At 67.1% G+C, this 165,495-nt stretch carries 130 protein-coding genes; 69 read left to right on the top strand and 61 right to left on the bottom strand.

All coding sequences use genetic code 11. The features are described 5' to 3' along the window. Window positions 1–182 precede the first annotated feature (182 nt). On the top strand, window positions 183–932 hold the full coding sequence (locus FZ938_RS28290; protein WP_149201599.1) for a FadR/GntR family transcriptional regulator: 750 nt from the start codon (window positions 183–185) through the stop codon (window positions 930–932). 7 nt (window positions 933–939) lie between these two features. Here FZ938_RS28290 and FZ938_RS28285 read toward each other — a convergent pair whose 3' ends face one another. After that, window positions 940–3,351 (bottom strand): transketolase-like TK C-terminal-containing protein, encoded by a 2,412-nt coding sequence (locus tag FZ938_RS28285; RefSeq protein ID WP_149201598.1) that lies wholly within the window; start codon window positions 3,349–3,351, stop codon window positions 940–942. A gap of 145 nt (window positions 3,352–3,496) precedes the next feature. Between FZ938_RS28285 and FZ938_RS28280 the strand changes: the two genes are divergently transcribed. Next, on the top strand, window positions 3,497–3,979 hold the full coding sequence (locus tag FZ938_RS28280; protein WP_149201597.1) for an Lrp/AsnC family transcriptional regulator: 483 nt from the start codon (window positions 3,497–3,499) through the stop codon (window positions 3,977–3,979). A 4-nt stretch (window positions 3,980–3,983) separates the two neighbouring features. On the opposite strand, the gene FZ938_RS28275 is transcribed toward FZ938_RS28280, so the two are convergent. Together FZ938_RS28275 and FZ938_RS28270 are read right to left on the bottom strand one after the other, a co-directional pair. Continuing rightward, window positions 3,984–5,264, bottom strand: a complete 1,281-nt coding sequence (locus FZ938_RS28275) for an MFS transporter (protein ID WP_149201596.1) — start codon at window positions 5,262–5,264, stop codon at window positions 3,984–3,986. 28 nt (window positions 5,265–5,292) lie between these two features. Next, a complete protein-coding gene (locus tag FZ938_RS28270; RefSeq protein WP_246458067.1) occupies window positions 5,293–6,072 on the bottom strand; it encodes a glucose 1-dehydrogenase in 780 nt (259 codons plus the stop codon). Between the two features lie 801 nt (window positions 6,073–6,873). Here FZ938_RS28270 and FZ938_RS28265 point away from each other — a divergent pair. The 7 genes from FZ938_RS28265 to FZ938_RS28235 all read left to right on the top strand — a co-directional run bounded on the left by FZ938_RS28265 (window position 6,874) and on the right by FZ938_RS28235 (window position 16,537). Beyond that, a complete protein-coding gene (locus tag FZ938_RS28265; protein ID WP_246799123.1) occupies window positions 6,874–10,899 on the top strand; it encodes a Pls/PosA family non-ribosomal peptide synthetase in 4,026 nt (1,341 codons plus the stop codon). A gap of 259 nt (window positions 10,900–11,158) precedes the next feature. Further along, a complete protein-coding gene (locus tag FZ938_RS28260) occupies window positions 11,159–12,784 on the top strand; it encodes a fumarate hydratase (protein ID WP_149201594.1) in 1,626 nt (541 codons plus the stop codon). Window positions 12,785–12,932: 148 nt separating this feature from the next. Then, window positions 12,933–13,175, top strand: a complete 243-nt coding sequence (locus FZ938_RS28255; RefSeq protein WP_149201593.1) for a type II toxin-antitoxin system CcdA family antitoxin — start codon at window positions 12,933–12,935, stop codon at window positions 13,173–13,175. Further along, window positions 13,172–13,489 carry a CcdB family protein gene (locus tag FZ938_RS28250; RefSeq protein WP_149201592.1) on the top strand — a complete coding sequence of 106 codons (318 nt, stop codon included), beginning with the start codon at window positions 13,172–13,174 and terminating at the stop codon, window positions 13,487–13,489. Before FZ938_RS28255 ends, FZ938_RS28250 begins: the two co-directional genes overlap by 4 nt. Before the next feature lie 7 nt (window positions 13,490–13,496). After that, entirely contained in the window at window positions 13,497–14,177 is a 681-nt protein-coding gene (locus FZ938_RS28245; RefSeq protein WP_149201591.1) for an RluA family pseudouridine synthase, read from the top strand. 93 nt (window positions 14,178–14,270) lie between these two features. Then, entirely contained in the window at window positions 14,271–15,719 is a 1,449-nt protein-coding gene (locus tag FZ938_RS28240; RefSeq protein ID WP_149201590.1) for a sensor histidine kinase, read from the top strand. A gap of 119 nt (window positions 15,720–15,838) precedes the next feature. Further along, window positions 15,839–16,537 carry a pirin family protein gene (locus tag FZ938_RS28235; RefSeq protein WP_149201589.1) on the top strand — a complete coding sequence of 233 codons (699 nt, stop codon included), beginning with the start codon at window positions 15,839–15,841 and terminating at the stop codon, window positions 16,535–16,537. Window positions 16,538–16,544: 7 nt separating this feature from the next. Here the strand turns inward: FZ938_RS28235 and FZ938_RS28230 are convergent, their stop codons facing one another. From FZ938_RS28230 to FZ938_RS28165, 14 genes are all read right to left on the bottom strand, one after another. Continuing rightward, window positions 16,545–17,561: a TIGR01620 family protein gene (locus FZ938_RS28230; RefSeq protein WP_149201588.1), complete on the bottom strand. Its 1,017-nt coding sequence runs from the start codon at window positions 17,559–17,561 to the stop codon at window positions 16,545–16,547. After that, a complete protein-coding gene (locus tag FZ938_RS28225; protein WP_149201587.1) occupies window positions 17,558–18,940 on the bottom strand; it encodes a YcjX family GTP-binding protein in 1,383 nt (460 codons plus the stop codon). The genes FZ938_RS28230 and FZ938_RS28225 overlap by 4 nt, the downstream gene beginning before the upstream one ends. A gap of 266 nt (window positions 18,941–19,206) precedes the next feature. Next, complete coding sequence (locus FZ938_RS28220) at window positions 19,207–19,668, bottom strand: hypothetical protein (RefSeq protein ID WP_149201586.1); 462 nt, start codon at window positions 19,666–19,668, stop codon at window positions 19,207–19,209. Beyond that, complete coding sequence (pelG, locus tag FZ938_RS28215) at window positions 19,665–21,044, bottom strand: exopolysaccharide Pel transporter PelG (protein WP_149201585.1); 1,380 nt, start codon at window positions 21,042–21,044, stop codon at window positions 19,665–19,667. The genes FZ938_RS28220 and pelG overlap by 4 nt, the downstream gene beginning before the upstream one ends. 1 nt (window position 21,045) lies before the next feature. Continuing rightward, window positions 21,046–22,614 carry a GT4 family glycosyltransferase PelF gene (gene pelF / locus FZ938_RS28210; RefSeq protein WP_149201584.1) on the bottom strand — a complete coding sequence of 523 codons (1,569 nt, stop codon included), beginning with the start codon at window positions 22,612–22,614 and terminating at the stop codon, window positions 21,046–21,048. Continuing rightward, on the bottom strand, window positions 22,611–23,738 hold the full coding sequence (locus FZ938_RS28205; RefSeq protein WP_149201583.1) for a hypothetical protein: 1,128 nt from the start codon (window positions 23,736–23,738) through the stop codon (window positions 22,611–22,613). Before FZ938_RS28205 ends, pelF begins: the two co-directional genes overlap by 4 nt. Continuing rightward, the gene (locus FZ938_RS28200; protein ID WP_149201582.1) at window positions 23,735–25,144 is read right to left on the bottom strand and encodes a GAF domain-containing protein; all 1,410 of its coding nucleotides are present in this window, start codon (window positions 25,142–25,144) and stop codon (window positions 23,735–23,737) included. Before FZ938_RS28200 ends, FZ938_RS28205 begins: the two co-directional genes overlap by 4 nt. A gap of 13 nt (window positions 25,145–25,157) precedes the next feature. Further along, window positions 25,158–25,781, bottom strand: a complete 624-nt coding sequence (locus FZ938_RS28195) for a hypothetical protein (protein WP_149201581.1) — start codon at window positions 25,779–25,781, stop codon at window positions 25,158–25,160. 41 nt (window positions 25,782–25,822) lie between these two features. Further along, window positions 25,823–27,394 (bottom strand): tetratricopeptide repeat protein, encoded by a 1,572-nt coding sequence (locus tag FZ938_RS28190; RefSeq protein ID WP_149201580.1) that lies wholly within the window; start codon window positions 27,392–27,394, stop codon window positions 25,823–25,825. Next, window positions 27,375–30,353, bottom strand: coding sequence for a tetratricopeptide repeat protein (locus FZ938_RS28185; RefSeq protein WP_149201579.1), 2,979 nt, complete (start codon window positions 30,351–30,353; stop codon window positions 27,375–27,377). The genes FZ938_RS28190 and FZ938_RS28185 overlap by 20 nt, the downstream gene beginning before the upstream one ends. A 7-nt stretch (window positions 30,354–30,360) precedes the next feature. Then, entirely contained in the window at window positions 30,361–32,640 is a 2,280-nt protein-coding gene (locus FZ938_RS28180) for a polysaccharide deacetylase family protein (RefSeq protein WP_149201578.1), read from the bottom strand. Beyond that, entirely contained in the window at window positions 32,637–33,527 is an 891-nt protein-coding gene (locus FZ938_RS28175) for a glycoside hydrolase family 191 protein (protein WP_246458064.1), read from the bottom strand. Before FZ938_RS28175 ends, FZ938_RS28180 begins: the two co-directional genes overlap by 4 nt. 34 nt (window positions 33,528–33,561) lie before the next feature. Continuing rightward, on the bottom strand, window positions 33,562–34,488 hold the full coding sequence (locus FZ938_RS28170; RefSeq protein ID WP_149201576.1) for an NAD-dependent epimerase/dehydratase family protein: 927 nt from the start codon (window positions 34,486–34,488) through the stop codon (window positions 33,562–33,564). Between the two features lie 75 nt (window positions 34,489–34,563). Next, window positions 34,564–34,950 (bottom strand): response regulator, encoded by a 387-nt coding sequence (locus FZ938_RS28165; protein ID WP_149201575.1) that lies wholly within the window; start codon window positions 34,948–34,950, stop codon window positions 34,564–34,566. 404 nt (window positions 34,951–35,354) lie between these two features. Between FZ938_RS28165 and kdpF the strand changes: the two genes are divergently transcribed. From kdpF to kdpC, 4 genes are read left to right on the top strand one after another with little or no spacing between them, the layout of a single operon-like run. Beyond that, entirely contained in the window at window positions 35,355–35,444 is a 90-nt protein-coding gene (kdpF, locus tag FZ938_RS28160; protein ID WP_063828251.1) for a K(+)-transporting ATPase subunit F, read from the top strand. A 13-nt stretch (window positions 35,445–35,457) separates the two neighbouring features. Then, window positions 35,458–37,167, top strand: a complete 1,710-nt coding sequence (gene kdpA / locus FZ938_RS28155) for a potassium-transporting ATPase subunit KdpA (RefSeq protein ID WP_149201574.1) — start codon at window positions 35,458–35,460, stop codon at window positions 37,165–37,167. Between the two features lie 11 nt (window positions 37,168–37,178). Beyond that, window positions 37,179–39,278, top strand: a complete 2,100-nt coding sequence (kdpB, locus tag FZ938_RS28150) for a potassium-transporting ATPase subunit KdpB (protein ID WP_149201573.1) — start codon at window positions 37,179–37,181, stop codon at window positions 39,276–39,278. A 13-nt stretch (window positions 39,279–39,291) separates the two neighbouring features. Beyond that, window positions 39,292–39,885, top strand: coding sequence for a potassium-transporting ATPase subunit KdpC (gene kdpC / locus FZ938_RS28145; protein WP_149201572.1), 594 nt, complete (start codon window positions 39,292–39,294; stop codon window positions 39,883–39,885). Between the two features lie 81 nt (window positions 39,886–39,966). On the opposite strand, the gene nirK is transcribed toward kdpC, so the two are convergent. The 6 genes from nirK to FZ938_RS28115 form a co-directional block, all read right to left on the bottom strand. Continuing rightward, entirely contained in the window at window positions 39,967–41,034 is a 1,068-nt protein-coding gene (nirK, locus tag FZ938_RS28140; protein WP_149201571.1) for a copper-containing nitrite reductase, read from the bottom strand. Between the two features lie 147 nt (window positions 41,035–41,181). Then, window positions 41,182–41,730 carry a molybdopterin adenylyltransferase gene (mog, locus tag FZ938_RS28135; protein ID WP_149201570.1) on the bottom strand — a complete coding sequence of 183 codons (549 nt, stop codon included), beginning with the start codon at window positions 41,728–41,730 and terminating at the stop codon, window positions 41,182–41,184. A gap of 20 nt (window positions 41,731–41,750) precedes the next feature. Continuing rightward, window positions 41,751–43,667, bottom strand: a complete 1,917-nt coding sequence (locus tag FZ938_RS28130; RefSeq protein WP_149201569.1) for a nitric oxide reductase activation protein NorD — start codon at window positions 43,665–43,667, stop codon at window positions 41,751–41,753. A 37-nt stretch (window positions 43,668–43,704) separates the two neighbouring features. Further along, window positions 43,705–44,541 (bottom strand): CbbQ/NirQ/NorQ/GpvN family protein, encoded by an 837-nt coding sequence (locus tag FZ938_RS28125; RefSeq protein ID WP_174757540.1) that lies wholly within the window; start codon window positions 44,539–44,541, stop codon window positions 43,705–43,707. 66 nt (window positions 44,542–44,607) lie between these two features. Next, window positions 44,608–45,957 carry a cbb3-type cytochrome c oxidase subunit I gene (locus FZ938_RS28120; RefSeq protein ID WP_149201568.1) on the bottom strand — a complete coding sequence of 450 codons (1,350 nt, stop codon included), beginning with the start codon at window positions 45,955–45,957 and terminating at the stop codon, window positions 44,608–44,610. A 13-nt stretch (window positions 45,958–45,970) separates the two neighbouring features. After that, on the bottom strand, window positions 45,971–46,423 hold the full coding sequence (locus FZ938_RS28115) for a c-type cytochrome (RefSeq protein ID WP_149201567.1): 453 nt from the start codon (window positions 46,421–46,423) through the stop codon (window positions 45,971–45,973). A gap of 249 nt (window positions 46,424–46,672) precedes the next feature. Between FZ938_RS28115 and FZ938_RS28110 the strand changes: the two genes are divergently transcribed. From FZ938_RS28110 to FZ938_RS30740, 3 genes are read left to right on the top strand one after another with little or no spacing between them, the layout of a single operon-like run. Then, on the top strand, window positions 46,673–47,299 hold the full coding sequence (locus FZ938_RS28110; protein ID WP_149201566.1) for a cytochrome c oxidase subunit 3: 627 nt from the start codon (window positions 46,673–46,675) through the stop codon (window positions 47,297–47,299). Window positions 47,300–47,310: 11 nt separating this feature from the next. Continuing rightward, entirely contained in the window at window positions 47,311–47,613 is a 303-nt protein-coding gene (locus tag FZ938_RS28105) for a cytochrome C oxidase subunit IV family protein (RefSeq protein WP_246458062.1), read from the top strand. Window positions 47,614–47,637: 24 nt separating this feature from the next. After that, window positions 47,638–47,793, top strand: a complete 156-nt coding sequence (locus tag FZ938_RS30740; protein WP_174757539.1) for a hypothetical protein — start codon at window positions 47,638–47,640, stop codon at window positions 47,791–47,793. Window positions 47,794–47,799: 6 nt separating this feature from the next. Here FZ938_RS30740 and FZ938_RS28100 read toward each other — a convergent pair whose 3' ends face one another. From FZ938_RS28100 to kynU, 3 genes are read right to left on the bottom strand one after another with little or no spacing between them, the layout of a single operon-like run. Further along, complete coding sequence (locus FZ938_RS28100; protein ID WP_149201565.1) at window positions 47,800–48,633, bottom strand: alpha/beta hydrolase; 834 nt, start codon at window positions 48,631–48,633, stop codon at window positions 47,800–47,802. Beyond that, complete coding sequence (gene kynA, locus FZ938_RS28095; RefSeq protein ID WP_149201564.1) at window positions 48,630–49,481, bottom strand: tryptophan 2,3-dioxygenase; 852 nt, start codon at window positions 49,479–49,481, stop codon at window positions 48,630–48,632. The genes FZ938_RS28100 and kynA overlap by 4 nt, the downstream gene beginning before the upstream one ends. Beyond that, window positions 49,478–50,671, bottom strand: coding sequence for a kynureninase (gene kynU / locus FZ938_RS28090; RefSeq protein ID WP_149201563.1), 1,194 nt, complete (start codon window positions 50,669–50,671; stop codon window positions 49,478–49,480). The genes kynA and kynU overlap by 4 nt, the downstream gene beginning before the upstream one ends. A 207-nt stretch (window positions 50,672–50,878) precedes the next feature. Between kynU and FZ938_RS28085 the strand changes: the two genes are divergently transcribed. Together FZ938_RS28085 and FZ938_RS28080 are read left to right on the top strand one after the other, a co-directional pair. Beyond that, on the top strand, window positions 50,879–52,051 hold the full coding sequence (locus FZ938_RS28085; RefSeq protein WP_149201562.1) for an amino acid aminotransferase: 1,173 nt from the start codon (window positions 50,879–50,881) through the stop codon (window positions 52,049–52,051). Window positions 52,052–52,065: 14 nt separating this feature from the next. Beyond that, window positions 52,066–52,695 (top strand): YitT family protein, encoded by a 630-nt coding sequence (locus tag FZ938_RS28080; protein WP_149201561.1) that lies wholly within the window; start codon window positions 52,066–52,068, stop codon window positions 52,693–52,695. Window positions 52,696–52,824: 129 nt separating this feature from the next. Here the strand turns inward: FZ938_RS28080 and FZ938_RS28075 are convergent, their stop codons facing one another. Beyond that, on the bottom strand, window positions 52,825–53,301 hold the full coding sequence (locus FZ938_RS28075) for a YchJ family protein (protein ID WP_149201560.1): 477 nt from the start codon (window positions 53,299–53,301) through the stop codon (window positions 52,825–52,827). A 183-nt stretch (window positions 53,302–53,484) separates the two neighbouring features. Here FZ938_RS28075 and FZ938_RS28070 point away from each other — a divergent pair, with 183 nt between their 5' ends. Then, a complete protein-coding gene (locus FZ938_RS28070; protein WP_246458060.1) occupies window positions 53,485–54,891 on the top strand; it encodes an HD-GYP domain-containing protein in 1,407 nt (468 codons plus the stop codon). A 6-nt stretch (window positions 54,892–54,897) separates the two neighbouring features. Here the strand turns inward: FZ938_RS28070 and FZ938_RS28065 are convergent, their stop codons facing one another. Next, window positions 54,898–55,530 (bottom strand): TetR/AcrR family transcriptional regulator, encoded by a 633-nt coding sequence (locus FZ938_RS28065; protein ID WP_149201559.1) that lies wholly within the window; start codon window positions 55,528–55,530, stop codon window positions 54,898–54,900. A gap of 90 nt (window positions 55,531–55,620) precedes the next feature. Between FZ938_RS28065 and FZ938_RS28060 the strand changes: the two genes are divergently transcribed. Further along, on the top strand, window positions 55,621–56,739 hold the full coding sequence (locus FZ938_RS28060) for an efflux RND transporter periplasmic adaptor subunit (protein ID WP_149201558.1): 1,119 nt from the start codon (window positions 55,621–55,623) through the stop codon (window positions 56,737–56,739). After that, entirely contained in the window at window positions 56,736–59,858 is a 3,123-nt protein-coding gene (locus FZ938_RS28055; protein WP_149201557.1) for an efflux RND transporter permease subunit, read from the top strand. The genes FZ938_RS28060 and FZ938_RS28055 overlap by 4 nt, the downstream gene beginning before the upstream one ends. A 178-nt stretch (window positions 59,859–60,036) precedes the next feature. Here the strand turns inward: FZ938_RS28055 and FZ938_RS28050 are convergent, their stop codons facing one another. From FZ938_RS28050 to FZ938_RS28030, 5 genes are all read right to left on the bottom strand, one after another. Continuing rightward, on the bottom strand, window positions 60,037–61,191 hold the full coding sequence (locus FZ938_RS28050) for an acyltransferase family protein (protein ID WP_149201556.1): 1,155 nt from the start codon (window positions 61,189–61,191) through the stop codon (window positions 60,037–60,039). A 247-nt stretch (window positions 61,192–61,438) separates the two neighbouring features. Continuing rightward, on the bottom strand, window positions 61,439–62,929 hold the full coding sequence (locus FZ938_RS28045; RefSeq protein WP_149201555.1) for a sodium:proton antiporter: 1,491 nt from the start codon (window positions 62,927–62,929) through the stop codon (window positions 61,439–61,441). A 115-nt stretch (window positions 62,930–63,044) separates the two neighbouring features. After that, entirely contained in the window at window positions 63,045–63,422 is a 378-nt protein-coding gene (locus tag FZ938_RS28040) for a DUF1850 domain-containing protein (RefSeq protein ID WP_149201554.1), read from the bottom strand. 3 nt (window positions 63,423–63,425) lie between these two features. Further along, the gene (locus FZ938_RS28035; RefSeq protein WP_149201553.1) at window positions 63,426–65,519 is read right to left on the bottom strand and encodes a TRAP transporter permease; all 2,094 of its coding nucleotides are present in this window, start codon (window positions 65,517–65,519) and stop codon (window positions 63,426–63,428) included. 40 nt (window positions 65,520–65,559) lie between these two features. Continuing rightward, window positions 65,560–66,534, bottom strand: coding sequence for a TAXI family TRAP transporter solute-binding subunit (locus FZ938_RS28030; protein WP_149201552.1), 975 nt, complete (start codon window positions 66,532–66,534; stop codon window positions 65,560–65,562). Window positions 66,535–66,893: 359 nt separating this feature from the next. Between FZ938_RS28030 and FZ938_RS28025 the strand changes: the two genes are divergently transcribed. The 10 genes from FZ938_RS28025 (at window position 66,894) to FZ938_RS27980 (ending at window position 76,347) form a co-directional block, all read left to right on the top strand. Continuing rightward, window positions 66,894–67,394: a (2Fe-2S)-binding protein gene (locus FZ938_RS28025; RefSeq protein ID WP_149201551.1), complete on the top strand. Its 501-nt coding sequence runs from the start codon at window positions 66,894–66,896 to the stop codon at window positions 67,392–67,394. A 67-nt stretch (window positions 67,395–67,461) separates the two neighbouring features. Next, window positions 67,462–69,852, top strand: a complete 2,391-nt coding sequence (locus tag FZ938_RS28020) for a xanthine dehydrogenase family protein molybdopterin-binding subunit (RefSeq protein ID WP_149201550.1) — start codon at window positions 67,462–67,464, stop codon at window positions 69,850–69,852. 28 nt (window positions 69,853–69,880) lie between these two features. Next, complete coding sequence (locus tag FZ938_RS28015; RefSeq protein WP_149201549.1) at window positions 69,881–70,672, top strand: FAD binding domain-containing protein; 792 nt, start codon at window positions 69,881–69,883, stop codon at window positions 70,670–70,672. An 85-nt stretch (window positions 70,673–70,757) separates the two neighbouring features. Continuing rightward, window positions 70,758–70,991, top strand: coding sequence for a DUF4160 domain-containing protein (locus FZ938_RS28010; protein ID WP_246458056.1), 234 nt, complete (start codon window positions 70,758–70,760; stop codon window positions 70,989–70,991). A 4-nt stretch (window positions 70,992–70,995) separates the two neighbouring features. Further along, window positions 70,996–71,274, top strand: coding sequence for a DUF2442 domain-containing protein (locus FZ938_RS28005; RefSeq protein ID WP_149201547.1), 279 nt, complete (start codon window positions 70,996–70,998; stop codon window positions 71,272–71,274). 34 nt (window positions 71,275–71,308) lie between these two features. Beyond that, on the top strand, window positions 71,309–72,232 hold the full coding sequence (locus FZ938_RS28000) for an AAA family ATPase (RefSeq protein ID WP_149201546.1): 924 nt from the start codon (window positions 71,309–71,311) through the stop codon (window positions 72,230–72,232). Window positions 72,233–72,239: 7 nt separating this feature from the next. Further along, window positions 72,240–73,457, top strand: a complete 1,218-nt coding sequence (locus FZ938_RS27995) for a vWA domain-containing protein (protein ID WP_149201545.1) — start codon at window positions 72,240–72,242, stop codon at window positions 73,455–73,457. Beyond that, complete coding sequence (locus tag FZ938_RS27990; protein ID WP_211101190.1) at window positions 73,454–73,783, top strand: XdhC family protein; 330 nt, start codon at window positions 73,454–73,456, stop codon at window positions 73,781–73,783. Before FZ938_RS27995 ends, FZ938_RS27990 begins: the two co-directional genes overlap by 4 nt. Continuing rightward, window positions 73,780–74,496, top strand: a complete 717-nt coding sequence (locus tag FZ938_RS27985) for an XdhC family protein (protein WP_149201544.1) — start codon at window positions 73,780–73,782, stop codon at window positions 74,494–74,496. The genes FZ938_RS27990 and FZ938_RS27985 overlap by 4 nt, the downstream gene beginning before the upstream one ends. A 183-nt stretch (window positions 74,497–74,679) precedes the next feature. Continuing rightward, window positions 74,680–76,347: an NTP transferase domain-containing protein gene (locus FZ938_RS27980; RefSeq protein ID WP_149201543.1), complete on the top strand. Its 1,668-nt coding sequence runs from the start codon at window positions 74,680–74,682 to the stop codon at window positions 76,345–76,347. Here FZ938_RS27980 and FZ938_RS27975 read toward each other — a convergent pair. Then, window positions 76,304–77,002: a type 1 glutamine amidotransferase gene (locus tag FZ938_RS27975; protein WP_149201542.1), complete on the bottom strand. Its 699-nt coding sequence runs from the start codon at window positions 77,000–77,002 to the stop codon at window positions 76,304–76,306. The two genes, FZ938_RS27980 and FZ938_RS27975, sit on opposite strands and share 44 nt — an antisense overlap. A 174-nt stretch (window positions 77,003–77,176) precedes the next feature. Between FZ938_RS27975 and FZ938_RS27970 the strand changes: the two genes are divergently transcribed. The 4 genes from FZ938_RS27970 to FZ938_RS27955 all read left to right on the top strand — a co-directional run bounded on the left by FZ938_RS27970 (window position 77,177) and on the right by FZ938_RS27955 (window position 81,653). Further along, on the top strand, window positions 77,177–78,691 hold the full coding sequence (locus FZ938_RS27970; protein ID WP_149201541.1) for a bifunctional metallophosphatase/5'-nucleotidase: 1,515 nt from the start codon (window positions 77,177–77,179) through the stop codon (window positions 78,689–78,691). Between the two features lie 110 nt (window positions 78,692–78,801). Then, window positions 78,802–79,860: a hypothetical protein gene (locus FZ938_RS27965; RefSeq protein WP_149201540.1), complete on the top strand. Its 1,059-nt coding sequence runs from the start codon at window positions 78,802–78,804 to the stop codon at window positions 79,858–79,860. Between the two features lie 5 nt (window positions 79,861–79,865). Then, complete coding sequence (locus FZ938_RS27960) at window positions 79,866–80,864, top strand: hypothetical protein (protein WP_149201539.1); 999 nt, start codon at window positions 79,866–79,868, stop codon at window positions 80,862–80,864. 66 nt (window positions 80,865–80,930) lie between these two features. Further along, window positions 80,931–81,653 carry a protein tyrosine phosphatase family protein gene (locus FZ938_RS27955; RefSeq protein WP_149201538.1) on the top strand — a complete coding sequence of 241 codons (723 nt, stop codon included), beginning with the start codon at window positions 80,931–80,933 and terminating at the stop codon, window positions 81,651–81,653. A gap of 15 nt (window positions 81,654–81,668) precedes the next feature. Here FZ938_RS27955 and FZ938_RS27950 read toward each other — a convergent pair whose 3' ends face one another. From FZ938_RS27950 to FZ938_RS27920, 6 genes are all read right to left on the bottom strand, one after another. Beyond that, the gene (locus tag FZ938_RS27950; protein ID WP_149201537.1) at window positions 81,669–82,325 is read right to left on the bottom strand and encodes a YitT family protein; all 657 of its coding nucleotides are present in this window, start codon (window positions 82,323–82,325) and stop codon (window positions 81,669–81,671) included. A 285-nt stretch (window positions 82,326–82,610) separates the two neighbouring features. Continuing rightward, complete coding sequence (locus FZ938_RS27940) at window positions 82,611–83,603, bottom strand: pyridoxal-phosphate dependent enzyme (protein ID WP_149201535.1); 993 nt, start codon at window positions 83,601–83,603, stop codon at window positions 82,611–82,613. 381 nt (window positions 83,604–83,984) lie between these two features. Next, the gene (locus tag FZ938_RS27935) at window positions 83,985–85,391 is read right to left on the bottom strand and encodes a sensor domain-containing diguanylate cyclase (RefSeq protein ID WP_246458052.1); all 1,407 of its coding nucleotides are present in this window, start codon (window positions 85,389–85,391) and stop codon (window positions 83,985–83,987) included. 41 nt (window positions 85,392–85,432) lie between these two features. Further along, window positions 85,433–87,055, bottom strand: a complete 1,623-nt coding sequence (locus FZ938_RS27930; protein WP_149201533.1) for an ABC transporter substrate-binding protein — start codon at window positions 87,053–87,055, stop codon at window positions 85,433–85,435. After that, entirely contained in the window at window positions 87,056–89,740 is a 2,685-nt protein-coding gene (locus tag FZ938_RS27925) for a sensor histidine kinase (RefSeq protein WP_246458050.1), read from the bottom strand. A 260-nt stretch (window positions 89,741–90,000) separates the two neighbouring features. After that, window positions 90,001–90,975 carry a choline ABC transporter substrate-binding protein gene (locus tag FZ938_RS27920; protein ID WP_149201532.1) on the bottom strand — a complete coding sequence of 325 codons (975 nt, stop codon included), beginning with the start codon at window positions 90,973–90,975 and terminating at the stop codon, window positions 90,001–90,003. A 152-nt stretch (window positions 90,976–91,127) separates the two neighbouring features. On the opposite strand from FZ938_RS27920, the gene betI reads away from it, so the two are divergent. Then, window positions 91,128–91,703 carry a transcriptional regulator BetI gene (gene betI, locus FZ938_RS27915; RefSeq protein ID WP_149201531.1) on the top strand — a complete coding sequence of 192 codons (576 nt, stop codon included), beginning with the start codon at window positions 91,128–91,130 and terminating at the stop codon, window positions 91,701–91,703. 2 nt (window positions 91,704–91,705) lie between these two features. Here betI and FZ938_RS27910 read toward each other — a convergent pair whose 3' ends face one another. The 4 genes from FZ938_RS27910 to FZ938_RS27895 all read right to left on the bottom strand — a co-directional run bounded on the left by FZ938_RS27910 (window position 91,706) and on the right by FZ938_RS27895 (window position 95,989). After that, window positions 91,706–92,617 carry an ABC transporter permease gene (locus tag FZ938_RS27910; protein WP_149201530.1) on the bottom strand — a complete coding sequence of 304 codons (912 nt, stop codon included), beginning with the start codon at window positions 92,615–92,617 and terminating at the stop codon, window positions 91,706–91,708. Next, the gene (locus tag FZ938_RS27905) at window positions 92,610–93,710 is read right to left on the bottom strand and encodes a quaternary amine ABC transporter ATP-binding protein (RefSeq protein WP_246458048.1); all 1,101 of its coding nucleotides are present in this window, start codon (window positions 93,708–93,710) and stop codon (window positions 92,610–92,612) included. The genes FZ938_RS27910 and FZ938_RS27905 overlap by 8 nt, the downstream gene beginning before the upstream one ends. A gap of 231 nt (window positions 93,711–93,941) precedes the next feature. Next, window positions 93,942–95,123, bottom strand: coding sequence for an acetyl-CoA C-acyltransferase family protein (locus FZ938_RS27900; protein WP_211101189.1), 1,182 nt, complete (start codon window positions 95,121–95,123; stop codon window positions 93,942–93,944). Between the two features lie 47 nt (window positions 95,124–95,170). Further along, entirely contained in the window at window positions 95,171–95,989 is an 819-nt protein-coding gene (locus tag FZ938_RS27895; protein ID WP_149201529.1) for an enoyl-CoA hydratase/isomerase family protein, read from the bottom strand. Between the two features lie 275 nt (window positions 95,990–96,264). Here FZ938_RS27895 and FZ938_RS27890 point away from each other — a divergent pair, with 275 nt between their 5' ends. The 3 genes from FZ938_RS27890 to FZ938_RS27880 all read left to right on the top strand — a co-directional run bounded on the left by FZ938_RS27890 (window position 96,265) and on the right by FZ938_RS27880 (window position 98,878). Beyond that, window positions 96,265–97,512 (top strand): MFS transporter, encoded by a 1,248-nt coding sequence (locus FZ938_RS27890; protein WP_149201528.1) that lies wholly within the window; start codon window positions 96,265–96,267, stop codon window positions 97,510–97,512. 95 nt (window positions 97,513–97,607) lie between these two features. Beyond that, a complete protein-coding gene (locus FZ938_RS27885) occupies window positions 97,608–98,195 on the top strand; it encodes a sigma-70 family RNA polymerase sigma factor (protein ID WP_246458047.1) in 588 nt (195 codons plus the stop codon). Beyond that, window positions 98,192–98,878: a cupin domain-containing protein gene (locus FZ938_RS27880; protein ID WP_149201526.1), complete on the top strand. Its 687-nt coding sequence runs from the start codon at window positions 98,192–98,194 to the stop codon at window positions 98,876–98,878. The genes FZ938_RS27885 and FZ938_RS27880 overlap by 4 nt, the downstream gene beginning before the upstream one ends. A gap of 98 nt (window positions 98,879–98,976) precedes the next feature. Here the strand turns inward: FZ938_RS27880 and FZ938_RS27875 are convergent, their stop codons facing one another. Together FZ938_RS27875 and FZ938_RS27870 are read right to left on the bottom strand one after the other, a co-directional pair. Then, window positions 98,977–99,258 carry a GNAT family N-acetyltransferase gene (locus tag FZ938_RS27875; protein WP_149201525.1) on the bottom strand — a complete coding sequence of 94 codons (282 nt, stop codon included), beginning with the start codon at window positions 99,256–99,258 and terminating at the stop codon, window positions 98,977–98,979. A 31-nt stretch (window positions 99,259–99,289) separates the two neighbouring features. Further along, a complete protein-coding gene (locus tag FZ938_RS27870) occupies window positions 99,290–100,075 on the bottom strand; it encodes an SDR family oxidoreductase (RefSeq protein ID WP_149201524.1) in 786 nt (261 codons plus the stop codon). Between the two features lie 222 nt (window positions 100,076–100,297). On the opposite strand from FZ938_RS27870, the gene FZ938_RS27865 reads away from it, so the two are divergent. Both FZ938_RS27865 and FZ938_RS27860 read left to right on the top strand, forming a co-directional pair. Beyond that, on the top strand, window positions 100,298–102,436 hold the full coding sequence (locus FZ938_RS27865) for a 3-hydroxyacyl-CoA dehydrogenase NAD-binding domain-containing protein (RefSeq protein WP_211101188.1): 2,139 nt from the start codon (window positions 100,298–100,300) through the stop codon (window positions 102,434–102,436). A 171-nt stretch (window positions 102,437–102,607) separates the two neighbouring features. After that, the gene (locus FZ938_RS27860) at window positions 102,608–103,117 is read left to right on the top strand and encodes a hypothetical protein (protein WP_174757536.1); all 510 of its coding nucleotides are present in this window, start codon (window positions 102,608–102,610) and stop codon (window positions 103,115–103,117) included. 378 nt (window positions 103,118–103,495) lie between these two features. Here the strand turns inward: FZ938_RS27860 and FZ938_RS27855 are convergent, their stop codons facing one another. The 3 genes from FZ938_RS27855 to FZ938_RS27845 are packed head-to-tail and all read right to left on the bottom strand — an operon-like array spanning window position 103,496 to window position 107,427. Next, window positions 103,496–104,596, bottom strand: a complete 1,101-nt coding sequence (locus FZ938_RS27855; RefSeq protein ID WP_174757534.1) for an ABC transporter ATP-binding protein — start codon at window positions 104,594–104,596, stop codon at window positions 103,496–103,498. A 12-nt stretch (window positions 104,597–104,608) separates the two neighbouring features. Beyond that, window positions 104,609–106,036, bottom strand: a complete 1,428-nt coding sequence (locus FZ938_RS27850) for an amidase (RefSeq protein ID WP_149201523.1) — start codon at window positions 106,034–106,036, stop codon at window positions 104,609–104,611. 11 nt (window positions 106,037–106,047) lie between these two features. Continuing rightward, a complete protein-coding gene (locus tag FZ938_RS27845) occupies window positions 106,048–107,427 on the bottom strand; it encodes an aminotransferase (protein ID WP_149201522.1) in 1,380 nt (459 codons plus the stop codon). A gap of 202 nt (window positions 107,428–107,629) precedes the next feature. Between FZ938_RS27845 and FZ938_RS27840 the strand changes: the two genes are divergently transcribed. The 4 genes from FZ938_RS27840 (at window position 107,630) to FZ938_RS27825 (ending at window position 111,720) form a co-directional block, all read left to right on the top strand. Beyond that, on the top strand, window positions 107,630–108,583 hold the full coding sequence (locus FZ938_RS27840; RefSeq protein WP_211101187.1) for a transketolase: 954 nt from the start codon (window positions 107,630–107,632) through the stop codon (window positions 108,581–108,583). Continuing rightward, window positions 108,580–109,575, top strand: a complete 996-nt coding sequence (locus tag FZ938_RS27835) for a transketolase family protein (protein WP_149201521.1) — start codon at window positions 108,580–108,582, stop codon at window positions 109,573–109,575. The genes FZ938_RS27840 and FZ938_RS27835 overlap by 4 nt, the downstream gene beginning before the upstream one ends. Window positions 109,576–109,636: 61 nt before the next feature. Next, a complete protein-coding gene (locus FZ938_RS27830; RefSeq protein ID WP_211101186.1) occupies window positions 109,637–110,950 on the top strand; it encodes an aspartate aminotransferase family protein in 1,314 nt (437 codons plus the stop codon). A gap of 92 nt (window positions 110,951–111,042) precedes the next feature. Further along, window positions 111,043–111,720, top strand: coding sequence for a GntR family transcriptional regulator (locus tag FZ938_RS27825; RefSeq protein WP_246458174.1), 678 nt, complete (start codon window positions 111,043–111,045; stop codon window positions 111,718–111,720). A gap of 25 nt (window positions 111,721–111,745) precedes the next feature. Here FZ938_RS27825 and FZ938_RS27820 read toward each other — a convergent pair whose 3' ends face one another. The 6 genes from FZ938_RS27820 to FZ938_RS27795 all read right to left on the bottom strand — a co-directional run bounded on the left by FZ938_RS27820 (window position 111,746) and on the right by FZ938_RS27795 (window position 117,324). Further along, window positions 111,746–112,492 carry an SDR family NAD(P)-dependent oxidoreductase gene (locus FZ938_RS27820; RefSeq protein ID WP_149201519.1) on the bottom strand — a complete coding sequence of 249 codons (747 nt, stop codon included), beginning with the start codon at window positions 112,490–112,492 and terminating at the stop codon, window positions 111,746–111,748. Beyond that, window positions 112,489–113,292, bottom strand: a complete 804-nt coding sequence (locus FZ938_RS27815; RefSeq protein ID WP_149201518.1) for an ABC transporter permease — start codon at window positions 113,290–113,292, stop codon at window positions 112,489–112,491. The genes FZ938_RS27820 and FZ938_RS27815 overlap by 4 nt, the downstream gene beginning before the upstream one ends. Before the next feature lie 30 nt (window positions 113,293–113,322). Further along, window positions 113,323–114,573, bottom strand: a complete 1,251-nt coding sequence (locus FZ938_RS27810; RefSeq protein WP_149201517.1) for an ABC transporter permease — start codon at window positions 114,571–114,573, stop codon at window positions 113,323–113,325. 25 nt (window positions 114,574–114,598) lie between these two features. Next, window positions 114,599–115,654, bottom strand: a complete 1,056-nt coding sequence (locus tag FZ938_RS27805) for an ABC transporter substrate-binding protein (protein ID WP_149201516.1) — start codon at window positions 115,652–115,654, stop codon at window positions 114,599–114,601. A gap of 63 nt (window positions 115,655–115,717) precedes the next feature. Continuing rightward, on the bottom strand, window positions 115,718–116,638 hold the full coding sequence (locus tag FZ938_RS27800) for a polyamine ABC transporter substrate-binding protein (RefSeq protein ID WP_211101185.1): 921 nt from the start codon (window positions 116,636–116,638) through the stop codon (window positions 115,718–115,720). Between the two features lie 233 nt (window positions 116,639–116,871). Further along, window positions 116,872–117,324, bottom strand: a complete 453-nt coding sequence (locus FZ938_RS27795) for a hypothetical protein (RefSeq protein WP_149201514.1) — start codon at window positions 117,322–117,324, stop codon at window positions 116,872–116,874. A 233-nt stretch (window positions 117,325–117,557) separates the two neighbouring features. On the opposite strand from FZ938_RS27795, the gene FZ938_RS30735 reads away from it, so the two are divergent. Next, entirely contained in the window at window positions 117,558–117,839 is a 282-nt protein-coding gene (locus FZ938_RS30735; RefSeq protein WP_174757454.1) for a hypothetical protein, read from the top strand. Window positions 117,840–117,852: 13 nt separating this feature from the next. Next, window positions 117,853–118,146, top strand: coding sequence for an NAD(P)-binding domain-containing protein (locus tag FZ938_RS27785; protein ID WP_149201513.1), 294 nt, complete (start codon window positions 117,853–117,855; stop codon window positions 118,144–118,146). A gap of 83 nt (window positions 118,147–118,229) precedes the next feature. Here FZ938_RS27785 and FZ938_RS27780 read toward each other — a convergent pair whose 3' ends face one another. Further along, window positions 118,230–118,484, bottom strand: a complete 255-nt coding sequence (locus tag FZ938_RS27780; RefSeq protein WP_211101184.1) for a hypothetical protein — start codon at window positions 118,482–118,484, stop codon at window positions 118,230–118,232. A gap of 35 nt (window positions 118,485–118,519) precedes the next feature. Then, window positions 118,520–120,358: a GmrSD restriction endonuclease domain-containing protein gene (locus FZ938_RS27775; protein ID WP_149201512.1), complete on the bottom strand. Its 1,839-nt coding sequence runs from the start codon at window positions 120,356–120,358 to the stop codon at window positions 118,520–118,522. 322 nt (window positions 120,359–120,680) lie between these two features. Here FZ938_RS27775 and pglW point away from each other — a divergent pair, with 322 nt between their 5' ends. The 8 genes from pglW (at window position 120,681) to FZ938_RS27735 (ending at window position 140,186) form a co-directional block, all read left to right on the top strand. Beyond that, window positions 120,681–124,883, top strand: a complete 4,203-nt coding sequence (pglW, locus tag FZ938_RS27770) for a BREX system serine/threonine kinase PglW (protein WP_149201511.1) — start codon at window positions 120,681–120,683, stop codon at window positions 124,881–124,883. A gap of 140 nt (window positions 124,884–125,023) precedes the next feature. After that, a complete protein-coding gene (gene pglX, locus FZ938_RS27765; protein ID WP_149201510.1) occupies window positions 125,024–128,665 on the top strand; it encodes a BREX-2 system adenine-specific DNA-methyltransferase PglX in 3,642 nt (1,213 codons plus the stop codon). A gap of 20 nt (window positions 128,666–128,685) precedes the next feature. Continuing rightward, the gene (locus FZ938_RS27760; protein ID WP_149201509.1) at window positions 128,686–129,348 is read left to right on the top strand and encodes a hypothetical protein; all 663 of its coding nucleotides are present in this window, start codon (window positions 128,686–128,688) and stop codon (window positions 129,346–129,348) included. Then, on the top strand, window positions 129,345–130,271 hold the full coding sequence (locus tag FZ938_RS27755) for a hypothetical protein (RefSeq protein ID WP_149201508.1): 927 nt from the start codon (window positions 129,345–129,347) through the stop codon (window positions 130,269–130,271). Before FZ938_RS27760 ends, FZ938_RS27755 begins: the two co-directional genes overlap by 4 nt. A 91-nt stretch (window positions 130,272–130,362) precedes the next feature. After that, window positions 130,363–134,112 carry a BREX-2 system ATPase PglY family protein gene (locus FZ938_RS27750; protein WP_149201507.1) on the top strand — a complete coding sequence of 1,250 codons (3,750 nt, stop codon included), beginning with the start codon at window positions 130,363–130,365 and terminating at the stop codon, window positions 134,110–134,112. Beyond that, window positions 134,109–136,775: a BREX-2 system phosphatase PglZ gene (gene pglZ / locus FZ938_RS27745; RefSeq protein WP_174757533.1), complete on the top strand. Its 2,667-nt coding sequence runs from the start codon at window positions 134,109–134,111 to the stop codon at window positions 136,773–136,775. Before FZ938_RS27750 ends, pglZ begins: the two co-directional genes overlap by 4 nt. 10 nt (window positions 136,776–136,785) lie before the next feature. Beyond that, entirely contained in the window at window positions 136,786–138,102 is a 1,317-nt protein-coding gene (brxD, locus tag FZ938_RS27740) for a BREX system ATP-binding protein BrxD (RefSeq protein WP_149201505.1), read from the top strand. Further along, window positions 138,099–140,186, top strand: coding sequence for a DEAD/DEAH box helicase (locus tag FZ938_RS27735; RefSeq protein WP_149201504.1), 2,088 nt, complete (start codon window positions 138,099–138,101; stop codon window positions 140,184–140,186). The genes brxD and FZ938_RS27735 overlap by 4 nt, the downstream gene beginning before the upstream one ends. A gap of 4 nt (window positions 140,187–140,190) precedes the next feature. On the opposite strand, the gene FZ938_RS27730 is transcribed toward FZ938_RS27735, so the two are convergent. Further along, entirely contained in the window at window positions 140,191–141,276 is a 1,086-nt protein-coding gene (locus FZ938_RS27730) for a hypothetical protein (protein ID WP_149201503.1), read from the bottom strand. 84 nt (window positions 141,277–141,360) lie between these two features. Between FZ938_RS27730 and FZ938_RS27725 the strand changes: the two genes are divergently transcribed. The 4 genes from FZ938_RS27725 to FZ938_RS27710 are packed head-to-tail and all read left to right on the top strand — an operon-like array spanning window position 141,361 to window position 148,980. Further along, the gene (locus FZ938_RS27725) at window positions 141,361–143,646 is read left to right on the top strand and encodes a hypothetical protein (protein WP_149201502.1); all 2,286 of its coding nucleotides are present in this window, start codon (window positions 141,361–141,363) and stop codon (window positions 143,644–143,646) included. 11 nt (window positions 143,647–143,657) lie between these two features. Further along, window positions 143,658–144,632 (top strand): OmpA family protein, encoded by a 975-nt coding sequence (locus FZ938_RS27720; RefSeq protein ID WP_149201501.1) that lies wholly within the window; start codon window positions 143,658–143,660, stop codon window positions 144,630–144,632. A 59-nt stretch (window positions 144,633–144,691) separates the two neighbouring features. After that, entirely contained in the window at window positions 144,692–146,068 is a 1,377-nt protein-coding gene (locus FZ938_RS27715; protein ID WP_174757531.1) for an EH signature domain-containing protein, read from the top strand. After that, a complete protein-coding gene (locus FZ938_RS27710) occupies window positions 146,065–148,980 on the top strand; it encodes a DEAD/DEAH box helicase (protein WP_174757529.1) in 2,916 nt (971 codons plus the stop codon). Before FZ938_RS27715 ends, FZ938_RS27710 begins: the two co-directional genes overlap by 4 nt. 311 nt (window positions 148,981–149,291) lie before the next feature. On the opposite strand, the gene FZ938_RS27705 is transcribed toward FZ938_RS27710, so the two are convergent. Beyond that, window positions 149,292–151,601: an AAA family ATPase gene (locus FZ938_RS27705; RefSeq protein ID WP_174757528.1), complete on the bottom strand. Its 2,310-nt coding sequence runs from the start codon at window positions 151,599–151,601 to the stop codon at window positions 149,292–149,294. A gap of 291 nt (window positions 151,602–151,892) precedes the next feature. Beyond that, window positions 151,893–152,372 carry a helix-turn-helix domain-containing protein gene (locus FZ938_RS27700; RefSeq protein ID WP_149201497.1) on the bottom strand — a complete coding sequence of 160 codons (480 nt, stop codon included), beginning with the start codon at window positions 152,370–152,372 and terminating at the stop codon, window positions 151,893–151,895. A 353-nt stretch (window positions 152,373–152,725) separates the two neighbouring features. Here FZ938_RS27700 and FZ938_RS27695 point away from each other — a divergent pair, with 353 nt between their 5' ends. The 9 genes from FZ938_RS27695 (at window position 152,726) to FZ938_RS27660 (ending at window position 162,456) form a co-directional block, all read left to right on the top strand. Next, window positions 152,726–153,286, top strand: coding sequence for a hypothetical protein (locus FZ938_RS27695; protein ID WP_149201496.1), 561 nt, complete (start codon window positions 152,726–152,728; stop codon window positions 153,284–153,286). 52 nt (window positions 153,287–153,338) lie between these two features. Continuing rightward, entirely contained in the window at window positions 153,339–154,190 is an 852-nt protein-coding gene (locus FZ938_RS27690) for a hypothetical protein (RefSeq protein WP_211101183.1), read from the top strand. Between the two features lie 45 nt (window positions 154,191–154,235). Next, entirely contained in the window at window positions 154,236–154,403 is a 168-nt protein-coding gene (locus tag FZ938_RS30730; protein WP_174757524.1) for a hypothetical protein, read from the top strand. Then, window positions 154,400–154,591: a helix-turn-helix domain-containing protein gene (locus FZ938_RS27685; protein ID WP_149201494.1), complete on the top strand. Its 192-nt coding sequence runs from the start codon at window positions 154,400–154,402 to the stop codon at window positions 154,589–154,591. The genes FZ938_RS30730 and FZ938_RS27685 overlap by 4 nt, the downstream gene beginning before the upstream one ends. A 143-nt stretch (window positions 154,592–154,734) precedes the next feature. After that, the gene (locus FZ938_RS27680; RefSeq protein ID WP_149201493.1) at window positions 154,735–156,387 is read left to right on the top strand and encodes a site-specific integrase; all 1,653 of its coding nucleotides are present in this window, start codon (window positions 154,735–154,737) and stop codon (window positions 156,385–156,387) included. Between the two features lie 196 nt (window positions 156,388–156,583). Then, the gene (locus FZ938_RS27675; protein WP_149201492.1) at window positions 156,584–158,086 is read left to right on the top strand and encodes a tyrosine-type recombinase/integrase; all 1,503 of its coding nucleotides are present in this window, start codon (window positions 156,584–156,586) and stop codon (window positions 158,084–158,086) included. Beyond that, window positions 158,086–159,924: a hypothetical protein gene (locus FZ938_RS27670; protein ID WP_149201491.1), complete on the top strand. Its 1,839-nt coding sequence runs from the start codon at window positions 158,086–158,088 to the stop codon at window positions 159,922–159,924. Before FZ938_RS27675 ends, FZ938_RS27670 begins: the two co-directional genes overlap by 1 nt. Before the next feature lie 5 nt (window positions 159,925–159,929). After that, window positions 159,930–162,026 carry a site-specific integrase gene (locus tag FZ938_RS27665; protein ID WP_149201490.1) on the top strand — a complete coding sequence of 699 codons (2,097 nt, stop codon included), beginning with the start codon at window positions 159,930–159,932 and terminating at the stop codon, window positions 162,024–162,026. Then, window positions 162,016–162,456 carry a hypothetical protein gene (locus FZ938_RS27660; RefSeq protein ID WP_211101182.1) on the top strand — a complete coding sequence of 147 codons (441 nt, stop codon included), beginning with the start codon at window positions 162,016–162,018 and terminating at the stop codon, window positions 162,454–162,456. The genes FZ938_RS27665 and FZ938_RS27660 overlap by 11 nt, the downstream gene beginning before the upstream one ends. A 470-nt stretch (window positions 162,457–162,926) precedes the next feature. On the opposite strand, the gene FZ938_RS27655 is transcribed toward FZ938_RS27660, so the two are convergent. Continuing rightward, window positions 162,927–163,580, bottom strand: a complete 654-nt coding sequence (locus tag FZ938_RS27655; protein ID WP_149201488.1) for an AbiU2 domain-containing protein — start codon at window positions 163,578–163,580, stop codon at window positions 162,927–162,929. Between the two features lie 1,057 nt (window positions 163,581–164,637). Between FZ938_RS27655 and FZ938_RS27650 the strand changes: the two genes are divergently transcribed. Beyond that, window positions 164,638–164,946: a hypothetical protein gene (locus tag FZ938_RS27650; protein WP_149201487.1), complete on the top strand. Its 309-nt coding sequence runs from the start codon at window positions 164,638–164,640 to the stop codon at window positions 164,944–164,946. Window positions 164,947–165,495: the final 549 nt, after the last annotated feature.

Here is a 165,495-nt window from a genome sequence, read left to right as displayed (position 1 = left end):
TCGTTCAGCGCCCCGCCGTCGGTGGAGCGGTTTATAGGCGCCCGCCCCCAAACCACGCAAGCGCTTTTTTCATCGCCCATGACGATTTTTTGGCCGGGGTCCACCGGGCTTCATTCCGGCTCAATCGTTGAAGGGTATGACCTTTTGACCATAGGATTGTTCAAATTCCATAGTGAGCGGCCATGCCCGTCGAATTTGAAAGCGTCGTCACCGTCAGCGCGGCAAAGCAGATCGCCGACAGCCTGCGCGCCGCCATCATGGACGGCCGACTGAAGGTGGATGAGCGGCTGCCGACCGAAGAGGAACTGGCCCAGCGTTTCAAGGTGTCTCGCCCAACCGTGCGCGAAGCCTTGAAACGTCTGGCTGCCCAGCATCTGATCCGATCCCGCCGTGGGCCGACGGGCGGCAACTTCGTCGCCAGTCCGGCACCGGAGGACGCGGCACGGTCGCTGGCAAACGCCACCACATTGATGGTCGCGGTCGGCGATATCGGCCTGGACGACATGGCGACGGCGCGGCTGGAACTGGAGAGTGTCTGCTGTCGGCTGGCGGCGATGCGGGGCGATCCGGCTCTGGTCGCGCCCCTGGAGGCAATGCGGGAGGAGTTGGCGCGGCAGCGCAACGCAGCTTTGTCGGACGAAGAGTTCTGCGCGTCGGATGTCCGGTTCCACCGCGCGCTGGTGGAGGCCGCCGGCAATGCCCTACTGTCCTACCTGATGCATGCGGTGGTCGAGGCGCTGCAGCCGGTCAGCAACATGATCATCTATCGGGTGCGCGAGCGTGAGGCCATCATCGGCTTTCACGCCCGCCTGTTGCTCGCGCTGCAAAGGCGAGATGCCGAGGCCGCGACGGCGGCGCTCGGCGATCTGGTCGCCTACACCCGCGATCGCCACCGCGAGGCGCTCGAAAAGCGGGCCGAGCGCCCCCGTTAACAGAGGTTCAGCCGATCGCCCGCAGATGCCGGACCGGCCGGCCGGGAGATGCCGCCTCGGCCGCCGCGACGATGCCGTGAGCGTCGATGCCGTAATGGCGGTAGAGGTCGGCGATGGTGCCGGTCTGGCCGAAATGCTCGACTCCGAGCGCCCGCGTGCGGTGGCCGGCGACGGACCCGAGCCAACTCAGGGTCGCCGGATGGCCGTCGACCACGGTGACCAGCGCGCAGTGGGGCGGCAGCCCGTCCAGCAGCCGCTCGATATGGCCGCGAGCATGGCTGAGGCCGCGTTCGCGCGCCCGCTGGGCAGCGCTCCAGCCTGCGGACAGCCGGTCGGCGGACGTCACCGCAAGCAGGCCGACATCGCGCCGGTCCTCCCCCAGCATGCCGACGGCGGCGATGGCCTCCGGCGCGACGGAGCCGGTGTAGGCGATCACCACCTGGGCATTCGGTCCCGGCCGGCGCAGCCAATAGGCGCCGTCGACGATATCATGGGCGAGATCCTCGTCCATCGTTCGGGTCGGCTGCTCCAAAGCGCGGGAGGACAGTCGCAGATAGACCGAGCCGCCGGTCTCGTCGCGCAGCCAGTTGCGCTCGCTGGGGCTCCCCTCCCCGTCCCGCTGCATATAGTCGAAGGCCCACCGCATCACCACGGCCAGTTCGTCGGCGAAGGCCGGTTCGAAATAGGCCAGCCCGTCCTGCGCCATGCCGACCAGAGGCGTGGCGATAGACTGATGCGCCCCACCCTCCGGTGCCAGCGTGATGCCGGACGGCGTCGCCACCAGCATGAAACGGGCATCCTGATAGCACGCATAGTTGAGCTGGTCGGCTCCGCGCATGATGAACGGATCGTAGACAGTGCCGATCGGCAGCAGCCGCTCCCCGAACAGGCTGTGCGACAGGCCCAGCGCCGACAGCAGGATGAACAGGTTGGACTCGGCGATGCCCAGCTCCAGATGCTGGCCCTTCGGCGAGAATTCCCAACTGTAGGTGGAGGGAATGCGTTCCTTCTTGAACAGATCGGCCATCTCGCTCTTGGCGAACAGGCCACGGCGGTTCACCCAGGCGCCGAGGTTGGTCGAGACGGTCACGTCGGGCGCAGTGGTGACGATGCGTTCAGCCAGCGGCGAGCGCTCCCGTCCGATCTCATTCAGGATCAGGCCGAAGGCGGCCTGGGTCGACAGGCTCTTCTGCGTCGGAACCGCCAGCGCCGCCGGCACCGAGACGGCCGGGGCTTCGAAACGGCGGCGGCCCTTCTGCGCGAAGGGAACACGGCGCAGGAAGTCCTCCAGGGTGGCCTCCGGCAAGGAGAGGCCTTCGAAACGGTCCCACTCATGGCCTTGACGGACCTTGTTGGCGGTGCGGAAGCCGTCCATCTGTTCGCGCGTCAACAGGCCGGAATGGTTGTCCTTGTGGCCGGCCAGCGGCAGGCCGAAGCCCTTGACGGTGTAGGCGATGAAGCAGACCGGCCGATCGTGGGTCCTCGCCTGGGCGAAGGCTTCCAGCAGCGAGGGCAGGTCATGGCCGCCGAGATTGCCCATCAGCCGGGCCAGTTCCTCGTCGCTGCGGCGCTCGATCAGGCGGGTGACGTCGCCCTGGTCGCCCAACTCGTCCATCAGGCGGCGGCGCCATGCGGCTCCCCCCTGATAGGTCAAGGCCGAATAGAGCTGGTTGGGGCAGGTGTCGATCCACTGGCGCAGGCGTTCGCCGCCCGGCTCCTTGAACGCCTCCTGCATCAGCGTGCCATATTTCAGGATCACCACGTCCCAGCCGAAAGCGCGGAAGATGTTCTCCAGCCGCTCCCACAGCCCTTCGCGGATCACCGCGTCCAGGCTCTGGCGGTTGTAGTCGACGATCCACCAAGTATTGCGCACGCCATGCTTCCAGCCCTCCTGCAGGGCTTCGAAGATGTTGCCCTCGTCCATCTCGGCGTCACCGACCAGCGAGACCATGCGGCCTTCCGGCAGGTCGGCGGCCCAGCCCTTGGCCTTCAGGTAATCCTGGACCAGCGAGGCGAAGAGGGTCTGCGCCACCCCCAGCCCGACCGACCCGGTGGAGAAATCGACGTCGTCCACGTCCTTGGTGCGGGACGGGTAGGACTGGGCGCCCTTGTAGCCGCGGAAATTCTCCAGCTTCTCCCGCGTCTGGTTGCCCAGCAGATATTGGATGGCGTGGAAGATCGGGCTGGCATGGGGCTTCACCGCCACCCGGTCCTCCGGGCGCAGGGCCGAGAAGTAAAGCGCCGTCAGGATGGTCGACATCGAAGCGCTGGAGGCCTGATGGCCGCCGATCTTCAGTCCGTCCAGGTTGGGGCGGACGTGGTTGGCATTGTGGATGGTCCAAGACGCAAGCCAGAGTATCTTGCGTTCCAGCTCGGCCAGGCAGGCGAGATCGGCGGAGGACGGCTGGTTCGCGGTCATGGGTCTGCTCCCGAACGGGGGTTATGCCACAGGATTTATGTTCGAAGACCTTATCATTTGTGATCCGGCAGATGCTTGCGAAGTGGCGCCGGCCGCGGTTCCGCTTTAGCATCGAATGCCAGGATTACACGGGAAACAGCATTCGATGCCAAAACATCCGTTAGACCGCATCGACCGCAAGATTCTGGCGGCACTTCAGCAGGACGGCCGGCTCCCCAACAACGAACTGGCCGAACGGGTCGGGCTATCGCCCTCCCCCTGCCTCCGGCGCGTCAAGGCGCTGGAGGAGGCGGGGGTGATCGCCCGCTATGTGGCGCTGGTCGATCCGGCCTCCGTCGCCCTGCCGGTCAACATCTTCGTCAATGTCAGCCTGGAGCGGCAGGTGGAGGCGCGGCTCGACGGTTTCGAGGCGGCGGTGATGGCGCGGCCGGAGGTGCTGGAATGCTATCTGATGACCGGCGACGCCGATTACCTGCTGCGGGTGGTAGTGCCGGACCTTGCCAGCTATGAACGGTTCCTGAAGGAACATCTGACCCGCATTCCGGGCGTCGCCAGCATCCGCTCCAGCTTCGCCCTGAAGCAGGTGCGCTACCGCACCGCCCTGCCGCTGGAGCATCTGGGGGAATAGAGCGTCACGCTTTGGTCACTGCCGGTTTGGCGCGGCCGCCGATCATCGGCACCAGCAACGCCGCGAGCAGGCAGAGAGCGCCGGCGGCAGCAAAGGCCGGCAGATAGCTTTGAAGAGCCGTGCGTGACAGACCGGCGCCGAAGGCCGCGACGGCGGCACCCAATTGGTGACCGGCGAAAACCCAGCCGAAGACGAGGTTGGCTCGTTCCCGGCCGAAGCGTTCCGCCGTCAGGCGCACCGTCGGCGGAACGGTGGCGATCCAATCCAGGCCATAGAAGACGGCGAAGAGCGACAGACCGTAGAGGGTGAAGTCCGAATAGGGCAGATAAAGCAGCGACAACCCGCGCAGGCCGTAATACCAGACCAGGAGCCAGCGGTTGTCGTAGCGGTCGGACAGCCAGCCGGACCCGACGGTGCCGATGAAGTCGAAGATCCCCATCACCGCCAGCAGACCGGCCGCCTGCACTTCCGGCACGCTGAAATCGACGCAGAGCGGGATCAGGTGGGTCTGGATCAGGCCGTTGGTGCTGGCGCCGCAGATGAAGAACGTGGCGAACAACACCCAGAAGGTCCGCGTCACCGCGGCCTCGCGCAACGCCCCCAGCGCCGCCGGCAGGATGGCGCCGGCCGGGGACGCTGGCGGCGCGCTCCCGACCTCGCCGAAGGCGGACAGGCCGAGGTCGGCCGGACGATCGCGCATCAGCGCCAGCATCGCCAGGGCGGCCACCGCTATCAGGCCGCACAGCAGGGCGATGGCGCTGCGCCAGCCATAAGCCTCGGTCAGCATCGACAGCAGGGGCATGAAGACCAGTTGCCCGGTGGCGGAACTGGCGGTCAGCAGCCCGATCACCAGCCCGCGGCGGGCGACGAACCAGCGGGTGGCGATGGTGGCGCCCAGCACCATCGCCGTCAGGCCGGTGCCGAATCCGACGACGAATCCCCACAGCAGGATCAACTGCCAGACCTCCCGCATCGCCAGCGAGGCGAGCAGGCCGCCGCCGACCAGCATCAGGGAGGACAGCACCATGCGGCGAACGCCGAAGCGGTTGATCATAGCGGCGGCAAAGGGACCCATCAGCCCGAACAGCAACAGACGGATCGCCATCGCCAGGGAGATGTCGGCGGTGTCCCAGCCGAATTCCCGCTGGAGCGGCAACAGAAGGACGCCGGGCGCGCCCACCGCCCCGGCGGACACCAGCATGGACAGGAAGGTGACGGAAACGACGACCCATCCATAGTGGATGTCGCGGCGGGCCAGCGTGGCGGCGAGGGGGGTGGACAGCATCGGCTCGTGACTCCGGTAACCAGCCTGGTTATTGCGCGGTCACGCCGCCGTCGATGTTGATCGACTGGCCGGTGACGAAGCCGGCGGCGTCGGAGCAGAGCCAGAGCACCGCTGCGGCAACCTCCTCCGGACGGCCGACGCGGCCGACGGGATGGCGCGGACCCATCACCGCCTCCACCCGTTCGGCACTGCCGAAGGAGGCCTGGGTCATCGGCGTCTGGATGATCGCCGGGCAGACGGCGTTGACGCGCACGCCGAAGGCCGCGACCTCGATGGCGGCAGTGCGGGTCAGCCCCTCCACCGCCGCCTTGCTGGCGGAATAAGCGGCGTTGCCCGCCATGCCGATCTGTCCCAGTACCGACCCGGTGTTGACGACGGCGCCGCGGCCCTGGCCGCGCATGATCGCCAGCTCATGCTTCAGGCAAAGCCAGACGCCCTTCACGTTGACGGCCAGCATGCGGTCGAAGGCCGCCTCCTCCATCTCGGTCAGCGGCGCGACCTGATGGATGCCGGCATTGTTGAAGGCGGCGTCGAGGCGGCCATGGTCACGTTCGATCCGCTCGAACAGCGCGGCGACTTCCGCCGCATCGGCCACATCGGCGGCCACGAACTGGCCGATGCCGCCGGAACGGCCGATCAGTTCCACCGTCTCCAGCCCCTCCGCCTCGCGCCGGCCGGTGACGATCACCGTCGCCCCCGCTCCGGCGAAGGCCAAAGCCGTCGTGCGGCCGATGCCGGACGTGCCGCCGGTGACCAGGGCGACCCTCCCGCTCATGTCCGCCCCTGTCGTGTTCATTGCAATGCTCATGGCCCTCTCCTGACCGTCATCCGGTTTCTGCGCTCCGGCCGGTGCCGGGCGCCATTGATGACGATCATCATCAATACGACCTTTTATGATGTCCATCATTAAAATGTATGCCGAGCCGTGATTCCCTGAGCCTCAGCCATGCGTCGCCCGAATGGCGCGTGACGACGGGTGACACCACATCTGCACGGGGACGGGTGGGGGCTGAGAGTTGCAGGCGCCGGTCCGGCGACACCCACCCATCCGGGAGGTTTATTCTGGTGCTGGTTGCAAACTTGCCGAACATTGGCAACCGGAACGGCACGCGGCGCCCGCCATGGCGAAAGTCACGGATCCGGGGCCATGTGGTGAGCCCGACACACGGCCCTCCCCTTCGATCCGGCAGCTTGAGGATAAGCTTGACCGCCGCCGCGCAACGGATCATGAAGGCGCGAACATGCCGCTTGATGTATCCGCATGTATCGGGTGCCGTCGGGTCTTCCTCTTTCTTTCGGTCGGGCGAATGTTGCTTTCGCAGCGCTTGGGCAGCCCAAGACTTGACATCTCCCATCGGCACAGGTGCCTCCAAGCCGGATGGCAAGCATTCGTTAACCATAAAGCACCACAACTAGCGAGCGGCCCATCGCCGCATTCAGCCGACCGCCGGGACCGGATGACGAACGGGTCCGCTTGGCGCCACCGCGCTGATTCCTTTTGGAAGGCTGACACAGCGTGACTCTGCTGACTGCGCGGGCCAATGGCCCGACCGATGTTTCCCCGGCCGGTCAATCGACGATCTCCGCTCCGTGGAACGCCACTCCAATGGTGCCGACCTTGAGCGGCCCGATTGATCCCTCACTTCTGCGCGACGAGCTGCTGTCCGACATTCCGCAGGCGACCGCCGCGGCGCATCCGGACCGCACGGCCATCGTCTATGAAGGCCGGCGCGTCAGTTATGCCGAGTTGGACGCGCGCGCCAACCGGGTCGCCCGTGGCTTGCGTTCGCGCGGGATCGGTCCCGGCTGCTTCGTCGGGCTGTGGATGGCGCGGTCGCTCGACCTGCATGTCGCGCTGCTGGGCATCCTGAAGGCCGGCGCGGCCTATCTGCCCTTCGACGCCGATGCTCCGGCGGAGCGCGTGGCGGTCAGCCTGACCGACTGCGCCGCCCCGGCGATCCTGATCGATCTGGTGACCGGAACGAAGGCGGCGACGCTGGCCGAGGCCGGCGCGGACGTCCAGGTCCTGCGCATCGGCGATGTGTTGAGCGATGATGAGCGGGCGTTCGACCTGCGCGCCGACGGGGTGACGCCGGACAGCCCGGCCTACGCCATCTACACCTCGGGCTCGACCGGCAAGCCCAAGGGCATCGTCATCAGCCATCGCAACATCTGCCACTATCTGCGCGCCGCCAACAGCGTCTACGGCATCACCGCCGCCGACGTGGCCTTCCAGGGTGCGTCGGTGGCCTTCGACCTGTCGCTGGAGGAGATCTTCGTCCCCTATCTGGCCGGCGCCACCCTGTGGGTCGCCAGCCGGCAGGTGCTGGACGAGGTGGATCGGCTGGCCGACGTGCTGAACGAGGCCGGCGTCACCGTTCTCGACACCGTCCCCACCCTGCTGGCGATGCTGCCGAAGGATGTGCCGTCGCTGCGCGTGGTCATCCTGGGCGGCGAGGCCTGCCCGCCGGCGGTCGCATCGCGCTGGTGCCGGCCGGGCCGTCGCCTGTTCAACAGCTATGGCCCGACCGAGGCGACCGTCGTCGCCACGGTGGCCGAGGTGCTGCCCGACACCCCCGTCACCATCGGCCGCCCGATCCCCAACTACACCTGCTATGTGGTGGATGAGGCGCTGCATCCGGTGGCCGCCGGCACCCAGGGCGAGTTGCTGATCGGCGGCCCAGGCGTGGCCCAGGGGTATCTCGGCCGGCCGGAACTGACGGCTGAGAAGTTCATCGCCAACCCGTACCGCACCGGTGCACCAGATGCATTTCTGGACCCGCTGCTTTACCGGTCGGGCGACGCGGTCAGCGTCGATGCCGACGGCAACCTGCGTTTCCATGGCCGCATCGACGATCAGGTGAAGATCCGCGGCTTCCGGCTGGAATTGGGCGAGATCGAGGCCAAGCTGACCGACCTGCCGGGCATCGCCCAGGCCACGGTTGTGCTGCGCAACGACAACGGGCTGGACCGGCTGGTCGCCTTCCTGGTCGCGCAGCCGGGTGCGTCTCTGGAGAAGACTGCGATCCGCGACGCTCTGCGTGCGCAGCTGCCGGCCTACATGGTGCCCGCGCATTATGAGCAGGTGGCGGAGCTGCCGCGCCTGACCTCAGGCAAGGCCGACCGCAAGACCCTGCAGGCAATGACGCTGACGGAGGATGCGGGCTCGGGTGAGCAGGAGGAGCCGCGCAGCCCGACAGAGGCCACGCTGCTGGACGCCGCCCGCCGTGTCTTCCCCGGCCAGTCGATCCCGCTGGAAGCCGACTTCTTCCTCGATCTGGGCGGTCATTCGCTGCTGGCCGCGCGCTTCGTCTCTGCGGTGCGCGAAACCGCCGGGCTGGCCAGTCTGACCCTTCAGGACGTCTATGGCGCCCGTACCCTGCGCGCCATGGCCGAACGGCTGGACGCCAAGGCGCCGGCGGGACATGGCGCGGCACCGGCCGACCTGTCCTTCGATCCGCCGCCGCTCGGCCGCCGCCTGCTGTGCGGTCTGGCCCAGGCCGCGGCGCTGCCGATCATCCTGGCGTTGATGACGGTGCAGTGGCTGGGCGTTTTCGTCAGCTACATGCTGCTGTCCGGCGAGGATGCCGGGCTGCTGGGCGAGATCACCACGCTGTTCGGCGTCTATATCGTCATCAACATCGCCACCGTCGTCATCGCCATCGCGGCGAAATGGCTGATCATCGGCCGGACCAAGCCGGGCCGCTATCCGCTGTGGGGCGTCTATTATTACCGCTGGTGGCTGGCCCAGCGCTTCGTCGCGCTGGTCCACCTGAAATGGTTCCAGGGATCGCCGGTGATGCGGCTGTTCCTACGCGCCCTCGGCGCCAAGGTCGGCGCCGACGCGATGATCGGCGAGTTCGAATCCGGTGCCATCGATCTGGTCAGCATCGGTCGTGGCGCCTCGACCGGCGGCAAGGTGAAGCTGGCCAATGCCGAGGTGATCGGCAATGAGCTGGTGATCGGCACCATCGAGATCGGCGAGGATGCCTATATCGGCACTTCCTGCGTCATCGGCCATGATGCCGTGGTCGGCAAGGGCACCGAGCTGGCCGACCTGACCGCGCTGGCCGCCGGCACCCACACCGGCGACTATGAGTCCTGGGACGGTTCGCCCGCCCGCAGGATCGGCACCGTCGACAGCGCCATCCTGCCGCAGGAGCCCCGCGCCGGCATCGTCAAGCGCGCCACCCAGGGGCTGATCTATCTGGTTGCCCTGGTCGGCCTGCCACCGGTGGCGCTGATCCCGATTTTCCCGGCCTTCTACCTGTTCGACAGGCTCGACGCTTGGATGGGCGGGGTGTTCAAGGTCAACTACCTCTACTATGTCCCCGCCATTGCATGGCCGACCGCCATGTTCCTGGTGGCCTTCACCGTCCTGCTGATCGCCGCCATGCGCTGGATCGTGCTGCCGAAGGTGGAAGCCGGTTCCTACTCGGTCCACAGCTGGTTCTATGTCCGCAAATGGGTTGTGGCGCTGGCGACCGAGGTGATGCTGGAAACCCTCAGCTCGCTCTACGCCACCGTCTACATGCGGGCCTGGTACCGCCTGATGGGCGCCAAGATCGGCCGTGACGCGGAAATCTCGACCAACCTCGCCGGCCGCTACGATCTGGTGGAGATCGGCGAGAAGTGCTTCATCGCCGACGAGGTGGTTCTGGGCGATGAGGACATCCGGCGCGGCTGGATGCATCTGCAGCCGGTGAAGACAGAGGCCCGCGTGTTCGTCGGCAACGACGCCGTGGTCCCGCCGGGTGCCTGCATTCCCACCGGCACGCTGATCGGCATCAAGTCCAAGCCGCCGACGAATGCCGAGATGCAGGCCGGCGACACCTGGTTCGGCAGCCCGCCGATCAAGCTGCCGGTGCGCCAGAAGTTCGACAACGTGTCGTCCAACTGGACATTCGAGCCGTCGCGGACCCGCCGTCTCGGCCGCGCCGTGTTCGAGGCCTTCAGCCTGTCGATGCCGTCGATGCTGTTCATCACCTTCGGCACCTTCGCGGTGGAGTTCTTCGCCAAGGCCATTCTGGACCAGCGCTGGGGCGCCTTCGCCTGGCAGTTCCTCGCGGTCAGCGTCGCCATTCCGATGGCGATGGTGCTGATCGTGGCGCTGGTGAAATGGGCGCTGATGGGCCGCTACGCCCCCACCATGAAGCCGATGTGGTCCTGGTGGGCGATGCGGACCGAAGCGGTCGCCGTTCTGTACTGGGGTCTGGCCGGCAAGGTCCTGCTCGACCACCTGCGCGGCACGCCGATGCTTCCCTGGGTTCTGCGCATCTTCGGCACGAAGTTCGGCAAGGGCGTCTACATGGACACCACCGACATCACGGAGTTCGACTGCGTTTCCGTCGGGGACTATTGCGCCATCAACGCCCTGTCGGCGCTGCAGACCCACCTGTACGAGGACCGCGTGATGAAGGTCGGCCGGGTTTCGGTCGGGACCGGCGTCACCATCGGGGCCGGCGCCACGGTGCTGTACGACACCCATGTCGGCGACTTCGCCCGCCTGGGCCCGCTGACCCTGGTGATGAAGGGCGAGGAAATCCCCGCTCACGGCGACTGGGTCGGCGCCCCGGCCGAGCCGGCGGTTCATGTCCATGCGGCGGTCGATGGACAGGTGAAGGCGGCGGCTTAAACAGCCAGCGTCAGCGGCGAAAAGAACAAGGCTGGTCATACCATTGCGGTGTGCCGGCCTTTTCTTTTGCCCCTGCTATTGCCGACGACAAACCGTCGCGCGCCGTACGCCCCGCCGATGGTTGTCTCCGCCCCGCAGCGGTGTATAAGGGGGGCCGAGCGCGGCCTGCCCCCTTCGCGCGCCCGGCCGGGCGCGTACCGCGGAGGCGAGCGGACGCAGTTGGATCGTCATGCCAGGTTCGCCACGAAGGAACGCCCCAATGCCCGACGATATCGCCTCAGCCCGCGGTCTGTTTCCGCTCGCCAAGGACGACACGACCTACCGCAAGCTGACCTCGGACCATGTCTCGGTCGTCGAATTCGACGGCGAGCAGATCCTGAAGGTCGAGCCGGAAGGTCTGCGCCTGCTGGCCGAGGCAGCCTTCTCCGACATCAACCATCTGCTGCGTCCGGGCCATCTGGCCCAGCTCGCCAAGATCCTTGACGATCCGGAGGCGTCGGCCAACGATCGCTTCGTGGCGCTCGACCTTCTGAAGAACGCCAACATCGCCGCCGCCGGCACCCTGCCGATGTGCCAGGACACCGGCACCGCCATCATCATGGGCAAGAAGGGCCGCCGCGTCTGGACCAAGGGCGGCGACGAGACCGCCCTGTCGGAGGGTGCGCGCGATGCCTATCTGAAGCGCAACCTGCGCTACAGCCAGCTGGCGCCGATCTCCATGTATGAGGAGAAGAACACCCGGAATAACCTGCCGGCCCAGGTCGACATCTATTCCGAGGGCGAGGACTATTACAAGTTCCTGTTCATGGCCAAGGGCGGCGGGTCGGCCAACAAGACCTTCCTGCATCAGGCCACGCCGTCGGTGCTGGCGCCCGACCGGCTGCTGAAGTTCCTGGAAGACAAGATCCGCTATCTCGGCACCTCGGCCTGCCCGCCCTACCACCTCGCCATCGTCATCGGCGGTCTGTCGGCGGAGCAGAACCTGAAGACGGTGAAGCTGGCGTCGGCCCGCTATCTCGACAACCTGCCGACCGAGGGCGGCGAGGACGCGCATGCCTTCCGCGATCTGGCAATGGAGGCCGAGGTCCACAAGCTGACCCAGAACATGGGCATCGGCGCCCAGTTCGGCGGCAAGTATTTCTGCCACGACGTCCGCGTCATCCGCCTGCCGCGCCATGGCGCCTCCATGCCGATCGGCATCGGCGTGTCCTGCTCGGCCGACCGTCAGGCGGTGGGCAAGATCACCAAGGACGGCATCTTCCTGGAGCAGCTGGAGACCGATCCGGCCCAGTATCTGCCGGAGATCGGCGACGAGCATCTGTCGGGCGATGTCGTGAAGATCGACCTGAACCAGCCGATGGAGCAGATCCGCGCCACGCTGTCGCAGTACCCGATCCGCACCCGCCTGTCGCTGACCGGCCCGCTGATCGTCGCCCGCGATCTGGCCCACGCCAAGCTGCGCGCCCGCCTGGACGCCGGCGAGCCGCTGCCGGACTATTTCAAGAACCACCCGATCTACTATGCCGGCCCGGCCAAGACGCCGGAAGGCTACGCCTCCGGCTCCTTCGGGCCGACGACGGCGGGCCGCATGGACAGCTTCGTCGACCAGTTCCAGGCGGCGGGCGGCTCCATGGTCATGCTGGCCAAGGGCAACCGCAGCCCCGAGGTGACGGCGGCCTGCAATCAGCATGGCGGCTTCTATCTCGGCTCGATCGGCGGCGCCGCCGCCCGTCTGGCCCAGGACTGCATCAAGAAGGTGGAATGCGTCGAGTATCCCGAACTCGGCATGGAAGCCATCTGGCGCATCGAGGTCGAGGATTTCCCGGCCTTCATCATCGTCGACGACAAGGGCAACGACTTCTTCAAGGAGTTGAAGCTCGCCTGATCCGGACTGACAGGACGTGAAGGGGCGCGGTGCCTTGCGAGGGGTTCCGCGCCCTTTTTCCTGTCCGCTTGCGGGATGGCACCGGAGGCGCCTATCTTCATCACTTCGGGATCGGAGCGCATCGGGATCGGGGTGGGAGGACTTTGCAATGGACGGTGTCTATGACCGGCGCGCGCCGAAGCGGGACATCACCTTGTCGTTGGACGAGGACATCCTGCAACGCGCCCAGTCCCTTCCCGGCGACCTGTCGGAACGGGTCGAAAAGATGCTGGCCGATGAAGTGGCGAAGGCGGATCGCGAACGGCGCCTGGATGACGTGATCGACGCATGGAACCGCTTCGATGAAAAACATGGGTCTTTCGCGGACCAGCATGTCGATGACATCTTATGAGCCAGTTCGACGTCCATAGAAACAACGGCGCTGGCCAACAGACGACTCCTTTTGTGGTTGTCATTCAATCGGGAAGGTTCGACAGGGCACGCAGTCGCGTCGTCATTCCAATGATCGACAAGCGCGCGGAGCCGCCCATCGATCCTGAATTGAATCCGTCTTTTGAAATCGATGGACGCTCGGTGGTTCTTCATCCACTACAGACCGTGACGGTCCGCACCGAACGGCTCGGCGAGAAGGTCTGCTGCCTCGCCGACGACAGCGACCGCATCATCGCCGCCATCGACCTTCTGATTTCCCGTGCCTGGGGATGAGTAGTCCGTGACACCCGCCCAAATCCAAGACCGCATCCTGTACCGCGACGGGCTGATGCTGATCCTCGACAAGCCCGCCGGCCTGCCGGTCCATGCCGGTCCCGCCGGTGGACCGAACCTGGAGCGGCATTTCGACGCGCTGCGCTTCGGCTTTCCCAAGCCGCCGTCCCTCGCCCACCGGCTGGATCGCGACACGTCGGGCTGCCTGATCCTGGGCCGCCATGCCAAGGCGCTGCGCAAGATCGGCATCCTGTTCCAGAACGGCAAGGTCGATAAAACCTATTGGGCGGTGGTCGCCGGCACGCCGCCGCAGGAATCCGGACGGATCGAGCTGCCGCTCGCCAAGGTCTCCAACAAGACCGGCGGCTGGCGCATCGTCGGGTCGCCCGACGGACAGCCGGCGGTCACCGACTACGTCGTGCGCGGGCAGGCGGACGGGCTGACTTGGCTGGAACTGACCCCGCACACCGGCCGCACCCACCAGATCCGCGTCCATTGCGCCTCCATCGGCTGCCCTTTGGTCGGCGACCCGCAATATGGCGGGCCGGAGGGCAAGCCGCTGCACCTGCATTCCCGCGCCATCTCGCTGCCGCTCTACCCCAAGCGCGATCCCGTCGGCGCGGTGGCTCCGGTCCCGCCGCACATGCAGGCCGCGCTTGCGGCTTGCGGCTTTACCGAGGCTTCATAGCTTCGCCGCTACCCTCCGTCCTTGCTGCATTGCGGCAGGCTGCCCCATGATCATCGATGGAGATGGGGCGATCACGGCCGGGGGGACGAGCGCATGATACCGATCGGCACGACGACTGCCCGCTGGATGACTCTGCGCTATGCCCTGGCGCTGACGTTGATCGCGCTGGGCACGCTCGCTGGTTTCGTCATGACCGAGCGGGTCATCGGACAGCACGAACGTATGCTGGAGGTCGTCAACGTTTCCGGCCGGCAGCGCATGCTGTCGCAGCGGACGGCCCTGCTGGTGGAGCAGTTGAAGACCGCGACCGATCCCGCAACGCGCGTCGACCTCGCCCGGCTGCTGGATGGCGCCACGGACATGCTCGAAGCTGCCCACCGGCGGCTGAGCGGCCGGGCCGGGCCGGAGGAAGGCCCGCCGCTTGGGCCGCCGCCGCAGGATTTGTTCTACAGCGGTCCTGATCCGCTCGACCCGGTGGTGACCGAGCACATTGCCGCCTTGCGCCGGGTCATCGCCGCCGCATCCGCCGGTCAGCCGCCCGACCCTGCGGAAGCGGACCGCATCACCGCCCAGGCGCTCGGCCCGCTGCTGGACCGGTTGGAAGAGGTGGTGGCGCTCTATCAGGAGGAGGGGGAGGCCGGCTTCCAGACCCTGCATCGGCTGGGGCTGGCGGCGCTGCTGATCACCCTGCTGATCCTGGCGGTGGAGGCTCTGGCGATCTTCCGGCCGATGACCCGGCAGGTGCGCCGCCAGTTCACCGAAATCCTGCGCATGGCGGAGACCATCGAGCGCGCCAACGCAACGCTGGAACAGCAGGTGCGCGAACGGACGGCCGAACTGCACGCCGCCAAGACCGCCGCCGAGCAGGCCCACCGCGCCAAGTCCCGCTTCCTCGCCCACGCCAGTCACGATCTGCAGCAGCCCCTTCAGGCCATCGGCATGTTCACCGGTATCCTGGAACGCCAGCCGCAGAGCGGCAAGACGGCGGCCCTGCTGACCGATCTGAAGGCGGCGCAACGGTCGATGCGCGACCTACTGAACGCCATCCTCGACATCTCCAAGCTGGAGTCGGGAGTGGTGACGCCGAAGCCGGTCGACCTGCCGCTCTCCCCCCTGCTCGACCAGTTGGAAGCGGAGTTCGCCGGCCAGGCGGAGGCCAAGGGGTTGCGGCTGCGCGCCATTCCGACCGATGCCGTGGTGAACAGCGACCCGGCCCTGCTAGAGCGCATCCTCCGCAACCTGATCGCCAACGCCATCCGCTATACCGAGACCGGCGGCGTGCTGGTCGGCTGCCGGACCCGCGGCGATACGCTGTGGATCGAGGTCTACGACACCGGCCGCGGCATCGCCGAACCCGACCGACAACGCATATTCGAAGAGTTCGTCCAGCTCGACCGCCCCGACCGCGACCGCAGCGAAGGCATCGGGTTGGGCCTTGCCATCGTCGAGCGGCTGGCAAGGCTGCTGGGCCATCCGGTGACGGTGCGCTCGGCGGAGGGACGCGGGACAGCGTTCGCGGTGGGAGTGCCGCTGGCGGGGTGATATTGTCCCGCGCACGAGAACGATCTGATGCGAACGGGTCGGATTGTTCCGCGGGCCGTTGGGTGCCAAATTCCCCTCCAGACAACGGCACACACCCCAACGGTACGGAGGGTTCCATCATGATCACCATTCGCCATCGCGACGAGCGCGGGGTCGCCAACATGGGTTGGCTGAACAGCAACCACAGCTTCTCGTTCGGCCACTACTTCGATCCCGGCCATATGGGCTTCCGCGCCCTGCGCGTCATCAACGAGGACCGGGTCATCCCCGGCGCCGGCTTCCCCACCCATGGGCATGCCAACATGGAGATCGTTTCCTACGTGCTGAACGGTGCGCTGGAGCATAAGGACTCCATCGGCACCGGGTCGGTGATCCGTCCGGGCGAGGTCCAGGTGATGAGCGCCGGCCGCGGCATCCGGCACAGCGAGTACAACGCGTCGGACACCGAGCCGGTGCATTTCCTCCAGATCTGGATCCTGCCGGAAGCCAACAACCTGGCGCCCGGCTACCAGCAGGCGGATTTCCCGGCCGAGCAGAAGCGCGGCACGCTGAAGCTGGTCGGGTCGCGGGACGGGCGGGACGGCAGCACCATCATCCACCAGGATGTCGACCTGTACGCCGCGCTTCTGGATGGCGAGGAAAGCGCCACCCTGCCGCTGCGCCCCGGCCGCCATGCCTGGGTCCAGGTCGCCCGCGGCCGGGTCCATCTGAACGGCACGCTGCTGAAGGCCGGTGACGGCGCCGCGCTGACGGACGAGGAGGCGGTAACGCTGGACCGGGCGGACGAGGCGGAAGTGCTGGTCTTCGACCTCGCCTAGGGTCACGTCACAGCACCTGCTTGGGCACCGACAACAGCTCCTTCCTGATGCGGTTCATGCTGGGGCGGTTGTCGGGGCCGAAGGCGATGGGGCGGCACAGGTGCATGGCGGTCAGCCCGACCCGCGCGGTCAGCAGGCCGTTGATGACCCCCTGCCCCATCCGGGTGGAAATGGCGGCGGCGAGCGACCCGCCCAGCGCCTCCACCGCCACATGGTGGGCGCTTTCCGTCACACCGGCGACGGCGATGTTGGCGAGCATCCGGCGCAGGAGTCGGAGCGAGCCGACATAGCCCGGCCGGGCGCCGTAGAGGCTGGCGATCTCCCGCACCAGCTTCAGGTTGCGCCACAGCACCACGGCGAAGTCCAGCAGCGCCGCCGGGCTCAGCGCGGTGGCGACGGCGGTGTCGCGCGAGGCGCGCAGCACCCGCTGATAGGCGGCGCGGTCGAGCGGGCTCAGCACTTCGCGGTCCAGCAGCCGGACGACCTCATGCTCGTCATGGGCATCGGTGACATGGTCGCGGACGCGGGCCAGCGCCGGCGCAAGTTCCCGCCGGTCGGAATAGAGCGCCACCAGCGATCCGGCGAAGCGGTCGGCCCGGCCGCCGGGCGCATCGACCTCCAGCCGGCCAGCCTCCGCCCGCAATTCCTCGATCCGGCGCAGACGGCGGAGCGACAGCAATTCGGTCACCAGCATCGCGACTCCCGCGATGCCGGCGGTGGCGGCCAGCAGGGCAACCAGAACGCCAAGAGCGAGGCTGGTGGCGAAGGCGCGGGCCAGCAGGTCGGCGGTGTCGAACCCCAGCGCGACCAGAACCAGCGCCGCCAGCGCCCCGAAAAGCCAGCGCCCGAGCCGGCGCGTCGTCCGAACCGGCGTGGCGGGGGCCGGCAACAGGTCGGCCGGGTCGCCGGAGCCGGTCAGCAGGGCGGTCTCCTCCTCCGCCGGGACCGGCGCCGCGCGGTCGAGGTCCAGCTCCATCGGCGGGACCCAGCCCTTTGAGGCATTGCGGGTGTCGCGCTCCGTCACGTCAGATAGTCCCCGAGAAGGAATTGCAGGGCCTGATCGACGCGGATGTGCGGCAGGCCGCGCGGGTCGCGGCCGAGGTCGTCGGGCGGGCGGAAAGGCAGGAAATTATAGGGACGGTCGCGGCCGGGCGGGAAGGCTTCGGCATCCTCCGGGATCTCGCCGGGGAACAGCACTGTCGGGCGGTCGCGGCCGACGGGAATGCCGCGCACGCAACGCAGTTGCCGGCCCTCATGCTCCGTCACCACGCTTTCGGTGCATTTCAGCGCGGCGATGGCCATGGTTTCGACCTGGGCCCCTTCGAAACGGATGGCGTTGCGGGCATCGCCGACCAGCCGGTCGAGCAGCGCGCGCAGCTGGGCATGCTGGTGGGCGGCGATGTGGTCGGCCTTGGTCGCGGCGAACAACACGCGGTCGATCTTGCTGCCGAACAGCCAATCGAGCCAGCCGGACGAACCATGGCGGAACGGCTCCAGGCTCAGCTCCAGCGCCCGCTTCATGTCGGCCATCCCGGCGGGGCCGGCGTTCAGCGCCCCCAGCACATCGATCAGTACGATCTGGCGGTCGAGCCGGGAAAAATGCTCGGCGAAGAAGCGGCGGACGACGTTGGTCTTGTAGGCCTCGTACCGCTCCTCCATCAGCGCCCACAGGCTGCCGCGGCCCCGCGGTCCACCCTGCAGGGGACAGAAGGTCAGCAGCGGCGCGTCCTTCATGTCGCCCGGTTCGACAAAGCGGCCGGGCTGGATCAGGCTGAGCAGCGTGTCGGCGCGGCGGCAGGCGTGGAGATAGTCGGTGTAGAGCGCCGCCCCGCGCCGCGCCGTCTCCTCCTCCGCCGAAGCGGCCGGGTCGATGGTGGCGAGCCAGCCGCGCCAGGAGGCCGACAGCTCGTCACGCGGCGGGCGGGCGGCGAGGTCCAGGGTCTGGGTGCTCCATTCCGCGAAGCTCTGACGCAGCAGCGGCAGGTCGAGCAGCCATTCGCCGGGGTAATCGACCAGATCGAGATTCAGCGTCGCCATCGGCTGCACCGTACGCTTCAGCGCCGACTCCGGACGGTAGCGCAATGAGACGCGCATCTGGCCGATGCCGCGCGTCGGCTCCGGCCAATGGGGATCGGGGCCGGTGAGTGCGGCGAGATGGCCTTCGAAATCGAAGCGCGGCACGTCGGGGTCGGGCTGGGGCCGCAGCCGCGCCGCCTGGAAGCGGCCCGACGACATGACGTCGAGGAAGGGCAGCCGCCCGGCCTTCAACAGGTTGTCGACAAGGGCGGTGACGAACACGGTCTTGCCCGCCCGCCGCAGACCGGTGACGCCGACGCGCACCGTCGATTCCAGAAGAAGCCGGCTGCCGGCGTCGTACAGGCTGTTCAGGTCGGGAATGCGCACGGGCGGACGTTCACCTCTGGCCGATGACCGGCCCTATATGGGGTTGAGTCCGCGCGATGCGAGGGGCCCGGATGCGACGTTTGGAACAGCGTGAAACAGTTTTCGGGGGTGTGTTCACTGTTCCATCCAGGCGGCATCGGCGGCGACCTCCGCGGGTGGGGACCGGAGGTCAATCGTATCATGGATGCGGTGGGTGGGTAACGGTGGGGTGAAAAGTTGGGGAGACACATGCAGAAACCTCCAACTCCGGAGACGGGAGAGGGAACCTATCCCCCGATATAATGCGGCATCAGCTTCGCCTGATCGCCGATCCAGACGCTGCAGCGGCTGTCCTGGTTGCGGAAGAAATAGGCCTTGCCGGGCTGGCGGCGGTTCTGCGGGTCGATCAGGTTGGCACCACCGGAGAAGGCGACGCCATAGCGGTAGTCCGGCGTCGCCGCCCAATAGAGGCCGTCGATCTGCTGCAGGAAGGCGCCGCGCTGGCACAGGTGCGACAGGGTGCGGTCCAGCGTCGCAAGCCCCTTCAGGCCGTCGGGCAGCTTGTAGACCGCGCGGCTTTCGGTGCGGCGCAGGCGCGGTTGGTGGCCCGGCGGCGGCGGTTCGTAGGCACGGAACAGCGGACGCAGATGGCCGGGTTCGGTGCGGTCGGTGCGCAGCACCTCCTGCGCGCCGGTGGCGGCCGGAAGCAGGAGGAGGGCGAGAAGCGGAGGGATGAGGCGGCGGGTCATCGCACCGACGGGTTGTTGGCGACGAAGGCGAAATAGGGCAGCCGCCGCACCGCGTCCGCCACCATCAGGTAAGCCACCGCGAAGGCGAGCAGCGAGCTGAGGAAATAGCCGTAGCCATACCACGGAAAGCCCATCCGGCTGAACAGCAGGGTGAAACCGGCATTGGCAGCCATATAGGCCAGTTGCACCGTCAGGTTCCGCGCCCGCAGGTCGAAATAGGCCAGGATCACCGTGCAGAACAGGAACATCACCTGGAAGAAGGCGCCCAGCACGCCGAAGCGGAACATGCCGATCTGCTGGTACTGCAGGCCGATGGCGCCGACGATGGCGGGGGCCAGGAAGATGCAGACGGCGCAGACCGCTCCTTGCAGGATGACGAGATTGCGGCTGCTGTCGAGCAGGGCGGCGATGATGGCGCGGTGGTTGCGCGCGATCTGGTCGAAGGTCGCGTGCTTCTGGATGTCGCGATAGAAGGCCTGGTAATGCTCGAAGAAGCGGGTTTCGATGTTCACCGTGAACAGGGTCAGCGCCGGCAGGGTCGTCAGATAGGCGATGAACATGGCGCCGTCATAGGCGCTGTAGATCGCCATGGCGCCGGAGACCAGTTCGCGCTCCGGCGCGAACCACATGATCCACTTGTCGGTCCAGACCGCGGCGTTGGCGAAAAATCCGATCAGCGCCAGGTCGGCGTATTTGCGGAAATAGGAGAGGAAGTCGAACAGCCGGCCGACCGGATAGGGATATTCGGCCAGCACCCGCGCGATCAGCCCGAACTGGATCACCGCCAGCCCGGCGGAGAATCCCCAGATCATCCCCGCCGCGCCGAAGCGGTCGCCCAGCAGCACCGCCCCGGCCATGCCGGTGGTCATGCCGACACCGAAGGCGACGGTGACCGCCAGATAATCCTTCAGTGCCGACAGGAAGATCGACACCACCCAGATGCCGCAGACCAGGAAGAAGTTCGCCAGCCCGCCCAGCATGATCGGCAGCGGCAGGCCGCTGAACAGCGGGTAGAAGGGTCCGGCGGTCAGGCCGGCGATGGCATAGGCCAGCCCCAGCGTCGCCAGCAGCATGCCGGGCGCCGCCTCCACCTCCTTGGCATAGATGGCGTCGGCGAGATAGCGGGTGGCGACCAGCACCAGCGGCCCGGTGAACACCACCGAGAAGCAGAAATTATAGATCACCACCACGCGGAACAGCGTCAGCTGCTCCAGCCCCACCAGATCGCGGCCGAACAGCGTGATGCCGGCCAGCGCCAGGATGGTGAACATCCAGGGGCCGGACGTGATGAAGGCGGAATGGGCATAGCCCTGCAGCACGCCCAGCAGATCGTCGCGCCGGGCCAGCCGCCGGAGTGCGAAACCGATGCCGGCCATGTCAGGCGGCTCCCTTCAGGTCGAAATCGGCGCGTTCGAGCGTCGGCCGGGTCGGCATGGCGATGTGCTCGTCGTAGATGGCGCGATAGACGCGGTCGATGGCGACCTTGTCATAGGACTGGGCGACCCGCCGTGCGATGGCCTGCGCGCAGCGCTCCCGCCACGGGCGGTCGAGCAGAAGGGCGCGCAGCTCCCGCGCGGTGTCCAGCGGGCTGGCCAGCGGCGTCACCGCCCCGCCCGGACCCAGCGGCGGAACCTCGTCCGGACGGCCCATCAGCAGTTCCGAACAGGACCCGACATCGGTCGCCACCGTCGGCACACCGGACGCCCCGGCCTCCAGGATCACCAGCGGCTGCGCCTCGCTGACGCTGGTCAGGGCGATGGCGTCGATCTTGCCCAGCCAGTCGGTCAGCTTGACCCGGCCGGCGAAGATCACCGTCTGCTCCAGCCCCAGATGCTTCACGATGGTGCGGCATTCCTCGACATAGCCGGGGTCCTCCTCCAGCGGGCCGAGGATCATCGCCTTCAGGTCGGGGATGTCCTCGCGCAGGATGCCGGCGGCGCGGATGTAGGTCTTCACGTCCTTGATCGGCACGACGCGGCCGATCAGGGCGATGGTCGGCGGGCGCGGCGCGGGGTCGCGCCGGACCTGGGAATAGCCGGCATAGTCGATGCCGTTGGGCACGATCATCAGCTTGGCCGGGTCGGCGCCCTGGCGGCGCTGGAACTCCTGGTTTCCGCCGTACAAGGTGATGATGCGGTCGCAGGCGTCATAACAGGCCTTGGAATAGCTGGCGAAGGTGTCCAACCACAGATCGCGCAGGTCGCGCTTCTTCCGGTCGAGCGCCAGGGAGGTGTCGGCCCCCTCGAACAGCCATTCGGCCATCAGGATCTCGATGCGCCGTTCGTTGGTGTAGATGCCGTGTTCGGTCAGCAGGGCCGGGCGGCCGGTCTCCAGCCGCGCCCGCGCCGCGAACAGCCCGGCATAGCCGGTGGAGATGGCATGGTAGACGGAAGCCTGCGGCATCGGCACCAGCAGCGTGGCGAACAGCCCGCTCATCAGCGCCCGGCTGCCCCAGAAATATTCGAGGAAGGAGGCGTCCGGCAGGGCGGCCCTGCACATGCGCACCACCATCTGGAAAGCGTCCTCGGAATTCAGCAGCGCCCGCTTGCCGATCCGGCCGCGCCGCGGCGCCAGCAGCCGCAGAACCTCGGCGACCTCGGCCAGCCCTCCGCCCTGCTGCAGGCGGGCGAGCGGCTTTTCCAGGGCCGCCACCAGCCGCCCGGTGCCGGGCTGCCAGCGCCATCCGGGGGGCGGGTCCTGCAGATAGACATGGGTCAGGCCGGTGACGTTGGCCGGCAGATCGTAGGCGAGCTTGCGGGCGCCGCGGTCGGCGACCAGCGCCACGATATGGAAGGTCAGGTCGGAGTGGGAGCGGATCAGGTCGTGCGTCCAAGTCGACACGCCGCCGGCGACATAGGGATAGGACCCCTCCATCAGCAGGCAGACGTCGGCCTTGGGGGCGCGGGGCGCTTCGGGCGGGAGCGGCTGGGACGGCGAGCGGCTCATGCGGCCAGTTCCTTCGCGGTCGTTTCCGCGGCGGCCGTTTCGTCGTCGCGCCACAGGGCGAAGACGTCGCGCAGCGCATCGGGCAGCGCCGCACCGTCGCCCAGCAGGTCGGGCCGGCGAAGGGGCAGCGCCCGCAGATCGCCGAAGCGGCCGAGCCGGAACAGGCTTTCGGCATACCAGAACAGGATGCGGCTGTCGGACGTGCGGTCGATCAGCGGCTCCAGCCTCGCCGCCGCCTCCGCCGCCAGTCCACAGCGCAGCAGCAGCCGGCCGAGGTCGAGGCGGATGCCGTCGTCGTCGGGCGCCAGTTCCAGGCTGCGGCGGTAGCCGTCCAACGCCTTTTCGCGGATCTCCGCCTCGCGGTTGGAGTCCAGCAGGCCGCAGAAGGCATAATCGTCGAGATGGCGGCAAAGGGCGGCCAGGGCGCCGGCGTCGTCCGGATGGGCGCGGGCGGCGTGGTCGAGCGACTGCCAGCGCTCGTTGAACTCATGCTCCACCCGCGCGGTCGCGGTGGCGGCCTGGACGCGGACGGAGGGGTCGGCATCGGCGAGGCCGGCCTTCAGCGCGGGCGTGAAGGCGGGGCGGAAATGGCGGGCGACCAGGGCGATCACCGCCTGCTTCTGCTGCGGCGTGCCCATCCACATCATGTCGGTGAAGGATTCGCCCGCCACCAGATGGGCGTTCTCGCGCCCGGACACGATCAGCTCGTACAGCTCCTGGGCCGGGCCGGTCTCGCTTTCGGGGAAGAGGGAAAGATACCAGTCCTGAAAACCGGTGGCATAGCGGCTGAACAGCGCCAGCAGCGCCGAGGTCACCAGCGTGCAGGCGGCGCCCAGCGGTCCCAGCGGCACCATGGTGACCAGCAGCAGCCCGGCCAGCCGCAGGTCGCGGCCCCGCCGCGCCCGGCTGCGCACCCACAATACGACCAGTCCGCAGAGCAGCAGGTGCAGCGCCGCGGCCGACGGTGCGGCGAAGGGGACGCCGGACAGGCCGAAGGCCAATGCCACGGCGTCGAGCAGGCCGGCGCCGAGCGTCGCCGCCACCAATTCGCCCGTGCCGGCAGCCGGTCGGTCGCCCGCCAGCGTACCGATGGTTTCAGCGGAATCGAGAGCGGGGCCGGTCATCCCGCACCCTCCGGCACGGCCTTCCCGGTTGCCGGCTCCGGCTCAGGCGGCTCGACCCGGCGGGTGACGAAGCCGATGGGGATGTTGGACAGCCCGTCGGGCAATTCCCGGCGCACCGCCCGTTCCAGCTTCGCCTCCACCAGCTTGGCGCCCTCCAGCGGCGTGCCGGCCAGGATCACGCCGAAGGACGCGCCCTGCTGGCCGAAGTCGCAGGCGAGGTCGGTGTCGCGCAGGCTGCCGCGCACCGCCGTGCCGATGGCGGCGGCAAGGTCGGCGCGCTGGGCGACAGACAGGCGGGACAGGCCGGTGGGGCGGATGGTGATGGCCGTCGTCTCGAACCCCATGCGGCGGCCGAGCAGGGCCAGGAACTCCGCCTGCCGGCCGATGTAGCTGGAGGAATAGAGCGCGTCGTCGGTGAAGACCCGCTGTTCGTTGGCGGTGCGGAACTGGCGCGCCTTGGCCAGCGCGGTGCCGATCCATTCGCACAGGATGCGGAAATTCTCGACCGTGTTGACGCTGAGGTCGGTGAAGCCCAGGCTTTCGACCTTCACCATGCCGACCACCTCGCCGGTGTCGCTGCTGATCAACGGTCCGGCCAGCACGCCTTCGCCGGCCAGGATGCGCTCGTCCTCGACCCGGTTGACGCAGAGCTGCCGCTGGCGGGCGATGACGGTCTGGAACAGCGGGGTGCCGCTGTCGAACCAGCGGGCATAGCTGTCGTTGTCGTCGTCCCACCCCTCGTTCGTCACCGATTCCAGCACGTCGTTGTTCAGCAGGAACAGCGAGAATTTCTCCGGCTTCATGACGGTGCGGACGAGGTCGGCGACGCCCAGCATCACCTCCCCCTCGTCCAGGTGGTCGATGGACTTGGCTGCCTGATAGAGGGTGAAGACGGTGCGCAGCTGCCCGGCGACGCGGGTCTCCAAGCTTTCCTTCACCGATTTCAAGGCGCGGTAGGACCGGGCGATGGCCTCCGCCTCCTGCCGGGCGGCGGCAAGGCCGGCGCGCAGTTCGTCGCGCTCGCGCAGCTGGCGCATGCGCAGCTCGCCGAACAGCACAGCGGCGACCAGCCACAGGATCGGCTCGCGCGTCAGGGCGAAGAGATGGTCGTAGAGGTCCTGGTCGATCCCGGCATCGGGCATGTTGCCGAGCCGCAGCGCCACCGACGCCACCAGCGCCGCCAGCACGCCTTCGCTGGTGCCGTACTGGATCGCCAGCAGCAGGACCGGGATCCAGAAGGGATGCGGCTGCACCCCGTCGAAACGCAGTCCGGCGCCCAGCCAGACATCCAGCCCCAGCGCCGCGGCGAAGAACAGCAGCAGTTCCAGCAGCGCGACCGGCCGCAGGCCGAACCAGCGGCGGTGGGATGCACCGTCGGCGGGGGGTGGGCTCGGCGGGCTGCTCATGCTGGTCGAGGCCTCAGCGATTGCCGGCGACCACCGGCCGCAGGCTGTCGATCATGCGCGTCACCACGCGCTGGGCAACGTTGTTGACGCTGTCGCGGCTGAAATAGCCGCGGCCGGCCTCCGACTGGCTGGAGGTCCACAGCACGGCGCCGTCGGAGCTGCGGACCAGCCGGGCGTTCAGGCCGACCACCGGCTCCTCGCGCAGGCCATGCTGGTAACCATATTCCGACACGCTGCCGGACAGCACCGCGTCCACCCCCAGCGTCCGGCCGGCGGCCTGGGCGTCCGGCGGAGCGGAGTCGGCCGGCGTTTCGGTCGCAGTGGCGTCGGCGGCCGGCTTGGCGGCGGACAGGCGGCTGCGGACACGGGACACATCCATGCTGCGGATGCCGTCGACGCCGTACAGCTCGGTGGAGACGATGTCGGCGGCGATCTGGCCGGCATTGGGGTGGTTGGTCAGATTCTCGAAGGGCAGGACGGCGACGGTCGAGCCGGCCGGCAGCACGGCCCCCGGCTGGGCGAAGTCGCGGCTGTTGATCCGGCCGAAGCTGCAGCCCGCCAGAAGCAGCCCAACCGCCAGCAGCGCCCCACAGGCCCGCACACCCTTGCCCATCATTCCCGCACCCTTTCGCCGCATCACCAGTCCACCTTTTTTAACCATAAAGTGTTGACACACCGTCAATAACGCCAGACCAGAGTGACGCCGGCGCTGTTCACCGCGCTGGCCGTGCCGCGCGAGGTGGAGCGGGCATGGCTGGCGCGGAAATTCAGCTCCAGATTGTCCGCCGGTTCCCACCCCAGCGAGAGGGCGCCCTGCGGCCCGCTGCGGCCCCGCCGGTCATAGGCGTAGCCGACCTGCACCGCATAGCGGACGTAATCGGTCAGGTAATCCTCGGCATTCAGCTGCAGCGCATGAACCTCGCGCGTCGCCGCCGGCAGCGGGACGTAAGGCTGGCCAAGCGAATCCTGCCGCTCCTCGCGGTGGGCGACGTATTCGGCGTCCAGCACATAGGCGACGCTGGCCAGCGGCCCCGCCGCGTTCAGCGTGTAGCGGAGCGATCCCTCCACCGTCGCGCTGCGCGCCAGATCGGCGTCGCCGGCAAGTCCGTAGCGGTTGTAGCCGGCGCCCAGCGACAGGAACCAGCGGTCGGACAGCCGGTCCTCATGCTGGACGAACAGGCGGTCGCGCCGGCCGCCGTCGACGATGCCCTCCAGGAAGGCGAAGCTCGGCTCGCTCCAGGCGAAGCCGGCGCGGGTCTCCGTCTCGTCGCCGCGCCAGCCATGGGTGTAGCCGGCGCCCAGGGTCTGAGGGGCGGCGTAGAGCGCCAGGGTGGAGCGCTCGAACTCCGGCCAGTCATGGACCAGCGCCGCTTCCAGCCGGGAGCGGGCGCCGTGGAACGCCTCCAGCCGGCCGTCCTCCCGGCGGGCGGCGTCGACATCGACATCGCGGCGCTCAAGGCTCCAGGTGAAGGCGGTGGAGCGGCCGAGGTCCTGCACCCCGCTGAAGCGGGCGATGCGCTGCATGTCGGCGTTGCGCACCTTCTGCCAGTCGAGGTCGAGGCGGCTGCGGTCCGCATTCTCGTGCAGAAGCAGCGCCTTGCCCTGGATCAGCGAGGGTTCGTCGGGCGTCAGCTCCAGCGCCGTGTCATAGGCCCGGATCGCCTCGCGCCAGCGGCCGAGCCTTTCCTCCGCCTGGGCCAGCAGGGCGGTGGACTGGGCGTCGTTGGGGTCCTGTTCCAGCAGGTCGCGCAGCAGGGTCCGCGCCGGTCGGACGTCGCCTCCCTCCATCATCGCCAGCGCGCGGAAATAGTCCAGACGGCGGCGGGCGGCACGGTCGGCGGTCTGCGCCTCGCGGCTGGGGGCGGCGGCGGGGGCGCGGGTCATGGCGACGGTGAGGCCGGTGCGGTCGGTCGCGACCGTCGCCTCGACGCCGGTGCCGAGCACCAGGACGACGCTGTCGTAGCCGTAGAGGATGTTGTCGACCCAGGACTCCAGCCGCTCCGGCACGCGGTCGAGCGCGACCTCGCCCAGCGGGCGGTTGAAGCGCAGGACCAGTTCGCGGCCGTCGCGCTGGGTTTCGGTGGCGACCGGGCCGGGCCAATGCAGGGCGAAGCGGGCGGCACGGTCCTCGCGCACGGCTTCAAGCCGAGCCGAGGCCGTTTGGGCATGGGCGGGGGCGGCGGCGAGGAGGGCGAGGGTTAGGGTGAAGGGCGCGGAGGCGCGAAAGCGATTACGGAAGGGCCAGGACACGGCGGGCCTCCGGCAGTCGTCCGTTTTCGATCAGCATCGATGCGTAGTCGGCCCTCAGTTGGCGGTCGGCCGGGCGGCGCTTGCGCAGGGATTCGAACAGCGCCACGGCGTCGTCGACCTTGCCAAGCCGGTTCAGCAGATTGGCCTCCGTCTGGATCGCCGCGTCGCCGCGGCCGGCGCGGTGGCGCAGCTGGGACAGGGCGGTGCGGTAAAAGGGAACCGCCGCGGTCGGGCGCTTCAGCGCGGTCAGCGCCTCGCCCAGGAAATAGTAGGCTTCGTAATCGTCGGGGCCGGTGGCGACGTAGCGCCGCAGCAGCCGTTCGGCGTCGGCGAGGCGGTTCTCGTCATAGGCCAGCATGCCGAGCTGGCGCAGCGCGTCGGCGTCCTCGGGCTTGCGCGTCAGCAGGGCGGTCCAGGCCTGGGCGGCGGCGGCCCGCTGCCCGGTCTGCTCGGCGAGGCGGGCGTAGCGGCGCAGGCGGTCGGGGGCGGCTTCCTCGGGCACGGCGGTGCGCAGGGCCTGGGCCAGCTCCTTGCCCTTGCCGGCCGCCGCCAGCGCCTCGATGTAGGGGGCCTTCAGCGCCGGCTGCGCCGGAGCGGCGCCTTGGCTGCCAAGCCCGGCGATGACGCGGCGCCCGCCGCCATATTCGGCGAGACGGTCGTACCACGCCGCCTGCTCGGCCGGGTCGGAGGCCGCCCTGGCCCTCGCCTCCATCCAGTCCAGGCCGGCGGCGGGCGGGCGCGGCCCCCAGAGATAGGCGAGCTGCCGGAAATCCTCGCTCTGCGGTCCCTGCCCCGCCGCCAGCCGCTGCAGGGCCTGCTCCGCCCCCGTTTTGTCGCCAAGCGCCAGCAGGGATGATACCGGCTCCCGCCGTTTGTCGGCGGGCAGACGGCTGTCGGTGGCGCGCGCCAGCAAATAGCGGCGCAGGTCGGCCTTGCGGCCCAACTTCGTCAGGGTATCGCGGTAAAGCGCATCCTCCGCCTCGGCCAGCGGAGCGGCGGCGGCCCGGCTCTGCAGCAGGGCGGCGAGGTCGGGCAGCGCGTTGGCCTTGGCCGCCGCATCGGCATACACGCCGAGCCAATCCCCGCCCTGCCCCTCGGCCCAGCCGCGCAGCAGCGGGAGGGCGGCGCGATAGGCCTTGTGGTCGAGCAGCATGGTGACGATGGCCTGCTGTTCCGCATCGGACAGGTTGCCTTTCGCCAGCTTGGCGGTCAGGTGGCGGGTCAGTTCTTCCGACCGCCCGGCGCCGGCCAGCGCGGCGATATAGGCCGCCTCCACCTCCGTGCCGCCATCCGTCAGCAGCGGAGCCAGCAGCGGCAGCGCCTCGGCCGGCTTGCCGGTGGCGGTCAGGGCGTTGGCGAAGGCCAGACGGCTGCGCGGCGACGGGTCGAGCGCAAAGGCGCGTTGCGAGGCGGCAAGAGCCAGCGCCGCCGCCGGAGGAGAATCGGCGGCGCGTTCGGCGGCGCTGCCGGCGATGTCCTGCAACAGGCCGACCGGCAGCTTGGGCTGTCCGGCCAGCCACGCCGCGACGGCGGCGGGATCGCCGGCCTTGGCGGCCAAGCGCGCCCAGCCCTGCGTGGCGGCCGGCGACGGCGTGGCCTGCCGCCGCGCCTCGAACCAGGAAAGCCCGGCCGGCGCGCGGTCGAGGTCGATGAACAGGGCGGCAAGCTCCTCCACCTGCTCGTCGGGAATGCCGCCGGTCAGCGGCAGCCGGTCGAAGGCGGCGGTCGCCGCGCCATGGCGGCCGGCGCGGTCGAGGATGCGGATGGCGGCCAGTTGGTCGCCAGGAGTCAAAGCGCCACCGGCAAGGCCGCGCTCCGCCCACCCCGCGGCGGCGGCGGGATCGCCGCGGCCGAGCGCGATGTTGGCGGCCAGCAGCGGGTAATCGTTCAGGAATTCGTCGCCCAACTCGCGGTAGAGGCGGTCGGGGAAGCTGCGGTCGCCGCCGCGCAGGGCGCTTTCAGCCAGCCCGGCGAGGACCCAGTCGGGAACCAGATGCAGGTCGCGCCCCTTGGTCGCCTCCAGCGCCGGTCGAAGCATGCCGGCATTCACCTCCAGCGCCAGCAGCCGCCCGAAATGGACATCCTCCACCGGGCCGTGAAGCGCCGACAGGCGGGTCCGCGCCTCCTCCCGGCGGTCGGCGGCGATCAACAGGTCGATGTAGGTCAGTTCCAGCGCCAGCGCATGCTCCCGCCCCGTCACCTGCGGTTCGATCAGCCGCAGGGCGAGGTCGGGACGGGACGCCGCGGCGAGCTGGCTCGCCAGACCGATCATGTCGGCGACGGTGGGGTGCTCGCCCAGCCAGCGCCGGGCGCGGTCGAACGCCTCCTCCTCGCGGTCGAGGTCGATCAGCAGGCTCATCAGCAGTTCGCGGCTGTCGGGCTGGATCTCGCCCTTGGCGCGGTCGTCGGCGCGAAGCAGCCGGTCCACCGCCCCGACATGGTCGCCGCGGGCAGCCAGCAGCGCCGCCAGTTCCTGCTGAGCCTCGACATCATCGGGACGCAGGGCGCAGTAGCGGGTCAGCGCCTCCACCTTCAGCGCCATCCGGTTGCGGAAGCCGGCGGCATAGGCGAGGTCGCGGAACAGGTCGGCGCTGTGGCGCAGTTCCGCCAGCGCCTTCAGGTTTTCGAGATAATCGCCGGGACGCTGCGCATCCTGGTAGAGGCGGTTCAGCAACTCCCGCGCTTCGACGGACGACGGCTCGACGGCGACGAACTCCTCGGTCAGGGCGATGGCGCGCTCGACGTCGCCCTGGGCCAGCGACAGCCGGGTCAACGGCATCACCGTGGTGCCGCTGCGGTCGCCGGCCGCATAGCGCTGCTCGTAGACCGCGCGGGCGCTTTCGTAATCGCGGTCGCGGAACTTCTGCAGGGCAAGCTCGCCGCTGTGCGGGATCAGCAGCAGGCTGGCGCCGATGCCCAAGAGCAGCGCCAGCAGGACGACGAGGATGTTCGCGCGCATCGCCGCCCTACCCCGCCGTATCGTCGGTCGGACGAAGCCGCAGCAGCAGCGGCGCAATGGCGGACACCGGCACGGTCAGCGCCAGCCGGCCGTCGGCGTCCGCATCGGCGCTGCCCGACCACAGCCGGGTCCCGTCGCGCTCCGCCGTGACCGTCCAGCGGCCGGGCCGAGGCACATGCCAGACCATGGAACCATCGCCATAGCCGGTGGCGGCGACGCGGAAGCCTTGCCCTTGCGCGGCAAGCGCGGAAAAGGCCCAGCGTCCCTGGATCAGATAGGGCAATGCCGCGGGCGGGTCGCGGTCGGCGCGGGCGGTCGCCGTCAGCGCCACCACCGGCTCCGCCACCGCGGGGTCGAGCGCGACATACAGGCTGCCCTGGCTGTGGCGCTGGCCCAGCACGCCGCTGGAGCGGGCGAAATCGACCGCGCTGGCGCTGGCGTTGTCGAAGCGCAGCGTGTTCAGCGCCCCGCGATCCAGCACGCGCCAGCGCCGCCCGCCGTCCGACCCGCCCGCCAGCGGCTCGAACCGTGTGGTGTAGAAACCTTCGGCGATGCGGGCGTAGGTGGAGGCGGCGACCGGCGCCAGTTCCTGCCCGCGGGCGGCGGTCAGCACCGAGACCAGCGCGTTCAGGCTGGCCGCCTTCTGGCCGCTGTACATGTGGTAATAGACGTTGAAGGGCTTCAGCCGGATCGGGCTGCCGGCGTGGCGCATCGTGTTGATGAGATTGCGGTAGCCGTAGAAGCGGCCGGTCCACAGCTCGGTATAGGTGTTCTCGTTGCTGCCTGCGGCGTAGATCTGACGCTCCGCCCCCACCGGCAGGCCGATGGGCGGCAGGCCGGTGATGGAGGGGAAATCGGCATCGAAGCGGGCGTCGCCGCCGTTGATGTTGACCCCGCCCGCCTTGCGCACCGCGGCCAGCGCCGCCTCGAACGGCGATGTGTCGCCCGACCATTGCACCAGAACCGCCCGCTTGCCGGCCGGGGCCAGCCGGGTGAAGTAATCGAGCGCGCCGCCGATCTCCTGGTCGAGGTCGAAGGGTTGCTGCAGATAGGCGCGCGGCACGGCATAGCGGCCGATGTCCGACACCTCCCCCGCCTCCTCCGCCGCATGGTCGTCGGGCTTGCCGGGGCGATAGCCGCTGTCGCGGTTGAGGAAGGGCGCCTCGTTCTGACGGTTGTAATCCTTGAAGAAGGACCATTGAAAGGGGTGGGTCCAGGTGTGGCTGGAAGGCTCCACCTGCGGCAGGGCGAACAGTTTCTTCGCGGCCTGCAGCGACTCCGGCGTGCCCTTCCAGGTCGGGTCGAGGTCGCCGACGATGGGGGCGACGCTGACCGGCAATTCGGGAAACGGTTCGATGGCGGCGGTGCGCACCATGTCGGCGGACAGGACACGCCTGTTGGCGTAGGGCGCCACCTCCGTCACGTTGCGCCAGCCGTCGCCGTCGATATGGCTGAAATAGAGGCGCCGGCCCGACAGGGTGGTGACATCGGGCTTCGGCAGGTCGTCGGTGGCGAAACTGTCGCGGAAGAAGGCGAAGGGATCGACGATCCATTGCCGCCGATTGTACTCGGCGTCGAAATAGCGGCCGTAGCCGTCGGTGACCAGACCGCCGGAGGGGCCGGTGACCACCAGATGGCTGTCGCTCGCCGGGTCGTCGCCGCGCCGCATCACCAGATGGGAGGCGAAGCGCTCGTCGGCCTTGCGGAACAGCGGGTAGCCGGGCAGCACCCCCGACAACGGCCGTTCGAAGCCGATCATGCCATCGGCCAGAATCGGCCGGGATTTGTAGGTCAGGTCGGAATAGCCGTCGTCGTCACGCAGACCGAACCGGGCGAAGAAGCGGTTGGCAACGGCCAGCGGCACCGGCTTGCCGCCGCGCTCCAGCCGCACCCCGGACTGGCCCAGCACGGCGAACCGGACGCCGCGGTCCATCGCGCGTCCGGCCCACGCGATGTAGGCGCCGACATCGGTGAAGGGATCCCCCGCGAACCAAGTGACGATGCCGCGCAGGTCGGGATATCGCGACAGGTCGGGCAGCCCGTCGGCGACGTTCCAATAGACCACCGACAGGCCGAGATGGTTCAGCGGCAGTTCCACCATCGTGTGGATGCGGCTGAGACGGATCGTGCTTTCCTCGCGCAGGTCGACCAGCGCCAGGATGGTGCGCGGCACCGTCTGCTGAGCCGTCGCGGCCGTCGTGGGAGAACCGGCGGCGAGCACGGAAGGGGCCATGCCGGGCAGGAGCAGGCCGAGGGCGAGCGCTGCTGCTTTGAACAGACGCTTCACCGCGGCGGCTCCGGGATCAGGCGGTCGAGTTCGACCGTCGAGACGTAGGGGGCGAAGCCGTTCGCGCGCTGCAGATCGTAGATGGCCCGGATGCCCGCGGCGTCGGCCGGATCCCAGTAATCCAGGGTATGGATGGCGAGGCGCGGATTCAGCGCCCCGGCGGCCTTCAAGGCCTCGACCTGGAACCGGTAATCCTCGGCGCTCTGGCGGTGCGGGCGCTTGGCGGCGAAGTCCCAACCCGCATAGACGCTCTCGCCCAGCACATGGCTCAGCAGCGGGGCGGTCTGCGGCAGGATCTCGTAGGCGCGGTTCTGCATCAGGCCGATGTCGGGCCAATTGCGGCGGATGGCGCGCACCAGCGCCGCCGCCGCGTCGGTCATGCCGCGCCAGCGCTTCGGATCGGTGCGTTCCAGATGCGGCGGGTTGTCGAGCGTGTCGAGGAAGACGCCTTGGAAGCCCTCGCGCAGGATGGCGGGCACCAGTTCCTCCACCACCAGCTTGACCCAGCGGCGGTCGCGCACGTCGACATAAAAGCTGCCGGACCAGTTGGGGTTCTCCTGGTCCAGGATTCCCCAGGCCTTCACCCGCCCGAACCAGGGGCGGTGCGTCTCGACCTCCCCCACGCTGAGATAGCCGAGCAGGGTCTTGCCGCGATCGGCCAGCGGCGAAAGCGGCGGGTGGGTGCGGCTGTCCAGCACCAGAAGCCGGTAGGGCCGGAAGGCGGACAGCGGGGCCGCGTCGGCGTAATAGACCGCCCAGGGATCGGATGCAGCGGTAGCGTGGCCGGCATCGGCGGCCCGCAGGCTCCTGTTGGGCAGCGCCAGCAGCGCCACACCCGACATCAGCCCTCCGGCGACAGCCCGCCGCCCGATCGAACCACCGGTCACGCCACCCCTATCCTTTTGCTCAAGTCTCTCTTGCTCAGCCAAGCCACGCCAGAGTCTGGCGCAGCCCATCCTCCAGCGGCGTGTCGCAGCTCATCCCGAAGGCGGCGACCAGACGCGACGGATCGCCGATGGACACCCGGATGTCGCCCGGCCGCGCCGGACCATGGCGCCGGTCGAGCGGCCGGCCCGACAGCTCCGCCAGCACCTCCGCCAGCCGGTTGACCGAGGTCGGACGGCCGGTGCAGACGTTGTAGACGGGCGCGCCGGACTGCGGACGGTCCATCGCCGCGGTCAGGTATCGCACCAAGTCCTTTACAAAGATGAAATCCCGCACCTGCTCGCCGTCGCCGTTGATGGTGATCGGCTCGCCACGGGCGATCCTGCCGGCGAAGATGGAGATGACGCCGGAATAGGGCGATTTCGGGTCCTGGCGCGGGCCGTAGACGTTGAAGAAGCGGAAACCGGCGGTCGGCACGCCATGCACCCCGTCCGCCACCCGCGCATGCAGTTCGCAGCCCAGCTTGTCGGCGCCATAGGCGGACAGCGGGCGGGTCGCCGCATCCTCGGTCAGCGGCATGTTCGGGTTGTCGCCGTAGACGGCGGCGGAGGACGCGTAGACCACCGGGACCGGCCCGGCCGGATTGGCGCGGCGGGCGGCGTCGAAGACGGCGATGGTGCCGGACAGGTTGGCGTGGTGGGTCTCCAGCCACGCCTCGCGCGAGCGGTCGACCGAGGCGACGGCGGCCAGATGGAAGCAGCCGTCCACGCCGGCGATCGCCGACCGAACCGCCTCGGCATCGGCCACGTCGCCGACGGTGACCGGCACGCCGTCCGGCAGGTTCTCGCGCTTGCCGGTCGACAGATCGTCGAGCACGCGAACCTCGTGCCCGCCCGCCAGCAGCCGCTCGATCAGGTGCGAGCCGATGAAGCCGCAACCGCCGGTAACAAGATAACGCGCCATCGCTGCGGCCCCTCCGCTTTTGCGTGTGTTTCGGGTGATACGCTAAGTCAGAGCCGCCGGATCAGATTTCGCGGCTCACGTGCCGAGGAAACCGGCGACCGCAGCCTGGAATTCCTTGGGCTTGATCGGCTTGGACACATGGCCGTCGAAGCCGGCCTCGGCCAGCCGGCGCTTGTCGGCGGGCGTGGCGAGGTTGGTGACGGCAATGACCGTCGCGGCGGCGAGATCGGCGTCGGCGCGGATCTGCCGGATCAGGTCCAGCCCGGACAGGCCGGGCATGACGATGTCCATCACCACCAGATCGGGCGCCATGTCACGCATCAGGTCCAGCACGGAGGAGGCGTCGGACGCCTCGACGACGGTGAAGCCGCCTTCCTCCAGGCAGCGGACGAAGAGCTTGCGCATCAGCACATTGTCCTCGACCACCAGGATCGTCCGCGTCTTTTCGACCGTGTCCACCATCTCGCCATCCGACCTTTGTGGCGTGAGCGGCATGGCCGGCGGCGGGCATGGCGCGACGCGCGACCCTACGCTGCACATCCCTACCGGTATTCACGCATTTTTGGCTGTGTAACGCTTTCGATCAGCCGGGTCAAGCAGGCCGAGGACGCGGTACGACAGCCGGACTTCGGGACCATCGCCAAGAACCAGTATGCGAGATTTCTTTACAGGATCTTTATGCCGGGCGGCGGAAATCCGCATCGACCCTTTACGCGGCCCTGCGCAATTGAAGGGGCACGCGCAACAAGGGAGGGCAACCGCGTGCTCGACATTCTATTTCTGGCCGTCGCGCTGGCTTTTTTCGGGCTGAGCGCCGCCGCCGTCCGCGCCTTCGACCGGCTGTGAGCGGGAAAGGCACAAGGACCATGACCGTCGATCTCATCCTGGGCGGGCTGGTGGCCGTGGGGCTGCTCGGCTACCTCGGCTATGCCCTGATCCGTCCCGAGCGGTTCTGAGGAGACCTTTCCGATGAACACTGCGGACATCCTTCAAATCATCGTCTTCTGCGCGCTGCTGATCGCGCTCACCCCGGTCGCCGGGGGCTATATGGCCCGCGTCTTCAGCGGCGAGCGGGTCCTGCTCGACCGCGTTCTCGGCCCGGTCGAGCGGGGCATCTACCGGCTGTGCGGCATCCGCCCCGACCAGGAGCAGCACTGGACGGCCTACGCGCTGTCCATGCTGGCCTTCAACCTGCTGGGATTCCTGCTGCTGTACGCGCTGCTGCGCGCGCAAGGCTGGCTACCGCTGAACCCGGCGGGCATGGCGCCGGTGCCGCCGGACCTCGCCTTCAACACCGCCGTCAGCTTCATGACCAACACCAACTGGCAGGCCTATGGCGGCGAAAGCACGCTGAGCTACCTGAGCCAGATGGCCGGGCTGACGGTGCAGAATTTCGTGTCGGCGGCGACCGGCATCGCCGTGCTGGTGGCGCTGATCCGCGGATTCGCGCGGCGTTCGGCCCGCACGGTCGGCAACTTCTATGTCGATATGACGCGGGCGACGCTCTATGTGCTGCTGCCCATCAGCATCGTCACGGCGCTGGTCCTGGTCAGCCAGGGCGTGCCGCAGAATTTGGACAGCTATACCGTCGCCCACACGGTGGAGGGGGCCCGGCAGGTGATCGCGCAAGGGCCGGTCGCCTCGCAGGAGGCGATCAAGCAGCTGGGGTCCAACGGCGGCGGCTTCTTCTCCGTGAACTCCGCCCATCCGTATGAGAACCCGACGCCGCTGGCCAACTTCGTCGAGATGATTTTCCTGCTGCTGCTCGCCGCCGGGCTGACCGACACCTTCGGCCGGATGGTCGGCGACCGGCGCCAGGGGTGGGCGATCTTCGCCGCCATGGGCATCCTGTTCCTCGGCGGGCTGGGCGTCGCCTATTGGGCGGAGTTGCAGGGCAACCCGGCCGTCATCGCCGCCGGGCTCGATCCCGCCGCGGGGAACATGGAGGGCAAGGAGGTCCGCTTCGGCATCGTCAATTCGGTGCTGTGGGCGGTGGCGACCACCGCCGCCTCCAACGGGTCGGTCAACGCCATGCATGACAGCTTCATGCCCTTGGGCGGCATGGTCCCGATGGTCAACATGATGCTGGGCGAGGTGGTGTTCGGCGGGGTCGGCGCCGGCCTGTACGGCATGCTGATCTTCGTCCTGCTCGCCGTCTTCATCGCCGGGCTGATGGTCGGCCGCACGCCGGAATATCTCGGCAAGAAGATCGAGGCGAAGGAGATCAAGCTGGCGATGATCGCCACCCTGACGCTGCCGCTCGGCGTACTGGGATTTTCGGCGCTGACGCTTGTGCTGCCGGCCGGGCTGGCCGGCATCCAGGACCCCGGCCCGCATGGGCTGAGCGAGGTGCTGTACGCCTACAGCTCCGGCACCGGCAACAACGGGTCGGCCTTCGCCGGCTTCGGCGCCAACAGCCTCTACCACAACACCACCATCGCGCTCGCCATGCTGCTCGGCCGCTTCCTGGTAATCCTGCCGGTGCTGGCGATTGCCGGTGGGCTGGCGGCCAAGCGGGCGGTCCCGCCGTCGGCCGGCACCTTCCCGACCCATGGCGGGCTGTTCATCGGGCTGCTGGTCGGCATCGTGCTGATCGTCGGCGGCCTGACCTTCTTCCCGGCGCTGGCGCTGGGGCCGGTGGTGGAGCACCTGATGCTCGGCACCGGGACCTTCTTCTGAGGATGCCACCGATGATGCACCGCACTTCGGAGATTTCCCTGTTCGACGCCCGGATCGCCGCCCAGGCCGCCGGCGTCGCCGTCCGCAAGCTGGACCCGCGCGAGCTGGTCAGGAACCCCGTCATCTTCGTCACCGCCGTGGTGGCCGCGCTGTCCACGGTGCTGGTCCTGCGCGATCTCGCCGGGTTCGGCAATGCCGGCGCCAATGGGAGCGCCGGCATCGGCGTCGCCGGGCAGATCGCCGCCTGGCTGTGGTTCACCGTGCTGTTCGCCAACTTCGCCGAGGCGGTCGCCGAGGGACGCGGCAAGGCCCAGGCCGCCAGCCTGCGCAAGACCAAGACCGAAACCGCCGCCCGGAAGGTCGCCAGCGTCGACGCCACCACCCACCAGTCGGTGCCGGCGGCCAGCCTCCGCGCCGGCGACCTCGTGCTGGTCGAGGCGGGCGACGTGATCCCCGGCGACGGCGACGTGGTGTCCGGCATCGCCACGGTGGACGAAAGCGCCATCACCGGCGAATCCGCCCCCGTGATCCGCGAATCCGGCGGCGACCGCTCGGCCGTTACCGGCGGCACGCGGGTGGTGTCGGACCGCATCGTCGTCCGCATCACCGCCAATCCGGGCGAAAGCTTTCTCGACCGCATGATCGCGCTGGTCGAGGGCGCCAAGCGGCAGAAGACGCCGAACGAGATCGCGCTGAACATCCTGCTGGCGGGCATGTCGATCATCTTCCTGCTGGTGGTGATGACCCTGCCCGCCTTCGCCGATTATTCGGGCGCCGCCATCCCGGTGGCCTTCCTGATCGCGCTGCTGGTGACGTTGATCCCGACCACCATCGGCGGCCTGTTGTCCGCCATCGGCATCGCCGGCATGGACCGGCTGGTCCGCTTCAGCGTCATCGCCAAATCCGGCCGCGCGGTGGAGGCGGCGGGCGACGTGGACGTGCTGCTGCTCGACAAGACCGGCACCATCACGCTGGGCAACCGGCAGGCGTCGGAGTTCATCCCGGTCGGCGGCATCGCCGAGCGCGAGTTGGCCGAGGCCGCCTTCCTGTCCTCGCTGGCCGACGATACGCCGGAGGGCAAGTCGATCGTGGCGCTGGCCCGGCAGCGCTTCGGCTTCGATCCGGCGGCGCTGGACCGCGGCGGGCTGACCTTCATTCCTTTCACCGCCCAGACGCGGATGAGCGGGGTGGACGTCGCCGCGACGGACACGCGGATCCGCAAGGGGGCGCCGGACACCATCGCGGCGATGATCGCCAAGGGGATCGCAAAGGGGATCGCAAAGGGGATCGGCAGCGCAGGGCGCGACCTGACGCTGGCCGTGGAGCGGGTGGCCAAGGCCGGCGGCACGCCGCTGGTGGTGGCGCGCGACGGCCGGGCGCTGGGCGTCGTCTATCTGAAGGACATCGTCAAGCCCGGCATCCGCGAGCGCTTCCTGACCCTGCGCAGCATGGGCATCAAGACGGTGATGGTCACCGGCGACAACCCGCTGACCGCCGCCGCCATCGCCGCCGAGGCCGGGGTGGACGATTTCCTGGCCGAGGCGACGCCGGAGAAGAAGCTGGAACTGATCCGCTCCTATCAGGCGGACGGGCGGCTGGTCGCCATGTGCGGCGACGGCTCCAACGACGCGCCGGCCCTGGCCCAGGCCGATGTCGGGGTGGCCATGAACACCGGCACCCAGGCGGCGCGCGAAGCCGGCAACATGGTGGATCTGGAAAGCGACCCGACCAAGCTGATCGAGATCGTCATGATCGGCAAGCAGCTGCTGATGAGCCGCGGCGCCTTGACAACCTTCTCCATCGCCAACGACGTGGCGAAGTATTTCGCCATCATCCCGGCGCTGTTCATCGCCGCCTATCCGCAACTGCAGGCGCTGAACGTCATGGGGCTGGCCAGCCCGCAGAGCGCCATCCTGTCGGCGATCATCTTCAACGCGCTGATCATCGTCGCGCTGATTCCGCTGGCGCTGAAGGGCGTCACCTACCGCCCGGCGGATGCGGTCAGCCTGCTTCGGCGCAACCTGCTGATCTATGGCCTCGGCGGTCTGGCGGTGCCCTTCGTCGGCATCAAGCTGATCGACATGGCCATCACCACGCTCGGTCTCGTGTGAGGAGCCTCATCGCATGACCAGGGAACTTCGCCCCGCCTTCGTCCTCATCGTCGTCATGACGGTGCTGACCGGCCTTCTCTACCCGCTGGCGGTCACCGGCGCCGCGCAGCTGCTGTTTCCGGCAAAGGCCAACGGCAGCCTGATCGAGCGCGGCGGCACCATCGTCGGCTCCTCGCTGATCGGCCAGTCCTTCGCCGGGGACGCCTATTTCCACCCGCGCCCGTCGGCGGCCGGTCAAGGCTATGACGCGGCGAACAGCGGCGCCGGCAATCTGGGCGCGATCAACAAGGCGCTGATCGAGGCGCAGGCCAAGGCCATCGCGGAGCTGCGGGCGGCCAACCCCGACGCGCCGGGGCCGGTGCCGGCCGACCTCGCCACCGCGTCGGGCAGCGGCCTGGACCCGCACATCTCGCCGGCCGGCGCGGCCTTCCAGGTGGAGCGCGTCGCCAAGGCCCGCAACCTGCCGCCCGACCGCGTCCGCGCCCTGGTGGCGGAGTATACCGAGGGCCGGCAGCTCGGCCTGTTCGGCGAACCGCGGGTGAATGTGCTGCTGCTGAATCTGGCGCTCGACGAGAGGCTGCCGGGGGACCGGTTGAGCAGCCGTTGAGCCGCAGCGAATAAACCACGCACACGCGGAAAAGCCGCCCTCCCTTGCGGGAGAGCGGCCCTTCCGTGCTCAGCGAAGCAATCAGTGCTTCATCTCGCCCAACTGCTTGCGGCTGTCGCCGCTCTTGTCCTTGATGATGCTGTCGTCGGGCTTGCCTTCGACTTCCAGGATGCCGATCAGGCCCTTGGTGGCACGGCTCAGCGCATGGTCGACCAGGGCGTATTTGCCGGGGTATTCGACCTTGAATTCCACCATGGTGGCGCCGCCGGGGGCGACGGTTACGGTCTGGATGCCCTTCGACGGCTCGCTTTCCAGGCCGCCCAGGTTATAGACCTTGTCGAAGATCTCGCCGATGACGTGGAAGGAGGAGGTCAGGTTCGGGCCGCCGACGCCGAAGAACAGGCGGACCGTCTCGCCGACCTTCGCCTTCAGCGGCTTGTCCTTGGTCAGCGCACCGACGGTGCCGTTGAACACCAGATAGCTCGGACGCTCGTTGACGAGGCCGTCATAGTCGTCCTCGGCATTCGCGAGGTTCTTGGCCTTGGTGGCGTAGATTTCCTGCTGCATCACGTAGAATTCGTGATCGACCGGCGGCAGGCCGGCTTCCGGCTCCACCACGATCAGGCCGTACATGCCCTTTGAGATGTGGTGGGCGACCATCGGCGTGGCGCAGTGATAGACGAAGACGCCCGGGGTCAGCGCCTTGAAGCTGAAGGACTTGGTCTGGCCGGGTTCCACCTGGGTGATCTGGCCGCCACCGAGGAAGCCGGTCGCGGCATGGAAGTCGACGGAGTGGTTCATCGTCGATTCCGGCGCGTTGGAGATCGAAACATCCACCGTATCGCCAACCCGCACCCGCACCATCGGACCCGGAACCGTGTTGTTGAAGGTCCAATAGGTGTAGGTGGTGCCGTCATCAAGGGTCGATTCGACCTCGGACGTCGTCAACTGCACCTTGTGGGTCTTCGGCGCCCGCTTGCCGGCCTTTTCCGGCGCCGGGACGGCGGCCGGGTCCTGGACGACGCTGAGCGTGGGCTGCTTGACCTTCGGGTCGGCATAGAGCGTTTCAGCCGCCGAAGCGGCGCCGATACCGGACAGGATCATCAGTGCGGCGGCGCTGACGGTGACGAGGGAGAGCTTGGTCTTCATGGCGTCGTCTCGGCTGGATGTTTCTTGTGAGGGAATATTCCTCCCGCCACCACTGCAGATGCTTGACCGCCGTCAAGTGGAAGACCTGAACGCTATTTTGTCGCAGCCCCTCTTTATTTCCATACAAAGTGTGATGATTTTGCGATTTCAGGACTTCGGTCGAAATGCCACGCAGATTTGCGGGTCCGTCTCGATCCGGCCGGCACCGATCAGGTCGAGGCAATAGGGGATCGCGGGAAACACCGCCATCAGGCAGTCATGGATGGCCGACGGCTTGCCCGGCAGGTTGACGATCAGGCTGCGGCCCCGGATGCCCGCGGTCTGGCGCGACAGGATGGCGGTCGGCACCACCCGCAGACTGACCGAGCGCATCAGTTCGCCGAAGCCCGGCATCATCTTGTCGCAGACCCGCTCCGTCGCCTCCGGCGTCACGTCGCGCGGGGCCGGGCCGGTGCCGCCGGTGGTCACCACCAGATCGCAGCCGGCGAGATCGCACAGCTCGGTCAGGGTCGCGGCGATCAGGTCCAGTTCGTCCGGGATGACCCGCGCCTCCGCCACCCAGGGGGAGGCGACGATGCGCGTCAACTCCTCAGCGATCGCCGGACCGCCCTTGTCCTCGTAGACGCCGCGGCTGGCGCGGTCGGAGACTGTGACGATACCGATCTTTACGGGCCCGATCTGCACCGGTTCGCTCATGGTCGATGGTCCTTTTTCGGTCAGGCGGCACAGGCGACCTGCCGGTAGAGCGCCGGCAACGCCTTGGTCAGGTGGGAAACCTGCGGGAATATGGCATAGGCGCCGCGCCCGAACAGATAGGGGATATAGTCACGCGCCTGGGCGTCGACGGTGATGGCGAAGACCGCCAGCCCGTCGCGCCGTGCCTCGCGGATCGCCTGCCGGGTGTCCTCGATGCCATAGCGGCCTTCGTAATGGTCCACGTCGTTGGGCTTGCCGTCGGTCAGCAGAACCAGAAGCCGGTGGCGGTTCGGCCGGTCGGCAAGCTGGGCGGTGACGTGGCGGATCGCCGCACCCATGCGGGTGTAGTAGCCGGGCTTCAGCGCACCGATGCGGCGGGTGACGGTGGCGCCCAGCGGCTCCTCGAAGTCCTTCAGCGTCTGCACCCGCACCCAGTCGCGCCGGCGCGAGGTGAAGGAATAGAGCGCATGGGCATCGCCGCAGGCGGTCAGGCCGTGGGTCAGCGCTAGCAGCGCCTCCTTCTCCACATCCAGAACGCGGCGGCCCTCGATCCAGCCGTCGGTGGAGAGAGAGCCGTCGACCAGCACCGCCACCGCTAGATCGCGTGCGGCGCTGCGCACCTGCTGGTGCACGCGGTCGCTGCCGCAGCCGCCGGCCTGAAGATCGGCCCGGCTGCGCACCAGGGCGGCCAGATCAAGCTCGTCGCCATCGGCCTGCCCGGTGAACAGCATGCGGCGCGGGCGCAACGCCTCGAACTGGCGGCGGACCTGCCGGATGCGGCGCTGGGCCGCGGCGTCGGGCTGCCAGGACTCACCGTCGGCCGGTGCCGTCTCGGCGATCACACGGCAGTGGTTGGGGAGATGGGCCTGCCGACCGTGGTCCCATTCCGGGTAGCTCAGGGTCGCCACCAGCGGCGTGTCGTCCACCACCGGCGCGCCGAGGTCGAGGTCGAGCTTCAGCGTGGTCGACGCCTTGCGCTGATGCGCGCCGACCGCGATCTCGTCGAGGTCGCCGGCGGCCTTGCGGGCATTCTCCGCGTCGTCGTCATCGACCGCGCGCGGGATGTTCAGCGCCTCGGCGAGGCTCAGCATCTTTTCGAAGCGGTTGAGGATCAGCGGGTCGTTGCGCTGGATCTGGTCGGTCTGCCGGCGGGTCGCGGCGCGGCGGCGCTGGTCGCCCTCGGCCGCCTGCCCGCCCTCGCCGGGGCTGTCCACCGCGGCGGCGGCGTCACGCTCGGCACCCGGTACGACGAGGCCCCACAGCGGCACCGGCAGCAGGCGGGCATAGCCATAGGGAGCCGTGAAGTCAGATAGCGGCACGGTGGGCGCGAGCATGCGCGCCCCTTCGCTGGTGACGGCACCGGCGCCGAGCAGCGCCAGGACGGCGCGCTCGACATCCGCCTCCACCGGCGGCAGGCGGCGGGGCGGCCGGATGACGGCGACGGCGCGGGCCAGTTCCTCATGCATGCCGGACAGGCCGGGCCAGCGCGTCAGCACCCGCACCGTGGTGGCCGCCGCGCCGCGCAGCGCCTGCAGGTCGGCCTGCAGCGGGTCGGCGGGAGCCGGCTCGGCTTCGGCATGGGCGAAGAAGGCGGCGAGCCATTCATAGAGCCGCTCGTTCAGGGCCGGGTCTGGGAACAGGTCGATGACCGTCGGCAACTGCAGCACATTGCCGTCGAGCGCCGCCCGCTCCACCCGCTCCTCCCCCAGCCCGATGCGGCCGAGCAGCGACAGCCGGTGCCCCGACACCGCGGCGGTCCCGGCGGCAAGCCGAACCCCGCGGTCGCCGCCCAGCGCCCGGAAGAACACCGCCAGCCGCGGACGCATGGATTCCAGCGTCACCGCGGCTTCCGGATGATGCGGATAGCTCGACCGTCCGCCGATCAGGCGGTGCCACAGACGGCCGACGGTCTCTTCCGGTTCGAAGAACTCCAGCATGACGATGCCCCCCCGCCCCTTCGATCAACCCCTTCGATCAGCCCAGCGTGACCTCGGCCACGCGCAGCAGGGCGGCGCGGATGTCCGGATCGTCGGTCAGCGGCTCGATCAGGGCGGCGCGGATGGCACGTTCCGGCTTCATGCCGGAGCGGATCAGCGTGGCGCAGTAGATCAGCAGGCGGGTCGACACGCCTTCCTCCAGATCCTGCCCCTTCAGCGCGCGGAGCGCGTTGGCGAGGCGGACCAGCGGGGCGACGCGGTTCTCGGGCAGGCCGCTTTCGGTGGCGACGATGGGGATCTCGCGCTCGGGCGACGGGAAATCGAACTCGACGGCCAGGAAGCGCTGGCGGGTGCTGGGCTTCAGCGCCTTCAGCACATTCTGGTAGCCGGGGTTGTAGGACACCACCAGCATGAAGCCCGCGGGCGCCTCCAGCGTCTCGCCGGTGCGGTCCAGCGGCAGGATGCGGCGGTCGTCGGTCAGCGGGTGCAGCACGACGGTGACGTCCTTGCGCGCCTCCACCACCTCGTCCAGATAGCAGATCGCGCCTTCGCGGACGGCACGGGTGAGAGGCCCGTCGGCCCAGACGGTGTCGCCGCCTTTCAGCAGATAGCGGCCGGTCAGGTCGGCGGCGGTCAGGTCGTCGTGGCAGGACACGGTGTAGAGCGGCCGGCCGAGCTTGGCCGCCATATGGGCGACGAAGCGGGTCTTGCCGCAGCCGGTCGGCCCCTTCAGCAGAAGAGGCAGGCGGTGGTTGTAGGCATGCTCGAACAGCGCGCACTCGTCGCCCGTCGGCTGATAGTAGGGCAGATCGGCACTGTTGGCGGCATCGGCGGTACCGGGGACGGCGGCAAGGGTGGCGGCGCTGCGGATCATGGGAAGGACTCCTGGAAAACGGACGGCCCCCGCCGCGGATGCGAACGGGGGCCGGAGGTTCGAGGCTTACTCGGCCGCCTGGAGGCCGCCGGCGACGGCAACCGGACGCTCCTCACGGGCCGGGCCGAAGATGGCGTAGAGGTAGACCAGCACGCCGATCCCGACGGCGACGCCGCCGCCCAGACGCAGCCAGTAGAACATGGCGATCTGTTCCTGGACCTCCATGTAACCCATGCCCATCACGCGCTGCAGGTGGGTCTGCACGATGCCGGCGGCGGTCAGGGCGAAGGTCATGAAGGCCATGCCGCCGCTCATCAGCCAGAAGCTCCAGATGTTGAGGGTCTGGTTGTAGGGCGCCCGGCCGCGCAGGTAGGGCATCGCGTAGGTGATGATGGCGAGGTTGATCATCGCATAGGCGCCGTAGAAGGCGAGGTGCCCGTGCGCCGCGGTCACCTGGGTGCCGTGGGTGTAGTAGTTGATCGGGGCCAGCGTGTGCAGGAAGCCCCACAGCCCGGCGCCGAAGAAGGCGAAGACCGCGCAGCCCAGCGACCACAGCATCGCCGCCTTGTTCGGGTGACGACGGCCGCTCTTCCACACCATCATGAAGGCGAAGACGACCATGGTGAAGAAGGGGGCGACTTCCAGCGTGGAGAACAGCGAGCCGATCCACTGCCAGTAACCGGGCGTGCCGATCCAGTAATAATGGTGGCCGGTGCCGAGGATGCCGCTGAACAGGGCGAGGCCGACCATGGCGTACAGCCACTTCTCAACGACCTCACGGTCGACGCCGGTCATCTTGATCATCAGGAAGGCGAGGATGGAGGCCAGGACCAGTTCCCACACGCCTTCGACCCACAGATGGACGACGTACCACCAGTACATCTTGTCCAGGGCCAGGTTGCCCGGGTTGTAGAAGGAGAACAGGAAGAAGATGGCGATGCCCCACATGCCCACCAGCAGGATGTTGGTGATGACCGTGCGGCGACCCTTCAGCACCGTCAGCGTGACGTTGTAGAGGAACATCAGCGCGACGACGACGATGGCGGCCTTGATCCACAGCGGCTGTTCCAGGAACTCGCGCCCCTCATGGATGCGGAAGACATAGCCGACGACGGCGGCCAGCGCGCCGAAGACGAACAGGCCGAGCTGGATCAGCGCCAGCTTCGGGCTGTGCAGTTCGGTTTCAGCCTCTTCCGGGATCAGATAATAGGCGGCGCCGAAGAAGCCGATCAGCAGCCAGACGATCAGCGCGTTGGTGTGGATCATCCGGATGATGTTGAAGGGCAGCAGCTCCGACATCGTGTTGGGCAGCACATAGACGGTGCCGGCCAGGAGACCCACCAGGATCTGCACACCGAACAGTCCCATGGCCGCCGCGAAGTAATAGAGGGCGACTTTTTGCGATTCGTACTTCATGACGGAAATCTCCTCAGCCCGACAGCTTGGGCGGCCAGTTCTGGGTGTTGATGCGGCTGGTCCATTCCAGGAAGGCGGCGAGATCCTCGACCTCCTTTTCGGTCAGGTTGAACTGCGGCATCTGGCGCCGGCCCTCGATCCCGGAGGGCTGGGCCGCCATCCAGCCCTTCAGCGCCATCACGGCGCCCTCCGGGTCCTTGTCGCCGCCGTAGCGCAGCCAGACATTGCCCAGCTCGGGGGCGAAATAGGCGCCCTCGCCGAGCAGCGTGTGGCAGTTGATGCAGGAGTTCTTTTCCCACACATGCTTGCCACGGGTGACCGCCTCGGTCAGCCCCTTCTTGTCTGTGCTGGTGTTGACGATGTAATTGTGGCTGAGCGCGGTCATCGTGACGAATGTCGCGAAGAAGAACAGCGATCCGCCATAGAAGATGTTTCGCGCGGCCGCCTTGGTAAAGCGTTCGGTCATCGCTCGGGATCCCTGGAAATCTCGATCTGTCGGTCGAGTGGGGGTCGGTTCGGGAGGCGTTGGTTGCGCGAAGCCGCAGTCTGGAAGCAGGGGCCGGAAGACGGGCGTCGCAGCGTCTTACCGCCACGGGTCGGACGAATAATTGACCGTGGCGGAAGGTCATTCCTTGACCGTGGTCAAGCCGATGGCGGGGCCGGCGACATATCATTCGCATACGTGATGACAAGCTTTGGACACCGGGAATTGGATATGGCCGACATCGAGATGAGGGGCCTGGAGATGAGGGGCCCGGAACTGACGGGACCCGAAGAAAGGGCGGGCGGCCTCGCCGCCCTGCCCGGCAACCTGATGATGTGGATCCTGATCTTCAGCGAACTCGCGGTGTTCGGCGCCGCCTTCATCGGCTTCGCCGTCGCCCGCGTGCTGGACCCGGCGACCTTCGCCGCGGGTCAGGCGCATCTGAACGGCACGGCGGGGGCGCTGAACACCATGGTGCTGGTGACCAGCGGCTATCTGGCCGCCCGCGGCGTCGCCGCCGGCCGGCGCGGCGCGGTGGCGCAGGCGCGCCGGGCGATGATGATGGCGGCGGCGGTGGGATCGGTGTTCCTGGCGGTGAAGGCGATGGAATATTCGGCGACACTGGGCGCCGGCCTGACCATCGACACCGATACCTTCTTCACCCTCTATTTCCTGCTGACCGGTTTCCACGCCCTGCATGTGGTGCTGGGAATCGTCATCCTGCTGCTGGTCAGCCGGTCCGGCCCCGAGACGATGCCCGAAACGCTGATTGAGAATCTGGAGACCGGGGCGGCCTTCTGGCACATGGTGGATCTGGTCTGGGTGATCCTCTATCCGCTCGTCTATCTGATCCGCTGAGGAGACCGGCCATGACGCATTTCAAGAAGATCGACCGGCTGACGCTGTCCTGGCTGGTGCTGATCGGCCTGACCGCCGTCACCCTGCTGTTCGCCCGCCATGGCGATGCGGGCGGCAGCGTCGGCATCGCCGGGGCGGCTCTGCTGCTGGCGCTGGCCGTGGCGAAGGGACGGGAAATCCTTCTGCATTACCTGGAATTGGATCAGGCCGGACCGGGCTGGCGGCTGGCGATGACCGGCTGGCTGGTGTTGCTGTGCGGGGTCATCCTGTTGGTCACCACCGCCGGCGCGCTGGGCTGGATCGGCCCGCACTGACACCGACATCAAGGATAGTTCGTCATGACCGAAGCCAAGTTGGGCCTGATTCTGACCAGCGTAGCCGTCATCGTGGTGGCGGTGGCGTTGCACCGCCAACGCGCACTGGGGCGCAACGGGCTGGTGACGGTGATCGCCGCCACCGCCGCCGTCTTCGCCGCGATGTTCTTCACCCAGTGATCCCGCTCACGCCGTCAACAGCGTCGCCACCAGTTCGGTCTCCGGGTCCGCCAGATCGTCGATGACGTCGAAATGGTGGCGCCCCTCGGCCAGCCGCAGCGCGGTCGCCGCGCCCAGGCCTAGCCAGACATTGGCGAGCAGTTCCGACTGACGGACGAACTCCGGCCGCTCGTCGGCCCCCACCCAGCAGGTGATGCCGGTGCCCGGGCGGGGACGCAGCAGGGCCGGGCTTTCCGCCGCGGCCTCCGTCTCGTCCAGCCGCAGCGTGGCGTTCATGCCGGTGTTCAGCAGCGGGCGCAGGTCGTGCAGGCCGCTGATGGAAACCACGTGCTCCACCCGTGCCCGCACCTCTTCCGACAGGGGAGAGTCGGCGCAGGCGAGGCGGCTGACCAGATGGCCGCCGGCGGAATGGCCGGTCAGGCGCAGCGGGCCGGCCTCCGCGTTGGCGATGGCTTCCACCGCCCGCGCCACCTGCCGGGTGATGCCGGCGATGCGGTTTTCCGGACAGAGCGTGTAACTCGGCATGGCGACCGCCCAACCGCGCGCGAGTGGCCCGGCCGCCAGATGCGACCAGCGCCCCTTGTCGAACGCCATCCAGTAGCCACCATGGACGAAGACCACCGTTCCCCTGGCCACCCCCTCCGGCCGGAACAGGTCATAGCGTTCGCGCTCCCCGTCGCCATAGGGCAGTTCCAGTTCCGCCCGGCCGGTGCCGGCAATCTCCGCCCGGAAGGCGGCGGCCCGCTCCGCCCATTGCGCGGGATAGGCATCGCCGCCGGGGATGTAGGCGCTGTTGCTGTAGGCGTCGTCCCAATCCGCGATCTTGCTCAATCCCGTCAAAGCACCGTCCTCACCCGCCAGAGTTCCGGGAAAAGCTCCACCGCCAGCATGTTGCGCAGATAAGACACGCCGCCGGTGCCGCCGGTGCCGCGCTTGAAACCGATCACCCGTTCCACCGTCGTGACGTGGTTGAAGCGCCAGCGGCGGAAGTAATCCTCGAAATCCACCAGCTTCTCGGCCAGTTCGTAGAGCGGCCAATGTTCCTCGGGCGACTGGTAGATGACCCGCCACGCCTCGGTCACGCCGTCATGGGACTGGTGGGTCTTGGACACGTCGCGCTCCAGCACCTCAGCCGGAACCGGAATGCCGTTGCGGGCGAGCAGGCGCAGCGCTTCGTCATACAGGCTGGGACGCGACAGTTCCTGTTCCAGCATTGCATGGATTTCCGGACGGTGGGCGTGGGGCCGCAGCATCGCCGGATTGCGGTTGCCCAGCAGGAATTCGATCTCCCGGTACTGGTAGGACTGGAAGCCGGAGGACTGGCCGAGATCGTCGCGGAAGCGGGTGTATTCGCTGGGCGTCATCGTGCGCAGCACGTCCCAGGCGGAGTTCAGCTGTTCGAAGATGCGGGCGACGCGGGCCAGCATCTTGAAGGCGGGCGACAGCCGGTCCTCGCGGATCGCCTCGCGGGCGGCGCGGATCTCGTAGACGGCCAGCCGCATCCACAGTTCCGACGTCTGGTGCTGGATGATGAACAGCATCTCGTCATGGGCGGTGGAACGCGGGACCTGCGCCCCCAGGATACGGTCCAGCTGCAGATAGTCGCCGTAGGACATCCGCCCGTCGAAGGTCATCTGGGCGCCCTCGTCCGCCGGATCGTAAGGTCCCCTCTCATCCTGCCCGCTCATGTTACGATCGCCTTCTTGTGGTATTCGGGCCGGTCCCAAAGCCCGCCGTCCATAACCTGTTTCAGAATCGCGACGGCGCCCCGCACCTCCGCCTCGCCGATGTAGAGCGGGGTGAATCCGAAGCGCAAAACGTCCGGCGCCCGGAAGTCGCCGATCACGCCTCGGTCGATCAGCGCCTGCATGATGGCGTAGCCCTGGGGGTGGCGGAACGACACCTGACTGCCGCGCCGGTTACCCTCGCGCGGGGAGGCAAGCTCCAGCATCGGGCATTGCGCCTCGACCAGTTCGATGAACAGGTCGCACAGCGCGACGGAGGCGCGGCGGATGTCGGCCATGTCGACATCGTCCCAAACATCCAGCGCGGCATCGAGCGCGGCCAGCGCGATCACCGGCGGGGTGCCGACGCGCATGCGCTCCACCCCGGCACCCGGCCGATAGGAGGGGTCGAAGGCGAAGGGCGCCTCATGCCCCATCCAGCCGGACAGCGCCGGCCGCGCCGTCTCCGCATGCTGCGGGGCGACATAGATGAAGGCCGGGGCGCCCGGCCCGCCATTCAGATACTTATAGGTGCAGCCGACGGCGAAATCGGCCCCGGCGCCGGCCAGATCGACCGGCAGCGCGCCGGCGGAATGGGCGAGGTCCCACACCGTCACCACCCCCGCTGCATGGGCCTTTGCGGTCAGTGCCGCCATATCGTGCAGGCGCCCGGTCCGGTAATCGACCTGGGTCAGCATCAGCACGGCGACATCCTCGCCGATGGCGGCCTCGACCTCCTCCGGCGCCACCACCTTCAGAACATGGCCGCGGCCCAGCGTTTCGATCAGCCCCTCCGCCATATAGAGGTCGGTGGGGAAATTGCCGCTGTCGGACAGGATGACCCGGCGATCCGGCCGCATCGCCAGCGCGGCGGCCAGCGCCTGATAGACCTTGATCGACAGGGTGTCGCCAACCACGACGCTGCCCTCCGGCGCGCCGATCAGGCGGGCGATGCGGTCGCCGACCTTGCCCGGCTGCCCCATCCAGCCGGCGCTGTTCCAGCCGCGGATCAACTGGCCGCCCCATTCATCGGCCAGGGTGCGGGCCACCCGCTCCTCGACAGCGACCGGCAGCGGCCCCAGCGAGTTGCCGTCGAGATAGATCACGCCCTCCGGAATGCGGAAGCGGGCGCGGGTCTTCTGAAAATCGGTCATCGATCTGACTGCTCCTTCCCGGTGAAGGATGCCCGGCAATCGATGGCATTGCAAATTGTCGCGATACTTAAGCGTATCAGACGATATGAATTCTCCATTGTCGCGGAGGCCGCGAAAGTGGAGGATCGCAGCAGCCGGAACCCCCGGCCCCTGCCATTTCCTCCGCCATCACCGCCCTTATCACCAACAAGGACCGGACGAACCGCCATGTTCAACGCGCTTTCCCGCCAGCCCGACGACGCCCTGCTCGCCCTGATCGGGCTGTACAAGCAGGATCCGCGGCCGGGCAAGGTCGATCTCGGCGTCGGGGTCTACCGTGACGAGGAGGGGCGCACCCCGGTCTTCCGCGCGGTCAAGGCGGCGGAACGGCTGCTGCTCGACGGGCAGGACAGCAAATCCTACCTGGGGCTGGAGGGCGACGCCGGATATCTGGAACGGCTGTGGTCGCTGGTCGGCGGCAAGGCCGGGACGAAAGTCACCGCCGCCGGCGTGCAGACCCCCGGCGGGTCGGGCGCGCTGCGTCTGGCCGCCGACCTCGTCCTGCGCGGCGGGTCGAAGCGCGTGCTGGTCGGCCAGCCGACCTGGCCCAACCATGTCGGCATCTTCGCCGCCGCCGGGCTGGAGGTGGTCAGCCATCCCTTCTTCGACACCGCCGGACAGACCGTGCTGTTCGACCGCATGGTCGCGGCGTTCGAGGCGGCGCAGCCGGGCGACGTCGCCCTGCTGCACGGCAGCTGCCACAACCCGACGGGCGCGCCGCTGTCGCTCGACCAGTGGAAGACGATCGCGGCGGTGCTGGAGACGCGCGGCGTGCTGCCGCTGGTCGATCTCGCCTATCAGGGCTTCGGCCGCGGGCTAGACGAGGATGCGGAGGGGCTGCGTTACCTGATCGGGGCCGTTCCGGAAACGCTGGTCGCCGTGTCGTCGTCCAAGTCCTTCGGCCTCTACCGCGAGCGCACCGGCGCAATCTTCGCCGTCGCCGCGGCGCCGGCCGCCGCCGATCTTGCCAAGTCCAACCTGATGGCGCTGGCCCGCACCAGCTATTCGATGCCGCCCGACCATGGCGCCGCCGTCGTCCGCACCATCCTGAGCGATGCCGCCCTGACCGCCGACTGGACCGCCGAACTGGACGGCATGCGCGCCCGCATCGCCGCCATCCGCCGCAAGCTGGCCGCCGGGCTGGCCGGCGCCTTCCCCGCCCTGACGGCGGTGGCGGAGCAGGAGGGCATGTTCTCGCTGCTGCCGCTGACCGAGGCGGAGGTGCTGCGCCTGCGCGCCGACCATGCGATCTACATGCCGACCTCCGGCCGCATCAACATCGCCGGCCTGAAGACGGCCGAGGTGGACGACGTGGTGGCGAAGTTCGCGGCCCTGCGCTGAGAGGACTGACGACCATGGCCGCGACCCTCCAGGCCCCGCCCGCCGCGGTGGAGCGTCACCAGCTCTATGAAGACGCGCTCGCCATGCTGATGGGCACGCTGTTCATCGCGCTGGGCATGCTGATCTATTCCAAGACGATGCTGCTGACCGGCAGCACAGCCGGTCTGGCGCTGCTGCTGAGCTACGTCACCAAGGTTCAGTTCGGCATCATCTTCTTCGCGATCAACCTGCCTTTTTATTGGCTGGCCTGGAAGCGGCTGGGCTGGCAGTTCACGGCGCGCACCTTCATTGCCGTGGCGCTGGTGACCTTGTTTTCCCGCCTGACCGACCAGTGGGTGGGCTTCACCCATCTGGACCCGGTCTATGCCACGGTGGTGGGCAGCGGCCTGTGCGGCACCGGGCTGTTGATGCTGTTCCGCCACCGCACCGGGCTGGGCGGCGTCAACATCCTGGCGATCTACCTGCAGGAGCGCTATGGCATCCGCGCCGGCTATTTCCAGCTCGGCGTCGACCTCGCCATCCTCGGGGGCGCCTTCTTCGTGCTGGCGCCGGACCGGCTGCTGCTGTCGATCCTGGGGGCCGTGATCGTCAACATCACGCTGGCGATCAACCACAAGCCGGGGCGTTATCTCGGCATCAGCTGAGGTGTGACCGCTGCGGGCGCCTGAAGCTTAGAGTCTGTCCGATGCTTATTGAAGCATCGGACAGACTCTAGCCTTCTGATTTTCCGTGCGATTCACGCTTCAGACGATTCCGTCTGAACCGATCGCACTCTAGCGCCCGCAGCAGGCCTTGTGCTTGCGCCCCGAGCCGCAGGGGCAGGGATCGTTGCGGCCGACCTTCACCACCCGGCGCGGCGGGTCCTTCGGGTTCAGGACGCTGTCGACATAGAGCCAGCGCCCGTCGATCCGGCGGAAGCGCGACCGTTCGTGCAGCGGCCATTCCTCCCCGTCGCGGCGGAAGGTCAGGAAGAACTCGACCATGCCGTCGTCGCCGGTCTCCTCCGCCTTCATGACGATCAGCGGCCCCCACTCGCATTCCTCCGCCACCCGTTCGGCGTCGGCCCGGCTGAAGGCGGCGTGGGTTTCCGGGGCGCAGCTTCGCTCGATATGGTCGATGTCGTGGCGGACGAAGGCGGTGTAGCGCGACCGCATCAGCGCTTCGGCCGAGGGCGCGGGCTGCCCGGCCAGGATCGGGCCGCAGCAGCGGTCGAATTCGACACCCGAACCGCAGGGGCAGGCGGACTTCACGATAGAGTTCCTTCCATAAGCATCGAGTAACGGCCGGCGGCACGGTGCCTGCCAAAACTTAACGCCGTCTCAACATTTCCCGCCGGATCCTGTGACCCGGGCCGGCGATATTGACGCTTGGCGTGGGCATCGTCTAGATCGGCCAGCCCTGCAAACGGGGTATGGCGCAAACGGGGTGTGGCGATGAGCGCGCGGATCGGCAGCAAGGTGGTCGGCAGCACGATGACGGCGACGGGCGAGCGGCGGCGGCTCAGCCTGTTTTTCAGGTCCCTGTCCGGCCGCCATGCCGATGTGGCGACGATGCGGCTGCCCACCGCCCGCGCCGTGCTGCTGCGTCTGGCCGGCGCCGCCCTGTTCCTGGCGCTGGCGGTCGGCGGCATCGCCTTTCTGGTCGAGGTCGAGATCGCCGACGGCCGGGTCGTCGAACTGGCGCGCGAGGAATCGGCGGCTTTCCTGACCGAAGCCCGCTCGTCGCTCGCCGCCGGGGCCGCCGATTCGGATTTGGAGGCGTCGCTCCAGCGCTTCATGGCCAGCCGCAACGGGTTGCGCCTGAACCATGGCGACGGCCACTTCATCGTCGCGGAGCTTTATACACCGGATCAGCGGAAGACGGCCGAATATGTCGCCCCCGGTGCGGAGTGGGCGGAACAGCGGCTATCCTCCACCCGGCATGGCTTTCCCACGGACGGCGAGGCGATCTACGACCGCTTCACGCTCGACGGGCATATCTTCATCCAGACGATGGAGCCGCTGCTCGATTCCGATGGCCGGCTGCTCGGCTATTTCGAAAGCGTCTTCCAGCTCTCGGCCCGCCGGTCGCACGAGATCCTGCGCGACACCGCCACGGTGGTCGCCGTGTCGTCGCTGTCGGTGCTGGGGACGGCACTCGTCCTGCTGCCGATCTTCGGGGCCTACAACCGGGGCATCCTGCGGCTGTCGCGCGGCCTGCTCGACGCCAACATCGGCATGCTGACGGCGCTGGGCAGCGCCATCGCCAAGCGCGACAGCGACACCAACGCCCACAATTACCGGGTGACGGTCCTCGCCATCCGGCTGGCCGAGGCGCTGGGGCTGGAGGATGCGGCGATCCGGCAGCTGGTGAAGGGCGCCTTCCTGCATGATGTCGGCAAGATCGCCATTCCCGACAGCATCCTGCTGAAACCCGGCAAGCTGGATGCCGAGGAGTTCGCGGTGATGAAGACCCATGTCGTCCATGGACTGGACATCGTCGGCTCGTCCGACTGGCTGGCCGATGCGGCCGACGTGGTCGGCGGCCATCACGAGAAGTTCGACGGATCGGGCTATCCGCGCGGGCTGAAGGGAGAGGCGATTCCGATTTCCGCCCGCATCTTCGCCGTCGCCGACGTGTTCGACGCCCTCACCTCCCGCCGGCCCTACAAGGAGCCGATGTCCTACGCCACCACCATGGGCATCCTCGCCGACGGCGCCGGCAAGCATTTCGACCCGGCGGTGCTCGCCCGCTTCACCGCCATCGCCGCGGGTCTGCACGAGCAACTGACCGAGATGGGCGACGACGGGGTGCGGGACGAGCTGCGCGGGCTGGTGATGCGCTATTTCAAGCTGGCCTGAGGCGGCTCAAGCGGTGAGGCCGCGCAGGAACAGGTCCACCGCCTTGTCGACGAAGGCGTGGCGCTCCTCCTCCGTCGGTGCGGGGCAGAGGCCGAGCACCAGCTGGCAATAGGCGCCGCCCTGCATGGCGGCCAGGAACTGCCGGGCGACGAAGGCCGGGTCGTCGGTGACGATCACCCCGCGCTCTGCCAAGCGGGTGAACAGGGCGACGAAATTGGCGATGCCCTGCTCCGGCCCCGCCTGGAAATAGAGCTGGGCGGCGACCGGCATCCGCGTCGCCTCCCCCACCACCGCCTGATGGACGCGGATCGCCGCATCCGACCAGAGCAGGTCGGTGAAGCGGCGGCCGACCTGGACCAGGACGTCGCGCAACGGCATGCGATCGAACATCTCCGGCGAAAAGCGCAGGCCGCGCCGTTCGCATTCGGCGGAGATCACCGCGGTGTAAAGCTCCTCCTTCGACGGAAAGCGGGTGTAGAGGGTGGTCTTGGACACCCGCGCCTGCTGCGCCACCTGATCCATCGACGTGGCGGCATAGCCAAGCTCCAGAAACACCTCCCGCGCGGCTGCGACGATCTGTTCCGCCTTCGCATCATGGGACGCGGGCGGATGAGACGTTTTTTGCTCCGATGACTGCACTGAACTGTACCGTTCACTCTTGACGTGGGATGGGTGCCGGAGTAGGACGGTAGCAGTACGATACAGTCCAGTCCAGTGGGGAGACGTGGTATGGCCCGATTCCGCGAAAGGCGGCTTGCGTCCGCCGTCATGGCGACAACGGCGCTGCTGACGGTGGCGGGCCTGCTCGCCGGCTGCAATGAAACGCAGTCCGCTTCGACCCCGGCGGAAGGAGAGGCGCGGCCGGTCCGCGTCGCCACCGTGGCACTGGAACCGCTGGTCGACAGCGTGCGCTATCCGGCGGTGATCCGCCCGCGGGTGGAGGCCGATGTCGGCTTCCGCGTCGGCGGCAAGGTGACCGCCCGGCTGGTGGAGGTCGGGACCCGCATCGAACCCGGCATGCCGCTCGCCCGCCTGGATCCGACCGACCTGCAGCTGCAGATTCGCGCCGCCCAGGCGCAGCTCGCCTCCGCCCAGGCCGACGCGGCCAACGCCCGCAGCGATTTCCAGCGCTACGCCAGCCTGCGCCAGGGCGAATGGACGACGCGCCAGGAATACGACCGCCGCAAGACCACGCTGGACAAGGCCGACTCCAAGGTGCGGGAGCAGGAGGCGCAGCTGCGCGTCCTCAACAACTCCGCCCAATATGCCACGCTGGTGGCGGACGAGGCCGGCATCGTCACCGCGACGCTGATCGAGCCGGGACAGGTGGTGGCAGCCGGCCAGACCGCCCTGCGCGTCGCCCGGCTGGGCGCGATGGAAGCGGTGGCGAACATCCCCGAACAGAGCGTCGCCACCCTGCCCCGCCAGAAGCTGTCGGTCGAGCTGTGGTCCCATTCCGGCCAGAGCATCGCCGGCACCCTGCGTGAGGTCTCGCCCAGCGCCGACGCCGCGACCCGCACCTTCCAGGCGAAGATCGCGCTGATCGATGCGCCACCGACGGTTCAGCTCGGCATGACCGCCACGGTCACCGCCGCCGCCGACCATGGCGCCCCGGTCGCCCGCCTGCCGCTCAGCGCGCTGACCCAGCGCGAGCAAACGCCGGCGGTCTGGGTGCTTTCGGCGCCGGACGACCGGCTGGAGCTTCGCCCGGTCACCGTCGCGGCCTATGCCGGCGACCTCGCCCTGATCGGCGGTGGGCTGAAGGACGGCGAGCGCGTCGTCACCGCCGGTGTGCACAAGCTCGACGCCGGCCAGAAGGTCCGCGTCTGGACGGAGCCGGCACGATGAACCACTCCCGGATGAACCTATCGGCCTGGGCGCTGGCTCACCGCACGCTGGTGCTGTTCATGATGCTCGCCAGCGTGCTGGCCGGTGCTCTCGCCTACAAAACCTTGGGCCGGGCGGAAGACCCGTCCTTCACCTTCAAGGTGATGGTGGTCCGCACCCAATGGCCGGGCGCCACCGCGCGCGAGGTCGAACAGTTCGTCACCGACCGCATCGAGAAGAAGTTGGAGGAGGTGCCCTATTACGACGTCGCCCGCAGCTATTCCAAGCCCGGCGAGTCGGTGGTCTTCGTCCAGCTGAAGGACTACACCCCGCCGAAGATGGTGCCGGACCTGTGGTATCAGGTGCGCAAGAAGATCGGCGACATCCGCTACACCCTGCCCGACGGGGTGGTCGGCCCCTTCTTCAACGACGAGTTCGGCGACGTCTATTCCGCCATCTATGCCTTCATGGGCGATGACTTCACCCCGGCCCAGCTGAAGAAGGTGGCCGAGCAGGCGCGCGCCCGCCTGTTGAAGCTGCCGGGCGTCGAGAAGATCGACCTGATCGCCCCGCAGGAGGAGCGCGTCTATGTCGAGATCTCCAGCCAGCGGCTCGCCAGCTTCGGCTTGCCGGTGGAATCGGTGATCCAGGCCCTGCAGCGCGAGAACGCCATCGCCGCGTCGGGCGACGTCGATACCGGATCGCAGCGGGTCTATGTCCGCCTCGACCTCGGGCTCGACACCGCCGCCGCGGTGCGCGCGATCCCGGTGGAAAGCGGCGGCCGGCTGCTGACCATCGGCGACGTGGCGGAGGTCAAGCGCGGCTATGTCGAGCCGCGGCGCTACACCCTGCGCTACAACGGTCGCGACGCCATCGGCATCGGCGTGGTGATGGCAAAGGGCGGCAACGTCCTGAAGCTGGGCGAACAGCTGGAATCCGCGATGGAGAAGATCCGCGCCGAACTGCCGGCGGGGCTGGAGGTGGCGCAGGTCGCCGACCAGCCGAAGGTGGTGGAGCATTCGGTCGGCGAGTTCATGGAATCGCTGGCCGAAGCGCTGGGCATCGTCATCCTGGTCAGCCTCGTCAGCCTGGGCTGGCGCACCGGCATCGTCGTGGCGCTGGCGGTGCCGCTGGTGCTGGCGATGACGCTGGTGGCGATGCAGCTTCTGCACATCGATCTGCAGCGCATCTCGCTGGGTGCCCTCATCATCGCGCTCGGCCTGCTGGTCGACGACGCCATCATCGCGGTGGAGATGATGGTGGTGAAAATGGAACAGGGGTGGGACCGGCTGAAGGCCGGCGCCTTCGCCTACACCTCGACCGCCTTCCCGATGCTGAGCGGCACCGTCGTCACCGCCGCCGGCTTCGTGCCCGTCGGATTCGCGGCGTCGGCCGCCGGCGAATACACCAACTCGATCTTCTGGGTGGTGGCGCTGTCGCTGCTGCTGTCCTGGGTGGTGGCGGTGATCTTCACCCCCTATCTCGGCTGGCTGCTGCTGCCCAAGCCCAAGCATGTGGTGCCGGACGGGCATGAACTGGACATCTACGACACCCGCGCCTACCGCATCCTGCGCGGCATGATCGAGGCGTGCGTGCGGGCGCGCTGGATCACCATCGGCGTGACGGTGGCTGCCTTCGTCACCGCGCTGATCGGCTTCAGCCATGTCCAGCAGCAGTTCTTCCCGTCGGCCAGCCGGCCGGAACTGCTGATCGACATCCGTCTCGCCGAAGGTTCCTCCTTCGAGGCGACCGCCGCCGAGGTGAAGCGGATGGAGGCGGTGCTGGCCAAGGACCCGGACGTGGATTACTGGGTCGCCTACACCGGCGGCGGCTCGCCGCGCTTCTACCTGCCGCTCGACCAGCAGTTGGAGACCGCCAACTTCGCCCAGTTCATGGTGATGACCAAGGGGTTGGAGGAGCGCGAACATTTCATGCAGCGGCTGGAGCCGACGCTGGAGGCCGACTACCCCGCCGCCCGCGTCCGCATCAGCCGGCTGGAGAACGGGCCGCCGGTCGGCTATCCGGTGCAGTTCCGCGTCACCGGCGAGGACCCGGCGACCATCCGTAAGATCGCCTATCAGGTGCGCGACACCATGCGCGGCCATCCCAACACCGCCAACGTCCATCTGGATTGGGACGAGCTGTCGAAGCGCGTCCGGCTGGAGGTGGACACCGCCAAGGCGCGCGCGCTGGGCGTGTCGAAGCAGGACCTGTCCAACGCCCTGCAACTGCTGCTGAACGGCATGTCCGTCACCCAGTACCGCGAGGGCACGGAGCTAATCGGCGTCCTGCTGCGCACCACGCCGGAAGAGCGGATGGATCTGTCGCGCTTGGGCGAGCTGAACATCCGCACCAGCCGCGGCACCACCGTACCGCTCAGCCAGGTCGCCAGCGTCCGCTACGAGCTTGAGGAGCCTGTGCTGTGGCGCCGGGCGCGTGAGACGACGATGACGGTCAAGGGCGACGTCACCGGCGGCCTGCAGGCTCCGGTTGTCAGCACCCAGCTGAACGCCCAGTTGAACGCGCTGCGCACCACCCTTCCCGACGGCTACGCCATCACCATGGGCGGCGCCATCGAGGAGAGCGCCAAGGGCCAGGATTCGATCAACGCCATGATGCCGGTGATGCTGCTGATCATGGTCACCACGCTGATGCTGCAGTTGCAGAGCTTCTCGCGCGTGTTCATGGTGCTGCTGACGGCGCCGCTGGGTCTGATCGGCGTCACCGCCTCACTTCTGCTGTTCAACCTGCCCTTCGGCTTCGTCGCCATGCTGGGCGTCATCGCGCTGGCCGGCATCATCATGCGCAACTCGGTCATCCTGGTCGATCAGATCGAACAGGACATCCGCAGCGGCCGGTCACGCTGGGACAGCATCGTCGAGGCGACGGTCCGCCGTGCCCGCCCGATCGCGCTCACCGCCGCCGCCGCCATCCTGGCCATGATCCCGCTGACCCAGAGCGTCTTCTGGGGTCCGATGGCGGTCGCCATCATGGGCGGTCTGGCCGGCGCCACCGTGCTGACGATCTTCTTCCTGCCGGCGCTCTACGCGGCATGGTTCCGCGTCCCCCGGCCGGAGACGGAGGAGGTGGAGGACGACGGGATGAACGGCGCGCTGCCGAGGCCGGCGCTGGGGGATTGATGCCCTACTCTTTCGCTCAAGCTTGACCACGGTCAAGGGGCGCACGCACGAGCCGTGACAGGGTAGCGCCACAATCGATCTCCCGATTGCATCATCATTGCTGATGATCCTCTTTCGTACTGTACCTTCGCGCCCGGCGGCATCTGCCCCGGGCGCATTTTTTTGGCAAAGTTCCGTGTCAATCCGCCCGCCGCCCCGCCGCTGCCAGCGTCAGCCGGCCGACGCTCGGCCCCTCCCGTAGAAGGCGCCGGCCGCCCACCTCGATCCGGCGATAGGCCGGGCCGGCCATCAGCAGGCAGGCCGTCACCATCGCCACCAGCAGCGCCATCGACCAACCGCCCGGCAGCGCCTTGCGGTCGTAGATGCCGAGCCCCAGCCCCAGCACCCTTGTGGTGGCATATTCGACGAAGCCGTGGATCAGGTAGAGCGAATAGGACACGTCGCCCAACCACACCAATGGCCGGACATTCAAGGCAGCCGCGGCCCGGCCCCGATTGGCGACCGCCGCCAGGATCAGCAGGGCGAACAGCGGCACCGCCAGCAGGTCCGGACCGCCGGCGTGCAGAAGCAGCAGGATCGCCAGAACGACGCCGGCCATCGTCAGGTCGCTGGACAGCAGCGAAGCGGCAAGCCCGCTGCGGAAGGCGCTGTAGAGCAGCGTGCCCAGCAGGAACTCCGGCAGGCAGCGCAGCAGGGTCTGCGGCCCGTCCCACTGGTTCAGATTGTCCTGCGTCGCCCAGGCCAGCAGGCAGAGCGTCGCCAGCGCACCGGCCGCCATCAGCGCCTGCGTCCGCCCGCCGGCCCGCCAGACCAAGGGCAGCGCGAAGGGGAAGACCAGATAGGCCATGAACTCCAGGCTGATCGACCAGGCCGGGTAATTCCAGCTCAGCATGCTGGCATACAGGCCCTGGAGCATGAACAGGTTGGCGACCAGCGCGCCGACCGATTCCGCCCCTTTCAGCGGGATCGCCGGGAAGCTGCCGGTGGCGGCATATTCCACCGTGCGGACGGCCAGCGCCGTCGCCACGAACAGCAGCAGGACCGCGAGATGCAGCGGGTAAAGCCGGGCGACGCGCGCCCTGAGGAAGCTCCAGTATTTGTCGCCGACCGACCGGCTGAAGGTGTCGTGATAGACATGCGTCAGCACGAAGCCGCTGAGCATGAAGAACAGGTCGACGGCCAGATAGCCCTTCTGCACCAGATGCGTGTAGCTGTCGGGATGCAGGTTGGGGAAATACTGGAAACTGTAATGGTACAGCACCACCCACAAGGCCGCGATGCCGCGCAACGGGGTCAGGGAATGGAGGTGGCCGGGGTTGGTCTGCGTTCTCATGGCGCAGGCTCCGGCCGCTCAGACCGATGGTACCTGCCCCGATGGAATTTGCCTGCGCGCAGCCATCGGCTGCCCCGCCTTGAAGCCCGCACCCGTGTTCCAGCCGAGACCCTTCGAAACCACTTCACCCTCCAGCCGTTACGCCGCGCGCACCCGTCCGATTGCGGACGGAAAGGCGGCCCCATCGCGGGTTAACGGTAGAAGGTGACGATTGGTTTCGTTGCGGGCTGTTACAGAATTGGGACCGTCACAGGAAGAAGACCAGCGTGGTCAGGCCCAGCAGCGGCACCAGGATTCCGCAGGACCAGGCCATATAGCCGAAGAAGCTGGGCATGGCGACGCCCCGCTCCTCCGCGATCGCCTTGACCATGAAGTTGGGGGCGTTGCCGATATAGCTGTTGGCACCCATGAACACCGCGCCGGCGGAAATGGCGGTCAGCGTCAGCGACAGGTCGCTCATCAGCATCTTGGCATCGCCGCCGGCGGTGTTGAAGAAGATCAGGTAGGTGGGGGCGTTGTCGAGGAAGCTGGACAGGATGCCGGTCGCCCAGAAATAGGCGGCGGGGTTGGGCTTCCCACCCTCGTTCACCGCGGAGATGATGGCGCCCAGCGCGCCGTCGGTGCCGGCCTTCAGGATGGCGATGGCCGGGATGATGGTCAGGAAGATGGCGGCGAACAGCTTTGCCACCTCCAGGATCGGGCCCCAGCTGAAACCGTTCAGGCGGCGGCTCTGCTTGCTGGTCAGGGTCAGCGACAGGCCTGTGATGCCCAGCAGCAGCAGGTTGGATACGATGGTCTCCAGCGACACCGTCACATGGTACAGCGTGACGCCCACGCCGGGATGCCAGACGCCGCTCAGCAGCACCGCACCGATGATGGCGACCAGCAGCAGCAGGTTGACGCTGCCCTCTATGCGGATCGGCTCGCGTTCGTGAACGCCCTCGATCAGCGGGTGCTTGCCGGGGTCGCGGGTGTGCAGGACGAGGTCCAGCACGAAATAGATCACCAGAAGCAGGCCCGACAGAAAGGCCATCGGCCCGATCAGATGGACCGTCGGCCAGAAGAAATCGACGCCCTTCAGGAAGCCGAGGAACAGCGGCGGGTCGCCCAGCGGGGTCAGCGATCCGCCGACATTCGACACCAGGAAGATGAAGAAGACGACGGTGTGGACCTTGTGGCGCCGGTGTTCGTTGGCGCGCAGCAGCGGGCGGATCAGCAGCATGGAGGCGCCGGTGGTACCCATCAGGCTCGCCAGCACCGTTCCCAGTGCCAGCCCGACCGTGTTGGCCGCCGGCGTTCCCACCAGCGATCCGGTCAGCCGCACCCCGCCCGCCACCGTGAACAGCGCGGTCAGCAGCACGATGAAGGGGATGTATTCCAGCAAGACCGTGTGCAGCAGCTCGTAGGTCGCGAGGTCGACCCCGAAGGTCGCGGCGAAGGGCACCAGGAAGGCCAGCGCCCAGATGGCCGAGATCTTGCCGAAATGATGGTGCCAGACCATCGGCGCCAGCAGCGGGAACAGCGCGATCGACAGCAGGATCCCGGCGAAGGGCACCACCCAGGCGGCACTCAGCAGCCGTCCGTCCAGATGCGGCACGCCGCCATGGGCAACCTCCGCCGCCACCTCCGCCGCTTGAACCCCATGTGTGCCCAGCAGCACGCCGCCGACGGCGAGCGCCGCGCCGAGGACGGCCGGAAGGAGGGATGAACGGCGTTGGTGCGTGGGGGAATTGATCATCGGTCCGGATGGTAGGCTGACGAAAGGAACGGGAGTATGCGGATTGAGGCAGCGTAAGCCAAGCCGGAAGGGGCTCCGGCCGCACGAACTTTCGTAGGCGGGGGGCGGGCACGGCCTATGGGCAGGCCCGCATCGCCACCGGTTGATCCTTCACCCCGGTCCAGCCCGACAGCGGCCGGCAGTCCGCCCCGGCGCACAGCCGGTGCTCCCCGGTAAAGCCCGACGCCGCCAGCGTGACGCCGTCCTGCGGCGGCAGATCGGGCGCCCACGCCATCCAGCCGTCGGCGGTCAGCCGGGCGTCGGGGCCGGGCTCCATCCCGGCGCCGGTGCCGCGGATGCGGGCCTCGGTCGGGCGCAGCCGGCCGGCTTCGACCGTCCAGCTCTCCTGCCACTCCGTCTTCTCGATGGAGTGGGTCCAGGACAGGGTGAACTGAGTCCCCGGCAGCGACGCCAGCAGCGCGCCGCCGAGGGTGAACAGGCAGAGACCGGCCACGGACTACGAGACGGCGGCTGCGGTCGGCATGCTGCGGCGCCGGTGCTGCCACAGCAGGAACATGCCGGTCATGACGAAGGCGGCCTCGTCCGTCAGCGGCAAGGCCACCACGAACAGGAAGGCTGTCAAAGCGGCATAGGCCCGGGCGACCAGCGGCAGCGATGTCCAGAAAAAGCCGATGGTTGCGGCTCCCCACAGGGCGATGGCGAGGCAGGCCTTGACGAACACATAGGCCACCGCCAGCCAGTCCCCGGTCTGCAGAACCAGAGCCGGGTCGTAGACCGCCATGAAGGGAACGACATAGCCCGCCATCGCCACCCGCGTCGCGATCCAGCCGATCTTCATGTGATCGGCCTTGCAGATCGACGAGGCCGCCAGGGCCGCCAGGGCCACCGGCGGGGTCAGGTCGGCCATGATGCCGAAATAAAAGACGAACATGTGGCTGACCATCAGCGGCACGCCCATGGTGAGCAGAGCCGGCGCGGCGATCGACGCGGTGATGATGTAGTTGGCGGTGGTCGGCAGGCCGGTTCCCAGAACGATGCAGGCGATCATGGTCAGCACCAGCGCCGCCAGCAAGTTGCCGCCCGACCAGTCGACGATGGTGGAGGCGAAGCTGGAGGCGAGGCCGGTCAGCGTCATCATGCCGATCAGCACACCGACGAGCGCACAGGCGACGCCGACCCCGACGGCGTTCTTGGCGCCATCGGCAATGCTGTTCACCACCAGCGTGAGCGTCTCCCTGCCGCCCTTGAACATCAGGCACGGGATGATGAGCAGCACGACCATGGTGAATGCCAGATGCTCGGTCCGAAAACCAAGCTTCCACAGGCCGGCCGCCACCAGCCCGACCGCTACCCAGAAGGCCACCCGCAGGGCCATCGGACCGATTTTGCCGACGATGGCCGTGCCCAGGATCAACGCCGCCGTGGCCGCAATGCCGATCACGCCGGCAAACAGGGGGGTGAAACCCGAAAACAGCAGATAGACCAGTGCCGCCAACGGCATGATCAGGTACCAGCCCTCCACCACGGCACGAAGCGCGCTCGGGCACTGGTCCTTCGGCAGGCCGACGAAGTTGCGCATGCCCGCCTCCAGATGGACCATCCAGAAGGCGCTGCCGAAATAGAGGATCGCGGGAATCGCCGCGGCTATAGCCACCTCGCTGTAAGGCACGCCGATGGTTTCCGCCATGATGAAGGCCGCGGCCCCCATCACCGGCGGCATCAGCTGCCCGCCCATGCTGGCAGTGGCCTCCACCGCGCCGGCGAAGGCCGGGCGATAGCCGAACCGCATCATCAGCGGAATGGTGAACTGCCCGGTGGTCAGCACATTGGCGACGCCCGACCCGTTGATGGTGCCCATCAGGCCGGAGGAGATCACCGCCACCTTCGCCGGCCCACCCTTGGCATGACCGACGAGGCCGAGCGACACGTCGTTGAACAGCTTGATCATGCCGGCGCGCTCCAGGAAGGCGCCGAACAGGATGAACAGGAAGATGTAGCTGGCCGACACGAAGGTCGGCGTGCCGTAAATCCCTTCGGTCGACAGATACAGGTTGTCGATCACCTGATCGATGTCATAGCCGCGGTGGGCAAGCCCGAAGGGAAGATGCCGACCGAACAGGGCGTAAGGAATGAAGACGCCGCACATGATCGGCAACGCCAACCCCATGATGCGCCGCGCCGCTTCGAACACCAGCGCCACCGCGATGGTGCCGACGATCAGGTCGGTGGTGTTGGGGTCCCCCGCCCGCTGGATCAGGTCGACCTCGAACACATAATGGTAGAGGCCGACGCCGAAGGCGGTCAGGCCCAGCAGCCAGTCGTACCAGGGAACCCGCCTGCGTTCCGCCGTCTGGCGAAAGCCGAACAGGGTGAAGGTCATCAGCAGCAGGAATCCGACATGGACCGCCCGCACCACCATGGTGGACACGGGATTGAACGCGGCGGTCCAGATCTGGAAGGCGGAAAAGGCGACGGCGATGGCGAAGACCGCCCGCCCGTCGAACCCTTCGAAAGCGGCGACCGTGGACGGATTTTCCCGGTCGATGGCTTGGCGGATTTCGGAATCCGCCTGCTTCTTCTGTGCGCTCACTACGGCTTCTCCGCCAATTCTTTTTTATCAGGCCCGTCCCTTACATCAGCCCCTTTTCCTTGTAGTACTTGACGGCGCCGGGGTGGAACGGCACCGGCGACTGGGTGGCCGACTTGTCGAGCTTGATCTGCTTGGCGGCGACATGGGCGGCGGCCAGCGCGTCCAGATTCTCGAACAGCGTCTTGGTCATCGCATAGGCGGCGTCGTCCGACACCCCGGAATGGCTGACCAGCAGGTTGCGGACCGCGGCGGTCGGCACCGCGGCGTCCTGGCCGGGATAGGTGCCGGCCGGGATCGTCTCGGTGATGTAGGCGGCGTCGCCGACCTTCTGCACCACGTCCGCCGGGATGCTGACGACGGTGATCTCCTGGGACGACGACAGATCCTTGATCGCCGCCACGCCGAGACCGGCGGAGATCAGCGTCGCGTCCAACTGGCGGTTCTTGATGAGATCGACCGACTCGCCGAAGGGCAGATATTCGGTCTTGGCGAAATCCTTGTAGGCCAGACCGGCGGCGTTGAAGATGGCGCGCGCGTTCAGCTCCGTCCCCGACTTCGGCGCGCCGACCGACACCCGCTTGCCTTTGAGGTCGGCCAGCGTCTTGATGCCCGATTCCTTGGCAGCGACAACCTGGATGTAGTTGGGATAGATGGCGGCGATGGTGCGCAGCTTGTCCAGCTTCTGCTTGAAGCCGACCTCCTCGTTGCCCTTCCAGGCGTCGCTCAGCGAATCGCCCAGCGTGAAGCCGATCTCGCCGCGGCCGGCCTGCAGCAGGTTCAGGTTCTCCACCGACGCCTTGGTCGCCTGCGCCGTCACCTTGGCCCCCGGCAGCGCCTTGCCGTACACGTTCGACAGCGCCACGCCCAGCGGATAATAGACCCCGCTGGTGCCGCCGGTCAGAACGGTGATGAAGGTCTCCGCCTTGGCCGGCAGGGCGGCCAGGCCAAGGCTGACGCCAAGGCCGGCGGCCGTGCACAGGGCCAGAAGGTGACGCTTCACGGATGGGCGATTCATAGCGGCTCTCCCCATTATCGTTGCTGCACCCGGATCGTTGCCGGGCGGATTCCTTTGCCTGCCCATAAGCCATGGGCAGCCCCAACCCACTGTAACGCGCCACAAAATTACGCGCCAGTACGTACAATCCGACATATCGACCATTCACATGCCATTCTTTCGGCCAAGGCATGCACAGGCTCCTTGACCTCGACGGCCAGACACCCCCTATCCTTGTGGCGGAAGACCGCCGGCCGAAGCGGACACCGGTATAGCCCTTGGGCCTGCCCCCGGCCGGCGGCGCGTCGAAAGACAGTGAAAAGTCCCAACTGCACGCCAAACGACTGCAAGCCAGACTTCAGCCAGCGGGAGGAAAACCGATGTCCTGTACCGTTTCGATGACCGTCAATGGCAAGACGGTCTCGCGCGAGGTGGAGGAGCGCACCCTGCTCGTCGCCTTCCTGCGCGAGCATCTCGGCCTGACGGGCACCCATGTCGGCTGCGACACCAGCCAGTGCGGCGCCTGCGTCGTCCTTGTCGACGGCCGGTCGGTGAAGTCCTGCACCGCGCTGGCCGTCCAGGCCGACGGGGCGGCGGTGACGACGATCGAAGGGCTGGCGGCGGCCGACGGCACGCTGCACCCGATGCAGGCCGCCTTCCGCGAGCATCACGGCCTGCAGTGCGGCTTCTGCACGCCGGGCATGGTGATGAGCGCGGTCGATCTGGTCCGCGAGAACCCGAACCCGACCGAGGCCGAGATCCGCGAGGGGCTGGAGGGCAACATCTGTCGCTGCACCGGCTATCACAACATCGTCAAGGCGGTGAAGGCGGGTGCCGAGGCGATGGCGGGGACGCAGGCAACGCCGGTGGCCGCCGAATAAGGGCAAAAAGTCCAGCAATAAGCAGGCATTTCCGCATCTTCAGCGTTCCTGTGGGAGGAAACACGAGATGGCGAACCCCAATGGCATCGGCGCCTCGGTGCGCCGGCGCGAAGACCAGCGCTTTCTGACCGGCCGCGGCAACTACACCGACGATTTCAAGCGCCCGAACATGACCCATGCGGTGCATGTGCGCTCCCCCTACGCCCATGCCCGCATCCTGGGCATCGACTTCACGGACGCTCTGGCGATACCGGGCGTGGTCGCCGTGCTGACCGGGGCCGACATGGAGGCCGACAAGGTCGGCAGCCTGCCCTGCGGCTGGCAGATCCACTCCAAGGACGGCTCGCCGATGAAGGAGCCGCCTCACTATCCGCTGGCGCGCGACCGCGTGCGCTATGTCGGCGACGCGGTGGCGGTGGTCATCGCCGAAACCCGCGAGCAGGCGCGCGACGCCGCCGAGATGGTGGTGGTCGATTACGAGGAACTGCCGGCGGTTGGGTCCTCCACCCGTGCCATCGCCGGCGGCGCTCCGCTGGTCCATGACGATGCGCCGGACAATGTCTGCTACGACTGGCATCTGGGCGACCAGGCGGCGGTGGACGCGGCCTTCGCCAATGCCGCCCATGTCGCCAAGATCGATCTGGTCAACCAGCGGCTGGTCCCGAACGCCATGGAGCCGCGGGCGGCGATGGGCGAATACGACCAGTCGACCGGCGAATACACGCTGACCACCACCAGCCAGAATCCGCACGTCACCCGCCTGCTGATGGGCGCCTTCGTGCTGGGCATTCCGGAGCACAAGCTGCGCGTGGTAGCGCCCGACGTCGGCGGCGGATTCGGGTCGAAGATCTTCCATTACGGCGAGGAGGCCGTCGTCACCTGGGCGGCGCGCAAGGTCGGCCGGCCGGTGAAATGGACCGCCGACCGCTCCGAAAGCTTCCTGACCGACGCCCATGGCCGCGACCATGTCAGCCATGCCGAACTGGCGATGGATGCCGACGGCAATTTCCTGGCGCTGCGCGTCTCGACTCTGGCCAATCTCGGCGCCTATCTGTCGACCTTCGCGCCGTCGATCCCGACCTACCTCTACGCCACCCTGCTGGCCGGCCAGTACAAGACCCCGGCGATCTATGCCGAGGTCAAGGCTGTCTTCACCAACACCGCCCCCGTCGACGCCTATCGCGGCGCCGGCCGGCCGGAGGCCTGCTATCTGATCGAACGGCTGGTGGATGTCGCCGCCGGCGTGATGGGCATGGACAAGACCGAGATCCGCCGCCGCAACTTCGTGCCGAAGGAGGCGATGCCCTACCAGACGCCGGTAGCATTGCAATACGACACCGGCGATTTCGCCAAGAACCTGGACATCGCCCTGCCGCTGGTCGACTACCCCGGCTTCCAGCAGCGCCGGGCCGAATCGAAGGCGCGGGGCAAGCTGCGCGGCATCGGTTTCGCCACCTACATCGAAGCCTGCGGCATCGCCCCCAGCAATGTCGCCGGTGCGCTCGGCGCTCGCGCAGGACTTTATGAATGCGCGGAAGTCCGTTTCCATCCAACGGGTTCGGTGACGGTCTTCACCGGCTCTCACAGCCACGGCCAGGGCCATGAGACCACCTTCGCCCAGATCGTGGCGGAGCGGTTCGGCATCCCGATCGAGAATGTCGAGATCGTCCACGGCGACACCAACAAGATCCCCTTCGGCATGGGCACCTACGGCTCGCGTTCCCTCGCGGTCGGCGGTTCGGCCCTGGTGAAGGCCATGGACAAGGTGGAGCGCAAGGCGAAGAAGATCGCCGCCCACATGCTGGAGGCCGCCGAGACCGACATCGAGGTGAAGGACGGCCGCTTCACCGTCGCCGGCACCGACAAGAGCCTGGGTATCGGCGAGATCGCCCTGCAAGCCTATGTCCCGCACAACTTCCCGCTGGACGAACTGGAGCCGGGACTGGACGAGCAGGCCTTCTACGATCCCAAGAACTTCACCTACCCCAACGGCTGCCATGTCTGCGAGTTGGAGATCGACCCCGACACCGGCGTCACCACCATCGTCAGCTTCGCCGCGGTGGACGATTTCGGCAACGTCATCAACCCGCTGATCGTGGAGGGGCAGGTTCACGGCGGCCTTGTCCAGGGCATCGGGCAGGCGCTGTACGAGAACTGCGTCTATGACGAGGAGTCGGGCCAGCTCGTCACCGGCTCCTACATGGACTATTGCATGCCGCGGGCGGACGACGTCCCGTCCTTCACCGTGCGCTATCACGAGGACCAGCCCTGCACCCACAACCCGCTGGGCGTGAAGGGCTGCGGCGAGGCCGGGACCATCGGCGCCGCCGCAGCCGTGATGAACGCGGTGGTGGACGCGCTGTCGGAGTACGGCGTCACCCACATGGACATGCCGGCGACGCCGGAAAAGGTCTGGCGCACCATCCGCGACGCCACGCCCGCCATTGCGGCGGAATAAGACGGCCGAAGAAGAAGGAGGCTAGAGAATGTACGCGTTCACGTACCAACGGCCGACAACGCTCGCCGATGCGGCGGCTGCCATCCAGGCGGAAGACGCCAAGCTGCTGGGCGGCGGCCAGACCCTGCTGCCGACGCTGAAGCAGCGCCTCGCCCGCCCGACCGACCTGATCGACCTCGGCGCCATTCCGGAGCTGAAGGGCATCCGCGAGGCGGATGGCGGGCTGGAGATCGGCGCCTTCACCCGCCATGCGGAGGTCGCCCACTCCGACCTCGTCAAACGGGTGATCCCGGCGCTGTCCAGCCTCGCCGAGGGCATCGGCGACCGGCAGGTCCGCAACATGGGCACGATGGGCGGTTCCATCGCCAACGCCGATCCGTCGGCCGACTATCCGTCGGCGGTGGTGGCGCTGAAAGCCACGGTCACCACCGACCGCCGCAGCATCGCCGGCGACGATTTCTTCACCGGCATGTTCGAAACCGCGCTGGAGCCGGGCGAGATCATCAAATCGGTGCGCTTCTCCCGTCCCGACAAGGCGGCCTACGCCAAGTTCCGCAACCCGGCCAGCCGCTATGCCATCGTCGGCGTCTTCGTCGCAAAGTTCGGATCGGAAGTGCGGGTGGCGGTGACCGGCGCCGCAGGCTCGGTCTTCCGCGCCGAGGCGTTCGAGACGGCACTGGTCGCCGACTTCCGAGCGGAGGCGCTGAACGGCCTGTCGGTAGGCTCCGACGGCCTGAATGCCGACATCCACGCCAGCGCCGACTACCGCGCCCACCTCGTCACCGTGATGGCGAAGCGCGCGGTCGAAGCCGCGGGCTAAGACGGTCGATACACCCTCGCCACGGCCATCTGTGTCGTGGCGAGGGTGCTTGACGCTGCGGGACAAGGGCAGTCAGACTTTCTCCATGCTGATCATCGTCCGAATAGGAAACGCCCGCGTTTACATCTATGCCGACGACCACAATCCACCGCATTTCCATATCGTCGGACCGGACTTCAACGCGCTGGTCCGGATCAATGATCTGGTCTTGCTGAAAGGCACCGCGCCGCCTGATACGATGCGTAAGGTGCTGGAATGGGCGGGAGAAAACCGGCCGTTGCTGGCATTACGCTGGATCGAGATCAATGGCGAGGAGTAAGTCGATGGACCAACCCCGCGTCGCCGCCGTCGAAGCCCTTACCGGTACGCTGTCGGTGGCCGTGACCTGGATCGACGGCACCCGGGACGTGGTCGACCTGTCCGAACCGATCCGTCGCTTCACCATGTTGCGTCCACTTGCGGATCCGGCCCTATTCGCCAAGGTGAAGGTCGCAGCCTGGGGCTGGGCCATCGGCTGGGGGGACGCGGAGGATCCGGACATCGATTATCCGGCGGATCGGCTGTGGCAGCATGCACAGGACCAACGGTGCGCCGCCGCCTGATGCCGCGCATTCATTCAATCCATCAAGGCCCTTCATGACCACCCCTCTCCCCGCCTCCGTCGACGACACTCTGGCGCTTCTCACCCGCGGTTCCTACGTCGCGGATCGCTCTCTGGCGACCGCGCTGTTCCTGGCGCTGAAGCTGAAGCGCCCGCTGTTCCTGGAGGGCGAGGCGGGCGTCGGCAAGACGGAGATCGCCAAGGTCCTGTCGGCGACGCTCGGCCGCAAGCTGCTGCGGCTGCAATGCTATGAGGGGCTGGACGCCTCGTCCGCCGTCTATGAGTGGAACTACGCCCGCCAGATGATGGAAATCCGGTTGGCCGAGGCGTCGGGCGGGCAGGACCGCGAATCCTTGGCCTCCGACCTGTTTTCCGAACGCTTCCTGGTCAAGCGGCCTCTGCTCCAGGCGCTGGAACCGGACCTCGCCGGGCCGCCGGTGCTGCTGATCGACGAACTGGACCGCACCGACGAGCCGTTCGAGGCCTATCTGCTGGAGATCCTGTCGGATTATCAGGTTTCGATCCCGGAATTCGGCACCGTCCATGCGCCGGAGCCACCCATCGTCATCCTCACCTCCAACCGCACGCGCGAAATTCACGACGCCCTGAAACGGCGTTGCTTCTATCATTGGGTCGATTACCCCAGCGCAGCGCGGGAGCGGGAGATCGTCACGGTCAAGGCGCCGCAGGCCGATGCAAGGCTGGCCGCCCAGGTGGTCGGCTTCGTCCAGAACTTGCGCGGCCTGGACCTCTACAAGGCGCCGGGCGTGGCGGAGACGCTGGATTGGGCACAGGCCCTGGTGGAGTTGAACCAGTTGGAGCTGGAACCCTCCGTCATCAACGACACGCTGGGCACGCTGCTGAAATACCAGGACGACATCGCCCGCATCCAGGGCAGCGAGGCGGCGCGCATCCTGACCCAGGTCAAGACCGAGCTGGCCGCCACCACCGCGCGCTGAGGCCGCCATGACGGACGACGCGCCGGCCGGCCGCCTCACCCTCAACCTGATGCATTTCGCCCGCGTGCTGCGCGCCGCCGGCCTGCCGGTCGGGCCGGGCAAGCTGTTGCAGGCGGTCGAGGCGGTGGAGGCGGTCGGCCTGTCCAACCGCACCGACTTCTATTGGGCGCTGCACGCCGTCTTCGTGAACCGCCACGACCAGAGCGAGCTGTTCAACCAGGCCTTCCACGTCTTCTGGCGCAATCCCGACATCCTGAAGAAGATGATGTCGCTGATGCTGCCGAAGGTGCGGACGGAGGCCCCGCCCGACCAGCCGGAAATGGCACAACGCCTCGCCGAGGCCCTGCACGGCAGCGGTGCCGAACGGGAGGAACCGGAAAAGACCGAGATCGAGATCGATGCCTCTTTCACCGTGTCCGCCACCGAACGCCTGCAGGACAAGGATTTCGAGAAGATGACGGGGGAGGAGATGGCGCAGGCCAAACGCCTGCTGACCCGTCTCGCCTTGCCGCTGGCGGAGGTCACGACGCGGCGTTACCGGTCCGACCCGATGGGGCCGCGCGTCGATCCGCGCGCCACATTGCGGCGGATGCTGCGCACCGGCGGCAACCTGTCGGACCTTGCCCGCAAGCGCCGCCGCACCCGGCCGCCGCCGCTGGTGGTGCTGTGCGACATCTCCGGTTCGATGACCCGCTATTCGCGGATGCTGCTGCATTTCATGCATGCGGTGACCAACGACCGCGACCGGGTTTACAGCTTCGTCTTCGGGACGCGGCTGACCAACATCACCCGCCATCTGCGGCACAAGGACGTGGACGTGGCGCTGGACGCCGTGTCGGGGGCGGTCGCCGACTGGTCGGGCGGCACCCGGATCGGCACCGCGCTGCACGCCTTCAACCGGACCTGGGCGAGGCGGGTGCTGGGCCAGGGCGCGGTCGTGCTTCTCATTACCGACGGGCTGGACAGGGATGCAGGGGAAGGGCTTGCGGCAGAGGCCGATCGGTTGCACAAAAGCTGTCGGCGGCTCGTCTGGCTGAATCCTTTGTTGCGCTGGGAAGGCTTCGCGCCGAAATCCTCGGGCATCCGGGCGCTGCTGCCGCATGTGGACGATTTTCTTGCGGCCCACAGCCTGAACAGCCTCGCGGATCTGGCCGGTGTCCTGTCGGCCGACCATCCACGTCGTAGCCCGGGCTTGCGCCGTTGGTTGAAGGAGGCGGCGGGATGAACGACACCCTGATGGCGGACAACATCGTGGAGCAAGCGGCCGCATGGCGGGCCGCCGGCCGCAGGGTGGCCCTGGCGACCGTCGTGGCGACCTGGGGCTCCTCGCCCCGGCCGGTCGGCAGCCAGATGGCGGTCGACGACCGCGGGTCGATGGCCGGCTCCGTGTCCGGCGGCTGCATCGAAAGCGCCGTGGCGCACGAGGCCGCCAAGTCGATGGAGGACGGCGAACCGCGCCTGCTGTCCTTCGGCATCACCAACGAAATGGCCTGGGAAGTCGGGCTGGCCTGCGGCGGACAGGTACAGGTCTATGTCGAGGCCGTGGAATGAAACGCGATATTCTGGACCGGCTGCTCGCGGCAAAGGCCGCGGCGATCCCGGCCGCCCTGGTGACCGATCTCAACACCGGCCTCCAGACCCTGGTTTACGAGGACACCGTCCATGGCGGCTTCGGGCTTGAGCCCGACCTGCTGGACGAGGTGCGCCGGCGCATCCGCCAGGACCGTTCCGGCCTGCTGGTCGATCCGCAGGACGAGGACGGCTTCCGCCTGTTCGTGCATGTCCACAATCCGGCGATGCGGCTGCTGATCGTCGGCGCCGTGCACATCGCCCAGGCGCTGGCCCCGGTGGCCGCCCTGACCGGCTATGACGTGACGGTGATCGACCCGCGCGGCGCCTTCGCGACCGAGGCACGCTTCCCCGGCGTCAAGCTGAACCATCTGTGGCCGGACGAGGCGCTGGCGGAGTTGAAGCCCGACGCCCGCACCGCCGTGGTCACCCTGACCCACGACCCCAAGCTGGACGACCCGGCGCTGGTGGTGGCGCTGCGCTCTCCCGCCTTCTATGTCGGCGCGCTGGGCAGCAAGCGCACCCACGCCCTGCGCCTGGATCGCCTGCGCGACGAGGGACTGAGCGAAGCCGAGGTGAAGTGCATCCGCGGCCCGGTAGGGCTGTCGATCGGCGCCGTCACTCCGGCGGAGATCGCGGTCTCGATCATGGGACAGATCACCTGCGTGCGGCGGGGCGAGAACCATCCCTGCTGAGTGGTCGCTCGACTGCCCCCACCTAGCTTCCCCCGCTGGGCGGGGGAGGGCTGGGGTGGGGGCATCGCCAGCCAATACCCACCCACCCCCAATCCCCACCCCACTCCTTCCGCCCATTGCCCGGCTCCGGCCCGCTCGCCATATCCGGGGGCATACATCGTCCGTGCCCATCCGGAGCCACCCATGTTCTTCGGCCCGCTTCCCCTGTCCGATGCCGAGGGCGTGATCCTCGCCCATTCTCTGCGCCTGGGTTCCATCGCCTTCAAGAAAGGCCGCCGGCTTTCGGCCGAAGACGTTACCGCGTTGCGCGAGGCCGGCATCTCGGACGTGATCGCCGCCAAGCTGTCCGACAGCGACATCGCCGAGGACGCCGCCGCTACCCGCATCGCTGCCGCCGTGGCGGGCGGCTCCGTCCAGATCGCCGCGGCCTTCACCGGGCGCGTCAACCTGTTCGCCGAAGCGCATGGGCTTCTGCGCCTCGACCCCGCCCGCATCGACGTCATCAATGAAATTGACGAGAGCGTCACCATCGCCACCCTGCCCGACTTCGCTCCCGTCGCGCCCGGTCAGATGCTGGCCACCGTCAAGATCATCCCCTTCGCCGCCCCCGCCGCCGCGGTGGGGCGGGCGGAACAAATCGCTGCCGACGGGCCGCCACCGCTGGCCGTCCTGCCCTATCGCCCGCTGTCGGTGGCGCTGATCCAGACGCGGCTGCCGGGGGTGAAGGACAGCGTGCTCGACAAGACCGTTACCGTGACGCGGGAGCGGGTCGAGTCGCTCGGCGGCACGCTGATCCATGAATCGCGCTGCAACCATGACGAGGCAGCCCTGGCGGCTGAAATCGCAGAGGCGCCGCCGGCCGACCTGCTGCTGATCGCCGGCGCGTCGGCCATCACCGACCGCCGCGACGTGCTGCCCGCCGCCATCGAGCGGGCCGGCGGCGTGGTGGAGCATTTCGGCATGCCGGTCGATCCCGGCAACCTGCTGCTGCTGGCCCGTCGCCAGGGCAAGCCGGTGCTGGGACTGCCGGGTTGTGCGCGCTCGCCCAAGCTCAACGGCTTCGACTGGGTGCTGCAGCGCATCGCCGCCGGCATTCCGCCGAGCCGGGCGGAGGTGATGCGGATGGGCGTCGGCGGACTGCTCGCCGAGATTCCGACACGCCCCCTGCCACGGGCGGGTGTCTCGACCGAGACGCCCCGCGCGCCGCGCGTCACCGCCCTGGTGCTGGCCGCCGGCCGCTCCAGCCGCATGGGGCCGACCAACAAGCTGCTGGCGGAGGTCAACGGCACGCCGCTGGTCGCCCGCGCCGTGGATGCGGCGCTGGCCTCGCAAGCGGCCAACGTCATCGTCGTCACCGGCCACCAGGGGGAAAGCGTGGCGCGGGCGCTGGCCGACCGGCCTGTCACCTTCGTCCACAATCCTGCCTTCGCCGACGGGTTGAGCAGCTCGTTGCGCGCCGGTCTCGCCGCGGTGCCCAGCGAATCCGATGCGGTGGTGGTGTGTTTGGGCGACATGCCGCGGGTGGCGTCCGCCGTGATCGACCGGCTGATCGCCGCCTACAGCCCGGTGGAGGGTCGCGCCATCTGCATCCCCACCACCCACGGCAAGCAGGGCAACCCGGTGCTGTGGGATCGCGCCTTCTTCACGGAAATGGCGGCGCTGACGGGTGACGCCGGGGCCAAGCGCCTGATCGGCCAGCATGCCGACCGGCTGTGCGAGGTGCCGGTGGACGACGCCGGCATCCTCTACGACGTCGACACCCCCGACCTGCTGGCCCGCTTCGCCGAGACGGCCACCGGCTCGATAATCAGCGCGCCAGATCCAGCCAGCGCCGGGTCATCGCGCGGGTGAAGCGCTCCGCCACCGGCAGGTGGGTGGCGATGGAGTCCTCCAGACCGTGCAGCATCTCGGCGTTGCTTTCCCGCGCCTCCTCCCGGATGCGCGACGCCCAGCCGCGCAGGATGTCGCCGGTGGCCTCCGGGTGGAACTGGAAGGCGTAGGTGGCGCGGCCAAGGCGGAAGGCCTGACGGTCGCAGGCTTCGCTGGTGGCCAGCGGCACCGCGCCGTCGGGAAACTCGAAGGTGTCGTAGTGCCACTGGGCGAGGTTCAGCTCCGGACCAAACCCTTCCAGCAGCGGATCGCCCTGCGCACCGTCGGTCAGGCTGACGCGGTGGATGCCCAGTTCCGGCGTGGTGTGGCGGTAGACCTTGGCGCCATAGGCGCGGGCCGCCAGCTGCGCCCCCAGGCAGATGCCCATCACCGGCCGGTCGGCGTCGGTGAAGTCGCGGATCGTCTCCATCACCCGGCCGAAATGCGGCCCCTTTTCGTCGTTCCAGGCATCCTGCGGGCCGCCCAGCACGACGAGACCGGCATAGCCGTCCTTGTTGGGGATCGCTTCCCCCTCGTTGGCCGCAATGGTGTGGAGGGTGGCGCCGTTGTCGGTCAGCGCGTCGCCCACCAGACCGATGGGGGCGGTGCGGCTGTTCTGAACGACCAGGATGCGCATGGGTCTGCTCGGCTCGCGTCGTTGGCAATCTTGTCATCAAGTTGTGAGACCGTCGCAGGCGGAGTTCAAGCCGCAGCCGCGCCCGATCGCATGCTCCCCGCCGCAAAGCCGCTATGCGCGGCGGGGCAAAGCTGGTCTAGAATACGCAAGTATGCCACCGGAGGTCCGCTCTCCATGCTGTTCCCTTTCCGCCTGATCGCCGCCCCACTGTTTGCCGTCATCCTGGGAGCCGCCCTGCCCAGCTGGGCGCAGAACGGCACGCTGACCTTCCTGCATGTCAACGACGTGTACGAGATCGCGCCGGTGAAAGGACAGGGCGGGTTCGGGCCGCTGATGACGCTGCTGAAACGTGAACGCGCCGCAGCCCCCGATGCGATCACAACGGTCGGCGGCGATTTCCTGTCGCCGTCGCTGCTGTCGGGCACCACGCGGGGCGAGCAGATGATCGCGCTGTTCAACGCCATCGGCGTCGATGCGGTGACCTTCGGCAATCATGAATTCGATTTCGGTCCCGACACGTTGAAACAGCGCATGGCCGAATCGAAATTCTCCTGGATCGGCAGCAATGTGCGGTCGGCCGACGGCTCCGCCTTCGCCGGCACGGTGCCGAGTTGGACCAGGACCATCGACGGCATCACCGTCGGTTTCATTGGCCTGATCACCCCCGACACCGCCCGCCTGTCCAGCGCCGGGCCGAGCCTCAGCTTCTCTCCGGTGCTGGAGACGGCGGCAGCGGCGGTGAAGGAGTTGCGGGCGAAGGGGGCCGCGGTCGTCGTAGCGCTGACCCACCTGACCATCGCGGAGGACCGCGAGTTGGCCGCCAAGGTCAAGGGCATCGACCTGATCCTGGGCGGCCACGACCACGACCCGATCAGCTTCTATGAGGGCTCTACCCTGATCCTGAAGGCCGGGCACGATGCGCAGTATCTCGGCGTCGTGAAGCTGGCGGTCGAGACCAAAGAGTCGGGCAAGGGTCCGGCGACCACCACCGTGCCGACCGAATGGCGTTTCGTCACCACCGCCGGCGTCGCTCCCGATCCGGCGGTCGAGACGGTGGTGGAGGGCTATACCAAGCGGCTCGACAGCGATCTGGCCGCGGTGATCGGCACCACGGCGACCGAACTGGACAGCCGCAAGGATGTGGTGCGAAGCCGCGAAGCCAGCATGGGCAACCTGATCGCCGACGCCCTGCGCGACGCGTTGAAGGCCGATGTCGCCATCACCAACGGCGGCGGCATCCGCGCCGACGCGCTGCACCCCGCCGGCTCCACGCTGACCCGCAAGGACATCTTCGCCGAGTTGCCCTTCGGCAATGTCGGCGTGCTGGTGGAGATGTCGGGGCAGGATCTGATCTCCACCCTCGAACACGGCGTCGGCAAGGTGGAGGAGAAGGCCGGGCGTTTCCCGCAGGTCTCCGGCCTGACAATGACCTACGACCCCAAGGCGCCGGCCGGACGGCGGGTGACCTCGGTCATGGTGGGCGGCAAGCCGCTGGACCCACAGGCGACCTACCGCGTCGCCACCAACGATTACATGCTGAAGGGCGGCGACGGCTATGCCGCCTTCCCGCGGGCCAAAGTCATCGTCGATGCCTCGGGCGCGGTGTTGCTGGCGACCATCGTGATGAATTACGTCGAAGCCAAGAAAACGGTCGCGCCCGCGGTGGACGGCCGGATCGTGGCAAAATAACGCAGCGGCCGGGACATTATAGAGCCGGGAGGCGACACTCCGTTGCGCGCGGCCGGCAGTTGCCTTTAGGGTAACCCGTCCGCTCTACATCCGCGCCGAAGGCCGCACGCATGTCCGACACCCTGACCGCCCGTTCCAACGACTTCGCCCAGACCTTCAACACCGCCCATGGCGAGGCGGGGCTGGGCCGGGTGTCGATCGCCCATATCCTGCAGCGCATCCAGTCCGACCCGAACTTCCTGTTCAGCGACGACTTCCGCAAGGGCGCCGGGCAATGCCCGTTCCATGCCGCGAAGAGCGAGGGCGCGACGGACGGAGCAGCGCCCATTCCTCAGGCCCCGATCCCCCAGGACGATGCCGACAAGGTCGCGGTCAACAGCCTGCTGGCCCTGCTGTTCAACCGCCTGCGCGACCACATCGCGGAAAAGCTGCCTTTCGATGCGGACGGCCGGCCGATGCTGCCGATCCCGCCGCGTTCGCCGCATGGGCTGGACCCGGCCGACCGTACCGCCATGGCGGCGGCGGAGCCGGACGTCTTCTGCTCCGTCCTGCGCGACGCCACCTGCCACCTGCTGGACGGTCTCATCACCGGCTGGGCCGTCGATCTGGTGCAGGAGGAGGAGTATTTCCGCTCCCAGGGCTCCGGCGAGATCTCGCTGGAGGCGGCGGCGACCTTCGTCCTGCGCACGGTGCTGGAGCATTCGCCGCTCTACCAGCGCGCCGGCTACGACATGCTTTCAATCACCAAGACCGGTAGCCACACCGCCATCCACATCTGCTGGGCGATGGTGGAGGCCGCGCCGCTGCTGGTGCCGGGACGCGACGCCGCTTTCTATGACGACCTTGTCCACCGCAGCCTGAAGCAGATCGTGCCGCTGTCGATGTCCAGCCTGGGCATGCTGGTCCATTACATGGAGGAAAGCGGAATCGAGCCGGCCGACGGGCTGGCCGTGCACCGGCTGCCCAAAGACCAGAAGGCATTCATTCTGGACGCCAACGGGCTGATCCGGCTGAACGCCGATCCCATCGTGACTTTCGCCAAGCCGGGCGAGCGCTATTACACCGGCTGCCCGGCCTTCTACACCACCAACCTCATCAAGCTGTATCTCGACATCGTCGCCGGGCTGGCGCTCGACTACGGCGTCTACGACCGCCTGCAGGAGGGCTGAGCCCGATGGCCCGCACCAACGACTTCGCCCTGACCTATGCCGGCGCGCATGAGGAGGCCGGGATGACCCGGATCAACCTCGCGCCGATCCTGCATCGGATCGCCGAGGAGCCGGCGTATCTGCTCAGCGAGGAGTTGCTGCAGTTGGCCGGCCACTGCCCGGCCCATGCCGACACCCGCAAGGAAGATTTCGAGAAGGTCGCGATCAACACCCTGCTCGGTTTCCTCTATGTCGATCTGCGGGAGCACATCATCGCCCGCATGCCGCTGGACGAGTCCGGACATCTGCTGCTGTCGACCCCGCCGGACTCGCCGCACGGGCTGGACTTCCACGACCCCGACGGCATGGCCGCCGCCGACCCCGACCGCATGGTCGGCTTCCTGCGCGATTCCGTCTGCCATCTGCTGGACGCCATCATCAAGGACTGGGCAATCAAGGTGATGGTGGAGGAGGACCGCTGCCGGACGGAGGGGACGATCACCGACATGGCCGCCGCCGGCTATGTCCTGGGCCGCGAGCTGCAGAAGTCGGTCCTGCACGGGCCGTCCGGCTACGACATGCTGTCGATCACCAAGACCGGCAGCCACACCGCCCTGCATGTCTGCTGGAATCTGGTGGAGGCGGCGCCGCTGCTGCGTCCGGGATTGGAGGCCGCCGCCTATGACGACCTCGCCCGCCGCAGCCTGAAGCAGGTGCTGCCGCTCGCCATGGGCAGCCTGGGCATGCTGTGCCAGTTCATGACGGCGGGCAGGATCGAGGCCGACGACCATCAGGCCATCCACCCGTTGCGTCCCGACCAGTCGGCCTTCCTCTATGATCCGGACAAGGATCTGATCGTCCTGAACACCGATCTGATCGAACCGACCGCGATGGCGGGGGAGCGTCATTACACCGGCTGCCCGGCCTTCTATGCCAACGGCCTGATCAATCTTTACATGGAAATCGTGCTGACGCTGGCGGCCCAGTACGACATGTATGTGCGGCTGCAGGACAGGGCGGCGTAATCGGGGTTCTTGACGGAACGCCGACCATGCCTATGTTGGCGTTCCGTCAGAATCGGAAGGTTTGAGTTGGCGAAGAAAAGCACCCTGCGGGCGGTCACGACCACCGCGCTGGCCGACGCGATCAAGCGCAGCCGCAGCCGCATGGCGACGCCGTGGCAGCGGGCGCTCGGCCACCTGGAAAGCGTGTTCATCGACCATGCCTGTTTCCGGCTGATCTATTCCAACACCTACCGCATCTCCCCCAACATGTACCGGGCGAGCCAGCCCTCGCCCTCGCACATCGCGGCGGCGGCGCGCAACGGGGTGAAGACGATCCTGAACCTGCGCGGGTCGCGCGATTGCGCCTCCTACATCCTGGAGGCGGAGGCCTGCCGCGCCCATGGGCTGGAACTGGTCGATTTCCCGGTGAACTCCCGCGACATGCCCAAGAAGGAAACCCTTCTGAAGGCGCGCGAGCTGTTCAAGACCATGACATATCCGGCGCTGATGCACTGCAAGTCGGGCGCCGACCGCGCCGGCTTCATGGCGACGCTGTACCTGTTCGCGCATGAAGGCCAGCCGCTCGACCAGGCGATGAAGCAGCTGTCCTGGAAATACGGCCATTTCAAGCAGGCGAAGACCGGTATCCTAGACTACTTCTTCGAACTGTACGCCGCCTACAACCAGAAGCGCCCGATCGCCTTCTGGGATTGGGTCGAGCGCGTGTATGACCCGGTGGAGGCCAAGGCGAGCTTCCGGTCGCGCGAATGGGCCGATGCGGTGGTCGACCGGGTGCTGGGCCGCGAATAAAGCGGCCCTTTCACGTTATCGGGCAACGTACCAGTCGGCGCGGTGGTTGAAGGCGACGAAGGCGTTCAGCACCGCGGCCCCCAGGATCGACGCCAGCAGCGCCGGCCAATCCAGCACGAAGGCGGCGGCCGAGAACACCGCCAGATCGAACAGCGCCTGCAGCCAGCCGGCGCGGAATCCGGTCTTCTCCTGCAGGTAATAGGCGAGGATGCCAACACCGCCGCCGCTGGCGCCGTGGCGGAACAGTGCGATGACGCCGATCCCGACGCAGAAGCCGGCCAGCACCGCCGCCACATAGGGGTTGATCGCGCTGAAGCTCATCATCGTCGGCAACAGGCCGGACAGCAGGGAGATGCCGGTCACCGCGACCAGCGACCTGATGGTGAAGCCGACACCGATGCGGGCCAGCGCGAGAAAGTAGAAGGGCAGATTGACCAGGAAGAACAGAGGTCCGAAATCCACGCCCGTCGCGTAGGAAATCACGAAGGCCAACCCCGCCGCCTGCCCGGTGACCAGTCCAGCGGCATGAAGAATGGCAATCCCGAACGATGTCATGACAATGCCGAACAGTTGCCCTTGCAAATTGTCAAAGACACTGTGCGCCGCGCGCGGACGCTCGTAAGTGACCGATGCAGGGGATGACGAAATAGTCGAGGCGGAATTGTTCGTCATGCCAGCTACCCCTCGGTGTCGCCTGTGTGTTTACACGCGAGCACCAATATAGGTCATTTCTGCTGACCTATCCAGACTTCGCTTTGGCGAAGGAGGGAGCTATGCGATTTGCGGGGGAGAGCGGAGGGGAGCGGTCCTTTGGTGCCAGCCGCTTTGCCCCCTCCCCAACCTCCCCCGCTAACGCGGGAGAGGGGACTGCCGCCGATTCGACGCGTGCTCCCTCTCCCGCAAAGCGGGGGAGGGTTGGGGAGGGGGCAAGAGGTCGCAGCAATCGCAAGTCGGGAATCACGCCGCCAACGTCCGCGCCAGCGTGTCGCCGTCCACATTGCGTCCCGACAGCACCGCCACCGTCCGCCCGGTCCGCCCAAGCCGGCCGCCCAGCACGGCGGCGACTCCGGCGGCGCCGGCCCCTTCCGCCACCACGCCGAAGGACCGGTGCAGGGCGCGCATCGCGGCGGCGATCTCCACCTCCTCCACCTCGACCACCCGGTCGACCAGCGTGGCAACGATGGCCTGGGGCAGCTTGCCCAGCGCATGGACGTTGATGCCGTCGGCCAGCGTCGGGCCGCCGCGCCGGGCGAGGCGCACGCCGATCACCCGCACCCACGGGCGCTGGGCCTTCACCGCGGCGGCCACGCCGGCCAGCAGCCCGCCACCGCCGACCGGCACCACCACCGTGTCGACATCCGGCCGGTCGGCCAGGATCTCCAGCCCGACCGTCCCCTGCCCGGCGATCACGTCGGGATCGTCATAGGGATGCAGGAAGGTCAGACGCCGCTCCGCCGCCAGCTCCAGCGCCTTGCCCTTCGCCTCGCCCACCGTGGCGCCGTGCAGCACCACCTCGGCCCCCAGTTCGGCGGTGCGCTCCACCTTGCAGCGGGGGGCCGTCTCCGGCATCACGATGGTGGCCTTCACCCCCAGCCGGGCGGCGTGCAGCGCAACGCCCTGCGCATGGTTGCCGGCCGACATCGCCACCACGCCGCCGGCCCGCTCCGGCGCCGTCAGCCGCAGCAGGCGGTTCAGCGCGCCACGCTCCTTGAAGGCGCCGGTGGCCTGGAACACCTCCGCCTTCAGCCACAGATCGCGGTCGAGCGTCGGGGCATGCAACAGCGGCGTACGGACGATCTGGCCGGACAGTCGCCGGGCGGCGTCGGTCACCGCCGACAGCGGCAGCCATGCCGGCAGACGATCTTCGAGAGGACGATCTTCAAGATCGGGAGTGTGGACGGGTGTGCAGACAGAGAGGGTGCGCGCGGCATCGGCATGCGCGGTGAACATCGCGAAATTCCTCGGCGAACGAATTTTTGGGTAGGACGGGCGTGCCCCGGACCGCCTCAGCGGACCGGGTGAATAATTCGCGCCGAGCCACACATTCGCTCGCCGAAACGGACGCCGTTGTTCGACGCCGCAGCAGCGGTCAGACGATGGGACTTCTCATGAACCGGATTGAGGGCTCCGGAGACCACAGGGTGCAGCGACACGCCACACACTCCACACGACCAGTGAACACGAACGCGGCAACTCTCCGACGCTTCAGAGCGCCGGGCCGGTAATTCGCATTCGCATTGTGTCGGTGGTGTTCATAGGATCTGCATACCCGCTGCCGCGGCGGCGGTCAAGCCGTCATCGTGCAAAATGTCGCAAGGGGGGTGCCGGCACTCAGGCCGCCTCGACCCGGTTCCGGCCAAGCGCCTTGGCCCGGTAGAGCGCCTGATCGGCCCGGCCCAGCACGCTTTCGACCGTATCCTCCAGCGGACGCACCTCGGTCAGGCCGAAGCTTCCGGTCAGCTGGAAACAGCGGCCGTCGGGAAGCTCGATCGCCAGGGCGGCAAGGCCGCTACGCAGCCGCTCCGCGATCGCCGCACCGCCGGTGCGCGAGGTCTCGGGCAGCAGGATGGCGAACTCCTCCCCGCCGATGCGGCCGATCTGGTCGCTGCCGCGCAACTGGCGGCGGATTTCCTCGACCACCCTGCGGATGGCGACGTCGCCGGCGGCATGCCCCAGCCCGTCGTTGATGCGCTTGAAATGGTCGATGTCGAGCATGACGAGACAGGCCGTACCGGCACCCTGCCCGTCCACGATCCGATCCAGCAGTTCCAGGATTTGCCGGCGGTTGTGGGCGCCGCTCAGCGGATCGGTGGTGGCGAGACGGTGCAGCTCATGCTCCATCCGCCGGCGCTCGGTGATGTCGGTGGCGATGCCGATCACCCCGGTCTCCGTTCCGTCGGGGGCGGTCAGCGGGCGCTTCACCACCAGCAGTTCGCGCGTCCGCCCGTCCGGCCCCTCCACGCTCGACTCGAAGGAGAAGGCGCCGGTGCCCGCCGGCATCGGTTCGGATGCGGTTCGGCGGCCGGCGGACCATTCGATCCCGTCGGCGGCATTCGGAAACAGCTCGCGGAAGGCACGGTTGCACAGGGCGTACCGGCCGGCGGCATCCTTGTACCAGACCGGGCTCGGCATCATCTCGACAAGGTTCTCGATGAAGCGGCGCTGCCCGTCGGCCAGCGCGGTCTGCCGCTCCAGTTCCGCCGTGCGTTCGGCGACGCGGCGCTCCAGCGACTGGTTCAGCGTCTCGATCGTGACGAGATCGCGCCAGCTGCGCACCGCGCCGACCAGACTGGTGAACAGCTTCTGGGCGGTCAGCTCCGCCTTGCTCTTATAGTCGTTGATGTCATAGGCGACGATGGCCTCGCGCTCCGGCGCCTGTCCGGGCTGGCCGGTACGCAGGATGATGCGGATGTGGCGGTTGCCCAGGTCGCGCCGGATATGATGGACCAGATGCAGCCCGGCATCCTGCGTCTCCATCACCACGTCGAGCAGCACCACCGGCAGGTCCGACCGTTCGGCGAGGATCTCCCGCGCCTCCGCCGCCGAAAAGGCGCTGACGATGGCGAAGCGCCGGCCTTCGAACTCGAAATCCTTCAGCAGCACGCGGGTCATCGCGTGCACCTGCTCGTCGTCGTCCACCACCAGGATCGGCCAGGGAACAGCCGCCGCCGACGGCCGTTCCGGCACCGTGCCGGGGTCTTCATCCTCGAACATCAGATCATCGGGAAACGCGTCCACGGTCGGGACCTGCCCAGTCAAGATTTGCATAAGCCTGTCGCTCACTGGGGCTCGATGTCTACGCCGGAGAAATCCTGATTGAAGATGTTGTTGGTGTAGTTCTTCACCTCTTTGCGATGGGCCACGGCAATGATGGAATTCGCGATGGGAAACCAGGGGGCTTCCCGATGGAAGATGCGCTGCGCCTCCTTGTAATCGGCGGTGCGCCTTTCGACGTCGGTGGTGACCTTGGCCTTCGTGATCCGGTCTTCGAAATCCGGATTGCACCATCTTGCCAGGTTGGCGCCGCCCGGACGCACGGCACCGCAGCTCAGCAGGAAATACAGGAAGTTGTCCGGATCGCCGTTGTCGCCGGTCCAGCCGTAGATCACCATGTCCGGATCGCCCTGGGTCACCTGCTGGCGATAGTTGCTCCAGCTGTCCGTCTTCAGGGCGACCCGGATCCCGACGCGCTCCAGATTCTCGCGGATCATTTCGGCGGCGCGCTTGCCGTTCGGCAGGTAGGGGCGCGTGACCGGCGTGTACCACAGATCGAGCGAGAAGCCTTCGGGATACCCCGCCTCGGCCAGCAGGCGGCGGGCCGCCGCCGGGTCGAACGGATAATCCTCGATGCCGTCGTCGTAGGACCACATGCCGGGCGGGATCGGGTTCTTCGCCGGCGATCCGCCATTCTGATAGACCGCGTCGACCAGGGTGCGCTTGTCGATCGCCATGGTGATGGCCCGCCGCACCCGGACATCGTTCAGCGGCGGCTTGCTCGTGTTGAACGCCATGTAGGCGACGTTCCGGCCGTCCTGCTGCTCGATCACCAGATTGGGATCTTTTTCTATCGCCCCCAATTCGGCCGGGTTGGGGAAGATCATCACATGGCATTCGCCGGACCGCAGCTTGTTCAGGCGCACCGCGATGTTCGGCGTGATCGAATAGATCAGGTTGTCCAGCGGCTGGCGTCCCCGCCAATAGCCGTCGAAGGCCTTGTAACGGATCGCCACATCCTTGTGGTAGGACACCATGCGGAACGGCCCGGTGCCGATGGGCTTGTCATCGAACAGATCCTGCTTGCCGGCCTTCATCAGGACATCGGCGTATTCGGCGGACTGGATCGACAGGAACGGCATGGCCAGATCGGCCAGGAAGGGAGCCTCCGAGTGGGTCAGGGTGATGCGGACGGTGTATTCGTCCAGCTTCTCCACCGACTTCAGCAGGGCCGGCAGCCCCATGCCCCTGAAATATTCGTAATTCGCCGTTCCGACAGTGTGATAGGGGTGGTCGGCCCGCCATTGACGATCGATGGTGAACAGCACGTCATCGGCATTGAGCGGCCGGCTCGGCGTGAACAGCTCGTTGGAATGGAAGGCGACATTCCGGCGCAGATGGAATTCATAGACCAGCCCGTCGTCCGAAATCCTGTAGGATTCGGCCAGGCCGGAATTCATGATCTGCCCCGCCGGGCCGAATTCGACCAGATTGTTGAACAGCGGCGTCGTCGCGTTCACGGTCGTGCCGGAGGTCGACACCTGCGCATTGAACCCCTGCGGATTTCCTTCCGTGCAGTAGACCAGCGACTTGTCGGCGAACGCTGGGCCCGGCAGCCCGGCAAGCCCGATCAGAACAGCAGCCCCCGTCGCAAGACTCCGCATCGACGTCTTCAGCGGCAAAGGCATTCACTGCTCCTGCGGGGATGGTGTTGCGGGCGCCAACGATATGTTATCAGTAGCAAATCGCTGTGGAAAGCGAATGGTGAAGCGCACGCCGCTGTAGGGAGGACTGTCAACCGCAACCTTGCCACCCAGACGGTTCACCACGAGGTTGTATACAATGTGAAGCCCGAGGCCGGTGCTTCCGCTTCCGCGCCTGGTGGTGAAGAACGGATCGAACACACGCGCAAGATCGGGCTGGGCAATCCCCCGGCCATCGTCGGTGTAGACCAGATCCACCATGTCCGGTTCCGGCGCGTCGACCTGGATCAGCAGATGGCCCTGCTGCCCATCCCGGTAGGCGTGGGTGATGGAGTTCATCACGAGGTTCGTCAGGATCTGCGCCAGAACGCCGGGATAGCCGTCGATCTCGATGTCTTCGGGACACTCCACCCGCAGGCTGTGGCCCGCCCGGCGCCAGGACGGGCTGAGGCTGGTCGCCAGATCCTCCAGATAGGGTTTCAGCAGGAATTGCCGCCCTTCGCCGCTGGTCTGGTCGGCCGCCACCTGCTTGAAGCTCTGCACCAGCTCGCCGGCCTGCCGCAGGTTCAGCACCATCAGCCGGGCAAGCTCGTCCGCCGTGTCATGGAATTCCGCGAAGTCGCTGCGGCGCAGGTTGCCCTCGCCGGCCAGCCGCCCGATGGCCGTCAGCCGGTCCTGAAGATGGGTCGCCCCCATCAGGGCGTTGCCGAGCGGGGTGTTGATCTCGTGCGCCACCCCGGCGACCAGCCCGCCCAGCGACGCCATCTTCTCCGCCTGGATCAGGTCGGCCTGGGTCCGGCGCAGGTCCTCCAGGGCGCGGTCGGCGCGGTCCTTCGCGTGGCGGGCCGCCTGCTCGCGCAGGCCGATCTCGCGGATGAAGAAGGCGGCGGCGCGCGCCATGGCGCCGAATTCGTCCTGGCGGCGGGTGCCGTCGATCGGACCGGCCAGCGGGTCCTCGGCCAGCCTGGTCATCTGCCGCTGCAGGCGCAGAACCGGCCGGCTGATCGACCGCGCCACGACCGCCGCGGCGCCTGCGGCCAGCAGCAGGCCGATGGTCGCGCCGATGACCAGGATGCGGGTCAGCAATTCGCCGATGCGCGCGGCCTCTTCCCGGAAGGTCTCGTCCAACTGCCGGGCGGTCTCGACCAGGGCGCCGGCGTCGCGGTCCATGGCGATCAGAAGCTGATTCAGGCGGCGCAGCCCGTCCGCCGTGCGGCGCAGGCTGTCGCGCCAATTGCGGATGGCCGCCAGCACCTCGTCCTGCAGCAGCGGCGACATGGGAAGCTCGCGCACCGTCGCCAGCAGGGCGCCAGCGTCGGCGACGATGCGGTCGGCCTCCTCCGCGTCGCGCACGGCCACGGCGTCGGCCGCCCGCCGGCCCAGACGCAGGGCGACGACGGCGACGTTCTGTGTCTCCTGCTCGGTGTCGTTGGCCTGGATGGCATAGGCGATCAGCTGGACCACCTCGTCCTGGATCGCGGTGTAGCCGGTGGACTTCACCATCAGGATCCGGGCGGTCAGCGCCTCGATGGCCGCCGCCGCCTCCGCGCCGGCGCGCTGTGCCGAGTCCAGCGCCCGCTGGGCCGCGGCGGTGCGGGCCTGCGCCTGATACAACCCGTCGAGCGCCGGATGCAGCGTCGGCAGGAGAGAGGACAGGTAGGTCACGTCGGGCTGGCCGCCTAGCGCTCCGGTCAGGACCAGCGCCCGCACCACCGGCAGCGTACGGAGGACCTGTTCGCCCAGCATCCGCTCGCCCAGACTGCCGGCATGTCCGACATCGGCTCCGTCCACTGCGATCCCCGCCGCAGCCTGTGCCGCCGCCTCGAACCGGCTCAGTGCCGCGTCACGCTCCGCGTCGGCCGTGCGCAGGTCCGCGACGGCGCCCTGCAGACCGGCGACGGTGGCCGCATAGCGGGCGGCAGCCTGCTTCGCCGGATAGCGGTCCACCAGCGGGTCCGTCCGCCCCAGCACCGCCTGCAGCCGGTCGGCGGTCACCGTCAGACGGTCGATGGCGATGCGGAAGTCGCCGGCGGTCAGGGGCTGCCCGCCGCCATGCAGGCCGCTGCCGAAACCGAGCGCCGCGACATGCTGCGCCTCGGCACGCTGGAGGTCCAGCATCGCCTCGCGCAGTTCGTGGGCGCCGTCGACCACCTCGCGGCTGTCGCGCAGCCGCTTGTCGGCTTCCGTCAGCGACCCCAGGGAGTCGACATTGGCGGCATGCTGCCGTTCGCGGGCGCGGTCGGTCAAAGCCATCAGGGTGGCGGAGTGGAGACCCATGTCGGCCACGGCGGCATCGTTCGCCGCGGTCACCTGGATGAAGCTGCGCATCTGGTCGACATAGCGTGCCAGCACGCCGGTTGCGCGCTCCACCTCCGACCGGTGGGTCCTGGCCGATCCTGCCTCGTCCAGCTGCCGCAGTTCGGACGCCGCCGACTGCGACAGTTTTTCAAAACGGTCGGCACGGCCGGCACGGTCGGCCGGCGCCACCTGGAGATAGTCGATGCGGGCCGCCGTCGCCGCCAGAACGTCTCGATAGACGGAGCCGGCAAGCACCGCCGATTCATAGACCCGCTCGCTGCGGGCGAGCAGCAGTCCGCCGGCGACCGCGATCACCGCGGCGACCGCCACCGGCACGCCGCCGACCATGGCGATGCGCGACCGAATCCTCATCCGCGCCCCGCCGCGCCATTACGCGCGCAGGCTGCCCGGACGGGCCGCCGGGACAGGGGCAGGGATCGGGCAATGGGTGATCGGCGAGCCGCCACGAACGCTCCGCATTCAGGACCTAATGGGCCTTAGCAGAGCAATGTTCGGGGGCAAAGGGATAATGCTTCAAGAAAAAATGCAGTAGAGCGGACGGGGCATCGGGTCGCCCCGTCCTGCCCCACACCGCCCTGCCCCACACCGCCTTGACCTGGGCCGCCGTCCGATCAGGACTTGCCGGCCACGCCCAGCTTGGCCTGCACGGCCGCCAGACCGTCCTTGCCATCGATGGTGGTGACGCCGCCGAGCCAGCCCTTCAGCACGTCGGGGTTCTTCTTCAGCCAAGCCTTGGCGGCGGCCTCCGGCTTCTTGTTGTCGTTCATGATGTCGCCCATCACGGCGTTTTCCATGTCCAGCGTGAAGGACAGGTTGGACAGCAGCCTGCCCACGTTCGGGCATTCGGCGGCATATCCCTTGCGGACGTTGGTGGCGACGGTGGCGCCGCCCAGGTTGGGGCCGAACCAGTCGTCGCCGCCTTCCAGGTAGGTCAGCTCGAAGCTCTTGTTCATCGGGTGCGGCTCCCAGCCCAGGAAGACCACCCAGCCCTTGTTGCGGGTCGCCCGCTTCACCTCGGCCAGCATGCCGGCCTCGCTGGATTCCACCAGCTTGAAGTCCTTCAGCCCGAAGGCGTCGGCCTTCAGCATCTTGTCGATGATGAGGTTGCCGTCGTTGCCGGCCTCGATGCCGTAGATCTTGCCGCCCAGCTTGTCCTTGAACTTCGCGATGTCGGCGAAGCTCTTCAGACCGGCATCGGCGGCGTATTTCGGCACCGCCAGAGTGTATTTGGCGCCTTCCAGGTTGACGCGCGTCACCTCGACCGAACCGTCCTCCAGCACCGGCTTCAGGAAGGGCTCCATCGTCGGCATCCAGTTGCCGAGAAAGACGTCCAGCGACTTGGTCTTCAGACCCGTATAGACCAGCGGAACCGACGTCATCGTGGTGGTCGGCTTGTAGCCCAGCGCGTCAAGCGTGACGGAGGCGAGCGCCGTCGTCGCCGCGATGTCGGTCCAGCCGACGTCGCCGAAGCGCACCGTCTTGCAGGCGGCCGGATCGGCGGCCAGCGCCCCGCCGGCGCCCAGCGCCATCACCGCCGCGATGCCCACGCCGGCAATCCATTTGGCCGGGGCCTTCCATCCGTTCATGTGCTCAACTCCTCGTTCTTGTTGTTCCAGTCCGCGGCATCTGCCGTTTTCGTCATCGACGGAGCGGTGAAAATGGCGCATTTGTTGCGGCGCAAGCCAAGGTCCCGGTTGCGGACGGCCTTGGCGGACAAGGACAGGAGACCGCCAGCCCCATGCCCAAAGTCGGAATGGAACCGATCCGCCGCCGCCAGTTGATCGACGCGACCATCGCCTCGATGGGCAAGCACGGCCTGGCCGACACCACGGTGCAGACGATCAGTCGCGGGGCCGGCGTGTCGCCCGGCATCATCCACCATTATTTCGGCGGCAAGGACGAACTGCTGGCCGCCACCATGCGCAGCATGCTGCAACAGCTGCGCGACGACGCGACCCAGCGGCTGGCGGCGGCCGATTCGCCGCGCGCCCGGCTGGAGGCGATCGTCGACTGCAACTTCGCCCCCGACCAGTTCGAACCGCGGGTGGTCGCGGCATGGCTGGGCTTCTGGGCCCAGGCGCCGCACAATCCGGCGCTGAGCCGGCTGCAGCGGATCAACGCCCGCCGGCTGCATTCCAACCTGCTGCATGCCCTGCGCCCGCTGCTGCCGCCGGAGCGGGCGGAGCGGGTGGCGGTCGGCCTTGCCGCGATGATCGACGGGCTGTGGCTGCGCTTCGCCCTGACCGGCGCCATCGACGGCAGCGCCGCGCGCGCCGTGGCGCTGGGCTACCTCGATTCCGAACTGAACGCCTGACGTCACCGCCGCCACCAGCGCCGCTTGGCCGATCCGGCGGAAGCAGGACGACCAAAGCCCCGGCCGAAACTCTGGGTGATGCGGTCGAGCACGACGGCCAGGAACACCACGCTCAGCCCGCTCTGCACGCCAAGCCCGATGTCCAGGCGCTGGATGCCCTGCAGCACCACATTACCCAGGCCGCCGGCGCCGATCATCGAGGCGACGACAATCATCGACAGCGCCATCATCATGGTCTGGTTCACTCCGGCCATGATCGACGGCAGGGCGTTGGGAAGTTGCACCTTGAACAGAAGCTGGTGTTGGCGGCAGCCGAAGGCGCGGCCGGCCTCCACCAGTTCCACCGGGACCTGCCGGATGCCGAGCGCGGTCAGGCGCACCGCCGGCGGCATGGCGAAGACCACGGTGGCAATGATTCCCGGCACCCGGCCCAGCCCGAAGAACAGCACCGCCGGGATCAGATAGACGAAGGCCGGCATCGTCTGCATCAGGTCGAGCAGGGTCTTGCCCAGCCCATCGGCGAGCTTGCTGCGCGCCATCCAGATGCCCAGCGGCACCCCGCCGATCAGGCTGAGCGCGGTGGAGGCCAGCACCAGCCCGAGGGTGGAGACCGTCGGCTCCCACAGCCCCATCACGAAGATGCCGCCCAGCGCCAGCAGGGTGAACAGCGCGAAGCCGCGCCCGACCCGCCACAGGGCGATGGCCGCCAGCACCAGCGCCAGCAGCCAGGGCGGCACCCCCAGCAGCAGGCCGTCCAGCGTCTCGCCAAGCCCGTCCACCGCCGCGGCGATGACCGACAGCGCCGGCTGCCCGTGGTCGAGGATCGTGTTCACCAGCCATTCGGAGCCGCGGGCGATGCCGCCGCCGATGGTCTCGCTCAACCATTCGATGTCGATCAGCGAGGCGTCAGCCATGGCGCACCTCACGCCCGGCATCCCCGCCACGGTCGAGCGCCTCCAGCAGCACCGCGCGGGAGATCACGCCGATGAGCCGGCCGTCCGCCTCGACGACCGGCAGCGGACCGGGCGCCGCGGCGACCCGGCCGAGCAGCGCATGGATGGGCGTGTCGGCCGCCACCGGCTCAAGCCCGGGCTGCGGCGGGCCATCGTCGGGCGGCCGGGCGATGTCGCGGGCGCGCAGCACGCGCGAGGCATCGACGCCGCGGAAGAAGGCGCGGACATACTCGTCGGCCGGCGCGCGCAGGATCTCCGCCGGGGTGCCGATCTGGGCGATCCGCCCGTCCTCCATCACCGCGATGCGGTCGGCAATCCGCATCGCCTCCTCCGCATCGTGGGAGATGAAGACGATGGTGCGGGCATCCTCGCGCTGCAGCCGCAGAAGCTCGTCCTGCATGTCGCTGCGGATCAGCGGGTCGAGTGCCGAGAAGGCCTCGTCCATCAGCATGATCGTCGGGTTCTTGGCCAGCGCGCGGGCCAGCCCGACCCGCTGCTGCATGCCGCCCGACAGTTCGTTCGGATAGCGGTCGGCATAGTCCGCCAGCCCCACCCGCTCCAGCGCCGCCAGCGCCGCCCTGCGCCGCTCGCCCCGCTTCACCCCGGCGACCTCCAGCCCGAAGGCGGCGTTTTCCAGCGCGGTGCGGTTGGGCAGCAGGGCGAAGGACTGGAACACCATGCTCATGTCCCGCCGCAGCACCTCGACAAGATTGGAATAGGACAGGCCGGTGAGGTCGCGGCCGTCCAGCCGGATTTCCCCCTCCGACGGTTCGATCAGCCGGTTCAGCAGCCGGACGATGGTCGATTTGCCCGACCCCGACAGGCCCATGATGACGAAGATCTCGCCGGCCCGGATATCGAAGCTGGCCTCGGCCACGCCGACATTGACGTTCAGCCGCTGCAGGACCTCCGCCTTGGTCGCCCCGCTGCGCAGCATCTCCAGCGCCGGGCGCGGATCGTCGGCGAAGACCTTGCGCAGGCCGCGGACCGCCAGACGCACCGGAGCAACGCCCGTCGAAGACGAGCCGGTGGGCGTGGGCAGGATCATCGTCATGGGCAAGGCTTCCGGAACGCAACAGACCAGGGTGAAGGCAATCGGGCCGTAGATTGCCCCGAGACGAGGGGCGCGGTCGATAGCTGCGTTCACGAAAGCTGCATTTTGACGGCACCCGCGCGGGATTGGCCGCGGAGGGAAGCCGGTTTTATTTTGATTGATCGTTCAATGAAAAACAGGGCGCGGGATTTCGGTTCCCCCTCCCGCTCCGGGAGAGGGAACCTCCCGACCTCAAACCCGCTCGAAGATGGCGGCGATGCCCTGGCCGCCGCCGATGCACATGGTCACCAGGGCATAGCGGCCGCCGGTGCGGTGCAGTTCGTGGATCGCCTTCACCGTGATGATGGCGCCGGTCGCCCCCACCGGGTGGCCGAGCGAGATGCCGGAGCCGTTGGGGTTCACCTTGGCCGGGTCGAAATCCAGCTCGCGGATCACGGCGCAGGCCTGGGCGGCGAAAGCCTCGTTGGATTCGATCACGTCGAGGTCGGCGACAGACAGGCCGGTCCGCTCCAGCACCTTGCGGGTCGCCGGGATCGGGCCGATGCCCATGTAGTCGGGCTCGACGCCGGCATGGGCATAGCCGACGAGGCGGGCAAGCGGCTTCAACCCCAGCGCCGCGGCACGGCGAGCATCGGCCAGCACCACCGCGGCGGCCCCGTCATTCAGGCCGGAGGCATTGCCGGCGGTCACCGACCCGTCCTTCTTGAAGACCGGCTTCATCTTCGCCAGCCCTTCCGGGGTGACGTCGCCGCGCACATGCTCGTCGGTGTCGAAGACGATGGTGCCCTTGCGGGACGCGATCTCCACCGGGACGATCTGGTCCTTGAAGCGGCCCTCGGCGATGGCGTGGGCGGCGCGGCGCTGGCTTTCCAACGCCAGGGCATCCTGCGCCTCGCGGTCGATGCCATAGCGGGCGGCGACGTTCTCCGCCGTCACGCCCATGTGAATCTTCTGCCACGGGTCGTGCAGGATGCCGTTCATGTAATCGACCAGCGCCCCGTCGCCCAGCCGGGTGCCCCAGCGGGCGCTCGGCACGAAATAGGGGCCGCGGCTCATCGATTCCGCGCCGCCGCCGATGGCGACCTCGCAATCGCCGAGCGCGATGGACTGCGCCGCCGAAACGATGGCCTGCAGGCCGGAGCCGCACAGCCGGTTGACGTTGAAGGCCGGGGTGCCGATCGGAATGCCGGCGTCGATGGCGGCGACGCGGCTGAGATAGGCGTCGTTGGTCTCGGTCGGGATGACGTTGCCCATCACCACATGGCCGATGGCGTCGGCCGCGGCGCCGGAGCGCTCCAGCGCCGCCTTGACCGCCACGGTGGCGAGTTTGGTCAGCGGCACATCCTTCAGGCTGCCGCCGAAGCCGCCGATGGCGGTGCGGGCGGTGCCGACGATGACGATGTCGTTCTGCATAATCGGGTCCACTTCTCGGACGGAGATGACGGTCAGCGGGTGTCGGTTCAGCGGCCGGTGAAGTCCGGCCGGCGTTTGGCGATGAAGGCGCCGACCCCCTCGACGAAATCGGCGGTGGCGGCGGTGGCGAGGAAGCGGTCGCGCTCGGCGTCCAGCTGCTGGTCCAGCGTCCGGTCGAAGGACTGGCGCATCAGGTGGCGGACGCCGGCATAGGCGACGGTCGGCCCGGCGGCGAGCCGCCCGGCCAGCTTCGCGGTTTCTTCGGCCAGCGACGCGGCCGGCACCACCCGGTTGACCAGCCCGATCCGCAGGGCCTCCGCGGCGTCGATCACGTCGGACAGCATCGCCAGTTCCATGGCGCGGCGCAGCCCGACCAGGCGCGGCAGATGGAAGCTGCCCGACCCGTCCGGCGTGGCGCCGATGCGGGCATAGGCCATGGTGAACTTTGCGTCGTCGGCGGCGATGCAGAGGTCGGCGGCGCTGGCGAGGCTCATCCCCGCCCCTGCCACCGGTCCATGGACGGAGGCCAGGACCGGCACGTCCAGCCGGTCGAGAACGCGCAGCGCCTCGTGCAGATGGGCGATGATCGCGCCGGCCACGGCGGGTGCAGCGGCAGGATCGTCGTTGAAGCGGCCGACATCGCCGCCGGCCATGAAGCCGCGCCCGTTGCCGGCGATCACCAGAACCCGCGTCGGTCCCGTCCCACCCTCATCCGCCACGCTGCGGCAGGCGTCGAGGAAGGCGGCGGCGGTCGGCTCGTCCAGCGCATTCAGCACGCCCGGCCGGTTCAGCCGGATCCAGGTGACGGCCCCCTCGCGGACGAGCAGGACCGGCGGGGCCAGGACCGGTGGAGCTGTGTCGGGCATCGCAGCATCTCCCCTAACATCGGCTGGTTGGGCATTACCTGATGGAAGGTATGTTACCGTACGGTATGATCTGTCAATGGTTCGGTTGACCCAATGGTAAGGCACGACCGCCGAAGTGCAGGTCTGCAGCGGCGGAGCGAATCCATGGCTTGGTTGTTGGGCCCCGGACAGTGCAAGCTGCCGCCCGTCAACAAAGGATCGGAGTCCTCGCCATGCATCAACGGAACCTGACCGGCATACCGGCCATGACTCGCTGACGGCGGCGGAGATACGGCATGCCCATGGTTGTGCGTTCGGTCGCGTCGCTTCTGCTGGGCGTGGCCTTTCTGATGCTGGGGAACGGCGCCCTGTCGACCCTGATCGGCCTTCGCCTCGCGGCGACCGATTCCGGGACGACCGCGGTCGGGATGATCACCGCCGCCTATTATGCCGGGCTAACCCTGGGGTCGCTCTATGCGCACCGGATCATCACCCGCGTCGGCCATATCCGGTCCTTCGCCGCTTTCGCCTCGATCGTTTCGGTCGCGGCGCTGTCGCATGCGCTGTTCGTCGATGCTTCCCTGTGGGCGGTGCTTCGCCTGACGCAGGGCTTCTGCATGGCGGGACTCTACATGTGCATCGAAAGCTGGCTGAACGGCACCGCCACCAACGAAAGCCGCGGACAGCTCTTGTCGGCCTACATGGTGACGCTGTACGGCGCATCGGGCGTCGGCCAGCAGCTGCTGCGGCTGGATGACGAGTCCGGCATCCGCCTGTTCATGGTCGTGTCGATCCTGCTGACGCTGGCGCTGGTTCCGGTGGCACTGACGCGGACCACCCCGCCGCAGCTGCCGGACGTATCGTCCTTCGGCATCCGCCGGCTCTATCAAAGCTCGCCGCTGGGGGTGGCCGGGGTCTTCATCAGCGGGGCGATCACCGGGTCGATCTACGGACTGGCCCCGGTGTTCGGCGCCGCCTCCGATTTCGGGGTGTCGGGCACGGCGCTGTTCATGTCGGTGCTGATCCTCGGCGGGATGGCGCTGCAATGGCCGCTCGGCCGGCTGTCCGACCGCTTCGACCGGCGCAGCGTCATCATCGGCCTGACGGCCACGCTGTCGCTGATCAGCGTCTGCATGATCGCCGCCGCCGGAATGAACCAGCATCTGGCGCTGATGCTGGTGGCGCCGCTGTTCGGCGGCCTGTCCTTCACGATCTATCCGATCTGCGCCGCCCACACCAACGACTATGTACGCCGCGAAGACATGGTGTCGGCCAGCGGCGGCCTCATCCTGTCCAACTCGGTCGGCGCCATCATCGGGCCGCCGTTGGCATCGACCCTGATGACCACGACGGGGCCGGCCGGCCTGTTCGCCTTCATCGGCGGCGGCGCGCTGTGCGCCACAATCTATGGCCTGTGGCGATCCCGCGTCCGTCCACCGCTGCCGGCCGAGGAACAGGCCGCCTTCCGTCCGCTGCCGCAGACGACGCCCACCGTCTCGCCGCTCGATCCCATGGGCCCGCTGAAGTCATCGTCGGAGGACTGACGATTTTCAGAGGGCTCCGTTAAGGAGTTCGGGGTAAGCTGCCCGGCGGTGGAATGCTGACTGGTGGTTGCATGCCGTTTTCGCGGGAGCCTCTGTTGCCCAGGCCGTCGGACCAGGATCGGCCGTCACAGAGCCTGGATGCCGACTGGCTGGAAACGCTGGTCGGTGCGGTGGCGCGGGATCGCGACCGCACGGCCTTCGCCGCCCTGTTCCGCCATTTCGCCCCGAAGATCCTGCATTATTGCCTGAAGCTCGGCGCCGACCGCAGCACGGCGGAGGAGCTGGTGCAGGACGTGATGCTGACGGTCTGGCTGAAGGCCGGCAGCTTCGATCCCGCCCAGGCCACCGTCGGCACCTGGGTCTTCACCATCGCCCGCAACCGGCGCATCGACCGTCTGCGCAAGGAGATACGCCCGGCTCCCGACCCGGAGGATCCGGCGATGACGCCTCAATCCCACGCCACGCCGGAGGAGTCCGCCCAACTGGTCCAGAGCAGCCGGCATTTGCAGGACGCGATCGGTTCGTTGGCGGCAAACCAATCCGAAGTGCTACGCCGTTCGTATTTCCTTGAACAGACCCACGAGGAGATCGCCGAAGACACCGACGTGCCCTTGGGCACGGTGAAGACCCGGCTGCGCCTCGCGCTCGGGCATTTGAAACGCAGCTTGGGGGACAAGGCGTGACGTTGCCGCTCCACCATCCCGACGACCAGTTCCTGATCGGCTATGCCAGCGGGCAGGAGCGGGCCGGCAAGTCGCTGCTGGTGGCGACCCACCTCGCCTATTGTCCCGACTGCCGCCGGCGCGTCGCCTCCTATGAAGCCCTGTGCGGCAACTGGTTCGAGGAGCTGCCCTGCAACGATCATGACGGGCTGGACGCCCTGCTCGACCGGATGGACGGCCTGCTGACCGCCGCCCGGGCGCCGGCGGAGGCGAAGCCGTCCCAACCGGTCGCCGCCAACCAGAGCGGCATCGACCCGGCAGGCGGCAGGCTGGTGCCGGAACCGCTGCGCGGCTGGCTGCCTGAGGCGATCGACACGCCGACCGACGACGGGTCCTGGCGGGAAATCTCCAAGGGCGTCTGGCTGTCGGGCTGGGAACGCACCCTGTCCGGGACGACGATCTGCCTGCTCCGCATGGCCTCGGGAGCCCCGGTCCCGGCACACCGTCACACAGCCGACGAGTTGCTGCTGGTCCTGCAGGGCGCGTTCAGCGACGAATATGGCAGCTACGCGCTGGGGGATGTCGCCCAGTATGTCGCCGACACCGACCATCACGCCCAGGGCGCCAGCGAGGAAGACTGCATTTGCCTGTTCCTGCTGGACGGCGAGCTGATCTTCCTCGACGAGGCCGGAAACCCTGCTTAGAGTGCGATCGGTTCAGACGGAATCGTCTGAGGCGTGAATCGCACGGCAAATCAAAAGGCTAGAGTCTGTCCGATGCTTCAATAAGCATCGGACAGACTCTAGCCGACGAGGTCCTGATACTCCGGGTGGCGCTTGATGAACGCCTCGATGAAGGTGCAGATCGGCAGCACCTTCAGCCCCTTTGCCCGGATGTCGTCCAGCGCGCCCTTGGCCAGCGCCGACCCCACCCCCTGGCCCGACATCTCGCCCGGCACTTCGGTGTGGGTCAGGGCGATCTTGCCCTCGCGCATGTCGTAGGTCACCAGCGCGGTCGAGTCCGCCACCGTCAGCTCATAGCGGCTGAGTTCCTCGTTGTTCCGCACCTTGTCTTGCAAGCTCATGGTTTTCTTCGCCTTCGGTGATTGCGGATCGTCAGCCGACCATCAGGGATTCCGCCCCGTCGATCCAGACCGGCGTGCCCGTGATGTGCTTGGCCCGATCCGACGCCAGGAACAGCGCAAGCTCCGCCACGTCGAAGCTGTCGCCGGACTTGCCGCCGGTCAGGGGTACCTTGCCCTGCGGATATTCGATCGGGGTCTGCACCGATTCAAGGTTCCGCTTCATGGTGTTGTCGGGAATTTCCGTATCAATGATGCCGGGGCAGATGGCGTTGACGCGGATGCGGCTCGGCGCCAGTTCCAGCGCCAGCATCTTCACCATGGCGAGCTGCGCCGCCTTGGTGCAGGAATAGGCGGTGGCGCCGGTATTGCTGAACACCCGCGTGCCGTTGATCGACGCGGTGACGATCACCGATCCGCCGCCCGCCTTCTTCAGGTGTGGAACCGAATGGTGCAGCGTCAGGTAGGCGCCGCGCAGGTTGGTATTGATGGTGCGGTCCCATTCCTCCGGCGTCAGTTCGTCGATGGGCGCCCAGACGCCGTTGATGCCGGCATTGGCGAAAACGATGTCGAGCCGCCCGAACTCCCCCACCAGCCGGTCGATGGCCTGGCCCATCGCCTTGTCGTCGCCGACATCCGCGGTCAGGGCCAGCGCCTTGCCGCCGGCCGCCTTGATCTCCTCGGCGGCCTTCGCAATCTCGTCGGCGGTGTGGCTCAGCACGCCGACACTGGCGCCGGCCTGGGCGAAGCGCACCGCGGATGCCTTGCCGATGCCCGACCCCGCACCGGTGACCAGCGCGACCTTCCCAGTCAAATCCATGACCCCAACTCCAGCGGTGACCTTCGACCCGAGTGCCAACCTTCGCCCGAGCCCATCGGTTCCCGATGCCACACCGCCGAACGCAAATTTCGTATATCGGAATGATATTCCGAAAACTTGATTCAGCCGGATCGTCTGTTAGACTGACGATCCGCGGGCCATCATCTCCGACACCGTTTACGATCGGATCGGCCCGGACCCATGGCTTTCCGGAGAGTGCCGATGCCGTCGCCGGCCCAGACTGAAGCGGTTCCGTCCAATCCTGTCCAGTATGCGCGCCCAGATGGAGGAGTTTGGGGGCGCATCGGCGTCATCACCGTCGATTATCCGCCGGTCAACGCCGTCGGCCATGGCGTGCGCAGCGGATTGGTAGCCGCATTAGACGCCGGGCTGGCCGACGATGGGGCGGACGCGCTGCTGATCGTTTGCGCCGGCCGCACCTTCATGGCCGGCGCCGACATCCGGGAATTCGGCAAGCCTTCCGCCCCGCCGACCCTGCCGGAGGTGGTGGCGCGCCTCGACGCCGCGACCAAGCCGGTGATCGCCGCCATCCACGGGACGGCACTGGGCGGCGGGCTGGAGGTGGCGCTGGCCTGCCATATGCGCGTCGCGTTGAAATCGGCCAAGCTCGGCCTGCCGGAGGTGAAGCTGGGCCTGTTGCCGGGCGCCGGCGGCACACAGCGTCTGCCGCGGCTGGTCGGTGCCGCCAAGGCGCTGGACATGATCCTGTCCGGCGACCCGGTCGGCGCGGAGGAGGCGCTGGCGCTCGGCCTCGCCGATGCGGTGGAGGACGGCCCCTCGCCGCTGGACGCCGGCCTGCGCGCCGCCGAACGGCTGCTGGCCGAAGGGAATATCCCGCAGCCGGTCAGCGCCCGCACCGGCCGCATCGCCGGCACCGACCCCGCCCTGTTCGCGACGAAGCGGGCCGAACTCGCCAAGCGTCAACCGCACCTGTTCTCCCCGCACCGCATCGTCGACGCGGTGGAGGCCGCCGTCACCCTGCCCTTCGCCGAGGGCACGGCGCGCGAGCGGGAGCTGTTCCTGGCCTGCATGGACTCGCCGCAGCGTGCCGGCCTGATCCACGCCTTCTTCGCGGAGCGCGAGGTGGCGAAGATCCCCGGCCTGCCGGCCGACACGCCGACACGCGACATCCGCAAGGTCGGGGTGATCGGCGCCGGCACGATGGGCGGCGGCATCGCCATGTGCTTCGCCAATGCCGGCATTCCGGCGGTGCTGGTCGACACAGCGCAGGAGGGGCTCGACCGTGGCGTCGCCGCCATCCGCCGCAACTACGAGGCCACCGCCCGCAAGGGCCGGCTGACAGCGGCGCAGGTGGAGGAGCGCATGGCGCTGATCCACCCGACCCTGTCCTACGCCGACCTCGCCGACGCCGATCTGGTGGTGGAGGCGGCGTTCGAAAGCATGGAGGTCAAGCAGGCGATCTTCCGGACGCTGGACCGGACCTGCAAGCCGGGCGCGATCCTCGCCACCAACACCTCGACGCTGGATGTCGACGCCATCGCCGCGGCCACCGGCCGGCCGCAGGACGTGCTGGGCATGCATTTCTTCAGCCCGGCCAACGTCATGCGCCTGCTGGAGGTGGTGCGCGGGGCCAAGACCTCCGACAGTGTCCTGGCGACGGTGATGGGGCTGGCGCGCAGGATCGGCAAGGTCGGCGTGGCCGTCGGCGTCTGCTACGGCTTCGTCGGCAACCGCATTCTGCACCAGCGCGGCCGGGAATCGATGGCGCTGGTCGAGGAAGGGGCCAGCCCCGAACAGGTCGACCGCGTGCTGACGGAATTCGGCTTCCCGCTCGGCCATTTCTCGATGACCGACCTTGCCGGGATCGATGTCGGCTGGCGCATCCGCGAGGAGCGGCGCAAGGCCGGCGATCCGGAGGCGCAGGCGCCCAACTGGCTCGACACGCTGGCGGAACGCGGCCGTTACGGCCAGAAGACCTCGGCCGGCGTCTACCGCTACGAACCCGGCAGCCGCACCCCGATCCCCGATCCGGAGGTGGCAACGGTGATCGAGGAGGACCGGCGGCGCCGCGGCATCACCCCGCGCGCCGTCAGCGACGAGGAGGTCCGCGAACGCTGCCTCTATGCGATGGTGAACGAGGCGGCCAAGATCCTGGAGGAAGGCATCGCCGCCCGTCCGGTGGACATCGACGCCATCTGGCTGCACGGCTACGGCTTCCCGTCCTGGCGCGGCGGCCTGCTGTTCTGGGCCGATCAGGAGGGTGTTGGCAGGATCGCCGAGACGGTCCAGCGTTACCACCGCGACATCGGCGGCCCGCAATGGCGACCGTCCGCTTTGCTGCTGCAATGTGCGGCGGAGGGACGGCCCATCGGATGCTGAAACCGGAATGCGGATTTCAATCCTGAAACTAGTTTCCGTTACTGATTGTTAGGATTCTCCCCTATACTCTTTCGACAGGGACGCTCCATCGCGGTCATCCGGCCCCCCAGCCGGCGGACTCAAGGGAGCCGACCTGCACGAGGAACCCGGGCTTCACTGAAGGGGAAAAGCATGAAGGACATCACCGTCGCAGCCACCGACTGGGGTCTCCACGCCGTCGCCTGCAGCGGCCTTCGTGACGCACCTCCTTCAGTCTGGCTCGGGACGTTGCGCAATGCGCTGCCCGGCGGCAGCACCAGGCGTGGCTTGTTCCTGGATCTGCGGGAGGTCGGCTATTCCCCCCTGCCGTCCTCCCACCTGGGAGCCCTCGCCTCGGTGATCGTCCAGTCCGGGTCCAGCGCGGTTCTGGTGTCGGATCTCCGGCTCGGCCATGCGCTGTGCGATGCGGTTCGCCGCAGCGGCACGACCGGGGAAACGGCAAACGGCCTGCGCGTGCTGTCCACCGACGGCCGTGATCGGGTCGCCATCGCCGCAGCCTATCAGTGGCTGCTGAATGGGCGGGAACCTGCGGATGCCCTGCGGGTGTCCGACGGCCGCCCGTCCGTGCTGCCCTTCCCCGCGACGACAGTGCAGAAACGGCCGAACTCCCCCGGTTCCGCCCCCCTGCGCCACGCGTCGTGACCGCCGTGCCGTAGCCGCATTTCTTTCCGCAGTCGTCGTCGTCTCAACTGCCTTTTCGCCCCGGCCGGACCCGTCCCGCCGGGGCTTTTTATACGTCGAGCGGTGTCGGCCCACAAAAAGCTCCGGAACGGCCGGTCTTGAACCACGCCGGGAGTCCCGGAGTCCTGTTTGGTCTTGTCATGCCGCGATGCCGACGTCCTTGGTTTGGGCATAGTCGCGCGCTTCGGGTCCGGCGAACAGGACGCTGCCATCGTCGGCTCCGGGCTGTTCCGTCACTTGCCCGGAGTCGCCGATTTGCCCTCCCTTGGGAATTCCCCGCGCGCATCCGATTCAACTCGGTCGGAAGCCGCTTCGACAGTCGGCCAGACCTCGGTCCGGTCAGTGACCGACCGGCAGCGCGATGGCGTCGGCCGGTCCCCACTCCACCCGATACCGGCCGCCAGGACGCACATGCTGATGGTCGGCGTTGTTGGGAATCTTCGCGACCAGACCGGCGGCCGGACCATCCGCCAGATGCACGCGGATGTGGTCGCCGAGATAGATCAGTTCGCAGACAATGCCGAACAGGCCCTGCTCTCCGCCGGCCTCACCGGCCGGCACCAGCCGGACCCGCTCGGGCCTCAGCGACACGGTGACCGAAGCCCCGGCCTCCAGCCCCGCGGCAACACGGGTCTGCACCACCGAACCGTCCTCCAACCGGACGGTCCCGCTGTCGCCTTGACGGTGGGCCAGAACACCGGACAGCCGGTTGTTCTCGCCAATGAAGCCGGCGACGAAGATGGTGGCCGGCTCCTCGTACAGCTCGGCGGGCGTCGCCAGCTGCTCCACCCGGCCGCGGTTGAAGACGGCGATGCGGTCGGACATGGTCAGCGCCTCCGCCTGGTCGTGGGTGACATAGACCATGGTGACGCCGAGACGTTCATGCAGATGCTTGATCTCGAACTGCAAGTGCTCCCGCAGGTTCTTGTCCAGCGCCCCCAGCGGTTCGTCCATCAGCACCAGATCCGGCTCGAACACCAGCGCCCGCGCCAGCGCCACCCGTTGCTGCTGCCCGCCGGAAAGCTGGGAGGGTCGACGCTGCGCCAGCGCCCCCATCTGCACCATGTCAAGCGCGCGGGCCACCCGCCGCTCCGTCTCCGCCCGGCCCATCCGCCGCACCTTCAGCGGATAGGCCAGATTCTCGGCGATGGTCATGTGAGGGAACAGCGCGTAGTTCTGGAACACCATCCCGATGTTGCGGCGGTGCGGGGGCACATTCTGGATCGGCCTGCCGGCCACGCGGATCTCGCCGCGCGACGGCGCCTCGAACCCCGCCAGCATCATCAAGCTGGTGGTCTTGCCGGAACCGGACGGCCCCAGCATCGTCAGGAACTCCCCCTTCGGGATCGACAGGTCCAGCCCTTCGATCACCAGAGTGCGCCCGTCATAGCTTTTCTGGACGCCGGCGAACTCCACAAATCCCTGGCTTTCCATGGTCATATCCCTCCGGGGTCAGGCGGCGTGAATGGGCGGGCGGCGGTCCCGCCAGGGGCGGGCGCGTTCCAACTGGCCGGCGAGACGGAACAGCGTCGCCTCGTCTCCGGCGCGGCCGGTGAACTGCGAGCCGACCGGCAGTCCTTCGGCGTTCCAGGACAGCGGAATGCTCATCGCCGGCAGGCCGGCCATGTTGGCGAAGGTGGTGAAGGCCAGGAACTGCATGAAGCGGTCCATCACGGCTTCCCCGCCATGCAGCCCGGCATCGAAATGGCCGAGCTTCGGCGGCGGTGAGCCCAGCGTCGGCGTCAGCCAGACATCGTAGCGTTCCAGAAAGCGCCCGAGGATGCGGGAGAAGCCGTGGAACCAGCCCAGATCGGTCACGTAATCCGCCGCCAGGATGCGGCTGCCGCGCTCGAACAGGTAGCGGTTGAAGGGCTCGACCTCTTCCGCCAGGGCGACGGGGGAGCGGTTGGTGGCGCGGCCGATGCTCCACAGGCTGCGCGTCGCCGTCATCGACCAGAAACGACGATAGGCCGACTGGTACTGCTCCGCGTCGAAGGCCGGGGCGGCGATTTCGACGTCATGCCCCAACTCGGCGCAGAGACGCGCGGTGTCGCGCACCGCAGCCACGCAGTCCGGATCCACATCGGTACCAAGCAGCGACTGGTCGGTGACCGCGATGCGCAGTCGCCCCGGCTCGCGGCCGACCTGCGACAGGAAGCTCTCCGCCGGCGGCGCAGCGCTGTAGGGGTCGCCGGCCATCGGCCCGTGGGTGGCGTCGAGCAGGGCCGCGCTGTCGCGTACGGTCATCGTCACCACATGTTCGTTGACGATGCCGCCCAGGCTGTCGCCCAGGTCAGGACCCATGGTGATGCGTCCCCGCGTCGGCTTCAGCCCGAACAACCCGCAGCAGGACGCGGGAATGCGGATGGAGCCGGCGCCGTCGCCGCCATGGGCCGCCGGCACCATGCCGCCCGCCACCGCCGCCGCGGCACCGCCGCTCGACCCGCCGCTGGAGCGGCTCGGGTCCCACGGGTTGCGGGTCGGACCGAACAGCACCGGCTCCGTCGTGCCGAGCGTGCCGAATTCGCACAGGTTGGTCTTGCCGACCGTCAGCAGACCGGCGCGGCGGTAGCGCGCCATCAACTCGCTGTCATGGTCGACGACGGCCCCGGCCAACAGGCGGGAGGCGCCGGTGGTCGGCGTGCCGCGGACATGGCAGTAGAGATCCTTGATCAGGAAGGGTACGCCGGCGAAGGGGCCGGACGACGCCTCACCGTTCGCGAGCGCGGCGCGGGCCTGGTCGTAGAGCGGCAGGACCACCGCGTTCAGCACCGGGTTCACCGCCTCGATGCGGGCGATGGTGGCGTCGAGCAGGTCGGCGGCGCCGATCTCGCCGTCGCGGATCAGGCGGGCCTGATCAAGCAGATCGAGATAGGTCATAATGGTCCCCCTCAGGCGGCGAGGCTGTCGCGGGACAGCGTGTCGGCGACGTCATCCAGCGCGGCGCGCAGCCGCTCGACCAGTGCGTCGATCTGGCCGGGTTCGATGACGTAGGGCGGGCAGAGCGCGATGTTGTCGCCCATGTTGCGGATGATCGCGCCATGGGCGAGGCAGCGCCGCTCCACCTGCGCACCGACCCGCAGGGCGGGGTCGAAATCGCGGCCGGTCGCCGGGTCGGCGGTAAGGCCGATGCCGGCCAGCAGGCCGACGCTGCGGATCTCGCCGACCAGCGGGTGCCCGGCCAGCGCCTCGTCCAGCGCGGCGCGCAGATGGGCGCCCAGCCGGCGGGCGCGGCCGACCACGTCGATCTCGTGATAGATGCGGATCGCCTCGGTCGCGACCGCCGCCGACACCGGATGGCCGGAATAGGTGAAGCCGTGGCCGAAGACGCCGATCTCCGCGCTCTGGTCGGCGATCGCCTGATAGATGCGGTCGCTCAGCGCCACCGCGGCGATGGGAATGGCGCCCGACGACAGTCCCTTCGCCATCGACATCATGTCCGGCAGGAAGCCGAAGGTCTGGCTGCCGAACCAGTTGCCGGTACGGCCGAACCCGCAGATCACCTCGTCGGCCAGCAGCAGGATGTCATAACGGGCCAGAACCGCCTGGATTTTGGGGAAGTAGGTCTCCGGCGGCAGGATCACCCCGCCCGCCCCCATCACCGGTTCGGCGATCATCGCCGCGATGCTGTCGGCGCCTTCCGCCTGGATCAGCGCCTCCAGTTCGGCCGCCAGCCGCGTTGCGTAATCCTCCTGGCTTTCGCCCGGTTCGGCATGACGGGCATGGTTGGGGCAGGCGGTGAAGACCACGCCCTGGTCCGGCAGATTGAAGGCGCGGTGCATGTGCGGCAGGCCGCTGAGTGCCGCGCCCATCACCGTGCTGCCGTGGAAGGCGCCGGTGCGGCTGATGATCTTGCGCTTCTCTGGCCGGCCACGCGCGGCGTTGTAGTACCAGGCAAGCTTCACCATGGTGTCGTTGGCCTCCGACCCAGAATTGGCGAAGAAGATCCTGCCGCCACTGATCGGCGAGATGGCCGAAATCGCCTCCGCCAGCGCCACGCAGGCGTCGTTCGTGCGGTGGTTGAAGGTGTGATAGGTCGCCAGCGTCCGCATCTGGCGGGCGGCGACCTCTGCCAGCCGCGCCTCTTCGAAGCCGAGCGACGCACACCACAACCCGGCCATCCCCTCGATATAGCGGCGGCCGGATTCGTCCACGACATGGACGCCGTCGCCCCGCACCAGGGTGAGCGGGCCGCGATCCTCATGGGCGCGGGCATTGGTTTGCGAATGCAGATGCAGGTCGATGTCCAAGGCACGAAGGGCGTTGGTCATGGGAACGGCTCTTCCTGATTGCGGGGGAATGAGTAAGGCGCACGGACTGCGCTTCGACCGCGGACCGCGGCGGAACGGGCGGCAACGTCGCGCTTGCCATTCCCAACTTGTATCTTATAAGTTATAAGATGTCGAGGGCAATTCGGCGCGCCCTTGCACCCCGCCGCTTACGATCCAGCGCCGATCCGCTGACAGGATGACCATGCCAACGACCGCCATCGCCGGACCGGCGCCCGATCCCATGGGCGCCGGCCGAACCTTGACGCCCGAATTTCTGGCGCCCGAAACCCCAACTCCTGAAACCATCGCCCATTTGGAGGAACGCGCCCGGCATGTCCGGCTGGAGACGATCCGGCTGATCGCCATCGCCAAGGTCGGCCACTATTCCTCGACCTTTTCCTGCGCGGAGCTGTTCGCGACGCTCTATTACGACGCCATGCGCCTGCGGCACGGGGAACCACGCTGGCCGGACCGCGACCGCTTCCTGATGGGCAAGGGCCATGCGGCGGTCGGGCTCTACCCGCTGCTGGCCGACTGGGGGTTCTTCCCGAAGGAACTGCTGGACGGTTACACCCGGCTGGGCAACCCGCTGGGGGACCACCCGGACATGACCAAGGTGCCGGGGGTGGATTTCAGTTCCGGCTCCATCGGGCACGCGCTGTCCGCCGGCCTCGGCATGGTGATGGGTGGCCGGATGATGGGCCGGCGCTTCGACGTCTATGTGATGCTCGGTGACGGCGAGATGCAGGAGGGGCAGGTGTGGGAAGCGGCGATGGCCGCCGCCCACCAGAAGGCCGGCAACCTGATCGCCATCGTCGACCGCAACGGCTACCAACTTGACGGTCAGGTGGACGAGGTGATGGGGATCGAGCCGCTGGCCGACAAATGGCGCGCCTTCGGCTGGGAGGTGCATGAGGTGGACGGCCACGACGTCGCCGCCCTCGCCACCCTGTTCCGCCGGCTGAAGCAGGACAAGACCCGCCGGAAGCCGGCCTGCGTCATCGCCAGGACGCTGAAGGGCAAGGGCGTCGGCTACATGGAGCGGGAGGCCGGCTGGCACCTGGGCTATCTGGCGCCGGAGGACGAGGCCGCCGCCATCGCCGAGATCATGGGGCAGCCCGCCGGCTCCGCCATCCTCCAGGGAGATGCGCAATGACCGCCACCAACACCCTCGCCGGGCCGGTCAATCCCGGCAGCTGGCAATACCGGCAGCTCAATGCTCGCGCACCCGGCCTGTCCTACCTGTCGGATGCGCTGTCGGCGCTGGTGGAGGACGGCCACCCGGTGATGGCCGGGACCGCCGACCTGCAATATTCCAACGGGCTCGCCCGCTTCGCCGCCCGGTATCCCGACCGCTTCATCCAGTTCGGCATCTCGGAGCAGAACATGGTGTCCGCGGCGGCCGGCATCGCCACCACCGGCGTGATGCCCTTCGTTGCGACCTTCGCCTCCTTCCTCGGGCTGCTGTGCTGCGAGCAGATCCGCATGGACGTCGCCTATTCCGCCCTGCCGGTGCGGCTGATCGGACACCATGCCGGCATCGCACTCGGCTTCTACGGCACCTCGCACCATGCGACCGAGGATCTGGCGATCATGCGCTCCATCGCCGGGCTGACCGTGGTCAATCCGGCCGACGGGCCGCAGCTGGCCGCCGCCATCAAGGCATCGGCCGACCACCCGGAACCGATCTATTTCCGCATCGGCCGCGGGCAGGAGCCGAACGTCTATGACGACCTCCCGGACTTCCGGTTCGGCAAAGCCATCGAGCACGAGACGGGCACCGACCTGACCATCATCGCCTGCGGCACCATGGTCCACCCGTCCCGCGAAGCGGTGCGGGCGCTGCGGGCGTCCGGCCTGTCGGTCGGGCTGATCGACATGCACACGATCAAGCCGCTGGACCGCGACGCGGTGCTGGCGGCGGCCGAACGCTCCCGCATCATCCTGACGGTGGAGGAGCACAACATCCTCGGCGGACTCGGCGGCGCAGTGGCGGAGGTGATGGCGGAGGCCGGCACCAAGGCAGTGCTGATCCGCCACGGCATCCGCGACGAATACAGCCTGATCGCCCCGCCGACGCACCTCTACCGCCACTACCAGCTCGACGCCGCCGGCATCGAGACGGTCGTCCGCGACATCCTGGCCTGACACCGCCGGCCGGGACGGGCCGATCCACCACCCGTCCCGGCAGCCCCGACGAGGACCAATCATGCCAATCGAAACCGACAACGCCGCGCTGACCGCGCGGGCGCGGGCCGTCATGCCCGGCGGGCTGCTCAGCCCCAGCCGCCAACTGGCGCATCCCTATGTGTTCGTGCGCGCCGCCGGGCCGTACCTGTACGACGCCGACGGCAACGAGCATGTCGACTATCACTGCGGCTTCGGCGCCAACATGCTGGGCCACTGCGCCGCAGCCGTGCGTGACCGGGTGACGGCGGTGTCCGAGCGCATCGACCTGATCGGCGCCGCGGCGCTGGACCTGGAGATCGAGGCGGCGGAAACGCTGGTCCGCCTGATCCCCTGCGCCGATCAGGTGGCCTTCTGCAGCAGCGGGTCGGAGGCGACCTACCACGCGCTGCGGCTGGCCCGCGCCGCCACCGGGCGGCGCACCGTCATCAAGTTCCAGGGCGGCTATCACGGCTGGCACGACTATGTCGCCATGAACGTACAGTCGCCCGCCGACCGCATCGGCCAGTACGACCCGGTGTGCGACGGCATCCTGCTCGACGCCGCCCGGCACACTGTGGTCCTGCCCTACAACGACGCCCAGGCGGCGGAGGATTACCTGTCCGCCCATCCGGGCGAGGTCGCCGCGGTCATCATCGAGCCGATCGCCCACAATATGGGGTCGGTGATCGCCCATGACGCCTTCCTGCGCGACCTGCGCCGGCTGACCGCCGACCATGGCACCGTGCTGATCTTCGACGAGGTCATCACCGGCTTCCGCCACGCGCTGGGCGGCTACCAGTCCATCGTCGGGGTGACGCCCGACCTCGCCACCTTCGGCAAGGCGGTGGCGTCCGGCCATCCGGTCGGGATCCTGGCCGGCCGCGCCGACCTGATGGAACGGCTGGGGCGGACCGGCGAAGGCGCGGTCTTCATGGGCGGCACCTTCAACGGCACGCCGCCGTCGCTGGCGGCCCTGCTGGCGACCATCGGCGAGCTGGAGCGGCCGGGCACTTACGGGCGGCTGTTCGCGCTGGGCGACCGCATGCGGACGGGACTGTCGGCCATTGTGGAGCGGCTGGGGATTCCGGCGCAGTCGGCGGGCTACGGCTCGGTCTGGCTGCTCTATTTCTTCCAGGGCGCCTTCGAGCGGTACGAGGATCTGCTGCGCAACGACAACGCCGCCGACCTCGCCTTCCGTCGGAGGCTGGTAGAGCAGCGGTTCATCTTCCAGCCCCTGCCGCTGAAGCGCCTCTACCTGTCGACCGCCCATGACGAGGCGCTGATCGACCGCACGCTGGACGCCATCGCCGAGACGCTGCATGCGCTGCGTCCGGCGATGCGGGTCGGCGCCTGACTTTCTGTGTTATAGCTTATAGGACGGCAGGAGGCGACGCCGCGGCGCAGCCCCTGCCGTTCGTCCGTGTGTGAGGAGATGATGTCGTGCGAATGCAGCCGATCGAACCGGGAAACCTGTCGGCGCGGTCCTACGTGGCGGTGCGCGAAGCGCTGATCGCCGGGAGCTTCAAGCCGGGCCAGCGGCTGGTCATGCAGGATCTGGCGGACGAGCTGGGCACCAGCATAACGCCAGTGCGTGAGGCCTGCCTGCGGCTGGTCAGCGAACAGGGGCTGGAACTGAGATCGGGCCGCTTCGTCTGCGTGCCGGGGCTCAGCCTGTCGCGCTATCTGGAAATCCGCACCATCCGCATCGCGCTGGAAGGTCTGGCGGCGGAACTCGGCGCTACCCATGCCACGGCGGAGGACATCGCCCGCCTGACCGAGGCGCATGCCCGGTTCGACGCGGCGGAGCGCGCCCGCGACGTCAAGGCGGCACTTCAGCACAACCGCGACTTCCACTTCGCGGTCTACCGTTTGTCCGGGATGGAGATGCTGGTCGGCCAGATCGAGAGCCTGTGGGTGTCGATGGGGCCGATCCTGAACGTCTTCTACAACGAGGTCGAACACGAGGATTACGCCGGCGCCGACGAGCATCTGGCGCTGATCGCCGCGCTCCGCGCCCATGACGGCCCCGCCGCGCGGGCCGCCATCGAACGCGACATCATCCGCGGCGGCGAGAGCCTGATCCCCTATCTCGAAAAGGTCGGCCAGTCCCTGACGCCGGCCTGACCGGCGCCAGGGCGCAGTCCTTTTCTCACTCCTCGTCCAGACCGCGCGGGGTACGCATCCCGGCGGTCTCGCCGCCGTCGATGGTCAGGACGGTGCCGTTGACGTAGCTCGACCGCTCCGACAGCAGCCAGGCGACCGCGTCGGCAACTTCCTCCGGCGCGCCGAAGCGGCCGGCGGGAATGCGCTGCTCCAGACGGCGGCGCTTGATCGCTTGCGTCTTGATGCCCTGCATCATGCGGGTGTCGATCTGGCCCGGGCAGACGGCGTTGAAGCGGACCTCGTCGCCGAACTCCAGCGCCAGCGCCTGGGTCATGCCGATCACCGCCGCCTTGGACGCGCAGTAGATCGCCAGCCCCTCCTCCCCGATCTTGCCGGCGACGGAGGCGACGTTCACCACAGCGCCGCGCGCCGCCCGCAGCCCCGGCAGGGCGAGGCGGGTGAACAGGAAGGCGCTGCGGGCGTTCACCGCCATCACCTGGTCCCAATCCTCCACCTGCGCCTCGGCGAAGGCGACGCGGCGCGACATGCCGGCATTGTTGACCAGACCGCCGATGCGGCCATCGCCGAGGTCCATCGCGCGCCCGACTGCCCGGGCGCAGTCGTCGGGCGAGGCGACGTCGCCGCGCTGGAAGACGGCGCCCGGGCAGCGGCCGGCGAGGTCCGCCCCCGCCGCTTCGTCCCGGCCGGTGAAGAGGACGGCCCGCCCTTCGCCGGTCAGGCGCTCCACACAGGCGCGGCCGATGCCGTGCGTGCCGCCGGTAACGATGATCATGCCTTGCTCCCAGGCTTTGAACCGGTCCCCCGCCCCAGCCGGGCGAGGAGGACCATGAAGACGATGGTGACGCCGACCAGCAGGGTCGACATCGCCAGGATGGACGGATCGATGGTGTCGCGGATGCCGTCGAACATCTGGCGCGGCAGGGTCCGCTGTTCCGGCCCGCCGACGAACAGCGCCACCACCACCTCGTCGAAGGAAAAGATGAAGGCGAACAGGCCGCCGGACAGCACGCCCGGCAGGATCAGCGGCAGCGTCACGGTCAGGAAGGCCCGCACCGGCGAGGCGCCCAGGCTGTAGGCCGCCCGCACCAGGGTGGTGTCGAAGTTGCGCAGGGTCGCCGTCACCGTGATGACGACGAAGGGCGCGCCCAGCGCCGCATGCGCCAGGATCAGCCCGAGATAGGAGGCGGTCAGGCCGATCCGCGCGAACAGGAAATACATGGCGACGCCGCTGATCACCACCGGCACCACCATCGGCGCGATCAGCAGGCCGAGCAGGAAGGACCGCCCCGGCAGGTCGTTGCGCGCCAGCCCCAGCGCCGCCAGCGTGCCGAGCAGCGTCGCCAGCGCCATGGCGCCGGTGCCGACGATCAGGCTGTTGCGCAGCGCCGGCAGCCAGGGGCCGGACGCCGCCATCACCTTCTCGTACCATTGCAGCGACAGGCCGGGGATCGGGTAGGACAGGAAGCCGGCGGAGCTGAAGGAAATCGGGACGACCGCCAGGATCGGCCCCACCAGGAAGACCATCATCGCGCAGCAGAAGGCATAGTGGAGAACACGGGTGGGATTGGACATGGTTCGGCCTCTCTTCCGGACGCGGGGACCTCACTGGATGCCGGCGATGCGGCCGACGCCGATCAGGCGCCCGACCGTCGCGTAAAGCAGCATGATGCAGGCGAGCAGGATCGCCCCCAGCGCCGAAGACAGGCCCCAATTGATGGTGGTGTTCGCGTAGTAGGCGATGAAATAGCTGGTCATCTGGTCGCGGGCGCCGCCGACCAGGCTGGGCGTGATGTAATAGCCGACGCCGATGATGAAGGTCATCAGGCACCCCGCCCCGACGCCCGGCAGCGTCATCGGCAGATAGACCTTGAGGAAGCCGACCGCCGGATGGGCGCCCAGCGAGGCCGAGGCCCGCATGTAGGACGGCGAGATGCCCTTCATCACGCTGAGGATCGGCAGGATCATGAAGGGCAGCAGGATGTGCACCATCGCGACATAGAGGCCAAAGCGGTTGAACACCAGTTCCAGCGGCGCATCGACGATGCCGAGCCGGGTCAGCAGCCCGTTCAGCACGCCTTCCTTCTGCAACACGACGATCCAGGCGCTGGTCCGCACCAGCAGCGAGGTCCAGAAGGGCAGCAGCACGCAGACCATCAGCACCGACGCGAAGCCGCGCGGCAGGCTGACCAACGCATGGGCCAGCGGGAAGCCCAGCACGAGGCACAGGAGCGTGGTGACGAAGCCGATCCACAGGGTGCGGCCCAGCGTGTCGATGTAGATGCGCTCCTCCGCCGGAGCCCGTGCGATCGAACCGTTGTTGTCCATCCGCAGGTCGAGCGCCGTCAGCAGGTAGTAGGGCGTCAGCGGCGGGCTGGCCCGCCGCAGCGCCGCCCAGGTGGCAGGCTCGCCCCAGCGCGGATCGATGGCGGTCAGCTCCGCCGCCCAGCCCGCCTGCGGCCGGTCGATGGCGCGGACGGACCGCGCGGTCCTGGTCAGCAGCGCGCGGTAGCCGGAGCGTTCGTAATTCAGGCGCCGGCTCGCCTCGCCCAGGCGAGGCTCGCCATAGGCGGCCTTCAGGTCGCGGGCCAGCGCGGCATAGGCGCTCTCCGGCGGCAGTCCCTCGCCGGTCCAGCCTCGCATCTCCGCTGCGACGCCGGGCAACGCCGCGCCCACTTCGCCATTCTCCACCGCATGCACCAGCATGCCGCCCAGCGGCAGCACGAAGACCAGGGTGAGGAACAGGATGAGCGGCGCGATCAGCAGGGCCGAGACCATCCGGGCCTTCGCACGCGACGACAGGGACGGCGGCGTCAGCGCCGAAGCCCCATCCATTGCTTCTGTGGTGGTTGCCATGCGCGTCATCGCTCCTTTCCACCGTTCATCGGGAGCGCCAGTTGGCAAAGCGCGCTTCCAACGCCTCGCCATGGTCGGCCCAGAAGGCGGTGTCGAGCGGGACCGCCAGGGCGAAATTCGCGGGGCTCGTCGGCAGGTCGGCGGCCAGCTTCGGATCGACGGCAAGGTTCGCTTTACGATTGGTCACGCCATAGGCGATGTGGCTGGGGAAACGCGCCTGCACCTCCGGCCGGCTGGCGAAGGCGATGAAGCGCTCCGCCGTGGCCCGGTTCTTCGCCCCCTTCGGGATCGCCCAGTAATCGACGCCCAGCACCTGCCCGTCCCAGGCGAGCGCGAAGGACCGCCCGCCCTGGTTGGCCGCCGCCACCCGACCGTTGAAGGCGGCCGACATGACCACGTCGCTGGAAGCCAGCCGCTCGATCGGCTCGGCGCCGGAAGTCCACCACAGGATATTCGGCTTGAGCCTGTCGAGCGACGCGAAGGCACGCTCCACCCCGGCCGGGGTCGCCAATACCTTGTACACCTCCTCACGCGGCACGCCATCGGCCAGCAGGGCGATCTCCAACGTCATCTTAGCGGTCTGACGCAGGCCGCGCTTGCCCGGCCAGCGCTGCACGTTCCAGAAATCGGCCCAGTTTTTCGGGCCGTCGGCGATGCGGGAGCGGTCGTAGGTCATCACCATCGACCAGACGAAGGCGCCGACACCGCATTCGCTGTAGGCCCCGTCGATGAAATCCCTGCGGTCGCCGATCCCGGTCCAGTCGATCTTCTCGAACAGCCCTTCCTCGCAGCCGCTCAGCAGGCTGTTCTGTTCGACCTGCAGCACATCCCAGCTGACGCTGCCGGTATCGACCATGGCGCGGACCTTCGCCATCTGACCCGAATAGGAATCCTCGGTCAGTTGCACCTTGTTGGCATCGGCAAAGGGGCGGAAGAACACCGCGCGTTCGGCGTCCTGCAGCACACCGCCGGCGCCGACGACGGTCAATTGCTCGGTTTTTGTGGATTGCGCCAGGGCCGGCGCGGACAACAGCCCGGCGGCCAGCGCGCATCCGATGATGCGCGTCGCGTGAAGCATCATGTTTCTCACCTGTTCAGGAAACTGGTTGCGGTCGGCTCTGCACCCGGTCCGGTGAACCCGGATCTATTGGGCGACCCAGCGCTCGAAGCGCTGCTGCAACTCATCCTCGTTGTTCACCCAGAAGGGCGTGTCGATCATCAACGCGCCCGCCATGTTCTGCGAGGCGGTCGGCAGGTCCGGCTGGACTTTCGGATCGATCAGGGCGGAGGCGCGGCCGTTGGTGACGCCGTAGGGGATCGTCTCGGCAAAGCGCTTCTGCGCATCGGCGCTGGTCATGTAGGCGACCAGTTCCCTGGCCGCCGCCAGCTTGTCGGTGCCCTTGGGGATCGTCCAGTAATCGGCGGAATAGAGCTGCTGTGTCCACAGCATGGTGAAGGACCGCCCGTCCTTGTTGGCGGCGGCGACCCGCCCGTTGTAGGCGGAGGTCATGACGACATTGCCGGCGGCGAGCCATTCGACCGGCTGCGCGCCGCTGACCCACCAGCGGATGTGCGGCTTGATCTGGTCCAGCTTGGCGAAGGCGCGGTCCACCCCCGCCTTGGTGCCCAGCGTCTCATAGAGCTTGTCGGGGGCGACGCCGTCGGCCAGCAGGGCGATCTCCAGCGTCATGCGCGCCTGCTTGCGTAAGCCGCGTTCGCCCGGCCAGCGCTTGAGGTCCCAGAAATCCGCCCAGGATTTCACGCCGGGGGTCTTGGCCGGATCGAAGGCCAGCACCTTCGACCAGACGAAGGCACCGACGCCGCAGGGCGCCTTGACCTGCGGGATGATGTCGGCGGCGTTCGGCTGGCTTTTCCAGTCGAAGGGTTCGAGAAGCCCCTCGTCGCAGGCCAGCGTCATCTCGTTCTCGTCCATCTGCAGGACGTCCCACGTGACCGTCCGCGACTGGTTCATCGCCTTCAGCTTGGCGATGCCGCCGGTGTAGGACTCCTCGATCAGCGGCGCACCCGACCGTTTGGAAAAGGGTTCGAAATAGGCCGTCCGCATCGCATCCTGCAACGATCCACCGAACCCGACGACGGTCAGGTCGCGCGCATGCGATGACCCGGACGCAATCAGTATGGCGAACACTATGGGCGCGCAAAGGCGCCCTGCCCGTCTTGTCGTCATCCGACCCTCCTTGTCTGGAACCCGGAAGGCCGGCGACGTCCCACCGCACCGGACCATCCGATGCAGCAATCTTATAAGTTATAAGTTACCTGTCAAGGCGGACAATTCGGTCAATGCGGTGAGTGGCGGACTGCAGCGCTGACCGCGAGCAAGCCGGCGATCATCACGAATTCGACGCCCTTGACCGACGCGGCGAGGTCCGGCGGCAACAGCAGGATCAGAACATGCGCACCGATCAGCATGATGATCGCCAGCACGACCGCGGTGCCGAACGAGCGCAGCGCCAGAATCGCGGCACAGCTGATTGCTGTCAGAAACGAGCCAACGGCAGCGAAATAGAGGTCGGAGTGGAGCGGGATCAGGTCCGACGCACCGCCGCCGAGTTGACCGGCGATCGACAGCAGGTGATTGCCGAGCCAGCCGAGAAGGCGCTGATTGCCCGACGGCATCATCAACAGGTCCAGCACCCCGCGAACGACGGAGCAGCCGGCGCTGTGCAGCTTGCAGGAAAGGGTCGACAGAACATCGCCGGCGGCGACGCAAAGTGAGGTGGATTGGCTCATGATCCGCGTCCTTGGATCTTTGGGAGAGATCGGGATCAGGCCGGACGCGAACGGATTGCCGTGCCGGTCAATGCAAGGACGCTAAACGTTCTTGCGTGAACGATAAACCACGCAGATCGAAGAAATCCGTTGCAAGATCAGGAACAATCAACGGCGGTTCCTCATCCCGCCATCTGGCCTTCGAAGCGGGAAATCAGGAAGGAGGCGGCCGGCCCCGGCGGGCTGTCGGTGCGATGGACGGCCTGCAGCCGATAGGGACCGCCCTTGCAGTCGGGCATGTCCAGCCGCACCAGCCGTCCGGTGTCCAGATCCTCCTGGATCATCGGCAGGGGCATGTTGCCCCAGCCGCCGGCATCGACCGCATCCTGCTGCCTGCCGTCCGCGACATCGGCGACGGGTTCCAGGTCCGCCGCTTCCTGCCGTCGGCCATGCGCCGGTCGGTCGGCCCCTTCATCTTCCTGGACAGCTTCGGCCCGGTGACCTCCACCGTCGGCGAGGGCAACCTGTCATTCTGAAAGGACCATCGTCATGACCACTTATGCCATCCTGGGCTCGGGCGCCATCGGCGCGGCCGTCGCCAGCCAGTTCGCCCACAAGGGCATCGAGGTCCTGCTCGCCAACAGCCGCGGACTGGAAACCTGTTCACGCTGCAGTCGCCAGACGACGCTTACCGGCGTCCTGGCGGTCTGCGAGAGCACCGCCCGGATGGGCAAGGCCCAGACGCACGAACGCCCCGGCTCTTTCGAACCGGGGCGTCAAGTGTCGGTGGTTGCGGGGGCGCGCAACCACCGAGAATTGACTCTCCCGCCTGTAGACGTTTAGCACCGTCAGTTGAGCGGTGCATCGCGGACAAGTTTGGCAACCGACGGCTGAGCTAAACCCGATGTTCAGGTCAGCTCAGCCGATTATGCTGCGGTGATGGGCCGCATCTCCCAACGGACGGCAGTCACAATCCCCCAATTGCCGGCATCATTGGGGCGGCGCCAGCACGCTTTAGGCATGGCGCGCAACTCCTGCAGGGCTTGCCGGTAATCGGCGACTTTTCGCTCCTCTCCTTTGGGGCCGATGGTGTAAGCGCGGGAATTGCCGAGTTCCGGAATAAAGGCGGTTCCGTCACGCGCCACGGGCACCAACAAGATCGACGTTTCGGCCGCCTCCATTTCTTTGGAGGGCAGTGTACCGGCTGCGGGTGCCTCTACCCCGCGGCCGGCTGAATAGGGAACGGGCTGTCTCCTTGGGATGCCCATGCGGGTACAGGCCCCGAATCGCCGAAGATGCTGTAGAGCCGCAGGCGTCTGCGGATCAGATCCTCGCGGGCCGCGACAAACTCCGGAAGAGCCTCCGGTACCCAAAGATGGGGTTCGGGCGGAATGAGATGCATCTCCAAAAAGCCGCCGTCGCGGGTGCGTATCCAGTCGCCGAACGACATGCCGGCTTTCTCTGAGTTCTCCCGCCCCAGCAGGAGCTGCAGATTTCCGATCCGATCGACGCAGGCCAGAATTTCGTCAATGCGGCTTTCAGAGATGCCTCGTCCCTGGAGGCTGCGGCGCGTGCAAAGCGTCCGCGGAATGATGTGGTCGATGTGGTAAAGCGACGACGACCAGTTCTGCTCCTCATAGAGGGTGGAAAGCGCCAAAAAACAGGTGCGCTGACCGTAGGTCGTTTCCAGCAAAGCCGCAACGTTCGCCTCCTCGTCGAAGGCGACGACGCGCCCACGGCGCTTGCGCAGCCCGTCGGTCAGGGCATGGAAGGGGAAGTCGCGCTCGGTCTCCATGGCCTCCCGCAACAAGGCGCGGGACGTGCCGATGGTCTGGTCCGAGCTTCCGCCGAACACGCTGTTCAGCAGCGCTCCGAGAAGCCATCGACGGATTCGCAAGCGGTTCTGGACCTCGAAAGGCGTCGTCCCATCGAGCATCACACCGTCACCCAGCTTGAACAGGTAATAGGCGATCGGCAGGACGGCGTTGGCGCTGGTCAGAGTGTCGCGGTCGATGCCGAACCGATTGACCAGCCGCAGCGTCGCCTCCAGCGACCGCTTAATCTCCGGCCAGTTGCGCTGGATGACCGCGAGGTTCGCCGTAGTGAAATTGTTGACCTTGTAAACGTGGTCCAGGTCAGACAAAACGAGGCAGGCCCGCATTACGAAATCTTTGTTGAGGTCGTTCTTGCGGTCGAGTTCATCGTTGAGTCGATCGACGAAGTTGAAGATCTCCTCGCGGGCGTTCACTCCGTCCCATTTGGACGTAATCATCGAAAGCAGCAAGTCGGACTTGCTGAGCTTGGTGCCGCCGTCGTTTGCCCTGATGAAGATGTCGAGCACGCGGTCATAACTCTGGCTCTTTTCCGTATAATAGGCGACGACGTCGTCCTTCCAGACCGTACGGTACAGGCGGTCCAGGTTGCGCTCGACGATCCGCACCTCGCCACGAGTGACGGTATCGGGGAGGCTGTCCACGACCTCCTCCTTCACCTGATCGAACCGGTCATCGTCGCGACAATCCAGAATGCGCCCGACCTTGAACCACAGGTGCCCGCGGTCATTACCCGGCGGTTCTTCGAAGAACCGAAGGCCATAGGTAACGCCGACCTCGTCCTCTTCTCCTGCGTCGTCTTGTCCGGGATCCTTGAGAAGGTTCAGATAGAGGCGCTGCTTGGACCAAGCCAGGGGATTGTCCCAGCGCTTATGCTTCAGCTTCACCGTGTAGCTGCCGCGCAGCCCGATCAGCAGGGAGGTCAGGCGCTGCTGCCCGTCGAGAACGAGCACAACGTCGCGCCCATCGGTCTCCGCCGGTTCGTTGTGCACTTGGCCATAGCGGAAGTTCTCGACGAATTGGTAGATGTCCCAGTTGCCGCGGTTCTCCGGCTGTAGTTCCCAGAACAGAAACGAACTGATCGGATAGCCTTTGAGCAGGCTGTCGAACAGCGCCACCACCTGCGAGGCCTCCCAGACGTAGGGCCGTTGGATGGCCGGCAGGAAATAGGTCCGGTTGATCTGGTCGAGGACGTCGGCGATGGTCGTGGATGCGTAGGACATGACAACCCAGGCAATGAATGACGTTGAGTTCCGGACTTCCCCGACGGACTGCTCCCCGGGATACGCGGCCTACGGCTCGGCTTGCCCTGTCAATCTGTAGCCAAGTGCCCGCCGGTGGCGGCGTTGAATATAATCGCCTTCGTTGCACACGCACAAACTGCGAATTGAGTCATCACGGCTTGCATCGCGCTGACGATGAGCAGGCTCCACCTCCAGACGCGGAAGCACCTTCCGATCGATCCAGGCCGGGAAACACAACCCAACTCTGGACCTGCGCCCTCGCCTGTCGCATCCTGCCGCCGCTTGCAGGAAGAGGTACCTCATGGCGATGGGTCCACAGCGCTGGCTGACGATCACGGAGTCCCCGTTCCCCTGGGAGCGGGAGGCGCTGGAGTTTTTGCGCGGACACCTGCCCGACCGTGACCCCTGGTACGCCTGGTCCAACGTCGAGTTCATCGACGACGAGGGCAAGGTCAACGAGGTCGACGCGCTCGTCCTGTCGCCGCACGGCCTGTTCCTGGTTGAAATCAAGAGCCGCCCGGGCCGGCTGGACGGCGATGCCCACAGCTGGACCTGGACCACGGACGGACGCCGCCGCACGGACGACAATCCGCTGATCCTGGCGAACCGCAAGGCCAAGCGCCTGAAGGGCTTGCTGCAGCGGCAGAGCGTGGTCAAGCGGCTGAAGCTGGGCCTGCCCTATGTCTCGGCGGTGATCTTCCTGTCCGCCGACGGGCTGGACTGGCAGGTCGATCCGTTCACCGCCATGTCCACCTTCGGGCGTCGTCCCTCCAGGTCGGGCGACGGCATCATCAATGCCCTGAACAACGGCTTGCAGACTGCGAGGCCGCACCCGCCGATAACGGCCGAACAGGCCAACATGGTGTGCCGGGCAATTGCGGAGGCCGGGATTCGCCCGTCCCTGCGCGACCGCCGCATCGGCGATTACGAGCTGAAACGCATCATGGCGGAGGGCGACGGCTGGCAGGATTGGGAAGGCCGCCACGTCACCCTGGACGTGTCGCGACGCATCCGTCTCTATCCCTACAGCTCCGCGTCCGACGAGGAGGCGCGCCGCGCGCTCGGCCGGATGGCGGTCAGGGAGTTCCAGGTCCTGGAGGGCATCGACCATCCGGGCCTGCTGCGGGTTCGCGACTACAGGGACACCGAACGCGGCCCGGCGCTGATCTTCGATCACGATCCGCGGGCGATCCGGCTCGACCTGCTGATGCGCGACCATCTCGACCTGATGGGGGCGGAGCTTCGGCTGCACATCGTCCGCCAATTGGCGGAAACCCTGAAATACGCCCATGGCAAGCGGCTGTTCCACCGTGCCCTGTCGCCACACAGCATTCTGGTCCGGGACGTCGATCAACCGCTGCCCCGGCTGCAGATCATGAACTGGCAGACGGCGGCGCGGGAAGCGTCGGCCGCCGGAACCACCCATGCCACCACCGGCACCAGCCACCTGGACAGCTATGTCGAGGATCCGGCGAAGGTTTACATCGCACCGGAAGCGCTCAGCGGCGGGCCGCAGTCCGGTCCGCACCACGACGTGTTCTCGCTGGCCGCCATCGCCTACCACCTGTTCACCGGCCAGCCACCCGCCCCCTCCCCGCTTGAACTGGCGGCTCGGCTGCGCTCCGGGTCCGGCCTGCTGGTCTCCGACGTTGTGGACGGGGCGATGCAGAGCCTTGTCGACCTGATCCGCATCGGCACCCATCCGGAGGTGCCGATGCGGATCGCCTCGATGGACGAGTTCCTCGAACGTCTGGCGGAAGTGGAGCGCGACCTGCAGCGCGGCACGCCGGAGACCACCGTCGACCCGTCCTCGGCCAAACCCGGCGACCGGCTGGAGGGCGGCTTCACCGTCGTCCGCCGGCTGGGCCGCGGCGCCTCGGCCGACGCCCTGCTGGTCCAGCCCGACGGCGAAGAGGGGGAGCTGGTGCTGAAGGTGGCGCTCGACTCCGCCCACAACGACCGGCTGGAGGCGGAGGCCACGGCCCTAGGCAAGCTGCACCACACCAACATCGTCTCGGCCCGCCGCACGCTGACCGTCGCCGGCCGGACGGCGATCCTGATGGAAAGCGCCGGCCCCCAGACCCTGGCGCAGCTGCTGCGCGCGCCCGGCGGCCTGTCGCTGGACCTCAAGCGCCGCTTCGGCGAGGAGCTGCTGAGCGCCGTCGACCATCTGGAGCAGGAGGGCGTCGCCCACCGCGACATCAAGCCGGACAACATCGGCATCACCGAAGGGAAGGAGCGCCGGCGCCTCGTGCTCTTCGACTTCTCGCTCGCCCGCACCTCCCCGGACAACATCCAGGCGGGGACCCGTCCCTATCTCGACCCCTTCCTGGTCCTGCGCCGCCCGCCGCGCTGGGATCTCAACGCCGAGCGGTTCGCCGCCGCCGTCACCCTGCACGAGATGATGACCGGCCTGCTGCCCAGCTGGGGCGACGGGCAGAGCGACGCGGCGATGATCGACGACGAGGCGACCATCGCGTCCGACCGCATCGACCCGCATCTGCGCGAGGGGCTGACCGCCTTCTTCGACAAGGCGCTGCGCCGCACCCCGCGCGAACGCTTCGACAATGCGGAGGACATGCTGCGGGCCTGGCGCCGGGTGTTCGACGAGGCGGTGACCGCCCAGGACGACCCGGACGGCTTCGACGCAATCGCCCGCCGCGTCACCGCCGCCACCCCCATCGCCGACCTCGGCTACAGCGTCGAGGCGCAGGACGTGCTCGACCGCATGGGCGTCCACAGCGTGCGCGACCTGCTGGAGGTGCCCCGCCGCAACATCCGGCTGGCGAGCGGCGTCGGCGACCGCATCCGCAAGGAAATCCGCCTGAAGGCGAAGCGGCTGGCTCAGCTTCGCCAGGATCTGGCCCCCGGCACCCCCGCCCCCACCGACCTCGGCGCCGCCGACACCGACCGCCCCAGCATCGACCGGCTGGCCGAGATGCTGATCCCCCGCCGCCCGCTGGGCGAGGAGACGACTGAGGATCAGGTGCTCGCCGTCTTCCTCGGGCTGGAGGCGGCCGGGACGCCGCAGGATTGGCCTTCCGTCGGCGAGGTGGCGAGCCGCTGCGGCATCGCACGCACCGCCGTCGCCGCAGCCCTCACCAAGGGCCGGGAGCGCTGGCAGCGGCAGAAGGCGCTGAACACCCTGCGCACCGACCTGTGCGCCCTGCTGAAGCTGCATGGCGGCGTGATGACGGTGGCCGAGCTGACGCCGCAGGTCCTCGCCATGCGCGGGTCCGCCAAGCTGGACGAAGCGGAACGGCTGCAACTGGCCGGCGCCGTCCTGCGCGCCGCCATCGAAACCGAAGGCGCGCTGGAACAGCCGCATTTCCTGCTGTTCGGCGCCGAAGGAAAGGACGCCGATGCGACGCCGCTGGTCGCCGAGGCGGCGGAATTGGCGCAGCACGCCCGGACACTCGGCCAGGCCGCCGACCGTCTCGCCGCCCTCGACCCGCTCGCCCCGCCGCAGCGGGTGCATGAGGAGCTGGAGGCGCTGGGCTGGCCGGTGCTGGAACGGGAGGATGCCGCCCCCCGCCCCACCCTGGCCCGCCTGCGCGCGCTGGCGGTCGCGGCGTCGGCCCAGGCCGCCCTGTCGAGCAAGGGGGAAATCTACCCGCGCGGCATGGTGCCGGACCGCACGCTGCGGCTGGCCGCCGGCTCCCTGCTCGGCCCCCGCATGCTGACCGAGGAGCAACTGCGTGAACGCGTGCGCGGCCGCTATCCCGACGCCGCCCCACTGCCGGCCCGCCCCGCGCTGGACGGCCTGCTGGAACAGGCGGGTATCGGCCGGATATGGCGCGAGCACGGCATCGGTCCGGACGCCGGCGACAACGAGCCCGGCTATTACGCCGACACGGCCAGCCCCGGCCATTCGTCGGGCTACAGTTCCATCCACCGGCTGATGACCGAGGGACCGGCGGTGGACGAGACGCCGGACGTCCTCGCCGCCCGCCAGCTGGAGGAGAAGTTCGCCTATGCCCGGCGCACCGGCGGCTTCCTGGCGCTGACCGTCGATCCCCGCCACTACCGGGATGCGGAACGGGCGCTGGTGGAGCGTTTCCCGCTGAAACGCCTCAGCCTCGACCGCCTGATGCTGGACGCCATGCAGGCGGAGGCGGACGGGCGCAAGGTGGACTGGTCGCTGGTGCTGCGCGCCGACGCCGCCGATCCGCAGAGCCGCGACTGGACCAACCTGCAACGGCTGATCGGCTTTGCCATGCCGAAGGTGGAACAGATCCTGCTGACCGCCGGGGAGCCGGTGCTGCTGACCGATTGCGGCCTGTTCGCCCGCTACGGCCTGATGGACCGCCTGCAACTGCTGCGCGACGCCTCCGGCACGGCGGGCGGCCCGCCGGGGCTGTGGCTGCTGCTGCCGCTGCCCGACGGCGGATTGCCGACCATTGGCGGCAAGGCGGTGCCGGTCATCGACGGCAGTCAGTGGGCGCGGCTGTCGGTCACCTGGATCGAGAATGCCCACCGCGCCGGCAGCCGCCCGGCGGCGTGACCCCGGCCCCTCCGAGACGCACCCCAGGGTAGCGGACATACACGGCGGCGGCGCGTGTTCATAGCGCCCGACCCTGTCGCTGTGCTATTCCGGCAGCCCAAGTTCCCTACCACTTTCGAAGACAGCGACCGGCCAATCCCATGATCGACGCCACCGCCCTGCTGAAAGACCTGAAGCGCCTGCTGCGCGCCCTGGAAACCGACATCCGGGAGCGGGTGACCGGCACCGCGCTGGATGCGGAGCTGCGGGCCGACTGGCAGGCGGCGCGCGATGCCAAGCGCACCGCCCAGGCCTATACCGCGTGGCTGGACGAGGAGGTGACGCAGGCGGCGGTGCATTGGGTGCTGGGCTGCGTCTTCCTGCGCTTCGTCGAGGACAACGGGCTGGTGGACCGGCCCTGGCTGTCGGGACCGGGGGAGCGGCTGGAGATGGCGCGCGACCGGCACGAGGCATGGTTCCGCGCCAACCCGACCGGGGAGGAGCGCGACTTCCTGCTGGCCTGCTTCGCCGAGGCGGCGGAACTGCCGGGGCTGGGCGCCCTGTTCGACCGGCGCCACAACCCGCTGTGGCGGCTGCCGGTGTCGGGCGACGGCGCCATCCTGCTGCGCGAGTTCTGGCAGCGCCGCGACCCCGACAGCGGCGTGCTGGTCCATGACTTCACCGACGGGGATCTCGGCACCCGTTTCCTGGGCGACCTGTATCAGGATCTGTCGGAGGCGGCGCGCAAGCGCTTCGCCCTGTTGCAGACGCCGGAATTCGTCGAGGAATTCATCCTCGACCGCACGCTGGACCCGGCGGTGCGCGAGTTCGGCTTCCGCGAGGTGCGGCTGATCGACCCCACCTGCGGCTCCGGCCACTTCCTGCTGGGCGCCTTCCGCCGGCTGTTCGGCCTGTGGTCCCTGCACGAGCCGACCCGCAACCCGCGCGACAGCGCGCAGAAGGCGCTGGACGCCGTCTGCGGCGTGGACATCAACCCCTTCGCCGCCGCCATCGCCCACTTCCGCCTGCTGATCGCGGCGCTGACCGCCTGCGGCATCGCCAGCCTGCGCGGCGCCCCCGATTTCCGGGTGTCGGTGGCGGTCGGCGACAGCCTGCTGCACGGCAAGCGCTTCATGGAGGTGCGCGGCTGGCAGATGTCGCTGATGCCGGAGGACGGTCTGGCCCACGTCTACCACGAGGAGGATCGTGAGGCGCTGGATCTGATCCTAGGGCGGCAGTATCACGCGGTGGTGGGGAATCCACCATATATTATTGTTAAGGACAAAGCTCTGAATCTGGCATACCGCGAGCGGTATTCTGCCTGCCACATGAAATATTCATTGGGAGTTCCTTTCACACAACGGTTTTGGGATTTGGCAATCACCAAAGGCGAAAATTCAGAATCCGGGTTTGTTGGAGTTATTACCGCAAATTCTTTTATGAAACGGGAATTTGGCAAAAAACTGATCGAGTCATTCTTGCCGAAAATTGATCTTACTGCTGTCATCGATACTGCCGGCGCTTATATTCCGGGTCACGGAACACCAACCGTCATTCTGTTCGGGCGCAATCAGAAGCCGGTTGCCTCCCAAGTACGCGCTGCTATGGGCATTAAAGGCGAACCAGGGACACCGGAAGATCCCAGCCTTGGCCTCGTATGGTCTTCAATCGTTAATGGAATCGACCAGGCAGGAACGGAAGATGCTTTCATTAGCATCGCAGATCTTCCGCGTGATGGCCTAGCCAAGCACCCTTGGAGTATGGGAGGAGGGGGCGCAAGCGACCTCAAGGAAGCCATTGAAAAGTCTTCAAGACAATCACTTGATTCTATTTCGGAAGAAATTGGAATTTCCGCGGTGACCGGCGAAGATGACGCTTATATAGCGGAACACGATAACGAACTCAAACGCCTTGGTGTGAAATCTATACATAAGATGATTGTAGGAGATGCGGTTCGTGATTGGAACGCACCCTTATGCGCAGCAATCTGGCCATTTGATGAGAACCTAAAAGTTTTACCTCCATCAGATGTATCTGATCTGCTGCGCTATCTTTGGAGCTACAGACGGCGTCTGCTAACGCGAAAGCGATTTGGTACGCTTATGGTTGATCGTGGACTTTCATGGTACGAGTTTCAGGAGCTGTATCCAGCCAAATTGAAAAGCCCTCTAACGATTACTGTTGGAGAGGTAAGCACCCACAATCACTTCTCCCTTAACCGCGGAGGCGTTGTTTTTAATCGCACTGCGCCTGTCATTAAACTATCCCCTAAATTCACAGAAGTGGATCACATTGCTATTACAGGCGTTCTTAATAGCTCGACGTCCTGTTTTTGGTTAAAACAGGTTTGCCACAATAAAGGAAGCACCGTAGACCAGAAGGGCGCTCGCCAGCGCACCGATCCCTTCGAGGACTTCTATCAATTCAACGCCACCAAGCTCCAATCCTTCCCCCTCGCCGAAGCCTACCCCACCGACCTCGCCACCGCGCTGGACGGGCTCGCCCGTGAGCTGACCGCCGCGCTGCCGAAGGCGGTGATCGCCCGTGCCCTACCGACCCGCGCCGATCTGGACGCGGCGAAGGCGCGCGCGCGGTCGATCCGCCGCCGCTTGATCGCCTTGCAGGAGGAATTGGATTTCCGCTGCTATCGCCTCTACGGCCTGCTGGAGGAGGATGCCGAGCATCCGGCCCCGCCGGAGGTCGATCTGGGCGAGCGCGCCTTCGAAATCGTCATGGCCCGCAAGATGGCCGACGGCGAGTTGGAGACGACGTGGTTCGACCGCCACGGCTCCACCCCCGTCACCGACATCCCCGCCCATTGGCCGGCCGATTACCGGGCGCTGGTCGAACGGCGCATCGCGCTGATCGAGGACAACCGCTGGATCGGTCTGGTCGAACGGCCGGAATACAAGCGGCGCTGGCAGTGGGACGACCAGGGCTTCGACGCCGGCTGGGCGAAGCGGGAACAGGCGGCGCTGAAGGACTGGCTGCTCGACCGGCTGGAGGATGGCCGCTATTGGTCGAGGGATCCGGCGCTGCTGCCGGTGTCGCGGCTGGCCGACATGGCGCGGCGCGATGCCGACTTCATGGCGATGGCGGAGCTGTACACCGGCCGCCCCGACTTCCAGGTGGCGCCGCTGGTGGCGGAACTGGTGGCGGCGGAATCCGTCCCCTTCCTGCCGGTCCTGCGCTACAGCGAGGACGGCCTGCGCAAGCGCCGCGCCTGGGAGGAAACCTGGGAGCTTCAGCGCCGCGAAGACGCCATCGACGCCCGCACCGGATTGCCGCAGGGCGATCCGAACCGACTGACCCCGGAGCAGGCGAAGGAGATGAAGGCGCGCGAGGTCGGCGACATCCCGGTCCCGCCGAAATACCGCACGCCCGACTTCCAGAAGACCGATTATTGGCGGTTGCGCGGCGGGCTGGACGTGCCGAAGGAACGCTTCGTCAGCTACCCCTTCGCCGAACGCGACGCCGACGGCAGCCTGATGGTCGCCTGGGCCGGCTACGACCACCTCCAGCAGGCGACCGCGCTCGCCGCCCACTATCTCGCCATGAAGGAGAACGAGGGCTGGAGCGCGGATCGGTTGATTCCTCTGCTGGCCGGCGTACAGGAGCTTGTGCCCTGGTTGTTGCAATGGCACAACGATTACAACCCTGACTTCGGCGTCGGGCTGGGCAGCTACTACCGGGACTTCGTGGCGGACGAGGCGCGCGCGCTGGGTCTGACCATCGACGATCTGCGGTCGTGGACCCCGCCGGCGCGCGCCACCGCCCGCCGTGGCCGGAGAAAGGCGTCGTGACCAGCTAAGGAAGCGCCCGCATGCCCGCACCCCTGGACCTGGATGCCTTGGTCGCGCAAGGGGCGGCCCCACCGCCGCCCAGCCCGATCATGAGCCGGGCCGAACGCCTCGAATCCGACGACCTCTCCGTCGTGCTCGGCGCGTTCGGCCGTTCCGACCTCGACCCGCTGGTGAAGATCCTGGTCGATAAGGATTTCAACACCAAGAGCAAGCCCCTCAAGGACTCCGACGCCTACAAGACGGGCGGCGGCGACCATCACCGCTACATTCCCCAGATCGTCGAGGAAATCCGCTGGTGGGGCAGCCATGACCTGAAGGACGCCAGCGAGCCGCGCAGCTATCGCACCGTGGTGGCCGAGCTGTGCGAGAAGGCCGAAATCGAGGTGACCGACACCACCAGCGTGTTCGACATGGAACGGCTGATGGTCAAGAAGCGGGTCGATGCCGGCGAGATGGGCGGCAGCACCGTCGGCACCGTCATCGGGGCCGCTGCCAAATTTGGCATTCTGCGGCTCATCGGCGCGGCCAACCCGGTAGGACTGGGCGTCACCGCGGCCTGGACGCTGTGGGACATGATGGGTCCCAACCACAAGATGACCGGGCAATGCGTCATGGCGATCGCCGAGGCGCGCATGCGCCTGTGGTGCGCCGCGATGGCCGACGAAATGGAGGTGGTGGGATGAGTGTGATGCAATATGTGATGGCCGTCCCTGCCAAGCTCCAGGCAGGCGTCGAGTCTGGACTGTACCATGTGTCCAGCGGCGTGGTTCGCAACCAGCAGAACCAGATCGTCGGACACATGGAAATGTCCGGCGTTGCCCAACAGGCCATCGGCCTCGCCAACCCCGCCGTCATGGTCGGCCTGCAGGCGGTCAACACCGCCATCATGGTAGCCGGCTTCACGATGCTGGCGTCCAAGCTGTCGGCGGTGTCGCAGCAGTGCGAAGCCATCCTGGAACAGAGCGCCAAGACCGACCACAAGGTCGACTGGCTGCGCGATGCCGGCATCGCCGCCATCCAGTCCAAGATGCTGGCCGGGCTGGAAGGGGCGCAGAGCGCGCACAAGCTGGCCCAGTCGGTCCTGCCCTATGACACCATGATCAACGAAGGCGCGCTGTTCTTCCGCCGGGTGATGAAGGACGCGCTGTCCCGCGGCGACGCGCTGCACGACACCGACATGTTCATCACCCTGGTGCTGCAGCACGCCATCGCCAGCATCGCCCGCGCCCGCTCGCAATGGCTCCTGCTGGGACCGGAGGAAGGGCTGGATGCCATGGATGCCGGCATCAAGGCGCACAACGACATGGTCGCAGCATTGCAGAAGCCCTTCCGCGACCCCTTCACCGCGGATTCGCCGACGCTGAGCATGGGTCCAGAGCAGCGCAAGGCACTGAAGACCCTGATCCCCGTGCTGAAGCAGATCGCCCAGAGCTTCAACCAGCGCCGGGTCGAACTGGAGACCTACGTCACCTTCGGCCTGATGGGTCCGCCCAGCGTCGAAATCGTCCGCCAGTTCGAACGGACCCCCGGCGCCTGCCTGCTGATCGAGGAAGTCGAGACGGTCGGCGTCTCCGCCGGCGGCATGGCCGGGGCGACCGCCGGGTGACCGGCAGGGTTGCGGCCGCCGGAAAGCTGTGGCGGCCGCATCCCTGCTTTTCTATTCTCCGCCCTCTTCGAACCCCGGACCGAGCTGCCGCATGACCACCGACGCCCGTCCCCTCATCAGGGACCTGATCGACATCCCGGAGCGCGTGCATCAGGGCGACTTCGTCCTGAAGCTGGCCGACGGGCTGGACCATGCGAAGGCGACGGTGCGCGACTACGTCGTGACGCCGCAGTTGGAGCTGTGCTTCGACGACGCGCTGGGCTTCATCAAGGGGGCGGTCACCGGCGGGACCAGCAAGGCGGCCTACCTGCACGGCTCCTTCGGGTCGGGCAAAAGCCATTTCATGGCGGTGCTGACGCTGCTGCTGGCCGGCGATCCGGACGCCCGCTCGATCCCCGAACTCGCCAAGGTGGTGGTCCGCCACGACGACTGGATCCAGGGCCGGCGCTTCCTGCTGGTCCCCTATCACATGATCGGATCCAGCGACCTGGAATCGGCGATCCTCGGCCAATATGCCGTCCATGTGCGGCAGTTGCACCCCGACGCGCCGGTGCCCGGATTCTACCTGTCGGAAAAGCTGTTTGCAGACGCCCAGAATCATCGAGTGACCTGGGGTGACAATGCTTTCTTCTCCAAACTGAACGCCGGCAAGGGGGAGAATGGCGAAAATGATGACGGCTGGGGCACACTCGACTCTGGTTTGTGGGACGCCGATAGCTTCGACGCCGCAATAGCCCAACCGGTTACGGGGGATGAGCGTCAGCGGTTGATCGGCGACCTCATACGCGTCTTCTTCAACAGCTATGCAGATGTTGCTGCCAACAAGGGCAACACCTTCGTCTCGCTGGACGAAGGGCTGGCGATCATGAGTAGCCATGCTCAGTCGCTGGGCTACGACGCGGTGATCCTGTTCCTGGACGAGCTGATCCTGTGGCTCGCCACCCATGCTGCCGACGTCAATTTCGTCTCGCGCGAGGGTTCCAAGCTGTCGAAACTGGTGGAGGCGCTGAACAGCCGCCCCATTCCGCTGGTCAGCTTCATCGCCCGCCAGCGCGACCTGCGCGAACTGGTCGGCCAGAATTTGGCCGGCGCGCTGCAGCTCCAGTTCGCCGACGTGCTGAAGCACTGGGAGGCGCGCTTCCACCGCATCACGCTGGAGGACCGCAACCTGCCGCTGATCGCGCAGAAGCGCGTCCTGCGGCCGGTTTCCCGCACCGCCGAGGAGACGCTGGACGGCGCCTTCGACGATTTCCTGAAGGTGCGGCGCGAGGTGCTGGACACGCTGCTGGGTTCCACCGGCGAACAGGCGATGTTCCGGCAGGTCTATCCGTTCAGCCCGGCCCTGGTGCAGACGCTGATCGCGGTGTCGTCGGTGCTGCAGCGCGAACGCACCGCGCTGAAGCTGATGTCGCAATTGCTGGTCGAAAGGCAGAACGAGCTTCGGCTGGGCCAGATCATCCCGGTCGGCGACCTGTTCGACGCAATCGCGGAGGGGGACGAACCCTTCTCCGAAGCGATGAAGTTCCATTTCGAGAATGCCAAAAAGCTCTACCGAACCAAGCTGCTTCCCCTGCTGGAGCGGCAGAACGGCGTCAGCTGGGCCGAGGTGGAGGCGGAGACCGCCGATTCCGCCAAGGCGCAGGCGCTGCGCAACGATGCCAGGCTGATCAAGACCCTCCTGCTGGCCGCCCTGGTGCCGGAGGTGGAGGCGCTGAAGGGCCTGACCGCGCCGCGGCTGGCCGCGCTGAACCATGGTAGCGTGCGCTCGCCGATCCCCGGCCGCGAAAACAACATGGTGCTGACCAAGCTGAAGGGCTGGGGCGGCGAAGTCGGGGAGATCAAGACCACTGAGGACGCCAACCCCGTCATCTCGATCCAGATCACCGGCGTCGACACCGACCCAATCCTGGCCAGCGTGGCGAGCGAGGACAATCCCGGCAACCGCCGCCGGCTCGTCCGCTCCATGCTGTTCGAGATGCTGGGGCTGCCGCCGGACAGCGACGGATTCTTCCTCGAATATTCGATGGTCTGGCGTGGCATCCGGCGGCAGATCAACATCGTCTACGACAATGTCCGGGAAATGGCCGACGACCGGCTGCGCAACCAGGACGGCGCGTGGTCGGTCATCTTCGACTTCCCGTTCGACGAGCCGAACCGCTGGCCTGCCGATGACATCGCCCGCCTTCAGGAATTCAAGGACGGCCCGGTCGGGCGCTCCGACACCATCGTCTGGCTGCCGTCCTTCCTCAGCGACAAGGCGATGCGCGACCTCGGCACGTTGGTCAAGCTGAACCACCTGCTGACGGGGGAACGTTTCGCCGACCACGCCCGCCATCTGTCGGCGGTCGACCGCGATCAGGCGCGTGCCCTCCTCGCCAACCAGCGCAGCCAGCTCCAGCAACGCCTGCGCGCCTGCCTGGAGGTCGCCTACGGCATCGCCAGCGAACCGTCGGATGCGGTCGGCGCGACGCTCGAAGCGTCCCAGCACCTGCAGTCGCTGAACGGCTTCAAGCCGGCGCTGCCGGTGGGCGCCAACTTCAAGGCGGCCTTCGAGAAGCTGCTGGAACAGCTGTTCGGCTATCTCTACCCGGCCCACCCAAAATTCGGGACTGAGGTCAAGCCGCTCGCCCTACGCAAGCTGCAGCCGGACATCGAGCGGGCGCTGGCTGACCCGGAAGGGCGCGTGTTCATCGCCGACAAGACGATACGCGACTCCATGCGCGCCATCGCCAACCCGCTGAAGCTGGGGGAGATGGGCGAGACGCATTTCGTCCTTTCCCGTCACTGGCGCTCCCATTTCGCCCAGAAGCACGCGCAGCAGGGCGGCGCCATGACCGTTAAGTCCCTGCGCGCCTGGATGGACGAACCGCAGCGGATGGGCGTATCGCGCGAGGTGCAGAACCTCGTCATCCTCACCTATGCCGAACAGACCAACCGCAATTTCTTCAAGGGAACGGCACTGATCCGGCCGACGCTGGACTCTCTCGACGACGAGCTGGAGCTGCGGGAACAGGCGCTGCCGCCTGAAGAGGACTGGCGCCTGGCGGTACAGCGGGCTTCCTCCCTGTTCGGCCTGGTGCCGCCGGACCTGCGCAACGCGACGAACGTCGCCAAGCTGTCCGCCCAGATCGCGGAACGCGCGGCCGAACTGCGTCCCAAGCTGGATGCCCTGGTCCGCGACCTCGGCCACAGGCTGGCGGCGCTGGGGATCGACGCCGACGCCGCCAACCGGATGACCACCGCCCGCTCTGCGCAGGCTATGCTGGCCGTCATCGGTGCGGCAACTTCGGAAAAGGTTATCACGTCGCTGGCCGGCGCGGAGTTGCGGACCACCGAGACCGACGTCGCCAAGACCCTGACCTCCGCCGGCGAGGTCGGGCTTGCCCTTCGCGACTCCAGTTGGAAAGTGTTCGAGACGCTTCGGCAACTGGCCGACCACCGGCAGGCCGCGGCGGCTTCCATTCTCGACCGCATCGGCCAAACCCTGTCGATGGACGAGCGCGCCGTCTTGCTCAAGCCGTCGCTCGACGATCTGCATGGGCGCGCGCTGAAGCTGCTGACCGACACGGCCCCCGCTCAACCGGCGCCGCCACCGCCGCCGACGACGACGCGGCCGGGCATTGGCTTCAGCGAGGAACCGGTCACGATTCCGCACATCGTCGCGCCGGTGGAACCGCTGGTCGAGCCAGACGACGTGGTGATCACGTTCGACGACCGGCGCAACCTGTCATCCGGCGAGGCCGCCGACCTGCTCGACCGGCTGAAGCGGGAACTGGCCGGGCATCCGGAATATCGACTGAACCTGTCCTGGAAAATCGTCAGGAAGGGCAGGCGCCCGTGACGTTGCTGGCACCGACGGCCGCGCAAATCCGTGCCCAGGTAGAGGCCGTCGTCAGGCACGACCCAAAGGTCCGGGCGCTCGGCATCCGATCACCGAACCGTCAGGCTTGGCCGGAGCGGCTGGACTGCGCCGGCCGGGCCTTCACTCTCGTCTGGTGCGAATCGTCCCTTGCGGCCCGTCAAGCCCTGACGGAACGTGACGGCGACACCGGCGTCGTGCTGTTGACCAACCTTTCCTCCGAGATGCTCGGGGATGATGTCGTGGCCCGCCTTGCAAAGGCACGGCTGCTGACCGTCGAGGCATGGGAGATGGTGCGGGAGGCTTTCCAGGCCCGCAACATCGACCCCCGGATTTCCGGCAAGCCCTGGCTGGCCGAATTGCTGTTGGAACATGCCCATCGCGGCCCCTATCCGCCGGTGCCGGGCGGGCTGCTCGATGCCGATACGGCATGGGCGAACCTGCTGGACCGGCTGCTCGGCCTACCCTTCGCACGGCCCGACGCAGAAGCCCTGCTGCGCTGGAGCATCGGCGACGGAGCGCTGGCCCGGTTCACGTCGCTGCCTCCGACGGCGCGCAACGGGATCGCCTCGTGGCTGTCGGAGGCCGCCGGCCCGGCAGGCAGCTTGGTGACCGCATGCATCGACAGCGGCTTCGGTGCCGACGCACTGCCGCTGGGACTTGTCGCCGGGGTTGTCTTCGGAACGTCCTGGCACCTCAGCGAGTTGACCGCTGCCGCCGTGAGGCTCGAACCGTTCGTGGGTGGGCGACGGATCGCGGCCGATCATGGCAGGGCGTGGGCGGCGGCGGCGGCAGGCGCCCTCCGTCCGCTCGATCAAGCCACTCGGCGCAGGTTGCTGGAGCGTGCGGATTCCCTCCTCGAGCAGGTCCACGCCGGGGGGTTTGCCATAACCAGTCCGGTCCTGCTGGCCGGCTTCCAGGCTCGCCTGCGCGCCTTCGCCGATGAGCTGACGCGGGCGCTTCCATCCCTTCCCGATGCCGCTGCCCTCCAGGCGCTGGAATCCGCTGCCGCCCGCGTCGCCGCACACGATCAGGCAGCAGACCAGAGGGGACGGGCGGAGAAGGTGGCTATGGCGCTGCGTCTGGTGCGCTGGCTCGTGACCGCCCGATCCGCACCTCAGTCTTTCGCCGACGGCGTCATCGACTATGCCCGCGACGGAGCGTTCGTCGATCTGGCCCGCCGGTTCCTGGCGGGAGGCGACGAGATGGCCGACCTGTCAGCGGCTTATTCCAGCCTCGCCGCGGCGGTGCGGAATTGCCGTGAGACGCAGAACGAACGCTTTGCCAACTTGCTGCGGAACTGGAACGCCGCACCGGCTGCCACTTGGCCCGTGCTTCCGGTCGAACGGGTGCTCGAGGAGGTCGTGGCTCCGCTTGCGGCCAGCGCACCCGTGCTGCTGCTTGTGATGGATGGAATGAGCCATGCCGTCTACCGCGAACTGCTCCCCGATTTCATGAACACGGGGTGGAGCGAGTTGTGTCCGACGGAAGCGACGGAACCGGCCTCGGCCGTCGCCATGCTTCCCACCGTCACCACCGTGTCGCGGGCAAGCCTCCTGTGCGGACGCCCGGCTTGCGGCTCCCAGTCCACCGAAAGCAAAGGTTTTGCCGAACATGCCGCCCTTCGGGCGGTCGGCAAGGCTGGCCTCCCCCCGATCCTGTTCCATAAAGGCGACCTCAGCGAAGGCGGCAGCTTGGCTCCCTTGGTCCGCGAAGCAATCGGCACACCCGATCGGCGGATCGTGGCTGTCGTCCACAACGCCATCGACGATCATCTGGATGGACCGGAGCAACTGCGCCAGCGCTGGTCATTGGACGATCTGCATCTGCTGCGTCCAATACTGCATGAAGCCCGCAATGCCGGCCGGGTGGTTGTGCTTACCGCCGACCACGGCCATCTGGTCGAAGAAGCCACGACGCAGATGGCGAAGGCCGACGACGGTCGCTGGCGAGCCGGCACGGTCCCGGCCGCAGTGGGGGAGTTGGCGTTTTCCAAGGGCAGAACCCTGTCGCCGAGCGGCGAGAACGGCATCGTGCTGCCCTGGAGCGAAACCATACGCTACTGCGGACGGAAGAACGGCTATCACGGAGGAGCGAGCCCGCAGGAGGTGCTGGTCCCCCTGACCGTACTGTCGGCGGGCGTGTTTCCCGACGGTTGGCGACTGGCGCCGCCGGTTCAGCCGGATTGGTGGGAGACGCTGCCCCCGCCCATGCCGGTCGCCGCCGCGCCCGCGCGTCCTGGTCCGCAAGTGCCGCCGGCTCGCAAGCGATCAACCACACAGCCGTCGCTGTTCGACATGGTGCCGGCGCAGCCGGCGACACCAGCGCCCGCTTCCGACTGGATCACCCGCTTGCTGGCATCGTCGGTCTATGCGGCGCAAAAGCAGCTTGCCGGCCGCGGTGCGCCGAAAGACGACGACATCCGTGCGATCCTGGACGCGCTGTCGCAGCGCGGTGGAAAGCTGAGCCGCGTCGCGCTGGCCCAACGGCTGGGCGTCGCCCAAGTCCGTCTGGGGTCGTTGGTCATGGCCGCACGCCGGGTCTTGAATGTGGATCAGGTGCAGGTGCTGGGGGTCGAGGACTCATCCGGCACGGTGACCTTGAACCGCGCGCTTCTCGACACGCAATTCGAACTCAAGCAGTGAGGCGACAGTCATGCTGAGTCCGCACAGGCGGTCGGAAATCATCGACGCATTGCGGCGAGGCACGGTTCCCCGCTCCGGTCTGGACGTCCTTGCAGTCGGCATCGAACGCTTTGCTCCAGCTCTGGACGACGACCTGAATGGGGTCTCGGCCGGCCGCGGCGCATTCAAGGCGATTCGCGGCGAATATGGCAGCGGTAAGACATTCTTCGGCCGCTGGCTTCAGGAGAGGGCGCGCAGCCGGGGTTTTGCCACCAGCGAGGTGCAAATCTCGGAAACGGAAACCCCCCTTCACCGGATGGAAACCGTTTACCGACGGTTGACCGAACGGCTGGCCACCCAGGACGCGAGCGAGGGGGCGTTTCGCAACGTAATCGACGGCTGGTTCTATACGCTGGAAGAGGACGTGCTGGCGGAAGGCGACCTCGATCCGGCCGATGCCGAAGCGCTGGTCGCCCGTACGGACGCTCTGCTGGAGCAGCGGCTGGCGGCGGTGACGCGGCAGGCACCTGCCTTCTCGGCCGTGCTGAGGGCCTACCGGCAGGCCTTGGTGGCCGAGGATCAGGGGTTGGCCGACGGCTTGCTCGGTTGGCTGGGCGGGCAGCCGAACATCGCGGCATCGGTGAAGCGTACGGCCGGCATCAAAGGGGAAATCGACCATTTCGGCGCCACAAACTTCCTGGCCGGGCTGCTGACCATCCTCCGCGATTCCGGCTATGCCGGATTGCTGCTGGTGCTGGACGAGGTGGAGACGCTTCAGCGGATGCGCACCGACACCCGTGAGAAGGGGCTGAACGCACTGCGCCAGCTGGTGGATGAAATCGACGCCGGCCGGTTCCCGGGATTGTTCGTCGTGACGACCGGTACGCCCCCATTTTACGACGGCCCGCAGGGCGTCCAGCGGTTGCCTCCGCTCGCCCAGCGTCTCCATGTCGATTTCGGAACCGACGCCCGGTTCGACAATCCACGGGCCGTCCAGATCCGCCTGCCGGGTTTCGACCTGGACCTTCTCGGCCGGCTGGGCGCGAAGGTCCGAGACATATATGCTGAGGGATCCTCCAATGCGAAACGGTTGTGCGAACTGGCCGACGACACCTATGTCCGCGACCTCGCACAGGCGCTGACCGGGCAACTCGGCGGGCGGGTCGGCGTCGCTCCGCGGCTTTTCCTGAAGAAGCTGGTCGGCGACGTACTGGACCGTATCGACCAGTTCGACGATTTCGATCCTCGCAGACATTACGCGCTGACCGTGACGCCGACGGAGATGACGGCGGCCGAACGGGCCGGAATGGCGGCTGGGTCCGTGGACGATGTCGAGTTGGACCTGTGAGTCCCTTCGACCGCTTCCATCCGGCACTTCAGCACCACATCGTCAATTCGCTTGGCTGGTCCACCCTGCGACCGACCCAGCTCCAGGCCATCGATCCGATCCTGGACGGTCGCAACGCGCTGCTGCTGGCACCTACGGCCGGCGGCAAGACCGAAGCCGCGGCTTTTCCCGTCCTGTCGCGAATGCTGACCGAGCGGTGGGACGGCCTTTCCGTGCTGTATGTCTGTCCGCTGCGGGCCCTGCTCAACAACCTGGAACCGCGGCTGCGGCATTATGCCGGGCTGGTGGGGAGGAGTGTCGGCCTCTGGCATGGCGATGTCGGTGCAGGCAACCGCAGCCGCATTCTGCGACAGCCGCCGGATATTCTGCTGACCACGCCGGAGTCGCTCGAAGCCGTCCTGATTTCCCGGCGCGTGGATCATCGTGTGTTGTTCGCCGGCCTGCGCACCCTGGTCGTGGACGAATTGCACGCCTTCGCCGGGGACGATCGCGGCTGGCATCTGCTCGCCGTCGCCGAAAGGCTCGCCCGCGTCGCCGGCCGTCCGATCCAGCGGATCGGCCTTTCCGCGACCGTCGGAAATCCGGAGGATCTGCTCGATTGGCTGACCTGTGGCGAAGGCGGCACCGTCGTCGGCCAGCCGGCACCACCGGCCGGCGGCGACGTCATGCTGGACCATGTCGGGTCGCTGGAGAATGCGTCGATCGTGCTCTCGCGGCTCCATCGCGGCGAAAAGCGCCTCGTCTTCTGCGACAGCCGAAATAAGGTTGAGCGGCTGGGCTCGCTCCTGCGGACTGCGGGAATACAGACCTTCGTTTCGCACAGCTCGTTGGGCATCGATGAGCGTCGTCGGTCGGAAGAGGCGTTCGCCACCGGCGACGACTGCGTCATCGTCGCCACAAGCACTTTGGAATTGGGGATCGACGTCGGCGACCTCGATCGGGTGATCCAGCTCGACGCCCCGTCCAGCGTATCGTCCTTCCTCCAGCGCATGGGGCGAACCGGACGCCGCGCCGGCACGACGCGCAACTGCCTGTTCCTTGCGACGTCCGAGGGCGCATTTCTCCAAGCAGCCGGCATCCTGCGCCTGTGGGGGGACGGATGGGTTGAACCTGTGGAGCCGCCGGCAAGCCCCCTCCATCTGTTCGCGCAGCAGGTCATGGCGATGATCCTGCAGGAGCGCGGCCTTGAGACGGGAGGATGGCAGGACAGTCTAGGCCGCGTGTTCGGAAAGCTGGTCGCCGATCGGGCAGCCAGCATCATCGCCCATATGCTCGATTCCGGCATCCTGGCGCAAGATGGCGGCATTCTGGGAATGGGTCCCAAGGGCGAGCGCGAATTCGGCCGCAGGAACTTCATGGAATTGATGGCGGCCTTTACCACTCCGCTGCTGCTTTCGGTACGATACGGCGGCTCCGAACTCGGACAGGTCGATCCCACGAGCCTACAACAAGCCGATGGCCGCCCGACGACGCTGCTCCTGGCCGGCAGAAGCTGGCAGGTCGTCGACGTGGACTGGACGCGCAGACTCGTTGTCGTCGAGCCGTCGGCGGACGTGGGACGTTCGCGTTGGATGGGCGGCACCCACAGCCTCGGCTTCGCACTCTGTCGAGCCATGGAACGGGTGGTGACCAGCGGAGACGTTCCGTCCCGGCTGTCGAAGCGGGGAACTGCCTGCCTGGAGTCGTTGCAGGAAAGCTATGCCTTCTGCGACGGCGCCTCGCTGCCGCTGGTATTGGATGGAACGGGGCGGATGCGTTGGTGGACCTTCGCAGGCGGGCGGGCGAACGCCATGTTGACACAGGCACTTGCATCGTCGGGACTTGCGACCCGTGGCCATGATGACTTGTCCATCCAAACCGATGCCGCAGAAGCGTCGGTCTTGCAGCGTAAGGTGGCCGGTATTTCGCAGACGCAGCTGGAAGCCGTCGCCGATGCCGGCTTGGTCCGGGATCTGAAGTTTTCCCAATGCCTGCCGGAGACGGTGGCCATTGAAGTCCTATCCCAGCGACTGTCCGACCGAAGAGGCGTGGCGGACGTGCTATCGCGGCCGATGCGCTTGATAAGAGACGCAACCACCGAATAGCCGGTCAACCGCACAACCGCAACCATATGATGTCTCTGGGCTGCTCCGACTTGTGGGAGACCAGCACCTCCCAGTCTCGGCCTTCCGCGTCCAGACGTGCGTATATGCGGCCTGTGTCGTCCTGGCCGTTGGAAATGTGCCGTTCCCACCAGCGGTCGGCTCCCTTCACCTTCTTCCAGTTCGGTGGCGTCCCGGTGGCACCGTTAGCAAGTTCCGCCAGCGCCCCGTAAAGGAAACGGCGGTCGGAAAACTCTACGGCGGCCACGTCCAGGCTGGAGCGAAGTAGGCGGATGCGCGGCAACAGCCCGGCGAAGACGGCGGCCACCTCGTCCTTCAGGCGGCCAGCGGCCAGCAGACGCGGCGGGCGCGGAACCTCAAGCGCGAGCGCCTCGGCGGCAATCCGGTGCTTCGCCTCCTCGGCCAACGCCTTCTGCAGGTCATCCACTTCGGCGCGCAGCCGCTCGGCGACCTCGCCACCATCGTCCTGGATGGGTCCTGATGCCTGCTCGGCCAGCGCCAGACGCAGACGGGCGACCTCGGTCTTCAATGACGCCGCTGCGGCTTTCGCCTGAGCCAACTCGCCCTCCACGAGCCGGAGTCGCAACTCCGCCATGCTCGCGGGCGCCTCAGCAGGCCGCAGCAATCCGTCCAGCAGGGTGCGGATATGGTCGGCCAACGGCTGCGGCGCGGCGGATGGGCTCTGGAACCGGACGAACCAGTCGGCCGCCAGCCCGTCCACCAGATCGCCCAGATAGCGCCCGTGCCGAAGAACCGTCAATCCGCCCGACGTAAGCCGGGCCGCCGCCTGCTCACGATCGATCACCGACCCCTGGATCAGCAGATAGGCCTCCCCCACCCCCTCGACCAAGGCAAAGCGCGCATCGGGTCGCGATGTACCGACCGCCGGTGGCGGAGCGGCGCCGGGCACGACGGCTTCCCCCGAGACGTCGATGCGCTCGCCCTCCAGCAGCGGATAGGCCAAACCCCGCCAGATCGCCGCCGTCCGCTGATCGGGTAACAGAGTCGTGCGGCAGTCGCGCCTCTCCAGGAGTTGCGCACCGTCATAGATCGAAACGCTTATAGCGGTCATTGGCGGCACCGTTAGCGTATTTTCAAGAAATTGTATCTACCAATGCGATCGTATGATGGATCACGTCGAAGCGATTACCACCCCATGAACATAGTCCAGGCCGCCGCTCCCATCATCTCCAATCCCTACACGATTGGGCTTGTCGTTCTATTCCTGGCCTGCTGGACGGCGGCATCGATTGCCTCTCTGAACCGAGGAACCGGACGCCTGCTTCATACCCTTCGGGAGGCGAATGGCGAACTCGACAAATCGGCGGACGCCCTGTCCTTCGTCGAACGCTACGAGGAGGTCAACGCCACCTTTGCGCGCGACCCGATTCTGGGTGGCGCCTGGTGCGAATTCCGGCAATCCCTGCTCCTGCCCCGATCGGCAGGTCGTCCCGTGCGTTCGACGACCCGGCCGGGAGCTTGGTTCGACCTGGACCTGCTACGCGGCCCGTCCATCGCGACAGACCTGCGGTATCACGCGGCGATGCCGAACCTGCTGGTTGGAGCCGGGCTGCTGTTCACCTTTCTTGGCTTGGCGGTCGCCCTGGGCAGTGCCGGCGAGGTGGTGACCGGCACCGCGGCGGAGCGCAACGGCGCGCTACGCCAACTGCTCGACACGGCGTCGTTCAAGTTCATCACCTCGCTGATGGGCATGCTGCTGTCCATCATCTACGCCCTTGTCCGAAAAAGCCGCCTCAAGCAGGTCGAACGAGCACTGGCTTTGTTCAATTCCGCGCTGGAAGCACGAATTCCGCTGATGACGCCGGCCGCACTCCAGCAGGAGACGAACGAACTGCTGGTGCGGCAGTCCGACTATCTGGAAAGCTTCACCAACGATCTGGCGGTGTCGCTCGGCAGCGCCATGGATCGTGCCTTCGACGCGCGATTGGGTGAGCATATCGGGCCGCTGGCCGAGGCGATGGGCCGGCTGGCCGACGGCATGGCCTCGCGCAACGAGGACACCATGCGCTCGATGCTCGACGCCTTCCTGGAAAAGCTCCAGGGAGGAACGGGCGACCGCATGCACGAGGTTGCGGAAACCCTGTCTGGGCTTGGCGCGCGGTTGGAAGGGTTGCAGCAGGGGCTGGGCGACGCCGCGGTAAAGATGGCGCAGTCGGCCGACAGCATGGCCGCCCGCATGGGCGAGGGGGCAGAAGCGGCCTTGTCCCGCATCACCGACCAGATGGGCGGCCTAACCGAGACCCTGCGCGCCGTCGCGGAACAGAGCCGCACCGCTGGAGCCGAGGCCGGACAGCAGATGGCCTCCCGGATCGAAGCGGCCGCCGCCGGCTTCGAGGAAGCCGCACGCGGCGTCGCCACCACCCTGGCCCAAGCAGCATCCGCCATGGAAACCAACATGGGACGTCAGGCGGAGGAGAGCGGCGCCCGCCTATCCTCTTCGGTCGAGGCGATGGTCGCGGAACTGCGGGCGCTGGCCGAAAGCAGCCGCAATGCCGGAACCGAAGCCTTCAGCCAGCTGGCTGCCCGCGTTGCGGAAACCACCGCCGGGCTGGAGCGCTCGGTGGAGCGGATGTCCGCCGGTCTGGAACGCGCGGCGTCAGAAGGCGGCAGCGCGCTTGGCCAGGGGGCGGAGCAGGCGGTCAACCGCATTGCCGACGCCACCGAGGGCATGCGAACCGAATTGCAGGCGATGATGGCCGATCTGCGGACGGCGCTCGGGCAGGCCGGCGATGCCCTGCGGGAGAGCGGGACCTCCAGCGCCGCCACCCTGCGCACCGCCTTGGGCGAGGCTGGGGACGGTGTGGCGACGGCGCTGAACGGTGCAGCCGACCGGCTGGGCCGGGCCGGCACCGAGGCGTCGGACGCCATCCGCAAGGGCGGCGAGGCGGCAGGCGGGTCCCTGCGCGACGCCGGTGGGCTGGTCGGCGAACGGGCCGGCGGGCTGGCCGGTCAGATCGCCGCGCTTGGGCAGGCCGCCACCACACTGGCCACCCGCAGCACGGAGTTCGAACGCGCCGCCGCAAAGGCGGTGGAGCCGCTGACAAAAGCCGCCGACAGCATGACCGCCGCCAGCCAGAGCGCCCGCGCGGCGATGGAACCGCTGGCCCGGGCGTCGCTGGACGTCAGCCGGGCAATCGAACAGGTATCCGGCACCACCACCCGCTTCGACGGAGTGCTCGACGCCGCCAAGAACCTGACCGTCAGCCTGAACGGCGCCGCACAGCGCTTCGAAGGGGTGGACCGGGAGCTGTCGAACACCCTGTCCGCCCTCCAGACCGGCCTCAAGGGCTTCACCGAGCAGATCGGCAAGTTCGTCGGCCAGACCGATCAGAATCTGGCGAAAGCGGCCACCCAACTCGGCAGCCTGGTCAAGAATCTGGAAGCCACGCTTGAAGATTTCGCGCCGGTCGGGCGGCGCTGAGGGGATAGGACATGGCGGCATCGACCGGAGCCGAGGAAGAAGGCGGCGAAGGCTATTTCGCCTCGATCAGCGACCTGATGGTCGGCGTGCTGTTCGTCTTCCTGCTGATGCTGACCGTCTTCGCGCTCAACTTCCGCGACGCGGAGGAGGAGCAGATGGTCGAGCGCGCCCGCTATGAGGAGGCGCTGCGCCGCGCCGAACTGGCGGAGACCGAGGCACAGCAACAGGCCGAACGCGCAAGGCAGGCCCAGGCGGAAGCGCAGCGCCAGTCGGCGGAAGCGGCCCGCCAGCGGGCGCAGAACGAAGAACTTCGGCAATTGTTGACCGAGGCGGTAGCCCAGCTCGAACGGGACCTGGAGAACCGCCAGAACCTGCGCAACCGCCTGCTACTGTCGCTGGAGCAATCCCTTCAGGACAAGGGGGTTCGCGTGTCGCTCGACCCGAGTTCCGGCATCCTGCGGCTGTCGGGCGACCTGCTGTTCGAAACAGGGCGGGCCGACTATCGGGCGGAGGCACAGCAGACCATCGTCACCCTGGCGGACGTGCTCTCCGGGCTGTTGCCCTGCTACGCCGTGGGCAGGCAGACCGACGGCTGCCCTGCGGACAGCATGCCGATCCTGGAGACCATGCTGGTGGAAGGCCACACCGACCGCCAGCCATACCGCAATCTGCCGCGGTCGGAATCGCAGGCACGCAACGACCGCCTGTCGACCGACCGCGCCCTGGCGGTGTTCCAGACACTGCGCCAGACCCAGCCGGTCCTGGAAGGGCTGCGCAACATCGACGGTCTTCCGCTGCTGGGCGTGTCCGGCTACGGCGAACGCCGGCCGCTTCCCGAAGCCCAGGCGGCGACCGAGGAGGATTACCGGCGCAACCGGCGCATCGACCTTCGCTTCGTGCTGTCCGCCCGCACGTCGGAAGAGTTGCAGCGGCTGCGCGACCGCATCCGCGGCCTGCTGGGAACAGCGCCGGGGACCACGCCATGAACCACACCCGTCAGGCGCTCGAAGCGCTGCGCGCCACGGTGCAGTTGCTGGGCCGGAGCGTGAAGCTGCCCGAAATGCCGGGAAGCGCGCAGGCGCTGGTGGCGCTGGCGGCTGGCGATGCCGCACCGGCCTTGCCGGCCGGCGACGTGCTGGAGGCGGTACGCCGCCGGTTGCAGCAGGCGGCTCGCAGCCCACAGCGCTGGGAAGGCGCCGCACCGCGCGACCTGCGTGATGCGCCCTGGCTGATGTGGGCGGACAAGGCGCCGCTTGCGACGCTGGATGGGTTGCTGGAGGCGGTCCTGCGACTTGCCGAGCGCCGGGCCGGGGTACGCCGAACCCTGATCGAGGGGTGGCTGAAGGGTTTCGCTCCCGACGGTCCGCGGATGGTAGAGGCCGGGCGTGCCATCCGCCGGCTGATCACCGGCAATGCCGACGCGCGCCTTCAGCCATGGCGCCTTGCCGACAGCTGGTGCCATCTGTTCGATGCGGTCAAGGGGCCGAAGACGCTGGCCTTGCAGATCCTGCAAGGCACCGACCCCGTTCCGGCGCTGCTGGCCCGTGCATGCCTTGACGACCCGCTGCGCGCCGTCTCCGGCTATATGCGTGCGGTCCAGCATGAGGTGCTGCAACTGGCCCCGGACTGCATCGCCGGCACCGCTGGCCCGGCCGCCATGGCGCGCCTGACGGACTTCCTGGCCCCCGATGGTCAGCTGCGTTTTTCCGAGCCGGAGGCCTACGGGAATCTGGCCCGCAGCCTGCTGGCGCCCTGGATCAACGGACGGCGGCTGCCGGACGAAGCAGTCCGCGCCGCAGTCCAATCCTTCCTGCTGACCCACCTGCGCGACCCGCGCCTGCATCCGGAACGCTGGGCCAAGGCCGGCGACACCGTGGTTGCCGTCATGCGGCAGTGGTTGGCGAGGGCTTCGCTGAATGCTTTCTTCGAGGTCATCGGCGAATACGCCTACGACAAGCAGTGGCGATACCGGGAAGCATTCTGGTCCGCTTGCCTGGAAGCCGGCGGTATCGACGATGCGTGGCTGGCGCTGGGTGCCGCCGTCCACACGTCTGCAAGATCGGTACGCGAACTGAATGGCGGCTTTGCCCGACTGAGGGGCAACGGGGATCAGTCGGTTCTCCTGCTGAGGGTGAAAAATACGGTCTTCAGCGAATGGAGCCACAACGGGAAACTCAGGGCTTGGCCACTGGACTGGAAGACGGCTCCAAAACTTTATCTGCGCGAGTATTCCCGTAGCGATGTAATCGGCACATGCCTCCCCTTCCCGCCCAACCCGCAATACGGATCGAATGGCAATCGCGATTCCAGCGGCCTGAGCCATGTCGGCTCCGACAGCAGCCGCTGGCAAGGCAGCGTCGCGCGGATGCTGGCCGACCGGGCGGGGATCCATCTGACCCATCGCGACTGGATGCCGAAATGACGCTTCGTTTTTCAGCAGAGCCTCAACCGACGGGCCTTGAAATCCGGGTAACCGGTGCGAGCGGTTCACTGGCCGTCGACCAGTGGGCGGTCGGGGTCCCCGATGCCCTGCTGCCCGGCGTCGATCTGGCGCAACGGCTGATCGCCGCCGAGGTCGCCATAGCCGAGGGCGACCTGCTGCTGGTGGAGCATCGGGCGGTCGCCGGCTTGTCGAACCGGGAAGCCGGCCTGCTCGGCCTTCCCGCCCCTGCCCCGGTGGTCGCGCATTTGCGGACGCGCGGTGTAATCACCAGCCCGTCCTACGCGGTGGAGTTGGAATGGCGTCGCCCGACCGGCCAGCCCGCGGTCGGGGCGAAGCGGATTGGGGCCTTCCTACGGATCGGCGGGGAGTGGGGCCGGCTGCCCGATGCGCTGTACCAGATTGCGGAAGCCGCCGACCGTGTGAACCAGTCTCCGTCCGACGACCAGGGCGCCCGCTTCTCAGCAGTGGCGGCCCTGCGCGAGGTCCTGCCGGCCGCGGTCGACGATTGCATGGCCGAGGCAGGTGGAATGATCGGCGCGATGACCATCGCCGTTGCCGATTCCTTCTCGCTGGACCTCAAGGGTGAAGGCGACAGCCTCCGGCTGGTCCCCATCCTCCACCGGACCAGCGACGCCCCGGACCAACCGCTGCTGACCGAGGACCGGCAACGCGGCTTCGGCGAGGACCAGTTCAACCGCTTCACCACTGCCCGGCCGGTCTACGCCCTTGGCAGCAACTGGTACGCGGTGACGACGCCGGTGCTGCGCCGTGCCCTGGACGAGGTACGACGAGTGCAGTCGGCCCCACCGGCGACCAAGCGGGCGCTGTTCGCGGCTCCCCGCGCCTTCCTGCGCGAAGCGCTGGGCCCCGACATCGACGACACCGTGCTGGAATCGGTCTTCCGCGAGACGGCGGACTATGCCGACCGGGTGGTCGGGCTCGGGCTATGGCGGCCACGGGTCGTCCCATGGGTGCCGCTCTCCCGTACCGACTGGTTCGGAGATGGCGGTGCGGCTGGCGGCGGACGGGGCGCTGACCCAAAGGACGGGGACGGCCAAGAGGACTCCCCCTCAGGTTTGATGGTCGGCGACCGGACTGTCCCCTTGACCGCGGAGGAAGCCGACGCGCTACGCGTGCAGGTGGAGAATGCCATCGGCGCCGGCCTGCCTAGCGTTTCGGTTCCGGTGGACGGTCAGGATGTCGCCATCCCCGCCACCACCGACACGCTCGCAGCGCTGAACGATCTGGCTACCAGCCGCCTGCCCAAGGAGGCTTCAACCAAAGCTCCGCCCAAGCCCGACGGGGAAAGCGGGCCGGAGGCGTTGCTGATCCGCCCGAACGAGGAAGCGGTGGAGGTCGAAGGGCAGTTCTCCCCCCGCCCCGCCCCGTCCAGGCCGTTGCCGCCGGCGCTGGCGACGCCACTGAAGCCCCATCAGACCGAAGGGCTGTCCTGGCTGCAGCAAGCCTGGACCATGGGTCGGCCAGGCGTTCTGCTGGCCGATGACATGGGGTTGGGCAAGACTTTGCAGGGGCTGGCCTTTCTTGCCTGGCTCCGCACTGGCATGGCCGAGGGCGTCATCCCGCATGCGCCGGTCGCCGTCGTCGCCCCCACCGGCCTCCTGCAGAACTGGCGGGGAGAGGCCGACCGCCATCTCTCCGCCCCCGGTCTCGGCAACTGCACGGAGGCCTTCGGACGGGGGCTGGCCGCGCTGAAGTGCCGGACAGAGGACGAGCGCCCGGCGCTCAATGTCGGCGCGTTGCAGACCGCCGACTGGGTGCTGACCACCTATGAGACCCTGCGCGACTACGATCGCGATTTCGGCAAGGTGCGCTTCGCTGCCATGCTGTTCGACGAGGCACAGAAGATCAAGACGCCCGGCGTACGCCTGACCGATGCCGCTAAGGCGATGAACGCCGATTTCCGCATCGCCATGACCGGCACGCCGGTCGAAAATCGCTTGTCCGACCTGTGGTGCATCACCGACGCCGTTCACCCAGCTGTGCTTGGCGAACTGAAGGGCTTCAGCGCCGACTATGAGCGGTCTCCCGACCCGGAACGCCTGAAGCGCCTGAAATCCTCGCTCGATACCTGGCATGGCGGCCGGGCGCCGCTTCTGCTGCGGCGGCTGAAACAGGATCGTCTGCCCGACCTGCCACTGCCGCAGGAAATCGTCCTTGAAACACCGATGCCGCCGGTGCAACGCAACGCCTATGAATCGGTGATTGCCGAAGCCCGGACGGCAGAGAAGGCCGGTGCCATGCTGGGGGCTCTGCAACGGCTGCGCGCCATTTCACTCCATCCCGATCCCGACAGCATCAGCGGCGACGATGCCTTCATCGCGGCATCGGCACGGCTGGCGGCTACCTTCACCGCCCTCGACGACATCGCCCGGAAAGGCGAGCGCGCCCTGATCTTCCTCGACGATCTGGCGATGCAGGCACGCTTAGCCGGCATCCTTCAGCGCCGCTATCGGCTGACGGCCCCTCCGATGATCATCAGTGGCCAAGTGGCTGGAGCCGCAAGACAAGCGCGGGTCGACCGCTTCCAAGCCGGCGCCGATGGATTCGACGCGATGATCCTGTCGCCCCGGGCTGGTGGCGTCGGCTTGACGCTGACCCGTGCTAACCACGTCATCCACCTTTCACGGTGGTGGAACCCGGCCGTAGAGGATCAGTGCACCGGCCGGGCCTTGCGGATTGGCCAGACCAAGCCGGTGTTCGTGCATATCCCGATGGCGGTGTTGGGCGAGGGCTGCTCGGCTTTTGACCGCAATCTTAATGCCCTGCTTGTCCGAAAGCGCCGCCTGTTCCAGGATGCGCTGATGCCGCCAGCCGCCACTGACGAAGACCGGAACGAGCTGTTTACGGCGACGGTGACGTCAGTCGCATAGAGCCATCCCTGAAGAATCAGAACTTCCGAATGTATAGTTCTGCCTCGGTCACCTTTCCGGAGCGAACCTGTCCCAAACGGTTCGTTCCGGAGCTTTAGATGAAGGCATCCCCGATGCCTTCATCTATCTAAAGATAGCGATCCCCGGGAACAAATTCCCCCGCTAGATCAACAGGTTACGCCGGGACAAAAAATGGGGACGGGGATCAAGCAACCACCGAACTATCTGAACCAGATCAACGACTTAGGCAATCCCCGGCAACTCTGATCCCCGCTGGGGACGCGGGAACCGGGGATATTTCCTAACCTCGGCTACTCCTCATCGCTACCATCATCGACGCGGGCATCCTCGACCGGTTCCGGTGCGCCAGCCTTCACACGTCCGACACCGCGAGCAAAAGGCCCACCTGGTACATCAAGCCACTTAGGTACAGAACTCCCCCTCGCAGCACACTTGCGAATGCGATCAGAAGCAAGGAGCTTTCTAACGATACCCTCGAGGATGTCCCGCGATGACTTGGAAAGCACCTGTCCCAGCAGCTTACGATTCGGATACACCCCCTGATCCTTACCGGTATGCTGAAATGGATGCCCGGCTTCAGCATAATGCCGAATCTTGTCGACCATCAACTCCATCAGCAATTCTTCAGATTGTCGACCTCCGCGAAGTTGGTGGGTGATGTCAACGAGGAGGCCGACTTCGTTGCGGACATAGGTCCGTGTCTCGCGGTCGGCTTTGGCATTGGCTTTGACGACCGCGCCATGCAGGACCTGATTGGGAGAATAGCAGCGGTCACGAATCTTCAGAATCGATCGTGCGACACTTTCTTCGGCAGGCCACAACGCGTAAGCACAACGCACACCGTCGACCAAAGCAGACGTGCCGCGGATCGCCTCACGCGCTTGCTCGGGAGTGGTGACCGACTTGCCGTTGGCGGGCTTACGCATGTGGTGATTGATGATAACGGCTGCCCCGGTTTCACGGGCGAGGCGCGCGAACTGGGCCATTGCGTAGGCAGCGCCAGTGGTATCTGTCGTGAGGTCGCCTTGCAGGAATACCTGAAGCGGATCGATCACCACCAGCTTCAGCTCCTCAATGGCCATCAAGTCGCGCTGAATCTGATCGAAGAAGGGGGTCGTACTCACCTGCCCCTTGTTCATCGTTACCAGGGGTTGAGCGCCGCCAAAGTCAATCAGGGGCACGATCTTAAGGTTATCATTGCTGCAATGGCGATTGCCGGGGTCGAGGTTGCGAAGTCGCTCGTGAATGGTGTCGGAGTCATCCTCCCCAAGATACATGACCACTTTGCCCATCGTCTTGATTGGACCGCCAAACGCTGTCTCTTCGCCGCCGAAGGCGGTGCTAGGCGCTCCAGCAGCCACCTTAATCGCCAAGTCGAGCGTCATCATGCCTTTGCCGGCATCTCCCATAGCAGAAAAGAGCGTCACCATGCCGAGTGGAAGGATGCCATCCGCCAAGTACTGGCGCGCTTTCGCGGCGCCACGGAACATGTCGCGAGCTGGAGAAATAGCCGCCAAGCCGGGGTAGCCCGACGACGGATTAAGGGCAGCGGCGACCTTCCTCGTACTGCTGCGCACCCACGCCCGGATGCTGTCCGGAGTCCAGCCCATGCCCTTGCCGTTCGGGTCGTGGGGCGCAGCTAGATCGGCGACGTCGGTGCCGTCGCGCCACTGTTCTTTTGGGGTCAGGATGGCGACAGACGCCGCACCGGCCCGCATAATTGCCTCGCCGGCCTTCTCCGCATACTCCCAGCCCACCTTGTCCTTGTCGGGCCAGATGACGACGCGCTTGCCGGCCAACGGCGACCAGTCGGTTTTGTCGGTCGGCGCCTTCGCTCCGCCTAGCGCCGACGTCGCTGGCATGTCGATAGCCCACAAAGCGTCGGCGGCTTTCTCGCCTTCGACCAGAATGACCTCGCCGACGTTCGCCAGCTCCGGCATGCGATAGAGGGGGCGCGGGTCCTGCGGTGCCGACCAGCGCCGTTCGCGGGTGAACCATTGGCGATAGGTCTTCTTGACCTCGCCCGATTTCGGGTCGACCGGATCGTAACGGTAGACGCGGCAGATTTCAGCGCCGGCCATGTCGTGATAGACCCACATGCCGGTGTGCATGCCCAGCTCGTCCGTCGGCGGCACCTTCATCGGCTGCCAGTCGTCGCTGTTCGGCTCTCCTGGCGTCGGCGTCGCGTTGACATAGCGGTCGCTCATTCCGCCGAGCCATGCCTTGACGGACTCCAGGACCTGCGGGAACTGCGTCCTGGCGTTCATGCTGTGGCAAGCGGCCCACAGGGACAGGATGTCGCCGCCAGTCTGCCCCTCGGCTGCATTGCCGTGGTCGCACCAGACGCCTTTCTTTTCGCCCGTTAGCTCGATTTCCAGGCTGTCGCCCGGCTCACCCGCAGTGTTGCCGATGACAAACTTCCGCCCGACGCGCTTGCCCTTCGGCAGTAGGTAGGTCAGCACGTCAGGCAAGGCGCCCAGCAGGATCTCCTTGATGGCGTCCTTTGCCCCTTCCTGCTGCGGTGAGTCCGGGATTTCGATCTGGTTAGGCGCATCATTGAAGTCCAGCCACGCCTTCGGGCGGATGACGTTGTCATACATGGTTTGTTTTCCAGTGGGGGGCCTGCCCGAGCTGCCATGCACCACCACTCGGGGACGCATCAGCGCAGATCGGGCTTCTGGAAATGCTATTGTGCGCGGCCCCCCTACATTGCCCGCACCTCTCGGCAAAAAAATACAATTGCTCGGTCGGCGCTCGGAGCCACCTCATTGTCAAGGCAACTCTGACTACACTCGACTTCCACCGATCTAAGCAATATTTCTGCTGATTTCACAGAACAATTTTGGCGCTTACGCCATATGGAAAATCATAATCTTGACAACGCCCTGCATTTAACCAGATCTCGGATGCCTAACCTCTAACATTGCCGTCATCTGCAGAACTGCCAATTCCAAATCTTCTTGATTTAGCCTTCTGGCTATGGCTTTCACTCGCCCTTCTAATATAAATCTCTTATCTTCGATAGATTGGTCGGCATCCTCGAAAAAATACTGAATCGGCATGTCAAGATGCCGACCAAGCTGCTCCAGCGTCTCGATCGTCGGAAAGGTGCGGCCTCGTTCGATGTTGGACACAGCCTCGACCGTCCGGCCGACCAGATCCGCCAATGCCTCTTGGGTGAGGCTGCGGGCCGCCCGCGCCTCCTTAACCCTCAACCCGACACGCTGCTTCAAGCTTAATGGCATGATCCGGATCATTACGCCGTTATGGCGCCTTGACCACGATCTACCAGATCGGTATTTGTCGATCAGAACGAACCAATGGATCGGCATGAGCCCATGCAAGCCGACAAACACATCAGCGGCGAACATCTCTCCGTCAGCAGTGTCCCCATCAGCTGCGCCGATGGGTCCAGCCCGCGGCCCTGCCGGTTACGCCGCTTACCTCGCCAGTCCTCAATGGCGCGCTCTGCGGCGTGATGCGTTCGCCCGCGATGGCGGGCGGTGCGTCCTGTGCAACGCGACAGACCAGTTGGAAGGACACCACCGCGTTTACCCTCCCCGCGGCGACTGGACCCAGGACAGCCTGGAGGCCGTGACAACGCTGTGTGCGCCCTGCCACGAGACCGTGACCAGCATGCTGCGCGGCCGCCGCTACACCACGGCCACGGTCAATCTCCCCGACACCCAGCCAAGCCGCCCCCGTCCGCGGCTGGAGGTCCCCGATGTATCAGCCCCTGAGCTTCCAGATCACCGGCGTCTCACCCCTCCTCATGCACAACGGCCGGCTGGCCGATCCGCTCGACCCGCTGGTCAAGGACATCAAGAAGCTGAGCAGCAAGCGGCCGAAGACGGAGGCCGATCTGGAGCGGATGGCCAAGCTTGAATTCCTTGGCTCACTCTACCTGCATGGCGGCGAACCCTGCCTTCCGGGCGAGTTGATCGAGGCGGCGCTGATCGACGGCGCCAAGCGCAAACGCCGCGGGCCGCTGGCCAAAGCGGGCATCCTGTGTGACGGCAACATCCCGCTTCAGTATGACGGCCCCCGCGAGCCAGAGAAGTTGTGGGATGACGGCCGCTTCCGCTTTCGCACTGGCGTCCGGGTTGAGCGCCTGCGGGTGATGCGGGTCCGGCCGCGCTTCGATGACTGGAGTGCTGCGGTCACCATCCAGTTCATGCCATCGCTGCTGAGCGAGGATGACGTCCGGGACATCATCCGCACCACCGGCGAGGTGGTCGGCCTTGGAGATTGGCGCCCCAAATTCGGGCGCTTCACGGTGCATTGAGGGGCCGACCGGCGCCTCGATGCAACCTTGGCGTGGCACGGATCGGCGTGGCATGGCAAGGCTGGGCATGGCAGCGGAAGGGCGGCGTCAGCCGCCCTTCATGCCGCCGGATGGTCCCGGTATGATCCGACGCGACACCGCGACGTCATCCACCTTCGGCATCACAGCGATACCCATTATGACGGAACAGGTACCTCAGCCGACGGAAATGCGGGACGAACCATGGCGGCTGTTGTTCGATGCTGTCGTCGATCGGCTGCAGTTGTCCGATCCCAGCAGGATTGCGGCTTGGCGCCACTACGCCGAGAAACTTCCGGCCCTGGCAGCCTCCCACGCAGTCCTTGACCAGACGCCCGCCCCCAGCGCCACCCGCGACCGAATGAAGCGCATCATGGCGGCCTGCGACGCCCTGCTGGAGGCCATCCAGGACGACACACCGCAGGATGGGCGCCTCCGTCCCGTCCCACAGCTCCTGTGGGGCTTGGCCGCGCAACTGACGCCGGATGACCCCAACGCCGCCATCATGGATGGGCAGGCAGACCACGCGCTGGAGGACGCCTTCAGCGGCGTGCTGATGCTGCGGACCGCGGCCGAACTGGTGCGGGATGCCGAAGCGGACCGCGTCGCCTCCGGCGTCGGTGGAACGCGCCACAAGGCCGCGGCCGGCTACCACATGACTTTCGACTTCCTGCTGGACGTCTACGAGGCGATCAGCGACCGGCCGCCCGGCACCTCCTGGGACGACATGAGCGGGGCCGCCGGCGGGCCGTTGGTCGACTTCCTCCAACTCTGCCTGGAGGCGCTGGGCTACACGCCGACCAAGAACGCCCTGCGCACCGCAGTGAAGCGCGCCATCAAAGCCCGGCGAACCGGCCCGAACAAATCAGCTGCGCCGCAGAGCTGATCTGGCCCTTTCGGCACAGGAGTCCAGCTTTGGCACGAAGAGGGCATGACCCACCATGTCCTCTCCCCCGACACTGCCGCCCCCTGCACCCCTCCCGAGTCCGAGGCTGCGGTCGAGCGCCTGCGTGCGCTGGCGCGCCTGCTGGGCCGCATGGCGGCGCGGGAATACCTGGCGCGTTCGGGCGAGCCGACGCAGCCCCCGAAGCCGCAATGAGCAAGCTCCCCTCCCGTCCCCCCGCCCTGCTGACCATCCCTGACGTCGCCGAGCGCCTGCAGGTCAGCGTCAAGACCGTCCGCCGCTGGATTGTGTCGGGCGACCTGCCCACCGTCCGACTCGGCCGTCAGATCCGCATCCAGCCGAAGGACCTCGACATCTTCCTGCGGCAGCGCTGGACCAGCTGACCACCACTGTCCACCCTTGTCCAGTAGTTGCAAGGGCTTAGACGATCATCGGGAAGAGGTCGCCCTCGTATTTTCGAACCAAAAGCGTGCTACGTCTTCCCGATCCGGACTTCCTGTCCACTCCTGTCTTCCCGAGGCCATGGATGACCATCTCCACCACTTCCCAGTTTCCGCTCAGTCCGTCTGCGGTGCTTGATATGCCGCCGGTGCGCTCCCTGGCCGACCTGCTGACGCGCGTCCTGGCCGACCCCGCCCTGCCGCCGCAGCGCGCCCGGGACCATGCCTCCTCCCTGCGCCGTTTCGGCGGCATCGTCGGACGCGACCTCGCCGCCATCCCGGCCAGCTTCGATGCGCTGCGCCCGCTGATCGCCTCCGTCCATCCGGCGGCCCACGGCCTGTCGCTCAAGCGCTGGCAGAACATCCGCTCCGCTATCGGCACCCTGCTGCGCCACTACGGCACCGCTGCGCCCCACCGGCGCCTCGCCTGCCATCTGCCGGAGCCCTGGTACAGCCTCCGCGCGGCGGTCACCGACCCGGCGATGCAGCGCGGCCTCGCCCGTTTCCTGCGGTACTGTGCCGACCACGACATCAGGCCGGACGCCGTGTCGGACGCCACCTTCACCGCCTTTGCCACATCGCTAACGAACGGCACGCTGGTCGCCAAGCCGCAGCGGGTCGAGCGTATGGCCCGCCAGCAGTGGAACCAAGCCGTCGCCGTCGCCCTGCCCGGCTGGCCGATCACGCCGGTGCCGGTCACCAGCAACCGGGACGACTACCAACTGCCGTTGGACCGCCTCCCGGCGTCCTTTGCCACCGATCTGGCGGCATGGATGCAGCGGCTGTCCGGCGCCGACCCGCTGGACGAGTTCGGCCCGACCCGGCCGTTGCGCCCCAGCTCACTGAAGACCGCCCGCGGCCATGTGCTGCGTTTCGCCGCCGCCCTCGTTCATGCCGGTGAGGAACCCCGGACCTTGACCACGCTGGCGGCGCTGGTGGTGCCGGAACGCTTCAAGGCCGCCCTGCTGTGGCTGATGACCCGCCGGGGCGGGGCCAGCCCCGGCCTGATCGAACAGGCCAAGTGCCTGCTGGCTGTCGCCCGTCACTGGGTTCAGGTATCCAAGACCGACCTGGAGCGGCTGAACAAGCTGGTCGCCAAGCTCGGCGGCCGACGCAAGGGTATGACCGACAAGAACCGAGCCCGTCTGCGCGCCTTCGACGACCCCAAGCACCTGCTGGCCCTGCTCACCCTGCCGGAGCGGTTGATGGACAAGGCCGACCGCGTGGCGGCGCCCAGCCGCCGGGAAGCCCTGATGGCGCAGACCGCGGTGGCGGTGCAGATTCTGCTGCTGGTGCCGCTGCGCCGCCTCAACCTGCTGCGGCTGGACGTCCATCGTCATCTCTGCCGCAGCCGCTCCGGCCATCACGCCGTCGTCCATCTCGTCATCCCGGCGGAGGAGACCAAGACCAGCCAGCCGATCGAGGCGGTGCTGCCGGAACCACTCGTGCGGATGATCGACCACTTCCTGACGCGCTACCGCCCGCTGCTGACGTCGGACACCGGCGGCCTGCTGTTCCCCGGACGCGACGGCGGCTGCAAGCACATCACCGCGTTGACGGCGCAGATCGAGCGGGCGGTGCGCGACCACACCGGCCTCACGGTCAATCCCCACCTGTTCCGCCACCTCGCCGGCAAGCTCAGTCAGCAGTTCGATCCCGGCAATTACGAGCTGTCGCGCCAACTCCTCGGCCATCGCTCCACCGACACGACGGTGACCTACTACACCGGACAGGATTAGCCCTACAGTCTGTATCGGGCTCATTAGTCTCATAGGGCCGTCCCGTTATTTACGGCACTTGTGTAGGTCTCATCCCGGCTCTACACTGCGGAGCAGGAACGCAGCGCAGGATCAACCCAATGTCGGTAATCCCGTTCACCGTTGATCGCACTCGGCGCCTGGCCTAGGTCGCGATTCCGGTCACGTAGGTGACGCGATGGAACTGTTCTTTACAGACCTCGGTTCCCTCCGCCGTTCCGGTCCAGACACGTCGCTGACTGGCGTCGCCCTTCCGCCACTGCCGCCGGCGGCGCTGCAGGCTCTGGAAAACCTCTCCGTCCCGGACGGGATGCCCTTCTTTCTGGACGCAGCCGGTCGCTATGACCGCGTGCTCAACAAATTCTTCCGCGACCTCTCGGCCGACGGTTGCCGTTCGCCGCGGACGTGGCGCGCCTACGCCCGCGACCTCCACCTGTTCGCCCGGTTCCTGGACGAGCGCTGCGGGGGCACGCCCCTGCTGAGGGCCAGCAAAGACGACCTCCGCAGCTACTACCGCGCCCGTCGGCTTGGCTTGGCCGCCGTCACGGAGCGCAGCTGGAACCGCGCCATCGCCGCCCTGGACCGCTTCTACCGCTGGGCACTGAGCGAGGACCTGATCGCCGCTTTGCCGTTCGATTACCGCTACGCCACTGCGAACATTCCAGGGCACGACGGCAGCACCACCGTGCGCAGCAACCAGTTCCTGGAACGCGTCGGCCCGAGCGAGGAGGTGAAGTGCATCACCCTGGATGACTACCTGCGGTTCCGCGACATCGGCTTGCTCGGCCGCCTTCCGGACGGACGCCCTGACCCCTCCTTCCGTGGGCGCAATGCCCTGCGCAACGCCGCTTTCGCGGAGCTTCTGGTGACCACAGGCCTGCGTCTTACGGAGGCCACGCGGATCCTCAAAGCGGAACTGCCTGATCCCGCTGCGGACACCACCGCCAACGTCAAGACCTTCCGCATGCAGCTGGCCCATCTGACGGCGAAGCGCGCAAAGGGACGGCTCGTTCACATCCCACGGCGCGTGCTCCGTGACTTCGTCCTCCCGTACATCCAGGAGGATCGCGACAACGCCGTCGCCAAGGCCGTTCAGGCTGGCCACTATCGGCGCCTGGACAACCTCTTGCTCGTTACCCGCTGGACGGCCATCCACTGCCGCCTCGCCGGCCACGCCACGAAGAAGCTCGACTACGCCGCGATCGGCCCAGAAGATCGGGCCAAGCTGTTCAGCATTGGCGACGACGGATTCCCCTCTGAACCCGGCCTCCTCTGGTGCACGGAGCAAGGCTTGCCCACAGAGCCTGAGAATTTCGAAGCCGTGTTCATCCGCGCGTGCGAGCGGTGTGCCCGTTTCGGCTTCGACATCCGCGTGACGCCGCACACGCTCCGTCACACCTTCGCGGTCTACATGTTGAGCGAACTGATCCGCGCCTCGTTGGGCAGCGTCGTCGATCTCCGCCAGCAGCGCCGCGACCTGGACGAGGGTGCCTACCGCCGCATCGTCTTCGACCCTCTCGACCGCCTGCGTCGCCTCCTCGGTCACCGCAGCCTCACCAGCACCTACATCTACCTCACGTACATCGAGGAGGCGCAGGAGTTGGTCGATCAGGCCGTGGACCAGTGGTCCGCTCGTCTCGGTTCCCCTGATGATCTCCTGAACGACGAGGAGACCCTTTGATGGCCAAGGTCTCGCTCCACAACAGGCGCGTCTCCTTCGCTGCAGTTGACGACGCGCCGCCCCAGCCCAGGCCGACCGTCGCTGGGGTGCGCTTCAAAGCCGTTTTCAGCGGCGGGCGATCGGCGCCCATCGATCTTACCAGCTACCCACTTCCAGCCATTGCGGCAGCGGCGGCAACGATCCTGTGGGAGGAAACTCAGCCAGGAGGATCCTTGCGCTCGCCAGGCTCTGTTAGTCAGATTACCCAGTCGCTTGCCCGCTTTGCAGATTTTCTTGGCGCGTGCTATGCCCGCGACCCAGCCCTGACGACCCTGGGCGCCATCGTGACTGACGACGTTGATGCGTTCGACGACTATCTGCATACGCGGTTTGGCTCCGCATCACGTATGTCGTGGGTGCGGATGCAGGCGTTTCGCCAGTTCCTGGAAATTGCCCATCGCCACGGTCACATCGGGGATCACATCAAGCCGCGCCTAGCCTACGTTTCCCGTCACGGGAAGGGAAAGTCCACCCCTATCGACGGCTACTCGCCGTATGTTGCGGCCCAGCTCCGTGAAGCATCGGCTCGTGACATTGAACGTGTTGTTGCGCGCATCACCGTTGATGGGGAGGCCCGCACTGCCCGTGGCTGCAATCCGGACGTGAATGGTTGGACCAACGCGGACAACATCGTGTGGCACTTTGCCAATCGCGGTCTCGTACGGGCGCAGCATCCTCTCGTGAGCAAAGTCAAAGTCCATACGGGGTTCACCTGCTTGGAACTGATCCTACAGGCTCATCTCGATATCGACGATGTTCTCGCATTCACTGTTCTTTTGTCTTTATCCACAGGTCTTCCCATCGAGTGCGTGCGCTCTCTGGGCGCAGATTGTCTTCGCAATGAGGGAAACGGCTACGCTGATCTCTGCTACGTGAAACGCCGTGCCGGCCGCGACACTGAGATGACGAAGCGGGTTCGCTGTGATGCGCCCATGTCTCCAGGATGGCTTGTCCTCGTCGTGCAGCGCCTCACACAACGGTCGCGCCAACTGGCTGACGACGATGTCCGTGGATGGCTATTCATCGGGTACAACAAGGGCGAAATTGGCCGCCTCATTGTTTGGGCCGCGGGCCCGACGAAGTGTTCTGCACTCCGCCGCTTCTGTGAACGGCACGCCATCGTCGGAGACGACGGAGCACGTCTCCCCTACATCATTCTCCAACGCCTTCGGAAGACTCACAAGAGCGAGCGCTACCGCAAGGTCAACGGACATCTTGCTGACTTCGCTGATGACCATACCCGCTCAGTCGCGGCAACGAACTACGCAGACATTCCGTCGATGCGTCCGCTTCACGAGGCGACCATTGAAGCAGGCCTGACGGCCGCTTACGACGCCGCATTCGCCCCCGTTATCCTGGACGGCGTCTCTGAACAGCGTCTCCAGGCCAATCCGCGGCAAGTCGCAGATGACGTCGGGAAAGACGCCACAGCGATGGAGTCCGTCGCCCGCGGTGAGACTGATGTCTGGCTTGCGGGGTGTCTCGGTTTTGACCATTCTCCCCACGGCGCCCAAGGCAAACCCTGCCCAACACCCGTATGGGGATGCCTGGAATGTGGCAACGCCGTCATCACGGCTTCCAAGTTGCCGGCCCTCCTCGCCTTTCTCGACCACATGCTGGGCAAACGGCAACAGATGAATCTCGCCGCGTGGACTGAAAGGTTCGGGCGTGCCTACCTCCGCATTACGGAGCAGATCCTGCCTCGCTTCCCCACCCACGACATCGTAGTGGCCAAGGCCATCGCAGAGTCTGACACACACCTTGTCTGGTTGCCCGCTGAACTTACCATGGCCCCGTGATCCCCATGAAACCTGCCGTTCTTCAAACCAACGTCGCGTCCCTGCATTGGGCAACTGATGCCCCAGTGGTTCAGGGGCGCACGGTCAACGGGCCAGTGCCCCTCTTCGGTGACGACGTCTGGAATCTGCGCTGTATCGTGTTCCGCAACAACGCTCCCGCCTTTGGCAGCCGTTGCGACTTCTCCAGCATCGCCGACCCTCTGCGTCGCCTCACGGCGAAAGAGTTGATCATGCAGCGTCTGAATCGCCTCCTTCCTACATCCCGGCGGTCACGGCGCCCAAAGTTGATCAGTGCGGGGAGCGCTTCATTCCTCCTTGAGCACATCCGGCGCGTCTATGATTTTATGGACCAGAGGGCTATTCATCGCCTTGCGGATCTTACACAAGACGACCTGAACTCTTTTCAGCGGCTTCTGTCTGGCGCCAAAACAACCCCAAAATACCAAGCTTATGTCTTGACCATTTTCTACGCGCTATACGAGGCGCGCGACTGGTTGAGCTATGACGCGGTCACCTTCCTTCCCTGGAACGGCAAATCCCTACTGGACTTGGTCGGCTACGAGCACCCTGAGGAGAACCTGACGGAGCGCATTCCGGAGCCCATCATGGGGCCACTGCTTCGGTGGGCGTTGGTCTACATAAATCACTTCGCTCCGGACGTCATTTCAGCGCAACAGGAGTTCGCCTCCGTCACACAGGAATCGACGAAGCGTCGGCCGCACCCTGGAAAAGGAGGGGCTCGGCGCCGGCTTCAGGAATGGCTTGATCTGCAGCGCCAGGATCGTCGACCACTCCCTGCCTTCCCTCGCCGAGGGTGCCTTACCCTTAGCTGGAGCCTCGTCGCCGCTGCGACAGGCATCACGATGGCGTCTGTGAAGACCAACCGCGACATTATTGACGACGCAGTGCGTGAACTCGGACTGGCTGTGGGAGGCTTGGGTGCATCCCCGGCGGTTCCGCCCGGCGCTTCCTCACCTTGGCATGTCCCGTTCGACATGCACTCGATCAAAGTCGAATGCCGTCATCTGATCACGGCCTGCTACATTGTCTGTGCCTATCTCTCAGGCATGCGCGACAGTGAAGTGCAGGACCTTCGTGTTGGCTGCTGCAGGCCAGTTCGCGATGCGCAGGGAGCGGTCATTCGTCATCACCTGCACGGCACAACCTTCAAGGGGTCCGACCTGTCCGGCGAGAAACGTCAATGGGTTGTCATTGAATCGGTTGCGCGCGCGATCGCGGTCCTTGAAGAGTTGACCGCTGATTTCCGCCAAGAGACTGGCAGCGACCTGCTGTTTGTGAATCTTCACAATCGGAAGACTGATTTCGCCATCAAGTCCCGCGCCGCTGGGCGAGTTAACGACTTCCGCGACCATATCAACGCCACGCTTCAGCCCCGACTGATCGACATGGGCATTCCAGCCATCCCAGCTCGGCCCGACGGTGAGCCGTGGCTGTTCAACACCCGGCAATTCCGCCGCACTGTGGCGTGGCACATTGCCAATCGGCCGTTTGGTGTCGTCGGGGGCATGATCCAGTACGGGCATACCTGCGAAGTCATTTTCGAGGGTTACGCCGGCAACTCGGCCAGCGGCTTCCGCGCCGAGGTCGAAGCGGAACGCGCACTCGCACGCCAGAGCGACATCGTCGAGATGTACGAGGACCACAAGCGCGGGGTTCGTGTCGCCGGTCCGATGGCCGACCAGATCGGCGCCGAATTCGACGACATCCGCGCCACCCTCGGGGACTTCCCCGGCAAGGTCGTGGACAAGGCGCGCCGCGACAAGATGCTCCACCACCTTCGGGTCCGCCTCTTCCCCGGTCTCCTCGCCGACTGCTTCTTCACCCCCGAGGAGGCCCGTTGCCTGCGTCACCTTCGCACCGCGGAGCGGCGGGAACCCGTCGCCGGCATCTGCGACCCTCATTGTGCCAGCGCATGTTGGGCGAAGAAGCACCTGCCCGTGTGGAAGCACACCCTGGACGACACCCTCCAACTCAGCCGCCGAAACCGCATCTCTCCGATTCAGCACGACATCCTGAAGGCCAAGGCAGACGAATGCCAAGCGGTCGTCAACGTCATCACGGAGGCCGCCAATGTCCGTTAAGTCATTGACCGCAGCCGCCCTCCGTGACGCCATGGCGAAGTTGCTGGCCGGCACGTCCCAGCGCACCGACGGAAAGCTCACCTGGCACAACGTCTACACCGAGGCCGGCATTCCCCGGGCAACGGCGGCCCGAGCCAAGGACGTAATCACCGAATGGCAGGAAGCCGTTCGGACCCGAAGCCAGTCCGACGCCCAGCCGCTCCCCAGCGAACAGACCCAGCGTCTCAAGGAGGAGCTGGATCAGCGCACCCAGGAGGCCGCTGCCACGCACCAAGCCCTGCGCGAGACCATCCGCATCATGGCGAACCAGATCCAGGCATTGTCCCTCGCCGTCGAACAGAAGGACGCCACCATTGCGAACCTTCGCGCCGAGGTCGCCGCAGTCGCCGGGAACAAGGTGGTGCCGATGAAGGCGCCGCGCCACCGATAGAAAGCAACCAACGTCGGTCCCGTCCGCCAAACTCTGTTTTGCCTGCCCAGTGTCCGCTTCAACTAAATTGGCTATTCGCAGTTCGTGGTTGGAGCCCGGCCTGGGATCGCGCGAGCAGAATCGTATTTGGTGGTTGGAAAGCGAACAGTACTCGAACGTTCGTCCGTCTGTGCGCCCCTGGCGCGTTTCACATCCCCAGCACGGGGTCACTACAGGAAAGTGCGCAGGTTGTCCGGGTTCTGAAAATGCGGCGCGAACATGGGCGTGGCTGCGAGTTGGCATCCCCAACGGTGTTGACGGAAACGGTCGATCCATGCCCCCGGAAACGGCAAAGGCCGCCGGCTGGACGTCGGCGGCCTCGCTGTCGCGAATAGGTGGAGTTTTGATGCGTACCTCCAGACACACAAAAATATTTCCGCCACTCAGCGCATTCTTGTAGGATTTCGGTCGGGTGAGCGGCACCATACCTTTCAAGAATTGTCTAGCTGATTTGGAAAATTCACTCGACGCCCTGCTTCAAGGTTGCGGATCATGTTGTCGACGCCAATTTCGTAAAATTCACCCAAATGAAAATTAACCGCACCACCCAGACTACTTTGATGTTCTGAAATAATATTGATAACGCAATTGACCAATTTAATGACTGCACTTTGATCAAGGGGATAGTCTGTGTAAATTCCTTTCGGATTGGCGAAGTATTTCTTGTCAAGATGCGCGAAAAACTTGTCGCGTCGAGCCATGATCGCCGCAATTGTGCCGCGATTCGCTTCGAGGTCATTAAGCTGTTGTTGCACAAGGCTTTCTGGCGGAGTTCCGGATTTCCAAGTAATGTGCGACCGGTTCTTCATGCAAAAGTCGAGAAACGCGAAAATACTCCGGTCACTACGGCGCGGATCCTCAAGCAGCTTGGCTGTTGCCAAGTGAAGATCAACCTCGACCGATCGGATCAGTGGATCGAGTAACGGCTCGATCTCCCAGAGTTTATCGCTTCGTTTAGAACAATTTTCGATAAGCGACGAGTATATCGCCAATTTAGCTACGAGTCCTGGTGGCGCGTTCCCGTGAATCAGCCCAGCATAGCTGTTCAGCCGCTCTTCATAATTGGCTTGAATCAAATTTTTCATTGCGTTTTCTTCTGTTATTGCCAACACACATAGCTTATACGCACAGACCCGCGAGAAACTGGGGCTTGAGCAGAATATGTGATTTTTGGCCGCCCTGAATTCTGAAGTTGATCAGGGCCGCCAGTAGAATGCCGGCGGCCCCGAGATTGCGGAATGGTGCTTATATACCTGGGACCGGTGGGGGCGGTGGGGGCGGTGGGGGCGGTGGGACACCTTCATCTTCGGGAGTAGGCTGAAGACTTTCATTTTGCGCTGTAGGGTCATCCACCAATTCAGCACCCTCAGGTATGTTCTTATATACAGTCTCGGGTGAAGCGCCTCCCGGACCGTAGTCGCGAATGCCATCAGTTACGTAAAAAAGACCATCGGGTTTTTTGTAAATGCGGACAATCAGCGGTTTACGCATTTCTCACCAGGGAAACAAGTTGTTCTCTTCTTGGATCATAACTCTTCGGTTGAGAAATAACAAGGTTTTACACTGCAGCACATAACGGTTCGGGTTTCCATCGAAGCAAAATCTTTCTATGCGATAATGCGAAAACGGTGGCAAAGCTGACACTCTGATCCAGGCGGATCAGAGTGTCGCGAAAAGGAGGGCATTGCCGCCTGAAAAATACCGACAGCTCCTCCACGAGCTTGGAGTGGGTCTCCCGGTGGGCGATAATGGGCCGGTAGGTCAGTCGCTGAAACCGCCTGCGTTCGATACTCGTTAAGGAAAACAGAAAGTGATGTTGAACACGGACTTCGGGGAACCCCTCGACAAGCTCTGCCCGAAGTGCGGGAGCGCAAACCTCGTCCACAGCGTGGAAACGCAGCCGGTCCGTTTCCCCTATGGACCCGGAGAAGTCCTGATGGCGACCGTCGATGTGCAGGTCCCTGTCACCACGTGCGGCGCCTGCGGGGACGCCTGGACTGATGCCCGCGCAGAAAGCGTCCGGGAAGAAGCTGTCTTGCAGCGCCTTGCTGAGTTGAAGGCCTAAGAGGTCTGCGGAAGCTGAGACGGTGCGGGAACCGCGGCTCTTCGAAGTTGGATCTATCAGTAGAGTGAATTGCGAAGGTGCTGAACGAGACTGAGCCCGTCACGATTGAAGTCATTGCTGTGCGCAAGGCACCAGTCGGCGGAAAATTGTTGGCGCTTGTTGATGTGTCTATCACCATCCATGGTATCGAGTTCAAGGTTCGCGGCCTCCGTGTGTCGAGAGAGATCATGAACGGGCAGCATGCCACTTCTGTTACCGCTCCACTTCACCGGGATAATGGGGGGAAGTGGATGTCAACCATCACTTTTCCTGAAGAGCTTCATGAACCTCTGTCGGACATCGTGTTGAACGCTTGCATCGAACAAGGTATTTGCCGGATGGCGTGAGGCGAAGCTGACGGCGCAGACCAACAGCAAGATTGTCGCGCATGGCGAGCATGCGCGCGGTAGTCTCGCTCGGCAGATAAAGCGAGGCCCCATAAACCGCCGGCTATCACCCGTCCAGGATCCAGAAATGATCGACAGGCGCTGCCCAGCAGATGCCAAACCTCCGGAGGCTCTTGATCCGGCCGCGGCATTTGCGCTGGGGCAGTGGGGCATGGCGAAGCGGCTGGCCCAGCCTGGTCGACCGCCGTACCGGCGCTGAGATGTCCAGGCAGGCGTTGCCCTGCTGCTATCTATTAATGGAGCGGCCGGCCGCTGTCGCGAAAGGGGCGAATGGCCACCTCGCCGGCATGCCGACGGTGATCAGCTGGCCGGCACCGGCCCGGGCCGGCGCCTCGATCTCCACCACGGCCGCCACGACGTCGATGTTGAGGCCCTGCGCCTGGTGCCCACTGTCCGACGCCGACGGCGCCGCCCTAGATGTTTAGTCCCGGCATTTGATGGTGCATCCTACGTGCAGGACTGGAGGGATGCACTATGGGCCAAGTACTC

This window comes from Azospirillum oryzae, assembly GCF_008364795.1.
Classification (GTDB): domain Bacteria; phylum Pseudomonadota; class Alphaproteobacteria; order Azospirillales; family Azospirillaceae; genus Azospirillum; species Azospirillum oryzae.
Note: the sequence above shows the minus strand (reverse complement) of the source record. Positions and strands in the feature narration are given on the sequence as shown.

What these genes read in the sequence shown, in the direction of transcription:
- FZ938_RS27940 (WP_149201535.1), bottom strand. Translation starts at nt 83,603, where the DNA reads ATGTTCACCGCGCATGCCGATGCCGCGCGCACCCTCTCTGTCTGCACA.
- FZ938_RS28170 (WP_149201576.1), bottom strand. Translation starts at nt 34,488, where the DNA reads ATGGCGCGTTATCTTGTTACCGGCGGTTGCGGCTTCATCGGCTCGCAC.
- kdpC (WP_149201572.1), top strand. Translation starts at nt 39,292, where the DNA reads ATGACCAGGGAACTTCGCCCCGCCTTCGTCCTCATCGTCGTCATGACG.
- FZ938_RS28130 (WP_149201569.1), bottom strand. Translation starts at nt 43,667, where the DNA reads ATGCTGGAGTTCTTCGAACCGGAAGAGACCGTCGGCCGTCTGTGGCAC.
- FZ938_RS28015 (WP_149201549.1), top strand. Translation starts at nt 69,881, where the DNA reads ATGTACGCGTTCACGTACCAACGGCCGACAACGCTCGCCGATGCGGCG.
- FZ938_RS27975 (WP_149201542.1), bottom strand. Translation starts at nt 77,002, where the DNA reads ATGCGCATCCTGGTCGTTCAGAACAGCCGCACCGCCCCCATCGGTCTG.
- FZ938_RS27910 (WP_149201530.1), bottom strand. Translation starts at nt 92,617, where the DNA reads ATGGCTGACGCCTCGCTGATCGACATCGAATGGTTGAGCGAGACCATC.
- FZ938_RS30730 (WP_174757524.1), top strand. Translation starts at nt 154,236, where the DNA reads ATGACCCACCATGTCCTCTCCCCCGACACTGCCGCCCCCTGCACCCCT.
- FZ938_RS27950 (WP_149201537.1), bottom strand. Translation starts at nt 82,325, where the DNA reads ATGACGAACAATTCCGCCTCGACTATTTCGTCATCCCCTGCATCGGTC.
- FZ938_RS27825 (WP_246458174.1), top strand. Translation starts at nt 111,043, where the DNA reads ATGCAGCCGATCGAACCGGGAAACCTGTCGGCGCGGTCCTACGTGGCG.
- FZ938_RS27980 (WP_149201543.1), top strand. Translation starts at nt 74,680, where the DNA reads ATGTTCTTCGGCCCGCTTCCCCTGTCCGATGCCGAGGGCGTGATCCTC.
- FZ938_RS28085 (WP_149201562.1), top strand. Translation starts at nt 50,879, where the DNA reads ATGTTCAACGCGCTTTCCCGCCAGCCCGACGACGCCCTGCTCGCCCTG.
- FZ938_RS27700 (WP_149201497.1), bottom strand. Translation starts at nt 152,372, where the DNA reads ATGTTCGCCGCTGATGTGTTTGTCGGCTTGCATGGGCTCATGCCGATC.
- FZ938_RS28280 (WP_149201597.1), top strand. Translation starts at nt 3,497, where the DNA reads ATGCCAAAACATCCGTTAGACCGCATCGACCGCAAGATTCTGGCGGCA.
- FZ938_RS27850 (WP_149201523.1), bottom strand. Translation starts at nt 106,036, where the DNA reads ATGACCTATCTCGATCTGCTTGATCAGGCCCGCCTGATCCGCGACGGC.
- mog (WP_149201570.1), bottom strand. Translation starts at nt 41,730, where the DNA reads ATGAGCGAACCGGTGCAGATCGGGCCCGTAAAGATCGGTATCGTCACA.
- pglW (WP_149201511.1), top strand. Translation starts at nt 120,681, where the DNA reads ATGGCGATGGGTCCACAGCGCTGGCTGACGATCACGGAGTCCCCGTTC.
- FZ938_RS28250 (WP_149201592.1), top strand. Translation starts at nt 13,172, where the DNA reads ATGAGCCAGTTCGACGTCCATAGAAACAACGGCGCTGGCCAACAGACG.
- pelF (WP_149201584.1), bottom strand. Translation starts at nt 22,614, where the DNA reads ATGAGCCGCTCGCCGTCCCAGCCGCTCCCGCCCGAAGCGCCCCGCGCC.
- FZ938_RS27780 (WP_211101184.1), bottom strand. Translation starts at nt 118,484, where the DNA reads ATGGAGGCGGCCGAAACGTCGATCTTGTTGGTGCCCGTGGCGCGTGAC.
- FZ938_RS27990 (WP_211101190.1), top strand. Translation starts at nt 73,454, where the DNA reads ATGAACGACACCCTGATGGCGGACAACATCGTGGAGCAAGCGGCCGCA.
- FZ938_RS28205 (WP_149201583.1), bottom strand. Translation starts at nt 23,738, where the DNA reads ATGACCGGCCCCGCTCTCGATTCCGCTGAAACCATCGGTACGCTGGCG.
- FZ938_RS27835 (WP_149201521.1), top strand. Translation starts at nt 108,580, where the DNA reads ATGACCGCCACCAACACCCTCGCCGGGCCGGTCAATCCCGGCAGCTGG.
- FZ938_RS27670 (WP_149201491.1), top strand. Translation starts at nt 158,086, where the DNA reads ATGGCCAAGGTCTCGCTCCACAACAGGCGCGTCTCCTTCGCTGCAGTT.
- FZ938_RS27905 (WP_246458048.1), bottom strand. Translation starts at nt 93,710, where the DNA reads ATGACGATGATCCTGCCCACGCCCACCGGCTCGTCTTCGACGGGCGTT.
- FZ938_RS27810 (WP_149201517.1), bottom strand. Translation starts at nt 114,573, where the DNA reads ATGGCAACCACCACAGAAGCAATGGATGGGGCTTCGGCGCTGACGCCG.
- FZ938_RS27900 (WP_211101189.1), bottom strand. Translation starts at nt 95,123, where the DNA reads ATGCAGAACGACATCGTCATCGTCGGCACCGCCCGCACCGCCATCGGC.
- FZ938_RS27860 (WP_174757536.1), top strand. Translation starts at nt 102,608, where the DNA reads ATGAAGGACATCACCGTCGCAGCCACCGACTGGGGTCTCCACGCCGTC.
- FZ938_RS27855 (WP_174757534.1), bottom strand. Translation starts at nt 104,596, where the DNA reads ATGACCATGGAAAGCCAGGGATTTGTGGAGTTCGCCGGCGTCCAGAAA.
- FZ938_RS28255 (WP_149201593.1), top strand. Translation starts at nt 12,933, where the DNA reads ATGGACGGTGTCTATGACCGGCGCGCGCCGAAGCGGGACATCACCTTG.
- FZ938_RS28055 (WP_149201557.1), top strand. Translation starts at nt 56,736, where the DNA reads ATGAACCACTCCCGGATGAACCTATCGGCCTGGGCGCTGGCTCACCGC.
- kdpF (WP_063828251.1), top strand. Translation starts at nt 35,355, where the DNA reads ATGACCGTCGATCTCATCCTGGGCGGGCTGGTGGCCGTGGGGCTGCTC.
- FZ938_RS27870 (WP_149201524.1), bottom strand. Translation starts at nt 100,075, where the DNA reads ATGGATTTGACTGGGAAGGTCGCGCTGGTCACCGGTGCGGGGTCGGGC.
- FZ938_RS27960 (WP_149201539.1), top strand. Translation starts at nt 79,866, where the DNA reads ATGGCCCGCACCAACGACTTCGCCCTGACCTATGCCGGCGCGCATGAG.
- FZ938_RS27775 (WP_149201512.1), bottom strand. Translation starts at nt 120,358, where the DNA reads ATGTCCTACGCATCCACGACCATCGCCGACGTCCTCGACCAGATCAAC.
- FZ938_RS28010 (WP_246458056.1), top strand. Translation starts at nt 70,758, where the DNA reads ATGCTGATCATCGTCCGAATAGGAAACGCCCGCGTTTACATCTATGCC.
- FZ938_RS27865 (WP_211101188.1), top strand. Translation starts at nt 100,298, where the DNA reads ATGCCGTCGCCGGCCCAGACTGAAGCGGTTCCGTCCAATCCTGTCCAG.
- FZ938_RS28200 (WP_149201582.1), bottom strand. Translation starts at nt 25,144, where the DNA reads ATGAGCAGCCCGCCGAGCCCACCCCCCGCCGACGGTGCATCCCACCGC.
- FZ938_RS28030 (WP_149201552.1), bottom strand. Translation starts at nt 66,534, where the DNA reads ATGAATCGCCCATCCGTGAAGCGTCACCTTCTGGCCCTGTGCACGGCC.
- FZ938_RS28120 (WP_149201568.1), bottom strand. Translation starts at nt 45,957, where the DNA reads ATGAAGTACGAATCGCAAAAAGTCGCCCTCTATTACTTCGCGGCGGCC.
- FZ938_RS27660 (WP_211101182.1), top strand. Translation starts at nt 162,016, where the DNA reads ATGTCCGTTAAGTCATTGACCGCAGCCGCCCTCCGTGACGCCATGGCG.
- FZ938_RS27710 (WP_174757529.1), top strand. Translation starts at nt 146,065, where the DNA reads ATGACGCTTCGTTTTTCAGCAGAGCCTCAACCGACGGGCCTTGAAATC.
- FZ938_RS27655 (WP_149201488.1), bottom strand. Translation starts at nt 163,580, where the DNA reads ATGAAAAATTTGATTCAAGCCAATTATGAAGAGCGGCTGAACAGCTAT.
- FZ938_RS28260 (WP_149201594.1), top strand. Translation starts at nt 11,159, where the DNA reads ATGCCCGACGATATCGCCTCAGCCCGCGGTCTGTTTCCGCTCGCCAAG.
- FZ938_RS28050 (WP_149201556.1), bottom strand. Translation starts at nt 61,191, where the DNA reads ATGAGAACGCAGACCAACCCCGGCCACCTCCATTCCCTGACCCCGTTG.
- FZ938_RS28000 (WP_149201546.1), top strand. Translation starts at nt 71,309, where the DNA reads ATGACCACCCCTCTCCCCGCCTCCGTCGACGACACTCTGGCGCTTCTC.
- FZ938_RS28270 (WP_246458067.1), bottom strand. Translation starts at nt 6,072, where the DNA reads ATGAGCATTGCAATGAACACGACAGGGGCGGACATGAGCGGGAGGGTC.
- FZ938_RS28045 (WP_149201555.1), bottom strand. Translation starts at nt 62,929, where the DNA reads ATGATCAATTCCCCCACGCACCAACGCCGTTCATCCCTCCTTCCGGCC.
- FZ938_RS27925 (WP_246458050.1), bottom strand. Translation starts at nt 89,740, where the DNA reads ATGAGGATTCGGTCGCGCATCGCCATGGTCGGCGGCGTGCCGGTGGCG.
- kynA (WP_149201564.1), bottom strand. Translation starts at nt 49,481, where the DNA reads ATGAGCGGGCAGGATGAGAGGGGACCTTACGATCCGGCGGACGAGGGC.
- kdpB (WP_149201573.1), top strand. Translation starts at nt 37,179, where the DNA reads ATGATGCACCGCACTTCGGAGATTTCCCTGTTCGACGCCCGGATCGCC.
- FZ938_RS27845 (WP_149201522.1), bottom strand. Translation starts at nt 107,427, where the DNA reads ATGACCAACGCCCTTCGTGCCTTGGACATCGACCTGCATCTGCATTCG.
- FZ938_RS27820 (WP_149201519.1), bottom strand. Translation starts at nt 112,492, where the DNA reads ATGATCATCGTTACCGGCGGCACGCACGGCATCGGCCGCGCCTGTGTG.
- FZ938_RS28115 (WP_149201567.1), bottom strand. Translation starts at nt 46,423, where the DNA reads ATGACCGAACGCTTTACCAAGGCGGCCGCGCGAAACATCTTCTATGGC.
- FZ938_RS27665 (WP_149201490.1), top strand. Translation starts at nt 159,930, where the DNA reads ATGAAACCTGCCGTTCTTCAAACCAACGTCGCGTCCCTGCATTGGGCA.
- FZ938_RS27890 (WP_149201528.1), top strand. Translation starts at nt 96,265, where the DNA reads ATGCCCATGGTTGTGCGTTCGGTCGCGTCGCTTCTGCTGGGCGTGGCC.
- FZ938_RS30740 (WP_174757539.1), top strand. Translation starts at nt 47,638, where the DNA reads ATGACCGAAGCCAAGTTGGGCCTGATTCTGACCAGCGTAGCCGTCATC.
- kdpA (WP_149201574.1), top strand. Translation starts at nt 35,458, where the DNA reads ATGAACACTGCGGACATCCTTCAAATCATCGTCTTCTGCGCGCTGCTG.
- FZ938_RS27675 (WP_149201492.1), top strand. Translation starts at nt 156,584, where the DNA reads ATGGAACTGTTCTTTACAGACCTCGGTTCCCTCCGCCGTTCCGGTCCA.
- FZ938_RS27685 (WP_149201494.1), top strand. Translation starts at nt 154,400, where the DNA reads ATGAGCAAGCTCCCCTCCCGTCCCCCCGCCCTGCTGACCATCCCTGAC.
- FZ938_RS27695 (WP_149201496.1), top strand. Translation starts at nt 152,726, where the DNA reads ATGTATCAGCCCCTGAGCTTCCAGATCACCGGCGTCTCACCCCTCCTC.
- brxD (WP_149201505.1), top strand. Translation starts at nt 136,786, where the DNA reads ATGCTGAGTCCGCACAGGCGGTCGGAAATCATCGACGCATTGCGGCGA.
- kynU (WP_149201563.1), bottom strand. Translation starts at nt 50,671, where the DNA reads ATGACCGATTTTCAGAAGACCCGCGCCCGCTTCCGCATTCCGGAGGGC.
- FZ938_RS28110 (WP_149201566.1), top strand. Translation starts at nt 46,673, where the DNA reads ATGGCCGACATCGAGATGAGGGGCCTGGAGATGAGGGGCCCGGAACTG.
- FZ938_RS27895 (WP_149201529.1), bottom strand. Translation starts at nt 95,989, where the DNA reads ATGCCCGACACAGCTCCACCGGTCCTGGCCCCGCCGGTCCTGCTCGTC.
- FZ938_RS27995 (WP_149201545.1), top strand. Translation starts at nt 72,240, where the DNA reads ATGACGGACGACGCGCCGGCCGGCCGCCTCACCCTCAACCTGATGCAT.
- FZ938_RS27875 (WP_149201525.1), bottom strand. Translation starts at nt 99,258, where the DNA reads ATGAGCTTGCAAGACAAGGTGCGGAACAACGAGGAACTCAGCCGCTAT.
- FZ938_RS28125 (WP_174757540.1), bottom strand. Translation starts at nt 44,541, where the DNA reads ATGATCCGCAGCGCCGCCACCCTTGCCGCCGTCCCCGGTACCGCCGAT.
- FZ938_RS27730 (WP_149201503.1), bottom strand. Translation starts at nt 141,276, where the DNA reads ATGACCGCTATAAGCGTTTCGATCTATGACGGTGCGCAACTCCTGGAG.
- FZ938_RS28060 (WP_149201558.1), top strand. Translation starts at nt 55,621, where the DNA reads ATGGCCCGATTCCGCGAAAGGCGGCTTGCGTCCGCCGTCATGGCGACA.
- FZ938_RS28165 (WP_149201575.1), bottom strand. Translation starts at nt 34,950, where the DNA reads ATGGTGGACACGGTCGAAAAGACGCGGACGATCCTGGTGGTCGAGGAC.
- FZ938_RS27930 (WP_149201533.1), bottom strand. Translation starts at nt 87,055, where the DNA reads ATGCCTTTGCCGCTGAAGACGTCGATGCGGAGTCTTGCGACGGGGGCT.
- betI (WP_149201531.1), top strand. Translation starts at nt 91,128, where the DNA reads ATGCCCAAAGTCGGAATGGAACCGATCCGCCGCCGCCAGTTGATCGAC.
- FZ938_RS28185 (WP_149201579.1), bottom strand. Translation starts at nt 30,353, where the DNA reads ATGCGCGCGAACATCCTCGTCGTCCTGCTGGCGCTGCTCTTGGGCATC.
- FZ938_RS27725 (WP_149201502.1), top strand. Translation starts at nt 141,361, where the DNA reads ATGAACATAGTCCAGGCCGCCGCTCCCATCATCTCCAATCCCTACACG.
- FZ938_RS30735 (WP_174757454.1), top strand. Translation starts at nt 117,558, where the DNA reads ATGGACGGCCTGCAGCCGATAGGGACCGCCCTTGCAGTCGGGCATGTC.
- FZ938_RS27920 (WP_149201532.1), bottom strand. Translation starts at nt 90,975, where the DNA reads ATGAACGGATGGAAGGCCCCGGCCAAATGGATTGCCGGCGTGGGCATC.
- FZ938_RS27800 (WP_211101185.1), bottom strand. Translation starts at nt 116,638, where the DNA reads ATGCGGACGGCCTATTTCGAACCCTTTTCCAAACGGTCGGGTGCGCCG.
- FZ938_RS27690 (WP_211101183.1), top strand. Translation starts at nt 153,339, where the DNA reads ATGGCAAGGCTGGGCATGGCAGCGGAAGGGCGGCGTCAGCCGCCCTTC.
- FZ938_RS28240 (WP_149201590.1), top strand. Translation starts at nt 14,271, where the DNA reads ATGATACCGATCGGCACGACGACTGCCCGCTGGATGACTCTGCGCTAT.
- FZ938_RS27795 (WP_149201514.1), bottom strand. Translation starts at nt 117,324, where the DNA reads ATGAGCCAATCCACCTCACTTTGCGTCGCCGCCGGCGATGTTCTGTCG.
- FZ938_RS27760 (WP_149201509.1), top strand. Translation starts at nt 128,686, where the DNA reads ATGCCCGCACCCCTGGACCTGGATGCCTTGGTCGCGCAAGGGGCGGCC.
- FZ938_RS28220 (WP_149201586.1), bottom strand. Translation starts at nt 19,668, where the DNA reads ATGACCCGCCGCCTCATCCCTCCGCTTCTCGCCCTCCTCCTGCTTCCG.
- FZ938_RS27985 (WP_149201544.1), top strand. Translation starts at nt 73,780, where the DNA reads ATGAAACGCGATATTCTGGACCGGCTGCTCGCGGCAAAGGCCGCGGCG.
- FZ938_RS27970 (WP_149201541.1), top strand. Translation starts at nt 77,177, where the DNA reads ATGCTGTTCCCTTTCCGCCTGATCGCCGCCCCACTGTTTGCCGTCATC.
- FZ938_RS28020 (WP_149201550.1), top strand. Translation starts at nt 67,462, where the DNA reads ATGGCGAACCCCAATGGCATCGGCGCCTCGGTGCGCCGGCGCGAAGAC.
- FZ938_RS28070 (WP_246458060.1), top strand. Translation starts at nt 53,485, where the DNA reads ATGAGCGCGCGGATCGGCAGCAAGGTGGTCGGCAGCACGATGACGGCG.
- nirK (WP_149201571.1), bottom strand. Translation starts at nt 41,034, where the DNA reads ATGAAGACCAAGCTCTCCCTCGTCACCGTCAGCGCCGCCGCACTGATG.
- FZ938_RS27830 (WP_211101186.1), top strand. Translation starts at nt 109,637, where the DNA reads ATGCCAATCGAAACCGACAACGCCGCGCTGACCGCGCGGGCGCGGGCC.
- FZ938_RS27755 (WP_149201508.1), top strand. Translation starts at nt 129,345, where the DNA reads ATGAGTGTGATGCAATATGTGATGGCCGTCCCTGCCAAGCTCCAGGCA.
- FZ938_RS27720 (WP_149201501.1), top strand. Translation starts at nt 143,658, where the DNA reads ATGGCGGCATCGACCGGAGCCGAGGAAGAAGGCGGCGAAGGCTATTTC.
- FZ938_RS28025 (WP_149201551.1), top strand. Translation starts at nt 66,894, where the DNA reads ATGTCCTGTACCGTTTCGATGACCGTCAATGGCAAGACGGTCTCGCGC.
- FZ938_RS27840 (WP_211101187.1), top strand. Translation starts at nt 107,630, where the DNA reads ATGCCAACGACCGCCATCGCCGGACCGGCGCCCGATCCCATGGGCGCC.
- pglX (WP_149201510.1), top strand. Translation starts at nt 125,024, where the DNA reads ATGATCGACGCCACCGCCCTGCTGAAAGACCTGAAGCGCCTGCTGCGC.
- FZ938_RS27680 (WP_149201493.1), top strand. Translation starts at nt 154,735, where the DNA reads ATGACCATCTCCACCACTTCCCAGTTTCCGCTCAGTCCGTCTGCGGTG.
- FZ938_RS28005 (WP_149201547.1), top strand. Translation starts at nt 70,996, where the DNA reads ATGGACCAACCCCGCGTCGCCGCCGTCGAAGCCCTTACCGGTACGCTG.
- FZ938_RS27815 (WP_149201518.1), bottom strand. Translation starts at nt 113,292, where the DNA reads ATGTCCAATCCCACCCGTGTTCTCCACTATGCCTTCTGCTGCGCGATG.
- FZ938_RS27785 (WP_149201513.1), top strand. Translation starts at nt 117,853, where the DNA reads ATGACCACTTATGCCATCCTGGGCTCGGGCGCCATCGGCGCGGCCGTC.
- FZ938_RS28080 (WP_149201561.1), top strand. Translation starts at nt 52,066, where the DNA reads ATGGCCGCGACCCTCCAGGCCCCGCCCGCCGCGGTGGAGCGTCACCAG.
- FZ938_RS27705 (WP_174757528.1), bottom strand. Translation starts at nt 151,601, where the DNA reads ATGTATGACAACGTCATCCGCCCGAAGGCGTGGCTGGACTTCAATGAT.
- FZ938_RS28275 (WP_149201596.1), bottom strand. Translation starts at nt 5,264, where the DNA reads ATGCTGTCCACCCCCCTCGCCGCCACGCTGGCCCGCCGCGACATCCAC.
- FZ938_RS28290 (WP_149201599.1), top strand. Translation starts at nt 183, where the DNA reads ATGCCCGTCGAATTTGAAAGCGTCGTCACCGTCAGCGCGGCAAAGCAG.
- FZ938_RS28105 (WP_246458062.1), top strand. Translation starts at nt 47,311, where the DNA reads ATGACGCATTTCAAGAAGATCGACCGGCTGACGCTGTCCTGGCTGGTG.
- FZ938_RS28235 (WP_149201589.1), top strand. Translation starts at nt 15,839, where the DNA reads ATGATCACCATTCGCCATCGCGACGAGCGCGGGGTCGCCAACATGGGT.
- FZ938_RS28285 (WP_149201598.1), bottom strand. Translation starts at nt 3,351, where the DNA reads ATGACCGCGAACCAGCCGTCCTCCGCCGATCTCGCCTGCCTGGCCGAG.
- FZ938_RS27965 (WP_149201540.1), top strand. Translation starts at nt 78,802, where the DNA reads ATGTCCGACACCCTGACCGCCCGTTCCAACGACTTCGCCCAGACCTTC.
- FZ938_RS28195 (WP_149201581.1), bottom strand. Translation starts at nt 25,781, where the DNA reads ATGCGGCGAAAGGGTGCGGGAATGATGGGCAAGGGTGTGCGGGCCTGT.
- FZ938_RS27750 (WP_149201507.1), top strand. Translation starts at nt 130,363, where the DNA reads ATGACCACCGACGCCCGTCCCCTCATCAGGGACCTGATCGACATCCCG.
- pelG (WP_149201585.1), bottom strand. Translation starts at nt 21,044, where the DNA reads ATGGCCGGCATCGGTTTCGCACTCCGGCGGCTGGCCCGGCGCGACGAT.
- FZ938_RS27805 (WP_149201516.1), bottom strand. Translation starts at nt 115,654, where the DNA reads ATGATGCTTCACGCGACGCGCATCATCGGATGCGCGCTGGCCGCCGGG.